The organism is Deltaproteobacteria bacterium (assembly GCA_035063765.1).
Classification (GTDB): Bacteria; Myxococcota_A; UBA9160; order UBA9160; family PR03; genus CAADGG01.
This window is the reverse complement of sequence record JAPSFT010000004.1, coordinates 57672-282141: the sequence shown is the minus strand read 5'-3', so window position 1 is coordinate 282141 and position 224470 is coordinate 57672. Positions and strand designations below refer to the sequence as shown.

The following is a 224470-nucleotide window of genomic DNA, read 5'->3' as shown; positions in this document are numbered from 1 at the left end:
CGGGATGAAGATCGTGCACGATCGCACGGATCCCGGCGGCGCCCGCGTGGTCTGGCTCTCGGACCTGACGCGCCCCTTCGTGCTGGTGCTGATCGAGGGGCGCGTCGAAGCGCGGCTCGGTGGCGCCTGCCACCTCGGGGTCGGCTGTGCCTCGCGCGAGGAGGTGGACCGCCTGGCCGGAGCCGCGCGTGCCGAGGGGTGTCTCGAGCTCGGCCCGACCGACTCGGGTGCGCCGGTCGGCTACTGGGCCTTCCTGCGCGACCCGGACGGCCACCACCTCGAGCTCTCCTACGGCCAGGAGGTGGGTCTCACCGTCGCGCACGCGAAGGAGCCGGGCGCCTGAGCGCGGCGCGCGCGGCTCAGGGCGGCGCGCGCACGGAGCCGGCGGCGGAGACCTCGGGCGCCCCCGCGCTCGCGAGGGGCGCCGCGCCGCGCCGCTCGTCGAGCGCATGCGCGATCGCGGCGTGCCGCGTGCGGTCGAGGCGGTAGCCGGCGAGGAGCGCGATCGCGACCACCGCGAGGAGCCCGACGCCCGGCCCGGCGAGCAGGCCGAGCCCGAGCACCTGCGGCGGGCCCACCGCGTCCATCGCCGCACCCGCCGGGAAGGCGATCGCGTCGAGCCCGAGGCCGGCGATCTGGTGGCCGATCCCGGAGGCCGACTTCGCGGCGAGCGACTGCGCGCCGAACAGGAGCCCCTCCTGGCGGCGGCCGGTCGCGAGCTCGTGCTCGTCGGCGACGTCGGCCATCATCGAGCCCGCCGTCACGAGCGCCGCGGCGGCGAAGAAGGCCGCGAGCGCGCTCGCCGCGACCAGCGACGGGAGGTAGGCCGGCGACCCGTGCGCCGGCCACGCGCCCGCGATCTGGAGGCACGGCGGCAGGAGCACCCACGCGCTGAAGCCGGCTGCGCCGATCAGGAAGGTCGGCTTCTTGTCGAGCCGGCGCGCCGCGAAGGTCCAGACCGGAAGCCCCACGACGACGCCCGCCGCCGAGCCGATCGTGAGCTCGAGGAGCTCCGCGCTCGTGATGCGCCAGAAGTAGGTGCCCATGTGGAGCCCGAGCGAGGTCTGGACGCCGCGCATCACGAAGAAGACCACCACGCCGGAGAAGAGCGCGCGGAACGAGGGGCTCGCGAGGGCGGCCCGCACCTCGCGCACGAGCCGCCCCGCGCCGAAGGGCTCGGGCGCGGCGGCCGGGCGCACGAGCAGCGGGATCCGGTGATGGGTGCCGAGCGCCGAGGCCCAGATCGCCGCCGCCATGCCGATCGCGAGCACCCCCCCGAAGCCCGGATAGCCGGCCGCGTCGAGCTGTCCGGCCGGATGGTCGGGCGTCGAGCGGAACCAGATCGCGAGCCCGAGGATCGGCGCGCCGATGCCACCGAGCAGGCCGAAGAACGCGCGCACCGCGACGATCGAGGTGCGCTCGCCGTAGTCGTCGCTGAGCTCGGCGCCGAGGGCCATGTGCGGCACGAAGTAGAGCGTCATCGCGAAGCGGACGAGGAGCGCGAAGCCGGTGAGCCAGGCGAAGAGCCCGAGCTGGCCGAGCCCGGGCGGGGGCGCGAAGAGCAGCGCGAAGCCGGCCGCCATCGGGAGCGCTGCCGCGTAGAGATAGGGATGCCGGCGTCCGAGCCGGCTTCGCGTCGAGTCCGAGAGCGAGCCGACCAGCGGATCGGCCACCGCATCGACGAGCGGCGCGATCATCATCGCCGCGCCGGCCAGGGTGCCCGAGAGCCCGAGCACCTGCGTGTAGTAGAAGAACAGGAAGAACTCGAAGGCGCCGTTCTTGGTGCCCTCGGCGAGCGCGCCGACGCCGTAGGCGAGGCGGGTCGGGAGGGGCAGCGCGGGAGGGGCCACGGGGGGCGGAGTCTACCGGGAGCCGGGCGGCCGCGGCCCGGGGGCGCGGGCCGGGCCGCCGATCGACACGGCTGCCCGGCGTGCGATCCTGGGGGCATGCCCGACTTCAGCCTCTTCGGCGACGAGCACGTCCGGCAGTACGAGGCCACCGGCGGCCGCACCGGTCACGACTGGAACGGCGCCTCGGTCCTGATCCTCCACACCCGGGGCCGCCGGACCGGCGAGCTCCGCAAGTTCCCCCTGATCTACGGCCGGCACGGGAGCGACTACGTGATCGTCGCCTCGCGCGGCGGCTCGCCCGAGCACCCGGGCTGGTACAAGAACCTGCTCACGCACCCCGAGGTCGAGATCCAGGTGCACGACGCCGTCGTGCCCGTCACGGCGCGCACCGCGACCCCGCTCGAGAAGCGCCGCCTGTGGCCGATCATGACCGCCCAGTGGCCGGACTACGACAAGTACCAGGCCGGCACCACGCGCGACATTCCCGTGGTGTTGCTGACCCCGCGCTGAGCTCCCCCGCGCCGGGTGCGCCGCTCCACCTCCCGCCGAGCGACGACCGCGAGGCCGGCGAACGTGCGCGGGATGCGTACCCACCGCGCGTGCCGTGGCAGAGGGCGGGCTGGCGTCCCCAACGGGAATCGAACCCGTGTTACCGCCTTGAAAGGGCGGAGTCCTAGGCCTCTAGACGATGGGGACGAGGGGCAGGTGCCGCGCGGACCCTAACAGGGGGGATCGCGGGCGGCCATCGTCGCGGGTGGCGGGGCGGGAGGGCGTGGCCTGCCGGCGGCGCCCGTCAGCAGCGGCGCCGCGAGGATCCCTGCGCCAGCGCCGCCAGCGCGAGCAGCCCGAGCGCCGCCGACGCGGCCGCGTCCGGCTCGGGCACCGAGACGACCCGCAGCGTGAAGCTCGTCCCGGAGAGCTGCGAGAGGTCGATCTCCCAGTCCGTCGCGCCCGGCTCGGCGTCGAGCTCGCCGATCTCGAGCAGGTCGGTGGGCGGCAGCGGAGGGGACGGCTCGATCAGGGCGGTGACGTCGTCGGGCCTGGTCACCGGGACCAGCTCGAAGTCGAAGTTGCGGACGGTGCCGACGGGGACGAAGCGGGCGCCCCCGTCGAGCCGCAGCTCGACGCGGGTGAAGGCGACCTCGTCCGCCAGGTACGAATCGTTGTAGACGTACGCCCGCAGGGTCAGCAGGTCGATGGTCCGCTCGCCGCTCGTGGTCTGGATCTCGAGCGCGACGTCCGCCAGCGTGAGCAGGGAGAGGTCGAACTCGAGGACGCCGTCGTCCGAGAAGTCCGCGCACTCGGCGATGTCGCGGTCGAGGTCCTCGCAGTTGGCGACGACGGCGGCCCGCACGGGGGCGGCAGCCGCCAGGATCGCGATGCCGAGGACGCTCGCGAGGCGAGGCAGGTTCTGCAACGAGGAGGCCCTCCTCAGAGGTGGGGAGCCCGCAGGGTAGCCGGAGTGGGACCGCCCGCTCGATCGGGAGGTCGGCCCCACCGCCGTCGACCTACGCCGGACCACGCGCGCCGACGCCTCCTCCGCCGAGGCGTCAGCCCGGCGCCACCGGGTCGAGGGCGCGCCACAGGTACCAGGACGCCACCGAGCGCCAGGGGCGCCAGGGCTCGGCGAGTGCTGCGAGCTGTGCCGGCTTCGGCAGCTCGGGCAGGCCGTAGAGGAGCATCGCGCTCTTGCGGACCCCGTAGTCGCCGACCGGGAGCACGTCGAGCCGGCCGAGCGAGAACAGGAGCAGCATGTGGGCGGTCCACGGGCCCACGCCCCGCACGGCGGTGACGGCCTCGACGACCCCGTCGTCGTCGAGGCGGGCCAGGCGGCGCGCGTCGAGCACGCGGTCGTCGAAGGCGGCGGCGATCGCGTGCAGCGAGGCGATCTTCTGGCGCGAGAGGCCGCACGCGCGCAGCTCCGCGGGCGCTGCGGCGCGCAGCACGGCGGGCGCCGGGAGGCGGCCGCCGAAGCGGGCGGCGAGGCGCGCCTCGATCGCGCGCGCCGCGTGGCCGGTGATCTGCTGGTGGAGCACCGAGCGCACGAGGTAGCGATAGGGGTCCCCGCGTCGCTCGAGGCCACAGACACCGACGCGCCGGATCAGCGCGCCGAGGACCGGGTCGCGCCGCGCGAGCGTGCGGGCGGCGCGCGCGAGTGCGGCGGGGTCGAGGCGGTCGGGCACGGCGAGCGCAAGGTAGCGTCGCCGGGCGGGCCCGTGGCTATGCTGGCCGGATGGTGCCGACCGCCCGCGACACCGCCCGCGAGCGCGCCCAGAACCTGTGGGCCTCCTTCGAGCGCAAGTTCGCCCCGATCGCGCGGGCCGCGCTCTTCGACGCGGCGCCCGCGGTCGGGGTCGACGACATCGGCGGGCTCGCGGCGGCGAAGGAGGAGGTCCTCACCTACGCCTGCGCCGCGACGAACCCCGAGGTCTACGCGCACTGGGGCACCTTCCCGCCGAGCGGGGTCCTCCTGATCGGCCGCGCGGGGGTCGGCAAGACCCTGCTCGCCAAGGCCCTCGCGACCCGCAGCGGGACCAGCTTCGTCGGTGTCGACGTGCCGCGGCTCGTGGTCGAGGTGATCCATCGCGGCGGCCAGGCGGGCGAGCTGCTCGCGGGCTGGAGCCAGGCGCTCGTGGAGATGCCCCCGCTCACGGTCTTCTTCGAGGAGCTCGAGTTCTCGCGCGCCGACGAGATCGGCAGCCGGCGCCCGGACCTGCCGGTAGGCCCGATCATGGACTTCCTGCTCGATCTCCTCGACCGCACCATCGCGATCGAGGGCACGCTCGTGGTGGGCTCGACGGCGCACCCCGACACGCTGCGCACGGCGTTCCTCGCCGAGCGCCGTTTCGAGCGCGTCGTCGAGGTCGACCCGCAGTTTCCCGAGGACGTGATCGCCGCGCTGCGCATCCACCAGCTCGCCGCCGAGAAGCGTGCGGGGCGTTCGCTCTTCGACGCGGTCGACTGGCAGGCGGTGGTGAGCCGCTACCAGGGCCCCAGCACCGGCGAGTGGATCCGCGTCCTGCACGGGGCGCTGCGCCGCAAGGCGCGCTGCCAGGCGGCGGGCGAGGACGAGGGCCCCGTGACGACGGCGGACCTCCAGGGCGAGGTCGAGCGGCTGCGCGCCGCCCGCACCCGCCTGCCCGAGCCCGGCGCCGGCATCTACCTCTGACCCGGACGCGGCGGCGCCCGCACGCAGCGGCGAGCGGTCCCCGACCCGAGAACGTCCCACGCGCGAGACGCGCCCGCGCTCGCGCGCAGCCGGACGCGCCGCGTGCGCCCGCACCGGCGCCCTGCATCGCTCGCGAATCCGCCGCCTTGGCATCGCGGCTGCACGCCGCGCCGCGCGCGCGCGGGCGGCAGCGCAGAGGCAAGCTGCGGGCGCGCCACGGCCCGGCTGCGGACCGGCTGCCGGTCCCGTCCCGGCCGCGGGATTCCCACCGCACCTCGACCGGATCCGCGGAACCGCGCGTAAGTCGCTGATCCAGCAATCGGAGTCGGGATCCCAGCGATCCTGGCACGGCTCTTGGAAGAGGAGCCGGTGAACCCAGCGGAGTCCATGGTGAGCGAGCAGACCATCCTCTTCGTCGACGACGAGGTGAACATCCTGAAGGCGCTCAAGCGCCTGACGCGCCACGAGCCCTGGATGGTGCTGTGCGCGGCGCGCGGCTCCGAGGCGCTCGAGCTGCTCGAGCGCTCGCCCGCGCAGGTGGTCGTCTCCGACCAGCGCATGCCCGAGATGAGCGGCGTCGACCTCCTCCAGTCGGTGCGCGATCGCCATCCCGACGTCGTGCGCATGATGCTGACCGGCTACACCGAGATGAACGTCGCGGTCGAGGCGATCAACCGCGGCGAGATCTTCCGGCTGATCACGAAGCCCTGGAACGACGAGGAGCTGAAGGCCACGATCCGCCAGGCCTTCGACCACTACCACCTCAAGCGCGAGATCAAGCGCCTCAACCACGTCACCCGCGAGCAGAACTTCAAGCTCCAGGACATGAACCGCAACCTGGAGGCCAAGGTGCGCGAGCGCACCAAGCAGCTCGCCGAGAAGCACCAGGAGCTGCGCACCGCCTATGTACAGACGATCCGCGCGCTCGCCGAGGCGGTGGACGCCAAGGACGCCTACACGCGCGGCCACTCCGAGCGGGTGGGGGTCTACGCCTCCAAGATCGCCCGCGAGATGAGCTTCCCGAAGGAGTTCATCGAGCGGGTCTACATCGCCGGTCTGCTGCACGACGTGGGCAAGATCGGGGTTCCCGACCACATCATCACCAAGCCCGACCGCCTTACCGAAGAGGAGTACGAGGAGATCAAGAAGCACCCGGAGATCGGGGCCAAGATCCTCGAGCCGGTGACCTTCCTCGCCGACGTGGTGCCCTGCGTGCGCCACCATCACGAGTGGTACGACGGCTCCTGCCAGGGTTACCCCTTCCGCCTGCGCGGCGACGACATCCCGCTGCCCTCGCGCGTGATCCTGGTGGCCGACACGGTCGAGGCCATGACCAGCGACCGCCCCTACCGCAAGGCGCTGCCGCTCGAGGCGGTGGTGCGCGAGCTCCACGCCTACAGCGGCACGCAGTTCGACCCGGTGGCCGTGAAGGCGATGCTGCTGCTGCTCGAGCGCGAAGGCGAGCGCTTCCTGCGCAAGGACCAGAAGTTCGACATCTACGAGTTCATCGAGGGCTAGCGTGGAGCGTCCCGGCCGCGACGAGCTCGCAATCGACGAAGGCCTGGCCGCCGACCCGCGCTTCCTGTGCGACGCGCGGCTCCTGGCCGGCCTCCACGCCGAGCTCGGCCGCAGCCCGGGCGACGGCGAGCGCCGCGGCGCCCTGCTCCGCGCGGGCTTCCTGCACGGGCTGCGCGACGCCTCGCGCGGCGGGCGGGCGCAGCTCGGCGAGGGCGCGCCGTGGATGGCGGCCCCCGCGATCGCCATGCGGCTCGGGGACGCGCTCCCGACGCCGGGCGTGGCCGGCCGCCCGCTCGCCCTCGGCGGGAGCTGGCCGGCGCAGCTCGAGGCCGAGGCGGTGGTGCTGGCCTGCGGGCGCAGCGCTCGGCCCGCCTGCCTGCTCTCGGCGGCCTACACCTCGGGGTGGCTCTCGGCGCTCTGGGAGGCCGACGTGCTCGCCGTCGAGCGCACCTGCGCCGCGCGCGGCGACGGTGCCTGCACCTTCGAGGTGCGCGACGCCGCCGGCTGGACCGCCGCCGCCGATCCCGCCGCGCGGCTCCTCCTGCCCGCCCTGCCCTTCGGCCTCCTGCGCGACCGGATCGAGCGCGAGCGGCGCGAGGCCGGCGGCGTGGAGGACGACCCCGAGGTCGCCTTCGACCCCGGCAGCCCGGCCGTGCACGTCTGGGGCCCGGTGATGGTCGTGCCCTACGCGGGCGACGAGACGGCGGTCGCCGTCGAGGCGGTCGCCCGCCAGCCCGCGGCGGCGGCGGTCACGGTGGTGGTGGTCGACCTCCAGGGCGCGATCGTGGACGACGGCTTCGGGGCGGTGGCGCTCGAGCGCGTGGTCGAGGCGATCGAGGCACGCGGCGCGGAACCCATCCTGGCCGGGATCTCACCGCTCTCGGCCCGGGTCGTTGCCGGGCTCGAGCGGGGTCCGGTGGTCTCGCGGAAGGACCTGCGCAGCGCGATCGCGCTGGCCTTCCAGATCGCCGAGTCCCAGCGGCATACCGCCTAGTCGAGGAGGACGGCGATGGCGAAGGCGATGGCGAAGGCCGTGGAGGCCGCGTCCCTGGACATGCAGCGCGAGAAGGGGCGACTCGACGAGACGCCGCTGCCGGCACTGCTCCTGGCGCTCTACCGCCGGCGCGCCTCGGGCCGGCTCGAGCTCGCGCGCGAGGGCGTGGCCAAGCGCGTCTGGCTCCGGGAAGGCGTCCCGGTGCTGGCGGAGTCGAACCTGCCGAGCGAGAGCCTCGGCATCCAGCTCCTCGACGCCGGCCGGATCCGCCGCGACGACTACGCGAAGCTCGTCGAGGCGGTGCGCGAGCGCCGCTGCAAGGAGGGCGCCGCCCTGCTCGCCCTCGGCATGATCGGCCCGCAGGAGCTCTTCGGCGCGCTCAAGGACCAGGTGCGCCGGCGCCTGCTCGACGCGATGGGCTGGCCGCACGGCGAGTGGAGCTTCGACGCGGCCGACGCCCCGGCCGCCGACACCTCGGCCTTCCGCTGCGACCCGGTCGCGTTGACACACGAGGGCGTCGCCATCCACTGGCCGCCCGCGCGGCTGCGCGCGGCGCTCGCGGCCGCGCTGCCCCGCTACCCCGAGCCCGGCCCGCGCTTCGCGGCGCTGGCGGGCCGGCTGCACCGGGATCCCGACGTCGAACGCCTGCTCGCCGGCCTCGACGGCCAGCGTACGCTCGCCGAGGTCCTCGGCGAGGCGCCGGGCCCGACCGTGCTCGCCGCCGCCTGGGTGCTCGCCGCGCTCGAGGCCGCCGTCTGGCACGAGGCCCCCCTGGCAGCCGGAGCCGCCACGCAGGCGACGCCGGGAGGCGACGCGGGTCCGGAGTTCGAGATCGTGATCGGAAGCGCCGCCGCCCCGGACGCCCCGCCGGCCGCCGCGAGCGCCGCCGGCAGCGCGCGTCCGGCTGCCGCGCGGGGGCCCGCGCCCGACGCCGCCGCCTTGCGCCGCGAGATCGTCGCGCTGCACGAGCGCCTTCGCGAGCACGATCACTACGGCGTCCTCGGCCTCGCGCCCGACGCGCCGCTCGCCGCGGTCAAGCGCGCCTACTTCGCGGCCGCCAAGCGCTTCCATCCCGACGCGCTCGGGGTGCTCGGGCTCGGCGACCTGCGCGGGCAGGCCCAGGAGGTGTTCGCGCGCATCGTGCAGGCCTACGAGACGCTCTCCGACCCGGCACGCCGCCGCGACTACGACCAGGGCCTCGCGGGCGACGAAGGCGGCGAGGCTGCTCGCGTGATGCAGGCCGAGGCGCTCTACCGCAAGGCCGAGATCCTGCTGCGCGCCGGCAACTTCAACGGCGCGCACGACTTCCTGCGTGCCGCCGTCCAGCTCTATCCGGAGGAGGCGGCCTACCAGTCGGCGCACGGCTGGGCGCTCTACAAGAAGAGCCCCTCCGATCCGAAGGCCGCACGCGGGCCCCTCGAGCGGGCGATCGCGCTCGAGGGCCAGGATGCCGTTGCCCACTTCCGGCTCGGCCTCGTGCTGCGCGCGCTCGGCGAGGAGGCCGCCGCCAAGCGCGAGCTCGAGCTCGCGCGGCGGCTCGATCCCAAGGTGAAGTAGCCCTGCCGTCCGGCCCCGATGGGCCGGCGCCGCGCCCGCCACCCGGTTCCGCCACCTCGCGCGGCTGGCCGCCCGCTACTCGGCGGTGCGGGACGGAGCGGGCCGCAGGTCGTTCGCGCGGGGCAGCGCGCTGCGCGCGCGCGGCTCGGGCAGGACGGTGAGCCGCCGCGGGTCGCGCAGCAGCTCGCGCAGGCGCACCACGACGAGCCCGTACTCCCCCCCCTTCGGGTCGCGCCAGAAGATCCGGCCCGCCGCCTCGCCGACGCGCAGGTAGGGCCCGTCGAGGCCGTGCTGCTCGGCGAGGCGCCCGAGCCGGTCCACCAGGTCCGTCCGCCAGGGCTCCACCGCCTGGCTCGAGAGCACCGCGCCGCTCGGCAGGCGGTAGAGCGCGCGCAGCGCGGGATCCGAGACGTCCCCGCCCGCGAGCAGGGCGCGGCCGGCGCGCGGGACCTTCTCGACCTCGCTCGTCATCACGCTCTCGCCGCGGCGCACGTGGCCCTCGAAGCCGAGCGCGTGGCCGAGCTCGTGGAGCGCGAGGCCGGTCTGCTCGGCGGGGGTCAGCGCGCGCGGCTTCGACATCCCGCCGCCCGTGCGCCGCGCGAGCCGCAGGCGCGCCGATGCGAGCTGTGCCCCCGCCACGACGCCGGCGCCGGCCCGCTGCTGCGAGAGCGGGGCGATCCGGCAGTCGACCACCGCGTTGCCGGTGTCGCGCCCGGCGCCCGTCTCGATCGCCTCGTCGGCGAAGCGGATCTCGATCGGCGCCGGCGCTCCGTCGGCCAGCGGGAGGAAGCGCACGCCGAGGCCCGCACCCTCCCAGGCGCGCAGCGCGGCCTCGATGGCGCGGCGCTCCTCGGGGCTCGCCTCGGGCGGGAGCGAGACGGGAATCGGCGCGTCGCTCGGCCAGCGGCAGAAGAAGAGCGTCGCGCGCCCGGCGGCCGGCAGCACGAAGGGATGGCCCTGCGCGAGCAGGCGCGCCTCCTCGGCGCCGAGCGAGGGGAAGCGCGCGTCGAGCGCCTCCTGCCGCGGGCTTCCGCTCGCGCACGCCGCCAGCACCAGGGCGAGCACGAGCCCGCGCGGGCGGCCCATGGGCTCAAGCCGGGAGCTGGGCGACGGCCTCGCCTGCCACCACCGGCTCTCCGCGCTGGTTGGTCGTCACGAGCTCGATCGCGACCCGGCCGTCGGCTTCGACGGCCGTCACCGTGCCCCTGGCGGTGAGCGTGTCGCCCGGCCAGACCTGGCGCACGAAGCGCACGCCGAAGGAGCGCAGGACGCCGTCGCCGAGCCAGTCGGTGAGCAGCCGCCCCGTGAGCCCCATCGTCAGCATGCCGTGGGCGAACACGGAGGGGTAGCCGGCGCCCCCGGTCGCGAAGGGCTCGTCGTGGTGGATCGGGTTGAAGTCGCCGGAGGCGCCCGCGTACATCACGATCTGGGTGCGTGAGAGGGTCTCCACGACCACCTGCTCGCGGCTCGTACCCACGGCGAGCTCGCGCGCGCGCAGCTTCGGGCTTCCAGCGCTCATCCTTCCACCGCCTTCTCGGTGACGATTCCGACACTTGTCGCTGTCACGACGAGTACGCCCTCCTCGTCGCGCAGCTCGGTGATCGTCTCGCGGAAGCGCAGCTTGCCGCCGCGCTTGCCCTCCTTCTCCCAGCTCCGCCCCGGCCGGCTCGAGACGCGCAGGCGCATGCCGGCCCGGAGCGGCTGGTGGTACTCGAAGCGTTGCTCGCCGTGGAGCAGGCGCGCGCTGCCGCCTCCGCCGCTGCGGCTGCCCGCGCGGCCCGCGTCCGCCTCGCCCGGCGGCACCTGGCGCGCCGGGATCTGGCGGATCCCGCGCAGGCCCGCCTCGGGGTTCCAGAGCGCCGATGCCACGGCAAAGGTCGGGGGCGCGATCACGCCGCCGAGCGGGGTCGCCTTCGCGTGCTCCTCGTCCCAGTAGATCGGGTTCGTCTCCCCGAGCGCCGCCGCGAAGTTCAGGATCGCCGTGCGGTCGACGGGAAACTCGAAGTCGGCCATGGGTCTCCTCCTCGGGGCCGCGCTCGTCAGCGCAGCGCGGGTGCCAGGCGGCCGGCGCGCGCCAGGGCGCGGGCGCCGTCCACGACGGCGAGGAGCGGGTCCGGGGCGCGCCAGACCGCACGCTCGAGCTCGCCGACCAGCCGCCCGCTCATGCCGTCGAGCAGCGCGCCGCCGCCGGTCAGACACACGCCGGCGTCGGCGACCTCGGCCGCCAGGTCGGGCGGGAGGCCCGCGAGGAAGGCGCCGACGTGCGCGACGATCCGCTCGCTCACGGGCTCGAGCGCGGCGTGCAGGGCGTCCACGTCGAGCCAGGCGCGCACGGGCCCGAAGCCGCACCCGGGGCTTCCGACCACGTGGATCCGCTGCGGCGTGCGCCGGCCGCGCGCCACCCCCGCCTCGCGCAGCACGCGCTCCGACTCGACCGGGCTCACGCGGATCTCCACCGCCTCGTGGATCCACTCCGAGGCCGCCTGGCGCAGGTCGGCCACCGCCACGCGCAGGGCGCCGGCGTGGACGACGCGGCCCTCGCGCACGACGGCGCAATCGGTGACGCCCTCACCGATGTCGACGAGCGCCTGCGCCTGGCGCGCGTCGGGCGCGAGCCCGGCGCCGACTGCGGCCGCGAGCGGCTCGGCCACGATCACGACGCTCGCGGCTCCCGCGCGGCGCACGGCGTCCACCACCGCGGCCTGCTCTTCGGCGCTCGCGTCGCTCGGCACGCAGGCCAGCGCCCGCGGCCGCCGCCAGCCGCGCGCTCCCGCCTGGCGCAAGAGCTCGCCGAGCACGCCCGCCGCGGCCTCGCCGTCCACGACCACGCCTTGGCGCAGCGCCGCGCGCGCGCCGCCCGGCCGCCAGATCACCGAGGAGCGCGTGAGCGGCACCGTGCGCGCGGGCGCGTGTACGCGCGTGGCGGCGGTGCCGAGATCGATCGCGAGCTCGCAGCTCTGGAAGGGATGCAGCACCGCCAGGCCCCCCTCGGTGCGGGCTGAACGCTACAGGTGGTGGTCGCCGGCCGCCTCGGGCTGGTAGGAGACGGCGATCACCCGGATCCGGCGCGCGCGGCCGTCGGGCACCGGCCACTCGATCGTGGCGCCGACGCGCAGCCCGAGCAGCGCGCTGCCGATCGGCGCGAGCACGGAGATCGCGCCGCGCTCGGCATCCGCGGCCGCCGGGAACACGAGCCGCAGCTCGGACTCCTCGCCGGTGGCCTCGTCGACCACCCGCACCTGCGAGTTCATCGTGACGACGTCGGGGGGGACGTCCTTCGGCTCGACGACGTCCGCCCGGTCGAGCTCCGCCCGCAGCAGGTCGAGGTTCTCGCCGCCGCCGACGCGATCGAGCAGGCGCTCGAGCCGCTCGAGGTCGAAGCGGGAGACGATCAGCGCGGGCGGAAGCTTGGCAGAGGCCGTCATGACCCGGCGAGAGAAGCCCTTGTCGGTGGCGGTGTCAAGCTGCGGGTGGGGTTACGGGCGCCGCGCCGCGGCGAGCCGGAAGAGCGCCCGCGCGCCCTCCCCCATGCCCGCGAAGCGCGGGTCCTGCGTCTGGCCGCGGTGGTAGCGGACGTAGATCTGCTGGAGCACGACCGCCATCTTGAACGTCCCGAACACCAGGTAGTAGTCGAGCGAGGCGAGCGAGCGGCCGCTGCGCTCGCCGTAGCGCCGGGCGGCCTCGGCGCGGCGCAGGAAGCCGGGGACGGCCGTCGGCATCGGGTTCAGCGAGGCGGCCGTCTCGTCGGGCTCGTACCAGACCGCGAGCACGGTGCCGAGGTCGGCGAGCGGATCGCCGCGCGTGCACATGTCCCAGTCGTAGACGGCGACGCAGCGGCCCGGGTCGTCGGCGGCCACCGCCATGTTGTCGAGACGCCAGTCGTTGTGAAGCAGCGTGGGCGCCGGCGACCCCGGGAGGTTGTCGAGGAGCCAGCGCTGGAGCTCGTCGGCGAGCGCGAAGGGCTCGACGCGCGCGCGCTCCCAGCGGCCGGTCCAGCCCTGGACCTGGCGTTCGAGGAAGCCCTCGGGCCGGCCGAGCTCGCCGAGGCCGGCCGCGGCCGGATCGACCGCGTGGAAGTCGGCGAGCACGTCCACGACGACCTCCGAGAGCTTGCGGTTGGCCTCCGCGTCCGCCCCGCCCCCGAAGCAGGCCGGGATCCCGCCGCGCACGACGACGCCGTGGCGGCGCTCCATCACGAAGAAGGGTGCTCCGAGCACGCTCGTGTCGTCACAGAAGAGGAAGGCGCGCGGCGCCAGCGGGAAGGCCCGCCACAGCCGGGAGAGCACCCGGTGCTCGCGCTCCATGTCGTGCGCGCCGGGTGCCACCGGCCCGAGCGGCGGGCGGCGCAGCACGTACTCGACGTCGGGGTACTGGAGCAGGTAGGTCAGGTTCGCGTGCCCGCCTCCGAACTGGCGGACGGTCAGGGGCCCCTCGCTGCCCGGGAGCCGGCCGCCCAGGTAGGCGGCCAGCCGGGCCTCGTCGAAGCGCTCGTCGGGGCGGACCTCGATCACCTCGGGCGCGGGGGCAGCCGACATCGGCCGGATCCTAGCCCGGCCCGCGGGCAGGGTTGTCCGCGCGGATCGGGATGCTACCGTACCGATCGTTACATACGGAGTGACGGATGCCCTCGAAACGCCAGACACGGCGCGGGCTGCAAGGCGAGGAGACCCGCGAGCGGATCCTGGCGGCGACCGCCGCGCTGATCGCGGAACGCGGCTACGCGGCAACCAGCATCGAGGCGCTCTGCGAGCGCGCCGGGGTGGTCCGCACCGCCATCTACTGGCACTTCGGCTCGAAGGACGGGCTCCTCGTGCCGGTCGTGGAGCGCGCGGCGTCGGCCTGGATCGAGGAGATCCAGAAGTCGGTCTACCTCGAAGGCGATCCGCTGGCGCGCCTCGAGCGCTTCCTCGCGAGCCTGCGCGCGCTCGTGCTCGAGCGCTCGCCGCTGCTGCGGCTCCTGCTCGCGGTCGCGCTCGAGCGTGCCGCCATCGACCCGGAGGCTCGCGCCGCCCTCCGCTCCCTCACCGATCGCGCGCGCAGCGCGATCGTCCAGGGCGTGCAGGACTCGACCGGCGCCCGGCTTGCCGACGCCGAGCTGATCGCGCGCACCGTGCTCGCCTACCTGCACCTCGCCGTCAGCGACCAGCTCGTCGCACCCGAGCGCCTCGAGCGCGTCTTCGCCGACCTCCGTAGCGCGATCCTGCTCGTGATCGGCGCGCGCCTCCACGAGTGGCTCGCCTCGCAACCCCCTGCGCCCACGGGAGACCACCGATGAGCCTGTCCCTGCCTTCCTCCTCCGACCTGCCCGACGACGAGCGCACCCCGCTGCTCGGCGAGCCGCACGAGCGCGACGCTGCGTACCGCAAGCTCCTCGCGCACCTCTCGGCACAATCCGTCGCGAAGCACTACGACGCCTACGCCGACCTGCCCTGGGACGATCCCGCCTGCGCGATCGACCCCGCCGACCCGCGCTTCGAGCTGCAGCGCGAGGACCCGCTCGGCGCCACCGACTGGTACCAGGCGCTACCGCATGCGACGCGCGCGCGCTTCGGGCTCGAGCTGCTCGCGAGCTTTGCGCGGACCGGCCAGCAGTTCGAGAACGCGCTCCAGCGCGGTCTGCTCACGTTCGCCTTCCGCCTGCCGAGCGGAGCGCCCGAGTTCCGCTACGTGATGCACGAGGTGATCGAGGAAGGCCACCACTCGCTGATGTTCCAGGAGTTCGTGAACCGCACCGGCCTCGACGTTCCCGGCCTTCCGCCGCTGATGCGCTTCGGCGCGTCCCAGGTCGTCCGCTTCGCGCGCACCTTCCCCGAGCTGTTCTTCCTGTTCGTGCTCGGTGGCGAGGATCCCATCGACCACGTCCAGCGCGAGCACATGCGCACCGGCCAGTACGACCATCCACTGGTCCGCCGCATCTCGCAGGTGCACATCACCGAGGAAGCGCGCCACCTCTCCTTCGCGCGTGCCTACCTGCGCCGTCACGTGCCGGAGCTCTCGCGCTTCGCGATGCTGCGCCTGCGCGTGCGCACGCCGCTCCTGCTCGGCCAGATGGCGAAGCTGATGATGCAGCCGCCCGGTGCGATGGTGCGCCGCTACGCGATCCCCGGCTCCGTGCTGCGCGAGGCCTACGCGAGCCCGGCGGCGAAGGCGCTGCGCGCGGCGGCGCTGCGCAAGCCGCGGGCGCTGTGCATCGAGCTCGGGATCGCGGTCCCGCCCTTCGATCGCCTCTGGCGGCGCATGGGGATCTGGTCCGCGCCGTCCTGAGCCCCGCGTGAACACCGATCCCGCTCGCATCCCGGCCGGGTGCCGCCCGCGCCGGCGCCGAGCTGCTGCGCGGCCGTCGGGCGAGGGGCCCGCTACGCTGCGCCGCCTCCGGCGGAGGCGGCGTGACGCTCGGCGAGGCGGCGATCCTGATCGGCGGCGGCGCGGTCGCTGGAGTGCTGAACACGCTGGCCGGCGGCGGCTCGCTCCTGAGCGTCCCGCTGCTGGTGCTGGTCGGGCTGCCGGGAACGGTCGCGAACGGCACCAACCGGATCGGCGTCTTCCTCCAGAACCTGACCGCTGCCTGGCGCTTCCGGGCGCACGGCGTATCGGGCCTCGAGGGCGCCGCGAGGATCGTGGTGCCGGTCTGCCTGGGCTCCCTGCTCGGCGCGCTCGCGATCGCTCGCGTCGACGACGCCGTCTTCGAGCGCCTCTTCGGTGTCGTGATGCTCCTCGACCTGATCCCGATGCTGCGCCGTCCCCGGCGCGACCCGACCCGCCCCCCGCGCCCCTGGCCGCGCTGGCTCTCGTTCCTCGCCTTCGCCGGGATCGGCGCCTACGGCGGCGCGATCCAGGCCGGTGTCGGCCTGCTCATGGTGGGTGCGCTCAGCCACGCCGGCCACGACCTGGTGCGTGCCAACAGCATCAAGGTGTCGGTCAACGTGGCGCTCACCGCCTTCGCGATCCCGGTCTTCGTCGCGGCCGGCCAGGTCGCCTGGGGGCCCGCCTTCGTCCTCGCGATCGGCTTCGTGGCCGGTGGCTGGCTCGGCGCACGCCTTGCGGTGGGCGGCGGCGAGCGGCTGATCCGGCCGGTCATGATCGGCGCGATCGTGCTCCTCGCGGGACGGATGCTGGGCCTCTACTGACGCGCGGCGGCGGCCGGTCCTCCCAGCGCCTCCACGGCCCGCGCCGCGGGAGGCGGCCGGCGGGGCTGGATCCACGACGGGACCGCGGTTCCCATCGCGACGCGCCGGGCGGCGCCAGCCGCGCGCCCGCAGCTCCGGCCCGAGCCCGATCAGGACCGCGCCGTCCCGCCCCGTCCACCAGAGCGTGTAGCCCGCTTCGCGTGCGCGGGCGGCGACCTCCGCGTGGGGCATGCCGAAGCGCCCCGCGCGCGGCGCCGACACCACCGCGGAGACGCCCCCGACCGCTGCGAGCCACGGCGCGCTGGAGGCGGTGCGGCTGCCGTGGTGGCCGAGCTTCAGGACGTCGGCGTGCAGCCGCGCGCCCGCCGCGAGCAGGTGGCGCTCGGCCCGGGCGCCGAGGTCGCCGGGCAGGAGCACGGCGCGGCCGGCTGCCTCGACGCGCAGCGCGAGCGAGCGGTCGTTGCGCGAGAGCGCGGGCCCCTCGCGCGGCGGCCAGAGCGCCTCGACCCGCAGGTCGCCGATCCGGAGGAGGGCACTCCCGGCGCCTTGCTCCGTCACCGCCGCTCCGGCGGCCCGCGCCTCCGCCAGGAGCTCCGCGAACGCGGGATCGTCGAGCCCGCCGTACGGCAGCCAGACGCGCGCGACCGGCAGCGCGCGCAGCACCGCCGGAAGCCCGCCCCGGTGATCGAGGTCGCCGTGGCTCGCCGCGAGCAGGTCGAGCCGCTCGACCCCGAGCGCGCGCAGCGCCGGGACCACGACCGTGGCGCCGAGATCCACCCCTCCATCCGGGAGCGCCAGGCCGCCGTCCACCAGCAGCGCGCCCGCCCGGCCCTGGACGAGCACCGCGTCGCCCTGCCCCACGTCGAGGACGACCACCCGCGGCGGCGCGGGGGCGATCGCGGGGGGAGGAGCCAGGCGGAGCAGGACGCCGGTGGCGAGCGCTGCCGCGAGCCGCAGCCAGGGGGTTCGCGCCCGCAGCGCCACCGCGGCAAGGGCCGCTGCGGCGGCGAGCGCAGGCCCCGCGACGGGTGCGGCCGTCGCGAGCGGCGCGTGCGTGGCGACACGCTCGAGGGTCGCCATCGTGAGCGCCGCGAGGGCCGCGGCCGCTCGGCACAGCCACCCGGTCGCCGCGGCGTCGGGCGCGAGTCCGGCCGCGAGCGAGGCGAGCAGCGACGCCGGCACGAGCAGCACGCCCGTCCACGGGATCGCGACGGCGTTGGCGGCCAGCGCCCAGCCGGGTGCTGCGACCCCGAGCGTGTTCGCGGCGATCGGCGCGGTCGCGGCGCCGGCGGCCGCCGTGGCGGAGAGGGCGCCCGCCAGACCGCGCCGCGCCCGCGCGAGCCGCGTCGGCGCGATCGAGGCCTCCCCCGGCGTCCGCAGCGCCCACACCAGGGCGGCGCTCGCGGCGAACGAGAGGCGGGCGCCGAGGTCGAAGAGCGCCCCCGGCTCGAAGGCGAGCACGAGGAGCGCCGCCGCGACGAGCGGCGCCCCACGCGGGGTCGGCCGGCGCGCGCCGATCGAGAGGCCGAGCCCGAGGAGCAGCGCGAGCGAGCGGCGCACCGGAACCTCGAAGCCGGCCAGGAGCGCATAGCCCGTGGCGGCGGCGCAGGCCGCCGCGAGGGCGAGCGGGCGCGGGTCGCTGCGCGCGCGACGCGAACCCGAACGGGCGAGCAGGAAGGCGAACAGGCGGAACGCTCCGGCCCCGGCGAGCGCGAGGTGGAGCCCCGAGACCGAGAGCAGGTGCGAGAGCCCGAGCCGCCGGAAGGCCTCGCGCCCGGGGCCGGCGAGCCCGGCGCGCTCGCCCACCCCGAGCGCCGCCACGAGCGCCCCGCCCTCCCCCTCGCGCGCGAGCCGGCGCGCCGCGCGCGCCCGCAGCCGGTAGAGCGGCGCGAGCGGGCGCCAGCGCTCCGCATCCGGGCGCCGCACCACCAGGTCGGGATGCGCGAGGGCGGCGACGGCCCCGATCCCCCGGCGCGCAGCCTCGCGCTCGCGGTCCGGACCGCCCGGATTCGCGCGCCCTTCGAGCGGCCGGATCCGCACGCGCGCGCGCAGGCGCGCGCCCGGGACGACGTCGCCGAGGAGCACGGCCTCCGCGCCCGAGCCGCGCAGCAGGAGCCGCGACGGCGCGCGCGCGTCCGGCGGTGCCACCCCGCGCACCTGCTCGAGCTCGAGCTGGAGACCGCCCGGAAGCGCGCGCCGCGCCGCGACCGTGCCCTCGATCGTCGCTTCGAGCGGCGCGGCCGGTGCCGTGGCCGCCGCCTCGAGCCGGCTGGCGAGCCCGAACCCACCCGCTGCGGCGAGCGCGACGCAGGCCGCAGCCAACCGCCGCCGGGGCGACCGTGCGAGCAGCGCAAGCCCCGCGGCGAGCAACGCCAGGCGCGCCGCCACCGGTGCCGGCAGCCAGCCCGCGTCCGCGGCCGTGATGCCGAGACACTGCGCGCCGAGCAGCGCGAGGAGCCGTCGCATGGGGCATCCGCGCGGGACCGGCGGGGCGGGCCGCAACCGTAGCAGCGCGCGCGGGCCGTGCCTCGCTCGCCGCGCGGCGGCCCCGGGCGCGGGCGTCTCGCGAGCTAGTGGATCCGGCGGCTCGGCGGCTCCGTCACCTGGACGCGGCTCTGCTGCACCTCGCGCGAGAGCATCCGCAGCGCCTCCTCGAGCCGGCAGAGCTCCTCGCCGAACGCGCCGAGCAGCCGCTGCACCTCGACGAGGTCGCGCAGGCTGTGGCGCAGCGCGTCCTGCTGCCCGCGTTGGACCCCGTGCGTGAGCGCGGCGCCGGCCAGCGCGGCCGCGTAGGCCTCTCCCGAGAGCCCGCGGATCATCGGCGCGAGCCGGCGCGCAAGCTCCTCACAGGCGGGCTCGCCGACCCCGAGCTGCACCAGCTCGGCGCGCACCCGCGCCACCCCGACACCGTCGTCCCGATCCGTCATGGCGCTCCCGTGCTTCCGGGAGCCTGCCGCCGTGGCGCTCCCGTGCCTTCGGGAGGGTCAGCCGCAAGAACGGTGCCGATCCCTCCCGGGGTGGCAGCCGGCGCTCCCACCTCGGCACCGCTGCGCGGGATTCGGGCGCGGGCGGGAGCCGGATCGTCCCGGCCGACGCGCGCCTCGAGGGTTGCCGTCCTCCCAGTTCGGGAAGGCGTCTCCACCCGCCAGGCCTCGGCACCGCCCCCGCGGCGCCTGCCGGGCTCAGCGCCGCCAGCCGTGGGGGACGTTCGCCTGATCGGCCTCGGCGTCGAGCGCCTCGAGCTGGCTCTCGAGCACGCGCTCCTCCTCGTCGAGCCGGTCGAGCCGGCGGCCATGCGAGGGGGTGGTGCGCGCACGCGCGGCCTCGAGCCCGGCGAGGCGCATCCGCAGCGTCTCGAACTCGCCGCGCCACTGCGCCTCGCTGCGGCCACCCACGATCGCGCCGCTCTCGGCGAGGTCGTTCTCGACCAGCGTCACGACCCCGGCCGCCGCGTCGACCTGGTAGGTGAAGCGGTTGAAGAAGGAGAGGCCGAGGAGTCCGACCTCGATGCGGTCGCTGATCGCGGCGGCCACCTGCTCCGCGCGCGCACTGCCGAGCTCGACGCTGTCGAGCGTCACCACGGGCTGCTCGACGATGCCGTTGGCGGTCGTGAAGGGCAGCGTGCGCGTGCCGGGCCCGACCTCGATGCCCGCCTCCTTCGCGACGCGCGCGGGCACCAGCACGTAGCTGGCGCCGGTGTCGAGCAGGAAGGGAGCGACGGTCTGCCCGTTGATCCGCACCGGCACCACCATCGCGCTGCCCGCACGCTCCACCGGAATCCGGTGCGTGCGCCCGGGGCGCGCGGCGAGCGCGCCTCCGGTGGGCGCGCGGGCGGCGGGCGGGGACTCGTAGGTCTGGACCCGGTTCGGCGCCGGCGCGGCGGCGGCCTCGAGCGCGGCGCCGCGCTGTGCGGCGGGCACCCGGCTCAGGTCCTCGGTGAAGTGGACCCGGCCCTCGGCGTCCGTCCAGCGGTAGATCTCGGCGAGCGCGGGTCCGCCGAGCGGGGCGGCGGCCAGGAGGCCCAGGCACGCGCGGAGGAGGAGGCGCTGCATCGCCGCCGGAATCGGCGCGACGCGCCGCCGCCTTGACCCGCTTCCGTCCGCGCGCCGGGGGCGGCGCGGGGCTACCCGGCGGCCAGCCGCTCCAGATCCGCGAAGAAGGCGCGGATCCGCTGCGCATCGCCGGCGCCGACCCCGGGCACGGCCGCGAGCTGCTCCGGCGAGGCTTCGCGCACCGCCCGCAGCGAGCCGAGCGTGCGCAGGAGCGCGCGCCGCTTGCCGGGGCCGATGCCGGGGATCTCCTGGAGGATCGAGGCCAGGTTCGCGCGCTGGCGCAGGCTGCGCTGGAACTCGATCGCGAAGCGGTGTGCCTCGTCGCGCACGCGCTGCAGGAGGAGCAGGCCCTGCGAGGCCGGCGGCAGGAGCACCGCGTCCTTGCGGCCGGGCAGGTGCAGGCGCTCCGCCTTGAGCCCGCCGCTGCGCTTCACGCGCAGCGCGCGCGCGCTGCCCGGCTCGCCGCCCGCGGCGCTCGCCGGCCCCTCCTCGTCGCGCTCCTTCGAGATCCCGACGACGTCGCAGGCGAGGCCCTGGTCGCGCAGCGCCGCCGCGACCACCGCCACCTGCCCGCGCCCGCCGTCCACGAGGAGGAGGTCGGGGAGCGGCTCGCGCTCGTGCCTCGCGAGCCGGCGCGCCAGCACCTCGCGCAGGCAGGCGAGATCGTCGCCGGCCGCGGCCTCGCGGATCCGGTAGCGCCGCCAGCCGGCCTTGTCGGGGCGGCCGTCCTCGAAGACCACGCGGCTCGCGACGGCGAGCGTGCCGGCGAGGGTCGAGACGTCGTAGCACTCGACCCGGCGCGGGAGGCGGGCGAGGCCGAGCCGCTCCTGGAGCTCCGCCGCGGCCGCCCGGACGCTCGCACGCGCCTCGAGGCGCTGCGCGAGCCGCAGCGTCGCGTTCGCGGCGGCCATCGCGACGAGCTCCGCGCCCGCACCCCGCTGCGGGACGCGCAGCGCCACGCGCCGGCCGGCGCGCTCGGCGAGCAGCTCGGCGAGCGCGCCGGCACCCTCGGGCGCGAGCCCCACCAGCACCTCGCGCGGGGGCACCCGGTCGGGGGTGCCGTAGTACTGGCCGAGGAAGGAGCCGAGCGCCTCGGCGTCGTCGAGCTCGACCCCCGAGAACGACCACGCGTCGTGGCTCGCCACCCGCCCGCCGCGCACCGCGAACCCGTGCAGCTCGAGCTCGCCGCCCTGCCGCGCGAGCGCGAAGACGTCCCGGTCCTTGCCGCGCTCCGACACGATCTGCTGTCGTGCCAGGGTCTTCTCGACCGCGGCGATGCGGTCGCGCAGCCGCCCTGCCTCCTCGAAGCGTTCGGCGGTCGCCGCGGCGGCCATGCGCGTCTGGAGCTCCTTCAGGAGCTGGCCCGAGCGGCCGCGCAGGAAGAGCGCGGTGCCCGCGACCAGCTCCGCGTAGGCCGCCTCCTCCACCCGGCCCACGCAGGGGGCCAGGCAGCGCTTCATCTCGAACTCGATGCAGGGGCGCCCGCGGCGCGCGTAGTCGCGGAAGACCGCGTCGCTGCACGAGCGCAGCGGGAAGATCCGGCGCAGGTTCGAGAGCGCCTCGCGCAGGGCCTGGCTCGAGGTGTAGGGACCGAAGTAGGAGGCGCCGTCCGTGCGGAAGCGGCGCACCGGCGTGAGCCGCGGCCAGCGCTCGCGGGGGTCGAGACGCAGGCCGAGGTACTGCTTGTCGTCGCGCAGGCGGACGTTGAAGGGTGGCCGGTGGCGCTTGATCAGCTCGTTCTCGAGCAGGAGCGCGTCCTTCGCCGACGGGGTCAGCACCACTTCGACGTCCGCGGCCTGCTCGACCATCGCGGGCATCCGCAGGCGTCCGTCACCGCCCGCCCGCAGGTACGAGCGCGCACGCGCCCGCAGGTTCTGCGCCTTGCCGACGTAGAGGACCCGCCCGCGCGCGTTCTTCCAGAGGTACACGCCCGGCCCGGCCGGGAGGGCCGCGACGCGCTCGGCGAGGGCGGCGGAGGGACTCGGGCTGGCTTCGCTCATCGGGCTCGCGTGCTCGCCGGCAGGGTAGCGGGCCGTCCCTCAGCCCCGCGCGATGCGCTCGTCCTCGAGCGCGCGGATCCGGTCGCGCAGCTCGGCGGCGCGCTCGAAGTCGAGCTCCTTGGCGGCCGCCTGCATCTCGCGGCGGAGCCCCGCCAGGAGCTGCGGCAGCTCGTGCGCCGGCAGCTCCGCCGCGGGCCGCTCGCGCACGGTCGGCACCGTCACGTAGTCCTGCTCCCAGATCGACTCGCGCAGGCTCGAGATGCGCTTCTTCACGCTCTGGGGCGTGATCCCGTGGGCGGCGTTGTAGCGCTCCTGGGTGGCGCGGCGGCGCTCGGTCTCCTCGACCGTGCGCCGGATCGAGTCGGTCTGCTGGTCGGCGTAGAGGATGACGGTGCCGTTCACGTTGCGCGCCGCGCGCCCGATCGTCTGGATCAGCGAGCGCGCCGAGCGCAGGAAGCCCTCCTTGTCGGCGTCGAGCACCGCCACCAGCGACACCTCGGGGATGTCGAGGCCCTCGCGCAGCAGGTTGATCCCGACCAGCACGTCGAAGGCGCCCTCGCGCAGCTCGCGGATGATCTCCATGCGCTCGATGGTCTGGATGTCGCTGTGGAGGTAGCGGACCCGGACGCCGGCCTCGCCGTAGTAGTCGGTGAGCTCCTCGGCCATGCGCTTGGTGAGAGTCGTCACGAGCACCCGTTCGCCCGCGGCGACGCGCGCCTGGATCTCGCCGAGCAGGTCGTCGACCTGGCCCGCCGCCGGGCGCAGCTCGACCCGGGGGTCGACGAGGCCGGTCGGGCGGATGATCTGCTCGACCACCACGCCGCGCGCCTGCTCGAGCTCCCAGTCGCCCGGCGTGGCCGAGACGTAGAGCGCCTGGCCGATCCGCTCGTACCACTCGTCGAAGCGCAGCGGGCGGTTGTCGAGCGCGGAGGGCAGCCGGAAGCCGAACTCGACCAGCGTCTCCTTGCGCGCCCGGTCGCCGCGGGACATGCCGCCCACCTGGGGCACGCTGATGTGGCTCTCGTCGAGGACCAGCAGGAAGTCGTCCGGGAAGTAGTCGAAGAGCGTGTAGGGGCGCTGGCCGGCGCTGCGCCCGTCGAGCCAGCGCGAGTAGTTCTCGACCCCGGTGCAGAAGCCCATCGACTCGAGCAGCTCGAGGTCGTAGAGGGTGCGCTGCTCGAGGCGCTGGGCCTCGAGCAGCTTGCCCGCCGCGCGCAGCTCGCCGAGCCGCTCGCGCAGCTCGCCGCGGATCCCTTCGGTCGCGCGGGCCAGGATCGCCTCGGTCGCGACGTAGTGGCTGGCCGGGTAGATGAGGGCCCGGCTCGGCCGCGCCACGACCCGGCCGCGCAGGGGGTCGATCTCCGCGATCGACTCCACCTCGTTGCCGAAGAACTCGATCCGGATCGCGCGCTCGTCCTCGTACTGGGGGAAGACCTCCACCACGTCGCCGCGCACCCGGAAGGTGCCGCGATGGAAGTCGATGTCGTTGCGCTCGTAGAGCATGTCGACGAGCCGCCGCAGGAGGTCGTCCCGGTCGAGGCGCGCGCCGCGCTCCACGTAGGCGTGCATGGAGCCGTAGGTCTCGGGCGCGCCCAGGCCGTAGATGCAGGAGACGCTCGCCACCACCAGCACGTCGCGCCGGGTGAGCAGTGAGTGGGTGGCCGCGTGGCGCAGCTTGTCGATCTCGTCGTTGATCGACGAGTCCTTCTCGATGTACGTGTCGGTCGAGGGGATGTAGGCCTCGGGCTGGTAGTAGTCGTAGTAGGAGACGAAGTACTCGACGGCGTTGTGCGGGAAGAGCCCCTTGAGCTCGGCGTAGAGCTGCGCGGCCAGGGTCTTGTTGGGCGCCATCACGAGCGTCGGGCGCTGCACCTGCTCGACGACGCAGGCCACCGTGAAGGACTTGCCGCTGCCGGTGACCCCGAGCAGCACCTGGTGGCGGTCGCCGCGCCGGATGCCTTCGACGAGCGCGGCGATCGCGGCCGGCTGGTCACCCTGCGGCGTGAACTCGGAAACCAGCCGGAAGCGCCCGCCGGCGTCGATCGCTGCCGCCGGCGCGCTGGCCGTCCGGCGCGGCGGGCGCGGCCGCTTGCCGCCGGCGGGGGTCACGGCGCGCGGCGCCATCGCGCCCCCTCCCGCGTGTCCTCGAGCTCGATCCCCTCGGCGCGCAGGAGGTCGCGGATCCGATCCGCCTCGGCGAAGTCCCGGCGCGCGCGTGCGGCCTCGCGTTCGGCCACCAGCGCGTCGATGCGCGGGTCCTGCTCCTGGCGCGCCGCGCGCGGCGTCTCGCTCGCGAGGCCGAGCCCGAGCACCTCGTCGAACTCGAGGAGCAGCGCGCGCTTCGCCGCCGCCGCGAGCGGGCTGCGCGCCACCGACCAGACCGCCTCGAGCGCCTTCGGCGCGTTCAGGTCGGCGCGGATCGCGGCGCGGAAGCGCGCGCGGGGCTCGGCGAGGGCGGCCGGCTCGGGGGCCGCGCGCTCCTCGCGCACCTCGGCCGCGGCGCCGAGCAGGCGCTGGTAGCCGGTCGCCGCCGCCTCGACCTCGGCAAAGGAGAACTGCTGCTGCTGCCGGTAGTGGGCCTGGAGGAAGAAGTAGCGGTAGGCGAGCGGCGCGATGCCGCGCGCGACCAGGTCGTCGAGCACCAGCGCGTGTCCCTTCGACTTCGAGACCTTCTCCTGGCCGAGGTTCAGGAACTCGTTGTGCATCCAGATCTTCACCCAGGGGTGGACGTCGTAGGCGCACTCGCTCTGGGCGATCTCGTTGCTGTGGTGGACCGGCACATGGTCGATCCCGCCGGTGTGGATGTCGAAGGGAATCCCGAGGTAGCGGATGCTCATCGCCGAGCACTCGAGGTGCCAGCCGGGGAAGCCGCGGCCCCAGGGCGAGTCCCACTCCTGCTGCCGGCGCACGCCCGGGGCGGCGAACTTCCAGAGCGCGAAGTCGGCGGGGTGGCGCTTGCCGGGGACGTCGCCGATCCGGGCGCCCGCCTCCTGGCCGGCCAGGTCGAGGCGCGCAAACTCGGCGTAGCGCGGGAACTTCGCGGTGTCGAAGTAGAGCCCGTCCTCGATCCGGTAGGTGAAGCCGCGCTCCTCGAGGCGCCGGGCCAGGGCGATCTGCTCCGCGATGTGCTCGCTGGCCTTGCAGTACACCTCCGCCTCGAGGCAGCGGAGCCGGCGGCGGTCCCGCAGCCACTGCTCGGTGTACTCCGCCGCGATCTCGGCGGCGCTGCGCCCCGCGCGCGCCGCGGCGCGCTCCATCTTGTCCTCACCGGCGTCGGCGTCGTCGCTCAGGTGGCCGACGTCGGTGATGTTGATCACGTGGGTGACGCGCAGGCCCTCGGCCAGGAGCGCGCGCTTGAGCAGGTCCGCGAAGAGCACCGAGCGCAGGTTCCCGAGGTGCTGGGGGGCGTAGACGGTCGGGCCGCAGGTGTAGACGCGGGCGTGGCCGGGCTCGATCGGCTCGAAGCGCTGCTCGAGGCGGGTGCGGGTGTCGAAGAGGACCAGCCCGCTCATCGCGCGCGGTCGCTGCCCTCGAGCAGCACCACCGCCTGGGCCGCGATCCCCTCGCCGCGGCCGATCGCGCCGAGCGCGTCGGTGCTGGTGATCTTCACGTTGACGCGTTCGCCCGGGACGTCGAGCTGCTTCGCGAGGGCCTCGGTGATCGCCTTGCGATGCGGGCCGAGGCGGGGCTCCTGGGCGATCACGGTCGTGTCGAGGTTGCCGACCGTGAAGCCACGCTCGCGGACCCGCGCCACGACCCGCGCGAGCAGGTCGCTGCTCGGGACGTCGCGCAGGCGCTCGTCTTCGGAGGGGAACCAGAGGCCGAGGTCGCCCTCGCCGAGGGCCCCGAGCAGGGCGCTCGCGACCGCGTGCAGGAGCACGTCCCCGTCCGAGTGGCCTTCGAGGCCACGCTCGTGGGGGACCTCGACCCCGCCCAGCCAGAGCGGCCGGCCCTCGGCCAGCCGGTGTGCGTCGAAGCCCTGCCCTACCCGGATCGTCATCGCTGCCTCCAGATTGCCTCGGCCAGCGCCACGTCCTCCGGCCAGGTGATCTTCAGGTTGCCCGGGTCGCCCTCGACGATCTCGACCGGCGCGCCGAGCCGCTCGACGAGCTGCGCGTCGTCGGTGGCGACGAAGCCCTCCGCCTCGGCCTTCGCGAGCGCCTCGCGCAGGAGGGCCGCGCGGAAGACCTGGGGTGTCTGGGCGGCCCAGCAGTCGGCGCGCGGGAGCGTCTCCGTGACGCGCCCCGCCCGCGCCCGCTTGAGGGTGTCGCGCACCGGGACGGCGAGCAGCGCCGCTCCCGTGCGCGCCGCCGCGGCGATCACCCGGCCCACGTCCTCCGGCCGCACGAGCGGGCGCGCCGCGTCGTGGACCGCGACCAGGTCCACGCCGTCGGGGAGCGCCGCGAGCCCGGCGCGCATCGAGTCCTGCCGCTCGGCGCCGCCCGCCACCGGCGGGGCGAGCCGGCCGTCGCCTGCGAGCCCGAGCGCGGCGAACCGGGCCAGGTCCGCCGCCGGCAGGACCGGGACGATCCGCTCCACCTCGGGGCGGGCCGCCAGCGCTTCGATGGCGCGCACCACCAGGGGCCGGCCCGCGAGCGGGAGGAAGGCCTTCGGAACGGAGGCGCCGAGCCGTTCGCCGCGACCCGCGGCCAGCACCAGAGCCGCGACGCGCATGGCGGCGCAAGGTAGCGGATTGCTTGAAGGCGCGGGCGGCCGGGCTACCGTGCGGTGCGCGCGGGGGAGGGATTCCATGCGACGAGCGATCGCGACCTGGCGGGTCGCCTGCCAGGTCGCGGCGGCCTGGGTCGCTGCGGGGGGACTCGCCGTCCTCGGCGGGAGCGCCACCGCCCAGGGGCCGCCCGCCCCGCCGGCGAGCCCGCCGGCCGCCGCCGCAGGCGCCCTTCCCACGGTCGTGAACGGCGAGCTGCACGTCGGTCTCAACCAGTCCGTGCGGCTCGCGATCCGCAACAACCTCGACGTCGAGCTCGTGACGATCGGCCCGCTGATCGCGCAGAAGGAGCTCGGGGCGGCGTGGGGCGCCTACGATCCACAGATCTTCGGCGAGGGCGGGTACGCCGACATCGAGACGCCGACGGCGTCCGAGCTGCTCACCGCCGGCGTCCTGAAGCAGGCCACCTGGGACGGCGAAGCAGGCCTCCAGGGCCTGGTCCCGTGGCTCGGCGGAGCCTACTCGGTCTCCTACGGTGGATCCGAGCTCAAGACGAACTCCTCGATCGAGACGCTCTCCCCCAACTTCGGCGCCGACTTCCTCGCCACCCTGCGCGTCCCCCTGCTGCGCGGTCTGTTCTGGAGCGAGCCGTGGACGGCGGTGCGACTCGCCCGGATCGGCGTCGACGCCTCGATCGAGCAGTTCCGCACCGACCTGATGAACATCGTCCGCGCGACCGAGGACGCGTACTGGACCCTGATCGCGGCCCGCGAAGGGCGGCGGGTGGCGCAGAAGAGCCTCGAGACCGCCCAGGCCCTGCTCGAGCAGACCGAGGCGCAGTACGAGGTCGGTGTCGTCTCGAAGGTCGAGGTGGTCCAGGCGGAAGCGGGCGTCGCCGATCGCGAGTTCAACCTGATCACCCTCGACGCGGCCGAGCGCTCGGCTCGCGACGCCTTCATCGACGTCGTGCTCGGGCCCTACCTCGCGCCCGACAGCGAGATCACCGTCGATCTCGCGGACCCGCCCGAGGAGGTCCCGGTTCGCGAGGTGGATCCCGAGGCCGCGACGGAGCGAGCCTTCGCCAACCGGCCGGAGGTCGCGCTCGCCCGCAAGGTCATCGAGCAGCGCGAAGTCCAGATGAAGTTCGCGAGCAACCAGCGTCTGCCCCAGCTCGACGTCGAGAGCAGCTACGGCAATACCGGTCTGGCCGGCAGCCTGAACGAAGACTGCGGGCTGATCGGGCCCTGTAGCGTACGGCCCGGGATCCCGTCCCGGTGGCGCAGCGCCGACAACGACTTCTTCGGCGAGGACGCCGCCGAGAGCTTCACCGTGCGCGGGATCGTCACGATCCCGATCGGCAACGTGCGGGCCCGCAACGACTACGACCAGGCGAAGCTCGAGCTGCGCCGCGCGCGGCTCCAGCTCGAGCGCCTCGAGCAGTCGATCGTGAGCGACATCCGGCGTGCGGCGCGCAACCTGCGCGCGGCTCTCGAAGGCATCGAGGCCGCCGAGCGCGGCGTCGCCGCGGCCGAGGAGCAGCTCCGGGCCGAGCGGGTGCGGCTCGAGTACGGCGAGTCGACCCCCTTCGACGTGCTCCAGCGCGAGGAGGACCTGGTGACCGCCGAGAACCAGCGGATCCTCGCGCAGCGCGTGTACCACAACGCCATCACCGAGCTCGAGCGCGCACAGGGCACGATCCTCGAGCGCAATGCCATCGTCATCGATGACCACGGAGCGCTGCGCTAGCATGCGCGCGCTCTAGAGGGGGGCGGAGCCGCCGTGGGTCTCTTCGACCGGGGCAAGGACCGAGGGAAGGACACCCCGCTGGCCGACCCGCCGCGGAGCGGGCCGCCGGGCGGCGGGCCTGCGAAGGGCGGGCCGCCGAGAGAGGGGGCACCGGCGGGGGAGCCGGCCGCGGCGCCCCGGACGCCGCCTCCCCCCGCGCGCGCGTCCGCCCCCTCGCCGCCCGTGGCCGAGGGGAGCCGGCCCGCAGCCGGTCCGCAGCCGCAACCGCAGACGAAGCCGTCGTACGCGACTCCGGTCGCAGGGGGAACCATGGCGAACATCGGCAAGTCGATCTCCCTCAAGGGTGATCTCAGCGGAAACGAGGATCTGACCATCGAGGGCCACGTCGAGGGACGGGTCGATCTGCCCAACAACCTGCTGACGATCGGCGCCAACGGCAGCGTGAGCGCCGAGGTGCACGCGAAGACCGTGGTGGTGGTGGGCAAGGTGACCGGCAACGTGAGCGCCACCGAGCGCATCGAGATCCAGGCCACCGGGCTCGTGAACGGCGACGTGAGCGCCCCGCGCCTGGTGGTGGCCGAAGGCGCCGTCGTGAACGGCTCGATCGAGATGGGCGTGAAGAAGGGCGCGGCCCCGACCGCGGTCCCCTCGCCCGGCGCCTCGGTCGCCCCGATCGGCGAGAAGAAGGCGCTGCCCTAGCGAGCCCGCCGCTAGTTCGCCCGCGCCGCCTTTGCGCGCTTCCCGCCGCCCGGCTTCGCCTTGCCGGCCTTCGGGTCGCGTTGGCTGCGCCAGCGCTCCATCAGCAGCATCACCGGCGACGCGATGTACACCGTCGAGTAGCAGCCTACGATGATCCCGATCCCCATCGTCGCGGTGAAGGGGAAGACCACCGGGCCGGCGAAGGCCAGCAGGGCGATCACCGAGAGCATCGTCAGCAACGAGGTCAGGATCGTCCGCGAGAGCGTCAGGTTCACCGCGCGATTCGTGACCTCGACGATGTCGTGGGTGGTGTGGGTCGAGATCATCTCGCGGATGCGGTCGAAGATCACGATCGTGTCGTTGATGCTGTAGCCGATGATCGCGAGCAGCGCGGCCAGGACCTGCAGGTCGAAGGTCTGGCCGAGGAGCTGCCAGATCGACGCCGTCACGAGCACGTCGTGGATCAGCGCCACCACGCCGCCCGGCGCGAACTGCAGGTTGAAGCGCAGGCCCACGTAGAGCAGGATCAGGACCCCCGAGATCAGCATCGCCTGGGTGCCGTCGCGGCGCAGCTCCGCGCCCACCTTGGGGCCCACGAACTCGACGCGCTCCACCTCGACCGGGCCCACCTGTTCGGCGAGCGCGGCCTGGATGCGGTCGGCGATCTGCCCCTGCTTCTCCTCCTCCTCGGCCTTGCTCGCGAAGTTGATCGTGAAGGCCTCGCGGCCACCCTCGGTGACCCGCACCACGGTGGGCTCGGCGACGCCGACCGACTCCACCGCGTCGCGCACGGCTCCCGTGTCCTCGACCTTCTGCTCGAAGCGCACCTGCATCTCGGTGCCGCCCGCGAAGTCGATGCCCCAGCGCACGCCCTGGATCAGCGCCGAGGCGAGGCCGGCCAGGATGATCAGCACCGACACGGTGACGGCGAGCCGGGCCTTGCCGAGGAAGTCGATCTTCGTGTCCGGCGGGATGATCTGGGTGGGCACGTTCGGTTTCCTCAGATCGACAGGGCCTGCACGGGCCGGTTGCCGGGATAGAGCTCGAAGAGCAGGCGCGGGATCACGATCGACGTGAACACGCTGGTCAGGATGCCGATCGAGAGCGAGACCGCGAAGCCCTTGATCGGCCCGGTGCCGTACTGGTAGAGCACCAGCGCCACGAGCAGCGTCGTGATCTGCGCGTCGAGGATCGTCCAGAGCGCCTTGTTGAAGCCGGTGCGGATCGCCGCGCGGGGCGACTTGCCGACCGCCAGCTCCTCGCGGATGCGCTCGTAGATGATGACGTTGGCGTCGATCGCCATGCCGAGGGTCAGCACGAGCCCCGCGATGCCCGGCATCGTGAGCGTGGCGCGCGCCATCGACATGATCCCGATCAGCATGATCAGGTTCGCGAGCAGCGCGATCGTCGCGTAGACGCCCGCCAGCTTGTAGTACCAGCACGCGAAGGCCGCGACCAGCACCATGCCCATGATCGAGGCGTTGACGCCGCGCCGGATCGACTCGGCGCCGAGCGCCGGGCCGACCGTGCGCTCCTCCTCGATCTGGACCGGGATCGGCAGCGAGCCGGCGCGCAGGATCACCGCGAGGTCGGCCGCGTCCTGCGACGAGAAGCGGCCGTGGATGAAGCCGCGGCCACCACCGATCCGGGTCTGGAGGGAGGGCGCGCTGTAGACCTGCCCGTCGAGCAGGATCGCGAGCTGCTTGCCCACGTTGTCGCCGGTGAGCTTCGCGAAGCGGCGGGCGCCCTCGGAGTTGAAGGCGAAGTTCACGATCCAGCCGTAGCGGTTGTCGAGGCTCGAGCGGGCGTCGGTCAGGAAGTCGCCCGTCAGGTCCGGCGCCTTGGGGACCAGGTAGGCGGCCAGGATGCGCCGGTCCTCGGGCTTCTGCCCGGGCAGCCCGCGCTCGCGCTCGAAGACGATCTCGGTGTCGGGCGGGAGCCCGTCCGGGTGCTTCTTGCGCAGCAACTCCTCGTTCTCCGCGCGGTCGAGGACCAGCTTGAACTCGAGGAAGCCGGTCTGGCGCAGCAGGCCCCGGGCCTGCTCGCGGTCGAGCTGGCCGCCGGGGATCTGGATCAGCACCCGGTCGGAGCCCTGGCGCGTCACCACCGACTCCTGGACGCCCTGGATCGGATCGTCGACGCGGCGGCGCAGCACCTCGAGCACCTGCTGGATCCCGCGCTCGCGGACTTCGGCCTGCCACTGCGGCGTGAGCTCGAAGCGGAGCGCCTGCCCCTCGGCCCCGACCTCGTGCAGGACGCGGGTCTCGGAGGCGGCGGCGCGGATCGCCTCCAGGTCCTCGGGCTTCGCCGCCTCGATCACGAGCTGCTGCCCGTCGACCGCGATCCGGGCCGGCTCGACCTTCTTCTCCTCGAGCTCCTCGCGGATCCCCCCGCGCATCACGTCGAGCTCGTGCTCGATCGCGACGTCGAGGTCCGGTCCGAGCACCCAGTGGATGCCGCCCTGGAGGTCGAGTCCGAGGCGCATCACGTCGTCGGGCAGGAAGGGCGTCGCCTTGCGCGTCTCGGCCGATACGAAGTTCGCCACCGTGTACCAGCCGCACAGCAGGAGCGCCGCAACGACCCCGATCACCCGCCAGCGCATGCTGCTCACTCGCCCTCGCCTCCCTTGCTCTTCTCGAGCACGCGCTCGATCCCGCGGCGCTCCACCTTGAGGCGGACGCGCTCCTTGCCGGCCATCCCCACCTCGACGGTGAGCACCTCGTCGGACTCGCCGACCACGGTCCCGTGGATGCCGCCCGTCGTGACGACCCGGTCGCCGCGGCCGACGGCCTTCAGCATCTGCTCGTGCTCGCGCTGACGCTTCTGCTGGGGGCGGATCAGGAGCAGGTAGAAGATCCCGAAGATGAGCACCATCGGCATCAGGAACCCGAACGGCGACGGCGCGCCGGGCGTGGCGCCCTCCGCCTGGAGGACGATCGCCAGGGCAAGCGCGTTCACGAGGACCCTCCTCTCGCGCCGGCGTGGGCGGCCCCGATCGCCTGGACCGGGACGACCCGCGCGCCGGGATAGAAGCGCCCGAGGATGGCGCGATAGCCGGCGCCGCGCTCGGCCATCGCGCGGGCGCCCCACTGGCTCATCCCGACCCCGTGGCCCCGGCCGGAGCCGACGAAGACGACCCCGTCGGGGGCGGGGCGGAGCTCGAAGAGCGTGCTGCGCAGGCGGCGCTCGCCGAGCGCCCGGCGCAGGTCGGCGGCCGTCACCTCGGCGCCGCCCGCTGAGCCGTGGAGCCGCAGTGAGGCGCAGCGGCCGCTCGGGGTCCGTCCGGCGATCTCGATCCGTTCGAGCCGTCCGACATCGGCGCCGAGCGCCGCTGCCGCCGCCGCCAGCTCGTCGCTCGAGACCCGCGCGCGCCAGTAGGTGTCCGGCGAGACCTCCTCGCCCTCGACCGCCACGCTCTCGAGGTACGGGAGCGGGCGGCCCCAGACCTCGGCCGCGCTCGCGGTCCGCCCGCCCGCCGTGGCGTGGAAAGCCGCCAGGATCAGCTCGCCGTTCCAGGCCAGGACCAGGCCGCGCGTCGCGCGGACCGCGCGCCAGGCGGCCTCGCTCTCGCCGGCGAGGCCGAGGTAGACCTGCCCGCGGGTGTCCGCCTCGACGTCCCATCCGTGGGCCCCCGCCTGCGCGCGCCGGTGGAGCGCGTAGGTCCGGATCGCGACGGCCTGGGCCTCGAGCACGGCCTCGCCCCAGCTCTCGTGCACCTCGCCGAGCAGGGTCCCGGCGACGTAGGCCTCGAGCGCGAGCTCGTTCAGGACGCGCAGCCTGCCGCCCGGCTGCGGGGCGATCTCGACCACGCCCCGGTAGGGGCGCCCCTCGACCTGGTGCGGGCCCGGGCCGGGGAGCCGGAGGGCCCTGCCCGCCTCGACCCGCCGCTCGCGCCCGCCCTCGGGCTGCACGCTCACGCTGCGCACCCCGTCGAGCAGGAGCACGCGGATCGAGGCGTCCTCGGCCCGCGCCGGTCCGGCGAGCAGGGCCAGCAGGAGGGCCGCGCCGATCGGCCTCATCCGGCGTCGCGCGCCAGCGCCTCGGCCTTTCCGGTCTCCTCCCAGGGGAACCCCTGGTCCTCGCGCCCGAAGTGGCCGTGATACGACGTGGCCCGGTAGATCGGCCGGAGCAGCCGCAGGCCGTCGACGATGCCCTTGGGCGTCAGGTCGAAGTGCTTGCGCACGAGGCGCTCGAGCGCGCCGGCCTCGAGCCGGCTCGTGCCGAAGGTGTCGACCCGGATCGAGACCGGCTCGGCAACTCCGATCGCATACGCGAGCTGCACCTCGCAGCGGCTCGCGACGCCCCCCGCGACGAGGTTCTTGGCGACCCAGCGCGCGGCATACGCGGCGCTGCGGTCGACCTTGGTCGGGTCCTTGCCCGAGAAGGCGCCCCCGCCGTGGCGGCCCATCCCGCCGTAGGTGTCGACGATGATCTTGCGCCCGGTGAGGCCGGCGTCGCCCATCGGGCCGCCGATCACGAAGCGGCCGGTCGGGTTCACGTGGAACACCGTCTTGTCGTCGACGAGGGTGCCGGGGAGCGCCGCGCGGATCACCTCGTCGATCAGGGTCTTGCGCAGCTTGTCGTAGCCGACGTCGGGGTCGTGCTGGGTCGAGAGCACCACGGCGTCGATCCGGCCGGGCCGGCCGTCGCTGCCGTACTCGACCGTCACCTGGGACTTCGCGTCGGGCCGCAGCCACCCGATCGTGCCGGCCTCGAAGTGCTGGCGCTGCATCTCCATGATCCGGTGTGCGAGCCGGATCGGGGCCGGCATCAGCTCCGGCGTCTCGTCGCAGGCGTAGCCGAACATCATCCCCTGGTCGCCGGCGCCCTGCTCCTTGTGCAGGCCCTCGCCCTCGTCGACGCCCTGGGCGATGTCGGGCGACTGCTGGCCGAGGGCGACCAGCACGCCGCAGGTGTCGGCGTCGAAGCCCATCCGCGAGTCCGTGTACCCGATGTCGCGCACGACCGCGCGTGCCAGGTGCTCGTACTCGACCCGGGCGCGGGTCGTCACCTCCCCGGCGAGCACGATGAAGCCGGTCTTGGCGAGCGTCTCGCACGCGACCCGGGAGGTGGGGGCCTGCTCCAGGATCGCGTCCAGGACGGCGTCCGAGATCTGGTCGCACATCTTGTCGGGATGGCCCATCGAGACCGACTCGGAGGTGAAGAGCGAGCGGGGCATGGAAGGCCTCCGGAAACGTGGGAGCGCGGCATTCTACGGGACCGCGGCCGGACCCTCAAACCGCCTCGAGCTCGTCCGGGAAGCGCCGCCGCATCTCCTTGCGCAGGCGGTCGGCCACCTCGGCGGCCGTCCGCAGGCCCAGCACCTCGCCGGCGAGGGCCTCGGCCTCCGGCCACCCGGTGCCGCGCAGGATCCGCTTCACGAGCGGGATCGAGGCCGCGTTCATCGAGAGCTCGTCCACGCCGAGGCCGACCAGGACCAGCGTGTAGAGCGCGGCGCCCGCCATCTCGCCGCACACCCCCATCGGCCGGCCGGCCGCGTGGGCGACCTCGACCGCGCGGCGGATCGCGCGCAGCACGGCGGGATGCCCGGCGTCGTAGAGATAGGCGACCGCCTCGTTGGCCCGGTCCACGGCGAGGGTGTACTGGGTGAGGTCGTTGGTGCCGATCGAGAAGAACTGCACCTCGGAGGCCAGCAGGTCGACGAGGGCGGCGGCGGCGGGCGTCTCGACGACCACCCCGAGCTCGACGGCCGCCACCGCCCGGCCCTCGGCCTCGAGGCCGCTGCGCAGGTCGGCGAGCCGCTCGCGGATCGCGACGACCTCCTCGACTCCCGACACCAGCGGGAGCAGGATCCGCAGCCGCCCGGCCGGGCTCGCGCGCAGGAGCGCGCGGAGCTGCACGTCGTAGAGGCCCGCGTGCCCCTGCGCGAGGCGCACGCCGCGCAGGCCGAGGGCAGGGTTCGCCTCGCTGCGCCGGGCGCCCGCGCCTGGGAGCTTGTCGCCGCCCAGGTCGACGGTGCGGATCGTGGCGGGATGCGGGGCCGTGCCTGCCAGGAGGGTGCGGTAGTGACGCTCCTGCTCGGCCTCGCCGGGAGCGTCGCTGCGGTTCAGGAACAGGAACTCGGTGCGGAAGAGACCGACGCCCTCCGCACCGTGCCGGCGCAGCCCCGCGAGCTCGTCGACGCTCTCGAGGTTCGCCCGCAGCGCCACCGGCCGGCCGTCGCGCGTCTCGGCAGGGAGGTCGGCGCCCCGCAGCAGGGCGCAGGCGCGCTGGCGCTCGGCGCGCGCGCGCTCCAGGTAGGCGCGCACGGCCGCCTCGGGCGGACGCACCAGCACGCGCCCGCTCCGCCCGTCGACCACGAGCCGGTCGCCCTCCCCGATCGCCCCGGTGGCATCGCCGAGGCCCACCACGCCGGGCAGTCCCAGGGAGCGGGCGAGAATCGCCGCGTGCGAGGCGTGCCCGCCCCCGCCGGTCGCGAAGCCGACCACGTGGCGGCGGTCGAGCTCGACGATCTCGGCGGCCGAGAGGTCCTCGGCGACCAGCACGGTGGGCTCGCAGAGGCGGCCGACGCCGGCCGGCTCCCGGCCGAGCAGGCTCAGCAGGAGCTGGCGCACGGCGAACTCGACGTCCTCGCGCCGCTCGCGCAGATAGGGGTCGTGCATCGCGTCGAAGAGGCCCAGGAGCCGGTCGCCCTGGCGGCGCAGCGCGAGCTCCGCGTTGACCCCGCCCTCCCGGATGCCGCGGGCGACGTCGTCGAGGAACTGGCGGTCCTCGAGCATCAGGAGCTGGCTCCGGAAGACGGCGTCGACCAGCTCGATGCCCGCCGCCGCACGCTGGATCGAGGCGAGCCTCCCCTGCGCGTGGGCGGCGGCGCGCAGCAGCCGCTCGACCTCGGCCGCCCGCTCGTGCTCCGCCAGGCGCCGCTCCGGGATCGCCAGCGTCTCGCGCTCGAGGACCCGTGCCCGGCCGATCGCGATTCCGGGGGACGCCGCGACGCCGTCGAGGATCGTCGTGTCCGGCCCGGACGCCATCGCGTGGGGTCCTCCTACCCGCGTGCCCTCTCTGGCTCGGGCTCGCTCGCCTCTTCGAGCAGATGGCCGAGCGCGGCGATCGCCTCGGGCGCATCGGCGCCCACGGCCCGCACCCGCAGGCGGGTCCCGCGGGTCGCGCCGAGCGAGAGCAACGAGAGCACGCTGCGCCCGCTCACCCACTCGTCCTCGCCGCCGCTGCGCGCCACCTGGATGTCGGCGGCAAAGCGCGTCGCGAGCGCAACGAAGCGGCCAGCGGGCCGGGCGTGCAGCCCGAGCTCCCGGCGGACCGTGAACTCGCCCTCGCAGGCCACCGCGTTCACCGCTTCCCTTCCGGCAGGATCTCGCTCGCGACCCGGATGTTGCGCTGGCCGTAGTCCTTGATGAACGCGGCGAGCTCCTCGAGGGGCTTCCTCTCCGTCATGGTCGCGAGCTTGATCAGCATCGGGAGGTTCAGCCCCGTCACCACCTCGACCCGGTGCTCGCCCAGGAACGAGAGGCTGATGTTCGAGGGCGTGCCCCCGAACATGTCGGTGAGCACGAGGACGCCTTCGCCTGCGTCGGCGCGGCGCAGCGCCTGCTGGATCGCCTCGCGCATCTCGTCGGCCGACTGCTTCGGGTCGATCGAGACCGCCTGCACCGGCGGCGCGTCCGGGACGATCAGCCGCAGCGCCTGGAGGAACTCCTCACCGAGTCTGTAGTGTGTCACGATCACCACGCCCGTCATCCCGCTTCCTTCCCGACGTCCCGATGTTGCACGTTCACCTCGCGCCCGCCTTCGCGCAGCAGCTCGCCGAGCGCATCCGCAACCGCCACCGAGCGGTGGCGGCCACCGGTGCAGCCGATCCCGACCGTGAGATAGGCCTTGCCCTCGGCATCGTAGAGCCCGAGCGAGTAGGCGAGGAAGTCGCGCAGCCGGCCGATCAGCTCACGGGTGCGCGCATCCTCGAGGACGAACTTCGCGACCTCGCCGTCGAGTCCGGTGAGCGGGCGCAGCGCCGGCTCGAAGTGCGGGTTGCGCAGGAAGCGCACGTCGAAGAGCAGCTCCGCCGAGGGGGGTACGCCGTAGCGGTAGCCGAAGGAGAGCAGGTTCACGACCGAACGCCGCTGGGCGCCGGTCGCGAGCCGGACCACGGCCTCGCGGAGCTGGTGGATGTTGAGCTGTGAGGTGTCGAGGGTCCAGTCTGCGAGTCGGGCGACGTCCTCGAGCAGCGCGCGCTCGCGTGCGATGCCCTGCTCGACGGTCCCGCCGGGCGCGAGCGGGTGGACCCGCCGCGTCTCGCGATAGCGGTTCACGAGCACCTCGTCGGCGCAGTCGAGGAACAGCACCTCGACGCGCGCGCCGGTTGCGCGGATCGCCTCGACCACGTCCGGGAAGCCCTTCAGGAACGCCGCCTCGCGGGCGTCGAGCGCGAGCGCGATGTCGCGGATCGGCGGGCTCGCCTTCGCGCACAGGTCCACGAACTGCGCGATCAGCTGCGGCGGGAGGTTGTCGACCCCGTAGAAGCCGAGATCCTCGAGCGCGCCCATCGCGGTGCTCCGCCCGCTGCCGGAGAGGCCGCTCACGAACACGATCCGCGGGCTCACGCGTCCTCCCCGCGCAGGCGCGCGTCCAGCCGGCCGGCGGCGCTGCGCCCGGAGCGCCGGAGGCAGTGGTCGCGTACCGCCACCTCGACGAGCGTCGCCAGGCTGCCGGCCGGCCTCGCCGGAAGCCGCAGGGCGGGCAACGCCACGCCCTCCCAGGTCTCGACGGGCCGCTCGAGCCCCACCCGCTCCACCTCGAGGTCGGGCCGCCACGCCTCGAGCCGGCACACCAGGGCGACCTCGGTCCGATCGCGGACCGAGTCCGGCCCGAACAGATCGGGGACGAACACGATGCCGATGCCGCGCAGCTCCATGTGGTGTCGGATCAGCTCCGGCGTCTCCCCGATCAGGGGGCCGTCACCCTCGCGGCGCAGGACCACGACGTCGTCGGCCACCAGCCGGTGGCCCCGGCGCACCAGCTCGAGAGCGCACTCGCTCTTGCCGATCCCGCTCGGTCCGAGGAGCAGCACGCCGATCCCTTCGACGTCGACGAGCGCTCCGTGGACCCGCGCCGTCACGAGCGCCCCGGGCTCAGAACTTCGCGTCCTCTTCCTCGATCGCGCGGAACACCTCGTCGCGGGTCTCGGCCTCGAGGAGCCGCTTGCGGAACGCCGCGTCGCGGAAGAACCGGGAGATGCGGGCCAGGGCCTTCAGGTGCTGCCCCCCGGAGTGCTCGGGCACCACCAGCAGGAAGAAGAGGTGGGTCGCCTGGCCGTCGATCGACTCGAAGTCCACCCCCGCCCGGCTGCGGGCGAAGGAGGCCAGGAGCCGCGAGATGCCGGGGAGCTTTCCGTGCGGGATCGCGACCGCCTCGCCGATCCCGGTGCTCTGGAGCTTCTCGCGCTCGATCAGCACCTCGACCAGGCGCTCCTCGCCCACCTCGCGCTCGGCGTTCGCGAGCGCGTGGGCCATCTGGCCCAACACCTCGCGCTTGGCGCCCGGAACGAGGTCGAGGATCACGGCGTCGCGCACCAGGATGTCGGTGATCTTCATGGACGCCCCCGGGTCCGGCGGCAGGCTAGCCGACCCGCCTCCGCTTCGTCGAGGAGAGGATGTTCATCGCCTCCCGGTACTTGGTGACCGTGCGCCGGGCGATGTCGATGTTGCCGGTGCGCAGCATCTCGGCGATGCGCTGGTCCGAGAGCGGGCGGCGCGGGTCCTCGGCCGTGATGATGCGGCGGATCTTCTCCTTCACGCTCTCGCTCGCGATCGCGTCGCCGTCGACGCGGTTGATGCTCGAGTTGAAGAAGAACTTGAGCTCGAAGATGCCCTGCGGCGTGTAGGCGTACTTGTTGGTGGTCACCCGGCTCACCGTGGACTCGTGCATGCCGATGTCCTCGGCGACGTCGCGCAGGTTCAGGGGCTTCAGGTACTGCACGCCGCGCTCGAAGAACTCGCGCTGGTGCTTGATGATGCTGGTCATCACCTTGTAGATGGTGCGCTGCCGCTGGTGGATCGACTTGATCAGCCAGAGCGCCGAGCGGACCTTGTCCTGCACGTAGTCGCGGGTGTCCTTGGCCACACCCTCGCCCCCGCGCGCCAGCACGTCGCGGTAGAGCTGGTTGATTTTGAGCTTGGGCAGGCCGTCCTCGTTGAGCACCACGTGGAGGTCGTCCCCGACCTTGTACACGTAGATGTCGGGGATGATGTAGATGGGATCCTCGCCGCCGAAGGGCCGGCCCGGCCGCGGCTCGAGGCGCCCGACGACGCGGCCGGCCGCGGCCACCTCCTCGATGGAGACGGCGAGCGCGCGGGCGATGCCCCGGAAGTCGCGGCGCTGGAGCGCGTCGAGGTGGTCGGCCACCAGCGTCCGCGCGAGCGGATCCCCGACCCCGAGCGTGTCGATCTGGAGCAGCAGGCACTCGCGCAGGTCGCGGGCCGCGACCCCGGTCGGATCGAAGAGCTGGACCTTGCGGAGCGCGCTCTCGGCCACCTCGACGCCGACCCGGCTGGCGCGCGCCACCTCCTCGAGGTCGGCGCGCAGGTAGCCGTCGTCGTCGAGGTTGCCGATGATGACCTGGGCCGCGGCGCGCTCCGCCTCGCCGAACTCCGAGAGCTGGAGCTGCCAGTCGAGGTGCTCGGCGAGCGTCTCGCGCCGGGTGAGCGTGCCCTCCAGTGAACGGCGCTCGTCGTCCTCGCGCAGCTCGCCCTGGAAGCCGGTCTGCGGATAGGCCTCCGCGTAGCTCTGCCAGTCGATGTCGGCGATCTTGTCCGCGTCGCTCGCTTCGCGGTGCTCGGAGACCTCGTCGGAGTGCGCCTCGGTCTCGGCCACCGGCGCTTCGGCCTCGTGGCTGTCCGCCTGCACCTCGCGGGGCAGGTCCTCGTCGAGGTCCTCGGAGACCTCGAGCACGGGGTTCTCCTGGAGCTCCTGGGTGACCACGTCGGCCAGCTCGAGCCGCGAGAGCTGCAGCAGCTTGATCGCCTGCTGCAGCTGGGGCGTCATCACCAGCTGCTGGCTCAGGCGGAGCTGTTGCTTGATCTCGATCGCCATCGGTCCCCGCCGCTAGCCGAGCTGGAAGTTCTGGCCGAGGTAGATCTCGCGCACCGTCGGGTCCGCCGCGATCTCGCTCGGCTTCCCTTCGCGCAGGATCGACCCGTCCTTGATGATGTAGGCGCGGTCGCAGATCGAGAGCGTCTCGCGCACGTTGTGGTCGGTGACCACGATCCCGATCCCGCGCAGCTTCAGGTGCTCGATCACCTTCTGGATCTCGATCACCGCGATCGGGTCGATGCCCGAGAAGGGCTCGTCGAGCAGCATGTACTTGGGGTCGAGCACCAGCGCGCGCGCGACCTCGACGCGCCGGCGCTCGCCACCCGAGAGCGAGCCGCCGCGCAGGTGCGCCTTGCCACCGAGGCCCAGCTCCTGGAGCAGCTCGTGCAAGCGCTCGCGGCGCAGCGCGCGATTCGGCTCGACCGTCTCGAGGATCGCGTTCACGTTGTCCGCCACCGACAGGCGCCGGAAGATCGAGGGCTCCTGTGGCAGGTAGGTGAGGCCGAGCCGCGCGCGGCGGAACATCGGCAGGTCCGTGATCTCGCGCTCGCCGAGGAAGACGCGCCCGGCGCTCGGCCGCACGCCGCCGACGATCAGGTTGAAGGTGGTGGTCTTGCCGGCCCCGTTGGGTCCGAGCAGTCCGACGATCTCGCCGGGCGCGACCTGGAGGTCGATCCCGCACACGACCTCGCGGTCGCCGTAGCGCTTGCGCAGCCCGCGCGCGGCGAGCGCCGGACGGCTCAAGGGGTGGTCTCCACCGGCCGCGCCTCGGCGCTGGCCCCGGGTGCGGCCTTCTTCTCCTCGGGCGCCACGTTCACCGTCGCCCCGCCCTTCACGCGGATGCGATCCTCGGCGAACAGGATCTCGATCGTCTTGCCGCTCACCCGGTTCGCCCCGTCGCGGAGCAGGGCGTTGCCCGAGCACTCGAGCTGCTGCTTGGCCGGGAAGTAGGTGGCGGTCGCGCACGAGAGCTCGCGCTTCTCCTGCCGGACCCGGACGTGGCCGCGCGCGACGAGCCGTTCGGGCTCGCTTGCCTGCGGCGCGTAATGGGCCTCGAGCCGGTCCGACTGCACCCGGAGCCCGCCCTGGTCCACGTTCACCTTCTGGTTGAAGACGAGCCGGCGGCTCCCGTCCGGCTCCTCGATCGCCTCGAGCTCCTCGGCGGTGATCGAGAGGGGCTGGTCGCTCTCGATCCGGAGCATGCCCGGCCGGGGCGCGTCCGCCGGCGTCCGGGCGGCCACGTCCTCAGCGGCCGGCGTGGCCGGCGGCGGGCCCTGCTCCTGCTCGTTGACGGCGAGCCGGATCGGCTCGGCCGGCGTGGCGGCCACGGTGCTTCCCTCCGGGGCCCCAGCGGTGGCCGCGTAGGGCGCCCCCGGCTCCTTCGGCGCAATCGCCGCCGCACTCGAGCGCGCTCGGGCAGCGTCCGGGTCGTAGGCGAGCACGAGCAGGCAGATCGCGATGCCGGCGCTCGCGAGAACGGCTCCCAGGCCACGTCGGGTCACTTCGGCTCCCGTACGGAGGCGCCGGCGGTGAGCCGCAGCCTCCGGTCTCGAACGTGGTAGCGAAGGCCGCCGCCGCGTAGCTGGCGGCCCTGGTCGACGATCAGCACGGGCGCGTCGGTGAACGCGACCCCCTTGGCCCGGTCGTAGCGGAGCCACGGCGCGCGGAACTCACGCCCGTCACCGAGGCGGCCCCGCACGTCGCCGATCGCAACGAGGTCGTTCGTCGCGAGATCGAACTCACCGCGCTCGCAGCGCAGCGCGAGGCTCGCGCGCCCGTCCGCGCCGGTCCACTCGGCGTGTACGGCTTCGAGCTCGGCGCGGTTGCCGGCGATGTCGACGTCCGCCTCGTCCGCGGCCACCAGGAGCTCGGTCACCGGGCCCGTGCTCGCGACGAAGGTCATCCCCTCGATGCGCATCGGCGGCGCGGCCACCGCTGCCGATGCCATGCCCTCGAGCGCTGCGACGGCGAGCATCGCCATCGGGTGGAGGCGCCGCGCGCCGCGAAGGAGTGCGGGGAAATTCATGCAAGGATCATACCGCCCGCGTCCTCCGGGAACAACGGAGAAAGTTGCCTGCCGAGCCCGCACCGGAGGCTCGCGGCGCTCAGTCCTCGTGACCGAAGAGGGTGCGGAAGGGCTCGCGCTCCACCACCCAGTGCGCCGGACGCACGATCAGGTAGTCGAGCACGACACCGATCGGATGCAGGACGTAGGCCGCGATCCGCACCGGGTGCGCGGCGCGCTCGGGATCGTGCTCGTCGGCGCGCGCCGCTGGTGCGGCCGCCACGAGCCAGGCGAGCAGCAGCGCCGCGGCAGGCGCGCGCGCTGCCGTGCGGATCCGGCGGCCGGCGCGGCTGCCGGCCCGGTCGACGAAGGGAGCGAAGGTCCCGCGGGCGCGCAATCGCCGGTCCTCCCGATCGTGGCACGGTAGCGCGTCCGGGCGGCGCGGCATCGGGGGCAAGCCCCGGGCCGGCTCAGCGCGCGACGAGACCGGCGAAGTGCTCGAGCCGCGCCGGGTCGAGGATCGTGAGCTCGCCGCGCTCCATGCGCAGGATCCCGTCCCCGCTCCAGGCGCGGAGCTGCTTGTTGACGCTCTCGCGGGTGGTGCCGACCAGGTCCGCGAGCTCGCTCTGGGAGAGCCGGAGCCCGATCCGCACGCCGCTGCCCGCTTCGCTTCCGAAACGCTCGGCCAGGTGCAGGAGCTTCTTCGCGAGCCGCGCCGGCACGGCCAGGAAGAGCGTGTCCTCGGCGAACTCGCTGATCCGCACCAGGCGCTCGGCGAGCACGACCAGGAGCTCGACCGCCGCCTCGGGCTGCTCGCGCAGGAAGCGCAGGAAATCGCGGCGCGCCAGCGCCACGAGCTCGCAGGGCTCGAGGGCGACCACGCTCGCCGTGCGCCGGCCGCCGGTCAACATCGGGAGCTCGCCCACCACCTCACCCTCGTCGAGGATCGCGAGCACCATGTCGCCGCCCTCCTTCGAGGTGGCGACGACCTTCAGCCGGCCGCTCGCGACGACGTACACCTGGGCCGCCGCGTCGCCCCGGTGGAAGAGCGGCTCGCGCGACGCGAGGCGCCTCGTGGTGGTGGCGCCGGCGAGCGCCTCGAGCCGCTCGGGCGCGAGCCCGCTGAAGAGGGGCACCTTCTGGAGCAGCTCGCGCCGGCGCTCCTGGCTGTGCTCCCGCGCCTCCCCCATGGCGGCCTCCGCTCGCGGGCGACGGTAGCCGATCGCGCCCGCGCGGCTCGCTCGCGTATCCTCCCCGCCCATGAGCGCCCATCCGCGCGTGCTGCCCGCTCCCGCCGCCGACCCGGCCCGCGCGCAACGGTTCGCCTTCGTCCCGGGTGCCGGCGTGCCGCCGATCCCGATCGCGCGCACGGAGGGCTCCTGGCTGGTGCTGGCCGACGGCCGGCGCGTGCTCGACGCGGCGGGCGGCGCGCTGGTGGCGAACGTCGGGCACGGGCGCACGGAGGTCGTCGAGGCGATCGCCCGGACGCTCGCCCGCACCGACTACGTCGTGCCGCCCTTCGCGACCGACGAGCGGGTGGCGCTGGTCGAGCGGCTCGTCGACCGCTGGCTGCCCGCCGGAACCACCCGCGTGCTCCTCACGAGCGGCGGCTCGGAGGCGGTGGACGCGGCCTTGCGGCTCGCGCGCCAGCACCACGTGGCCGCCGGCCGGCCGGGCCGCTGGAAGCTGATCGGCCGCGAGCTCTCCTACCACGGCACCACCCTCGGTACGCTCGCGGCCGGCGGCCATCCGAAGCGACGCCAGGGCCTCGAGCCGCTGCTCGGGGCCTGGCCGAAGGCGCCGGCCTGCGACTGCCTGCGCTGTCCGCTCGGGCTCGTGCGGCCGGACTGCGGCGTCGCCTGCGTCGACGCGCTCGAGGGCGTCCTCGAGCGCGAAGGACCCGAGACGGTGGCGGCGGTGGTCGCCGAGCCCATCGTGGGCTCGACCGCCGGCGCGCTGGTGCCGCCCGACGAGTACTGGCCGCGGCTCGCCGCCCTGTGCCGGCGCCACGGCGTGCTCCTGATCGCGGACGAGGTGATGACCGGCTTCGGCCGCACCGGCCGGCCCTTCGCGGTCCAGCACTGGGACGTGGCGCCCGACATCCTGGTGGGCGGCAAGGGCCTCGCCGGCGGCTACGCGCCGATGGGCGGCGTGTTCGCCCGCGAGGAGGTGGTGGCCCCGCTCGCGGCGCGCGGCGAGGACTTCATGTTCTACACCTTCGGCGCGCACCCGGCGGCGTGCGCGGCCGCCCTGGCCGTCCTCGACCTGCTCGAACGCGAGCGGCTCGTGGAGCGCGCGGCCCGCGTGGGCGCCGCGCTGCTCGAGCGCCTGCGCGCCGTGCTCGGCAGCCACCCGCACGTCGCCGAGGTGCGCGGCCTCGGCCTGATGATCGGCGTCGAGCTCGTGCGCGAGCGCACCACCCGCGAGGCCTTCCCGGCCGCGCTCGGCTTCACCTCGAAGGTGGTCGGCGCGGCGCTCGGGCGCGGGGTCTTCGTCTACCCGGCGAGCGCGGGCGCGGGCCGGGACGCGATCCTGCTCGGGCCGCCCTTCACGATCCGCGACGACGAGCTGGGCCTCCTCGCCGACACCCTGCCGCGCGCGATCGACGACGCCGCGCGCGCCGTCAGCGCGCGGGGCTAGGCGGCGCCAGCTCGAAGAGCCAGAGCTCGCCGGAGCGCACGGCCGCCAGCGGGACCTCGCGGCCCCCGAGGTACTTGCGGCCGAGCTCGGCGAGCAGCGGCGCCACCTCGGGGCCCGCCTCGATCCGCACGAGCCGGCGCTCGTAGAGCTCGTCGCCGACGCGCAGGAGGATGCGCGGATCCCGCGCGGCCTCGTGCGGCCAGCGCTTCCAGAGCCGTCCCCACCAGCTCGTCATGTAGCCGCAGGGGATGTACGCCCTGCCCTCGTGGTCGAGGATCCAGGTGGTGCGCGAGCGAGGCGGAGCGAGGAGCTGGAACTCCACCTCGCGGACCCCGTGGACGAAGCTCCAGTCGGGCTCGGGCCCCGTCACGAGCCGCCCGCTCGTGAAGGGTCCGCCGGCGAAGATCGCGATCGGCCCGTCGTGGAAGCGGGCCGCGACCGACAGGGCGGCGATCCCGAGGAGCAGACCCGCGAAGAGGAGGCCGAGGACGCGCAGGACGGCTCTCACGATCGGACCTCCCGTTCCTAGCCGTCCCCCGCACCGGCGACGAAGCTCCGCTCCTCGAGCGTTCCGAGCGCGAAGTCGCGGTAGAAGCCGCGGAAGCAGTGGCGGCAGCGCGTCGAGTGGGCGAGCGCCCGCCCGCTCGAGGTGCGCCGCACCTCCTGGCGGAAGCTGCCGTCCTCGTAGAGCTCGTAGTGCGCCCAGCCGCCCGGGTAGTCCTTGGTGCAGTTCACCTCGACGAAGGGGGCGTGGCCCGCGGCCGGGTAGCGGCGCACGCGGTTGCGATGGGTGTGCCCGATCAGGACGCCCCGCACCTGCGGGTTCGCACCGATCAGGTCGAAGAAGCGCAGCGAGTGCTCGGGCTCCATCCCGATCGTGTTCGGGTAGCTGTCGCGGTGCTCGGGCGGGACCGGCTGGTGGTGCATGAGGAGCAGGGTCGGGAGGCCCTGCTCCCGGGTCTCGGCGAGCGCCCCGGCGAGCCACGCGAGGCGGTCCTCGGCGAACACACCGTGGTGGAGGCCGGGCTCGGCGGTCTCGAGCAGCAGCAGGCGCCAGCCACCGAGCTCGACCTGGCGCGGCGCGCGCGGCTGGCCGAGGAGCGCGTAGCCGTCGACCTCGCCCGCCCCGTTGTGGCGCCCGTAGTAGTCGTGGTTGCCGAGGAAGGCGTGGTGGGGCATCGCGAAGCGCGCGAAGGCCTCGCGCGCGAGCGCGAACTGCTCGGGCAGCCCCACGTCCGCGATGTCGCCCTTCACGAAGGCCGCGTCCACGCCCGCCGCGTTGATCTCGGCGATGGCGTCCTCGTTCATGATCCGCCAGTAGGGAAGCTCGCTGTCGTCGGCGCGGATCAGCGGGAAGCCGGGCTCGGCCTCGCCGTACTCGTGGTCGGCCGTGAGGCGCCCGCCGAAGCGGGGCTCGCCGAAGTGCAGGTCGTTGAGGGTCGCGAAGGTGGCGGTGCGGCGCGCGCGGGGGGCCGGCAGCGTGCGCACGCGCTCGGGCCAGTAGCGGTCGTGGGGCGGCACCTCGACGCCGGGCGCCACGAGCTCGAGCCGCAGCGCGCGACCGGCGGGCAGGCCCCCGAGGCGCACGACGCGGGTCCCGGGCCCCTCCGCGATCGCGCGCGCCTCGCCGTCCACGAGCACGCGCACCGCCGCGTCGACCGGCCCCGCGCCGTCCTCGACCCGGAAGCTCAGGGTCAGCGAGTCGTGGCCGACGCCGAAGACCTCGGGATCCCGGATCTGGAGGGGCATCGCGCCGCAGGGTATCACGCGCCGCGCTGGCGCAACGCCTTGGCCATCCGCTCCAGGATCTCGCCGAGCAGCGCCCGCGAGGTGGCGAAGTTGAGCCGCACGAAGCCCGCGCCGGGCCCGCCGAAGGCCTCGCCGGGGGAGAGTCCCACCCGCGCGTGCTCCAGGAAGAAGCGCTGCGGCGAGGGGCCGAGCGCGAGCGCGCGGCAGTCGAGCCAGGCGAGGTAGCTCGCCTCGGGCGGGTGGTGGCGCACGCCGGGCAGCTCGCGCGCGACGAACCCCGCGACCAGATCGCGGTTGCGCGCGAGCGTGCGCAGCACGTGGTCGAGCCAGGGCTGGCCCTCGCTCCAGGCCGCGGCCGTGGCCGCGAGCCCGAGCGAGCCGATGCCGCCCCGGAGATGGCGGGGCAGCGAGCGGAAGCGCGCCGCGAGCTCCGCGCTCCCGAAGTGGGCGACCGCGCAGCGCAGGCCCGGGATGTTGAAGGCCTTGGTGGCCGAGGTGAGCGTGATCGTGCGCGCCTCGACCTCGGGCGCGAGGGTCGCGAAGGGTACGTGCTGCGACCCTTCGTAGACGAGATCGGCGTGGATCTCGTCGGACACCACCACCCAGTCGTGGCGCAGCGCGAGCTCGGCCAGCGCCGCGAGCTCGCCGCGCTCGAAGGCCCGGCCGGTCGGGTTCTGCGGATTGCACAGGAGGAGCACCCGTGTGGCGGGATCCACGGCCGCGCCGAGGCCCTCGAGATCCATCTCGAAGCGCGCCGCACCCTCGACCAGCGGGTTCTCGACGAGCCGCCGGCCCATGTCGCGCACGGCCTGGAGGAACGGCGGGTAGACGGGCGTCTGCACGACCACGCCCTCGCCGGGCGCGCTGAAGCGGTCGAGCGCGACGTAGAGGCCCTGCACGACGTCGGTCAGCACCTCCACCTGCCGCGGGTCGATGCGCCAGCCGAAGCGCTCCGCCATGCGCGCGGCGAAGACCGCCGGCAGGTCGGGCGGGCGCGGGTTCAGCGGGTAGCCGAGGTCCTCGAGGGCGAGCGCCTCCTCGACGACGCGGCGGACCGGGGCGGCCAGCGGGAAGTCCATCTCGGCGACCCAGGCCGGCAGCACGTCGGGCGGATGGAGCCGCCACTTCTCGCCGCGCCGCCGCTGGAGCTGGGCGAGGTCGAGGCGGTCGAGATCGGGCAGCTCGAACGCGGGCGCGGCCCGCGCCGCGGGGTCCTCGGTCATGGCCCCGGAGGTAGCAGATCGCCGGCGCGGCGCCGCGGGCCGGCACGCGCTCAGTGGAGGACGTGGCCGCCGTTCACGTCGAGCGACTGGCCCGTCACCACGCGTGCGAGGTCCGAGGCGAAGAACACGACCGCGTCGGCGATCTCCTCGGGGGTCGGCAGGTGGCGCAGCGCGGTCGCGGCGGCCGTCTCGTCGTAGATCGCCTGCGGGGTCGTCCCTCGCTGCTCCGCCTGCGCGGCGAAGTAGGCCTGGAGGTTCGGGCCCCAGATGTAGCCGGGCATCACCGAGTTCACGCGGATGCCCTCGGGGCCGAGCTCGCGGGCCAGCCCCTGGGTGGCCGCCAGGAGCGCCGCCTTCGACGCCGCGTAGGGGCCCATGTTCGGCAGCACGTCGCGGATCACCATCGAGTTGACCATCACGATCGAGCCCCGGCCCTGCGCGCGCATCGCGGGGAGCACGGCGCGCGTGAGCTGGAGCGCGCCGATCAGGTTCACGCGGATCGGCTGGAGCAGCTCGTCCGGACTGGCCTCGACGAGCGGCTTCATGGGCCCCATCTCGAAGGCGTTGTTCACGAGCACGTCGATGCGCCCGTACGCGGCGCGCGCCCGCGCCGCGAGCTGCTCGCAGGCGCCGGCGTCGGCGACGTCGGCCGGCACCTCGAGCACGCGCCGGCCGGCCGCGCGGACCTCGGCCGCCACCTCGCCGAGCCGCGCTGCGGTACGCGCGGCCAGCACCAGGTCGGCGCCTTCGCGCGCGAGCGCCCGCGCGACCTCCCGGCCGAGCCCGGGCCCGACCCCCGACACCACCGCGACGCGGCCGGCGAGGAGCCCGCTCACGAGAGCGCGCCGCCGTCGATGCGGATCGTCTCGCCGGTGATGTGCGAGCCCTCCTCGGAGGCGACGAAGGCCACCGCGCTCGCCACCTTCTCCGGACCGGCGAAGCCGGTGAGCGGCATCATGCGCCGCACGAGCTTCGGATCGGCGCCCTCCGGGATGCGGAAGGCCTGGGTGATCGGCGTCTCGATGCTGCCCGGGCAGATCGCGTTGGCGCGCACCCCCTGCTTCGAGTACTCGACGGCGATCGTCGCGGTGAGCGCGATCATCCCGCCCTTGGAGGCGGAGTAGGCCGCCGTCCAGGGGTGCCCGCGCATCCCGGCGGTCGAGGCGACGTTGACGACGTTGCCGCGCGTCGCGAGCAGGTGCGGGAGCGCCTCGCGGCAGACCAGGAAGGTGCCGGTCAGGTTCACCGCGAGGAGCCGGCTCCAGCCGGCGAGCGCCAGCTCGTGGGTGTGGTCGAAGCGCAGGATCCCGGCCACGTTGCAGGCCACGTCGAGGCGCCCGAAGCGATCGACCGCGGCCGCGACGGCCGCGCGCACCTGCGCTTCGTCCGCGACGTCGAGCCGGCGCGTGTCCACCTCGGCGCCGCGCTCGCGCGCCTCCTTGGCGACCCCCTCCAGCGCCTCGGCCTGGATGTCGGAGAGCGCGAGCCGGGCGCCCTCCTCCGCGAGCCGCAGGGCGCAGGCGCGGCCGATGCCCGAGGCCGCGCCCGTGATCAGGACCACCTTCTCCTCGAAACGCTGCATGGGACCTCCTCTCGTCGTCGAAGCCTTCAGCGCGCCAGGGCGCCGCCGTCCACGAGCAGCGACTCGCCGCTCACGTAGGAGGCGCGCTCCGAGCACAGCCAGACGGCCGCCTCGGCCACCTCCCCGGGCGTGCCGAGCCGGCCGGACGGGAGGCTCGCCAGGATCATCCGGCGCGTGTCCTCCGAGCGGTCCATGGCCGCGCGCAGCATCGGTGTGTCGGTCGCGCCCGGGCAGAGCGCGTTCACGCGCACGCCGAGCGCGGCGTTCTCGAGGGCCGCCGTCCGGGTGAGCCCGAGCAGCCCGTGCTTGGACGCGCAGTAGTGGGCGAGCCCGGGCGCCCCGATGAGGCCCGCGCCGGACGCCACGTTCACGATCGAGCCCGCGCGCTGCGCCCGCATCACCGGCAGCTCGGCCCGCAGGCACAGGAAGGTGCCGGTCAGGTTCACGGCGAGCTGGCGCTCCCAGTCGGCCGGGTCGATGTCGTGCACGAGGCCGCCCGGCGCCGTGATCCCGGCGTTGTTCACGGCGCAGTCGAGGCGCCCGCCGAAGGCGTCGAGGGCGGCCCGCACCATCGTCTCGACCTCGCCGGCCCGCGTCACGTCGCAGCGCGCGGCACGCGCACGGCCGCCCTGCCCCCCGATCTCCGCGGCGACCCGCTCGGCGCCCTCGCCGTCGCGATCCGAGACCAGCACCGCGGCGCCCTCGCGCGCGAGCGCGAGCGCGGTGGCGCGCCCGATGCCGGAGGCCGCGCCGGTCACCAGCGCCGCCTTGCCCGCCACCAGCCCGCCCGCCTGCGCGCGCGCTGCCACGCCGTCCTCGCCTCCCGCACTCGATTTGAAACACGTTACATTTCGGGCGGGCGCGCGTCGAGCGCGCGGCCGCTCTCGCCGGAGGCACGCGACCGGGCGTATCCTCGGGCCGCTTCCGCCCGGGAGGCTCGAGATGCTCCGGATCGTGGTCCGCCTCGCCGTCGCCCTGCTGGTCGTCGTGCTCGCCGTGGGCGCCCTCGAGATCGTGGCCGCCGAGAGCGGCGAGGTCGTCGTGCTGCGCCTCAGCGACGCCGCCGGCATCCCCCACGAGACGCGCCTGTGGATCGTCGACGACGGCAGCCACGCCTGGCTGCGCGCGGGAGACCCCGGCTCGCGCTGGCTCGCCCTGCTCGAGGAGCGCCCCGACGCCGAGGTGGTGCGGGGCGAGGAGACGCTCGCGGTGCACGCCGTCCCCGAGGTGGGCGCGCGCTCGCGCATCAACGACCTGATGCGCGCGAAGTACGGCTGGGCCGACGCCTACATCGGTGCCCTCTTCGGCCGCGACGACGCGGTCCCGATCCGCCTCGACCCGCGAACGCCCTAGAGCCCGCTCCGGGGCCACGCGATGGGCTCTAGTCCTCGGGCGCCCCGGCGGGCGCCCCCGCCGCCACGGCCTCGGCGTGCGCCAGCACGCGCAGCGCGTTCCCGCCGAGGAGCTTGCGCAGGTCGCCCTCGGACCAGCCGCGGCGCAGCAGCTCGAGGGTGAGCGCCGGGTAGCCGCTCACGTCCTCGAGGCCCGCCGGGAACCAGGGCGCACCGTCGAAGTCCGAGCCGAGCCCGACGTGGTCGGCACCCGCCACCCGCGCCACGTGCTCGACGTGGTCGGCCAGCAGCGACAGCGGCGTCACGGGCCGGCTCAGGCCGGCGACCCAGCGCGCCGCCAGCTCCCAGCCCCGCACCTTGTGCGGGTCGATGAAGATGTCGGCGAAGTTGACCATCACGACGCCGCCGTTGCGGGCGATCGCGCGGAGCTGCTCGTCGCGCAGGTTGCGCGGGTGGTCGGCCAGCGCGCGCGCGCTCGAGTGCGAGGCGATCACCGGCGCCCGGGTGGTCGCCAGCACGTCCGCGAGCGTCCCGTCCGACACGTGCGAGACGTCGACCAGGATCCCGAGCCGGTTCATCTCGCGCACCACCTCGCGGCCGAAGCCGGTGAGGCCGCCGTGGCGGGCCTCGTCGGTCGACGAATCGGCCCAGTCGTTCTTGTTGCTCCAGGTGAGCGTCATGTAGCGGACGCCGCGCGCGTGGAAGGCGCGCAGGGTGGCCAGCGAGTGTTCGATCGCGTGTCCGCCCTCGAGCCCGAGCAGCGCCGCAATCCGACCCGACGCGACGACCGCGCGTACCTCGTCGGCCGTGCGCGCCAGCGCGAGCTGGCCCGGGTGACGGCGCAGCTGTTCCTCGACCGCATCGATCATCGCCAGCGCGCGCGCCGTGGCACGGCCGGCCTCCTGGGGCCCGCGCGGCACGTAGTCGCTGTGCACGAAGATCGAGAGCCACAGGGCGTCGACGCCGCCGGCGCGCAGGCGCGCGAGATCGGTGTGGGTGGCGATCTCGTCGCCGCGCGGCGCCGGCGATAGCCAGCCGAACAGCCAGGTGTGCCAGGCCGGACGCAGGCCCGGCGCGGCGCCGTCCATCGCGAGGTCGAAGCCGTAGTCGAGGATCCAGGTCGGGACGTCGTTGTGGCCGTCCAGGACGAGCGCATCGCGGTGGAGCGCGGCGGCCCGGGCGGCGAGCGCGGGATCGGGCGGCGCCGGCGGCGGTGCGGCCGGCCCGCAGCCGAGCAGCACGAGCGCGACGCCGCCGGCGATCGTGGCCACGGCCGGGAGCTGCCGGCGCAGGCCGTGCTCGCGGAACCAGAGCGCCGCGATCGCGATCGAGAGGACCGCCTCCACCTGCCCGACGGCGCGCACGTAGGCGACCAGCGCGAGCCCGAAGGCCCAGAACCAGCAGAGCGTGCCGAGGAAGCCGCTGAGCCCGATCGCGAGCATCGGGCGCCACAGGGCCGGCACGCGGCCGAGCTCGCCGGGGCGCATCCAGGCGATCGCCGGCGTCAGGAGCGCCACCTGGATCCAGGCGACCCAGAAGACCGTGTGCGCAGCCGCCCGGAAGCGGCCCGGCCCGAGCGCCGGATTGCGCGCGAGCAGCGCCTCGATCGCCTCCTTGAACAGGAAGCTCGCCAGGGCGAAGCACACCCCGCACAGGAGCGCGTAGAGCGTGCCGCGGTCGAAGTGGAAGGCCCGCGTCCAGCCGGCGCGGGCGGGCGCACCCGGCCGGGCGAGGTTCATCAGGAACACACCGGCCGTCGAGAGCAGGATCCCGCCCCAGCCGATGGCGCTCGGCACCTCGCCGAAGAGCGCGATCCCGAGCAGCGCGCCGAACACCACCTCGAGCTTGTGGAGGGCCACCGACTGCGAGAAGGACGCCACCTGGAAGGCGCCCACCAGGGCGACGTTGCCGAGCACCTGGGCAAGCGCGCCGCCCGCGGCCCAGCCGAGGAAGGCCGGTGAGGGCGCGGGCCAGCCCGCGCGCCAGGCGAGCGCCCCCGCGAGCGCGCTCGCGAAGGGCAGGTGGAAGGCGAAGCGCGACCAGGCGGTGAGCGCGGGCGAGACGTGCCCGACGAGCTCGCGCGAGAACGCGTTGCGCGTGGCCTGGAGCGCCGCCGCCGCGAGCGCGAGCAGGACCCAGAGCACCGCGGCTCAGCGCCCGCGCCGGAGCGCGCGCCCGGCGCCGGTTCCGTCGCAGAGAGCGGCGCCTCGGATCACGAGGTCGTGGGCCATCGCGCGCGCATGCTACCCCGTGGCGGCGGAGGTCCGGCGGCGGCCGTCGCCTCGGATTGGCGCGCCGGCGCCGGCCGGGCTATCGAGCCCTGCCGGCGGAGGCGGCGCCTTGGCGGCAGCGACGGAGCAGGATCCGACCTCGAGCTCGACCTCGACCTCGGACGTGCCCGGGCCCCGCCCGCTCCGGATCACGGGCCACCGGGGTCTGGCCCTGGCCGCCGACGTCTGGGGCGATCCCGCGGCGCCGCCCGTGATCCTGCTCCACGGCGGGGGACAGACCCGCCACGCGTGGGGCGGCACGGCCGAGGCGCTCGCGCGCGCGGGCTGGCAGGCGGTCGCGCTCGACCTGCGCGGCCACGGCGACAGCGGCTGGGCGCCCGACCGCGACTACTCGCCCGAGGCCTTCGTCGCCGACCTGCACGCCTGCGTCGCGCACCTCGGCCGGCGGCCGGCGCTGGTCGGCGCGTCGCTCGGCGGGATCACGGCGCTGCTCGCCGAGGGCGAAGCGCCGGAGCCGATCTGCCGCTCGCTCGTGCTCGTGGACATCGCCGTCCGGATCGAGCGCGAGGGCGCGCTGCGCATCATCGGGTTCATGAAGGCGCATCCCGAGGGCTTCGCGAGCCTCGACGCGGCGGCGGACGTGATCGCCGCCTACCTGCCCCACCGCAAGCGCCCGCGCGACCTCTCGGGCCTCGCGCGCAACCTCCGCCAGGGCCCCGACGGCCGCTTCCGCTGGCACTGGGACCCGGCCTTCCTCGAGCCCGGCAGCGGCCCCCGCCCGGGCCAGGACGGCAACCGGCTCGAGCGCGCGGCGCGGGCGCTGCGGGTGCCCACGCTCCTCGTGCGCGGCCAGCGCTCGGACCTGCTCTCCGAGGAGGGCGCCCGCCAGTTCCTGGCGCTCGCCCCGAGCGCGCGCTTCGTGGACGTGAGCGACGCCGGTCACATGGTGGCCGGTGACCGCAACGACGCCTTCACCGAGGCCGTGGTCTCGTTCCTGGGAGCTCCCTGAGCGGGCTCGTCGTCCGCAGGGCGCGCGAGCGCGGGGGCCGGCTCACGGGTCCGCGTCCCGGCCGCCCTCCTCCGCGCGCGCCTGCGCCTCGAAGCCGGCCATCGCCTCGCGCAGCGCCTGCTCGGCATCGACGCCCGCCGCGCCGGCCGCCTGCGCCAGCGCGAAGAGCAGCGTCCCCACCCGCGCGGCGTCCCCGGGCGCGGCGCGGAACGCCTCCCACGCGGCCTCGGGCGTGGGCGGCGCCGCGCCCGCGAGGCCCGCTCGCGCGGCGCGCCGCGCGAGCTTCTGCGCGCGCAGGAGCGCGGGCAGGCCGAGCGCCACGCCGTCGAGCGCGCTCGCGGCGTCTCCCCCGCCCTGCGCGGCCCGCTCGCTGGCCTTGTGCTCCTCCCAGGCCTCGAGCTGCTCGGCGGCGCTCTTCACCTCGGCGTCGGCGAACACGTGGGGATGGCGACGCACGAGCTTGTCGCAGATCGCGTCCACGACGCCGGCGAAGTCGAAGTGCCCGGCCTCGCGCGCCATCTGCGCGTGGAACACCACCTGGAGCAGCAGGTCGCCGAGCTCCTCGCGCAGCGCCGGGAGGTCGCCGCGGCGGATCGCGTCGTCGACCTCGTAGGCCTCCTCGATCGTGTAGGGCGCGATCGTCGCGAACGACTGCTCGACGTCCCAGGGGCAGCCGTGCTCGGGATCGCGCAGCCGCGCCATGATCTCGAGCAGCCGGTCGATCGTGCCCATGGGCGCGGCAGCCTAGCAGGTCGCGAGCGGGCGGCGTGCGGCCGGAGCGCGCGCGGCTAGAGTGCCCGCGGTGCTGCCCTACGCGCTCGTGACGATCGCCGCCACCGCCGCGCTGCTCGCCGCCGAACGCGCCGCCTGGCAGCCCGGCGTCTGGATCGCGAAGCCGATCGCGGCCGCGGGCTTCGTCGGCGCCGCCTGGGCGAACGGGGCCCTCGCTTCGCCCTACGGCACCTGGATCCTGATCGGCCTCGTGCTCTCCCTGGCCGGCGACGTCCTGCTGATCCCGAAGGAGCAGCCGCGCGCCTTCCTGGCCGGCCTCGTCGCCTTCCTGCTCGGGCACGTCGCCTACACGCTCGCCTTCGCGGTGCGCGGCCTCGACCTTGCCACGGTCGCGGTCGCGATGGTGGCGGTGCTCGCGCTGGGCCTCCTCGCGCTGCGCTATCTGCTGCCCCACGTGAGCGCCTCGATGCGGCGCCCGGTGCTGGCCTACGTGGCGGTGATCTCGAGCATGCTGGTCTGCGCGGCCGGCACCGTGGGCCACGCCGGCCTGCCCGCGATCTTCGCCGGCGCCTTCGCCTTCTACCTCTCCGACCTCGCGGTCGCGCGCCAGCGCTTCGTCGAGAAGAGCTTCTGGAACAAGGCCTGGGGCCTGCCCCTCTACTTCGGGGCCCAGCTCGTGCTGGCGTGGACGGTCGGAGCCCCCGGCTAGAGGCGCGGGTGCGCGCGCCCCGCGAGCAGCAGGTAGCTCGGGCGCCCGGTGCCGGCGGGATCCAGGAAGGCGGCGCCGGTGTCCCGGCGTGAGGCGGGGAGCGCGATCCGGAACAGCTCGGGTGCGACCGGCCGGAGCGCGAGCGGGGGCGCGTTCGGGTCGAGCGAGGCCCACAGCGCGCGCACGCGGGCCTGGAGCCCGCCGCCCGGGGCGGGCTCGACGGCGACGCGCGCGCCGCTGCGCTCGTAGACGCCCGCGTAGCGGGCCGGGTCGACGGCGACGTCGTCGCGGGCGGGCGGCAGCTCGCGGGGCGTGACGCCGGCGAGCGCACGCAGGAGCGGGCCGGCGAGCGCGGAGAAGAGGCTGTCGCCATCGCCGCCGTTCGTGAGCAGCGCGATCGCGACCCGCGCGTGCGGGACGGCCACCAGGTACGCGCGCTGCCCGATCGTGACGCCGCCGTGCCCGATGGCGAGCCCGCCCTCCCAGTCGTGGAGCATCCAGCCCAGGCCCCAGGCGTCGGCGAGCGAGCCGGGCGGGAGCGTGGCGCGACGGCGCTGCATGTCGGCGACCGCGCGGGACGAGAGGAGCGGCTGCCCGCCGGCCGACCCGCCGTCGAGGTGGAGGGCCGCGAAGGCGAGCAGCTCGGTCGCGGTCGTGAACGGGGTGGCGCCGGCGGGCGCGTTCGAGGGCTGGAGCGACCAGACCGGGGTCACCGCGGTCGCACCCGTCGCGAGATCCACGAGGTGCCCCGCGGCCGCCCGGTGCAGGATCGCCTGCTCGGGCAGCGTGCCGGTGGCGGCGAGCCCGAGCGGGCGGACCAGACGCTCGCGCAGGACCTCGTCGAAGCTGGCGCCGCGCAGGAGCTCCACGATCCGCCCGGCCAGCACGAAGCCCGCGTTGCAGTACGACCACATCGTGGCGGGCGGGTGGACCAGCTCGAAGGTGCGGCAGGCCTCGACGAAGCGCGCCACGGCGTCGGCGCCGCGGCCCAGGTCCAGGAACCGGTCGCCATCGATGCCGCTCGTGTGGGTGAGGAGCTGCTCGACCGTGATCCGGCGCGCCGCGGCCGGGTCGCGCAGGGTGAAGCCCGGCAGCAGGTCGGCCACGCGGTCGGCGAGCTGCAGCCGACCCTCGTCGACGAGCTGCATCACCAGCGTGGTGGTCCACACCTTGGTGATCGAGCCCATCTGGAACACCGAGTCGGGCGTGGCCTCGACCCCCGTGCGCGCGTTCAGCAGGCCAGCGGCCGCGGCCCACACCTGCTCGTCCGCGAGCACCGCGAGCGAGGCGCCCGGCACGTGGTGCGCGGCGATGCCGGCGGCGAGCTGCGCCGGGACCTCGGCCAGGCGCTCGGCGAGATCCGCCATCAGCGCCCCGTCCAGACCGGCGCGCGCTTCTCGACGAAGGCGCGCGCGCCTTCCGCCGCGTCCTCCGTGCGGCGCAGCGGCCGCCCCAGCTCCTCCTGGCGCCGCCAGGCCTCGTCGAGCGGGAGCGAGAGCAGCTCGCGCACGCCGCGGCGGGTCTCGCGCACCGCGAGCGGCGCGTTGGCCGCGATCACGGCGGCGGCCTCGAGGGCGCGTGGCAGCAGCTCGCGGGCCGCCACCACCTCGTTTACGAGCCCGATCGCGGCGGCGCGCGCGGCGTCGATCGGGCGCGCCGTCAGCAGCAGCTCCATCGCGTGCACCCAGCCGATCTGGCGCGGCAGGAGGACCGTGGCGTTGCCGGTGGGATAGAGCCCGCGCGCCACCTCCTCGAGCGCGAAGGTCGCGTGCGGCGCGGCGTAGCGCAGCTCGCTCTGGAGCATCAGGTCGAGCCCCACCGCCCGGCAGTGGCCGTTCACGGCGACCACCAGCGGCTTGCCCAGGTCGAAGCCGGCCAGCACGGCGGTCCCGGCGTCGCGCAGGCCGGCGAAGTCCGCGGGATCGACGCGCTCGCCCCGCGCCAGGCGCTGCGAGGCCGGGATCGTGGTCTTCAGGTCCATCCCGGCGCAGAAGGCCCGCTCGCCCGCCCCGGTCAGCACGACGCAGCGCACCCCGTCGTCCGCGGCGATCCGGCGCCACGCGGCGGCCAGCGCGCCGAGCATCGTGGGGTCGAGCGCGTTCGCCGCCTCGGGCCGGTCGATCGTCACCAGCTCGACGTACGGCGCGGCGGCGGGCCGTTCGCAGCGGATCGCCATCGGGCGCACGCTAGCGCGGCAGCGGGCGCCCCACCCAGCGCTCCCAGCTCCATGGCGGCGACGACGCGCTCGTCGGGGACCGCGACGAACACGTCCATGCCCTGCGGCATCGCCGGCCACGCCACGCTCGACGGCGTCCCGCAGTGGAGGCCGGCCATCCGCGAGGAGTGGGCGCCGGCGGGCACGGTGACGATCCGTCCCGTGGCCACCGACGCGAGCACGCAGGCGGCGCCGGCCGGCTCGACGTTCGCGAGTGCGGGCCGCGGCGCGCGCGGCAGGCCCGGCCGCCGCCAGTGCTGGAGGGCGGCGGCCGCGAGCGCCGCGACACCCGTCTGGATCAGCCCGAGGCGCAGCGGCGCCGCGCCCGCGGCCGCGAGCTGCTCGTTGATCGGGGGCGGCGGCCGGGTCGAGGCCGAGCCGCTCGGCGAGGCGCGCGTCGTGGGGCGCGAACAGCACCCGGTCCATACCCATCTCCCTCCCCGCGAGCACCGTAGCCGCACGCGCGCCTTTGTTATTGACTGAATGGTTCATTCAGATACGATGCGAGCGTGCCCCGCCTCCGCCCGGCCGACCGCTTCGAGACGCTGCGCCGCGCGGCGCTGCAGGTCTTCGCCCGCCAGGGCCTGCGGCGCGCGCGCATGAGCGACGTGGCCCGCGCGGCGGGCCTCTCGACCGGCGCGCTCTACACCTACTTCGCGAGCAAGGAGGCGCTCTTCGACTGGCTGGTCGTGCACGGCGCCGACCCGGGCCCGATCGCGACGCCGCCCTGCCTGCCCGTGCCGGCGCCCGCCCCCGGCGCCACCGAGAAGCACCTGCGCGAGTCGATCGCGCGCGCGCTCCATCTGCCGGCGCTCGACGCGGCGCTCGCGCGCCGCCGCACGGGGGACGCGCGCGCGGAGCTCGGCGCGATCGTCGACGAGCTCTACGACCGGATCGCGCGCTCGCGGCTGCCCGCGGCGGTGATCGAGCGCTCCGCGCGCGAGCTCCCCGAGCTGTTCACGATCTACTACCTCGAGACCCGGCGCAGCCTCTTCGAGCGCCTCGCGCGCTACCTCGAGCGCCGCGCCCGGGCCGGACGCCTGCGCCGGGTCGCCGAGCCCGCCGTGGCGGCGCGCTGGATCGCCGAGAGCGTCACCTGGTTCGCGCGCCACCGGCACGGCGATGCCGACCCGAGCGGCCTGCCCGATGAGGACGCGCTGCGTACCCAGGTGGTGGCGCTGGTGGTCGCCGGCCTCGTTCCCGACTGACCCTCCCTCCCGAGAGGAGAGCCCATGCCCGTCATCCTCCGCCCGCCCGCGCTCGCGCTGCTCCTCGCCCTGGCCGCCCTCCCCGCCCGCGCCGGCGACTGGCCCGTGTACGGCGGCGACGCCGGCGGCGCGCGCTGGTCGCCCCACGCCGGGATCGACCGCACGAACGTGGCGGATCTCGAGGTCGCGTGGTCGATCCGCACGGGCGACCTCGACGCCGTCCCTCCGCCGCCCGGCCACATGGCCTTCCAGGCGACCCCCATCCTGGTGGACGGCCTGCTCGTGCTGCCGACCCCGCTCGGGCGCGTGCTCGCGCTCGATCCCGAGACGGGGGCCGAGCGCTGGCGCTTCGACCCCGCCACCCGCACCCGCGAGGTCCCCGAGTTCACCTCGCGCGGCGTGGCCGCCTGGCGCGACGGGCAGGCGCCGGCCGGCGCGCCCTGCGCGGGGCGCCTCTTCGCCGCCACCGTCGAGTCGCGCCTGTTCGCGCTCGACGCGGCCACCGGCCGGCGCTGCCCCGGCTTCGGCGACAACGGCGAGGTGTCGCTGAAGGAGGGGGTCGGCGGGATCCAGGACCAGGAGTTCACGATCTCGTCGCCGCCGACGATCGCGGGCGACCTCGTGGTGGTCGGCTCGGCGATCGCGGACAACCGGCGCGTCGACATGCCGCGCGGGATCGTGCGCGCCTACGACGCGCGCAGCGGCGCGCTGCGCTGGGCGTGGGATCCCGTGCCGCGCTCGGCGGCGAGCGGCGCCTGGGCGGAATGGCGCCCCGAGCAGGCCGCCCGCACGGGCGCCGCCAACGCCTGGTCGATCCTCTCCTACGACCCCGCCCGCGAGCTCCTCTTCGTGCCCACCAGCAGCCCGAGCCCCGACTACTACGGCGGCGAGCGCCTGGGCAGCAACCGCTACGCGAACTCGATCGTCGCGCTGCGCGCCCGCACGGGACAGGTCGCCTGGCACTTCCAGACCGTCCACCACGATCTCTGGGACTACGACGTCCCGGCCCAGCCGGTGCTGGCGACGGTGGTCCGCGACGGCGTCGAGCGGCCCGCCGTCGTGCAGGCCACCAAGATGGGACACCTCTTCGTGTTGGATCGCGAGACCGGCGCACCGCTCTTCCCGGTCGAGGAGCGGCCGGTGCCGGCCTCCGACGTGCCCGGCGAGCAGAGCTCGCCGACCCAGCCGATCCCCCTCCTGCCCCCGCCGCTCGCGGCGCAGCGCCTGCGCCCCGAGGACGCCTGGGGCCTCACGCCCTGGGACCGCGGCCGCTGCCGCGAGCAGATCGAGGCGCTGCGCAACGAGGGTCTCTTCACCCCGCCGAGCCTGCGCGGAAGCCTCCAGATCCCGGGCAACGCGGGCGGCAGCAACTGGGGCAGCGTCGCGATCGACCCGGGGCGGCGCCTCGTCGTGCTGAACCAGACCAACCTCGCCTTCGCGGTGCGCCTGATCCCGGCCGCCGAGTTCGCGAGCGCGCGGGCCCGGGGCCGCGGTCCGCTCGGGCTGCGCGAGTTCGCGCCCCAGGCGGGCACGCCCTACGGCCTCGTGCGCGAGCCGATCCAGTCGCCCCTCCTGCTCCCCTGCAACCCGCCGCCCTGGGGCACGCTGGCGGCCGTCTCGCTCGACGACGGCTCGATCCGCTGGCAGGTCCCGCTCGGCTCCTCCCCTGACATCTTCCCGGTGTCGCTCCCGATCCGGCCGGGGCTGCCGAACCTGGGCGGGCCGATCGTGACCGGCGGCGGGCTCGTCTTCGTCTCGGCGTCGATGGACGGCTTCCTCCGCGCCTTCGACGTCGACACCGGCGCCGAGCTGTGGAGCGACCACCTGCCGGCCGGCGGCAACGCGACGCCGATGAGCTACGTCGGGCCCTCGGGCCGCCAGTTCGTCGTGATCGCCGCCGGCGGCCACGGCAAGCTCGGCACGCGCCGCGGCGACCGGGTGGTGGCCTATGCACTGCCCCTCGCGGCCGAGTGACCCGGCAGGCCTCCGCGAGCTCGCACCGCCCGTGAGCGGGGCACGCTCCCCGGAGGGTGCGTCCACGACGGCGATCGCGACGCCGGCTCATGCCCCGCTCGCTCGCCCCGCCCGCCCGGCCGGCCGCCTCGCGCACGGTGCAAGGGAGCGGGACGCGGTCTAGCATCCGGCACCCTCCATCCCTCGAACCTCCTCGACCTCCACCTCCTCGACCTTCGAATGGAGAAGCGGGATGGCTCGCGAAGGGGCTGCAGCGCCGGTTCGGTTCCTGCTGGTCGCAGCGCTCACGATCCTGGCGGTGCCGTGCGCGCCGCGGCCGCTCGCCGCCCAGGATCCGAGCGCCCCGCCGGCGGCGCAGCCCATCGGCACGACCGCGTGCCGCGCCTGTCACGCCCTCGAGACGGACCACTGGACGCCCACGATCCACGGCCGCCTCGCGGCAGCGCCGCGCAGCGAGGCGCAGGCGCGCGGCTGCGAGAGCTGCCACGGTCCGGGGTCGCGGCACCTCGCCGACCCGCGCGACCCGGCAGCCATCGTGTCCTTCACGCGCGGCTCGCGCGCGGCGGTCGAGGCCCAGAACGGGATGTGCCTCGCCTGTCACGAGGGCGGCCCGCGCATCCACTGGCCGGGCTCGATGCACGAGCGCCAGGATCTCGCGTGCAGCGACTGCCACAACCCGATGGCGGAGACCTCCGCGCAGGGGCTGCTCGCGAAGCGCGACGTGAGCGAGACGTGCCTGCGCTGCCATCCACAGCAACGCAGCGAGCTGCGGCGGCGCTCGCACATGCCGGTGCTCGAGGGCAAGCTCGCCTGCAGCGACTGCCACGATCCGCACGGCTCCGCGACCGACCCACTGCTGCGAGCCGACACGGTCGTGGATCTCTGCACGAGCTGTCACGCCGAGAAGCGCGGACCGTTCCTGTGGGAGCACGCGCCCGTCCGCGAGAACTGCCTCGACTGCCACCAGCCGCACGGCTCGAACCACCCGGCGCTGCTGAACGCGGCGCTCCCCTTCATGTGCCAGGCTTGCCACGCCAACACCGGCGGCTTCGGGCACCCGAACGACCTCCTCTCGCGCGCGAACCAGGCCGGCGGACCGGCGCCCGACGCGCGGCTCCTCTCGCGCGGCTGCGTCGGCTGTCACGTCCAGATCCACGGCTCGAACCACCCGTCGGGCGCCCGGCTCGTGCGATGAGCGTGCGATCGGCACGCCTGTGGATCGCGGCGACCCTGCTCGCCGCGGCCAGCGCGGCACCGGCCGCCGCGCAGCCCGCTCCCGCCCGCGGCACGCGGCTCGAGCCCGCCGCGATCGACCCGTCGAGCAAGGTCGATCCCTACGGCATGAGCGCGCTCCTCTCCAAGCGGCGGCGCTCGCCGAGCGGCTGGCTCTACCCCTGGCCCCTCGAGCCGTGGCGCGGCACGGCGCTCGGCGGCGGCTGGCTCGGCAGCGGCTCGGTCGCGATGGGCGCGCTCCTCGAGGGCGGCGAGACCGACGAGGCGCGCTACGGCCGCTACGCGGACTGGCACAACGGGTTCTGGCTGCGCTGGCTCGACGCCCAGCTCGTCGCGCCCCGCGACGGCTGGCTCGCGCGCATCGCCGCCGGCGAGGTCGGCCGCGACGACGCGAGCTACCGCTTCGAGCTCACCCGCCCGGGCCTCGTGCGCCTGCGCGGCTCGTGGTCACGGATCCCCGTCGTCTACGCGGACGACGCGCACGTGCTCTTCGAGGGCGCGGGCGGCAGCAACCTCACGCTCCCCGCCGGCCTCACGCCGGGCGCAACGCCACCCGCCGCGCTCGGGCCGGCCTTCGCACAGGTCGGCGAGACGGAGCTCTCGGTCGAACACGACGAGCGCCGGATCGAGCTCGAGCTGCGCCCGAGCGAGGACTGGAGGCTCTTCGCGCGTTACGGCGAGGACGAGCGCGACGGCGCGAAGCCCTTCGGCGGATCGCTCGGCTATCCGAGCACCCTCGCGTCGCTGGTGGAGACGGTGGAGCCGGTGGACCAGATCACGCGCCGCGCCAGCACGGGTGTCGAGTGGTCCGGCAAGGGCGTGCAGGCGAACGCGCGCTACGAGCTCTCGCTGTTCCGCAATCGCGACGGGGCGCTCGCCTTCGACGTGCCGTTTGCGATCGACCCTAACGTCGCGCGCTCGCGCTTCGCGCTCGCACCCGACAACCTGTGGCAGCAGGCGCGCGGCGAGCTGGCGCTCGCACTGCCGTGGAGCGGCCGCTTCGTCGGCACGGCCTCGTGGAGCCGCGCGCGACAGGACGACGACCTGTTGCCGCCCACGATCAACGGCGGCAGCGTCGGCAGGGGGCCATTCGGAAGTGTCGACCTGGACCTCTGGAGCCAGCCGGGCAGCCGCGCCCGCAGCCACGCGGACGCCGGCATCGACCAGCTCCTGCTCGACGGCTCGCTGCAGCTCTCCCCCTGGCGCCCGCTGCGCCTCTCCGCGCGCCTCCGCTTCCTCGACCACGACGACGACACGGCCTACACCGCGTGGAATCCGCTCGCCGGGCGCATCGGCTACGTCGCCGAGGACGGCGGACTCGAGGCGCAGACCTCGCAGCGCCGCGTCTTCGAGCCCGGCCGGCGGCTGGTCGAGGACTTCCGCTACGCGAGCCTGCCGACCACCTACCGCACGCGGCTCGCGCGCGTCGCGGCCGACTGGCGTGCGCTCGGGCGCACGCGCGTCGACGCCTCGCTCGAGCAGGAGGCGATCCAACGCGAGCACCGCGAGCGTGACGAGACGCGCGAGGCCCGCGCGCGCCTGGCGGTCGTGAGCCGCGACCTGGCGCCGCTCACGCTGCGCCTCTCCGGCGAGTTCGCAAAGCGCACGGGCAGCTCCTACGACTCCTTCTTCCTCGCCGACACCTTCGTCTCGAGCCTGCCCGGCTACCTCGGCAGCGAGGCGCCCTACACGCTCACGGATCTGCGCATGCACGACCTGGCGGCGCGCACGCGGCGGCGCGCCGAGCTGCGCGTCCACTGGCAGGCGCGCGAGGACATGGACGCGGCCTGGACCGCGGGCGTGCGCGACGACGGGTACCCGTCGGACTTCGGGTTGACGAGCGAGCGTGCCCTCGACGCCTCGAGCGAGTGGGGCTGGCAGCCCTCCCCGCGCGCGAGCCTGTCCGCGTGGTACGGCTTCGCCTGGCGCGAGCGGCGCCAGCGCAGCATCGCCGACGCGGCCGCGCCGGGCAGCGCCGGCGGCGCCGGCAGCGCCATGTTCCCGCTCGCGAACGTCTGGCGCCTGGAGAGCAGCGAGCTCTCGCACGCCGCCGGCCTCACCGGGACGATCCAGCTCCATCCGCGCGTGGCGCTCGAGAGCGCCTACACCTTCCTGACCACGGAGACCCGGCTCGACTACGAGCCCGCGTCGGCAGGCGCGCTGGTGCCGGGTGTCACGCTCGCCGAGGCGGGCGATTCCTTCCCGACCCTGCGACTGCGGGAGCACGTCACGAGCGCACAGCTACGCGTCACGATCGCGGCGCATCTCGAGGCCGGCGCCCTCTACCGCTTCGAGCACGCCCGCATCGACGACTTCCACCAGAGCGGGCTCACACCGCTCAGCGACCCGGGCTCGATCTTCCTGGCCGACGTCGACCGCTCGTTCGCCGCGCACCTGTTCGGCGCCTGGCTGCGCGTCGGATTCTGAGCGCGGCGAGCGCGCCGGCAGCGGCTCCTGTCACGGCGGCGGCGCTCGGCTCCGGAACGAGCGTCAGGTTGTCCAGCCCCAACACCCCGGCCGACGGCGGGATCTGGCCCGAGCCGACCGGCTCCGGGCTGTGCGCGACGTGGAGACGCGTCACGTTGGCGAGCGCGAGCGGGATGTCCGGGCAGCCGTCCGCCATCGAGTTGACGAGCTCTTCCGGCGTGATCCCGAAGGAGACGCGGGACCAGCCCGTTCCCGCCTCGACCGGAACCGCTTCCGTCACGACCGCGCAGGCGTCACTGCGCAGGTAGAAGCGGATCGCGAGATCCGAGTCCGAGGGCACCTGGAGGTCCACCTGGAGCTCCGTGGCGCCGGTGTAGTCGCCCGTCCACTGGGCGTCGTTCACGGCTGCGACGCGCGATCCCGGCCCGCTGCCGCCCGAGCCGGTCACCTGGAGCCAGGCGTCGTCCGAGCCCGCCGGGCCGCCCGTCGCCACCTGGCTCGGCGGGTTCGGCGAGGACTGGCCGGCTGCCCAGCCTTGCGTGCCGTCCTCGAAGTCGTCGTTCTGCCCGATCACGACGGCGCGTGCAGCGCCCGCCGCGAGGAACAGGGATGCGGACAGCGCGAGCCACGTCCCGCGCCGCGCCACGAGCGTCACCCCACGAGCTCGCTCCATCGCCTCCACCCTCCCCTGCTCCGCACGCGCCCGGGCCGTGCAGCGCCTCGGACCTTCGCCGAGGGCTCCATCGCACCGCAAGCCCCTGCCCGGCCTACCCGCGTGCCCGTGCGCCGCCAGGATAGGGCTGGAGCGCTGCGGGTCCACGAGGGTGCCGTCACGAGGCAGGCTCGACCCCTCGCCCCGCGCGACCGACGGATCCGGCCGCAGCCCCTCCGTCCGGGCGCCCGGCGCCCCGTGCGCTCTCCGTCGAGCCCCGGGCGGAGCCGTCACCCGCGCAGCTTCGGGTCGGCCGAGCGCGCGGCGATCGCGAGCGCGCGCTCCGCGATCGGGCCGGCCGCGCGCACGACGGCGTCGAAGCCCTCGCCGAGCGTCTTGCCCATCTTCCAGCGCGCGTAGATGCCCTCGCTGATGACCGCGAGCTTGTAGAGCGCGAGCACCTGGTAGAAGTCGACCTGCGCGACGTCGCGGCCGCTCGCGCGCGCGTAGCGCTCGACCAGCCCGGCGCGCGTCGCGAAGCCCGGGGCGGCGGTCACGGCCGGAAGCAGGCGGCCCGCGTCCGGCTCCCCGGGCTCGGCCCAGTAGATCAGGGTGTAGCCGAGGTCCGCGAGCGGATCGCCGAGCGTCGCCATCTCCCAGTCGTAGACCGCGACGACCCGGCCCGGGTCGGCCGGGTCGAGCGCCAGGTTCCCGAGCCGGTAGTCGCCGTGCACGAGGGCCGGAGCCGGCGAGCCGGGCAGCGCGGCGGCGAGCCGGTGCTGGAGCTCCTCGATCGCGGGCAGGGGCCCCGTCCGCGAGCGCTCCCACTGCTGCGCCCAGCGCCGCACCTGGCGCTCCAGGTAGCCCTCGGGCCGCCCGAAGTCGGCGAGCCCGACCGCGCGGAAGTCGACCGCGTGCAGGCGCGCGAGTACGTCGATCAGCGCGTCGCCGATGCGCCGCCGGTCGGGGGCCGTCGCGGCGTAGCCCTCGGGCAGGTGGTCCGCGAGGACGACGCCGCTCCGGTGCTCCATCACGTAGAAGGGCGCGTCGTTGACCGCGGGGTCCGTGCAGAGCGCCAGCGGTCGCGGCACGGGGACGCCGGTGCCGGCGAGCGCCGCCAGCACGCGGTGCTCGCGCGCCATGTCGTGCGCCGTGGGCAGCACGTGGCCGAGCGGAGGCCTGCGCAGCACCCAGCACCCGCCGGCCTCGCTCCCGGCCTCCACCCGGTAGGTCAGGTTCGAGCGCCCGCCGCTGATCAGCGAGAAGCGCAGGGGTCCGTCGGCACCCGGGACGTTCTCGGCGAAGAAGCGCTCGACCGCCTCGCGGCGGATGCCGGCGACCTCGCCGTCGCCCGGGTGTGCGCTCGCCCCGGCCATGCGGAGGGCGAGAGTATCGGCGCGCCCCGCGGCGCGGTAGCCTGCTCCCCCGACGCGCAAGGGACGGCCATGATCCTCGATCGCTTCCACCTGCAGGACCGCGTCGCCCTCGTGACGGGCGCGAGCAAGGGCATCGGCCGCGGCATCGCGCTCGCCTTCGCGGAGGCCGGCGCAGACCTCGTGCTCGCCGCGCGCACGGCCGGGGACCTCGAGCGCGTCGCCGCGGAGGTGCGCGGCCTCGGCCGGCGTGCCCTCGCCGTGCCCTGCGACGTGAACGAGCGCGCGCAGCTCGAGCAGCTCGCCGAGCGCACCTGGCGCGAGCTCGGGCGGATCGACGTGCTCGTGAACAACGCGGGCGGCACGCCGCCGAAGCCGGCGCTGCGCACGAGCGAGAAGATGTTCGAGGCCGCGCTCCACTTCAACGTGACCTCGGCCTTCCTGCTCTCGCGGCTCGTGATCCCGCGCATGCTCGAGCGCGACGGGGGCGCCGTCCTCAACATCTCCTCGGGCCTGTCCTGGATGGTCGACAAGGGCTTCGTGGCCTACGGCACCGCCAAGGCCGCCCTCTCGCACATGACGCGCCTCCTGGCCTTCGAGCTGGCTCCGCGCGTGCGCGTGAACGCGATCGCGGTCGGTGCCATCGAGACCGACGCCCTGCGCCCCTTCCTCGAGGCGGTGCCCGCGGCGCGCGCGAAGCTCGAGGCCGCGACCCCGATGGGCCGCATCGGCCAGCCCGAGGACGTCGCCGCAGCCGCCCTCTACCTGTGCTCGCCGGCCGGCGCCTGGGTGACCGGCAAGATCTTCGAGGTCGACGGCGGCACGGTCGCCTCCAACTGGCCGCTCGAGCTGCCCGCCCCCTGAGATTCCGTCCCACGAGGAGCGTCCATGTCCGCGCTGCGCCTGCTCGTCCCGGGGCTCCTCCTGTGCCTGGCGCCGGGCGCCGCCCCGGCCGGCACCTTCTCGGTCCTCACCTACAACGTGGCCGGGCTGCCGGAGGGCCTCTCCAGCTCCCACCCGGCCACGAACCATCCCCTCATCAGCCCGCGCCTCGATCTCTTCGACCTGGTCGGCGTCCAGGAGGACTTCGCCTACCACGAGCTCCTGGTCGCGGATCTCCACCATCCCTACCAGTCGATCAAGGACACGAACCCGGGCCCCTGGGGCGAGGAGCTCGGCTACGCGTTCGGCGACGGGCTCAACAGCTTCTCGCAGCTCGCCTTCGACGGCTTCACGCGGGTCACCTGGGACGAGTGCTTCGGTCTGGTCAGCAACGCCAGCGACTGCCTCACTCCGAAGGGCTTCTCGTTCCAGCGCCACGAGCTCGCGCCCGGCGTCTTCCTCGACGTCTACAACTGGCACGCCGACGCCGGCGGCGACGAGGAGGACCGCGCGGCGCGGCGCTCGAACACGCGCCAGCTAGCCGGCTTCATCGACGCCCACTCGGCGGGCCACGCGGTCCTGGTGCTCGGCGACACCAACAGCCGCTATACGCGCGACGGCGACGTGCTGCCCGAGCTGCTGGACACCGCCGGGCTCACGGACGTCTGGATCGAGCTCGAGCGCGGCGGCGTGCTGCCGCCCGTCGGTGAAGCGCTCGAGGACTGCGCGGACCCCTCGGACGGGAGCTGCGAGCGCGTCGACAAGATCCTCTATCGCAGCAGCGCCGCGCTCGCGCTCGAGCCGCTCGACCACGAGGTCCTGGCAGCGCTCTTCACCGACGCCGCGGACGAGCCGCTCTCGGACCACGACCCGGTCTACGCGCTGTTCCGCTTCACGGTGGTCCCGGAGCCGGGCTCGGCGGGGCCGGTCGCGGCGCTCGCCGCCCTCCTCGTGTATCGCGGGCTGCGCTCTGGTTTCCACGTGCCTCCCCCGCCGCCGTCCTGACGAGGCGCCCCATGCCGACCGCTCCCGCATCGCCGCCCGGCGCGGCGCTCGAGGCCGCGCTCGCGCGCCTCGGCTACAGCGCCTTCCGCCCGGGCCAGCGCGAGGCGGTCGAGACGCTGCTCGCGGCCGGCCGGCTCCTGCTCGTCGCGCCGACCGGCGGCGGCAAGAGCCTCGTCTACCAGCTCCCGGCCTGTGTGCTGCCCGGGACCACGCTCGTGATCTCGCCCCTGATCGCGCTGATGCACGACCAGGTGGCGGCGCTCGGGGCGCGCGGCGTCGCCGCCACGTATCTCGCCGGCACGCTCGACGCCGCCACGCTGCGCCAGCGCATGCGCGAGGCCGCCCGCGGCGCCTTCGCGCTCGTCTACGCGGCGCCCGAGCGGCTCGCGGCGCCGGGCTTCCGGAGCGTCCTTCGCGACCTCGACTGCCCGCTCGTCGCGGTCGACGAGGCGCACTGCATCAGCGAGTGGGGTCACGACTTCCGGCCCGAGTACCACCAGATCGGCGGCGTGCTGGCCGAGCTCCCGGGCGCGCGCGTGCTCGCCTGCACGGCCACCGCCACTCCGATCGTCCGCGACGAGATCCTCGAGAAGCTCGGGCTGCCCGCCGGCACGCCCCAGCTCGTGCGCGGCTTCGCGCGGCCGAACCTCTCCCTGCGCGCCCTCGAGGTCACGGGCGAGACCGAGCGGCGCCGCGCCGTGGACGCTGCGCTCCGCGAGGCGCTCGGAGGCCCCGGCGGCGCCCGCCCCGGCGCCGCGATCGTCTACGCGCCGACCCGGCGCAGCGCCGAGCAGGAGGGAGCGCGCCTGGCGGCCGCCGGCTGGCGCACCGTGGTGTACCACGCGGGCCGGAGCGCCGGGGAGCGCGAGAGCGCCCAGCGCGCCTTCCTCGACGGCACCGCGCAGGTCGTCGTCGCGACCAACGCCTTCGGCATGGGCATCGACCGCGCCGACGTGCGCGCGGTGCTGCACCTGGCGCCCCCGGCCTCGCTCGAGGCGTACTACCAGGAGGTGGGCCGCGCCGGCCGCGACGGCGACGAGGCGCTCGGCCTGCTCTGCATGGCGCCCGGCGACGTCCCGCTCCGGCGGCGGCTGCTCGAGCTTCCGACGGACGGCCGGCCGCCCGACTCCGAGAGCGTCCGCCACAAGTGGGGCCTGTTCCTCGAGCTCTTGCGCTGGATCGAGGGCGGGAGCTGCCGCCACGACGCGATCCTGCGCTACTTCGGCGACGAGGAGGAGACGCTCGCCGGCTGCGGCCGCTGCGACGTGTGCCGCCAGCTCGCCGCCGCCACCGAAGAGGCCGACCCCGAGGAGACCGCGCTGCTCGTGCGCAAGGCGCTCTCCGCGGTGGCGCGCGTGAGCGGCCGCTTCGGGCTCGGCGCCGCCGTGTCCCTGCTGCGCGGGGTCGAGGATCCCCGCCTCCTGCGCGCGGGCCTCCACGAGACCCGCACCTTCGGGATCCTGCGCGAGCGGAGCGACGCCTGGCTCCTGCGCCTCCTGCGCCGCTGCGTGACGCCCGGCTGGATCGACTTCGCGGGCGACGAGCGCCCGGTCGTGACCCTCACCGCTGAGGGCGCCGCCGTGATGCGCGGCGAGAAGCCCGCCCGCCTGCTGCTCCCGCCTCTGACCCCGCCGCGTGGTGCGACCCGCACCGGCGCCGCGGCGGGGAGCGCGAAGCGGCGCGCCACGGCCATCGACGAGGACGTGCTCGACGACGCCGGTCGCGCGCTCTTCGAAGCGCTGCGCGCCTGGCGCCTCGCCCGCGCGCGCGCCGAGTCCGTGCCGCCCTACGTCGTCGCGAGCGACCGCACGCTCCGCGACCTGGTGCGGCTCCGCCCGCGCGACCGCGCCGCGCTCGAGCAGACCCACGGCATCGGGCCGGCGAAGGCGGAGCGCTACGGGGAGGAGCTGCTGGCCGTGGTCCGGAGCGAGCCGGAGCTTCCGTAGCGCCGGAGCACGTCGTACAGCGAGCCGTCGAGGTCGATCCCGGTCGCGCCCGTCAATCTGCCTCCGGCGTCGACCTGCCAGGTCACGGCCCCCGCACTGCCTGCGAAGGCGACGAGGATCCCGACACCGGCGGCCCCGCCGGGCTGTGTCGGGGTCCGGAACCGAGCTAGGAAGGGGCGAGCAGCGCGAGCACCGCGTCGCGCGCGGCGGGTGCGTCCACGGGCGCGCCGGCGTCGATCGTCGCGAGGTAGCCGAGCGCGATCGCGACGAGCAGCGAGCCGATCGCCGCCGGAGGCACGTCGCTGCGCACCGCCCCGCCCCGCTGGCCGGCGGCGGCGGTGCGCGCGACGCGCTCGGCCGCCTGGCCGAGCAGCGCGACGAAGCGCGCGCGCAGCGCCGGCGCGCGCGCGCAGGCCTCGAGGATGCGGTGGAGCGGGACGCCGGCGGCGCCCGGGGCGCCCGCGCGGCCGGTGCGCTCGCGGAGCTGGAGCAGGCCGATCGTGGCGTCGGCGTAGCGGCGCACGGTGCGCTCGAGGTCGCGCGGCTCCGTGCCGGACGGAACGATCGCGTCGAGGAAGGCCCCGAAGGCGCGGTCCATCACCGCCACCACCAGCTCGTCGCGGTCCCGGAAGTGGACGTAGAACGCGCCGCGCGTGAAGCCCGCGCGTGCGCAGATCGCGTCGAGGCTCGGCGCGTCGAGCCCGTGGGCCGCGAACTCGGCGAGCGCAGCCTGGACCAGCGCCTCGCGGGTCTCGGCCTTGGCCCGGTCGCGGGCGGAGCGCGGCGGGGCGGGGCGGCGGCGGGCGGGGGCGTGCTTCATGGGTATTGACATACCAGCTCGTATGTGGAAAATCCAGTGACATACGGCTCCGTATGTGGAGCATTCGAGCCGGCCGCCTGCGGGGTCGGCGGAGGATCCGCGTGGCCGCTTCCACTCCCGAGCTTCCCGCGCCGGCCGTCCCCGAGCACGCGAGCTCGCTCGAGACCCTGCGCATCTGGTGCCTCCACCTGCTCTGCTTCGTCGTGCCGGTGGCGACCTTCGCCTATCTGCTCACCTCGCCGCACGCCTGGTGGGGCGCCCTCCCCTGGCTCGCCGTGATCGCCGGCTCGGTGCTCGCCGACCTCTACAGCCCGGGCGAGCGGCGCCAGCCGGCAAGGCAGCTCGCGCGCTGGCCCTTCGACGCCGTCCTCTACGTGCTGGTTGCGCTCCAGGTCACGAACGTCGCGCTCGCGGTGTGGAACGTGGGGACGCACGGCTTCTGGCGCATCGACACGCTCGTGACCTGGGCGCTCGTGAGCGTGAGCTCTGGCTACTCCGGCATCGTCGTGGGCCACGAGCTGATCCACCGGCGCGAGCGGCACATGACCCGGCTCGGCCGCGTGCTGCTCGGGATCGTGCTCTACGACCACTTCTCGGTCGAGCACGTGCGCGGCCACCACGCGCGGGTGGGCACGCCCGAGGACTCCGCCACGGCGCGCTTCGGGGAGACCTATCACCAGTTCTTCCGGCGCACCGTGCCGGGCCAGCTCCGGAGCGCCTGGCGGCTCGAGGCCCACCGCCTCGGCGACGCCGACATGCCGCTCCTCGACCGCCGCCAGCTCCACAACCGCGTCCTGCACGGGCTCGTCGTCGAGTGGGCGGTCGCGTTCGCGATCGCCGCGCTGCTCGGCTGGGGCGCCTTCGCCTTCTACCTGCTCCAGGCCTTCGGCGCGATCCGGCTGCTCGAAGCCGTCAACTACTTCGAGCACTGGGGTCTCGTGCGCCAGGGCCGCAAGCCGAGCCCGGTCGACTCCTGGGACACCGACTCGTGGTTCACCCTCTACACCCTGGTCGGCCTCTCGCGCCACGCCGACCACCACGCCTACGCGACCCGCCCCTTCCAGCAGCTCCGCCACTGGGAGGAGAGCCCGAAGCTTCCGAGCGGCTACTTCGGGACGATCACGATGGTGTTCGTCCGGAACGAGCGCCTGCGGAAGCTCCTGAGCCGCGAGCTGGAGCGCCGGAAGCTCGGGCCCTTTGCCGAGGCTTCGTGAGGAATCACTCGAGGTCCTCGCCAGAGGCCGTCCCGACCCTCGCGACCTGCACACCGCGCGCGCACCCGCGATATGCTCCCGCGCCGTGCTGGCCACGCGCTCTGCGAACCCGGGTGACACCGGCACCCATGCGCGGATCCGCGCCGTCGTGCGCCGGATCCCGCGCGGCCGCGTGGCCACCTACGGGCAGGTGGCGCAGCTCGCCGGGCTCGGCGCGCAGCCGCGGCTGGTCGGCTACGCGCTGGCGGCGCTCCCCGAGGACACGCCACTGCCCTGGCACCGGGTCGTGAACGCGCAGGGCCGGGTGAGCCCGCGCGCGCAGGCGGGTGCGAGCGCCCTCCAGCGCGTGCTCCTCGAGCGCGAGCGCGTGCGCTTCGACGCAGCCGGGCGGATCGATCTCGCTCGCCATCGCTGGCGACCGCGCGCGTGATCGCGCCGGCCCGGCCAGCCGCGGGAGGCTCCATGGCAGCCGGCGCGACGCTCGAGGGATTCACGACCTCCTCCTTCACGCACGGGGGCCGGCGCTACCCGGTGTACCGGCGGGGCCACGGGCCGGGGGTCGTGATCGTCCACGAGATCCCGGGCCTGCACCCGGCCGTGGCGGCGTTCGGGCGCCGGGTCGCCGACGCGGGCTTCACGGCCGTCCTGCCCGAGCTCTTCGGCACCCTGAACCGCGACTTCTCGGCGGGCTACATCGCGGGCTCGATGCTGCGCGCCTGCATCTCGCGCGAGTTCCACGTGCTCGCGCGCAACGCCTCGAGCCCGGTCACCAACTGGCTGCGCGCGCTCTGCCGGGAGGTGCACGCGGAGTGCGGCGGGCCGGGCGTCGGGGCGCTCGGCATGTGCCTCACCGGGAACTTCGCGCTCGCGCTGATGGTGGACGAGGCCGTGCTCGCGCCCGTGCTGAGCCAGCCCTCGCTGCCCTTCGGGGTGAGCCGCTCGCATCGCGCCGCGCTCCATCTCTCGCCCGAGGACCTGGCGGTCGTGAAGCGGCGCGCCGGGGAGGGCTGCGGCGTGCTCGGGCTGCGCTTCACGCACGACGCGCTCTGCCCGGCTGCGCGCTTCGAGACGCTGCGCCGCGAGCTCGGCCCGGGCTTCGAGGCGATCGAGATCGACTCCGGCCCGGGCAACCCGCACGCGATCCCGCGCACCGCCCACTCGGTGCTGACCAAGGACCTGGTGGACCGCGAGGGCCATCCGACCCGCGCTGCCCTCGATCGCACCCTCGCCTTCTTCGCCGAGCGGCTGCGGCCGGCCGCCGGGCGCCCCTCTCACGAACCCGCTCCCGGCGGCTGACGAGATGGGCTCCAGCCTCGCTACTCGAGCTCGAAGGAGACCTCCACCGTCACGGTCGACGCGACGGCGCGATCGGCGAGGCGGGCTGCGCGGAACGGGGTGCGCGCGACCGCGCGGCGCGCCGAGGCGTCGAAGGCCTCGCCGCCGCTGTGCGCGACCGTGACGGCCCCCACCTTCCCGGTGGCGTCGACCTCCACGAGCAGCGTCACCCGCCCCTCGCGGCCCAGCATGCGCTCGCGCGCCGGGTACTCGGGGCGGCGGATCCCGCCGAGCGCGACGGCCGCGCGGTCGACCTCGCCTTCGCCGTACACGCGGCCACCGGCCGTGCTCGCGGCGAGCGCGGCTGCCGTGCCCGCCGCGGCGGCCTCCGGCGCGGGCACGGACGGGGTGCCGGACGAGGGACCGGGTACGGCGGGCGGCTCCGGCGGAGCGGGCGCTGGCGCCGCCCCTGCGGGCGGGCGCGGCGCCCGGGCGGGCCGGCGGGTGCGCGGCGGCGGCGGCGCAGGGACGGAGCGCGATCGCGTGACAGGGTGCGGTGTCGGTTGGGCTGCAGGTGGCGGAGGAGCCGGCACGGGCGGGGCCGCTGCCGCGGGCGCTGCCGCGACGGCGGCCGCGGGCGCGGGGCCCTCGGCGGCGGCGAGCAGCGTCACGAAGACCGGCGGCTCGCGCTCCGCCGCCCGCAGCCACGAGCCCGTCGTCCAGGCGAGCGCCCCCAGCGCCAGCGCGTGGACCAGCAGCGAGGCCGCGAGGCTCCCTCCGAAGCGCCGCCGGGAGCGCCGCGCACCGGCAGCACCCCACGGCGGCGACTCACCAGGGGAGGAACCAGGTGATCCCGGCCCGGACGTTGCGCGGATTGCCCGGGACGAAGTGGAAGTCTTCCGTCGGCGCTGCATCGAAATCCGGCAGGTAGGACTCGAAGTAGAAGTCGGCGCTCCGCCACTGGGTGTCGAAGAGGTTCTCGAGCAGGACGAAGGCCTCGAGCGGGCCCCGACGGTACCGCAGGCCCAGGTCGAAGACCGCGTAGTCCGAGAGCAGCACCGAGCGCTCGCTCTCGAGCCCGTAGCGCTCGCCGAGCGCCCGGAAGGCGAGCTCGCCGGAGAGGCCCGAGGCGTGCGTGGCGCGCACCCGCGCCTTCGCGACCAGGCGCGGCGCCTGCGCGACGGGGTCGCCGTCCTCGATCCCGGCGTCCGGGTCGTCCTCCTCCCAGGTGGCCGACGAGTAGGCGACCGCCACCTCCCCCTCGAGCCACTCCCAGGGCTGCGCACGCGCGGCGAGCTCGATGCCGCGGCGGTGGGTCTTCCCGCGCGGCTCGGTGGTGCCCTCGTCGCCCACGAAGACGAACTCGCTCTCGAGGTCGAGCCACCAGCCCGCGATCGAGAGCTCCGCCCACTCCGTCACCGGGATCTTCCAGCCCACCTCCCAGCCCATCGCCGTCGGGAGCGTCTCCTCGTCGGGGTTCGCGACGACGTTGCGGGCGTCGTTCGAGTGGTAGCCGATCCCCCAGTTGAGGAAGAGCTGTGCGTCGCGCAGCGCCGCGGTCTCGCTCGGCAGGGGCCCTTCGCTCGCGAAGGGCAGCAGGATCAGGTTCGCCTTCGGCAGCGCGACCCCGTCGTACTCGCTGCCCTCCGCGCGCGCGTCTGCGAGCGGGTCCTCGGGGTCGGCGGTGCACTCGGCGCAGCGGTTCTCGACGTCGAAGCGGAACCCCTCGAGCCGCAGGCCCCCGACGAAGCGCGCCCACGGCGCCAGCAGCGTCTCGGTCGAGCCGAAGAGGGCGAGCGAGCTCACGGTGACGTCGTCGTCGCTCAGGTGCTCGAGGCGCTGGCGCTCCTCCTGCCGGCGGAGCTGCACGCGGGTGAGGTCGCTGCGCGTGTCGAGGCCGCCCGAGAGGACGGTCGGGAAGCGCCCGTCGAGCTGGTGGCGGTAGACGAGCGAGCCGCCGGTGTAGACGCGGTCGTCGCTCTGGAGGATCCCGTCGCCGGTGTCGGGGTGGCTCAGGAAGAAGGTGAAGTTCGAGTAGAGGTCGAGGGCGTAGTGGGCGGCCCAGGCGCTGGCTTCGAGCCGCCGGCCAGGCGCCGGCTCGTGGACGAGCCGCACGAGGCCCATCTGGCGGTTCGAGTCCCCGCCCTCGGTCGGGTCGATCGCGTCCCAGCGGTCGAAGCCCGGGCCGCGCACCCGACGCAGCGGGATCTGGCCCGAGCTGTTCCAGCGCCCGTCGTAGAAGGCGGCCCAGCCCTCGAGGCGGGTCTCCTCGTCGAAGCGCCAGCCGGCCCGCGCGAGGCCCTTGTACTGGAGGAGGTCCTCGGCGTCCTGGAAGGGGCCGTCGGTGGCGTCGAACTCGCCGGCCAAAAGCAGCGTGCCGGGCTCGTCGCCACCGGAGAAGAGGCCCTCGCGCGGCGACCACAGGCCCACCGTGCGCGCGCTCTGCCACTGCCCGCCCTCCACCTTCAGGAAGGGCTCGGGCGCTCGCTCGAAGAGCTTCAGGTTGGCGGCCCCGGCCGTCGCGAAGTCGCCGAACTCCGTCGAGTAGGGCCCCATCGAGACCTCGATGCGCTCGATCGCCTCCGGGATGAAGAAGGTCAGGTCCGCGTAGCCCTGGCCGTGGGCATGGCTGCGGAAGTTGAGGGGCAGCGAGTCGAGGAAGAAGGCGAAGTCCGTCCCGTGATCGGCGTCGAAGCCGCGCACCAGGTACTGGTTGGCCTTGCCGCCGCCGGCGTGCTGCGCGGTGAGGAGCGGCGGCACCTGCTCGAGGACCTGGTCGGGCCGATCGAGGCGCCGCAGCGAGAAGTCGCCCCCCTCCACGACGTAGCTCGAGCCCGAGCTCACCGGACGCCGCTCGCGCACCGTCACGCTGTAGGTCTGGGCCTGCGCGGCGCCGGCGGCCAGCGCCACGAGCACCGTGAGCAGAGCGGTGATTCCACGCGGCATCCGGACCCTCCTGGCGGGCCGGCAGCATACCCGAGATCGCCAGGCTGTCTCCATCCATATAGTTAGCTATCTAATGACTTCATGGCCCTCCTCTTGCCGCCGGAGCTGCACACGCGCGACGGGGAAGCGCTCGACGCCGCCCTCCGCCTGCTCGACGTGGCCGACGAGCTCGTGCGCACCCTCGAGATCCACGCGCAGGGCCGCTTCGGCCTCTCGCGCGGCCGGCTCGGCGTGCTGCTCGCCCTCGATCGCGCGGGCACCGAGGGCATCCGCGCCGCCGACCTCGCCGAGCAGCTCCGCGTGAGCCGCCCCACGGTCACGATGCTGCTCCGCGGCCTCACCGCGGAGGGCCTGGTCGCCCGCCGTCCCGACCCGCACGACCGGCGCGCGCGGCGGGTCGTCCTCTCCCGGAGCGGGCAGGCGCGGGTCCGGGCGATCGCCCCGACCCACGCCCGCCGGCTCGTGGCGCTGCTGCGCGCCCTCGACGAGGACGAGCGGAGCCAGCTCCTCGCGCTCCTCGAGAAGCTGCGCGGCGGCCTCCACGCGCTGCGCAGCCCCTGATAGCATCGGGCGCCGGAGGAGCGATGGCGCGCGCGTACTGGCTCGTGAAGTCGGAGCCCTCGACCTACGCGTGGCAGGACCTCCTCGACGAGGGCCGCACGGTCTGGGACGGCGTGCGCAACCCGAGCGCGCGCCAGCACCTCGGGGCGATGGGCGCGCGCGACCTCGTCCTCTTCTACCACTCCGGTGCCGGCAAGGAGGTGGTCGGGATCGCGCGGGTCGCGCGCACCGCGTACCCGGATCCGGCGGACGGCGCCTGGCTCGCCGTGGACCTCGAGCCCGTCGCGCCGCTCGTGCGGCCGGTGACGCTCGCCGCGATCAAGGCGGACGCGGGGTTCAGGGGCTTCGCGCTGGTCCGGATGCCGCGCCTCTCCGTCCTGCCGGTCTCGCCCGCGCACTTCGAACGCATCCTCGCCCTCGCCGGCACGAAGGCGCCGCGCCGATGAGCGGGGAGCGCCTCTGGTGGCGCGACGGCGTCGTCTACCAGATCTACCCGCGCTCCTACCAGGACGCGAACGGCGACGGCGTCGGCGACCTCGAGGGCATCCGGCGCCGGCTCGACCACCTGGCCTGGCTCGGCGTCGACGCGCTCTGGCTCTCGCCCTTCCAGCCCTCGCCGATGGCGGACTTCGGCTACGACGTCGCCGACTACTGCGGCGTCGACCCCCTCTTCGGCACCCTCGCCGACTTCGACCGGCTGCTCGCCGACGCCCACGCGCGCGGGATCCGCGTGACGGTCGACTGGGTGCCGAACCACAGCTCCGACCAGCACCCCTGGTTCCGCGAGTCGCGTGCGGCGCGCGACAGCGCGAAGCGCGACTGGTACGTCTGGCGCGACGGCCGGGGGGGCCAGGCGCCCAACAACTGGTGCTCGATCTTCGGGGGCCCGGCCTGGCAGCACGACCCCGCCACCGGCCAGTGGTACCTGCACTCCTTCCTGCGCGAGCAGCCGGACCTGAACTGGCGGAGCCCGGAGCTCGTGCGCGCGATGCACGAGGTGCTGCGCTTCTGGCTCGAGCGCGGCGCCGACGGCTTCCGGATCGACGTGATCCACCGCATCGCGAAGGACCCCGCGCTGCGCGACAACCCGCCGAACCCGGCAGGCGGCTCGGGCTACGGCGGCCAGCTCCACGTCCACGACGAGAACCACCCCGACGTCCACTCGATGCTGCGCGGGATCCGCGCCGTGCTCGACCGGTACGGCGAGCGCATGATGGTGGGCGAGGTCTACCTCTTCGACCCCGCCGAGGTCGCGAAGTACTACGGGAAGGGCGACGAGCTCCACCTGGCCTTCAACTTCTCCTTCCTGCGCTGCCCGTGGGACGCCGCGGCGTTCCGCGCCGAGGTCGAGCGCTTCGAGGCGCTCTGCCCGCCCGAGGGCTGGCCCACCTGGGTGCTCTCGAACCACGACGTCCCGCGCCACGCCTCGCGCTACGACCACCCGACGTTCGGCGACGCCCGGGCGCGGCTCGCCGCGATGATGCTGCTCACCCTGCGCGGCACGCCCTACCTCTACGCGGGCGAGGAGATCGGGATGCGCAACGTCGCGGTGCCGGAGGACCGCCTCCAGGACCCGCTCGCGCGCACGCTCCACCCCTCCCTCTCGCGCGACGGCGAGCGCACGCCGATGCGCTGGGACGCGCGCGAGCCCGGCTGCGGCTTCACGAGCGCGGCGGAGGCGTGGCTCCCGCTCGGCCCGCAGCCGCCCGGCACCGACGTCGCCGCCCAGCGCGCCGACCGCAAATCGCTGCTCTGGCTCTACCGCGACCTCCTCGCCCTGCGCCGCGCGCACCCTGCCCTGCAGCGCGGGCGCTTCCGCGCGCTCGACGCGCCGGCGGGTGTCTTCGCATACGAGCGCGAGCACGAGGGCGAGCGTGCCGTCGTCGCGCTGAACTTCGGCGAGCGGCCCGCCCAGGTGAGGCTCGGCGCGGGCCGCGTGGCCCGCGGGCTCTCGACCCGCCCCGGACGCGCGCTCCCGGAGTCCTCGCGAGCGATCGCACTCGACCCCGTGGAGGGGTGGGTCCTCGCGCTCGCGTGACGCCAGCGTGCGCCGCGCCAGCCGGTGCGCCCCTGCGCAGCGCGGCTGCAAGCCGCGGGGTTGACGCCCCGCCCCTCCCTCTTCAAGCTGTTCCGCCGGGGGGAGCATGCCGCGCGCGCGCAAGGCATACGACGAGTCGTCCATCCAGACGCTGGACGCCCTGGCCCACATCCGGCTGCGCAGCGGGATGTACATCGGGCGCCTGGGCGACGGGTCCCATCCGCAGGACGGGATCTACGTGATGCTGAAGGAGGTCGTCGACAACGCGGTCGACGAGTTCATCATGGGCGCCGGCAAGCGGATCGAGCTGCGCCGCGACGGCGACGCGATCGAGGTGCGCGACTACGGGCGCGGGATCCCGCTCGGGAAGCTCCTCGACTGCGTCTCCCGGATCAACACCGGCGGCAAGTACAACGACGACGTCTTCCAGTTCTCGGTGGGCCTCAACGGTGTCGGCACCAAGGCCGTGAACGCGCTCTCGAGCCGTTTCGAGGTCCAGAGCTGGCGCGAGGGGAAGACGCGCCGCGCGATCTTCGAGCGCGGCAAGCTGCGCGACGACGAGACCGGCAAGGCCGGCGCGGAGCGCGACGGCACCTGGGTGCGCTTCACGCCGGACCCGGAGCTCTTCGGGCGCTTCGCCTGGAACGAGGAGTTCGTCACGCAGCGCCTGCGCTACTACGCCTTCCTGAACGCCGGCCTCACCCTCGAGTACGGCGGCGAGCGGTTCCACTCCGCGGGCGGCGTCGCCGATCTCCTGGCCCACGAGATGGGCACCGAGGAGGCGCTCTACCCGATCGTCCACCACGCCGCCGACCGGCTCGAGTTCGCCTTCACCCACACCCACGCCTACGGCGAGAGCTACTGGAGCTTCGTCAACGGCCAGCACACCCACGACGGCGGCACCCACCAGAGCGCCTTCCGCGAGGGGCTCCTGAAGGCGGTGAACGAGTTCGCGGGCAAGTCCTTCGCCGGCGAGGACGTGCGCGACGGGCTCGTCGGCGCCGTCGCGATCAAGCTCCAGGACCCCGTCTTCGAGGCGCAGACCAAGACCAAGCTGGGCTCCATCGAGGTCCGGAGCTGGATCGTGCCGGCCGTGAAGGAGCGCGTGGTGCGCTGGCTCCACGAGCACCGCGACGACGCCGAGCGGCTCCTCGAGAAGGTGCGCCAGAACGAACGCGTGCGGAAGGAGCTCTCGGCGATCAAGAAGGACGCCCGCGAGCGCGCGCGCAAGGTGGCGATCCGGATCCCCAAGCTCACCGACTGCCGGGCCCACTACGACGACCCGAAGGCCCGCAAGCGCGAGGAGACCACGATCTTCCTGACCGAGGGCGACTCGGCGGGCGGCGTCATGATCCAGACCCGCGACGTCGAGACCCAGGCGGTCTTCTCGCTGCGCGGCAAGCCGCTCAACTGCCACGGCCTCTCGCGCGACGCGATCTACAAGAACGAGGAGCTCTACAACCTGATGCGCGCCCTCGGCATCGAGGACGGCATCGAGGGGCTGCGCTACGCGCGCGTCGTGATCGCCACCGACGCCGACGTCGACGGCATGCACATCCGCAACCTGCTGCTCACCTACTTCCTGCGCTACTTCGAGGAGCTGGTGCTGAAGGGGCACCTCTACATCCTCGAGACGCCGCTGTTCCGGGTCCGCAACCGCAAGGAGACCCGCTACTGCTTCAGCGACGCCGAGCGCGAGCGCGCCGAGCAGGAGCTGCGCGGCCCCGAGATCACGCGCTTCAAGGGCCTCGGCGAGATCAGCCCGAAGGAGTTCGGGCAGTTCATCGGGCCCCGGATGCGGCTTGCGCCGGTGGCCGTGCACGGGATCGGCGAGATCGGCCGCTGCCTCGACTTCTTCATGGGCAAGAACACGCCCGAGCGCAAGGCCTTCATCGTCGAGAACCTGGCGTCCGCGGTCGAGGTGCTCTGAGGTGTCCGGCCTCGACGCGCTGATGCGCCGCAACTTCATCGACTACGCGAGCTACGCGATCCTCGACCGCGCGATCCCGGACCTGCGTGACGGGCTCAAGCCCGTGCAGCGGCGCATCCTGCACACGCTCTTCGAGATGCACGACGGCCGCTACCACAAGGTGGCCAACGTGATCGGCGAGACGATGAAGCTCCACCCCCACGGCGACGCCTCGATCGGCGACGCGCTCGTGGTGCTGGCCAACAAGGGCCTCTTCATCGACCGCCAGGGAAACTTCGGGAACCTGCTAACCGGCCACCCGGCTGCCGCCGCGCGCTACATCGAGTGCCGGCTCACCGCGCTCGCGCTCGAGACGCTCTTCAACGAAGCGCTCACCGAGTTCGTGCCGAGCTACGACGGCCGCAGCCGCGAGCCGGTCTTCCTGCCGGCCAAGCTGCCGCTCGTGCTGATGCTCGGCGCCGACGGGATCGCGGTGGGCATGGCGACCCGGATCCTGCCCCACAACCCGATCGAGCTCCTGCAGGCCCAGATCGACCTGCTCGAGGGGCGCCGGATCACCCTGCACCCCGATTTCCCGCAGGGCGGCCTCGCCGACGTCTCCGAGTACGACGACGGGCGCGGCAAGGTGACGGTGCGTGCGCGCCTCGACGCGCGCGACGAGAAGCGCATCGTGATCCGCGAGATCCCCTTCGGCACCACCACCGAGAGCGTGATCGCCTCGATCGAGGCCGCGATCGGGCGCGGGCGCGTGCAGATCGCCTCGATCCACGACTACACGACCGACCGGGTCGAGATCGAGCTCCAGCTCCCGCGCGGCGCCTACGCCGAGGAGGTGATCCCGCAGCTCTACGCCTACACCGACTGCCAGGTCTCCGTCTCGTCGAACATCGTCGTGATCGACGGGCGCACGCCGGTCGAGAGGAGCGCGAGCGAGGTCTTGAAGGCGCTCACGGAGCAGCTCCGCGAGCGGATCCGGGCCGAGCTCGAGTGGGAGCAGGGCCAGCTCGCCGACCGCCGGCACTGGCTCACCCTCGAGCGCATCTTCATCGAGAAGCGCGTCTACCGCGGGCTCGAGGACGCCAGCACCGAGGAGGCGGTGCGCGAGCGGGTCGTCACCGGCATGAAGAAGCACGCCCGGCTCTTCGTGCGCCCGATGGACGACGACGACCTGAAGCGCCTGCTCGAGCTGCGCATCCGCCGCATCTCGGCCTACGACCTCGAGCGCAGCAAGGCCGAGGAGGCAGAGATCGAGGAGCGCCTGGCCGCCACCGCGAAGAAGCTGAAGCACCTGACCCGCACCACGGTGCAGTGGCTCCAGGGCCTGATCGACCGCTACGCCGACGAGTACCCGCGCCGGACCCGGATCGGCTCCTTCCAGGAGGTCGACAAGAAGGCGGTGGCGCGCGCCACCTTGAAGCTCTCCTACGACCCGGAGAGCGGCTTCTTCGGGAGCGCGGTGAAGGGCGAGGGCTTCCCGCTCCAGGTCACCGAGTACGACCTCGTGCTCGGGATCGCCGACGACGGGAGCTTCCGGGTCATGGCCGCGCCCGAGAAGCAGCTCTTCACGGGCAAGCTGCTCCACTGCGACGTCTTCGACCCCGAGCAGGGCGCCGAGTTCACGGTCGTCTACCGCGACGCCAAGCGGATCCCCTTCGCCAAGCGCATCCGCATCGAGCGCTTCATCCGCAACAAGGAGTACGCGCTGATCAAGGACAAGGCGGGCAAGGTGGATCTCCTGATCCCGGGGAAGGCCAGCGGTCAGGCCTGGCTCAGGTTCGTGCCCGCCAAGCGCCAGCGTGTCAAGGAGGCGACCTTCGACCTCGGCCAGCTCGAGCCGACGGGCGTGACGGCGCGCGGCGTGCGCCTCGCGGCCAAGCCCGTCTCCCAGGTGAAGTGGCTGCGCGAGGAGCCGAAGCCGGCGAAGACAGGCAAGCCGCGCAGGACGACCGGCGCGAAGGGGGAGCAGACGGCCTTGTTCTGAACGCGGTCGCGTGCGTGCAGGGTGGACGCGTGAACTCCACCGGCTAGCTTCGCCGGATGGCCCGTCGTCAGCCCTTCGCCGAAACGCAGCCGCGAGCGACCCGGAGCCGCCGCGGCCGAACGGACGTCACGACCACGCCGCTTGCGATCCGCAGCCGGATCCCGCTCGAAGCCGCCTTCCGGGACCTGGTGCGGGCGCGGCTCGGGCGCCGGCTCGGCAAGTTCGCGAAGCGCATCGAGCGCATCTCCGTGCGTTTCGAGGACGTCAACGGCCCGCGCGGCGGCGTCGACACCGTCTGCCGGGCGAAGGTGGTGCTGGACGGTCTCCCGAGCATCGTCGTCGAGGAGCGGGCTGCGGACGCGCGGGAGGCCTTCCGGTGGGTCGCGGCCGGCGTGGAACGCGCGGTCGGGCGTGCGCTCGGGCGCCAGCGCCTGTCGGAGCCCCGCACGAAGCGGGGCACCCGGCGCGCGAGCGGGCCGGCGGCGGCTCCCCGACGCGACGACGACGGCAGCCTGATCGGGCGCCGGGTCGGACAGGGGCGCGAGGCCCTCGAGCGCGCGCTCGCCCGTCCCGAGAAGCTGCGTCGCGATGCCTTCGTCGACACCGCGGCTCCGGGCGTCAGCGCGAGCGACCGCAAGGCCGGCTACGGCAGCACCGCGGCACGCAACACCCGGCGGCGAGCGCCGAAGGCGGCCGTTGCGCTCGAGGACTCGCGCACCGTCCCGTCCCGGAAGTCGACCCGCAAGTCCGCCAACCGGATGCGCTCCGCGGCTGCTCTCGAGCAGGCCGAGAGCATGCGCCGCCAGCGCCCGGGCGCCCAGGCCGCCCGGGCCCGCGCCCGCCGCCCGCGCTGAGCCGCCGTCAGGCGAAGGCGGCCTCCCCCAGCGCCTCCGTCCGCAGCTCCGCGTACACCCCGAAGTGGTCGCTCGGCCAGACGCCGTCAACGGCGTCGTCGAAGGCCACCTCGCAGCGCTCGACGAGGCCCAGGCCCTGGGCGGTCGGGTAGCCCGTGAAGACGTAGTCGATGCGGCGGTCGGGCTCGAGGGCGAGGCGCGCGAAGCGGTTGCGGTTGGACCAGGTGCAGCCGGGCGGCTCGCCCGGGTGCGGCGCCGCGCGGCCCGCCTTGCGCCAGGCGTCGTGGAAGTAGACGGTCCGGCCGTCGATCGCGTGTCCTCCGGTCAGGTAGCGGATCTCGTCCCACTCGGGCTCGGCGTTGAAGTCGCCGACCACGAGCGGCGGGAAGCCGCCCTTCGGGCGGCGCGCGATCACGCGCGCGGCCAGCGCCTGCACCTGTCGCAGCCTCGTGTCGCCATGGTGGAAGCGCCAGTGCAGGTGGGTGCAGGTGAAGGCGAGCGGCCCGAAGGGCGCCGCCACGTCGACGTGCAGCGCCGCGCGCGTCTCGGCGTCACCGCGGTCGGGAAGCCTCTGCTCCTCGCGGCCACGGAGGGGCCAGCGCGAGGCCACCGCGTTACCGAACTCGAAGGTGCCGGACTCCCGGCGCAGGATCGCGGCGCAGCCGAAATCCCGGTGGGGAAGGCGCGGGCCGAGCAGCTCCGCCACCTGGTCGAAGCCGGGCGCGCGCAGCGCCTCCTGGAAGCCGACGACGTCCGGGTCGAGCCCGTCGAGCCAGGCGCGGATCCGCTCGGCGCGCGCCGGCCAGGGACCCTGGTCGTGCCAGAGATTGAGCGTCGCGACCTTGAGCGTCACTGCACCGAGGCGGGCTGGCGCAGCTCGAAGGGCGCCACCTCGGCCTCGAAGCGGCGGCCGCTCGCGGGCGCCAGCATCTCGTAGCACCCGCGCATGAAGCCGAAGGGCGTCCCGAGCGGACACCCCGAGGTGTACTCGAAGGCCTCCCCGGGCTCGAGCACGGGCTGCTCGCCGACGACCCCGGGTCCGCGTACCTCCTCGACCTTGCCGGTGGCATCCGTGATCACCCAGTGGCGCCCGACGAGCTTCACGGTCTCGTCGCTCAGGTTCGTGATCCGGATCGTGTAGAGGAAGAACCACTGCGCGAGGTGCGCGGCCGAGTGGTCCGGCGAGAAGCGCGCGGCGGCCTCCACCTGGACGCCGTTGGTCGTGGCCTCGGACGCGGACACCCAGCGAATCTAGGCGGGGCCCGGAAGGCCGTCGAGGCCGCGACGGGGGCGGAGCCGGCTGGTATGCTCCCGCCCTCCCGCAACGCCCGAAAGGACCCCTCATGCCCCTTCCCTCCCGCGAAGTCGTCATCGTCGAGAGCGTGCGCACGGGCCTCGCCAAGGCCGGCCGCGGCTCGTTCAACATGACCGAGCCCGTCTACTACCTGGCGCACACGCTGAAGTCCGTCGTGGCCAAGGCCGGCGTGGACGCGGCCGAGATCGAGGACGTGGTCGTCGGCACGGGCTTCCCGGAAGGCTGCCAGGGCATGAACATGGCGCGCATCGCCGCCATGGCGGCGGGCTTCCCGAAGGAGGTAGCGGGCGCCACGGTGAACCGCTTCTGCTCCTCGGGCTCGCAGGCGATCATGATGGCGGCGCAGCGCATCCAGGAGGGGGCGGAGGTCGCCATCGGGGCCGGCGTCGAGACCATCACCATGATGACCGACGGGACCCAGAACACGACGCGCATGGTCAACAAGGCCGCGCAGGAGCGCTTCCCGGGCCTCTACTTCCCGATGGGGATGACCGCCGAGATCGTGGCCGAGCGCTACCACGTCTCGCGCGAGGACCAGGACCAGTACGGGCTCCAGAGCCAGCAGCGCTACGCCGCGGCCTGGGACAAGGGATGGGTCCGCGAGGAGATCGTCCCGATGCCGGTGACCCGCAAGGTCCAGAAGAAGGGCGAGGAGCCCTACGAGGAGCAGGCCACCGTCGACCGCGACGAGTGCAACCGGCCCGACACCACGATCGAGGGCCTGCGCGCGCTCAAGCCCGCGTTCAAGCCCGACGGGACGATCACGGCCGGCAACGCCTCGCAGCTCTCCGACGGCGCCTCGGCGACGCTCCTGATGAGCGCGGAGCGCGCGAAGCAGCTCGGTCTCCAGCCGCTCGGCGTCTACCGCGGCAGCGCGGTGGCCGGCTGCGGCCCCGAGGAGATGGGGATCGGCCCGATCTTCGCGGTGCCGAAGCTCCTGAAGCGCCACGGCCTCACGATGAAGGACATCGACGTGGTCGAGCTGAACGAGGCCTTCGCCTCGCAGCTCCTGCACTGCCAGCGCGTGCTCGAGATCCCGAACGAGAAGCTGAACCCCTGCGGCGGCTCGATCGCGATCGGGCATCCCTACGGCATGACCGGCTCGCGGCTCACCGGGCTCCTGCTCCGCCAGCTCCAGCGCACCGGCGGCCGCTACGGGATCGTGACGATGTGCGTGGGCGGCGGGCAGGGCTTCGCGTCCCTCTTCGAACGCGCCTAGCTCGTCTTGGGCGTCCGCTGCGAGATCCAGGACGGCGTCGCCATCCTGCGCATGGACGACGGGAAGGCCAACGCCTTCTCGTTCGCCATGCTCGAGGAGCTCGGCGCGGCGCTCGACGCGGCCGAGAAGGACGCCCGGGCGGTCGTGCTGCTCGGGCGGCCCGGCCGCTTCTCGGGCGGCTTCGACCTCGCGGTGATGAACGAGGGCGGCGCGGCGACTGCGCGGCTCGTGACGGGCGGCGCGCGCCTCGCGCTCCGCCTCTTCGAGCTGCCGCTGCCGGTCGTGATCGGCTGCACCGGCCACGCGCTCGCGATGGGCGCGGTCCTGCTGTGCGCCGCCGACCTGCGCATCGGCGCGGCCGGCGCCTTCAAGATCGGCCTCAACGAGGTCGCGATCGGCCTCGCGTTGCCCGCCTTCGCGATCGAGCTCGCACGCGAGCGGCTGGCGGCGAGCCACCTGCAGCGCGCCACCGCGCTCGCCGAGATCTACGACCCGGACGGCGCGGTCGCGGCGGGCTTCCTCGATCGCGCGGTCGCCCCCGAGCAGGTGGAGGCAGCGGCGCTCGAGGCGGCCGCAGCCCTCGGCGCCCTCCCCGGCCGCGCCCACGCGCTCACCAAGCGCGCCCTGCGCCGGGCCGCGATCGAGCGGATCCGCTCGGGCCTCGGGTAGTTCCGGTCTTCCCTGCCGGTCGCGGCGCGCACCCGCCGGCGCCCGCGTCAACCGCCCGCGCTCCCGCGCGTTGGCAGGGGGAGAAGGGCGGCGCTCCCGCCGCTCGCAACCGGAGATCCGCATGAAGTCCTCGCTCTTCGCCCTCACCACGCTCCTCGCCCTCGGCCTTGCGCCTGCCGCCGCCCGCGCCGACCTGGGCGACCGGGTCGACCACCGCCTCGACCGGCGCGGCGACCGCATCGACCAGCGCCTCGACCGGCGCGGCGACCGCATCGAGAGCCGCTTCGACCGGCGCGCTGCCCGCGCCGAGGAGAACGGCCACCCGCAGCGAGCGGCCTGGCTCGAGCGGCGCGGCAACCGCGCCGACGCCCGGCTCGACCGCCGCGGCGACCGTGTCGAGCGGCGTCTCGACCGGCGCGGCGATCGCTTCGACCGCCGCTTCGATCGTCGCCACGGCGACTGATGTGCGAAGCTGCGGGCCGGGCCGGTGCGGGCATGAGGAAGGGTACGCAACGGGGTGGAACGGCGGGCGGACCTGGAGCGCTTCCTCGCGGGCGTCGAACGCCGCGCCTTCCGCATGGCCCGGCTCGCCACGCGTGACCCCGACGAGGCTCTCGACCTCGTCCAGGACGCGATGACGGCGCTGGTGCAGCGATACAGCACTCGGCCCGAGGCCGAGTGGCGCCCGCTCTTCTACCGGATCCTCCAGAACCGGATCCGGGACTGGGCGCGGCGGCGCGCCTTCCGCGCACCGTTTCGCGGCCTGCTCGGCCGCGGCGACACCCCCGCGCCCGACCCCGGTGCCGAGGCCGCCGATCCGGCGGGCGCGAGCCCCGCGGAGCTCGCCCTGCGTGCCGACGCCGGGCGCCAGCTCGACGCCGCCCTCCAAGCACTCCCGCTGCGCCAGCGCCAGGCCTTCCTCCTGCGCGCCTGGGAGGGGCTCGACGTCGCCGAGGCCGCCCACGCGATGGGCTGCTCGACGGGCAGCGTCAAGACCCACTACTTTCGCGCGATCCAGGCGCTGCGCGCCCACCTGGGCGACGGCTGGGGAGACGGGATCCGATGAGCGAGCGCGAACCCGACCCTCCGCTCGTCGCCCGCGCCCGCGCGCAGCTCGACCACGACGTGGCGGCGCTCGACGAGACGACCCGAGCGCGCCTGCGCGCGGCGCGGCTGCGGGCGCTCGGGACCCTCGAGAGGCCGGCCACCACCCGGCGCGCCTTCGTGGCGCCGCGCGGCCTCGTCGCGACGGCCGCCGGCGCCGCCGTGCTGGCGCTGGTGGTGGCCTCCTGGCGGCAGCGGGAGGACACCGAGGGCAAGCTCGCCGTCGAGCTCGACGACGTCGAGCTCCTCGCGAGCGCCGACGACCTGGAGCTCTATGACGACCTCGACTTCTACCGATGGCTCGCCGAGGACGCCGCGCTCTGAGGCAGCCGAGCCGCTGTCCCCGCCCGGCGCCGGAGAGCCCTCGCGAGCCTCGGACGCCCCGAGTCCCGAGCTGCTCGAGTTCCTCGGCGAGTTCTCCGACGGCGCGGGCGGCGGGATCGACCCGTTCGAGCTCGACGACGGCCCTCGCGACGCCGGCGCCGCCGGCGCGAACGAGGCGCGAGGCAGCGATGACTAGGCGCTCCTTCCTCGGCCTGCTGGCCACCCTCCTCGTGGCGGGTCCGCTTCGCGCCGCCGCACAGGCCTCCTCGCCGGCTCCCTCGCAGGATTGGGACGCGCTGGCTCCGGAGGACCGCGAGCTCCTCGCGCCCTTCGCGGAGCGCTGGAGCACGCTCCCGCCCGAGCGGCGCGAGCGACTCCTGCGCGGCGCCGAGCGCTGGCGGCGCATGTCACCCGAGCAGCGCGCGCGCGCCCAGCAGCGGCTCGAGCGCTGGCGCGCGCTCCCGCCCGAGCGGCGCGAGCGGATCCGCGAGCGCTTCCGGCGCCTGCGCGAGGCCCCGCCCGAGGAGCGCGAGCGCATCCGGCGCCGCTATCGCTGGTTCCGCGACCTCCCGCCCGAGCGCCGCCAGGAGCTCCGCGAGCGCTGGGAGCGGCTTACGCCCGAGCAGCGGGAGCAGCTCCGCCGCCGCCGGGAGCGCCGCACGGATTGATCTCCCCGCTTCGCTCGCGCGCCGCCGGGTGTATGCTCCCCTCGTGCCCGAGCCCGCCCGCTACCAGATCCAGGGCCGGACCGTCACGATGCCGGTCCAGGTGCGCGATGCCTCGACCGGGGTCGCGACCTGGCTGCTCCCGGCCCGCGCCGTCCAGCGCCTCGTGCCGGACGCCTTCGAGGTCGCCACCGTCCTGCCCGGCCGCACGCCCTTCGGGATCGCCGTGATCGACTACCGCGACAACGACCTCGGCGACTACCACGAGGTCTCGATCACCTGCTTCGTGCGCCCGCGCGGCGCGCCGCGCGGGCTGCCCTGGGTGGGCGCGCTGCGCGAGCTCGTCGGCGGGCGCCTCGGCACCTTCATCTGGAAGCTGCCCGTCGACCAGAGCTTCACGTGCGAAGCCGGCCGCACGATCTGGGGCTTCCCGAAGAGCGTCGAGGAGATCGACTTCCGCTACGAGAGCGACCGCGTGCGCTGCCGGCTCGTGATGGAGGGCGAGCACGCACTCACCCTCTCGCTCCCGCGTGGTGGGACGCGCACCCTGCCCGACACCGAGACCGTCACCTACACCGAGATCGAGGGCGTGGCCCACCGCACGCGCTTCACCCAGGGCGGGAGCGGCACCGGCATCCGCCTCGGAGGGGCCCGGCTCGAGCTCGGGCCCCATCCGGTCGCGGACGCCCTGCGCTCGCTCGGTCTGCCCGGCCCCGCGCTGATGACGATCTGGACCGAGCACATGCACGGCCGCTTCGACGTCCCGGAGAAGCTCTGACCGCGCCCGCGCTCGCCACCGACGAGGTCCTCGCCTTCCACCGCACGCTCTCGAACTGGGGGCGCTGGGGTGGCGACGACCAGCTCGGCGCCCTGCGCTGGATCACGCCCGGGAAGCGCGCGGCCGCCGCCGCGCTGGTGCGCAGCGGGCGCACCGTCGGCTGCGCGCGGCCGCTCCCGACCGAGCCCGCCGCCGACAACGAGCGCCCGGTCGTCCACCTGATGGCGGGCACCGCCAGCGAGGGCTTCGGCGGCGACTACTTCGCGCTGGCGCCGCACGGCTTCGCGGTGAGCCACATCGACGCGCTCTGCCACATCTTCCACGAGGGGCGCCTCTACAACGGCTACCCGATCGAGCGCGTCACCGCCCACGGCGCGCTCGCGCTCGCGATCGACGCGCTGCGCGACGGCGTGGTCTCCCGCGGCGTGCTGCTCGACGTCCCGGCGCTGCGCGGCGTGCCGTGGCTCGAGCCCGGCGAGGCGATCGGCCCCGGCGAGCTCGAGCGCGCCGAGGCGGCCGCCGGCGTGCGCGTCGAGGCGGGCGACGTGCTCCTCGTGCGCACCGGGCGCTGGGCGCGGCGCGCCGCGCGCGGCGCATGGAACGCCCGCGAGCGGATCGCGGGCCTGCACGCGAGCTGCCTGCCCTGGCTCTTCGAGCGCCGCGTGGCCGCCCTCGGCGGCGACGGCGTCTCGGACGTCGTGCCCTCCGGGATCGAGGGCGTCCCGCTCCCGATCCACTCGGTCGCGATCGTGGCGATGGGCCTCCACCTGCTCGACAACCTCGACCTCGACCCCCTCGCAGAGGCCTGCCGCGAGGAGCAGCGCCACGCCTTCCAGCTCGTCGTGGCGCCGCTCGTCCTCGCGCGCGGCACCGCCTCCCCCGTCAACCCGATCGCGATCTTCTAGAGGAGATCCCGTGCTGAGACGCCTGCTCCCGAAGAAGCCCCAGTTCTTCGACCTCTTCTCGCAGCACGCAGCACTCGCCGTCCAGGGTGCAGCGATGCTCGCCGAGCTGCTCGCGAAGCCGGACGACGCCGAGGAGCAGGCGACCCGCATCCGCGCCGTCGAGCACGAGGCCGACGCCGTCTGCCAGACCACCATGGAGCTCCTGCGCTCCTCGTTCGTGACGCCCATCGAGCGCGGCGACATCCACGACCTGGCGAGCCGCCTCGACGACATCCTCGACCTCGTCGAAGAGGCCGCCCGCTGCGTCTGGCTGTACGAGATCCACTTCTCGCGCCCCGAGGCGCTCGAGATGGCGCAGCACCTCGTCGATGCCACGCACGCCACCAAGGCGCTGGTCGACGCCCTCGCGCAGCGGGTCACCCCGGCCCGGGCGGAGGAGCTGGCGCGCGCCGTCAAGCAGGTGGAGAAGCAGAACGACCGCCTGCTGCGCTCGGCCACGGCGCGCCTGTTCGCCGAGGAGCAGGACGCGAAGACCCTGATCAAGTGGAAGGAGATCTACGCGCAGCTCGAGGCTGCCATCGACCGCTGCGAGGACGTCGCGAACCTGATCGAAGGCGTGGTGCTCGAGAACGCTTGATGGAACCGCTGCTGGTCGCGGTCATCGTCGCCGCGCTCTTCTTCGACTACACCAACGGCTTCCACGACGCCGCCAACGCGGTGGCCACCTCGATCTCGACCCGGGCGGTGCCACCCCAGCTCGCGCTGGCGGCGGCCGCCGTGCTGAACGTGGTCGGCGCGCTCGTCTCGACGCACGTCGCGGCCACCCTCGCGAGCGGCATCGTCGACCCGGGCTCCGTGACGGCGCCGGTGATGCTCGGGGGCCTGGTGGGCGCGATCGCCTGGAACCTGCTCACCTGGTGGTGGGCGATCCCGTCGAGCTCCTCGCACTGCCTGATCGGGGGAGTGGCGGGCGCCGTGCTCGCCACGGCGGGGGCCGACTCGGTGCTGTGGGGCGGGATCGTGCGCAAGGTGCTGATCCCGACCGTGCTCGCCCCGGCGATCGGCTTCGCCGTGGGCATCGCGCTGATGGTCGGGATCCTGTGGCTGTTCCGGAACGCGCAGCCGGGCCCGCTGATGCGGCGCTTCCGGATCGCGCAGCTCGCCTCGGCGTCGCTCATGGCGTTCAGCCACGGCTCGAACGACGCCCAGAAGACGATGGGCGTCATCACCCTCGCGCTCTTCGCGGGCGGCTCGATCCCGGACCTGGAGGTGCCGTTCTGGGTCAAGCTCGCCTGCGCGCTCGTGATGGGCGCCGGCACCTACTCGGGCGGCAAGCGCATCATCCGCACGCTCGGGATGCGGCTCGTGAAGCTCACGCCCGCCCACGGCTTCGCGGCCGAGACGGCCGCCTCGAGCGTGCTGCTCGGAACCGCCTGGATGGGCTTCCCCGTCTCGACGACCCACGTGATCACCACCTCGGTGATGGGCGTCGGCGCCACCGAGCGCCTGTCGGCCGTGAAGTGGGGGCTCACCCGCGACATCGCCGCCGCCTGGATCCTCACCCTGCCCGCCTCCGCACTCGTCGGCGCCGCCTTCGCCAAACTCGCCGTCCTCCTCTTCTGACGGGGACAGTCCCGGCGATCCGGCGATTCGCGCGGGGCTTTGGCCTCAGCGCACGGTCCCTTCCTGCCAGAAGGCCTCGATCGCCTCGGGATCGAGGGGGGCGGTGAGGACGTCCCGGATCACCCCGCCAGCCACCCGCCCGAGCATCAGGTAGTCGAGGTCGAGCTGGCGTGGTCCGATCGCGAGGTGCACGCGGAACAGGATCACGACCCGCTCGTCGCTGGCGAGCACGTCGACGAGGTCGGCATCGAAGACGTCTGTCGCCTCGCCGATACGGGCCAGCATGTCGATGGCCGTGTCGACGCCCTGGTGTTCGCCGGACCAGGGGGCGCCGCGCGCGGTGGCGCGCCAGACCAGGTCGGGCGCGAGCCCGGCGCGCACGCCGTCGGCATCGCCGCGCGCGATCGCGTCCCACAGCCGGCGGGCGAGCTGTACGTTGGGATGGTCCATGCAGGTACGGCTCCGGGCGCTCCGGTGCGCCGGCATCATACCCGCCGCCCGCACCGGAGCGCTGCAAGATGGCGCCGGCACGGGGCTCGGGCAGACGGAGTGGGGGGCCGTTATGCTCCGCGACCGTTCCGCAATTGCCAGCAGCGCGCCCTGGCGCCCCATCCGGAACCCAAGCCACGGAGCCCCCCGATGGACCTCGCCTACTCCCCCGAGCAGCTCGCCTTCCGCCAGGAGGTGCGGCAGTGGATCCAGGATGCCATGCCCGCCCCGATCCGGGCCAAGGCGGAAGGGGGCGGCCACTTCGAGCACGAAGAGCAGATGGAGTGGCACCGGATCCTGTTCCGGAAGGGCTGGGTGGCGCCGCACTGGCCGAAGGAGGTGGGCGGCACGGGCTGGGACATCGGGCGCCGCCACATCTTCGGCGAGGAGCTGGTGCGCGCCAACGCGCCGCAGCTCTCGCCCTTCGGGCTGACGATGGTGGGGCCGCTCCTGATCCAGTTCGGTACGCCCGAGCAGAAGCAGCGCTTCCTCCCGAGGATCCTCTCGGGCGAGGAGGTCTGGTGCCAGGGCTACTCGGAGCCGAACGCGGGCTCCGACCTCGCCTCGCTCCAGCTCCGCGCCGAGAAGGACGGCACGGACTACGTCCTGAACGGCCAGAAGACCTGGACCACCTACGCGCAGTACGCCGACTGGATCTTCCTGCTCGCCCGCACGGACGCGAGCGGCAAGAAGCAGGAGGGCATCACCTTCATCCTCGCCGACGTGAAGCACACGCCCGGCATCACGGTGAAGCCCTTCCTCACGACCGGCGGCACCTACGCTTTCTCCGAGACCTGGTTCCAGAACGCGCGCGTGCCGCAGACGAACCGGGTCGGCCCCGAGAACGGAGGCTGGACGATGGCGAAGGCGCTGCTCGCCCACGAGCGCACCGGCATCGGCGGGATCGCCGAGAGCAAGCGCTGGCTCCAGCTCTGCAAGCGGATCGCGCGCGAGACACCGGTCGGCGAGGGCTCGCTCTTCGACGACCGGAGCTTCCGCGAGCGCATCGCCCGGCTCGAGATGCGCCTGCGCAGCCTCGAGCTGCTCCAGCTCCGCACCCTGGCCGCCGCCCAGGTGGGGCGCGCGCCGGGCCCGGAGAGCTCGATCCTGAAGCTCGTCGGCACCGAGATCCAGCAGGAGTCGACCGAGCTGTGCATGGACGCCATGGGCCACGACGCCCTCGGCTGGCTCGACAGCCCGCCCGAGGTGCTGCCGGCGATCGAGCAGGGCGTCGCCTCCTCCTTCAACTACCTGCGCGCGGCGACGATCTACGGCGGCTCGAACGAGATCCAGCGCAACATCATCGCCAAGCAGATCCTGCGCCTGCCCACCCTCTGAGGAGCCAGCGATGAACTTCGATCTCAGCGAAGAGCAGCAGATCCTGGTCGACTCGGTCGCGAAGTTCGTCGCGAACGACTCGCCGGTGGAGCGCTTCCGCAAGCTGCGCGACACCGAGCGCGGCTGGGACCCGAGCGTGTGGGCACGGATGGGGGAGTTCGGCTGGCTCGGCGTCGCCTACCCCGAGGAGCAGGGCGGCTTCGGCGGCCGCTTCGTGGACCTCGCGCTGATCCTCGAGCAGCTCGGCCGGGGCCTCGTGCCGGAGCCGATCGTGCCCTCGGTCGTGCTGGCCGGGGGCCTGCTCTCGAAGCTCGGGAGCGATGCGCAGCGCGAGCGCTTCCTCGCGCCGATGATCGAGGGGCGCACGTCGCTCGCCCTCGCCTACGCCGAGCGCCAGAGCCGCTTCACGCCCCACGACTGCCGCACGCGCGCCGAACGGCGCGGTGCGGGCTGGGTGCTCTCGGGCGAGAAGACCTGGGTCCTGAACGGGCACGCCGCGGACCAGCTCGTGATCGTCGCGCGCACGGCCGGTGACCCGCTCGACCGCGAGGGGCTGTCGCTCTTCGTCGTGGACGGCGACGCCCCCGGGCTCGAGCGGATCCGCGTGCCCGGCATGGACGGCCAGCGCAGCGCCCTCGTGCGCCTGCGACGGGTCGAGGTCGGCGCCGAGCGCCTGCTGGGCCCGGCCGGCGCCGCACGGCCCCACCTCGAGTGGGCGCTCGACCGCGCGGCGGCCGCCGCCTGCGCCGAGGGCCAGGGCGAGATCCAGGAGCTCTTCGACCGCACCGTTGCCTATCTCAAGCAGCGCGTGCAGTTCGGCGTGCCGATCGGGAGCTTCCAGGCGCTCCAGCACCGCGCCGCCGACATGTACGCCGAGACCGAGCTGTGCCGCTCGACCATGATCCTCGCCGCGATCGCGGCCGACTACGAGGACGCCGACGAGCGCCAGGCGGAGATCTCGGCGGCCAAGCTCCAGCTCTCGCGCGGCGGCTGGTTCGTGCAGGAGAACGCGATCCAGCTCTTCGGTGGGATCGGGGTCACCGACGAGCAGGACGAGGGCCTGTTCTTCAAGCGCCTGCGCGTGCTCCAGGGCCTCTTCGGCGACGCGGACTGGCACGTGGCGCGCTACCAGGGGCTGCGGGGGTTCGCGAGCGAGGCCTAGGCGCCACGCGCGGCGCGCGCGAGCTGATCGAGGCGCGTGAGGAAGCGCTGGCGGTCCTTGTCTGCGAGCGGCCGCGGGCCGCCCGGGAGCAGCCCCTGCTCGCGCAGCGTGGCGTGGAGCTGGCGGGCGGCGAGCGCGTCGCCGATCGAGTCCTCCGTGAAGGGCCGGCCGTCCGGCCCGAGCGCGCGGGCGCCGGCCGCGAGGCAGCGCGCCGCCAGCGGGATGTCGGCCGTGACGACGACGTCGCCCGGCTCGACATGGGCGGCGATCCAGTCGTCGGCCGCATCGGGAGCCCCGCCGACGACCACGAGCTGCGCGCCGAAGCCCGCCGGAACGTGGATCGGTGCGTTCGCGACCACCGCCACCGGAAGCCCGTAGCGGGTCGCGACCCGGTACACCTCGTCCTTCACCGGGCACGCATCGGCATCGACGAAGATCGCGATCACCGCCGCGACGCTAGCCCGGACCCGCCCGCGCCGGGTGCGGCGGACGCCCGGACCCTCGCTCGCCGCCCCGCCTGCACGTCGCTCGCGGCGCTCGCAGGATCCGCTCCAGGCCGGCTGCGTAGCGGCGAGCCCCGGGATTCGCGCCCGAACCGGCTTGCGCGGCCGCCCGTCCCGCCGGGCGGGCTCGTGTCAACCGGATCCGCCCTCGGGCGTTGATCGGGCAGGCCCGACCTGCGGAAGGGAGCATGGCCCTCGATCGCGCCGCCAGCGCCAGCAACCGCTTCGGCCTGGGTGCCCGCCCCGGCGCCCTGGCGGCCCCCGGCGACCCCCGCGACTGGCTGCTCGCACAGCTGCGCCCGGTGTCGCCCTCCGCCTTCGCCGGGCTTCCGGACAGCGCCGAGACCCTGCGGCGCGAGCTCGCCTTCCGCCGCGAGCGCCTGGCCGAGCGCCGCGCCGCGCGCGACCCGGTGACGGCCAGCGCCGATGCCGGCAGCGAGGACGCGCGGAACGAGATCCGGACCCGCTTCCGGCAGACCTTCGGGCGGGAGCTGCTCGCCGAGCTCGCCGCGCGCTACCGCCATGCCGTTCGCACCGAGCAGGACTTCCTCGAGCGGCTCGTGCAGTTCTGGTCCAACCACTTCGCCGTCTCGATCGACAAGCGACAGGCAGCCCTCTACGCGGCACCGATGGAGCGCGAGGCGATCCGCCCGCACGTGCTCGGTCGCTTCGGGGACCTGCTGCTCGCGGTGGAGTCGCATCCGGGCATGCTCCGCTACCTCGACAACGCCCGCTCGATCGGTGAGGGCTCGTGGCTCGCCAGGGTCGGCTCCCGGCGCATGCGCCCCGAGAGCGGGCCAACGCGCAAGCTCGGCCTCAACGAGAACCTCGCGCGCGAGATCCTCGAGCTCCACACGCTCGGCGTCGACGGCGGCTACGACCAGGCCGACGTGCTCGAGCTCGCGCGCGCGCTGACCGGCTGGGGCACGGCGGGGCGGCGCGAGCTCCGGGCGGGCGGCCCCCTCGCGCCCTTCGCCTTCCGCAGCGCTGCCCACGAGCCCGGCGCGCGCCGCCTGCTCGGTCGCCGCTACCCCGAAGGCGGCGTCGAGCAGGCCCGGGCGATGCTCTCCGACCTCGCCCGCCACCCGGCCACCGCCCGACACCTGGCGTTCAAGCTGGCGCGCCACTTCGTCGCCGACCAGCCGCCGCCGGCACTGGTGGACCGGCTGGCGCGCACCTGGCTCGACGGCGACGGCGACCTGCCGGCCGTGTACGCCGTGCTGGTCCGCAGCGACGAGGCCTGGAGCGCCTCGGCGCGCAAGTTCAAGACCCCCAACGACTTCGTGCTCTCGGCTGCGCGCGGACTCGGGATCGACCTCGGTGCGCGGCCCGAAGCCCTGGTCGGCCTGTTCCGGCGGCTGGGGCAGCCACCCTTCCTGCCGCGCTCGCCGGCCGGCTTCGCCGACACCGCCGCCGACTGGAGCGGGGCCGACGCCCTGGGGAAGCGCGTGCAGCTCGCACAGGCTCTGGCCGCGCGCGCACCCGCCGCGCACCGGCAGCCGCTGGCGACCGCCCGGGCCATGCTCGGCCGCGGCCTCGACACCGACCTCGGCGCCGCCTTGCGCCGCGCCGAATCGCCGGAGCAGGGCCTCGCACTGCTCCTGGCCAGTCCTTCCTTCCAGTGGAGGACGTGACATGCGCCTGTCCCGCCGCCGGTTCCTGATCGCTTCCGGCGCCTCGGCCACGCTCGCGCTCTGGCCCCGCACGGCCGCCTGGGGCGCGCCGGGCGGGGCCGACCCCCGCCTGCTCGTGGTGCTGCTGCGCGGCGGGCTCGACGGCCTCCACGTGCTGCCGCCGCTGGACGACCCCGACGCCGCGCGCCTGCGCGCGGCGCTGCTGCCGGATGCGCCGCTGGCGCTGGACGGCAGCTTCGGGCTCCACCCCGCGCTCGGCTTCGCCCACACCCTCTACCAGCGAGGGGATCTGCTGCCGGTGGTCGCGGTGGCCCCGCCCTACCGCGAGCGCTCGCACTTCGATGCGCAGGACTGCCTGGAGAACGGCACCGGCACGCCGGGCGGCAGCCACACCGGCTGGCTCAACCGCTGCGTCGGCGCGATGGGCGGCGCCGAGGGACTGGCGATCGCGAGCGTGATGCCGCTCAGCCTGCGGGGCCCGGCTCCGGCCAGGACCTGGTCGCCGCCGTTGCCGCAAGCCGTGGATCCGAGGCTCCTCGAGCGCCTGGCGCCGCTCTACGCCGCCGACCCGGAGCTGGCCACGGCCTTCGAGCAGGTCGCCGCCGGCAGCCTCGACGCGATGGCAGGCGAGAGCCGTCGCGCTCGTGGCCGGCTGCCGGACCTGGCGGGCGTCGCCGCGCGCTTCCTGGCCGCCGCGGGCGGCCCGCGCGTCGGCTTCGTCGAGGATTCCGGCTGGGACACCCACGGGAGCCAGGCGCGCGTGCTCGGCCGCAAGCTGGCCGAGCTCGACGCCGCCCTCGAGGCCTTCCACGACGCAGCCCGGGCGGTCTGGCCGTCGACCGTCGTGGTGGTGCTGACCGAGTTCGGCCGCACCGTTGCGATCAACGGAACCGGCGGCACCGACCACGGCACGGGTGGCCTCGCGCTGCTCGCCGGAGGCCCCGTCGCGGGCGGTCGTATCGGCGGCGACTGGCCCGGTCTCGGCGTCCGCAGCCTCTACGAAGGCCGCGACCTGCGCCCCACCGGCGACCTGCGCGGCCTGCTCAAGGGCGTGCTCGGCCGACATCTTGGAGTGTCCGAGGCCGCACTCGAGACGCAGGTCTTTCCGGACAGCCGTTCCGTCCCGAGGATGGAGGGCCTGATCGGGTGAGGATCGCGCGGCAGATCCGGCGAGCCCGACGTCCCGCCGGGTCGTTCCGCCGCAGCGCGGCCCCCGGGCCCGCGGCTAGCGGTCCCAGCGCAGCTTCACGCGCTGGCGGCCGAAGGCGCGTGCCGCGTCGAGGTCCTCGCCCAGGTAGAGGTCGATCGAGCGCCGGTGCGCGTCGCCCATGCGGTCGAGCACGATCCACTCGCCGAGGCCCTCGATCTCGACGCGCGTCCCGTAGGCGAGGCCGATCGCGAGCAGGTCCGGAGACACGGCGATCGCTCGCATGCCGGGCCGGAGGCGCGCGCCGGAGGCCGCGAGCGTCGGCTGGGAGTCCGTCTCGCCGACCCGGCTCGTGTACGCGTAGGCGGTCACCACGATCTCGCGGGCGCCGGCCGGGGGCCGCCCGCGAAGACCCGCGCAGGCCGGCACCACGAGCACTCCCCCGAGGAGCAGCGCCGCCGCAGGCCGGCGCGCCCACCCCGCCCGCGAGCGGGGACACGGGGGCGGCTCAGTCGCCCTCGGAATCCCAGACGATCCGGTAGGAGCAGGCAGCGGCGCCATCGAGGCCGCAGGCTCGCTTCTGCGCTCGCACGTTCTTCACCCCTGCGGCACCGAAGAGCTCTTCGACGTAGGGCCCGATCATCGCGCACATCTCCGGGCACGGATAGCCGTAGCCGACGACGTCCACGCGCGCCTCGCCCTCCTCGAGCGTCACCCGGAAGTCGCCGGTGTCGTGCATCGACCGCCAGAGCGTGACGGCGCGGAGCGGAACCCGCGAGAGATCGGCGCTCTCGAAGAGGTGACGATAGGCCCCCGCCATGTTGTTGCGGGCGTTGAGCCGGCCGATCGCTGCGAGCGGCGGCTCGCCACCCTTCGGCAGGAGCCGTGCGACCACCCGGACGAGCCCGACCATGTCGCACTCGGGGTACCAGCTCGCGACGCGGATCCGCTCGTCCAGGTAGTGCCGCAGCTCGGCCGGGAGCAGGGGCTCCGCTTCGGCGCGGCGCGAGCGCAGGAACTTGACCATCTCGACGAGCGCCACCCCCTTGACGTTGGCCATGCCCCGCTGCGACCTCCCGGCGACCCGACCCTTCGGCGCCCGGACGGAACCACTTGAAGAGGGCCCCTGGCGCGGGCCCGGGGGAGCCCGATCTGCGATCGCAGCCGGGCGCGACGGGTGGACCCTCTCGCCGCCGTCCGGATCGAGGTCCGGGGCTTTCGACGTGCTGCCGGGAGCCTTGCCACCCGGCGCGAGCGGGTTCCTGCGACGGCTTCTAGGATCCGCCCATGAGCGCCCGCCGCGCCGACGGCATCGTCTTCTCGTCCGCGCACGGGCGCATGTGCCCGCGCTGCGGCCGGCCGGCTGCGGCGTGCGCCTGCGCGAAGAGGCGCGCGCCCGCGCCGGCCGCGGGCGCGGCCGCGGTGGTGCGCGTCGGGCGCGAGACCAAGGGCCGCAAGGGCAAGGGCGTCACGGTGGTGACGGGCGTGCCGCTCTCGGGCGCCGCGCTCGACGAGCTCGGCTCGCGCCTGAAGCGGCTGTGCGGCTCGGGCGGCACCGTCAAGGACGGCGTGATCGAGATCCAGGGCGACCACCGCGACGCGCTCGTCGCGGAGCTCTCGAAGCAGGGCTGGACGGTGAAGCGCGCGGGCGGCTGATCGCGCTCAGCGGGCGCCGGCGCGGGCGAGCTCGTGCAGGAACAGGTCGGCGTTGACGACCGCGAGCTCGGCGTCCGTGAGCGCGACGCCGTCGAGCGTCGCCTCGCGCACGCGCCAGCCGCCCTCGCTCCCGACCGGCTCCACCGCGCACGAGAGCTCGCCCCGCGCCGGCTCCTGGCCCCATGCCTCGCCCACCTCGAAGCGCACCACGGCGCGCGACGCGCGGCGATCGGCGTCGATCCCGACGACGCGCGCCTCGGGGAGCCGGCGCGCGAGCACGCGCGCGCAGGTCGTGCTGGCCGGGTCCGGTGCGCGCGCGCAGGCGAGCACCGCGAGCCCGAGCCCGGCCAGCGACGCGACAGCGATCGCCCGGCGGTCCATGTCCGTCCCCCCCGTCCCGGATGCCCTCTGGACGGCCGGAGCATCCGCCGTGCCAACGGGACGCGGAGCGCAGGGGATGCGCAGCACCCGCCCGAAGCTACGCGAGAGCGACGCCGGAGCCGCCCCGCGCCGGCTGCCGGTCCGGCACGCCCCCGGAGCACGGTTTCGCGCCCGGCGTTCGCGATCGTAACCGGAGCGCACGCGCCCCTCAGTCGCCGAGGCGCTCGAACTCCGCCCAGACCCGCGCGCCCTCCGGGTGCGCCGCGATGCGCCCGCGGTAGAGCTCGCGCTGCTGCTCCGCGACGAGCCGCGGCTGCTCGACGGTCGCCCAGTGCGCGAGCCGCTCCCAGAGCGGATCGACGACCTCGGCGCCCGGCACGCGCCCGCCGTCGCGGCCGCGGAAGGTGGCGTGGCGCAGCTCGCCGAGGTAGAGCCGCAGCGACGCGACGTGGATCGCCTCGTCGGCGCGGATGCGCCCGACGACCTCCGCCGCCTCGAGCGCCCCGGCCCGCCGCTCCCGGAAGAGCTCGGGGTCGCGCAGCATGGCCTCGGTGAAGGAGAAGGCGAGCTCGGCGCGGAACTCGATCACGAGCAGGTTCATCAGGAACGAGACCGTGCGCTCGATCGCGAGCGGGATCGCCGGCACCGCCGCCTCGGCGTCCTCGTCGCGGCCGATCCGCTCGGGCACCTCGGCGTCGGGGAAGTCCACCGGGCCGAAGGCCAGGTCGCGCAGCGCGAACCACATGACGTCGTGGCCGCCGATCCCGCGCTCCGGCTCGCCGCCCTCGTCGAGGCCGTGCGCCTCGAGCAGCCCCCCCTGCAGATGGCCGATCGCCCATTCCGAGGCGTCCTCGTGTACGGCCTCGGCGAGCGAGGGCAGCGGCAGGTCGCGCAGCACGCGGCCGCGCGCCTCGATCTTGCCGGTCACCGTGAGCTGGTTCCAGAAGGTCTGCCCGAGCCCCTCGCGCAGGAGGAGCCGCCCCTGTGCCTCGTTCGGCATGCGCACGCCCGCGAGCAGCGAGGCGTCGGCGGCCAGGAGATCGCCGCCCCGCTTGCGTAGGGCGTCGGTCCACGCTGTGACCGCAGGGGCGCGAACGAGCGAGCGCGGCGGGATATAGCGGCCACCGGCGTCGAAGCCCCCGTGCAGGCGATGGCCCGCGACGACCTGGGGGCGCGCGTAGTCGTGCGAGCGCAGGAGCTCCTCGCGCGCGAAGCGGAGCGCCGTCACGCCGAGCTCGCGCACGAGCCCGCGAGGCTCGAGATCGCGACGGTCCGGCGCGCCTGCCGCAGCACGTCGCGGTCGAAGCCCGAGGTGCAGTAGCCGACCGAGAGCCCCGTCACGGGATCTGCCCAGGCGATCTGCCCGCCCGCGCCGCCGTGACCGAAGGCCTCGTCCGAGCAGGTGCGGCCGAAGCCGAGGAACGCCTTGTCGGGCCCGCCGGCGACCACGATCCCGAGCCCCCGGTTGGCGGGCTTGCGGAAGACCGGGTCGAGGAAGTCCGGGTTCCGGATCCGGCGCGCGTCCGCGAGCGTCGCGGGCTTCCAGAGCGCGGGCTCGAGCAGCGCCTGGTAGAAGAGCGCGAGGTCGCCGGCGGTGGCGGTGACGCCGCCGCCGGGCACGCCGATCTCGCGCACGCGCGCCTCGTTGAAGCCGAGCACCGCCTCCTCGGTCACCTCGGTCACCGGCGGCATCGGGAGGCCCAGCGCGGCGAAGCGCTCCGGGCCGGGCTCCTCGCCCGCATAGGAGACATCCGCGAGCCGGCCGTGGAGCGCGCGCGGCAGGCCGAGACGCAGGTCGGGCAGTCCGAGCGGCTCGGCGAGCCGCAGCCGCACGGTGTCGCGGAAGTCCATGCCGGTGCGCGCCTGCACGAGCGCGGCGATCACCCACATGCTGCTCGTCGCGTGGTACTCGAAGCGCGAGCCCGGCTCCCAGTTCAGGCGCCAGCGCGCGAAGCGCTCGGCGAGCCGCGTCCAGTCCCACTCGTCCTGCCGGTACGGCGCACGCGGGAAGCCCGCCGTGTGGGTGAAGAGCTGCTCGACCGTGACCTCCTGCTTGCCGTTCTCGCCGAACTCCGGGATCACGCCGGCCACGCGCTCGTCGAGCGAGAGGAGCCCCTCCTCGAGGAGCAGCCACGCCGTTGCGGAGGTGATCGCCTTGCTGCAGGAGAAGACCACGAAGAGCGTCTCGTTGGTCGCGGGCGCGGGCCGGCCCTCGTGGGTCACGCTCCCGAAGCTGCGCATGCCGGCGATCCGGCCGTGGCGCGCCACCGCCACCTGGGCTGCCGGCAGGATCCCCTGCTCGACGTCGCGCGCGACCCGCGCGTAGAGCGCTTCGAGGCGCTCGGGGTCCACGCCCACCGCCTCGGGCGATGCGGCGAAGTGCTGCAGGGACGGCATGGCGGCCGATGGTAGGGCCCCGACCGGCCGTTACAATCCGCCCGCACAGGCCTCGCGATCGGCGGGCCCCTGGAGCATCGGGCGTGGTGAAGCTCTCGGTCGACTTCGAGCACGTCTCGCGCACCTGGTGGGAAGCCGGAGGCCAGGACCTCTGGGAGGGTCTCACGGGGGGCTTCGAGGAGAGCTCGGTCGTCGTCGACGACGACGTCGCCCGCTCGTGGCTCAGCGAGGCGGCGCAGCTCCCGGGCTGGAGCGACGGCCCCGCGTTCGCGCCCCATCCGATCGCCGCCCAGGCGCTCGCGGACGACGACCCGGACGCCTGAGGCGCTCGCGCCTAGCTAGCGGGCCTCGTCGGAGGCCTCGGCCCGCTCGGCCTCGGGCGGAAGCTGGCTCTCCGTGATCGCGCGCGGGCTCGCTCCGGGCGAGGCGCGTTCGACGCTCTCCCAGCCGTTGATGCGGTCGATCAGGAGCCGCAGGCGGCCGACCTTGCGGCGGTCGAAGCGCAGCACGAGGCGCGGCAGCTCGGCGTGCTCGCCCGCCTCCTCGGGGAGCGCCGTGCAGCTCTCGATGCGGCCCTCCCGCACGAGGTCGGGGAAGTCGCGATCGAGAGCCGCCAGCTCCCCGCGGTCGGGCGCGACCCGCAGGCGCAGCACCAGGAGATCACGCACGAAGCGGCTCGAGTGGTAGTTGCGGTAGAAGCGGGTCACCTCGGTGACCGCCTCGCCGACGTCGTCGGTGACGCGGAAGAGCGACAGGTCGTCGGGATCGACGAGGCCGCGGTCGCGCAGGTGCGATGCGACGTACTGGCGCCAGTCGCGCCAGTAGTGCCCACCCGGCACGTCGACGAAGACCACGGGCACGATCTCGCTGCGCCCGGTCTGGATCAGGGTCAGCGCCTCGAAGCCCTCGTCGTGGGTGCCGAAGCCGCCCGGGAAGAGCGCGATCGCGTGCGCCTCCTTCACGAACACCAGCTTGCGGGTGAAGAAGTACCGGAAGTTCACGAGCTTGGCGTCGCCGTGGATGATCGGGTTCGCCTGCTGCTCGAAGGGCAGCCGGATGTTGACCCCGAACGAGGCCTGCCGGCCGGCGCCGCCCTGCGCCGCCTCCATGATCCCGGGCCCCGCGCCGGTGATCACCATCCAGCCCGCGCGGACGATCGCCTCGGCGAAGCGCTCCGCGGCGATCCAGTCCGGGGAGCCCGGCGCGGTGCGCGCGCTCCCGAAGACGGCGACCTTGCGCACCGACTCCCAGGGTGCGAACACGCGGAAGGCGTGGCGCAGCTCCTTCAGCGCGTTCGAGAGCAGCTTGAGGTCCGCCTGCGAGGCGCCGTCGCTGACGAGCCGGAGGGCGGTCACCACGAGCTGCCGCACCGACTCGGGGCTGCGGCTCGCGCCGTGGCGCTCCTGGAAGCGCGCGAGCAGGCCCTCGAGCTCCGCCTCGAGAGCCGGGTCGGGGAGCTCGTAGCGGCGGCGGCCGCGCTCGCTCACGCGCAATGCTCGCCGAGCGCCGCGCCTGCGCGTGCGTGCGCAGCGATCGTCCGCTCGGCCGCGCGCGCGAAGAGCGCCTTGCCGAAGCGCGGCGGCACGGGCCAGCCGTAGTGCCCCGAGCAGACGCGGCCCGCGAACGCGCGGGCCCGCGCGCGCACCTGGTCCGGGGAGGCGCCGCTCGCGAGCGCGTGGCGCCAGCTCGCACGATCGGCGTCGATCTCGAAGAGCAGGCGCGCGAGGCCGAGACCGACCGGCAGGGGCAGCGCCAGGTAGAGCACGGCGAAGACCGGCAGGCCGAGCCACGGGTGGAGGCCGAGCCCGCACCAGCGGGCCTGCCGCGTGTGGCGCGCCTCGTGCACGAGCACCGCCTCCACGCGCTCCGCGCTCCAGCCGGCCGGATAGCCGTGCAGGGGCCCGAGCGTCGTCGCGTAGTCCTCGAGGAAGGTGCGCCGCGGGATGCCGCCGGCGGTCGCGAGCCACGCCAGCCAGCCGAGCACGCGCCAGTGCGGCCCGGCCTTGGTCTGGAGCCGTACGCCCGGCTCGATCGCGCGTGCCAGCGCCTCGAGGCGGGCGTGCTCCTCCACCCAGCTCCGCGCCATCACCGCCCGTCAGTCCTCCCCGCCGTAGCCGGCCGGCGCGACGAAGCCCCCGACGACGTCGGCCATCGCGGCGGCGCAGGCGAGCGGGGTCCGATCCTCGAGGAAGGGGCCCACGAGCTGTGCTCCGACCGGCAGCCCGCTGCGCCCTCTTCCGACCGGGACGGCGGTCGCGGGCAGCCGCGCGACGGTCGCCAGGCCGGCCCAGAAGATCTGCTCGAGGTAGGGGAAGGGCTCGCCGTTCACGGCGATCGTGCGCGCCGCGATCTCGGAGTGGTCGTGGGGGAAGGCGACGGTGGGCATCACCGGCGCGAGCAGGAGGTCGTGCTCGCGGAAGAACTCCGCCCAGCGCGCGCACAGGGCGAGCCGCTGCTCGTGCGCGGCCAGCCAGTCGCGATGGCGCTGCGCGACACCGCGCACGAAGAGGGCACCGAGCGAGCCGTCGGCCGGGTCGAGCTGGGGAGCCTGGGCGTCGCAGCCGGCGAGCAGCGCCGGCGGGAAGCCCACGCCGAGCACGCCGTAGAGGAGCTGGAGGTAGACGGCGCGGCTCGTGCCCGCGTCCACCGGCCGGGCCTTCGCGTCGATCACGACGCCCGCGCGCGCGAGCGCGTCGGCCGCCGCCTGGAGGACATCACCGACCTCGCTGTCCACCGGGCAGAACGGGTCGTCGAGCCACAGCGCGACGCGCAGGCCGGCGAGCCCCGTGCGGCGCGCCGGCGGCAGCTCGAGGCGCCAGGCGCGCGCGGCGGGCTCGTCGGGGCCGGCCAGCAGGTCGAGCGCCAGCGCGAGGTCTCCCGCGCCGCGCGCCATCGGCCCGATCACGCCGAGGTCGTCCTCGCGGAGGCTCCCGGGTGCGCCCGGGATGTGGCCGCGCAGGGGGACGATCCCGTGGCTCGGCTTGTGCCCGTAGACGCCACAGTAGTGCGATGGGTTGCGGATCGAGCCGCCGATGTCGCTGCCGAGCTCGAGCCCGCACAGGCCGGCGGCGAGCGCCGCCGCCGCCCCACCGCTCGAGCCGCCCGGCGTGCGCGTGGGGTCCCAGGGGTTGCCGGTGGTGCCGTGGAGCGAGTTGAAGCTCTGGAAGTCGCCCGCGTAGAGGGGGAGGTTCGTCTTGCCGAAGACGATCGCGCCGGCGTCCACGAGCCGCTGCGCCGCCGGCGCGCTCACCGCGGGCCGGTGCCCGGCCAGCTCCGGCGCGCCCGAGGTGCAGGGCATGCCCGCCACCTCGATCGAGTCCTTGACCGTCATCGGGAGCCCGTGGAGGGGGCCCCAGGACTCCCCGCGCGCGAGCGCCTCGTCGGCCGCCCGTGCGCGCGCGCGCGCCGCCTCCCGGTCGAGCGCCACGATCGCGTGGAGCGCCGGGTTCCAGCGCTCGACGCGCGCGAGGAAGTGCTCGAGCAGTTCGGAGGCGCCGAGCGCGCGCGAGCGCAGGGCGGCGGTCAGCTCGGCGGCGGAACGGAGCGCGAGGTCGGCCATCCGACGGAGCATGGCCGATCGGGCGCGCGGAGGCGAGCTTGCGCATCCCCGCTCGCCTACCCTGCACGCCCATGGGCCTCCCCGGCATCCGCGACCTCCGCTCGGACCCCGCGCTCTGGGCCCGCGAGCTCGACGTCTCGCGCGAGGCGGTCGAGCTCTATCTCGCGAGCGACGTGATCGACCTCCACGTCGATTCCTTCATCTGGACGCGCCTCTTCGGCTACGACCTCCGCGCGCGGCACGGCCACGGCCCGACCGGTGCGCGGGTGCTCTCGATGGTGGACCTGCCGCGCGTGCGCGAGGCCCGGCTCGGCGGCGCGATCTGGGTGATCACGACCAACCCGCTGCGCCGGCGCGAGCGGCGCCCGCTCGTCTTCCTCGAGAACCTGCGCCGCCTCCAGGGCATCCTCGAGAGCGTCCCCGACGAGGTGGCGATCGTGCGCAACGCGCGCGAGTACCGGAGCGCGGCGGCTGCCGGGCGCCACGGCGCCTTCCTCGGCATCCAGGGCGGCAACGCCCTCGACCGCCACCTCGACGACCTCGACCGGATCCCGGACGACCTGGTGGTGCGGATCACGCTGGTCCATCTCTCGTCGTCACGGATCGGGGTCACCAGCTCACCGGCCGCGGGCGCGCGCAAGGACGAGGGGCTCTCCGACTTCGGCAAGGACTTCGTCCGCCGCCTCGACGAGAAGCGGATCCTGGTCGATCTCGCCCACATCAACCGCCAGGGCTTCTGGGACGCGGTCGCGGTGCACGACCCCTCCCTGCCCCTCGTCGTCACCCACACCGGCGTGAACGGCGTCCACAAGCACTGGCGCAACCTCGACGACGACCAGCTCCAGGCCGTCGCGGACTCGGGGGGCGTGGTCGGCGTGATGTACCAGTCGAGCTTCCTCGGCGAGCCCTACTGGGGCGGCCGCTCCGACGCCGTCGTGCGGCACCTGGCGCACATCGTGGAGACCGTGGGGGAGGACTTCGCCGCGCTCGGCAGCGACTGGGACGGGGCCATCCACCCCCCGCGCGACCTGCGCAGCCCGCTCGAGCTGCCGCGCCTCGTCGAGCACATGCTGCGCCGCCGCTGGAGCCCGGAGCGGATCCGGAAGGTGCTCGGCGGCAACTTCCTGCGCTGCGTCGAGGCGATCCGCGGCTGAAGCTGGAACAGGGTCGTATCCGGAAATCGCTCGAAGGAGCGGGAGAGCTCGGCCTCGTCCCCGGGGCGGAGCTGCCGGATCGCCCCCATCGCCTCAGCCGCGCAGCGCCGCCCCGAGCGACGCCACGAAGCTCGCGGCCTCGGTCACCGCCGCCTCGCGCGAGGGGGCGCCCGCGATCCGGTCGACCAGCGCCGAGCCCACCACCACGCCGTCCGCGAGACGCGCCACGTGGCGGGCCTGTTCGGGCGTCGAGATCCCGAAGCCGACACAGACCGGCACCTGCGACACCGCTCGGATCCGCGCCAGGTTCTCCTCGAGCTCGGGCGGCAGCTCCCGGCGGGCGCCCGTGACGCCCGTGAGCGACACGTAGTAGAGGAAGCCGCGCGTGCGCCGGGCCAGCATCGCGAGCCGCTCGGGCCGGGTCGTCGGCGCCGCGAGCAGGATCCCGTCGACGCCGCAGGCCTCGAGCGCGGCGAAGTAGCCGGGCTCCTCCTCGGGAGGGCAGTCCACGGTGATGACGCCGTCGATCCCCGCCTCGCGCGCCGCCTCGGGGAAGCGCTGCTCGCCCATCGTCAGGAACGAGTTCGCGTAGCCCATCAGCACGAGCGGCACCTCGAGGGTCGGACGCACGCTCTTCACGAGGTTCAGGACCCGCCGCAGGGTGGTGCCCGCGCGCAGGGCGCGCTCGCTCGAGCGCTGGATCGTCGGGCCCTCCGCCACCGGGTCCGACCAGGGCACGCCGAGCTCGATCGCGTCGGCGCCCGCCGCCGCGAGCGCGGGCAGGAGCGCCTCGGTGACCCCGAGGTCCGGGTCGCCGGCCGTGACGAAGGGGATCAGCGCCTTCTCGCCGCGCGCCCGCAGCGCCGCGAAGCGCTCCGCGAGGCGGCCGCTCCTCGGATCCGCGGGGCTCACGCGGCCCTCTCCTTCGCCGCGCGCGCCTTCAGGATCTCGCGCACCTGCGGCGCGTCCTTGTCGCCGCGGCCCGAGAGGCACACGATCACGAGCGCGTCCTTGGGCAGGGTCGGCGCAAGCTGGCGCACGTGGGCGATCGCGTGGGCGCTCTCGAGCGCGGGGAGGATCCCCTCCATGCGCGAGAGATACAGGAACGCGTCGAGCGCCTCCTCGTCCCGGACGGCCACGTAGCGGGCGCGCCCGCTGTCGCGCAGCCAGGCGTGCTCGGGGCCGACGCCGGGATAGTCGAGGCCCGCCGAGATCGAGTGGGCCGGGAAGATCTGGCCGTCGTCGTCGGCCAGCACGTGGGTGCGCTGGCCGTGCAGGATGCCGGGCACGCCCGCGCACAGCACCGCCCCGTGCCGCCCGCTGCCGATCCCCTCCCCCGCCGGCTCGACCCCGACGAGCGCGACCTCCACGTCGTCGAGGAAGGGATGGAAGAGCCCCATCGCGTTCGAGCCGCCGCCCACGCAGGCCACCAGCGCCTGCGGGAGCCGGCCCTCCGCCTCCAGGATCTGGCGGCGCGCCTCGACCCCGATCACGCGCTGGAAGTCGCGCACGATCGTGGGATAGGGATGCCCGCCCATCACCGAGCCGATGCAGTAGTAGGTGGTGCGGACGTTGGTGACCCAGTCGCGCATCGCCTCGTTGATGGCGTCCTTGAGGGTCTGCGAGCCGCTCGTGACCGGCCGCACGCGCGCGCCGAGCAGCTCCATGCGGAACACGTTGAGCGCCTGGCGCTCGACGTCCTCCGCGCCCATGTAGACCTCGCACTCGAGACCGAAGAGCGCGCACGCCGTCGCGGTGGCGACGCCATGCTGGCCGGCACCGGTCTCGGCGATCACCCGTGGCTTGCCCATGTGGCGCGCCAGGAGGCACTGCCCGAGCACGTTGTTGATCTTGTGGGCGCCGGTGTGGGCGAGGTCCTCGCGCTTCAGGTAGACGCGCGCGCCGCCGAGCTCCTCGCTCGTGCGCCGCGCGAAGTAGAGCGGGGTCGGTCGCCCCGCGTAGTGGCGGAGCAGCGCGGCCAGCTCGCGCTGGAAGGCCGGCGTCGCCGGGATCGTCGCGTACGCCTCCGCGAGCTCGTCGTGGGCTGCGATCAGGGTCTCGGGGACGTAGCGCCCGCCGTAGGGGCCGAAGCGCCCGGCGCGCGCGGGAGCGGTGCTCACCCGCCCGCCTCCGCGCGCCGCACCGCCGCGACGAAGGCGCGCATCCGCGCAGCGTCCTTGCGCCCGGGCTCGCTCTCGACGCCGGTCGCGACGTCCACGCCCCAGGGCAGGAGCTCGCCCGCGTCCTCGATCGCCTGTCCCACGTTCTCGGGGTCGAGCCCGCCGGCCAGGATCACGTCGTAGCCGTGCTCGATGAGGACCCCCGCGTCGGCCCAGTTCCAGGCCTGCCCGCGCCCGCCGCCCGCGGTCGGATGGTCGAGCAGCAGGATCGACCCGGGGTAGCGCGAGGCCCCCTCCTCGTCAGCTCCGCGCAGGGCCTTGATGGTCGGCAGCTCGATCGCCTCGACCTCCTCGGGCTCCTCCTCGCCGTGGAGCTGGATGCGCTCCACCTCGACCCGCCGGAGCACGCGCTCGATGTCGCGCGGGTCGGGGTTGCGGAACACCGCCACGCGCTCCACCCGCCCGCCGACCTGCTCGGCGATCCGCTCGGCGTCGCCGAGCGCGAGGCAGCGCGGCGAGCCCGTGACGAAATTGAGGCCGATCAGGTCCGCACCGGCGTCGACCGCGGCCTCGGCGTCGTCGGGACTGGTGATCCCGCAGATCTTCACCCGGACGTTCACGACCTCCCCCTGAGCCGGGCGAGCGCGCGGCCCACGTCGGGCTCGCGCATCAGAGACTCGCCCACCAGCACGGCGTGCGCCCCGGCAGCCTCGAGCCGCGCGACGTCCGCGTGCGTGAAGATCCCGCTCTCGCCCACCACCACCACTCCCCGCGCCGCCAGCCGCGGCGCCAGCCGCTCGCTCACGGCCAGGTCGGTCGCGAAGGTAGCGAGATCGCGGTTGTTGACCCCGATCAGGTCGGCGCCGGCGGCGAGGGCCGTTTCGACCTCCGCCTCGTCGTGCACCTCGACCAGCGCGTCGAGGCCGAGGCCTTCCGCGCGCTCGCGCAGCGCGCGCAGGGCGCCGGGGGGGAGCGCGCGCACGATCAGGAGCACCGCGTCGGCGCCGTGCGCGCGCGCCTCGTCCACCTGGTAGGGGTCGACGACGAAGTCCTTGCGCAGGAGCGGGAGCGCCACGGCCGCGCGCACCGCCTCGAGCAGCGCCAGCGCGCCGCCGAACCAGCGCTCGTCGGTCAGCACGGAGATCGCCGCGGCGCCGGCGTCGGCGTAGGCCTTTGCGATGCCCACCGGGTCGAAGTCGGCCCGGATCAGGCCCTTGCTCGGCGAGCGCCGCTTGAGCTCGGCCACGACGCGCGGCGTGGGGCCGGCGCCGAGCGCGCGCCGGAAGCCGCGGGGCGCCTCGTCGCGCGCCCGGGCCAGGGCGCGCGCGCGCATCGCCCCGGGCGCCACCGCCTGCTTCGCCGCCGCCACCTCCTCGCGCTTGTGGGCGAGGATCTCGGCCAGGACGTCGCGCGGGGCGCTCATCGCCGGCTCGCCTCGACGAGCGCCTCGAGCTTCGCCCGCGCCGCCCCGCTCGCGACGCTGCGCCGCGCGAGCACGAGGCCCTCCGCCCAGTCGGGCGCGGCGCCGGCCACCCAGAGCGCCGCGGCCGCGTTCACGAGCACGATGTCGAGCGCAGGGCCGGGGCTGCCCTCGAGCACGGCGCGCACGATGCCGGCGTTCTCGGCCGGCTCGCCGCCGGCAAGCTCGGCCGCGCGCGCGCGCGGCACCCCGAGCGCGGCGGCGTCGAGCCGGAGCGGCTCGATCCGGCCCCCGCGCACCTGGGCGGCGCGGGTCGGCGCGGTCGTGGTGATCTCGTCGAGGCCGTCCTCGCCGTGCACCACGAGCGCCGCCTCGGCGCCGAGCGCCGCGAGCGCCTCGGCGAGGGGCTCGACCAGCGCCGCTGCGTAGACCCCCACGAGCTGGCGCCGCACGCCCGTCGGGTTGCAGAGCGGCCCGATGCAGTTCATGAGCGTGCGGACCCCGAGCTCCTCGCGCACCGGAGCCACGTGGCGCATCGCCGGATGGGCCCGGCGCGCGTAGAAGAAGGCGACCCCGATCTCGCGCAGGATCTCGGCGGCGCGTGCGATCGGGAGATCGGCGCGCACGCCGAGCGCCTCCAGCACGTCGAAGCTGCCGGTACGGCTCGACGAGGCGCGGTTGCCGTGCTTGGCCACCGGCACGCCCGCCCCGGCCACGACGAAGGCCGCCGCCGTCGACACGTTGAAGGTGCCCGCGCCGTCGCCGCCGGTGCCGCAGGTGTCGATCGCCCGCGCGTCGACGAGCGGCGCGGTGTCGGCCCGCGCGCGCAGCGCCCGGGCCGCCGCCACGATCTCGTCGACGGTCTCGCCCTTGGTGCGCAGCGCGACGAGCAGCGCCGCGATCGCCACCGCGCTGGCCTTGCCGTCCATGATCTCGCCGAAGGCCGCCTCGAGCACGGCCGGCGCCACCGCCTCGCCACGGGTCGCCGTCTCGAGCGCCACGCGCAGGTTCACGCCGCCGCTCCCGTCGTGCAGAGCGCCAGGAAGTTCGCGAGCAGCGCCGTGCCCGTGGGAGTCCCGATCGACTCGGGATGGAACTGGACGCCGTCGAGGGGAAGCTGGCGATGGCGCAACCCCATCACCTCCCCCTCCGGCCCGACCGCCGAGACCGTGAGCGCAGCCGGCAGCGACGCCGCGTCCACGCTCAGGGAGTGGTAGAGCATCGCCTCGAAGGGGTCGGGTACGCCGGCGAACAGGCCGTCGCCGTCGTGGCGGACGGCGATCGTCTTGCCATGGCGGGGCACGGCCGCGCGCCCGACCCGGCCGCCGAACGCGATCGCCAGCGCCTGGTGCCCGAGGCATACGCCGAGCAGCGGCAGCCGCGCCTCCGCGGCGGCCCGGACCAGCGCGAGCGCGTCGCTCGCCGCCTCGGGCCTCCCCGGCCCCGGCGACACCAGGACGCCGTCGGGCCGCACGCGGCGCAGCGCCGGCCGGAGCCCGGCGTCCGGCCGCACGACCGTGACGGCGGCGCCCATCGCCTCGAGCGCCTGGACCAGGTTCCAGGTGAACGAGTCGTGGTTGTCCAGCACGAGGAGGCTGGCGGGCGGGGCGGGCACGGATGCGGTTCCGGCTCCGGAACGAGGGAGGATGCGGCCGCAGGGTTCTATCAAAGCCCCTGGAAACCTGCAAAGCCGCGGCCACCCGCGCCCTGGAAGGGACGCTCGCGGTCGTCGCCGAGGCCGAGCAGGCGGTAGTTGATGCTCCAGGAGAGCCCGCGCACGCGGTCCTCCTGCACCTCCAGGCGCACCGCCCAGCAGCGGCAGCGCGAGAGGTACTCGAGGCCGAACTGGTGGGTGAGCGAGAGGGTGTTCTCGAAGCTGAAGTTGCCCGCGTAGGTGGCCGCCCACTGCCTGGTGAACTGCGCGCGCGCGAAGCCACCGATCTGGTTCACGCGCGCGAATCCCTCGGTGAAGTCCCCGAAGCGGTCGTCGCTGCTGACGAAGGCCTCGAAGAAGCGCGGGATGTCGCGCAGGTAGCGGTAGCGGAGGCCGGCCATGTGCCCGAAGGCGTGGCTCCAGGCGACGTCCGCCAGGCCGTCGGCGAACTCCGCCTCCTCGACGTCGACGCTCATGTGGCCGCGCGTCCAGAAGCCGTAGGGGAGCTGTGCCCTGCCCTGCACCACCGCAGGCCCGAACTCGGTGCCCTCAAAGCGGTACTCCCCCGAGACGTCGAGCTCGGCCACCAGCCCACCGGCCCCGCCGCGCAGGAAGCGCTGGCCGACCCCGAACACGAGCGAGTTCAGGTCCGAGAGGCGGTCCGAGGGATCGAGGATCAGGTTGTCGACCGCGAGCTGGCGCAGCCGGTCCTGGGGCACGGCGGTGGTGGGAACGAGCAGCGGGTTGTCGTCGTCCTCGTCCCCCTGGAGCACCACCCAGGAGACGTGGGGCTCGATCCAGTGGCCGGTGCGACCCATCTCGAAGGGAAGGTCGAGGTCGCCGCGCAGGCGCGAGCGGAGGTCGAGCCGCCCCGTGAACAGGTTGCGAGCGTCGGTGCCGACGAGATGGGTGTCGTAGAAGGTCCCGTACCAGCCGACCTCCGGGACCACCTCGACGGCGTCGGCCACCTGGAAGGGGTACGCGAGGCGCGGGTGCGCCACGACCCGGTGCCCCTGGTCGGCCAGCGGCTCGCCTTCGTCGAAGACCCCGTTGTTCTCGGACTCCCCGGGCACGAGCTCGGTGCCGTCGTTGTGGAGATCGACCGCGGGGTTCGGGTTGCCGTTGCCCGCCGAGTCGCGCTCCTGGCGGTTCGCGATCGCGTCGGCGCCGGTGTCGTAGAAGAAGTCGCCGATCCGCAGCGCGCGGGTGGCTTCGTTCGGATCGCCGAACTGCTGGAAGTTCACGTAGTCGAGGTCGGCGCCGGCGACGAGTCCGCGCAGCAGCGGCACGGACCCGGGGGCAGCGCTCCAGTCGAGCTCGGGCAGCCGCTGGAGCAGCACGTTGTCGCGGTCCTGGTCGTCGGGGTTCTGGAGGTCGTCGCTGAGCAGCAGCGCGCTCTCGAAGCCGAACGCGTCGCCCGGGCCGAAGCGGGTCGCCGCGAAGGCGCGCGAGCTCAGGTAACGGTCCGCCCGGTACGTGTCGAAGTCGTCGAAGTCGAAGGGCATCTCGTTGTCCGAGATGGCCACCCCGTCGGCGGCGAGCCAGGAGCGGGCCGGCAGGTCCATCACGTGCCGCAGGCGACCCCCCCAGCGCTCCTTCGAGAAGGGCGTCTCCGGGTCGTCGGGGTCGATCTCCTGATCGGAGATGAAGGTCCCGTAGAGCTGGGTCGTGCCGCGCTCGCCGAACACGTACTCGAGATCCACGCTCGGCTTGAAGCCGCGCTTGGTCAGGTACTCGGGCGTGATCGTCACGTTCAGGTCTTCACGCGCCGCCCAGAAGAACGGCAGCGCGATCTCGACGCCGTTGCGGTCCGAGACGCCGCCGTCCGGGAACAGGAAGCCGGTCTGGCGCTCGGTCTTGAGCGGGTAGATCACCCAGGGAGCCCAGAGCACCGGCACGCCCAGGACCTCGAAGGTGGCGTTGCGCGCCCGGGCGTAGCCCTCGATCTCGAGGTCGGCCTTCCCGGCGGTCAGGTGCCAGGGCTCGCGAGCGTCGGGATCCGGGCAGCGACAGGTCGTGAAGCGCCCGTCGACGAAGCGGTAGGTCTTCTCGCCGGTCTTCTCGACCTCGCGGCCCTCCATCGTGAACAGGCTCGACGTCGAGTCGAGGCGCCCCCGGAAGACGACGCCGGTGAGATCGCCCGCGTTGAACTGGACCAGGTCCGAGGTGAGGCGGTCCCCGCCCTCGGTGATCACGACGTCGCCCGACGCGACCCCGACTCCGGTCTTGTTGCTGAACAGCACCCGGTCGGCGGTGAGCCGGCGCCCTTCCTGGGTGATGACGACGTTGCCGCGCGCCACGTAGGCGTCGCGGTCGGCCTGGTACTCGACCTCGTCGGCCACGACCTGGAAGGGGCCTTCGATCCGGCCGGCGTCGAGGATCTGGGCGAGGCCGCCGGCGGGTAGCAACGCCACGAGCATGGCAAGCGCCAGACGAGCCCTGCGCAACGTGGTCGCCCCCTCGGGCGGGCACACTACCGCACGGCTTCGCCGGGGGTCAACGCGCGGAGCCGGAGCCGGTCGAGTCGGAGTCGTCCTCGAGGCAGGCCGCGAGGGCGCTCACGTCGGGCACGAGCAGCGCGTCCTCGACGAGCCGCACGAGCTTGCGGTCGAAGAGCTCGCACAGGCCGCGGTGGGCGTCGCGGAGCGAGAGGCCCGCGCTCTCGGCGATCGCGCGCAGGCCGAGCGCGAGGCGCGCGCTCCCGGCCGCGCCGGCGGGCGCGTGACGCAGGAGACTGCGCACGACGGGCCGCACCAGGTCGTTCATGCCGAGCGCGCCGAGCCGCCGCTCGAGATCCGCGGTGCGCTGCGCGAGCCGCTCGACGATGCGCAGCGCGATCTCGGGCCGCGCGAGGCACATCTCGCGGAAGGTCTCGCGATCGAGCTGGAGCAGCCGCGCGTCGGTCGTCGCCACGGCGCGTACCGTGCGCGAGCGACCCAGGACGGCGTCGGTCTCGCCGACCGGGTCGCCGGGGCCCAGGCGCGCGAGCAGGCGCGCCGCGCCTTCGGCTCCCGCCTCGAGCAGTGCCACCTCACCCGCCTGCACCACGAAGAGGGGCTCGCCCGGGTCGCCGATCTCGAACAGCACCTGACCGGCCGGCACCGTGCGCAGGAAGGCGCGCCGGACGCGGCCCTGGGTGGTGTCGGGCGGGAGCGAGTCGCCGTTGCCCTGGGAGATCGCGAGCGGGTCCACGCACGGGTGTTTCGACCGCGCTCCCGGACGGCTTTAGGGCCCGTCCGCCGCCGCCACCACCGCCTCCTCGAGGGCCTCGGGGGTGACGACGCCCAGGTGGAGCGAGTCGAGCCGGCCCGCGGCGTCCACGATCACGAGCGCAGGGAAGCCGGGCACCCCGTACTCGCGGGCGAGCGACTCGCTCCCGAGCAGCACCCGGTAGCCGATCGCGTGCTCGCGGGCGAAGGGCTCGACCACGGCGAGCCCGTCCGCGTCGACCGCGACACCGAGCACGGCCACCTCGGGGTGCTCGCGCTGGAAGCGGTTCAGCACCGGGATCTGGGCCTTGCAGGGCTCGCACCAGGTCGCCCAGAAGTCCACCACCACGGTCCGGCCGGCCAGGTCCGCGAGCGCGAGCTCCCGGCCCTCGAGGTCGGGCAGGGTGAAGGGCGGCGCCGGTCCGGCCGGGCGCTCCTCGGCGAGGCAGCCGGCCAGCAGGAGCGCGAGCAGGGCGAGGGCGCGAGCGCGGCGTGGGAGCGCCCGCTCCCGCGAGGCCCTCACAGCAACGACTCCTCGAGCCGCACGACCACCTCCTCCAGGAACTGGAAGTAGCCGTTCAGCCGGCTCAACTGGTTCGTCACCACCAGCGCGCCGATCACGACGAGCAGGACCCCGGCCGCGACCTCGAGCTTGTGGAGGTGGCGGCGCAGCCCGCCCATCGCCACCAGGAAGCGCTCGAGGCTCCAGGCCGCGAGCAGGAACGGGACCCCGAGGCCGAACGAGTAGACGAGGAGCAGGCCGACCCCCTGCCCCACCGTCTCGCGCGCGCCCGCCAGGGTCAGGATCCCGCCGAGGATCGGCCCGACGCAGGGCGTCCAGCCGAACGCGAAGGCCGCTCCCACGGCGGCCGCACCGAGCGGCCCGGTCGGCTGCTTGGGGCCCTCGAAGCGCCGCTCCCCGTACAGCCAGGGGATCCGCAGGACGCCGGCCAGGTGGAGCCCCATCACGATGATCACGAGGCCGGCGATCTGGTGGATCCCGATCTCGAGCCCGAGGACGTCGAGCCGGAAGGCCCGCAGCCAGCGGCCGGCGACGGTGGCCGAGGCGCCGAGCACCACGAAGACCAGGGAGAAGCCGGCCACGAAGGCCCCGGCGGCGATCAGGACGCGCCGGCGCACCTCCGCCTCGTCCGCCCGCGCCCGCAGCTCCTCGACCGAGATCCCGGAGACGAGCGACAGGTAGGCGGGCATCAGCGGCAGCACGCAGGGCGACAGCACCGAGAGCAGCCCCGCCACCCACGCGGTCGCGAAAGCGCTCGCAGAGACGCCGTCCACGGCAGAGTGCTCCTTTGCCAGCCCGCTGGCGTCCCGATGGCCTTCGCTCGCCTCCGGCTCGCGGCGTGCTTCCCGTCCGGAGGACCGGCCGCTCCGCTCGCCAGACGCCGGGAACGAACGGCAGCCTACACGCTGGTTCCCTCGAGCGTCGCCCGGGAGCCGGTGCCGATCAGTCCCAGCTCTCCCCGGCTCCCTTCGCCGCCGACTTGTTCGCCGAGACGTCGGGGCCGGGGGCGCTCCGCAGGGCCTGGTCGCTCTGCGGTCGGCCCACGAACTCGATCTCACGTTCGCCGCGCAGGTGCTGGGGCGTGACCACGTAGTCGCCCCGCACCGAGGCGTCGAAGATCGGCTTCGCGACCTCCTTGTCCCCGCCCGAGAGCACGTAGGCGAGCCCGGCCACCACCGAGCCGCCCGCCGCGTAGGCGACCTTGAGCGGTGCGTAGACCACGGAGGTCAGGCCCGCGGCGGCGCCCACCCCGCCCTGCGAGGCGGTCTCCTTGGTCTCCGGCGAGACGATCTCTTCCGCAGCGGCCGGCCCCGCCGCCACACCAGCGGCGAGCACCACGGCCAGGGCTCCCGCGAGCCGCGCATCACGTCGAGTGCCGAGTCGTTCGGTCATCGTGCCTCTCCTCCGGCAGCCGATGGGCTGCCTCCCCCTGGGCACGGAGTGTGCCGGCAAAGATGGGGTGTGCAACCCGCGAGGAACGCGGGGGATCGACGGCGGGCCCGGGCGCGCGATTCAGAAGCGGCGCTCGGTGTCGAGCAGGATCGTGACGGGGCCCTCGTTCACGAGCTCGACCGCCATGGTCGCGCGGAAGCGGCCCGTGACGACCGGCGCCCCCAGCTCGCGGGCGGCGGCGCAGAGCGCGTCGAGGAGGGGCTCGGCCTGCTCGGGCGGGGCAGCCTCCGCCCAGGAGGGCCGCCGGCCCTGGCGGGCGTCGCCGAGCAGGGTGAACTGCGAGACCACGCCGAGGGTCCCGCCGCTCTCGAGCAGGGAGGCGTCCATGCCGCCCCGGGCACCCGGGAAGATCCGCAGGTGCACGAGCTTGCGTGCGAGCAGGGCGGCCTCCGCGGGCCCGTCCGCGCGCGCGACCCCGACCAGCGCCAGGAGCCCCGCGCCCATCTCGCCCACCGGCTCGCCCGCCACCGTGATCCGCGCGCGCGCGACGCGCTGGGCGACCGCCCGCATCGCCCTACGGGCGCTCCTGGCCGGCAAAGCGGCCGCCGTACACGGCGCTGCCCTCGGTGCGCATGAGAACGAGCTGGCACAGCCGCACGCCGGGATGGATCTCGAGCGGGTGGCCGGAGACGTTGCTCATCTCGAGCACCTGGCGGTTCGAGACCCCGGGCTGCACGAAGGCCGAGGTCACGTGGATCATGAGCCCGAGCCGGGCAAAGCGGCTGCGGCCTTCGAGAAAGCCGCACAGGTCCGGCGGCAGGGTGACGCGCTCCGCCGTGATCCCGTGGATCGTGCCGCCCGGCGCCAGCAGGAAGGGCCGCTCGAGGCGCAGCGGGCGCGTGTGGTCGCGGTAGTCGGTCCCGTCCCGGATCGGGATCGACTCGCCGCCCGGCTCGAGGACCCGGATCTCGTCGCCGAGCGTGAGGTCGATCGAGGCGGGACCGATCTGCTCGGGCGCAAGCGGCTCGATCACGAGCCGGCCCGCCTCGATCTCGCGCCGGATCACGTCACGGGTCAGGACCGCCATGCACCCCCATCGTCCTCTCGCAGGGCGCGCATGATACCGTCCGGCCCCATGCGACACCCCTTCTTCGACGTGCCGGTGCCGACCGTGATCGGCCACCGCGGAGCCTCGGGCGAGCGGCCCGAGAACACGATCGCCTCCTTCGAGCGAGCGGTCGCGCAGGGGGCCGTGATCCTCGAGACCGACGTCCACCGGACCCGCGACGGCGCGCTCGTGCTCTTCCACGACGACACGCTCGAGCGCACGACCGACGGCACGGGCCGGATCGCGGACCACACCCTCGCCGAGCTCCGGAGCCTCGACGCGGGCTTCCGCTTCACACCGCCGGAGGGCGGCTTCCCCGAGCGCGGCAAGGGGCACCGCATCCCGCTCCTCGAGGACGCCCTGCGCGGCTTCCCGCAGGTGCGCTTCAACGTCGAGATCAAGGAGCGGATCCCGGCGCTGATCGCGGACACCGTGGAGCTGATACGCCGCCTCGGGCGCGAGGACACCGTGCTCCTCGCCGCGGCCGAGAACGACACGATGGACGACCTGCGCGCGCACCTCGCCACGACGGGGGTGCGCCCGGCCGTGGGCGCCTCGGCGGGCGACGTGGTGGCCTGCGTGCGCGCCGCGCTCGACGGCAAGCCCCCGCCGCCCGGCCCGATGGCCCTCCAGGTACCGCCCGCCTTCGGGGGCCGCCCGCTCGTGACCCGCGAGCTGGTGGCGCACGCGCACGCCCACGGGATCGCCGTGCACGTCTGGACGATCAACGAGCCCGCCGAGATGGAGCGGCTCCTCGACCTCGGCGTGGACGGCGTGATGTCGGACTTCCCGGGCCGGCTCGCCGAAGTCGTCGCGCGGCGTGCCGCACGAGGCTGACCCGCCCTCCCCGTTCGTCCGCGAGCACGAGGCCGCGCTGCGCGCGGCCGGCCGGCACGGACTCGTGTTGGACCTCGCCTGCGGCCGCGGGCGCCACGCGCGGCTGCTCGCCGCCTGGGGCCTGCGCGTGGCGGCGCTCGACCGCAGCCGCGAGGCGCTCGGCGCCCTCGCGACCGCGGCGCGCGCGGGAGGTCTGCCGGTCCGCCCGGTGCGCGCGGATGCCGAGGACCCGCGCGGCCTGCCGTTCCCGCCGGCCGCCTTCGCCGCGGTCGTGGTGACGCGCTTCCTCTTCCGCCCGCTAGCACCCGCCCTCGCGGCGCTCCTGCGGCCGGGCGGTCTGCTGCTCTACGAGACCTTCACGATCCGCCAGAGGGATCTCGGGCAAGGCCCCAGGAATCCGGCGTTTCTCCTCGCCGACGACGAGCTGCCGGGGCTCTTCCCGGAACTCGCCGTCGAGCGCTTCGAGACGGGGCTGCGCGGAAACGGGCACCCGGAGTGGGTGGCGAGCCTGGCGGCGCGCAGGCCAAGCTAGCCGCGTACCCCGGGGAGGACGCGATGGCGACGGTCCACGGCTCGTGCCTGTGTGGCGACGTCACCTGGGAGGCCGGCGGCCCCCTCGATCTGATGTCGCACTGCCACTGCAGCCGCTGCCGCAAGGCGCACGGCACCGCGTTCTCGACGGGGCTCCTGGCGCCCGAGGGCGGGTTCCGGATGACGGCCGGCGGTGATCGCATCGTTGCGTTCGCGCCGGATGGCCTCTTTCCGCGCCCGTTCTGCGGGCGCTGCGGCGCGAGCGTTCCGCCTCCCGCGAGCGAGGGCCGGGTCGTGCTGAACGCCGGCTCGCTCGACGAGGACCCCGGGATCCGGCCGCTCGCGCGCATCTTCACCGGCTCGAACGCGCCGTGGTACGAGCTCTTCGACGCCCTGCCCCGCTTCGAGACCTGGCCGCCGGGCTTCGACTTCCCGGCGCTGCCCGACCCCGCGCGCGAGCCCGCACCGCCGGGCGTGGTGCGCGGGAGCTGCCTGTGTGGCGGCGTCGCGTTCGTGGTCGAAGGCCCGCCGACGACGGCGCGCTACTGCCACTGCACGCGCTGCCGCAAGGCGCGCGCGGCGGCGCACGCGACGAACCTGATGGCGCCGATGGCATCGTTGCGCTTCGTGCGCGGCGCCGACCGCGTGCGTACCTACAAGATCCCCGAGGCGCGCTTCTTCTCGCAGTCCTTCTGCGCCGACTGCGGCGGCAAGCTCCCGCGCCTCGACCCCGAGCGCGCGATCGCGATCGTGCCGATGGGCGCCCTCGACGACGACCCGGGCGTGCGCGCCGTCTGCCAGATCTTCGTCGCCTCGAAGGCGCCCTGGATCGACCTCGACCCGAAGCTCCAGCCCTACGACGGGGCCCTGCCGGCCTGAGGCTGCAGGCGCGCGAGGGCCCAGCGCGCGTGCTCGGCGATGAGGGGGTCCGGGCTCGCGGCATGGCGCGCGACGAGCGAAGCGAGTGCCGGGTCGCCGGCGTTGCCGGCGGCCACCAGGGCGTTGCGCAGGAGCCCCCGGTGCTTCGCGCGGCGCAGCGCGCCGCGCCGGGTGGAGACGCGCCAGGCCTCCTCGTCGAGGGCGAGCAACCAGGCGAGCGCGGGCCGCACCCACTCGGCGCGCGGCGCCAGCGCCGCGCGGAGCCCGGCGCGGTCGGGGGGCACGGTGCGCCGCGTGCGGGTGTTCCAGGGACACACCTCCTGGCACGCGTCGCAGCCGAAGACCCAGTCGCCCTGCCCGGCGCGCAGCGGCTCGGGGATCGCGCTGCGCAGCTCGATCGTCGTGTAGGAGAGACAGCGCGAAGCGTCGAGCACGTAGGGCTCCGGGAAGGCACCGGTCGGGCAGGCGTCGAGACAGGCGCGGCAGCTCCCGCAGTGGTCGGGCTCGAGCGGGTCGCCGGGGAGGTCGAGGTCGCAGAGCAGGACGCCCAGGAACAGGTAGGAGCCGAGCGCGGGGTCGATCACGAGCGTGTTGCGCCCGATCCAGCCGAGGCCGGCGCGCGCGGCGAGTGCGCGCTCGAGGAGCGGGCCCGTGTCCACGTAGGCGCGCGACTGGACGGCGCGGCCCGCGAGCGGCTCGAGGGCGTCGCCGAGGGCGCGCAGCGGGGGGAGGAGGATGTCGTGGTAGTCGCGGCCGCGGGCGTAGCGGGCGATCCCGGCCGAGGGGGGGCTGCTTCCGGCGGCTTCGCCGGCCGGGCGCCTGCCCGGCGCGCGGTCCTGCGCGGGGGCTCGCTCGGGCGCTTCGCGCGGCGTGTCGTAGACGAGCGAGACGACGACGGCGCTCCGGGCCCAGGGGAATCGCCGGAGCGGGTCGAGGCGCTCTTCAGGGTTGCGGGCCAGCCAGGCCATCTCGCCGTGGCGGCCCCGGGCGAGCCAGTCGCGGAAGCGGTCGGCGTGCGGGAGCGGCGTGTCGAGGCGGGCGATGCCGGCCCGGTCGAAGCCGAGGGCGCCGGCGAGGGCGCGAACGCGATCGGCGAGGGACGCGGGCGCTGCCTGGGCTTCGGGCATCGCGCTAGGATGGCACGCCCATCGGGATGGCACGCCCGTCGGAATCGCGAGGAGCCCCGTGGCAGTCGAGGAAGGCAGGAAGGCGCCGGCGTTCACGCTCACGGACGACGCGGGCGGCAAGGTCTCGCTCGGCGACTTCGCCGGCAAGGACCTGGTCCTCTACTTCTACCCGAAGGACGACACGCCCGGCTGCACGAAGGAGGCCTGCGGCTTCCGTGACGCTTGGAAGGCGCTCCAGAAGCGCGGCGTCGCGGTGGTCGGCGTCTCGCCCGACTCGGGCGCGTCGCACCAGAAGTTCGCGGCGAAGTACAAGCTGCCCTTCCCGCTGCTCTCGGACCCCGACAAGAAGGCGATGGCCGCCTACGGCGCCTGGGGCGAGAAGGTGCTCTACGGCAAGAAGACCACGGGCGTGATCCGCTCGACGGTCTGGATCGGGCCCGACGGCAAGGTGAAGAAGCACTGGAAGCGGGTGCCGAAGGCGGAGGCGCACCCCGAGCAGGTGCTCGCCGCGCTGGAGGGCGAGGCGAAGCCGGGCCGCACGGCGAGCGGAGCCCGCGCGAAGGGCACCCGGAAGGGAGGGGCGTGATGGCGAAGCTCAGGTTCCCGGACGGATTCCGCTGGGGCACCGCGACCGCGTCGTACCAGATCGAGGGCGCCTGGCAGGAGGACGGCAAGGGCGAGTCGATCTGGGATCGCTTCAGCCACACGCCCGGCAAGATCAAGAACGGCTGGACGGGGGACCGCGCCTGCGACTCCTACCACCGCTGGCGCGAGGACCTGGCCCTCCAGAAGGAGATGGGGCTCTCGAGCTACCGCTTCTCGATCGCGTGGCCGCGCATCCAGCCGGGCGGCCGTGGCGCTGCCAATCAGAAGGGGATCGACGCCTACCGCAAGCTCGCCGAGGCGCTGCTCGAGGCCGGCATCCGCCCCTTCCCGACGCTCTACCACTGGGACCTGCCGCAGGCGCTCGAGGATGCGGGCGGCTGGCCGGAGCGCGACACCGCCGGGCGCTTCGCCGAGTACGCCGACCTCGTCGTGCGCGCGCTCGGCGACCTCGTGAAGAGCTGGATGATCTTCAACGAGCCCAACATCTTCACGACGCTGGGCTACCTGGTCGGGATCCACGCGCCCGGCCGGCGCGATCCCGCGGCCTTCCTGCGCGCCACGCACGTCGTGAACCTCGCGCACGGCGAGGCGTTCCGCGCCATGCGCGCCGCGCGCGGCGACCTCGTGATCGGCACCGCCTTCAACTGCTCGGCCTGCGAGCCGGCCAGCGACTCGCAGGCCGACGCCGACGCCGCCGAGCGCTGGCACCGCTTCGTCAACGAGTGGTTCCTGCGCCCGGCGCTCGCGGGCGAGTACCCCGAGGCGCACCCGAAGGGCCTGCCGGAGGGCGCCCTCGGCGTCCGCGACGGCGACTTCGAGAGGATGCGCGCGCCGCTCGACTTCGTCGGCGTCAACCTCTACACGCGCACGATCGTGAAGGCGGGGCCCTCGGACGGAGGGCCGCTCGCGATCGGCGCGATCCCGGTGGGCCCGCTCGGGGGCGACGAGGGGCCGAAGACCGAGTTCGGCTGGGAGGTCTGGCCGGACGCGCTCCACGACATCCTGCTGCGCATCACCAAGGACTACGGCCGGCCGGTGATCGAGGTGACCGAGAACGGCTGCTCCTACGCGGACGGTCCGGACGCCCAGGGCGTCGTGCACGACACGCGGCGCATCGCCTTCTACCGCGGCTACCTCGAGGCCGTGCACCGCGCGATCCAGGCCGGTGCCGACGTGCGCGGCTACCACGCCTGGTCGCTTCTCGACAACTTCGAGTGGGCGGAGGGCTACGCCCAGCGCTTCGGCCTCGCCTGGGTCGACTTCGACACCTGCGACCGGACGCTCAAGGAGTCGGGGCGCTGGTACGGGCGCGTCGCGCGGGAGAACGCGCTCGAGACCTAGGCTGGTGTCGGCCGGCCGACCCACTTCGTCCACGAGTGGTGTAGGATGGCGCCGGGGGCGCCGGAGGCCCGGATGCCTCGCTCGACCGCCCTGCTCGCCGCCCTCCTGCTCGCCCTCGGCGCGGCCCCGGGCCGAGCGGCCGACCACGCCGGGGTCGAGCTGCTCGGCAACGCGATCGCACGCGCGGGCGCGCCGGCCACCTACGGCTTCCCGGACGACGTCCCGGGCCTCGTGTCCGACGACGACTCGCAGGCGCTCCTCGGCCCCCACGGCGACCACGACGACGCCGAGTTCGTACGCGATCGCGTGTATCGCGGCGACGAGCGGGTGAATGCCAGCCGGCACTTCGGCTCCCAAGGGGCCGCGCGCGGCTCGATCGAGGCCGGCCACTCGATCTCCGTGACGAGCGGCTGGGCCGACGCCGGGAGCACCGAGCTCGGCGCCAGTGCCGAGGCACACGCCGGCTCGCTCGGCGGGTCGGTGGGCGGCGCCGCGACCGATACGGCGATCGAGAAGCGGATCACGATCCTGCCCGGCACGTCGGGGCTCGCCGACGGCACGCTCGTCACGGGCCTGCGCTGGGTGTTCGGCGGCCAGGGCAGCCTCGAGGTCGGGGGGCGCTCGTTCCCGGCCGACTCCGCGGCGAGCGCCTCCGTGAGCTTCGACCTGCTGGTGCGGCGCGGGCCGACGGGTACCTGCGGCCCCTTCGACTGCCCGCACGGGGCGCTCGCGGTCGCAGCGGAGCTCTCGACCGGCCTGTCCGTCATCGACGCCGACCCGGCGCTGCCCGCCGGCGTCACGGCGCGGGTCACCCGCCACGACTCGTGGAGCGCCTCGTGGAACGCGGGCGACCTGAAGGCCGGAGAGGTCTTCACGAGCGGGAGCGAGACCGTGGACGTCGGCGCTCCCGTCACCGACGAGGACGTCGCGATCCTGCGCAGCGTGAGCGCCCACACCGGCGCCCCGCCGCTCGCGCTGGACTCCATCGAGTTCGAGGCCAACGTCGGCGAGACCCTGGTGGTCGAGATGGAGCTCGACGTGGGCGCCGCGGTGGACGGCTGGGGTCACGGCGACGCGGACGCCTTCGACACCTTTTCGGGTCACGTCGAGGACCCGCAGGGACGAGGGCTCGTGTTCCAGTCCTCGGTGCCGGTGCCCGGGCCTCCCGCGGGCGCGGCGGGCGCCCTGGCCGCGACGCTCCTGCTCGCGCTGCGCGCGCGGCGCGCGCTCAGCCGCGCGTGAGCGTCCCGAGCTGGTCCGGGCTGCGCACCCAGCAGAGCGTCCCCGCCCCCCGATCCGGGCACGCGGCGAACTCCAGGAGCGCCACGCTGGCCGTGCCGAGGCCCGGAGCGGCCCCGGCCGTCGCGAGGGCCACGAGCTCGGCCAGCACCGGCATGTGCCCGACCAGGGCGACGCGCGCGTGCGCCGCGAGCACCGCCATCTCCTCCAGGATCGAGCCCGCCGGCGCCCGGCCGTCGAGGACCGCCCGTGGCTCCGGCGCGGGCCCGCCGAGCTCGCCCGCGAGCAGCGCCGCGGTCTCGGCGGCGCGCCGGAGGGGGCTCGTGAGCAGGCGATCGAGCTGCACGTCGAGCGCGCGCAGGCCGGCGGCGGCCGCCCGCGCCTGGAGCTGCCCGCGCGCCGTGAGCCGCCGCCCGGCGTCGCCCTCCGCCCCCGCCGGCTCCGCCTCGGCGTGTCTCACGATGTAGACCTGCACGCCGATCAGTCTATCCTCTCGCGCCCGGCCGGTCCCAAGGAGCACGCGTCCGTGAGCACGGCAGCCGCCGCCCCTGCGATCCAGGACCGTCTGGTCTTCCTGATCGGCGCCCCCCGCTCGGGTACGACGCTCACCGCGCGCATGCTCGGCGCGCACCCGGCGATCCAGGCGCCGCCCGAGACGCACCTGCTGACGCCGCTCGCGCACCTCGGCTACTACGCGAGCGTCGAGCGCGCGCCCTACGACCCCGTGATCACCCGCCAGGCCGCGCACGAGCTCGTGAAGTCGCTCCCCGGCGGCGAGGCCGACTACCTGGACGCCCTGCGCGCCGCCAGCGACACCGTCTACGAGCGCCTGCTCGCGGGCTCCGGCCGGCGCCTGCTGCTCGAGAAGACGCCCGCCTATGCGCTGGTCCTCGACTTCCTCGCGAAGCTCTACCCGCGGGCGCGCTACCTCGTGCTCACGCGCCACCCGCTCGCGGTCTGGTCGAGCTTCGTCGATTCGTTCTTCGACGGCGACCACGAGGTGGCACACGCACACAACCCGCTGCTCGAGCGCTACGTGCCCGCGATCGGGCGCTTCCTGCGCGAGCGCCCGGTGCCGCTCCTGCACCTGCGCTACGAGGAGCTCGTGCGCGAGCCCGAGCGCGAGCTGCGGCGCGCCTGCGGGTTCCTGGACATCGATTTCGAGCCCGGCATGGTCGAGTACGGGCGCGAGGCACCGGCGCCCGTGGCGGCGGCCGGCCTCGGCGACCCGATCACGGTCGCCCGCGAGACCCGCCCCACCACGCGCTCGGTCGCGAAGTGGGCCGAGGAGTTGGGCCGCACCCCCGGCGCGCTCGCGCAGGCCGCCCGGATCCTGGAGGCCCTTCCGGACGAGGACCTCGAGACCTGGGGCCATCCGCGCGCCGAGCTCGAGGCCGAGCTCGCGGCTGCTCCGGAGGGCGGCGCGCGGAAGCGGCGCTCCTGGAGCCGCTACGCGCTCCAGCGCCGGCTCCTGGTCCGGCTGCGGCGCAACATCCACCACAACGCCCTCGGCCGGCTGGTGCGCCGGATCCGCTTCGCCTGCGACGTGCTGCTCCGCTAGTGTCCGGTGCTATCCAGGTCGAGGCCCGAGGGAGGAACCGCCCGTGACCGATCACAGCCCGCTAGAGCCCGCCCGGAGGGCGCCCGCCGAACCGTGGGAGCGCCCCGTCTTCGAGGTGATCTGCCTCGCCTGCGAGATCAGCGCCTACGCGCCGGACGAGGGCGAGCCGCTCTTCTGAGCCCGCACCCTCCGCTGCGATGAGCGACCTCGCAAGCCGGCAGTGCGTGCCCTGCAAGGGCGGCGCCCCGCCCCTGCACGGCGCGGCCCTCCTGCTCCTCCTGCGCCAGCTCGGCCCCGAGGGCAACGGCTGGCGGGTCGTCGACGAGCACCACCTCGAGAAGGACTACCGCTTCCGGGACTTCGCGCAGGCGCTGGCCTTCGTGAACCGCGTGGGCGCGATCGCCGAGGCGCAGGGCCACCACCCCGACGTCGCGCTCGCCTGGGGCCACGCCCGCATCACGATCTGGACCCACACGATCGACGGCCTCACCGAGAGCGACTTCGTCTTCGCCGCGAAGTGCGACCGGGTCGAGGTGGCCTAGCTAGCCCGCGCAGGACGCGCCGCCGAGGACGCAGAAGCGCGCGCAGTGGGGGTGGTTGAGCGCAACCGTCGCGCGGGCGTCGCCGAGGGTGCAGCCGAGCTCGAAGCGCGGGTCGTAGGGGAGCAGCGTGCAGGCGACCACGACCGGCCGCGCCGCGCCCCTGCGTTTCACGACCATGCGCGAGCTCGCGCACATGACGTCGCCAGGACGCTTGCCGAGCCGCTCCCAGCACGCGGTCGTGATCTCGGGGACGTCGAGCGCGGCGTCCATCTCCGGGAAGAGCACGAGCCGGGCGGGGTCGGCGGCGTCGAGTGCGAGCCCGAGCGAGCGGAAGAGCCGGGCGTAGCCGGCTCGCAGCGCCGCCTCGTCCTCGCCGCCCGCGGGATCGACCCAGCGCGCGCTCGCGCGGCGCCCGGCCACGTGCACCGCAAAGCCCTGCTCCGCGAGCCAGCGCAGGCCGGCGAGGGTCGGCTCCCAGCTCCGCGGGCCGCGCTCCCGCTCGTGCCCCTCGCGGGTGTGGTGATCGAGCGAGACGCGCAGCACGAGGCGGTCGCCGTGCTGGCCGAGGAGCCCGAGGAGCCCCTCGCGCGCGCGCATCATGGGCCGCATGGCGTTGGTCAGCACCAGGACGCGCAGCCCGCGCCCGAGCGCGTCGCCGAGCATCGCAAGCAGCCCCGGGTTCAGGAAGGGCTCGCCGCCGGTGAAGCCGATTTCGACGGTGCCGAGCCGCGCGCGCTCGATCTCGTCGAGATACGCCCCCACCTCGGCGGCGCTCAGGTACGCGAGCCGGTCGTTGCGCGGCGAGGACTCGATGTAGCACCTGCGGCAGGCCAGGTTGCAGCGCGTTCCCGTCGCGAACCACAGCGTGCGCAGGGCGCCGAGCGCGACCGTTGCGCGCGGCGAGCCATCGAGGGTGACCCGCGGATCCTCGAACTTGCCCCGCGCGAGAAGCCCTCCGGATCCCGCTGCAACCGGAATCGCCGGATCGCCGGGACTGTCCCCGTCCATCAGAGGAGCTGGCGGAGGACGTAGGGGAGGATGCCGCCGTGGGCGTAGTAGTCGCCTTCGGTCGGGGTGTCGAGGCGGACGCGGACCTCGAAGTCGGTGACGCGGCCGCCGTCGGCGGTGGCGCGGACGCGCAGGGTGCGGCCGTTCGCGAAGCCGCTCGCCATCGCCTCGGCGAGCCCGAGGACGTCGTAGCGCTCGCGGCCGTCGAGCCCGAGCGAGGCCGGGGTCTGGCCCTCGAGGAACTCGAGCGGCAGCACGCCCATCCCGACCAGGTTCGAGCGGTGGATGCGCTCGTAGCTCTCGGCGATCACCGCGCGCACGCCGAGCAGGGCGGGCCCCTTGGCGGCCCAGTCGCGGCTCGAGCCGGAGCCGTACTCCTTGCCGGCCAGCACGAGGAGCGGGACGCCCTCGGTGCGATAGCGCTCCGCGGCGTCGAAGATCGCGAGCGGCTCACCGCCGGGCAGGTGCACCGTGACCCCGCCCTCGGTGCCCGGGGCCAGCAGGTTGCGCAGCCGCACGTTCGCGAAGGTGCCGCGCACCATCACCTCGTGGTTGCCGCGCCGCGAGCCGTAGGAGTTGAAGTCCCGGGCCGCGATCCCGTGCTCGAGGAGGTAGCGGGCCGCCGGCGAGGTCTTCGCGATCGAGCCGGCCGGCGAGATGTGGTCGGTGGTGACGCTGTCGCCGAGCCAGGCCAGCACCCGCGCGCCGCGGATCTCCTCGAGGGCGGCGGGCTCGCGTTCCATGCCGGCGAAGTAGGGCGGCTGGCGCACGTAGGTCGAACCCGCGTCCCAGGCGAAGCGCTCGCCCTCCGGCACCGGGAGCTCGTTCCAGCGCGAGCCACCCCGGAACACGTCCGCGTAGGTGCCGGTGAAGAGCGCCGCCTTCACCGTCCCCTCGACCACCTCGCGCACCTCGTGCGCGGAGGGCCAGACGTCGCGCAGGAAGACGGGCTGGCCGTCGCGGCCGCGGCCGAGGGGCTCGCTCGTCAGGTCGAGGTCCATGCGCCCGGCGAGCGCGTAGGCCACCACGAGCGGCGGCGACATCAGGTAGTTGGCGCGCACGGCGGGATGCACGCGCGCCTCGAAGTTGCGGTTGCCCGAGAGCACCGACGCCACCACGAGCCCGCCGCGCTCGACGCCCTCGGCCACCGGCTCCGGCAGCGGCCCGGAGTTGCCGATGCAGGTGGTGCAGCCGTAGCCCACCACGTGGAAGCGGAGCTGCTCGAGATACGGCAGGAGCCCGGCGTCCTTCAGGTAGCTCGTCACCACCTGCGAGCCCGGTGCGAGCGAGGTCTTCACCCAGGGCTGCACCGCGAGCCCCTTCTCGACCGCCTTCTTCGCCAGGAGGCCCGCCGCCACCATCACGCTCGGGTTCGAGGTGTTGGTGCAGCTCGTGATCGCGGCGATCACGACCGCGCCGTGGCGCAGGGCAACGCGCTCGCCCGCGAGCTCGATCTCGACGGGGGCCTTCGCGGCGTCGCCCTTCACGAGCTCGGGCAGCGCCTTCGCGAAGGACGCCTTCGCCTGCGAGAGCGCCACCCGGTCCTGCGGCCGGCGCGGGCCGGCGAGGCTCGGCTCGACGCTGCCGAGGTCGAGCTCGAGCGCCTCCGAGTACTGCGCCGCCGGGGTCCCGGCGTCGTGGAAGAGGCCCTGCTCCTTCGTGTACGCCTCGACGAGCTGCACCTGCTCCTCGCGGCGGCCCGAGAGGCGCAGGTAGCGCAGCGTCTCGGCGTCGACCGGGAACATCGCGCAGGTGGCGCCGTACTCGGGGCACATGTTCGAGATCGTCGCGCGGTCGGCGAGCGGGAGCCCCGCGAGCCCCGGCCCGTGGAACTCGACGAACTTCCCGACCACGCCGTGCCGGCGCAGCATCTCGGTCACGCACAGCACGAGGTCGGTGGCGGTCGCGCCCTCGCGAAGCCGCCCCGAGAGCCGTACACCCACCACCTGCGGGAGCAGCATCGCGACCGGCTGGCCCAGCATCGCCGCCTCGGCCTCGATCCCGCCGACCCCCCAGCCGAGGACGCCGAGGCCGTTCACCATCGTCGTGTGGGAGTCGGTGCCGACGAGCGTATCCGGATAGGCGAGCGGCAGCCCGCTCCGGCCGACCGGGCCCTCGGCGAACACCACCCGCGCCAGGTACTCGAGGTTGACTTGGTGCACGATCCCGGTCCCGGGCGGCACGACCTTGAAGTTCTCGAAGGCGTTCTGGCCCCAGCGCAGGAAGGCGTAGCGCTCGCGGTTGCGCTCGAACTCGAGCTCGACGTTGCGCTCGAAGGCGCCCGGCGACCCGAAGGCGTCGACCTGCACCGAGTGGTCGATCACGAGCTCGACCGGCTGGAGGGGGTTGATCTTCGAGGGCTTGCCGCCGAAGGCGGCCATCGCGTCGCGCATCGCGGCCAGGTCCACGACGCAGGGCACGCCGGTGAAGTCCTGGAGGACCACGCGGGCGGGCAGGAAGGTGATCTCGCGCTCGGGCTCGGCGGCCGGGTTCCAGCGCGCCAGCGCCTCCACCTGCTCGGCGGTGACGTCCTGGCCGTCCTCGTTGCGCACCAGGTTCTCGAGCAGGATGCGCAGCGAGAAGGGCAGCCGCTCGACCGGGAGCCCGGCCCCGGCCAGCGCCTGGAGCGCGAAGTACTCGAAGGTGCGATCCCCGACCCGAAGCGTGCGCTGGGCCCCGAAGCTGCTCATGGATCCTCCCTGCGGGCGAGCGGATCCTCAGAGCCTAACGGTTCCACGGAGCGTCGCGATCGCGAGCAGACAGGCGAGCCCGAGCAGCACCGGATCCGGCTCGGGCACCGCGGCAACGGCCGCGACGCCGAGGTCGGGGTTGTCGGTGAAGAAGCCGTCGATCCCGAGCCCGAGGTAGAGCCCGATCTCGGCGACCGGGTCGTCCGGGAAGTCCAGGAAGTGGAAGATCGGCTCGGCGCGGAACGTGTAGGGATGGACGAGCAGCCCTGCGGCGTGGGCATCCGCGACGAGCGCGCTCGGGCCCGTGATCGCGCCGCTCGCGTCCCGCACGACGAGCGTGTTCTTCTCGGGCCCGACCCCGTCGGCGTAGGAGGCGATCTCCACGAGGCCCGCGGGCGTGCGCAGGTCGTCGTAGCTGCGGGGGTCGCCCGCCACGACGAAGTCGTAGGGCTGGCCGGAGCCCAGGAGCTGGACGAGCGGCAGCTCGGTCGCGAGGGCCAGCTCCTTCAGGTTCGCCGTCTCGAAGGACTGGATGAAGACGCGCGCGCCAGCGCCCGCGCGCCCGTGGGCCGCGAGCGCGGCCAGGAGCGGCTCCTCGAGCGAGAGCCCGATGCCGTCGAAATAGGTCGGGTGCTTGGTCTCCGGGTACAGGCCGATCGGCCGGCCGTGCTCGAGCTCCTTTGCCGCGACGAGCGCCAGGATCTCGTCGAAGGTCGGGATCTCGAACCAGCCGTCGTAGGCGGCGTTCGCCGGCCGGATCCCCGGGATCCGCTCGACGGCCCGCAGCGTCTTCAGCTCGGCCAGCGTGAAGTCCTCGGCGAACCAGCCCTGGACCGCCGCGCCGTCGATGGTCTTGGTGGTCTGGCGGGCGGCGAACTCGGGATGCGAGGCCACGTCGGTGGTGCCCGCGAGCTGGTTCTCATGGCGGGCCACGAGGACACCGTCCATCGTCGAGACGAGATCCGGCTCGATGAAGTCGGCGCCCTGGTCGATCGCGAGCGCATAGGCCGCGAGCGTGTGCTCGGGGCGATAGCCGGAGGCGCCGCGGTGCCCGATCACGATCGGCAGCTCGCCGGTCAGCGTCCCGGCCGCGGCGGCCGGCAGAGCCGCGGGAAGGACGGAGCCGAGCAGTACGACCGCGGACCGCCGGAGCCTCATCGGAGAGGAGGTAGCGCGCCCGCGATGGATTTGGCGACGGCCCGCGCGGCGCTAGTCTGCCCGCATTCGCTGGGTGTGGCCGCGAGCACGGCCTGAGACACGGCTTCCGCCGGCGCGATGGGAGGTCCATCGAGCGGGCGGCGGATGCGCCGCGGAGCCCCCGAACCTGATCCGGCCAAACCTCCGGGTGGAACCGGCGTAGGGAAGCGACATGGCCCGACCCCTCTCCGCCTCCGACGCGCTCTCCTCCGTCCTGACGCGCGCGCCCCTGCCCGGCTCGAGCAAGGTCTACGTCGAGGGCACGCAGGCGGGCGTCCGGGTCCCGATGCGCGAGATCCGCCAGGCGCCGACGCGGGCCCAGGGGCCCGACGGCGCCGTCGTGCTCGAGGAGAACCCCCCGATCGCGCTCTACGACACCTCGGGGCCCTACACGGACCCGGCGGTGGCGATCGACCTCCGCCAGGGCCTCCCGCCGCTGCGCCTCGACTGGATCCGCGCGCGCGGCGACGTCGAGGAGCACCGCGAGCCCGCCTCGTCCTACGCGCGCGAGCGCGAGGCCGACCCGCGCCTCGCCGCCGTGCGCTTCGCCCGCACGCGCCCGCTCCTGCGCGCCCGCGCCGGCCGCCGCGTCACCCAGATGCACTACGCGCGGCGCGGCGAGATCACGCCCGAGATGGAGTTCGTCGCGATCCGCGAGAGCCAGCGCCTCGAGCGCCACCGCGAGCTCGCCGCCCAGCACCCGGGCGAGTCGTTCGGCGCCGCCCTGCCCGCCGTCATCACCCCCGCCTTCGTGCGCGACGAGATCGCCCGCGGGCGCGCGATCCTGCCCGCCAACGTGAACCACCCCGAGCTCGAGCCGATGGCGATCGGCCGCAACTTCCTGGTGAAGATCAACGCCAACATCGGCAACTCGGCCGTCACCAGCACCATCGAGGAGGAGGTCGAGAAGCTGGTCTGGGCCACCCGCTGGGGCGCCGACACCGCGATGGACCTCTCGACCGGGCGCAACATCCACGAGACCCGCGAGTGGATCCTGCGCAACAGCCCGGTCCCGATCGGGACGGTGCCGATCTACCAGGCGCTCGAGAGGGTGGGCGGGCGGCCCGAGGAGCTCACCTGGGAGGCGTTCCGCGACACGCTCGTCGAGCAGGCCGAGCAGGGCGTCGACTACTTCACGATCCACGCCGGCGTGCTGCTCCGCTACGTGCCGCTCACCGCCCGCCGGCGCACGGGAATCGTCTCGCGCGGCGGCTCGATCCTGGCCAAGTGGTGCCTCGCGCACCACCAGGAGAACTTCCTCTACACCCACTGGGACGAGATCTGCGAGATCTGCGCCGCCTACGACGTCGCCTTCTCGATCGGCGACGGGCTGCGCCCCGGCTCGATCGAGGACGCCAACGACGAGGCCCAGTTCGCGGAGCTCCGGACCCAGGGCGAGCTCACGCGGCGCGCCTGGGCCTTCGACGTGCAGGTGATGAACGAGGGCCCCGGGCACGTGCCGATGCAGCGGATCCACGAGAACGTGACCCGGCAGCTCGAGTGGTGCGGCGAGGCGCCCTTCTACACGCTGGGCCCGCTCACCACCGACGTGGCGCCCGGCTACGACCACATCACGAGCGCGATCGGCGCCGCCATGATCGGCTGGTACGGCACGGCGATGCTCTGCTACGTGACCCCGCGCGAGCACCTGGGCCTGCCCGACCGCGAGGACGTGAAGCAGGGCGTGATCGCCTACAAGATCGCTGCCCATGCGGCCGATCTCGCCAAGGGCCACCCGGGCGCCCAGCTCCGCGACAACGCGCTCTCCAAGGCGCGCTTCGAGTTCCGCTGGGAGGACCAGTTCCACCTCTCGCTCGACCCCGAGACCGCGCGCCGCCTGCACGACGCGACGCTCCCCCACGAGGCGCACAAGGTCGCCCACTTCTGCTCGATGTGCGGGCCGAGGTTCTGCTCGATGGAGATCACGCAGCAGATCCGCGACTTCGCGCGCGAACGCGGCACCGGTGCCGAAGCGGCGCGCGAGGCGGGGCTGCGCGAGCAGAGCGAGGCCTTCCGCGCGGGCGGCGCCGAGATCTACCGGCGCGCGTGAGCGGCCCCGGGCAGGCGCCGGTGCGGACCAGCGCGGGAGCCGTGCTGGCCCGCGTGGCCGCGGGGGTCGGCATGCTGGTCGCAGCGCTGTGGGTGCTGCGTCCCTTCCTGGTGCCGGTGGCCTGGGCAGGCATCGCCGCCTACGTCACCTGGCCGCTGGTCCACACGCTGCGCCGTCGCACGGGGCGGCCGCACCTGGCCGCGGCGATCGGCACGCTCACCGTCGCCCTCGGGCTGGGGATCCCGGTGGCGTGGGTGCTGGTGGCGCTCGCGAGCGAGGCGAATCACCTGGTCGGGGCCGTGCGCGGGTGGCTCGACGCCGGCGCGCCCCTGCCCTCCTGGATCCTCGCACGGCCGGAATGGAGCCATCGGCTCGAGGAGCTCCGCGCTTCGGCGGGGATCGAGCCGAGCGAGGCGATCCGCTTCGCCACCCAGCAGGCGGCCGCGATCACGGGCCGGCTCGTCGACGTGGCGGGCGGCCTCGCCGCCAACGTGTTCAAGTTCGCGATGACGATGGTCACGCTCTACGTGCTCTACCTGGAGGGCGAGACGGTCGTCGCGCACGCACGCCGGCTCGCGCGGATCGCCTTCCCGCAGGCTCCGGAGAGCTTCGTCGACGACGTCGGCGGCGTGGTGCGCGCGGTCGTGTTCGGGCTGCTCGGCACGGCGCTGGTCCAGGGCCTGATCGCTGGCATCGGCTATGCGCTCTTCGGCGTGCCCTCACCGGTCGCCCTCGGCGCCCTGACGGCGCTGGGCTCGCTCGTGCCCGCGGGCCCGCTGCTCGTCTGGGGCGGCGCGGCCATCTGGCTCTTCGCCGCCGGCCACACCGGGGCGGCGATCGGGATGGCGATCTACGGCGCGCTGCTCGTCAGCTCGATCGACAACGTGCTGCGTCCGCTCCTGATCAGCCGCAGCCCGCAGCGCATCCACTTCCTGGTCGTCTTCTTCGGCGTGCTCGGCGGGCTCGCGGCCTTCGGGGCGCTCGGCCTCTTCGTCGGGCCGGTGCTGCTCTCGGTGGCCCTCGCGCTGGTCGCGGAGTTCTCGGGGCGCGGCGATCCGCCCGTCCCGGACCCCGGTGACACGGGCGCCCGCTTCGGTTGATGCGCCTGCCGCTGCCTTCGAGCAGCGGCGGGAGGATGTTGGAGGGCCCCGGGCTCGTCCCGGCCGCCGGCGCCGGCGTCAGCGCGCGGGTCGCTGCCGCCGCCGCGCGGCGATCCGCAGGCCCAGGCCGCCCAGGGCCGCCGCCAGGAACGGGACGAAGAAGAGCTGCCCGCTGGCGACCCGGCCCGCGTAGCTGAAGGCGAACACGAACCAGAGCCAGTGCATCCCGACCCGGTGCAGGGTCTTCCAGTGCCGGCCGAGCCGGCGCACCGCCGCGTCGCTCGAGGTGGCGGCCATCGCGAAGGTCATCGCGTAGGCGCCACCGCCCCCGGCGAGCGTCGCCAGGTCCGGCGCGTCACCGCTCGCGCGCACGACGGCCAGGAGCGCCGCCAGGTGCACGGTATGGGCGCTCGCGAAGCCGAGGCCGAGCGCGCGGCGGTGGGCGAGCGCCCAGCGCGAGGCCGCGCTCCGCGCCAGCCGGTGCCAGGAGCTCGCGACGTAGACCGGGAGGAAGAGCAGGAACGCGAAGCGCGCCGTGTAGCGCGCCGCGAGCACGCGGCTCTCGAGCTCGTCGAGGCCCCAGCCGCGGCCGATCCCGACCGCCGCCAGGCCGCCCGTCAGGCCGAGCGCGATCGCCAGCGCGATCCAGGGCGCGAGCGAGCCGGTCCTGCGCGGCGAAGCGGCGGCCGACGGGAGCGCGTGGGACATGACGGACTCCGGCGCCTATGGTCCTGGCGCGTGGCGCCCGAGGATACCTCGGGGCCGCGTCCGCAGGAGGGCTCGATGGCAGCGCGCGTGGGAACGATCGCGGAGATCTGGCGCCATCCCGTCAAGTCGATGGCCGGCGAGCGGCTCGCCGCCGCCCGGCTCGGCGAGGACGGCGTGCCCGGCGACCGCGGCTGGGCCGTGCGCGACGAGCGCCGCGGCGGGATCCGGGGCGCCAAGAAGATCCCGGCCCTGATGCAGCTCGGCGCGCGCTGCGTCGAGGAGCCCGGCGGCGGGCGCTGGCCGGCGCCCGAGATCACGCTGCCGGACGGGAGCGTGGTGCTCGCCGACGCGCCCGACGCCGCCGCGCGCGTGAGCGGCGCGATCGGCACGCCGGTCACGCTCTGGCCGCGGCTCCCGGCGAGCGCCCGCGAGCACTACCGGCGCGGCCCGCCCGATCATCCCGACATCCTCACCGAGCTGCGCGCGATCTTCGGCCGCGAGCCGGGCGAGCCGCTGCCCGACCTCGCCAGGTTTCCCCGCGAGATCCTCGAGTTCGAGTCGCCCCTCGGCACCTACTTCGACGCCTACCCGCTCCTGCTCCTCACCGACGCGAGTCTGCGTCGCCTCCAGGCGCTCGCGCCGGCCTCCCGGGTCGACGTGCGGCGCTTCCGCCCGAACCTGCTGATCGCGAGCCCGCCGGGGGTCGAGGGCGTCCCCGAGCAGGACTGGCACGGCCGGCGCCTCGCGGTGGGAGGTGCCGAGCTCGAGGTGGTGGTCGGCTGCCCGCGCTGCGTCATGATCACCCACGCCTTCGCAGACCTGCCCCGCGACCCGGGCCTCATGCGCACCGTCGTGAAGGAGCTCGACCAGGACGTCGGCGTCTACGCGCGCGTGGTCAGCCCGGGGCCGGTCGCGGTCGGCGACGGGATCCGGCTCCTCTAGACCGGCGACACCAGGCGCGGATTGCGGGCCGCGCGCAGGTCGTCGAGGCGCGAGTCGGCAGCGCGCCGCCACGAGTCGCTGTCGGGCAGCACGTAGAAGCGTCGCTCGCGGATGCCCGCGAGGGCGCGCTCTGCGATCCGCTCGGGCGCGGTCGCCCCTGCGAGCGCCTTGCGCATGGCCGCGTCCACGAGCTTGCGCTCGGGTGTGTCGAGCCCGGCCGCCGGGCGCAGCGCGGCCGGACGGTTGCGCTCCGCGTCCACGATGCGGGTGTCCACGGCCTCGGGGCAGAGGACCGAGATGCCGACGTGCGGGGCCCGCCCGGCGAGCTCGTGGAAGAGCGACTCGGAGAGCGCCAGGACGGCGTGCTTGCTCGCCACGTAGGGGGAGGCCAGCGGCACGCTCACCAACGCCGCCATCGAGGCGGTGTTGAGGACGTGCCCTTCCTCCTGCGCGATCAGGATCGGAACGAAGCTGCGGATCCCGTGGATCACGCCGCGCAGGTTGACGCCGAGGACCCAGTCCCAGTCCTCGCCCGGGATCTCCCAGGCGAGGCCGGCGCCGCCCATCACGCCCGCGTTGTTGCACACCAGGTGGACGGCGCCGAAACGCGCGAGCGCCGCCTGGGCGAGCGCGCGCACGGAGCTCTCGTCGCACACGTCGGTCCGCACCGCGAGCGTCTCGACGCCCCGCCCGGCGAGCTCCCGCTCGGCGTCGGCGAGCGCTCCCGGCTCGATGTCGGCGAGCACCACCCGCATGCCCTCGGCGCCGAGCCGGCGCGCGAGCGCCCGGCCGATGCCGCTCGCCGCGCCCGTCACCACGGCCACGCGTCCCTCGAATCGCTCCATCGGTCCCTACGCTCCTTCGGGCGCCGGCGGACGCTACTCACCCGCGGGCAGCGGCGCCATGCGCGGCACGCCCGGGCCGCGCCGCAGCGAGCGCCGGTAGAGCACGCCCCCGACCAGGAAGCCCGCGCAGGGCAGGCCCGCGAAGAGGATGCGGATCCCGAGCAGGCCCGCGGGTGTCTGCTCGGCGTTCGGCACGAAGCCGACCGCCGAGAGCAGGAGGCCGCTCGCCGCCGTCGCGAGCGTCGTCCCGAACTTCATCACGAAGTGCATCGCCGCCGAGTAGATGCCCTCCTTGCGCTCGCCGCTGCGCTCGGCGTCCTCCTCGATCAGGTCGGCGAGGATCGCGGCCGAGAGCACGCTCCCGGAGCCCATCGCGGCCCCCGCGACCACCAGCAGCGTCATCAGCGGCGCCACCTCGTCGCCGAAGAAGAACATGCCGGCGAAGGCGAACGCCGCGAGCCACATCGTCGCGAGCCAGGTCTCGCGCTTGCCCCGGGTGCGCGAGACGCGGACCCAGAGCGGGATCGCGACGACGCCCGAGAGCACGTAGGCCGCGGGCAGCAGGCCGACCAGGTCGGGCCGTGCGACCAGGTAGCGCGAGACGTAGGGCGCCATCACGCCGACCGCGCCGACGCCGAGGCTCTCGACGAAGTAGACGAAGAGCAGCACGCGCGCGGGTCGGTTGTCCCACACGCTGCGGAGCCCGGCCCCCAGGCTCGCCGCACCGCGCTGCGCCACGGCGGGGGCGGGATCGGGCACCAGGAGGGGCGTCACGGCGAGCAGCGCCACGGCGGCGAGGGCGCTCGGCAGCGCGATCCAGGCCGCCATCGCCCGCGGGTCGCCGGCGTTCATCACGAGCTGGATCGCGCCGAACGAGAGCAGCATGCCGATCGTCAGGCTCATCTGGCGCGCGCCGAACAGGCGCGTGCGCTGGTGCGAGTCGGCCGAGAGCTCCACGCCGAGCGCCGCGTGGGGCAGCGTGTACGCCGTGACGGCGGTGTAGAAGAGCAGCAGGGCGACGGAGACCCACACCAGGAGCCCGCGGCCGCCCAGCGCCTCGGGAGGCGTCCACAGCGGCTCGAAGCCGAGCGCGAGCAGCGGCAGGGCCGCGAGCAGGAAGGGCCGGCGCCGGCCGAGCCGGCTGCGCGTGCGGTCGCTCCAGCTCCCGATCAGGGGGTCCGCGACCGCGTTCCACAGCTTCGCGATCGCGAAGAGCACGCCGACCACACCGGGCGCGATCAGCAGCACGTCGGTCGCGAAGTTCAGGAAGTAGAACTGGACGAAGAAGAGCAGGTAGGAGAGCCCGAGCATCGGCCCGCCGTAGGCGAGCAGGCGCGAGGACGGAACGGCGGCAGGTCGGTCCACGAAACCCCCAGGAACGGCGTGGGCGCGCCGGCCGGCGGCGCAGGATACCTCGTCACGGTGCCGCCCGTACCGGCGTCCGGCGCGGCGGCCTCAGGGCGGCTCGCGATGCTCGCGCGGGCCTCCGCCGGCGCCCGCCGCTGTGGAGCTGCAGGCACCGAGGGGGCCGTAGGGCGCGTCGCTGCCGGTGAGCAGCGGCACGCCGGCGGCGCGCAGGGCCGCGATCGGTCCGAGCCAGGGGCGGTCGGCGGGATCGGCCTCGCGTTCCCAGTCGGCCCGGCGGGCGGCGACGAGCGCCGGCTGCACGCACACCGTGAGGCCGAGCCGCGCGATCCACGCGACGCACTCGGGCGGCGCCACGTGCACGTGCTCGAGGCGATCGCCCGCGCGCACCCCCGCCGCCTCGAGCGCGGCCAGCGCGAGCACGAGCTCGGCGCGCGTGACGCAGTGGATCGCGACCGGGCGCGCGCACGCGTGGGCGGCGCGTATGCGTGCCGTGAGCTCGTCCGGCGCCGGCAGCTCCGGGTCCGCGAGATGGATCTTGACGGGGCCGATCCCGATCCCCGGCGGCGGCGCGAGCTCGGAGAGCGCGAGCGTCCCCATCACCACGATCCGCGCCGGCAGCTCGCCGCGCGCCTGCGCCGCGGCGAAGGCCGCGAGCTCGGCGGGGCCGTTGCCGGGGGTGGCGTCGGTCACTCCCGTGACGCCGAGTGCCGCCAGGCGCCGGCCGAGCGGCCCGAACGGGGGCGGCGGAGCCGGGCCCAGGCGCGCGCGCAGCCAGGCGTCGGCGCGGAAGAGACGGCCGGTGGCCCGGCCCGCGCCGTCGCGCTCGAGACCGGGTGCGTCGCCTCCGGCCTCGAGGCCCAATGCGGCGAGCGCGCGCGAGTTCACGATCCAGAGCTGCCCGCTGCGATGCTGCACGCGGACGGGCCGGTCGCCGCGCAGGCGGTCGAGCGCGGCGCGATCGAGCGGGCCGGCCACGGACTCGTGGTAGCCGACCCCCCGGACCCAGCCCGCTGCGTCCGGGGTCTGCGCGGCGAGCGCCGCGCCGAGCCCGGCGGCGTCGCACACCTCGGGCGGCCCGCACCGCGCCGACGCGAGCGCCGCCGCGGCGGCGAAAAGATGGATGTGGTGGTCGTGCAAGGCCGTCCCCGAGCCAGCGGAGCGAAGCACCCTCGCCATGGTAGTCTGCGCCGCGCGTCGTCTCGGGCGGCCCCTCCACACCTCCCGCTCGACCTGAGCCAGGAAGGTCCAACCATGGGTTCCCTCGATCGAAAGCTTCGCGTCCCGCACCCCGAGGAGGCGCTCCCGGGGCGCGCCGATCCCATGCCGGTGCCCGAGCGGCACCACGTGCTCGGGACCCCGCTCGCGCCGCCCTACCCCGCGGGCCTCGAGCGGGCCGTCTTCGGGCTCGGCTGCTTCTGGGGCGCCGAGCGGAAGTTCTGGCAGGCGCCGGGGGTGTACACGACGGCGGCCGGCTACGCGGGCGGCCTCACGCCGAACCCGACCTACGAGGAGGTGTGCAGCGGGCGGACCGGTCACGCGGAGGTCGTGCTCGTGGTCTTCGATCCCCGGCGGATCGCGTACGAGGAGCTGCTGCGGGTCTTCTGGGAGAGCCACGACCCCACCCAGGGCATGCGGCAGGGCAACGACGTCGGCACCCAGTATCGCTCCGTGATCCACACGACGACCTCCGCGCAGCGCGCGGCCGCCCTCGCCTCGCGCGAGACCTACCAGAAGGCCCTCTCCCAGGCAGGCCACGGCGCGATCACGACCGAGATCGCCGACGCCCCCGCCTTCTACTTCGCCGAGCCCTATCACCAGCAGTACCTGGACCGACATCCCGATGGCTACTGCGGGCTCGGCGGAACGGGCGTCGCGTGCCCGGGCGGCGGCGGTCGTTGAGCGAGGAGCACCCGCGCCCGCTGCTCCAGCGCGAGGGTTGGCTCCCGCTCGACGGGATCTGGGACTTCGCGCTGGATCGCGACGCCCGGTGGTGTCGGCCCGAGGAGGTTGCCTGGGACGCACGGATCCGGGTGCCCTTCGCGCCCGAGACGCCGGCCAGCGGCGTCGCCTTCGAAGGCGAGGCGCTGGCCTTCTGGTATCGCCGGCGGATCGAGGTGCCCCCGCTCGCGCCGGGCGAGCGCTGGCTCGTGCACTTCGGCGCCGTCGACCACGAGGCGACGGTCTGGATCGACGGACGCCTCGCCGGGCGCCACGAGGGCGGCTACACGCCCTTCTGCGTCGATGCCGCCGAGGCGCTGCCTCGGGGTGGGACGGCGGAGCTCGTGGTGCGCGCCTACGACGACCCGCACGACCTCGCGAAGCCGCGCGGCAAGCAGACCTGGCGCGCGGTGCCCCACGCGATCTGGTATCCGCGCACCTCCGGGATCTGGCGCACGGTGTGGGCGGAGCGGCTGCCCGCCGCGCACCTGGCGGCGCTCGACTGGCGCGCCGACTGGAAGCGCTTCGCGATCGGGCTCGATGCAGAGGCAAGCGCCCCGCCCGGCGTCGAGCTGCGCCTCCGCGTGCGCCTCGCCGCCGCCGGCCGCGTGCTCGTGGACGACGTCTGCCGGCTCGAGGGCGGGCGCCTCGCGCGCGGATTCGCGCTCCCGGACGGCGCCGACGAGCGCAACGAGCTGGCCTGGAGCCCGGCCTGGCCGCGCCTGCTCGACGCCGAGCTGACCCTGCTCGACGCCGGGGGGCGCCCCCTCGACCGTGTGACCTCCTACACCGCGATGCGGCAGGTTGCCTGCGAGGAGGGGCGCTTCACCTGGAACGGCCGCCCGCTCTTCCTGCGCCTCGTGCTCGACCAGGGCTACTGGCCCGAGACCGGTGCGACGCCGCCCGGCGCCGCCGCCCTGCGCCGCGACGTCGAGCTCGCGAAGCAGCTCGGCTTCCACGGCGTGCGCAAGCACCAGAAGAGCGAGGACCCGCGCTGGCTCGCCTGGGCCGACCGGCTCGGGCTGCTGGTCTTCCCGGAGCTGCCGGCCGCCCAGCGCTTCGACGCCACCGCCGTGCGGCGCGGCCTCGCCGAGTGGGGCGAGCTCGTGCGCGCGCAGCGCGGGCATCCCTGCGTGGCGGGCTGGGTGCCGGTGAACGAGTCCTGGGGCGTGCCGGCGCTCACCGGCGATCCGGCGCAGCGCGCCTACCTGCGCGCGCTCGTCGAGACCGCCCGCGCGCTCGATCCCGGCCGCCCGGTCGCCGGCAACGACGGCTGGGAGATCGTGGGCGGCGACCTCGTCTGCGTACACGACTACGAGCAGGATCCCGCCGTGCTCGCCACGCGCTGGGGCGGCGACGAGGCGATCGCGGCGCACCTGCGCGGCTTCGCGCCGGTGACCGGCCCGGCCGTGCGCCGGCGGCTCCTCCTCGAGCCCGGCGAGCGTGCGAAACGGCCCGTCCTCGTCTCGGAGTTCGGCGGGGTCGGTCTCACGGACGACCCGAGCGCCTGGGGCTACTCGACGGCGCGCGACCCCGAGGAGCTCGTTCGCCGCTACGGCGCGCTCTGCGCCGCGCTCGCACGCAGTGAGGCCCTTTCGGGCTTCTGCTATACGCAGCTCACCGATACCTATCAGGAGCGCAACGGCCTCCTGCGCATGGATCGCACACCCAAGGCTCCCCTCGCGCGTCTCGCGCTGGCCACCGCCGGCATGCAGGGGGAGCCGACTCCCGGCGAGGCGCCGCCGGGCGAAGCTCACAGGTCCCTGCTGAACTCGGAGGAACCATGATCGTCCACGACGGCTTGTATCTCGGCGGCCGCTACGAGAAGCCCTCGGGCGCCGGCACCATCGAGGTGCGCTCGCCCTTCGACGGCGCCGTCGTGGGCCGCGTGCCGGAGGCGCGCCCGGCGGACGTGGACCGCGCGGTGGCGCTCGCGCGCAGGGCCTTCGACGAGGGCCCCTGGCCGCGCACGACGGGCGCCGAGCGCGCCGACGTGATGGACCGCCTCCTGGCTGCGCTCCAGAAGCGCGGCGCGCAGATCGCGGAGACCATCACGCGCGAGATGGGCAGCCCGATCTCGTTCTCGCACGCGGGCCAGGTGTTCGCGACGAACCTGGTGCTCGACTACTTCGCGAAGCTGGCCCGGAGCTTCCCCTTCGAGGAGCGCCGCGAGGTCCTGATCGGCAGCGCGCTGGTACGCCAGGCGCCGGTCGGCGTCGCGGCCGCGATCGTGCCCTGGAACGTGCCGCTCTTCACGATCATGCTGAAGCTCGCCCCCGCGCTCGCCGCCGGCGCCGTGGTGGTGGTGAAGCCGGCACCCGAGACGCCCCTCGACGCCTATCTGCTCGCCGAGGCCCTCGACGAGGCCGGCGTGCCGGAGGGCGTCGTGAGCCTGCTGCCCGCGGGCCGCGAGGTGGGCGAGTACCTGGTGACGCACCCCGGGATCGACAAGGTGGCCTTCACCGGCAGCACCGCGGCCGGCCGGCGCATCGCCGCCCTGTGCGGCGAGCGGCTGCGGCGCGTCACGCTCGAGCTCGGCGGCAAGTCGGCGGCGATCCTGTGCGAGGACGTGGACCTCGCGGCCGCCGTACCGGGCGTGGTCGGTGCGGGCACCCTGAACAACGGCCAGGCCTGCGTCGCCCAGACCCGCATCCTCGTTCCGCGCAGCCGCTACGCCGAGTGCGTGGACGCCCTGGCCGCCGCCGTGGCGGGGCTGCGCGTCGGCGACCCCCTGGACCCGCAGACCGCGATCGGGCCGCTCGTCGCCGAGCGCCAGCGCGAGCGCGTCGAGGGCTACATCGGCAAGGGTCGCGCCGAGGGCGCGCGGCTCGTCGCGGGCGGCGGGCGGCCGCCGGGCCTCGCGGGCGGCTGGTTCGTCGAGCCCACCCTGTTCGCCGACGTCGACAACGCGATGACGATCGCGCGCGAGGAGATCTTCGGCCCGGTGCTCGCCGTGATCCCCTACGAAGGCGAGGAGGAGGCGCTCCGGATCGCGAACGACTCGGACTACGGGCTCTCGGGCTCGGTCTGGACGGCCGACCCGAAGCACGGCCTCGAGCTCGCCCGGCGCATGCGCACCGGTACCAACAACGTGAACTACTTCATGATGGCGATGTCGGGCCCCTTCGGCGGCTTCAAGAGCTCGGGCCTCGGCCGCGAGCTCGGCCCCGAGGGCCTGCGCGCCTATCTCGAGCCGCAGACGATCTGCCTGGCCCCCGGCTCGGAGGGGGCGCTCGACTGACGGGTGAGGCGCTCGCTGCGGTCGAGCGCCTCCACGCGGAGGTGGACGCGCGGGCAGGCGCGTTGCACGCACGCCACGCCGCGCGCCTGCACTGCCGGCGCGGCTGCGCGGGCTGCTGCGCCGACGACCTGACGGTCTTCGAGGTCGAAGCGGAGCGGATCCGGGTGCGGGCGCCGGAGGTCCTGCGCGAGGCGCCCCACCCGCCCGGGGCCTGCGCCTTCCTCGACGCCGGAGGGGCGTGCCGGATCTACGCGCATCGGCCCTACGTCTGCCGCACGCAGGGGCTCCCCCTGCGCTGGCTCGACGACGAGGCTCCGGACGGCCCGGTCGAGCGGCGCGACGTGTGCCCGCTCAACGAGGCCGGCCCGCCGGTCGAGGGGCTGCCCGCCGACGCGTGCTGGGAGCTCGGCCCGGTGGAGGCGCGCCTCGCCGCGCTCCAGGCCGGGCACGGTGGCGGCCCCTTGCGGCGCGTGCGGCTTCGCGACCTCTTCGGGCCGAAGGACTGCCGCAGCGGCGACTTGCCGCCGGAGCTGCCCCCCACGCCTCGAGCGGGACCGCGCCGGGCGCCGGGGACGTGACCCGCCGGGGCCGAGCCCTCTGTTACCCTCCTGGGCTCGCCCGGGAGGCTCGACTGGCCACCTCGCAGGTCGCAGGACGCGTACGCAGCCCGCAGCTCGTGCATGCGGTGTGGATCGCCGCGTTCCTGGTGCTCGCCGCGCCGACCCTCGCGTTCCTCTGGGAGAAGTGGACGCGAAACATCTGGTACAACGGCCACGGCCTGCTGATGCCCGTCATCCTCGCGTTCGTCGGAGCCGACGCCCTGCGGCGCCGCGGGGTGACCCGCGAGGAGCCTTCGGCGTGGGGGTTCGCGTTCCTGGTCCCGGCGCTGGCGCTGCTCGCCATCGACAGCGCCATCCACACCGAGCTCCTGTCGGCCTTCGCGCTGCTCGTCGCCCTGCCGGGCTTCTCCCTGCTCCTGCTCGGCCCGCAGCGCACGCGCGCCCTCGCGTTCCCCTTCGCCGTGTCGTTCCTGAGCCTGCCGATCCCGGCGGCCTTCCTGGAGCGCCTCCATCTCGTCCTGCGGCATCTCACCGCGAGCGGCACCGATTGGGTGCTCCAGGCGCTCGGCTTCTCGGTCTTCGTGGACGGCACGGTGATGCATCTTCCGGGCGGCACCCTCCTGGTGGCCGAGGAGTGCAGCGGCTTCAGCGCGCTCTACGCCGCCGTCACGATCGCGCTGGTCCTCGCGTACATGACCCGATCGCCGCGGCGCCGGGTGGTGATCCTGCTGGCAGCCTTCCCGCTGGCGCTGCTCTGCAACGTGATGCGCATCGTCGCACTTGCGATCATGGCCGAGTGGTACGGCTACGACCTGCTCGACACGCCCCTCCACGTGATGTCGGGATACGTCTCCTTCGTGCTGACCCTGGCGATCCTCTTCCTCTTCGCCGAGCGTCGCCCCCGGAGAGCCCGCGCGTGATCGAGGCATCGACCCGCTACGTCCCACACATCGTGGCGTTGATCGTGCTCGCTGCGATCCCCACCCTGCTCCACTCGCTCGGACGATTCGACGTGGACGACTGCGCGAATTCCCCGGCGCTGCTGGCACCGCCGGACGCCGCTCACGCGCCGCTCCTTTCGGCCGAGGAACGGGTCCATCTCGACAACTACTGGGGCGCGGGGAACTGGAGCGCGGGCGCGCTCGACGGTGGGGACCAGGACCAACGCCTGCGCTACGTGATCGTCCGCTCCTTCGACCCCAAGGCCGTGTACCACTGGCCCGAGGCGCGGGTCGTCGACCACCGCCACAGCTCGCGAAGCCTCGAAGAGGTGACGATCGACGGCGTGCGGCTCCCCGTGCACCGCGCCTTCTACGAGCCGCAGGGCTCCCGCACCACGGTGGTGGCCTATCTCCTGGTCTACGACTCGCAGGCCGTCGGCAACCCCTATCTCGCCCAGCTCCTCGCGGGCCCCAAGCAGGTCCTGCTGGGGCGCCGCCCGATGTGGCTCTTCCTGGTCTACGGAGAGGTCGGGAAGGGCGAGCGCGAAGCGGCAGAGCAGCGTGCGCGGGAGTGGCTGGCCTCGGCCTGGGAGCGCCATCGCACGGCCTGCACCCGGTGAAGGTCTCCCGCCAGCGCGGCGGTTCGGGCCGGGCGTGGCGGCTCCTCTTCGTGGCCTGCCTGCTCGTGGTGGGCGCCGTCGATGCCGTGCTCCTCCAGCTCGGCGCCTCCTACTTCAGCGGCGGCTTCAACGGGGTCTACATCCGCCGCCTGCCCCTCGTCGCGAGCTTCGTCGTGGGCTCGCTCGCCCAGGACGCCTGGATGATCCTGGGGGTCTGGGCGGTTCTCGTCCCCGCGTGCGGCCTGCTCCGGCTGCGCCCGATCCAGACCTTCGTCGCGAGCGCTCTCGCCGCCCTGGCAGTGCCGCTGCTCGCCGACTTCGTCCGCTACCAGCTCCACCACGTGCTCGGCAACCTCGCCGGCTTCGGCTCGCTGTGGGCGCTGGCGGGTCCCGATCTCCCGAGTGCGCTTGCGGAGGCGGTCTCCTACCTGCCGCCAGCGAGCGCCCCGCTTCTCGCGCTGGTCCTCGTCGTGCCGGCCCTGATCGCCGTGGCACCGCGACTGGAGCGACACGTTCGCCGCGAGGTCTTCACGCCACCCCGGCCGAAGCGCCTGTGGGGGGGCTTCCTGCTCTGTGGCCTGGCCGGGCTCCTCGCGCTCCAGGTCCCCGGCGCGCCCGCGGAGCGGGTCCAGTTCGGCCTCCGGGCCAAGCCCAGCGGGATGGCGCTCGCGAGCCTCGGCAACCGGCTCACCGACTGGGATCGCGACGGCTTCGGCAGCTTCTCGAGCCTGCGCGACCCGGACCCCTTCGACGCCTCGATCTCGCCCCTGGCGCTGGACCTGCCGGGCAATGGCATCGACGAGAACGGGATGGGCGGCGACCACCCGGCCGGCTTCGAGGCGCCGCACCCGGTCCCGCTCGCGACGACTCGGAACGGCTCCCGGCGCGACGTCCTCCTGGTGTTCCTCGAGAGCTTCCGCGGCGACCTGCTCGGGCGGCGCTTCCAGGGCCGCGAGGTGACGCCCTTCCTGAACCGGCTCGCGCGCGAAGGCGCCCACAGCGAGCACGCCTACGCCCACACCCCTGCCACAGCCGCCTCGCGCGCGCAGCTCTTCTCGGGGCGCCTCGTCACCCGGGCGGGCCAACCCACCCTGATCGACGACTTCGCGGACGCGGGCTACTTCGTCGCGTACTTCTCGGGCCAGAACGAGCTCTACGGCAACAGCGAGGCCGTGCTCGGCCTCGAGCGCGCGGATCGCTTCTACGACGCCCGACAGGACCAGGACCGGCGCACCTCGCGCTCCACGAGCCCCGTAGGGCTCCAGGTCTCCTGGAAGACGCTGCTCGCTCGGGTGCGAAGCTTCCTCGACGCGGACGCTCCCGCGCAGCCGCTCTTCCTCTACGTGAACGTCGTCGACACCCACTTCCCCTATCACCACCGCGAGCTCGACCGGATCTTCGAGATCGATCCGCTCGAGCAGATGGAGATCCGCGCGGATCGCGCCGAGCGCGTCTGGGAGACCTATCTCGACGCGGCTGCGAACGTGGATCGCGCGGTCGAGCAGCTCGTGACCGCCTGGTGGGAGCGGCGCGGGAGGGATGGCGTGATCCTGGTCACCGGGGACCACGGCCAGTCGATCTACGACGACGACGGCTACCTCGGGCACGGGCGCTCGCTGCACGACGCCCAGGCGCGCGTCCCCTTCATCGTGTGGGGACTCGGGGGCGAATGGCCCGAGCCGCTCGGGCTCGCGGACGTCCGCGGCCTGCTCTGGCGCCAGCTCGCCGACCCCGCGGCCCGGCCGCCGGCACGCTTCGTGCCCGATCCGGAGCGGCTCCTCTTCGGCTTCGGCTCGAGCCTCGACCGGCCGCGGCTGATCGGCCTCCGCTCGCTCGCGAGCGCGGTGCTCTACGACCTCGAGGGGGGACGCCTCGAGCTCCTCGGCCCGGACGGAGAGCCCGCCACGGTCTCGCCCGAGGAGCGGCGCGCGCGCTTCGATTCCCTGATCTGGAGCTGGGAGGCGCTCCGCCTCGAGAACCCGACCCCTTCCCGCCCCGAGGACACCGACCCCTGAGCGCGTGCCCGCCGCGGCGGGCGTGCGCCCGTTGACCGCGCGCGCCGCGCGCGGTACCGGAGGGGTGCGCCCAGTTCCGGGCGCAGAGGGGGTTCGACGATGCGCATCCATGGCAGGACCTTGCAAGGCCTCGTGATCGGCGTGTTCGGCGTCGCGCTGCTGCTCGCGGGATCGGCCGGTGCCGACGGCGACACGGGCTGCGGGCTCGGCTCGCAGATCTGGGAGGGACAGAGCAGCGTCCCGGCGAAGGTGCTGGCCGCGACCACCAACGGCACGCTCGGCAACCAGACCTTCGGGATCACCTCGGGCACGCTCGGCTGCGAGCCGGGCAGCGTGATCAAGGCGGAGCAGCGGCTGAACGTCTTCGCCGCGGTGAACGTCGACCGGCTCGCGCGCGAGATCGCCATCGGCGAGGGCGAGACGCTCACCATGCTCACGCACCTCTACGGCGTCGCCGACGCCGACCGGGAGGCCTTCGCGGCGGCGCTCCATGCCCGCTTCGACGCGATCTTCCCGAGCGCGACGGTGACCGCCGGCGACGTGCTCGCGGGGATCGACCGGGCGCTCGCCGGGGACGCCCGCCTCGCGCACTACGCGCGCGGCTGACCGCCGCGGCCGGGGCCGCCGCCCGGCGGCCCCGGCCCTCTCCGCGATCCCGGGGACGCTGATCGCGCTGCTCGCGTGTGCGGGAGCACCGCCCGGCGGCGCATCCCGCCACGCAGGCGATGCCGTCGGCGGCCCCGCTCGCGCGATCTCCGGGCTGGCGCAGTCGGCGGAGTGGATCGCGCTCGGGCACTGGCGCCGCGGGGTCGCAGGGCACGGCTGGGAGAGCCTCGCGGACCAGCCGGACTTCTTCCTGGCCGCGAACGGCAAGCACGACCCCGAGGCGGAGCTCGTCGCCACGCTCGCCGCCTTCCGCACGCCGCCGGAGACGCGCGTGCGCCTCGGCCTGCACCCGCAGTGCGCCTTCCCCGCGCGCTTCGCCTGGCTCGCGGCGGCACTCGAGACGGCCGGCGACGCGATCCCGCGCGTCCCCTGCCCGGCCCTCGACGCCTGGCGCGCCGACCTCGGGCCGGTGGCCGGCGTCTCGCTGATCTTTCCCGAGGCCTACATGAACAACCCGGCCTCGATGTTCGGCCACACGCTCCTGCGTCTCGACCGTGCTCCGCCCGACGCCCACGAGGACCGCCGCGACCTCCTCGCCTACGCGGTCAACTTCGCAGCCGACACCGGCGACGACGGGGGCGCCCTCTTCGCGGTGAAGGGCCTGACCGGCCTCTACCCGGGGACCTTCTCGCTCTGGCCCTACTACGCGAAGGTCCAGCAGTACGGCGACTGGGAGCGCCGCGACATCTGGGAGTACCGGCTCGCGCTCACCCCCGGCGAGATCGAGCGCCTGCTGCTCTACGTCTTCGAGCTGCGCCAGGTCCGCTTCGACTACTTCTTCTTCGACGAGAACTGCTCCTACCAGCTGCTCGGCCTGCTCGAGGTGGCCCGCCCGGGGCTCGCCCTGCGCGACCGCTTCCACGGCTGGGCGATCCCCGCCGATACGGTGCGCGCGGTGCTGGCCGAGACGGGCCTCACCGCGGAGCCGACCTGGCGGCCCTCGGCCGCGACCCGCATCGCCGCGCGCGCCCGCGCGTTGCCATCCGGCGCGCGCCGGCTCGCGCGCGAGCTGGCCTCGGGAGCGCGCCCCCCCGGCGACCCCGCGGTCGCCGCGCTCCCCGCGGACGAGCGCGCCTCGCTCCTGCTGCTCGCCTACGACCTGCTCCGTCTCGATGCGCGGGCCGAGACGGCCGCCGCCGACGGCCCGCGCTCGCTCGCCCTCCTGCGCGCGCGCCGCGCGACCGGCGTGCGCGGCGACCCGGTCCCGGGCGCGCGACGCCCGCGGGTGTCGCCCGACGCCGGCCATCCGCCCGCGCGCGTCCGGGTCGGCGCCGGCGTGCGGGGCGAGCGCGCCTTCGTGGAGCTGCGCGCGCGCCCCGCCTTCCACGACCTCCTCGATCCGCCGGGCGGCTACCTGCCCGGCGCCGAGATCGACTTCCTCGACGTCGCGCTGCGCTACCACCCCGCCCACGGCGACCTCGATCTGCACGCGCTGACCCTGCTCGAGATCGTCTCGCTCGCGCCGCGCGACGGCCTGTTCCGCCCGGTCTCCTGGCGCGTGCGCACGGGGCTCACGAGCCGCCTCGTGCCGCGCTCGGGCGGGGGCCAGGGCGACGCCTGGTTCTGGGACCTCGCGGGCGGGGCCGGGCTCGCCGCGCCGCTCGGCGAGCGCGCGCTCGCCTACGCCTTCGCCGAAGCGCAAGCCGAGAGCTCGCCGCACCTGTCGCCGGCCTTCGCGATCGGGCCGGGCGCGAGCCTCGGGCTCCTCTTCGGCGGCGCCGGGGACCGCTGGCGCGCCCACCTGCGCGCGCGCGCCGTGCACCTCGCCCTCGGCGACCCTCACAGCGCCTTCACGCTCGCCCTCGAGCAGAGCGTGCGGCTCGCGCCGCGCGTCGCGCTCGAGTTGCACGTCGCCGGGGAGCGCGACTTCGGCCGCTCGTGGCTCGAGACCGGCCTCTTCCTGCGCCGCTGGTTCTAGGCTCTGTGCCCACCAGCTCGTCGAGCGCGGGCTCCTCGACCTCGACGCCCCGGTGGCCCGCTCCTGGCCGGCCTTCGCAGCGCACGGCAAGGACGCGATCCCGCTGCGCTGGCTGCTCTCGCACCAGGCCGGCCTGCCCGCGATCCGCGCCCCGCTTCCGCCCGAGGCGATCTTCGACTGGGACACGATGACGGGCGCGCTCGGCCGCGCAGGAGCCGTGGTGGGAGCCGGGCACCCGCCACGGCTACCACGCGCTCGCCTTCGGCTACCTGGTGGGCGAGGTGATCCGCCGGGCGTCGGGCCGGACGGTCGGCGCGTGGCTGCGCGAGCACGTCGCCGGCCCGCTCGGCGCGGACTTCCGGATCGGCTTCGGGCCCGAGCACGACGCGCGCGTCTCGCCCCTGTACGGCAGCCTGGCGCCACCGGCGGCGCCCGGCGGCGGCGCCCTCGAGCTCCCCGGGCCGCTCGGCCGCCTCCTGAAGGACATGGGCGATCCCACCACGATGACGGGTGCGGCCTTCGGCAACCCGCCCGGGCGGGCCGCGCGGCACAACACGCGCGCGTGGCGGGCCGCGGAGATCCCCGCCGCGAACGGCCACGGCAGCGCGACCGCGCTGGCGCGCATCTACGGCGCGCTGGCCCGCGGCGGCACGCTCGACGGCGTGACCCTGCTTGCACCCGAGTCGATCGCACGCGCGCGCGAGGAGCAGGCCTTCGGTCCCGACGCGGTGCTCGGCGGGCTCCCGATGCGCTTCGGCCTGGGCTTCATGCTCCGCCAGGACCGGATGCCGATCTCACCGAGCCCGAACGCCTTCGGCCACCCGGGGGCGGGCGGCTCGATCGGGATGGCGGACCCCGACGCGAAGGTCGGCTTCGGCTACGTGACGAACCAGATGAAGCTCGGTCTCGTCGGGGGGCGCGAGCGCCTTCGCGGTGCTGCGCGAGTTCTACGCGCGGCTGTGACGGACGGCCGGGACGCGGATCGATCAGGTTGCCGGCCCCTTCGACCGGGACGGAACGGGCCCGGGGGACTCCGGCGCTGGATACGGCGGCGGGACGCGATCGAAGCGCCGGAGCGGCCGCAGGCGTCGCGGATCCCGCTCCGCGAGCACGCGCGCGGTGTCGGCGCCGGGCGGCCGCGCGCGGGCCGCCGGCCGCCGCATGCGCGGCGGCGCGACCGGGAGCGAGGCGTCCTCCTCCGGCGGCGGCGCGTACGAGGCGGCGGCGGCCGCCACCCTCGCGAGCGCGACGTCGAGGAGCACGCCGCCGCCGGCCTCGTGCGCCGCGAGCGCCGCCGCCGCGGCGTGCAGGCCGGCCAGCGGGTCGGCGATCGCGTCCGCGCACGCGAGCGGACCGTCGAGGCCCCGCCCCGCCAGCGCCCAGAGGCCGCCGGCCGCCGCCGCGTCGTCGCCGAACGCGACCCAGTCGGCTCCGGGCTCGTCGCGCCCGTAGCCCGAGATCGCAACCCACGTGACGCCCGGAAGGGTCGCCACGAGCTCCTCCGCCTCGATCCCGAGCTGGCGCAGCGCGCGCGGCCGGGCGCTCTCGATGACCACGTCGGCGGCCGAGACGAGCGCGCGGAGGGCCGCGCGGTCCCAGACGCTCGTGAAGTCGAGCACCACGCTCTCGTGGCCCGCGTGGAGCAGGTCGAAGAAGGCCGGCGGGCCGCGGCGGGCGCCGTCCGGGCGCGTGCGGCTCTCGACCTTCACGACGCGCGCCCCGGCCAGGCCGAGGAGCTGGGCGCAGAGCGGTCCCGCCCAGAGCGAGGAGAGGTCGACGACGAGGGGTGGCGCCGCGCCCCGCTCGCCGCATGGCCCGCGGGCGGCGACGCGCACGGCGGCGGGCGGGTTCCGGGGCGGCGGGGCGGCCAGGGCGATCGGCAGGCCGACGAGCCGCGCTCGCTCGACGGCGCCCGCGGCCGGACGCTCGGCGAGCGCGGCGGCCACGACGGTCCACGGGTCGGCGGCGGCACACGCAGCGGGCGCGAGCTCGAGCCACGCCGGCAGCGCGGCGAGGTCATCCGGTCGGGCGAGGGTCAGCGCGATCCAGCCGTCGGCCGCACGCAGGAGCCGAGTCGCGCCCCCCGGCGAAGAGCGCCCGCGGCGGGCCAGGCCGCTTGCCGCCGCGCGCTCGCCGAGCAGCGCCGGGCCGTCGAGCGCGAGCTGCACGCCGCGCCGGGCGGCGGTCGCCGCGAACGCCTGCGCGGCGCGCTCCATCGCGACGGCGGCGGAGGCCGGAGCGGCCCGCGGGGCACCGTCTGCGAAGCCGGTCAGGGCCATCGCGCCCGAACGCGCCCAGGCGAGCGCGGCCGGGTCCTTGTCGCCGACGGGCCTGCGTGACAACATCCCCGCCTCCGTTTCCGTTGCGAGGATACCGAGCCCACGATGTCGACCGAGCCCACGCTCCTCAAGCCCGGAACCCGCCTGCGCAGCACCGTGTGCACCACCGAGGTGATGGTGATCCAGGCACCGGCCACCCCGATCGCGATCACCTGCGGCGGCGCCCCGCTCGCGGCGCTCGGCGCACCGGCGGCGGCCGGCGCAGCGCCGGCCCCGGGCGCGGACGGCGGGACCCAGATCGGCAAGCGTTACGTCGACGCCGCCGGCCAGCTCGAGCTGCTCTGCACGAAGCCCGGCGCCGGCACGCTCGCCCTCGACAGCACCCCGCTCGCGGTCAAGGGCGCACGCCCCCTGCCCTCCTCCGACTGAGCCGCCTCCGTGCGCCCCCCGCTGCGCGAGCCGGCGGCCGCCGCCTCGGGCGCACGGGCATGACGAGCGCAGCGCGAGTCCATTCCCTCCCCGAGGCGCTCGCGCGCCTGCGCGCGCCCGACGCCGCGGAGGCCTTCGGTCCCCTCGGCGCCGAGCCGCTGCTCGCGGTCGACGTCGAGGCGGGCGCCAGCAGCGCCCGGCTCGGGGCCGGAGTCGCCCTGCCCGGCGCCGCCGACGCGCTGCGCGCCCGGCTCGCACGCCTGCCGTGCCCGACCGTCGCACTGGCCCGCGGCGGCGCGCAGGGCACGGCCGCGAAGCGCTGGGGGCCGGCCTTCGACGTCGTCGTCGAATCCGATGCCGCGCTGGCGCAGGTGGCCGGGGCCGCCGCCCGCACGCCGATCGCGGCAGCGACCTGCGTGCAGCTCCTGCGCCTCGGGGCCTGGCACGATCTCGAGGCCGGCCTCGTCGCGGAGTCGCTCGCCTACGCGACCCTCCAGGGAGGGCCCGAGTTCGCCGCCTGGCTCGCCGCGCGGCGCGCCGCGCGCGCCGGCCGCCTCCCGGGCGGCGCGCCCGAAGCGCCGCCGCTGCGCCTCGCGCGCGAGGGCGAGCGCCTGCGCATCACCCTCGACCGCCCCGCCCGCCGCAACGCCTTCTCGGCCGCGATGCGCGACGCGCTCGTCGAGGCGCTCGCGCTGGCCACCGAGGACGCGGCGCTGCGCGAGGTCGTGCTCGAGGGCGCCGGAGCGGCCTTCTGCGCGGGCGGCGACCTCGACGAGTTCGGCACGCGGCCCGATCCCGCGACGGCCCACGCGGTCCGCACCACGCGCAGCGCCGCCCGCGCGCTCGCTGCGTGCGCGCCGCGGGTGACGGCGCTCGTGCACGGCGCCTGCTTCGGCGCGGGGCTCGAGCTTGCGGCCTTCGCCGGGCGCGTGTGCGTGCGCGAGGGCGCCCGCCTCGCGCTCCCCGAGCTCGCGATGGGGCTCGTACCCGGCGCGGGCGGGACCGTGAGCCTCCCGCGCCGCATCGGCCGGCAGCGGACCGCGTGGCTCGCGCTGACCGGCGCCGAGCTCGACGCCCCGACCGCGCTCGCCTGGGGGCTCGCCGACGAGCTCCTCCCGGCCGGGGAGGCGAGCGCGCCGCGCGGGCCGTGAACGGGAAGGAGGCGGCCCGCTCAGAGCAGCGTGCCGCGCAGGATCACCATCGCGACGCTGAAGTAGATCACGAGCCCGGTCACGTCGACGACGGTCGCCACGAAGGGCGCCGAGGCGCTGGCCGGGTCGAAGCCGAGCCGCGACAGGACGAAGGGCAGCATGGCGCCGACGAGCGAGCCCCACAGCACGATCCCGACCAGGCTCGCCGACACCACCAGCGCGATCCGCTCGGCCTCCCCGACCGGCGCGCCCGGCCCCGGCCACAGCCACACGCGCACGAAGCCGATCGCGCCGAGGATCGCGCCGAGCGCGAGCCCCGATCCCAGCTCCTTCAGGAGCACCCGCCACCAGTCGCGCAGCCGCAGCTCGCCGATCGCGAGCGCCCGGATCACCAGGGTCGTCGCCTGCGAGCCGGAGTTGCCCCCGCTCGAGATGATCAGGGGGATGAAGAGCGCCAGCACCACCGCGCGCCCGATGGCGTCCTCGTAGTAGCCGATCACGGTCGCGGTGAGCAGCGAGCCCAGGAAGAGGATCGCGAGCCAGAAGACGCGCTTGCGTACCATCCCGAGCAGGCCCACCTCGAGGTAGGGCGCGTCGAGGGCCGAGGTGCCGCCGATCTTCTGGATGTCCTCGGTGGCCTCCTCGCGCACGACGTCGACGATGTCGTCGACGGTCACGATGCCCTTGATGCGGCCCTCGGCGTCCACCACCGGCACCGCCATCAGGTCCGACTCCGCGAAGACCTGCGAGACGGCCTCCTGGTCCATGTCGTCGGGCACCCGGACGACGTCCGTGTGCATGACGTCGCGCACGGTCTTCTCGGGCGAGGCGGCGAAGAGCTCGCGGAACGAGACGACGCCGCTCAGGCGCTGCTCGGCGTCGAGCACGTAGATGTAGTAGATCGTCTCGAGCTGGGTCCGGGCCTGGCGGCGCAGATAGCTGATCGCCTCGTCGACGCGCATCTCGGCGCGCAGGCGCGCATAGCGCGGGCTCATCAGGCCGCCGGCGGCGTCCTCGGCGTAGGCGAGCAGCGCCGTCACCTCGCGGCGCGTCTCGGGGTCGATCAGCTGGAGCAGCTCGGCGCGCGCCTCCTCGCCGGCCTCCTGCAGCACGTCGGCCGCGTCGTCGGGGGCGAGCTGGCGGACCCAGAGCTGGCGTTCCGCGCGCGAGAGCGCCGCGAGCAGCGCCGCCTGCTCGCGGGCGCCGAGGCCCTGGAACAGGTCGCTGGCCTCCTCCGAGGCGAGCATCCGGAAGCCCTCGGAGCGCTCGGCGGCATCGAGGAAGGGCCACGCATCGGCGAGATCGGCGCCCGAGACCGCCTCGGAACGCTCGTCCGGCCCGGTCGCGCTCACCGCTCCGCTCCGCGCATCACAAGGCCCCTCCCGCGACTTCGCTCCCCGGCTCCCGAGCGCTCCGGCCGGCCGTTGGCCTGGTACCGGATCGGCGACACGATACGGCGCGGCGCGGCTCCGGACGAGCCGCGGATCCGCCGGCGCGCGCTGGTCAGGGGTTTCGTCTCGCGGTCTCCGAGCGGCGGCGCTCGAAGAAGCGGCGAACGGCGGGGTCCCGCTCGAGCCCGATCGCGCGCCCGTAGGCCGCAAGGGCGCGCCCGGTCTCGTGCGCGCGCGCGAGGAGCCCGGCGCGGGCAGCCCAATACGGCGGGTAGCCCGCCACGCGCGGGTCGCCGGCCAGCGCGTCGAGGGCCGCCAGCCCGGCGGGCGGACCGTAGACCTCGGCCCGGGCGAGAGCACGCTCGACGGCGACGGCCGGGGAGCCGGCCCTCGGGAGGAGCGCATCGTAGAGGCGGGCGATCGCGGGCCAGTCGGTGCGGCCCGTGTGGCGCCTCGCCGCGTGGGCCGCCTCCACCGCCGCCGCGAGCCGATGATGCCCGTCCGGACCCGGCAGCGCGCGTGCGCGCGCGAGCAGCGCCTCCGCCTCCTCGATCGCCGCCGCGTCCCAGGCGGCGGGATCCTGCTCCGCGAGCGGCACGTAGGCGCCCGCCGCGTCGCGCTCCGCCCTCCAACGCGATCGTGCGTAGAGCATCCGCGCGAGCAGGCCGAGCGCCTCGGGCTCCTCCGGGAGGAGCGAAACGACGAGCCGGCCGAGCCAGATCGCGTCCCCGGCGAGGTTGCGCCGTTCGAGCGCAGCCCCGGCCGGCTCCGCCCCGCCCATGGCGAAGGCGGCATGGATCGCATCCAGGACGGCGTCGAGGCGGGCCGCGACGTCGGCGCCCTCGGGCACGTGGAACGGGATCCCCGCGTCGCGGATCTTGCGCTTGGCGCGGACCAGCCGCTGGCTCATCGTCGCGGGCGGGACGAGGAAGGCCGAGCCGATCGTGGCCGCGTCGAAGCCGAGGACCGCCTGCAGGATCAGCGGCGCGCGGACGCCCGGGTCGAGCGCGGGGTGGGCGCAGGCGAAGAGGAGCGGCAAGCGCTCGTCGGGCAGCGCGCGGCCCTCCCCGGCAGCGGCGGCGAGCTCGTCGGCGAGGAGGCGGAGATGACCCCCGGCCTCCTCCGCCCGGCGGCGCCGACGCGCGGCGTCGATCCACTTGCGGCGGGCGACGGTCGAGAGCCAGCCCTCGGGGCTGCGCGGCACACCCTGGGCCGGCCAGGCGACGAGGGCAGCCGCGAAGGCCTCGGCGAGCGCATCCTCGGCGGCCGTCACGTCCCGGGTCCGGGCGGCGAGCAGGGCAACGAGCTTGCCGTAGCTGCGGCGAGCCACCGCCTCCGCGGCGGCGCGGGCCGCGCGATCCGCGCCGGGGCTGGCGCGGCGGGTGTCGGCTGTCGGCAAGGGCCTCGGAGCGGTCACGCGGGTCCTCCCGGGCAGGAGGGCAGCTTGCCGCCATGACGGCAGTGGGACAATCACCAGTGCTGGATATGATTGTTCCGCCATGGCAACGGACGTGCGCCGCCATGCGGCCTCGATGCTGGTCTTCGCGGAGGTGGTCGCGACGGGGAGCTTCACGGAGGCCGCCCGCCGGCTCGGGCTTTCGAAGGCCTCGGTGAGCCGCGACGTGGGCCGCCTCGAGCGGCGGCTCGGAGCCCAGCTCCTGCGCCGCACGACGCGCAGCATGAGCCTCACCGAGATCGGCGCGGTCTTCTACGCGGGTTGCCTGCGGGTCGCGGAGGAGGCCGAGCAAGCGGAGCGCTCGGTGGGCGAGCTGCAGGCGGAGCCGCGCGGTGAGATCCGGCTCGCCACCGCGGTCTCGTTCGGCCAGTTCCAGATCGCCCCGCGCCTGCCCACCTTCCTCGCGCGCCATCCGAAGGTGCGGGTGCGGATGGATCTCACCGATCGCATGGTGGACCTCGTCGGCGAGAAGTTCGACCTCGCGCTGCGCATCAGCGGGCGCCTGTCCGACGCGACCCTCGTGCAGCGGCGGCTGTGCCCGATCCGCTTCGTCGTGTGCGCCGCCCCCGCCTATCTCGAGCGGAGCGGGAGCGTGTGTTCGCCCGCCCAGCTCGAGAGGCACAACTGCCTCGGGCTGGGCGCCTCGCCCTGGCGCCAGATGCTGGCCCGCGGGCGGCGCCCGCTGCGGCTCCAGGGAGACCTCCAGGTCGACAACGGCGACGCGCTGCGCCGGGTTGCCATCCTCGGACACGGAATCGTCTGCCTGCCGACGTACCTGGTCGGCGAGGATCTCCAGGCGGGGCGTCTGGTCCGCATCCTGCCCGACCAGCTCCTGCTCGAGGCCAGCGCCTTCGCGATCTACCCCCAGAGCCGCCACCCGTCGCCGAAGGTGCGCGCGCTGATCGACTACCTCGCCGGGGAGCTCGGCCCCGAGCCCGTCTGGGACCGCTTCGAGGGTCCCGCCCCGGCTAGGTAGGCAACACCGGACGGACCTCGACCGCGCCGCGGCTCGCACTCGGACAGCGCGCCGCCCACGCGAGCGCCGCGTCGAGGTCGGGGACGTCGATGACGTGGAAGGCGCCGAGCTGCTCCGGGGTCTCGGCGTAGGGCCCGTCGACGAGCCGGGTGCGGTTGCCGCTGATGCGCAGGGTCGTGGCCGTCGCGACCCCGCGCAGGCGATCGCCGGCCACGTAGACCCCGGCCCGGCGCATCGCCTCCACGCAGACGGCGCAGGTCGGCGTCCGCTCGCCCGCCGCCTCCACCGGCTCGCCCTCGTAGACCATCAGCGCGTATCTCATGGCCGCTCCTCGCCCGGGTGCCCCGCCGACTCGACGAGCGCCTTCAGCGCGGTCAGGCCCTTCTCGAACTCGGCGCCCACCATCCGGTCCATGTCGAGGAGGAGCCCCAGGGCCTTGCCCACGAAGCCGTTGTGGCCCTCCATGCTCCAGGTGACGCGCGTCGCGCCGTCGGCCGGGGCCAGCGTGAAGCGGACGCGGTTGGTGGTCTCGAGCGGCTCGAAGAACTCGAGCCGCAGGTCCACCTCGCGGCCGGGCTCGGCGCCGACGATGGTCATGCGCCCGCGCCCGGCCTGGCCCCCCTGCCAGTCGCAGGTGGCGCCCACGCCCGTCGCGGGACCGCTGTAGGTGTTGACCTGTGCGAGGTCCATCTTCGCGTACGGAGACCAGGCCTCCATGGCCCGCAGGTCGTTCACGTAGCCGTAGATCGCCTGGCTCGGCGCCGCGATCGTGACCGAGCGCTCGATCCGGAAGTCCGCCGGCTGGAGCGCCACGAAGAGGGCCAGGATCGTGACGACCGCGACCGTCGCGATCCCGATGGTCTGGATGCTCTTCGGCAAGGATTCCCCTCCTCTCGACTAGCCGCCCGCCATCGCGCCGAGGATCCGGAAGGGCTCGGCGCCGCTCGCGACGGCCTCGGGCAGCGGCTCGTCGGGTGATGCGTGCGAGAGATCCTCGCGACACGCGAAGTAGCGCACGTAGGCGCGGCGGCGCAGGGTCGCGTGATCGCGGATCGTCCCGCGCAGCATCGGATAGCACGCCTCGAGGGCATCGAGGACCGCCCGCGCGGTCACCGGGGCCGCCACCTCGAGCTCGACCTCGCCGCGCACCCGCGCGAGCGTCCGCAGGTGGGCGGGCAGCGCGACCCGGATCATCGCAGCGTCTGGACCTCGACCGAGAGCACGGGCGGCAGGTCCCGCACGATCGGCTCCCAGTCGTCCCCGGCGTTTGCCGAGCCGTAGACCTGCCCGCCCGTGGTCCCGAAGTACACCCCGCACGGCTCGAGCGCGTCGACGGCCATCGCGTCGCGCAGCACGTTCACGTAGCAGTGGCTCTGCGGGAGCCCGCTCGTGAGCGCCTCCCACTCCCCGCCGCCCGTGCGGCTGCGGTAGACCCGCAGCTGCCCGCCGCGCGGATAGCGCTCGGAGTCGCTCTCGAGCGGCACGACGTACACCGTGTCGGGCTCGTGCGCGTGCACCTCGATCGGGAAGCCGAAGTCGGTCGGCAGGTTGCCGCTGACCTCGCGCCAGCTCTCGCCGGCGTCGTCGCTGCGCATCACGTCCCAGTGCTTCTGCATGAAGAGCACGTCGGGCCGCGCCGGGTGGAATGCCAGGCGGTGCACGCAGTGGCCGACCTCGGCGGTCGGGTCCGGGATCTGGGCGGAGACCAGACCGCGGTTGATCGGACGCCAGCTCTTGCCCTCGTCGTCGCTGCGGAAGACGCCGGCCGAGGAGATCGCGATCACGATCCGCCCGGGGCGGCCGCGATCGAGCAGGATCGTGTGCAGGCACATCCCGCCGGCGCCGGGCTGCCAGAGCGGGCCCGAGCAGGCGCGCAGGCCGGGCAGCTCCTGCCAGGTGGCGGCGCCGTCGCGGGAGCGGAAGAGCGCCGCGTCCTCGACGCCCGCGTACACCACGTCCGGATCGGCCGGCGCGGGCTCGAGGTGCCAGACGCGCGCGAACGCCCACGGGTGCGGCGTGCCGTCGTACCACTGGTGGGTGCCGGGGTCGCCCTCGTAGCGGAACTCGTTGCCCATCGGGCGCCAGCTCCGGCCGCCGTCGTCGGAGCGCTGGATCACCTGGCCGAACCAGGAGCTCGACTGCGAGGCGTAGATCCGCTCGGGGTCGGCCGGAGAGCCCTTCAGGTGGTAGACCTCCCAGCCCGCGAAGTGCGGCCCGCTCACGTCCCAGGACCGGCGCCGGCCGTCCGCGCTCAGGACGAAGGCGCCCTTGCGGGTGCCGACCAGGATGCGAACCGCGGCCATGGCTCCTCCTTTCGCCCCGGGCACTCCCGGGCGTTCGCGGATGGCTCTGCCCGAGTGACGCTCCGGGCGATCCCGATTCGACCGCTCCGGGGGTCCGCGGCGCGGGTGGGTTAGGCTGGCGGACCCGTGAGGCCCCTGTGACCCGCATCTCGCTCGCTGCCCTGCTCCTCTGGCTCGCCTCCGGCGCCTGGCCCGGCGCCTGCATCCCGGGCCTGCCCCCGCCCGACGCGGAGCAGCCCCGCCGGCCCGCCCTCCGGCTCCCCGCGCTCCGCGCCGAGCCGGACCCGGTGGCGGGCGGGCGCATCGTCGACGCGCACGGCCGCGAGGTGCTCCTGCGGGGTGTCAACGTGAACGCCTTCGTCGAGTACTGGGCCTACGATCCGGCCCTCTTCACCACCTACCCCTTCCCGCCGGCCGATGCCGACGCGATCGCCGGGATGGGCTGGAACGTGGTGCGGCTCCTGCTCTCGTGGTCGCGGGTCGAGCCCGCCCCGGGCGTCTACGACGAAGCCTACCTCGACACCGTCGAGGCGGCCGTCCGGACGCTCGAGCAGCGCGGGATCTACACCCTGATCGACCTGCACCAGGACGCCTGGAGCGCCACCCTGGCCGCGCGCCCCGGCGAGGCCTGCACGGCCGGCCCGCCGGCCTTCGGCTGGGACGGCGCACCCGCCTGGGCGACGCAGGACGGTGGCGAGCCCCGCTGCGCCGCGCTCGAGATCCGCGAGCTCTCGCCCGCCGTGCTGGCCGCCTTCGACGCCTTCTGGCGCGATGCCCCGGGGCCCGGGGGCGTCGGCATCCGCACGCGCTACGCGCGCATGCTCGCGCATCTCGCCGCGCGCTTCTCGCGGCTCGACGCGGTGGCGGGCTACGACCTGATGAACGAGCCCAATGCCTACACCCGGGTGGACGTGCTCGACGACTTCATCGCCGAGGCGCTCGCCGCGATCCGCGCCGCCGAGACCGGCGCGGGACACCCGCACCGGCTCGTGTTCTTCGAGCCCTCGATCCTGTGGGCGGGCTTCGGCACCGGCGCGCCCGCGCCCTTCCCGGCCGACGACCAGATCGTCTACGCGCCCCACGTCTACCAGGGCGGCCTCGACGGCCAGCCGCTCGACGCCGCGGTCTTCGCGCGCGCGCGCAGCGAGGCCGCCGCCTACGGCGGAGCGCCCGTCTTCTCCGGCGAGTGGGGCGGGGATCCCGGCCGCGCGAGCGATCCCGCCGACGGCTACTTCGAGCGCCACCAGTCGCTGCAGGATGCCTTCCGCTTCGGCGCGACGCTCTGGACCTGGCGCGAGGCCTGCGGCGATCCGCACAAGGCCGGCGACGCCCGCGCCGGCCGCGTGCCCGAGGTGTGGGGGCTCTTCGCGGTCGACTGCGCGCGCAACGAGATCCTCGGCCCGCGCGAGGATCTCGTCGCGGCCCTGCGCCGGCCGGCGCTGCGCGCCGCGCCCGGGCCGATCGAGGCGGTGGCGTGGGATCCGGCGGCCGGGCGCTTCGTGGCGAGCGGGACCGACGCGCGCCCCGGCCGGAGCTTCTTCGTCTTCTGGCCCGCCGGGCTCGGGACCTCGCCGCGGATCACGAGCACGGGGCTGCGCGGCGTCCACGGGGTCGCCGCGCCGGGCGGAAGCCGCTTCGTCGCGGGCTGGGCGCGCGGAGGACGCTGGTCGCTCGCGATCGAGGCGCAGGTCCCGTAGCCGCGGCGCGCTCCCGGCGGCGCGGATCAGCCTCCGAACTGCCAGCCGTGGCTGCCCGCGACGGCGCCCGCCACCGTCAGCAGGCTCAGGGCGAGCAGGACGCGATGGAGCCTCAGGATCGTGGCGAAGGTGGCGTCGGGATCGCGGGCCGCGCGCTCGTGGAAGCGCGCGTGCAGGACGAGCGGCTCGAGCACGAAGAGCATCAGCGTGAAGACCAGCCACACGAGGGTCATCGCGTGCACCCACCAGAAGCGGGGATCCAGGTAGCGGTCCCATCCGTCCAGGAGCCAGAGCATCGCGAAGCCGCTCGCGCCGGTGAGGAGCGTGGTCACGCGCGCCTGCCGCGCGAAGCGCTGCTCGAGCGCCTCGAAGACCGCGACGCGCCGCGCGGGCTCCTCGAAGCGCCGCACCCCCGGGAGCAGCACGAGGGTCACGAAGCCGACCCCGCCGATCCACAGCACGACGCCCAGCACGTGGATCGCGCGGGCCAGGGCGAGGCCCTCGAAGCCGGTCACCGGGCCGCGCTCACGCCATCGGCACGCCGTCGTCGAGCTCGCGCGCGACCTCGCGCGCCGCGGCGGCGAGCTCGTCCGGCAGCTCGCCGATGCGTTCGAGCTCGCCGGAGAAGCGGTGGCGCTCGGCCGCGGGCGCGGGCGCTGCGTGCGGGAGCCAGGCGGCGTGGAGGAGGAAGGGCAAGGTCGTGCGCCCGTGCGCGAGCGTCGCGACGGGGCCCCGCGCCACGTCGGCCGCGTCGTAGCACTCGATCCGGAAGCCCGCGTCGTTGAGCACCGGGAGCACCAGCCAGCCGTCGTGCCCCCCCGGCTCCCCCGCGCCGTCCGCATGCGGCACGAAGATCGGCGACGTCGGAAGGTCGCCCTCGCCGAGCTCCGCGAGCGCGGTCACGCGCAGGTCCGCCAGGTCCACGCTCACGAGGAGCGCCGGCGTCTCGCCGGCCGGCCACAGCGAGCGGTCGACGCGGTCCCGGTAGACGTGGAGCATCTTCTGGGTGATCCCCTCCGGCCGGAAGCCCTGGTACACCATGTGATGGCGGGTGCGGCGCTCGAGGCCGGGCCGGCTCCAGTCCATGGCGTTGAGCTGGCGGTTCCAGAGCAGCTCCGGTCGGCGCAGCTCCGCCCGGTGCTCGAGCGTCCCGGTCGTGGGGTCGAAGTGGACCAGGCAGGTGCGATCCGGGCTCATCGGCATGCCGTAGAGGCCGCGCAGGGCCGGATCGCAGGGCCGGCCGAGGGCGTCCACGTCGCCGGGGCCCTGCGCCATCGCGATGTCGGCGTTCTCGGTGTGCTCGAAGAGGATCGTGATCCCGTCGCGGTCGTCGTAGCTCGCGTAGTAGTGGTTCGTCTCCGGCGCCAGCGGGAAGACCCGGCACGGCACCTCCTGGCCCTCGGGTGTGGCCTCGAGCTCGTCCTTGCGGATCACGTGCACCGGGCCGCCCTCGTTCGCGGGGAGCGTGCGGTCGCCGCCGGCGAGGACCTGCGGCTCCACCTGGAAGGCGCAGTCCGCCACCACCAGCCAGTCACGGGTCTGGGTGATCGTGTGCACCGCCTGGGGGATCGTGGCGCCCGCGATCGGCCAGCGCTGGACCCGCCCGCCCCCGTCCCAGCGCACCACGAAGAGCCGCCCGAGCCAGGTGTTCACCGACCACAGGACGTCGCGGTCGGGATCGACGAGCGGGTGCGCGGTGGTCGTGATCATCGGGAGCAGCGGCGCCGGGAGGAACTCCATCTCCTGCCACTCCCCGCGCCGCCCCACCTCGCCGAGGAAGCGCAGCGAGACCGCGTCGATCTCGACCGGGCGGCCGACGTCCCAGGTCGCCAGCAGCCGGTCGCCCCACGGCAGCGGCGCCGTGTTGGCGGCGTTGCTGAAGCCGAAGGGCGAGTGGACGCCGAGCATCGTCGCGCGGAAGAGCTCGGGGCGCTTGCGGCGCAGCCGCGCGGAGGGCGAGTCGATGCGCCGCTGGCGCAGCGCGAAGCGGCCGGGCGGCGCGCCGAAGGTCCCGGGCTGCAGCGACAGGCGCCAGGTCATGCCGTCGCCGAAGAACGCGTGCGGGCCGCCGAAGGTGTCGGGATGCGGCGCGCTGATCACGAGCTCGCCCCGGCAGTCCTCCGGCCAGGCGCCTGCGACGAGCGAGAGGTCGAGGTCCCGCGGCTCGTCGGGGCGCAGGATGCTGCGCGGCAAGGGCATTGGCCGCGCAGCGTATCACGGAGCGGGAGGCTCGCGCTCGGAGCGGAGCTCCTCGGCCCCGGGCGGCTCCTCGATCCGGATCTCGAGGCGCTTGCGCTGCCGCTCGGCCCGGGCGAGCGCGCTCGCGCGCTCGCGCTCGACCTCGAGGCGGAGCTCCTTGCGCAGGACGTCGACCCGCTCCTGCTCGCTCGCGACGCGCTCGCGGCGCAGGGCGGCGAGGTGCAGCTCGAGCACGTGGTTGTGGCGTGCCAGGAGCCCCGGCGGCAGCGCCGGGACCGGCGCGTCGGGCGCGTAGTGGACCGTGATCCGCCGCAGCGCGCGCCCGCCGTCGGCCGCCCGCGCCGTCACCTCGATCTCGTTGCGCCCGACCCGCAGCGGCACGCGGGCGCCGAAGCTCCCGTCCGCCCCGAGATCGCCGGCCGGGACCGTCACGCCGAGGGTCGCGTTGCGGACCGCCAGCTCGGCGAGCTCCGCCAGATCGACATCGGCGAGGAGATCGGAGAGGCGCGCGGGGTCGCGCACCGGCGTGAAGGTGCCGCCCGTGATCCGGGCCAGATCGACGAGCGCCAGCGGGCCGTCGAGAGCCGGCTCGCCGACCCCGTAGGTGAGCACGCGGATCCCCGCCGTGCGGGCGCGCGCGGCCGCCGCGAGCACCGCGCGGACGTTGCGCGGCTCGTCGCCCGGGAAGGGCAAGGTCGGCACGCCATCGGTGACGAAGACGACGATCCGCTCGGTTCCCGGCGCGCCCTTCTGCGAGAAGGCGCCGCGCAGGCCGAGCAGCTCGATCCGCGCGCGATCGACGCCCGCCGCCATGTGCGTCGCGCCACGCGGGCCCCGCGCGAGCACGCGGTCGAGCGCGCGCTGCAGGTCCTCGTAGGAGGAGGTGAGCCCGAGCTCCGAGCTCGCCGACTCGCGGGCGAGCATGCCGGCCGGGCCCAGCGCGCCGGCGAAGCTCACGAGACCGACGCGGGTGTGGCGCGGGTCGAGCCGCGCGACGAAGCGGCGCACGGCGGCCACCTCGGCGGCGAGGACGGAGTCGCCGGGGTCCACCGCGCCGCGCCCGAAGAGGCCTCCGCCCTGCAGGTCGGGCGGGGCGCCGACGATCCCGTTGCCGTTCACGTCGACGCCGCTCGGCGCCCCGGCCGAGCTCGACACGTCGATCGCGAACACGACGTCCGTCGCGAGCCCGGTGCTGCGCCGCGCGATCGCGCGGCCCGCCACGAAGAGGGCCCCGTCGCCGCCCAGGACGGTCCCGTCCGGGGGATGCTCGATCGCGAGCATCACGGGGCCCGGCGGTCCCGCCGGAGGCGCGGCCGCGGGCGCCGTCGCGAGCGGCCCGGCGGCCGCCGGGCGCGCGGGCGCCTCGCCTGCTGCGAACGACCCGAAGGGCCGGCCGCGGCCCCCTTCGTACGCGAAGCGAAGCGCATCGACGACGACACCGACCGGAGTCGCCAGAACGCGCAGCGTGCGGCCGTCGGGTGCCACGGCCTGCACGAAGCCCAGCACCCCGCCGCCGTCCGCCAGGACGATCGGCGCGCCGGCCCAGCCGCGCAGGTCGTAGTAGGCCTCGAGCTCGACCTCGAGCTGCCCCTCGTCCGCCTCGCGCACGCGGCCCGCGAGCGCATCCTGGTCGCCCGGCACGAGGCCCGGGATGCCGAGCACGAGGACCTTCGCGCGCGGGCGCGCCGCGCCGGGGCGCAGCACGCGCACCCGGGCGGGCGGCGCGTCGAGCGCGAAGACGATCAGGTCGTCGTCCGGGCCGCCCGCGGGCGCGGGCTCGAGCCCGGCGAGGAGCCGCGAGGAGGCCGCGACGCGCGCGCGCGTCCGGCCGAGCTCGAAGGTGATCTCGGGCGACGCCGCGAGCGCGCGCCGGTCGAAGGAGCGGCCGACGCCGACCGCGACCGGCCCGCTCCCCGCGTCGAGGAAGGAGATCGTTCCGCCCGCGACCCCCTGGCCGCCCGCGTAGCGCGCGCGCGCCACCGACGGCTGCTCGGCCCGCGGCGGGAGCGCGAGGGCCGCGGTGGCCAGACCTGCCGCGATCGCCACCGCGAGAGCGCACCGCATCCGCACCGCGGCCACGATACGAGAGGGCCCGGGAGCCGTCACGCCGCGTCCCCGCGGCGGTCCCGATCTCGCTCGGCCGGTGTGCGCACCCGCCCGGGCGTTCCGGTGGCCGGCAGGACCCGCACGCCCGGGGGAGCCGCCACGAAGGCGGCGAGAGCCCCCTACCCCGCCACGCCCGCAGCCGATCGGAGCCTCCAGCGGCGGATCCGCCACGGGCGCGCCGGGCCCCAGGCACGATACCCTCGGCCGCCACGCGCCCGCGAAGGAGACCCCCGGATGATCGCCTACGTCACGATCGGCACCAACGACCTGGATCGCGCCGTCCGCTTCTACGAAGCCCTGCTCGCCGAGATCGGCGCAAAGCAGCTCTTCGGCATGGACCGCATCAAGTTCTTCGGGACCTCCAACAAGACCCCCATGCTGGCGGTCTGCGTCCCCTACGACGAGAAGCCGCACCAGGCAGGCAACGGCTGGATGGTGGCGATCCCGGGCGGCTCCCGGGAGGCCGTGGACCGGCTCCACGCGAAGGCGCTGGCGCTCGGCGCCACCGACGAAGGGGCTCCCGGCGAGCGGATCCCGAACGTCTTCTACGGCGGCTACGTGCGCGACCTCGACGGCAACAAGCTCTGCTTCATGGACATGAGGACCGGCTGAGAGACCGGCTCGACCACGGGTCGGAACGGGGCCCCGCGGCTTCGGCTAGCGTCCGGCCATGAAGCGGCTCTCGGGCGTGGACGCGGCGTTCTGGTACGCGGAGACCGCCGGCTGGCACATGCACGTCGGGGCGCTCACCGTCTGCGACCCGAAGGGGGCGCCGGCCTTCGGCTTCGACCGGGTGCGCCAGCTGATCACCGAGCGGTTGCGGCAGATGCCGCAGCTGCGCTGGCGCGTGGTGGGCGGCCCCATCGGGCTCGATCGGCCCTGGTTCGTCGAGGACGAGGAGCTCGATCCCGATTTCCACATCCGGCGCATCGGTGTGCCCGCGCCGGGCGGGCGCAAGGAGCTCGACGAGCTGGTCGGCCGGCTCATGTCCTACAAGCTCGACCGCTCCCGGCCGCTCTGGGAGCTGTGGGTGATCGAGGGGGTCGAGGGCGGCCGGGTGGCGACCCTCACCAAGATGCACCACGCGATCATCGACGGGGTCTCCGGCGCGGGGCTCGGGGAGATCCTGCTCGACGCCACCCCCGAGCCGCGGCCGCCCTCGGACGAGCTGGTGGGATCCCTCGTCGGCGGCGAGATGCCGGGACTCCTCCAGCGCGTGGTGGGGCTCGCGGTGAACGTGGCGATCAAGACCCCGTTCCGGATCGCGCGTGTCCTCGAGCAGACGGTCCGCCAGCAGGTCGCCGCGGTGGGCCTCACGAGCAAGCCGCCGCGCTACTTCGAGGCCCCGAGAACCCGCTTCAACGCGCACATCTCGCCGCACCGGCGGGTCACCGGATCCCGCGTGGAGCTGGCGCGCGTCAAGGCCGTGAAGGAAGCCTACGGCGTGAAGCTCAACGACGTGGTGCTCGCGCTCGTCGCGGGCGCCGCCCGGGACTACCTGGCGCGGCGGAACGAGCTGCCCGACCGGCCGCTGATCGCGCAGATCCCGGTCTCGACCCGCACGGAGGACACCCGCGGCGAGGTGGGCAACCGGATCCGCACGATGACGGTGTCGCTCGCCACCGACGTCGAGGACCCGGCCAAGCGGATCGCCGCGATCCACGGGAGCACCACGAGCGCGAAGGAGATGGCCCGGGCCCTGTCGGCCCACCAGATCATGGGCCTCACCGAGACCACGCCGCCGGGCCTCCTGCAGCTCGCGGCGCGCGCCTACACCGCGACCGGCCTCTCGGAGAGCCTGGCGCCGATCAACCTCGTGGTCTCCAACGTGCCCGGTCCGTCCTTCCCGCTCTACATGGCCGGGGCCCGGGTGGAGTCCTTCGTGCCGATCGGCCCGCCCGTCCTGGGGGTGGCCCTGAACGTCTCCTGCTTCTCCTACCGCGACCACGTGGACTTCGGGTTCGTGAGCACGCCCGAGGTCGCCGCGGACCTCGACGAGATGGCGGACGCGATCGAGCCCGCGCTCGTCGAGCTCGAACAGGCGGCGGGCCTGGCGTAGCGGCCCGCCGCGCGGGAGCCCGCGGAGCCGCCCTTTGGGAGCGCTGCAGCGGAGGCGACCGGGGCGACGCCGGCCCGACGCGCGAGAGTGGCGAACGGAGCCGGTCACTCCAAGGGCCCCAGCGAACTAGCGAAGCGCCTCGGCGGTACGGACCACGCGCCTGGCGAGCACACGGTTCAGGTTGCCGTGCACCGTCGCAGCGATGCGCGGGTAGCGGCGCTCGAGCCGCTCGATGTCCTCCTCGCTGAAGCGGAGCAGGCGTGCGTCGCTCACCACGTCCACGTCGGCGCTGTGAACCGCCCCGGGATTGCCGGAGGCGCAGGCCGTGATCCGCTCGGGCGATCTCCCCGAAACGGGGCGCTTCCTACTGGCCTCGGTCCTCAACGCGAAGGTCGCGGCGCACGCCCACCTCGCGGTCCTCTGGAACCCGCGATCCAAGCGGTTCGAGCGCAGCGTGACCTACGACTCCCTGCTTGGCTTCGCTTGGGACGCATTCGCGCGCGCCTGCGCGGGCGGGGCCCCGGTGCGGATCTGCGCCCGCCCCGGCTGCGCCCGCCCGTTCCAGGTGAGCGCGGCGAGCCGGCGCGGGCTCGGCACCTACTGCTCTACCGCGTGCCGCGTTGCGGCATCGTGAGCCCGCAGGCGAGCCCGGGCGCTCGCAGCCGAGCGGCGCGGGATCCCGGCGATCGCGCGCGCGGTCGGCTATCCGCCGGCGCTCGTGCGGGAGTGGCTGGCCGGTGTGCGTCCGACGCCGAAGAGGCGTCGCAGCAAGCGCGCGTAACGAGCACGTCTGGCGCCCGTGGCTGCATCTTGGCTGTATTCGAGGGGGGTCGAGTCGGCTAAGTGTGGAGCGGGAAACGGGATTCGAACCCGCGACCCTCAGCTTGGGAAGCTGATGCTCTACCAACTGAGCTATTCCCGCGCCGGCCCGAACATAGGCGGGGGGCCCGGGCTTCGGCAAGCCAGCGGCGGCGGGGCGATCGCGCCGACCGCTCGAGGCTTGAGGGGCCCCGCCCGTTCTGCGAGAGTCGGCCTCCGGACTTCCACGAGGGACCCCCATGAACCGCCTCCTTCCCGCCCTCCTCCTCGCGCTGGCGCTCCCGCCCGGCGCCTTCGCCCAGGCCGGGCTTCCGCCCGCCGTCGCGAGCTCGACGCCCGCGGAGCGCGCGAAGATCCAGACCGCGCTGATGAAGGAGAAGCTCGCGCTCACCCCCGAGCAGCTTCCCCGGGTGGAGGCGATCAACCTCGACACCGCCCAGAAGATGGATCCGGTCCTGAAGGGCAGCGAGCGTCCCCTCCAGAAGGCGCGCGCGGCCCGGCAGATCGAGCAGGACAAGGACACGAAGCTCCAGGGCGTGCTGACGCCGGCGCAGTTCCAGACCTGGCAGGCTTCGCAGGCCGAGATGAAGCAGGAGCTCGAGCAGAAGCTGATCGAGAAGCGGGCCACCGGCGGGACGCCGTAGGCAGGAGTCGTGGCGATCTCCGCGCTCCGCCCGGCTGTCCTCGTGCTCCTCGCGCTCGCCCTCGCGTGCTCGCGCGAGGCGGCGCCTCCCGCTCCGCCCGCCGCGACCCCGTCCGCGGCCACGGCGGAGCCCGACGCGGCGGGCGCCACGCCCGCCACCGCCACCACGATCGCCGCGCAGGCCGCCGTCGCCAGCGCGCTTCCGCTCGCCGACGCGCAGGACTTCGAGGACGCCTCGCGCGGGCTCCTGGCGAGCGACCCGGACCTGGTCGTGCGGGCCCCCTCGGGCCCGCCCATCTGGGACCTGCCCGCCTACGACTTCGTCACCGGGGAAGCGCCCCCCACCGTGAACCCGAGCCTCTGGCGCCAGGCGAAGCTGAACGGCCAGCACGGACTCTTCCGGGTGACCGAGGGCGTCCACCAGCTCCGCGGCTACGACATCTCGAACCTGACGATCATCGACGGCGCCACGGGCTGGATCGTCGTCGATCCGCTGACGACGCAGGAGACGGCGGCCGCCGCGCTGGCCTTCGCGCGCCAGCATCTCCGCCCGCGCCCGATCGTGGCGGTCGTCTTCACCCACAGCCACGTGGACCACTTCGGCGGGATCGCGGCCGTGCTGCCCGACGAGGCGGCGGCGGCCGGCGTGCGCGTGATCGCGCCGGCCGGCTTCGTCGAGGAGGCGACCAGCGAGAACGTGCTGGCGGGCGTCGCGATGGGGCGGCGCGCCACCTACATGTTCGGCACCGACCTGCCGCGCTCGCCGCGCGGGCACGTCGACACGGGCCTCGGCAAGGGCCCGGCGCGCGGCACGATGGGGCTCCGCCTGCCGACCGAGACGATCGACCACACCGGCCAGGAGCTCGTGATCGACGGCGTGCGCTTCGTCTTCCAGTACGCGCCCCACTCGGAGGCGCCCGCCGAGCTCACCTTCTACCTGCCCGAGAAGCAGGCCTGGTGCGCCGCCGAGATCGCCACCCACACGCTCCACAACCTCTACACCCTGCGCGGCGCCAAGGTGCGCGACGCGCTGCTCTGGAGCGGCTACATCGACGAGGCGATGCGGCGGTGGCCCGACGCCGAGGTGGTGTTCGCGAGCCATCACTGGCCGGTGTGGGGGAAGGAGCGGATCCACGACTTCCTCGCCAAGCAGCGCGACGTCTACAAGTACATCCACGACCAGACCCTGCGCCTTGCCAACGCGGGCCTCGGGCCCGAGGAGATCGCGGAGCAGCTCGAGCTGCCCGAGGCGCTGCGCACGGCCTTCGCGGTGCGCGGCTACTACGGCACCGTCTCCCACGACGCGAAGGCCGTGTACCAGAACTACTTCGGCTGGTTCGACGGCAACCCGGCCCACCTGGACCCCCTGCCCCCGGCCGAGGCCGCCCGGCGCTACGTCGAGTTCATGGGCGGCGCCGCCGAGGTGAAGCGCAAGGCGCGGGAGTCCTTCGAGCGCGGCGAGTACCGCTGGGTGGCGATGGTGATGCACCACGCCGTCTTCGCGGACCCCGACGACGCCGAGGCCCGCGAGCTCCTCGCGCGCGCCTACGACCAGCTCGGCTACCAGGCGGAGTCCGGTCCCTGGCGCGACGTCTACCTGAGCGGCGCCCACGAGCTGCGCCACGGGATCACCACGCCGCCGCTCGCGACCGCCAGCCTGATGGGCCTGCTCCGCCACCTGCCCCTCAAGCGCTTCTTCGACGCGATGGCGGTGCGGGTCGTCGGCCCGAAGGCGGCGGGCCGGGAGCTCACCCTGAACTTCGTCTTCACGGACCTCGGCGAGACCCACGTCGTCGAGCTCTCGAACGGCGTGCTCCACCACCACGAGGCCGAGGCCGACCCGGGCGCCGACGTCACGGTGCGGCTCACGCGCGAGTTCCTGCTGCGGCTCTCGACGGGCCAGGCGGGCCTGCGCGAGATGATCTTCAGCGACGACCTGCACGTCGAGGGCAGCCGCACGGCGCTCCTCGGGTTCTTCTCGCTCCTCGACCGCCCCGACGGCCGCTTCCCGATCGTGACGCCCTGAGCGCGCCCGCGGCGCGTGGCCTCCGGCGCGGCGCTACTGCAGGTCGAAGACCACGCGCTCGATCGTGCCCGCGAAGGGGAACGGCCGGCGCAGGTAGTACATCCAGTGCGGCGAGACCGGAAGCCCGTTGTCGCGGCCGACGTCGAGGCCGGCGTAGCCCGAGAAGCGCAGCGGCACGGTGTGCTCGAGCCGGCCCTCGGCGACCTGCTTGCCGTCGAGGAAGAGGCGCTGGGTGCCGCCGGTCGCAAGCTTCCGGGGCGTGTCGGCGGTGAACTCGTAGCGCACCTTCACCTTACCCTCGGGCAGCGCCTCGGAGGCCACGAGGTCGTCGATCTTCAGGCCCAGGAAGCTGTAGGTGTAGCGGAGCCGCCCGCCCAGCACGTAGAGCGAGAACCCGCCGAGGAAGCTCGAGTTGGCGACGATGACTCCCTCGGCGCCGCTGCAGACCGGGCCGAGACACCAGTTGTGCGGAACCTCGAGGTCCGCCTCGATCGCGAACGAGCGGTTGTAGATCGGCGGGGTCATCCCGGGCGCCAGGTTCTCGACGCCGGGCTGGAGGACGACCCGCTGCGGGGCGAGATCGGCGGGCGGCCGGATCCCCCACAGGAAGGCGATGCCGCCGAGCAGCGGCAGCACCTGGTTGCGCTCGGCCTCGCTCCAGAAGAGCGCCTCGAGGGCGGCCATCCGGTCGGGGTGCTCGGCGGCGAGATCGCGGCTCTGCGAGAAATCGTGCTCCAGGTCGTAGAGCTCGCAGCGGTCCTCGTCGGGGTCCCAGGTGCCGGGCGCCAGCCGCGCGATCGTCGCGGGATCGAAGCGCCACGGGATGCGGTCGATGCGGCAGCTCCACAGCCAGCCGTCCTCGTAGATCGCGCGGTTGCCGATCATCTCGAAGTACTGGCGGGTGTGACGCTCCGGAGCCGCGGCGTCGTCGAAGGTGTAGGCGAAGCTGGTGCCCTGGATCGGCTGCTGCGGGATCCCGTCGACGACGGCCGGCGCGGTCACGCCGGCGGCCTCGAGGATCGTCGGGGTGAGATCGATCGCATGGGTGAACTGGCTGCGCAGCCCGCCCTTGTCGGTGATGCGCTTCGGCCAGGAGACCACCATGCCGTTGCGGATGCCGCCGAGGTGCGAGGCCACCTGCTTGCCCCACTGGAAGGGCGTGTTGCCGGCCCAGGCCCAGGCGGCCGCGTAGTGCGGATCGGTGCGCGGCCCGCCCCACACCTCGAGGCCCCCGTAGGCGTGGATCGCCTCGAGCTGCTGCGCGGTCGTGAGCGGGATCCCGTTCAGCGTGGTGATCTCGTTGAAGCTGCCGGACTCGGTGCCCTCCATCGACGCGCCGTTGTCGCCGAAGAGGTAGACGACGAGCGTGTCGTCGCCGAGGCCGAGCTCCTCGATCGCCCCGACCACGCGGCCCACCTCGTGATCGGTGCACTCCTGGAAGCCGGCGTAGACCTCCATCTGCCGCGCGTAGAGCCTCTTGACCTCGGCCGGCAGGGGGTCCCAGGCCGGGAAGGCGTCGGGGCGAGGCGTCAGGACCGCGTCGGGCGGGATCACACCGAGCTGTTTCTGGCGTTCGAAGGTGGCCACGCGCAGCGCGTCCCAGCCGGCGTCGAACTTCCCGGCGTAGCGGTCGGCCCACTCCTGGGCCACGTGGTGCGGGGCGTGGCTCGCGCCGGTCGCGAAGTAGAGGAAGAAGGGCTGCTCGGGCGCCTGGCTCTTCTGGTCGCGGATCCAGGCGATCGCGTGGTCGGCGAGCGCCGTGGTCAGGTAGAAGCCCTTCCCGGTCGGGACGCCGAGCGTCGTCTGGTTCTCGACCAGCATGGGGTCCCAGTGCGAGTCCTCTCCGCCCAGGAAGCCGTAGAAGTAGTCGAAGCCGAGCGCATTGGGCCAGCGGTCGAAGGGGCCGGCGGGCCCCTGCTCGTCGTCGGGGGTCAGGTGCCACTTGCCGATCGCGGCCGTCGCATAGCCGTTGTCGCGCAGGATGCGGGCCAGCGAGGCGGCATCGCGCGGCCAGTGTGCGTCGTAGCCCGGGAAGCCGCTGTGGGTCTCGGCGATCATGCCGAAGCCCATCCGGTGGTGGTTGCGGCCGGAGAGCAGCGCGGCGCGCGTCGGAGAGCAGAGCGCCGTCACGTGGAAGCGGTTGTAGCGGAGCCCCTGCGCGGCGAGCCGGTCGAGGGTCGGCGTCCGGACCGGCCCGCCGAAGGTCGAGGGGTTGCCGAAGCCGGCGTCGTCGATCAGCACGACCAGGACGTTCGGCGCGCCCGCGGGCGCCTGGGGCCGCTCCGGGTACTCGGGAACGGAGCCCGCGAGGGTCTTCTCGATCGTGCCGGTGAAGGGCGGCGCGGGCCGCGGCAGGACGTCCTGCGCGGGCGCTGCCGCGGCGATTGCGAGGAGGGCGAGAGCGAGCAGGAGGGGGCGCATCACGATCGACAGCGTAGTCGAGCCGATGGCGATGTGCCGGACGATTCCGCTGCCCTCAGTCCTTCTCCTCGTCGACCAGGTCCACGAAGAGGCCGTCGATCTCGGACTCGTCGGGCAGACGCGGCGGTGCGGTGCCGAGCACCTCGTCGTCGAGCGATGCCCGGCGCGGGCGGCTCCAGGCGCCCGGAGCGGTGTGGTCGGGCCCGGTGGTGGCGAGCTCGGCCTGCAGCTCCTCCTCGTGCGGCTCGCGGTCGAAGGCGCGTGCCGGCCGCGAGACGTGAGCCCGCGAGACACCTGCGTGGAGGGCGCCCTCGCCCCCGCTCAGCTCGGGACCGAGCTCCGCGTCGAGGTCGAAGTCGCCGAGCTCCGGCGCGGCGGGTGCATGCGGCGCGAGGCCGAGCGCGGCGGGCGACACGCCCGAGAGGGTGTCGGCGCCGCTCTGGGCCCACGGCAGGTCCCGCGCCGCGCGCTCGACGTCGGCCGGCTCCGGCCACTCGCGGCGCGCGAGGTGCGCCTCGAAGAGCGCGTTGTCGGCGAGCGCGTTCATGCGCCGCGGCAGACCCCCGGCGCGCGCGGCGATCACGTCGGCGAGCTCGGGGGCGAAGAGCGCGGGGTCGCCGCCGGCCACGACCAGCCGGTGTGCGAGGTAGGCGCGCGCCTCCTCGCCGGCGAGCGGCTCGATGCGCACGCGCAGCTCGCAGCGGCCGAGCAGCGCCGGCTCGCGGCCCAGCATGCGCTCGAGCTCGAGCGAGCCGACCAGCAGCGCCGAGAGCAGGCGCTCGTCGTCGTGCTCGAAGTTCAGCATCGCGACGAGCTCGGCCAGCGCCTCGACGCCGAGGGCCTGCGCCTCGTCGATCGCGACCACGGCGCGACGCCCCTCCTTGCGCAGCTCGACGAGGTGGAGGTAGAGCTCGCGCAGGGCCTCCGCGCGCGTGCCGGCGGGCTCGGCGACCCCGAGCTGGCGGGCCACGGCCGAACGCAGCCAGGCCGGCTCGACGCCGCGGCCGACCACCAGGAGCCCCACCTCGAAGCGATCGGGATCGAGCTCGTCGAGCACGTGCCGCGCGAGGGTCGTGGTGCCGGAGCCGAGCTCGCCGCACAGCACCGACAGCTCCTTGCCCTGGCGCAGGCAGCGCAGGAGCCGCGCCTTCGCCTCGGAGACGCCACGGCTCTCGAACCAGAAGTCCGGCTGCGGCTCGTTGCGGAAGGGCTCGCGCTCCAGGCCGAAGCGTTCCAGGTGCTCCAAGGGCGACCTCAGAAGAAGGAGACCTTGCGCCGGCGCCGCTGCACCGGAGCGACAGGCTCCACGGTTTGGGGTTCGGGTGCGTGCTCGGGTGCCGGACCGGATTCCGGCTCGGCGACCTCGACGCCCGCGAGCGTGGCGTCCAGGAAGGCCGCCTCGGTCTCGCGCTCGAGCGCGGCTCCGCCGTCGTCCGGAGATCCGCCGGCGCCGCTGTCGGGCAGCTCCGTCCCCTCGCCCTCCTCGGACGGCGACGCCTCCTCGAGCTCGGCGGAGACCTCCTCGTCCTCGTGGTTCGCCTCCGCGACCACGTCGTCGAAGCTCTCGTAGCGGGGTGCCGCCGGCGCGTCCTCGGCGGCCTCGGCCACGAGGTCGTCGAAGGACTCGAAGGCCTCGACCGACTCCGCAGGCTCCGCCTCGGGCTCGGCTGCGGAGCCGCGCTCGAGGGCGGCCACCCGCTCGGCGACGTCCTGGAAGCCGGGCTCGAGCTGCTGCACGCGATGGAAGGCGTCGAGCGCCCGAACGCGGTCGGGCAGGATCTGGTAGGCGCGCCCCAGCTCGTAGCGCAGTGGCGCCTCGCGCTCGGACGGCACGTCAGGCGAGGCGAGCGCCTGCTCCAGGTGGCCGACGGCGTCCTGCCCGCGGCCCAGGTCGATCGCGCACAGGCCCATCAGCTGGAGCGCGTCGAGGCGCCGCACGGGCGAGCCCAGTGCGTGGCGGAACTCGCCGATCGCATCCTCGAGCAGGCCCATCTCGCGGTAGGCGATGCCGAGGTCGAAGTGGGTCTCGACGTCGCCCTCGCCGAGCGTCTGCGAGACGCCGCGCTTGAACTCGCGGAAGAGCGAGCTGAAGCCCTCGTCGTCGGTGCCGGCGCCGGCGCTCGGAGTCGCATCGGCGAGCGCCTCGGAGAGCTCGGCCGCCAGGTCGAAGGCGGCGCCCCCGGTCTCGTCGTCCTGCGGGAGGTCGGGCGCGGTGAGCTCCGGCTCCTCGGAGGCTCGCGGCGCCGCCGCGACGGCGACGGGCGCCGGCGCAGCGGGTGCGACCGGCGCCTCCGGGGCGGGCGCGACGGCGAACGCGGGTGCCGGCGTCGGACGCAGCGTGGTGTCGTCGAGGCTCGCATCCGGCCCGCTCGCGAGCACGTTGGCGGTCGAGTCCTCCGCCTCCACCGGCGGCGCGACCTCGCCCGGCCATTCGTCCTCGTCGAGCGCAGGCGCCGTCAGGTCGAGCGCGTCGGGAGGCTCGACCTCGAGCGCGTCCTCGCGTGCCACCGCGGGCGCGGCGGGCTCGGGAGCGACGGGGAGCGGCGCCGGAACCGCGATCGGGCCGCCGCGCTGCACGGCGATCTCGCCGAGCCGGAGCAGCGCGCCCGGATGGCTCGGCGCGCGCGCGAGGATCCGGCGGTAGACGGCCTCGGCCTCGGCCAGCAGGCCCTGGTCGAAGTAGAAGCCCGCCTCCTCGAGGTCCTCCTGGATGTGCTGTGCCGCCGACGCCGACAGCTCGCCCGGAGGCACTTCGGATCGTACGGCTGGATCGACGTCCGCGGCGGCGTCGCTCCGGGGCAGGTGCGGCGGCGCGGTTGCGAGCTCCTCTTCGGGCAGCTCCCAGGTCTGCTCGCGTGCCGCGGGCGGCTCCGTGTCGTCCGGGACCGGCAGCGAAGCCGCAGCGTCCTCGCCGTCGAACACGATCTCGTCCTCGACCTCGCCCGCCGCATCGTCCGGGGCCGGCGCGGGCTCGGAGCGGTCGTCGAGATCGAGGTCGAGGTCGGGCTCCGGCGCCACGGCCGCTGCGTGCGCAGGCGCGCCCGCCGGCTCCACGGCCGCCAGGCTGCCGTCGTCGAGATCGAGCTCGAGCTCCGCGGCGCCGGCGCCGGTCGATCCGGGGGCGGGCTCGTGCTCGCCGCCGTCCAGCGACACGTCGTCGACGTCGATCTCGATGTCGTCGAGCTCGCCGGCGGGCGCCTCCTCCGCCTCGTCAACGCCGCCCGTCTGGCCCAGATCGAAGAGGACCGTCGGCGCCGCGGCGCCCGCGGGCAGCGGCGCGTGCAGGGCCGCGGCGGCGGCGGGATCGAGACCCTCGATGCGCGCGCGCAGCAGGGCGAAGCGCGCGGCGTCGCGTGCCTCGCCGGCCTGCTCCGCCGCGCGGGTCCAGGCCTCGACGGCACGCTCCGGAGCGCCCGCGGCGGCCTGCACGTCCCCGAGCTGCTCGAGCGCTGCGCCGTGCGCCGGCTCCTGTGCGAGCGCGGCCTCGAGACAGGCGAGCGCCCGCTCGTGCTTCCCGTAGCGCGCGTAGACCGCTGCTTCCGCCAGGAGCTGCTCGACGTCGCCCTCGGGCGCGGGCTCGGCCGCGCGGGGGGCCGGCGAGGACGGGGCGGACGGCGCGGCCTGCGCCGGCTTCGCCGGCGCTGCGGGCGCGGGCGCCGGCTCGGGCTCGCCACCGAGATCGGCCCCGCCGCCCGCGAGCGGCAGGTCGCCCGCGAAGGCAGGCGCGTCGCCGCCGAGCTCCACGACACCGTCCCCACCAACCTCGATGGGCTCGCTCCCGAAGACCCCTTCGCCCGCCGCCGGCTCGGAGCCGAGTTCGCCGGCGGCGCCGAAGAGCTCCGCCGCGGCAGCCGTGCCGCCCGCCGTCGCCGTCACGGGCGACGGGGTGGCACTGGTCAGCGCCGCGAAGTCCTGCGGCGGCAGGTGGCGCTGCAGGATCTCGCGCGCCCGGCCCTCCTCGCCGCGCTCGCGCCACGCCTCCGCGCACTGGCGGAAGGCGTCGATCGCGAGCTCCTCCTGGCCGAGGCCGGAGAGCACCCGCGCCAGCAGCTCGTGCGAGTCGGGCCGCGCGGGGTCGGCCTCGACGAGCTTCTGGGCGAAGGCGTGCGCCCGGCGCGGCTGGCCGTGCTCGAGCCAGGTGTTGGCGAGCGCTTCGAGCTCCTCGACGCGCTCCGGCCGCAGCTCGACCATCCGCTCGAGCACCCCTGCGCGCGCCTCCCAGTCGCCCTGGCGCTCGAGCTCGCTCGCGGCCTCGCGGAACTCGGCCATCGCCTCGTCGCCGAGCCCCTCCTGCTCGAGCAGCTCGGCCACCTTGAGCCGGCTCGTGACGTTGGCGGGATCGAGGCTCGCCATCCGTCGCAGCAGGTCGAGCGCCTCGCGCTTGCGGCCGTCGCGCTGGCAGGCCTGGGCGGCGGTCTGCAGCGCGGCCATCGCCTCCGACATCAACCCGAGTCGCTGGTAGAGGTCGGCGAGCGGCACGTAGACGTCGTGCCGCTTGCTGTCGATCTTGGTGACCTGCTTGTAGAGCGCGACCGCCTTGGCGTCGAAGCCGTCGCGCTGGAACTGGTCGGCGACCTTCAGGTAGGCCGAGATCGCCTCGTCGTTGCGGCCCGCCTTCTGCAGCAGGTCGCCGACCTTCAGACGCACGTTGGTGTCGCGAGGATCGGCCTGGAGGACCGTCTGGTAGTCGGCCAGCGCCTTGTCGAGCGCGCCCTTCTGGAGGTGGCGCTGCGCCGACTCGAGGATCTTCCGCTTGTTGATCGCCGCCACTGGTCCTCGTCGCGGGGCTTCGGCCGCAGCCCGGCAATGGCCCCCCGCCCGCGCCACCTCACGGGTCGTCGGCGACCCCCTCTGGATCCTCGCCGGGCGGGGCGCTCCCCTCTGGCGACGTATCGGCCGCCCGGTGGGGCTCTTGAGGCGCCCCGTCCCCCTGCGGCGGCGCCGGGTTGCACGGGCGGCTGCGCGCCGATGCGGCGGCGCCGGCCGCGCAGCGCTGCGGCGGCCCCGGTGCGGGCGGCCGGCAGGGGGTGGGGCTCGGCGGGCGCGCGCGGCGCCTACAGCTCCTGCTGCAGCTCGAGGAGGTGGCGGCGCATCAGGAAGCGGGCCTTGCCGAGGTTCCCGCGCGGCTCGAGCGCCGCCACCACGAAGAGCTCCTCGTCCACGACCCGGAACAGCAGCCAGAAGCGGCCGAGGCCGATCACCGCCTCGTCGAGGCGGCCGCCCGCGATCGCGTCGGAGGCCTTGCGGATCTCGTCGAGGATGCGCCCGAACTCGACGCCGGCGGCCGCCACCTCGCCGTCGGCCGCGGCAGCACCCGCCTCGGGTGCGTAGTGCTCGGCGATCGGGATCCCGTCGCTCCCCATCAGCGCGATGCCGATCGCACCCGGCACGCCGTCGATCATCCTGCGCAGGACGGGCTCGAAGTTCATGCGTTTCCTCCTCGCAGCCGGGCGAGCCAGCGCTCGAGGGTCTGGATGGTTCGTGCGCGCGCCGCCGCATCGACATCCCGCGCGGGGTCGGCGGAAGCGAGCGCGGGCGCGGCGCCGAGCGCCGAGCGGATCACGTGCGCGCTCTCGAGGTCGCCCTGGCGCTCGAGCAGGTCCGCCATCGTGCGGGTGTGGAAGGGCGAATCCGGTGACGGCAGCGGCACGCTCTCGGGCTCGTCGAGCCGCGCGCGCAGGATCGCCTCGAAGGCGATCCCGTCGGCGTCGATCATCGCGTCGGTCTCGGGGTGCGCGTCGTCGAAGGCGCTCTCGAGCTCGGTGTCGTGCAGGCGGACGAAGGCCGCTTCGGCGGCCGCGCGCGCCTCCGGCTCGCCACCCGGAGCCGCAGCGCCGTCGTCGAGGGCGCCGGCGAGCAGCGCGCGCGCGTCGGCGGTGAGCCCCCGGTCGAGCAGCGCCAGGGCGCGCGCCACCAGCGCGGCGTCGACGACGCCGGCGTGTCCCGGGCCCTCCAGGGCCTCCGCCTGCTCCAAGTCCGGCCTCCTCACCTTCGTCGCCGCCGCGCGGGCCCTTGCTCCGAACCGGCCCGGCCCCTCCCCACCGCACGCGCGCCGAAATCCCTCGGCAGGATCTCGGCGGGCGTCAGCGGGACGGTGTCGGCCCGGCCGATCCCGCGCAAGACGACGAAGCGGACGTGCGCGTCCGTGCGCTTCTTATCGACACGCAGCGCCGAGAGATAAGCCCGGCGCGGGAAGGCCGGCGGCCGGGTGGGAAGGCCGGCCCGCTCGAGCAGGGCCTCCAGGCGATCGGCGGTCCCGGCGGGGGCGTGGCCCAGCGACTCCGAGCGGCGCGCCGCGAACGCCATCCCGAGCGCCACCGCCTCGCCGTGCAGGATCCGCCGGTACCCGCTCAGGGTCTCGACGGCGTGGGCCAGGGTGTGCCCGAAGTTGAGGAGCATGCGCAGGCCCGCCTCGCGCTCGTCCTGGCTCACGATCTCCGCCTTGATCGCGCAGGAGCGGGCGAGGAGGTCGAGCGTCGGCGCGGGCTCGAGGGCGAGGACGCCCTCCACGTCGCGCTCGAAGCGCTCGAAGAGGGCCGCGTCCCGGATCGCGCCGTGCTTGATCATCTCGGCCAGGCCCGCGGCGCGCTGGCGGAGCGGCAGGCTGCGCAGGGTCGCAAGGTCCATCCAGACCACGCGGGGCTGGTGGAAGGCCCCCACCAGGTTCTTCCCGCGCGGCAGGTCCACCGCCACCTTCCCGCCGACGCTGGCGTCGGCCATCGCGAGGAGCGTCGTCGGCACCTGGACGAAGGGCACGCCCCGCATCCAGGTGGCGGCGACGAAGCCGGCGAGATCGCCGACGACGCCGCCCCCGAGCGCGACCACGACGGTGCCGCGGTCGGCCTCGAAGTCGAGGAGGGCGCCGTAGAGCCGCTGGGCCCAGGTGAAGCTCTTGGCGCGCTCGCCGTCGGGGACCAGGAGCCGGCGCACCCGGAGGCCGGCCTCCCGCAGGCTCCGCTCGAGCCGCGGCGCGTAGCGCCGGCCCACCTCGGGCACGGTCACGATCGCCGCGCGGCGCGCCTTCGTGCAGGCGGCGATCGCGGGCCCGGCCTGGTCGAGCGTCTCGAACCCCAGGTGGATCTCGTAGCTCCGCGCGCCGAGCTCCACCCGGACCGTGCGTGCCGTGGCCGCCCCTTCCATCCGCTCCGCTCCCTCCGGCCGTCCCTGCAGCAAGGCTGCGATCCGGGCCGCGACGGCGCCGGGCGCGAGCCCGTCGGTGTCGACGGCGATCGTCGCCGTCGCATAGCAGGGCGAGCGCTCTGCGAGCAACGCCCGCAGCCGCGCGCGGCGCCCGTGCGCGTCGAGGCCCGCCAGCAGCGGGCGCCCGGCGGCGTCGCCGATCCGGGCCGCGAGGGTCTCGGGGCGCGCGCGCAGCCAGACGACCGTGCCGCTCGCGGCAAGCCGCTCGGGCGCGCCGGGCTGGGCGATGGCCCCGCCGCCGAGCGCCACCACGACCGCGCTTCCTGCCAGCGCCTCGATCGCACGCCGCTCGCGCGCGCGGAAGCCCGCCTCGCCCTCGCGCGCGAAGATCTCCGGGATCCGCGCGCCGGCCGTGCGCTCCACCTCGAGGTCCGCATCCGCGAAGGCGAGGCCGAGGCGCTCGGCCAGGCGTGCGCCCACCGCCGACTTCCCGGCGCCCATCGCGCCCACCAGCCAGATCGTCGCCCCCGACATGGCGCGCCAGTATAAGAAACGAGAGGCGGGGCGGACTGCCGTCCGCCCCGCCTCGGGTCTTGCTCCGGTCGCGTGGACCGGAGGGTGGATCAGCCGCCGACGGCGCCGGCCTGCATCACCACCGAGGGCGTCACGAAGATCAGCAGCTCGCGCCGCGAGTCCTCGTTGTCGAAGTTCCGGAAGGCGTTCCCGATCACCGGGAGCTTCCAGAAGCCCGGCACGCGCTGCGAGCTCTCCGACTTCTCGATCACGTAGATCCCGCCCAGGACCAGGGTCTGGCCGTCCTTGACCAGCGTCTCGGTCTTGGCCTGGTTCTTCGCGATCGCCGGCGAGCCGGTCGGCGTGTCGATGCTCTCGTCGGGCGCGTTGCGCGTCACCTCGACCGCCATGATGATGCTGCGGTCGGCGGTGATGTGCGGCGTCACCTTGAGCGAGAGCACGGCGTCGATGAACTCGAGCTGGGCGTCGCCGTTCTCGAAGGTCTGGAACGGGATCGAGACACCCTGCTCGATCAGCGCCTCCCGGTTGTCGAGGGTCACGACGCGCGGGCTCGAGATCACCTTGCCCTCGCCGTTGAGCTCGGCCGCCGCGATGCGGACGTCCACGTTGACGCGGTCGTCGAGCAGGAAGGCGCCCAGGTTCATGAGGCCGGCCGGGTTCAGCGTGATCGGGTTGGTCACGACGGCGTTGTTGGCCTGGTTGAAGGGGAACTGGCTGTCCTGCGAGGTGATCGGGCGCATTCCGCCGATCGTGAAGTCGTCCTCGTCCTCGTCCGGCTGGGTCCCGAAGCCCCACTCGGTGCCGATCTCCTTCGAGAAATCGAGCGATGCCTCGACGATGCGCGCCTCGATCATCACCTGCGGCGTCTGGGAGTCGATCGCCTTGACCAGCGCGGTGGCCTCGTCGATCACGCCCGGGATGTCCTTGATGATGATCGTGTTGGTGCGCTCGTCCACGTCCACGGTGCCGCGGGCGGTGAGGAGCCGCTTCACCAGCTTCGCCACCTCGCCGACCTTGGCGTAGTTCACGGGCTGGAGCTTCACGATCAGGTCCTCGAGCTTCTCCTTGGCCCGGCGCTCCTGCAGGCGCGCCTCCTCCTCGGCCTTGAGCATCTCGGCCGGTGCGATCCGGAGCACGTTGCCCACCCGCACGAAGCCGAGGCCCTTGGTCAGCAGGATCACGTCGAGCGCCTGGTCCCACGGCACGTCGACGAGGCGGATGGTCACGTTCCCGGTCACCTCGTCACCGGCGATGATGTTGAGGTCGGAGACGTCCGCGATGAGGCGCAGCACGTCGCGGATGTCCACGTCCTTGAAGTCGAGGCTGATGCGGCGCCCGACGTACTCCTTGCCGTCGAGCAGGCCGCCCTCGTCGAGCTGGTCGATCGGCTCGACGCCGCCCTCGACGGCCGCCGCCGAGGGCTCGGCCGCGTTGGCCGGCAGCGACGCGGCCGCCACGGCCTTGGCCGCCGCGGGCGCCGGGGCCGCCGCCGTCTTCTTCCCGGCCTTGTCACCGGCGTTCACCGGCAGCGCCGCCGCGGCCTGCCCGTGCTCGAAGGCGAGCACGATGTCGTGGCCGTCGCGGCTCACCTGGGGCTCGAGGCCCGCGGCGCGCTCGACGACGATCCGGACCTCGGGCGTCTTCGCGTCGGGCTGCTGGAATGCGCTGACCAGCGCGACGGGGCCCTTGCCCTCCGGCGCCACGCGGGTGGCCGCGTCGGGCGCAAGCGTGGCGCCCGGCACGACGAGCATCAGCGTCTTCGGGTCGGGGCGCATCACCTGGTAGTCGACGGCGCGGTCGGCCGACACCACGACGCGATCCACGTCCTCGGCCCTGGCGTAGGCGACCTGGCGCACGGTGGCGCCGCCCGTCGCGGGCACTGCCGCCGTCGAGGAGGCGCCGCCCTCGGTCCCGCTCGCCGTTCCGCCGGTGGCCGGTGCCGCGCTCGCGGGCTGCGGAGCGGCCCCACCGAGGGCCACGACCATGCCCCCCGCCAGCGACTCGAGCCGGTGGCCCGCGAAGGCCCCGGCGTCGTCGCCGGCGTCGAGCACGATCCGGACCTTGCCCTGGTGCTGGCCGACCCGGATCCGTTCGACGGGGCCGGACTCGACCCGGACCACCTGCTCGGCGACCTGGCTCTGCACGCCGGGCAGGTCGAGCACCAGCCGGGCCGGCTGGCTCAGCGTGAAGCTCTCGACCCCCTGGAGCGCGCCGTCCGCGTCGAGGTGGACGAGCATGCCCTGCGGCGTCGCCTCGGCGCGCACCGCGAGCAGGGTCTTGGCGGCGCTGCCCGCCGCGGCCGCCGGAGCGGCCGAGACGGCCGGTGCGCCGGCGTCATCGGGCGTCGCGGAGGGCGTAGCCGCTCCGGACGCGTGGCCGAGCCACAGCGCAGCAAAGGCGCTGGCTGCGGCGATCATGCGATAGCGAACGCGAACGGTGGCGAACATCGGACCTCACCCTCCCTGGGTCGTCGAACGAGTGCGCATCTCGATTTCCTTCTGGGTCTGCGCACCCAGATAGTCCACGTAGGTCTCGCGGACCGTGACGGCGTTGTCGCTGATGCTGGTGACCGAGCCGTCGTTCTTGCCGATCGGCGTGCCCACCTGGACGACGTAGCCCCGGCCCGACGGGTCCTCGACGAGCGCGCGGGGACGGCCGGTCCCCCACACCACGGCGACGACCGTGAGCTGGCTCAGGTCGAACTGCTCGAGCGGCCCGCGCTCCGTCTTCGCGAGCCGCTGCTTCTGGTCCTCGATGAAGGACCGGAACGGGTCGCGGCGGCCCGGCGCTGCGACATAGGTGTAGTCGCCGGCGGCGGCGACGAGCCCCTCCTGCGGCGCGGCCGGCTCGCCGGGCTTGGCAGCGCGCTGCTGCACCACCTGGCCCTTCGAGCGCTTCATCAGCTCGGCCCGCTTCTGCTCGTAGTCCTGGACCGTCGGCGCGTTCGCGTTCTCGCGCGAGCAGCCGGGCCCGAGCACGAGCGCAGCGAGCAGTCCTCCGAGGACCCATGCCTTCACGAGCGTCCCCCCTGCGGCCGGGCGGCCGAAGCGGCCCGCGGCGCCTTGCCCGCCGGATGCGCACCCGGCTGGGCGGGCGCCGCCGGCTGCTCGATGAACCGGAACGTGGTCGCCTCGCCGCTCACGTTCAGCACCGTCGACTGGGTATCGGCATCGGCGAGCTTCATCACCATACGGTTCACGTTCACGATCCGCGGCAGCTTCGAGACCTTGTCGAAGAAGCGCGCGATGTCGTGGTAGCTGCCGCTGAACTCGATCTCGATCGGGACCTCGGCGTAGAAGTCGCGCACGACCTCCGCCTTCGGCTTGAAGAGCTTGAACTCGAGGCCCGCGTCCTTGCCCAGGCTCGAGATGTCGGTGAGCAGCACCGGCAGCTCCTTGCTGTCCGGCAGCTGGCGCAGCGCGAGCTTGAGCTTCTGCTCGAGGTCGGAGAGCTCCTGCTCAAAGGCCGCCAGGTTGGCGACGATCGCGCGGACCTCGCTCACCTGGCGCTGGAGATTGCGCTCCTTGGCCGCGACCTGCTCCAGCGAGGCACTGGCCGGCTTGTAGAGCAGGAAGCCGTAGAGGCCGAGCACGAGGGCGCACAGGACCGGAATGGCGGCCATCCGGTAGGCCCGCGGCAGCTTGGTGAAGGCCTCGAGCCTGGTCGTGATCTGGTCGAGTCCGAGGTTCATGACCCGGCTCCTCCTACTGCGCCGCCGCGGCGGCGCCGCGGCCCGGGGGCTTCCTGGCCGGCTGGCCCTTGGCGGGCGCGGCCGCCGCCGGCGCCTGCTCGCCGTAGGGCTGGTCGGGCGACTCGAGCGCCGCACGGATCTGGAAGGTGTTGAGCTTGAGCGAGTCGACCAGCTTCAGCTCGGTCGACTCGAGCTCCACCCGCGCGAAGTACGGCGAGTCGTCGAGCGCCCGCAGGAAGAGCGCGACCAGCTCGTTGTCGAGGCTCATGCCGCCGAGCGCGATCTGGCCGTTGTCGGCGTTCAGGTCGTTCAGCCAGACCCGTTCGGGAATGTGCGAGGCCAGCTCGTCCATGATGTGGACCGGGCCGGAGCGCGAGCGCTCGAGGTTCTCGATCACCGCGAGCTTCTGCTCGATCTCGGCCTTCTTGGCCTTGAACTTGGCCACCTGCTCCTGCTGCGGCTTGAACTGCTCGAGCTGCTTCTCGAGCGCCGCCACGCGCCCGCGCGTCGCCGAGATGCGGCCCATCATCCAGACCTGGACGACACCGGCCAGGAGCACCGCGCCGACCAGGCTCGCGGCCAGCAGCATCATCTGCTGGCGCACGCCCGCCTTGCGGCGCGCTTCGCGAACGGGGAGAAGGTTGATGCGGATCACGACTCGTCCACCCTCCGCAGCGCCAGGCCGACACCCACCCCGAGCGACGGCCCGACCTGGGCCAGGAACTCGGGATCGAAGCGGTTCGACGGCATCATCTTGTGGAGCGGGTTCAGGATCTCGACCGAGAGCCCCGTCCGCTCGCGGAACACCGTGTCGATGCCAGGCACCCGCGCCGACCCGCCGGCCAGCACCAGGCGCTGGATCCGGGTGTCGGCAGCGGTCGCCGAGAAGAAGTCGAGCGAGCGCGCGATCTCGCCCACCAGGTTGTTGGTGACCGAGCGCATCGCCTGCTCGACCTCCTGGGGCACGACGTCCTGGCTCTCGCGCGCCGACGGCTCGCCGATCTTGATCCGCTCGGCCTCGTCGAAGCTGATCGAGAGCGCGCGCTGGATTTCGGCGGTGTACTGGTTGCCACCCGTGGAGACGTCACGGGTGAAGGCGGGCACCCCGCCCGACACCACGTTGATGTTGGTGACCTGGGCCCCGATGTTGATCACCGCGACCACGTCCTCCGGGCCCGGCTCGTAGTTGGCCTCGAAGGCGTTCTCCACGGCGAAGCCGGCCACGTCGATCACCGAGGGCGTGAGTCCGGCCTCGCCGATCAGGTTCACGTAGTCGTCGATCAGGTCGCGCTTGGCGGCGACCAGCAGCACCTCCATCGGCCGGTCGGCATCGCCGTGCTGGATCACCTCGAAGTCGAGGTTCACCTCGTTGACGTCGAAGGGGATGTACTGCTCGGCCTCCCAGCGGATGCTCTCCTCGAGCTCCTCCACCGTCATGGCCGGCACCGAGATCTTCTTGACGATCACCGAGTGGCCCGACACCGCCGCGGCCACGTGCTTGGCCTTGCTGCCCGACTTTCCGAGCGCCTCGCGGATCGCGTCGGCGATCGCGCCGGAGTTGAGGAAGGCCCCGTCGACGATCGCGTCGTGCGGGAGCGGCGCGATCCCGAGGTGCGCCAGCTCGAAGCCGTCCCCGCGCGGGACGACCTCGACGGCCTTCACGCAGGACGAGCCGATGTCGAGACCGACGATGGACTTCGAGCGAAGTCGCGGAACGATCTGCACGGACCCCTCTCCTCGCGCCCCAAGAGCTAGTGGGCGTGATCGCCTTCCGAGACGGCGGTGATCGAGAGCGGGGGGGCCCCTGCTCCTGCCTCGGCGCTGAAGATCTCGTCCTTGTCCGAGACCCGCTTGCCGAGAGCCAGGAGGATCTTTCGCTTGGTGTCGAGCCGGCACGGGCGCCCCGCCTCGACGCGATCGATCGTCAAGGTGGAGAGGCCCGCCTTTCGGGCCAGCTCCGCCTTGCTCATCATCAGTGCTTCGCGCGTACGCTGGACGTTGTTGCGCGGCACCCTCGGGTCCTCCCCTGCCACCCCGACCGAATCAGTCCCCCACGGTCGGAGCGGCACGCCGATGGGGACTATCGGTCCGGCCGAAACGACACTTGAGGCAGCCTTGCCGCCGGAACGCTCCCGGGCTGCCAGGCCAGGCCCCACCCCCGGGGCGACCCGGGACGGCGTCGATCTCAGCGTGGGCCGCGGGTCGGCCGAAGAGAGGCGGGTGTCACGGCGGGTTCTGATCGTGGACGACGACGAATCCCTCCGGGACAGCCTCGCCCTGGTGTTGGGTGCGGAGGGCTTCGAGGTCGCCGTCGCCGCCGACGGCGAGCGCGCCCTGTCCCAGCTCGACGAGGTGGCCCCCGACATCGTCCTGTGTGATCTGCGCATGCCCGGGATCGGCGGCCTCGAGCTGGTCCCCGAGCTGGTGCGCCGGCGATCCGATGCAACCGTGATCCTGATGTCGGCCTGGGCCAGCGACGAGACCGCGCTCGAGGCGATGCGCCGCGGTGCCTACGACTACCTCGCCAAGCCCTTCCAGCCCGGTGAGGCGCTGCTCGCGATCCGCAAGGCCGGGGAGCGCGAGCGCCTGCGGCGCGAGAGCCGCCTCCTGCGCCGGGAGGTCGAGCGCTCGCTCGGCGAGCGGCCGATCGTCGCCGCGTCGCCGGGCATGATCGAGGTGCTCGAGCTGATCGAGCGCGCCGCCGAGTTCAAGGCCACCGTTCTGCTGACGGGAGAGAGCGGCACCGGGAAGGAGGTGCTCGCACGCGCGCTGCACGCCCAGTCGCCGCGCCGCGACGAGGCCTTCGTCGCCGTGAACTGCGGCGCGATCCCCGAGCCGCTCCTCGAGTCGGAGCTCTTCGGCCACGCCAAGGGCGCCTTCACCGGCGCCGACCGGGCGCGGCGCGGCCTGTTCCAGGAGGCCGACGGCGGCTCGCTCTTCCTCGACGAGGTGGGCGAGCTGCCGCTCGCGCTCCAGGTGAAGCTCCTGCGCGTCCTGCAGGAGGAGGAGGTGCGGCCGCTCGGCGAGTCGAAGGCGCGACGCGTCGACGTGCGGGTGATCGCCGCCACCGCCCGCGACCTCGAGGCCGAGGTCGCCGCGGGCCGCTTTCGCGAGGACCTCTTCTACCGCCTCAACGTGCTCCGCGTCCACGTTCCGGCGCTGCGCGAGCGGCGCGAGGACGTGCCGCTGCTCGTCGACCACTTCCTCGAGCGCTTCCGCCGCGGGCTCGGCCGCCCCGTGCACGCGATCGCCGACGACGCGCTCGCGCGGCTCGTCGCCCACCCCTGGCCCGGGAACGTCCGCGAGCTCGAGAACGTGATCGAGCGCGCGGTGATCCTGGCGCGCGGGGACCGCGTGACGGCGCAGGAGCTCCCGACCAACGTCGTGCACCCCGATCCCGCGGCCGAGGCCGGCGTCGGCCAGGACCTCTCGCTGCGGCGGGCGCGGCGCGCCGCCGAGATCGAGGCGATCCGCGCGGCGCTGCGCGCGACGGCGGGCAACCGCACCCACGCCGCGCGCGTGCTCGAGATCAGCCACCGCGCCCTGCTCTACAAGCTCAAGGAGTACGGGATCCGCGGCTGAGAGAGGGTTACCGGCAGTCGGCATCCGCGAGCGCGCGAGCGCGGGCGGGCGGAGCGCATCGGAGCTCCGGGGCTACTCGATCGAGGCGACCGGCTCCTCGGCCTCGCCGCCGGCCGCGGTGGGCCGGGCCTTCGGCAGCTCGCGCACCACGACCTCGAAGCGTTGCCGGGCCTCGCCGCCGTGCCCGTCCTTCACGACGACCTCGAAGACGTGGGTTCCGGCGTCGTCCCGGGTTGCCGACCAGCGGAGCTCGCCGAGCAGGGGATCGACGCTCGCCCCCTCGGGCCCCTGCGCGAGCTCGTAGCGCAGGTTGCGGTCGCCGTCGGGATCGCTCGCCTGCAGGGCGTACTGGAAGCTTCCATCGGCGCTGACACCCCCCGGCGTCGACGTGATCGAGGGCGCGGAGTTGCCCAGCACGACCGGCGCGCTGTCGAGCGGCGCGGTCTCCGCCTCGCCGTCGCTTGCGGTCGTCCGTACCTGCACCTGGTCACCGCGCTCGAGCCCGGTCGTTGCGAAGCGCTCACCCTCGGCGCCCTCCACCGGGCTGCCGTTCACGCGCCAGCGGTAGCGGAAGTCGACGGCGTCGCCGTCCCCGTCGCGGGCGTCGGCCACCGCGACCAGCTCGGTGCCGATCTTGACCTTCTCGACCGGCTCGATGTGCGCACCGAGGAGCTCCGGGGGACGATTGCCCACCCGTGCGAAGGCGCTCATCGGCTCGCTGCCGGTGCGCCCGTCGTGCGCCGTGACCTCCACCTCGATCGCGACGCCCTTGCCCGCCTGCGCAGGCACCTGCAGGCTCGCACCACGTCCGGCGACGCGCCGGCCCCCGACCGTCCACGCGAACTGCAGCTCGACGGCATCGCCGTCCGGGTCGAGCGCCTCGACGCGCGCCACGACGTCGTCGCCGGCGTGGGGCGCGGCGGGATCGAGGGTTACGCGCGCGATCCGCGGGGCCCGGTTGTCGGTGGCCGCCGCCGCCGTCACCGGGGCCGAGAGCGAGCGGCCGCTCGGCGCCGGCACCTCGCCGCCGCATGCGGCCAGGAGCGCGGCGGACGCCGTGCAGGCGACCCAGCGCGTGATGGTGGCTCCCTTCATGACTCCCTCCCTGCGGCGCGCGGGCCGGCTACCTCGGCACCGCACCCGTGAGCCGCAGATGGCGCAGGCGCCGCGTCCCGTCGCGGGTCGGCTCGTCCGCCTCGAACCAGACGGCAGCCTCGTCGGCCGAGGCCCCACCGGCCAGGCTCGGAAGCTCGGCCAGCGTCAGGTCCCCGCCCTGCTCGTTCTCGAGCCGCGTCGTGTCGCTCACCGTGTAGCGATCCCCGTCCAGGACCACGGCACCCTCGGCCAGGTGCACCTCGCCGAGCACCGCGTTGCCCGAGACCTCTTCGGCGTCCACCGGCCACGCGTTGAGCGCGCTTGCCAGCGCCAGCCCGGCGATCGTCGTTGCGATCCGTCGCATCACGCCTCCCTTCCTCCTCACTGGGCCACCTCGCGCCAGTAGAGCTGGCCAGGCGCCCCGCCACCGCCCGGCGGGCCTTCCACGTTCTCGATCTCGCCATCCTGTTGCGTGACCACCACGCGGGTGCCGTCCGGGCTCACCGTGACGCGCGGATCGGTCGGCATGCCGGCGTCGAGCTCGAGGCGCCGCGACGCCGGGTCTCCGTAGTCCGGCAGACTCGGGTCGGTGCCGCCGCCGCCGGCTCCGGGACCGCCACCGGGGAGGCTCCCCGAGCCTTCGGAGTAGGTGGAGCTGTCGTAGTAGAAGCCCTCGCCGCAGTACACCTTGAAGACGTACAGGCTCGCATCACCACCGGCGCTGCACGGGTCGCTCGAGCCCGAGGCCGAGAAGGTGGAGGTGATCACCCAGTAGCCGAAGATGTCGGTGTCGGTGACGAACTTCTCGTCGTCGGCCACCCGGAAGAAGAACCCGCTCTCCGCCGAGAGGTTCGGACACGTTGCGTCGGTGCTCTGGTCGAGGAGATCCTCCTCGGTGAGCATCGGGATCGGCGTCGACCGCCGGTCCAGCGGGTCCTCGTCCTTCACGGAGTAGAAGCGGTTGTTCTCGGCGTCGGTAGTCCCGTCGTGCTGGCGGCTCAGCAGCGCGCGTTCGCCGGTGCCGAAGGCCAGCCAGAAGCGGTTCAGCGCGAAGGCTCCCGAGGGCGAGAAGAAGATGCTCTTGTAGTAGGTGGTCGCCCCGACCGTGACGCCCAGCGACGAGCTGGCGGTCGCCTGGGCGGCGAACCAGCGCCTGAACTTCGTGGTCGGCTGCGACACGTCGGCCGCGCTGTTCACGGCGTCGGCCAGGTGGTTGCCGCTGGCCTCCCATTTGATCACCCACTTCCAGACGTTGCCACCCAGGTCCCCGACGTAGATCACGTCGGCGAAGCCGTCGTGATCCGTGTCGAACACCGACGGCGTGGCCGCCATCGCGTAGAGCATCTCCTCGCGGCCGTCGGTCTCGGTCGGGACGAACTTCTTCTCGCCCAGCACCGCTCCGGTCTCGATGTCGAGGATGTAGATCCCCCGTCCAGCGGTCGCGTTCGGGTCGTAGTTGAGCGCGTCGTTCGGGTCGCTCGTCGGGTGATAGCCACCGCTCACGATCGCCACCCAGCGCTCGTAGGGCTGGCCGCCGATGTCGACCTGGACCTTCGTGATGATGGGCTGGCCCCAGGTCTCGCCGATCGCGTCGCGCTCGGCCGCGCTCGCGTTCTCGGCCGGGAACTCCCACAGGTAGGTCGGATACGCCGCCGCGCTCGGGTCGGTGACGTCGAGGGCGTAGTAGGCTCGACCGCCCTGGCGGAGGCCGCCGGCCACGACGGTGCGCCACTCGGAGCCGGACGGGTCCTTGGTGGTCTGCGTCGCGCTCGCGTAGAACCACACGTCCGCCGCCGAGGGCGAGCCGTCCACTCCGTAGTAGTCGCGCGCGCCGGTGTCGATCGGCAGGTACCGGGTGTTCGCCCGAACGGGCCAGGGCATGAAGCCGAAGAGCTCCTCGCCCGTGCCGCGGTCGTAGCCCGGCGGCGTCGCTGTGGGCTGCCAGGCGCCCGCGTGGAAGGCGTGCAGGAAGCCGTCGTTGGCGCCGGCGTAGACCACGTTGTCGCGCGTGGCGAAGGTCGCGGCGAAGTTCCGGTACGACCCCTCGTTGATGAACGAGCGCGGGCGCCCGACCACCAGCGGGTTCGAGTGGAAGATGTCGCCGAGCAGCCAGGGGCGCCGCACGCAGGAGATGGTCAGGATCCCCGTCCCCATCTCACAACCGCGCAGGTTCTGGACGATCGCGTCCTTCAGGTCGACGACGGAGCCGACGCCGCTCCCCGGGTACGACGGGATGTCCGCGAGGACCAGGTCGTCGCTGGGGTCCAGCGCCGAGCCAAGCGCGGTCATCGAGATCCCGGCCGGCGTGAACGGGATCCGCCCGAGCCCCGGGAAGGAGGTGTAGAGGGTACGGCTGTCGGGATCCGGGATCTCCTCGCCGGCGTCCCAGAACGGGACCGCGGCCGGTGCGACCTGCCCGCCCTTGCACTCGCCGGGCGGCGTGGGGTTGAGAAGCGCGCACGCGCCGTTGGCATCGAGGATGTCGCCCTCGGAGGTCATCTGGAACAGCTTCAGCTGGCCCTTCCAGAAGGCCTGGTCGGAAGGCTCGAAGAGGCTCGTGTAGATGTTGCCGCCGTCGGACGTCCGTGTCGCGGGAACCGTCGCGGCCGTGAAGGACTGGGACTTCCCGATGATGTCGGTGACCGCTCCGGTGATCGCCGCCGCGAGCTCCTCCGCGTTGTTGCTGGCGTAGAAGAGGCCGCCGCCCGCGGCGGCGGTTCGCGCCAGCAGGTCGTTCGCGTAGTCGGTGGTGCTGAAGCCCACCGTGTAGACGTCGATCGCCTGGTTGCCGTCGAGATCGGGGCGGAAGTCGTGGTCGTGCATCCACTTCGCAATGTCGTCGAGGTAGAGGGCGCACTCGTTGCCCCCGTTGCACGCCCAGCCGCCGATCTCGGTCTCCCCGTCGCCGTTGTAGTCTCCGATCAGGGACGTGAAGCTGCCGAAGCCGTAGTTCGTGTAGTCGCCCGTGTTCGCATTGGTGTCGAAGTCGTCCTTGGTGGGCTCACCGTCCGTGATCATGATCACGAAGTTCTTCTGGCAGGCGTACTGCACCGGGCTGATCGGGACCTCGGAGGTCGTGGAGGTGCCGCGCCCGCCGTTGCTGCTGGTGCTGGTGCGATAGCGGTAGCGCGGGAAGGTGCCGCTCGCGCCGTCGGGAAGCTCGCTGTCGACGCGGCTCATGAAGTAGGTGTAGGCCTGGAAGAGCGTCTCCCCGAGCGGCGTCCAGCTCACGCCCTCGAGCGCGTCGATGGCGACGTCCAGGTGTGCCCCGTGGGTGCGCGTGGCACCGTTCAGGGTGTAGGGCGCCGCGTCGTAGTCGTTGATCGGGATCCGCACGTAGCCGCCGTTCGGGTCGCCGCTGCCGCCCGGCAGCCGGAACTGGGCCAGGCCGAAGCGCACCTCGCCGGCCTGGTTGACGTTGCAGATCACCTCGCGAAGCACGTCCTTGCCGGCCGTCACGCGCGCGCGGCGGTACTTGGAATAGGTCGTGTAGCCCTGGGCCTGGAGGCACGCCGAGTAGGTGCCGTTGCTGGTCGAAGCGAGCTCGGCGAGGCGCGGGTCTCCGTTCGGCAGCGAGTGGATCCAGTTCAGGTACACGGGATCGAAGCGCATGGCGTTGCCCGCGGCGAAGACCTCGGGATCGGCGTAGTAGGAGCGCGTCGTGCCGCAGACGGTCCGGGTTCGCGCGTAGGAAGCGTCGAAGCTGGAGGGGCCCCACTGCTGTTCCGACGTGTAGTAGTTGCAGCTCGTCGGAGCCTCCGGGTCGAAGTCCGGGTGCCAGACGATCTGGTTCATCGAGCCGGAGTTGTCCATCACGAGCAGGACGTTGGGCGGCACGGCGACCGTGAAGAGGTCGGTGTCGTCCTGGGCCCGCGCCGGGGATACGGCGAGGCTCGCCAGCAGGGCGGCCACAGCGAGGAGTCCGAGCGATCGGCGTTCCATACCTGTCTCCCATCCCCTCCGGTTGGATCCATCCACGCACACGGCTCAGTAGCCGCTGTCGAGCTCGCGCGTGGCGACGACTTCGAGGCGCGAGGTCGTGCCGCCGGGCGCGGTGCCCTCGACGCGGATGCGCCAGAGCGTGTTGACGCGCGACGAGCCCCCGAGGCGCTGGTCGTGGCCTCCCCCGACGCTCGGGGCCCCCGCGTCCAGGTACTCGATGCCCGCTGCTGCGAGCGGATCGGCGTAGTAGCTGGGCTGGCCGTGCGGGAAGAGCGAACTGTCCCCCATCACCACGGGTGTGCTGCTGTCCGGGAAGGCAACCGTGGCATCCGTGCTCCACACGTCCCGCAGGCGGTTCTTGGCGTCGGCGACCCCCGCCTCGGCGGCATAGAAGGCGAGCCGCGAGCGGTTCTGGAAGCCGGCGACCTGCTGGTCTCGCTGCACCGTGTCGAGCGCCGCGAGGCCGACGATGCCGAGCAGCACCAGGAGCAGCACGGTCACGATCAGGGCGCTGCCGCTCTCGCGCCGAAGCCTTCGCTGGCTCATGTCGAGGTCCCCCGATATCCCACGTTGCGGAGCTTCACCGTGGAGCTGTGGACGCGGCGCCGGTAGCCGTCGCCGGGGCCCGACGCGACCCGGTTCTCGCGGGTCTGGTGTCGGCCCTCGTCGTTCGCGACGTCGTCCATCCGCGTGCGCGTCACCAGGTTGAGCCGGATCTCGCGCAGGTCGCGGTTGTCGTACCCGTTCGCTGCGTAGACGTCGCCGCCGGCTTCGCCCGGCATCTCGCCGTTGGCGGAGGCTACGCCGTCGATCACGCCGTCCCGGTTCATGTCGAAGAAGAAGGCGACCTGGAGGTCCTCGACGCCCGTCGCGATCAGCTCCCCGTTGCGGAGCAGCTGGGGCTCGTCGACCCCGAACGTGACCACTTCGTAGACGTGGGCGGGCACCAGGATCAGGCGGTCGCCGTCGCCCGCGTCGATCGCGTTCTCGAAGTCGACGTTGACCACGTTGCCGGCGATCGAGCTCACGACGCCGCAGGCGACGCCCCGGGCCGGATCGTCCACGTCCACCAGGATGACGCCGTGCTTCTCGACGAAGTCCGAGTCCCCGGTGCCGTCTCCGTCGCGGTCGTAGAAGCCGCTCGAGCCGATCCCGGTATCGTCTAGGATGATGTTGTCGACGGTGAGCCCGTCGGGGCCCGGGTTCTCGCCGTAGCCCGTGACCTCGGCGCCGAGCGCCGGGCGGGTCTGGCCGTCGGGATCGAGCGCGTCGGCGTCCGTGAACCAGACCTTGTCCGGGAGCGCCACGTTGTCCACCGCGCACACCGCCGCCGCCTCGGGGACCAGGAAGCCCGTCATGCGGGCGTCGCGCTCCAGAAGCCAGGCCACCGCACGCAGGCTCTGCTGCGCCTCGACGACCTGGTCGGTCACGGTGTAGGCCTTGTTCTGCACGACGAAGCTCTGCATCACGGCGGCTACCACGACCACCAGGATCCCGACCGCGATCATCAGCTCGACGAGCGAGAAGCCCGCCCGGCGGCGCAGCGTCCTGTCCATCTCAGCCCCCCGTCTGCGGATCGTTGTGGAGCATCGTCGAGAGCGTGACGGACCGGCCTGGCCGCTGCGGCTCGTCCCAGTTCACGCGCACGTCGACGGCCTTCAGGTTCGGGTCGACGTCGTCCACCCGGAACTGGATCGTGTAGGCCATCTCGGTCACGTCTCCGCCCGCCGTCTCCACCACGCCGACGTCGGCCGGCACGACTCCGTTCTGCCAGGCGCCGCCCGTGTCCGTGAGATCGGCATCCGAGAAGTCCATGCGCTGGAAGTCCTCGAGCTGCGAGTGCGCGATGGTCGCGGCGTCGGAGGCGTGGCGTCCCGACGAGCCTCCGCGCATCGCGTAGAGCTGCGCGGCCGCCACCGTGAGCAGGCCCGCAGCCAGCATGCTCAGCGCGATCATCACCTCGATCAGGGTGAAGCCCTCGCCTCCCCGCCTCCGCTTCAGTCGGTCCATTCCGCTGCCCCCGTCTCGAATGCGTGTACCCGGACCGCCCCTAGCGGCGAGAGCACGACGGCGTAGTCGCGCTCCCCGTTGGTGACGTACACCGCGCCGCCCCCCGAGCCCAGCGTGCCGAGGTTGCAGCCGGCGTCGAAGGTGAGCGGGATCCCGTCGCCACGGAACAGCACCCAGGTCACGCGGTTGCCCTGGTACTCGAAGCTCGAGCCGCTGGCCGGATCGGCACCGCCAGCCGGATCGCCGGGCGCGCGCACACCGGCGGATTGCGTCACGCCCCAGGAGACACCGGTCTCGGGAGGGATCGTGCGAACCGGATCGGCAGCGTCGATCTCGCAGTTCCAGGAGCCCGGCGGGCCGTCGTCGAGGACGAGGGCGGGCCATACGCCCCCGCGCGGCTCGGCCCCGGCCGACGAGGCGTTGAGCGAGGTGCCCGTCGGATCCGTCGCCGGCGGATCAGCGCCTCCGGCGGCGGACAGGAACACGATCTGCGCATCCCCGGTACGGATCGCCTCGGCACGCGCGAGCAGGAAGGCGTCGGCCATCGAGCGGGCCGCCGACTTCAGGCGCTGGTTCGCGAAGAAGCGCTGGAGAGCCGGCCCCGCCAGCGCCGCCATCACGCCGATGATCGCGACGACGACCATGATCTCGAGCAGGCTGAAGCCCGCCCGCCGCCGCGTCTGTCCGTACGCGCTCGCCCGCATCGTGGCGAAGCCGTGTCGCAAGCCCCGTGCCATCGGGTCGCTCATCGCCAAGCCTCCGTCACTGCTGGTCTTCTTCGTGGACTGCCCGGGGCGTGGGGGATGCCTCGCCCCGCACCTCCCTGCGGACCTCGCAGCTCGCTGCGGTGCGCTCGCCCGCGCCCGCCGCCGGGAGCCGCAGGGCGAAGGCGGTCCGCAGCCCCTCCGGCGGCGCGACCAGCTCGAGCGCGCCCCCCATCTCTTCGGCCAGCCGCAGGGAGTTCGAGAGGCCGAGACCGGTCCCCGCACCCGGGTCCTTGGTCGTGAAGAAGGGGTCGAAGATCCGCTCGCGGTCGCCCTCGGCGACGCCGCAGCCGCCGTCGGCGACCACGCACTCGACCCCGCCGGGAGAGCGGCGCGCCTGCGCGTGCTCCGGCGCCTCGCCGCCGCGCAGCGCCAGGGGCGCTGCCCGCACGAGGAGCAGGATGCGGCCTCCCCGCGCAGCTCCCACCGCATCCGCCGCATTGAGGAGCAGGTTCAGCAGGATCTGCGCGACGGCTGCCGGATCGCCGAGCGCCAGCGGAGGATCGCCGTCCACGGTGAGCTCCAGACGCAGCCCGGCGTAGCGCTGCTGCGCGGCGACCCGCGTGACGGCCTCCTGCGCGGCGGCCGCGAGGTCGAGCGGACGGGGCGGCGCCCGCATGGCGTCCGGCCGCGCGAAGTCGAGGAGCTGGCGCAGGATCCGCCGCACCCGCTCGCCTTCCCGGGTGGCTCGCGCGAGGTGCGCGGAGGCGGCGGCCGGCTCGCGCCCGGCCAGGTCCACGAAGGCCAGGAGCGCGCCCATCGGGTTGCCCACCTCGTGGGCGACGCCGGCGGCGAGCCGCCCCACCGCCGCGAGCCGCTCGGCGCGGTCGAGCCCGGCGCGCGCCTGCCGCAGCTCCGTGTTGGCGGCCCGCAGATCGGCCACCGCCTTCTCGAGGGCAGCCGTGCGCGCCGCCAGCGCCTCGCTCATCGCGTTGAAGGCAGCCGCCACCTCGGCGGCCTCGCGCGGCCCCTCCTCGGGGACGCGGGCCTCGAAGGCCCCGTCGGCGAGCCCGCGCGCCGCCTGCGCCAGCCGGCGCAGCGGCAGCACGACGCGGCGTCGCAGCACGGTGGCGCCGAAAGCCGTGAAGGCGGCGGCGTCGAGCAGGAGCAGGATCGCCGCCAGGGCGAGCGGCAGGCCGCGCAGGCGCAGCGAGGCCTCGGCCGGCAGCCGGGCCACCGCCACCGCGCTCTCGCCGACCGGTGCGGCGAAGCGGATCTCGTCCCAGACGGCGCCCGGCCGCAGCAGCGGCTCGCGGCGCGCCTGGACCTCCTCCGCGAGCGCGCGCGTCCGCGCGTCGAGCGCCCGGGACCCGCCCCAGGCCGCCACCACGCTCCCGTCGCGGCGCAGCTCCCACCAGCGGGTCCCGGCGATCAGCGCCCGCTCGGGGCCCGGCTGCGCATGAGCCTCCGCGAGCAGCGAGCGCCCGAGCAGCTCGCGCCAGCGCGTCTCGTGGCCGTGCAGGAGCGCGGCCGCGAGCAGGGTCGTCGCGGCCAGCATCACGAGGGCCAGGCTCAGGACGACCTCGGTCTGCAGCGCGAGCGGCCGTCCCCCGCCGCGCGCAGCGAGCCGCAGGCGAGCGAGGTCCATGGGAGCCCTCCCGCGGGACTCAGAGCGGGTCGGAGGGCTCGTCGAGGCCGAGCTTCTCGAGCCGGTAGCGGAAGGACCGGAACGAGATGCCGAGGAGCTGCGCGGCTCGCTTCTTGACGCCGCCCGCCCGGCGCAGCGCCTCGAGCAGCAGCCCGCGCTCGTAGTCGGCGACCAGGTTGTCGAGATCGACCGAGCCCTGCGGCAGCGGGGCCACCGCGCGCTCGGCGGGCCGCTCGAGCAGGGTCGGCGGCAGCGCCTCGGCGTCGATCCACTCGCTGCGCGAGAGCGCCACCGCGCGCTCGATCACGTTCTCGAGCTCGCGCACGTTGCCCGGATAGGCGTGCGCGCGCAGCCGCTGCATCGCGTCCTCGGAGACGCCGCGCACGGGCTTTCCGAGCTCGCGCCCGTACTTCTCGGCGAAGTGGTGCACGAGCAGCGGCAGGTCCTCCATCCGCTCGCGCAGCGGCGGGAGCTGGAGCTGGATCACGTTGAGCCGGTAGTAGAGGTCCTCGCGGAAACGGCTGGCGGCCACCTCCTCCTCCAGCCGGCGGTTGGTGGCGGCCAGGATGCGCACGTCCACGCGCCGGTCGGAGGTGCCGCCGACGCGCCGGATCGTCTTCTCCTGGATCGCACGCAGGAGCTTCACCTGGAGCGGCGGCGTGAGCTCGCCGACCTCGTCGAGGAAGAGCGTGCCCTGGTCGGCCAGCTCGAAGAGGCCCGACTTGTTGCCGACGGCGCCGGTGAAGGCGCCCTTCACGTGCCCGAAGAGCTCCGACTCGAGCAGGTTCTCGGGGATCGCCGCGCAGTTGAGGGCGACGAAGGGCTTCTCGGCGCGGTCGCTCTCGGTGTGGATCGCGCGCGCGACCAGCTCCTTGCCGGTGCCGCTCTCGCCGACGATCAGTACGTTGGTCTTGGTGGCGGCGACGCGTCCGATCATCTCGTAGAGCTGGTGCATGCGCGCGCTGTTGCCGACCAGCGGGCGCTGCTGGCGCTCGCTGCGCAGCTCGTGGCGCAGGCGTGCGTTCTCGGAGGCGAGCAGCTTCTTCTCGAGCGCCTTCTGCACGACGAGCTTGATCTCGTCCACCTTGAAGGGCTTGGTGATGTAGTCGTAGGCGCCTTCCTTCATCGCCGCGATCGCGGTCTCGGTGGTGGCGAAGGCGGTGATCATCAGCACCAGCGCGTCGGGCTGGGAGCCGCGGATCGTGCGCAGGAGGTCGAGGCCCGAGCGGTCGGGCATCTGGATGTCGGAGATCACGAGGTCGTAGTCGTCGGCGTCGAGAGCGACCAGGGCTGCGGTCACGTCGCCGGCGGTCGTGACGTCGTAGCCCTCCTTGCGGAGCAGGATCTCGAGGAACTCCTGCATGCTGCGCTCGTCGTCGACGACGAGGATGCGCGGAGTCGCCGTCACGCGGCGTCCGCCCGCGGCAGACGGATGCGGAAGGTCGTGCCGCGCCCGACGGCGCTCTCGACCGAGAGGTGGCCTCCGCTGGCCTCGACCACGCGGTGCACGGTGGCGAGGCCGAGGCCCGTCCCGTCCTTCTTGGTGGTGAAGAACGGGTCGAAGATGCGATCGAGCACGTCCTCGGGAATGCCCGTGCCGCTGTCCGCCACCTCGATCTCCACCCAGCGCGCCTCCTCGTCCGGGGGTTTTCGGCTGCCCGCTGCCGGCGCTTGAGGCGGCACCGGGGCCGCGGACACGCGCAGCGTCCCGCCCTCGGGCATCGCCTGCACCGCGTTCAGGAACAGGTTCCAGAGCACCTGGCGGAAGGGCCCCTCCTCGGCGAGCACGCGGAGCGCGGCCGGCACGGCGAGCTCGACCGACACGCCGCTGGGACGGACCGAGTCGAACATGTCCAGGACCTCGGCGGTCACCGCGGCCACCGGGACCGGGACGGCCTTGCCGGGCGCCGGCCGGGCGTACTGCAGGAAGTCGGTGATGAGCTGGTTCAGCCGGTCGGCCTCGCGCACCGCGATCCCGAGCAGGCGCCCGGTCTCGTCGTCGCGGGCAGTGCCGGCGAGCGCGCCTTCCAGGATCTGGATCGACCCCGAGATCGCCGCGAGCGGATTGCGGATCTCGTGGGCCAGGTGCGCCGAGAGCGCGCCGACCGCGGCGAGCCGCTCCTGGCGGCGCAGCTCGGCCTCCATCTCGACCACCTTGGTGACGTCCTGGAAGATCACGACGTGGCCGGCGGGCTCGCCCTCGGCCGAGCGCAGGACGGAGCCGGCGATCCCGAGGTGGATCTCGTCGCCGCCACCGCCGTGGAAGCGCAGGCGCAGCCGGGTGCGGTCGCCGCGGCCGGCGGCCGCGACCCCTTCCTGGAGCACCTCTGGAGCGCCGGGGATCACCTCGCCGAGCCGGAGGCCGAGCGCCGCGCCGGCCGGCCGCCCGGTGATGCGCTCGGCCTCGGGGTTGAAGGAGCTGATGCGCCCCTCGGAGTCGGTCGTGAGCAGACCGCTCGTCAGGCTCTCGACGGTGCGCTCGTGGAGGCGCTGGAGATGGCGCAGGGCGCGCGTGCGCTCGTCCAGCGCGTGCCCGGCGCGGTCGCGCTCGTGGGAGAGGGCGCTCGCCAGCAGCGCCACCAGGAGCAGCGCGCTCGCGTGGACACCGAGCAGCGCGAGCTGGACCGGGTCGCCACCTCCCGTGGCGGGCGCCAGCCAGCCGATCCGCGGCAGCAGAGCCACGGCCGCGTAGGCCACGACGGCGAGGGCGCTGGCCGCGTAGGCGCCGGGGCGGCCCAGCAGCAGCGCCGCGTAGACCGTGATCGGGACGTAGAGGAACGCGAAGATCGACTCGAGCCCGCCGGTGAAGTGCACCAGCGCCGTCGTCACGAGCACGTCGGTGGCCACCTGCGCCACGCCGAAGGCGCGGACGCGCCGCACCCGACCGAGCAGCAGCCCGCAGGCGAGGGTCGCGACGAAGGCCAGGACGACGGTCGCGTAGAGGCCGCGTGCGCCGGCCGCCGGCTGCTCGCCGGCAGACCCCGCCGCCATGCCGTGCGCGACGGCCAGGATCGCGACGCACAGCGCGAGCCGGCCCCCCATCAGGTGGCCGAGCCGTCGCCGCAGCGCCTCCCGAGTCCGCACGCTCGGGCTCGGATGGCCCTCCCCCGCCAACCTCGCTCCTGCCTGCCGGCGAGACCCGCCGGCCCCGCCGCCGCCTACTTGATCGCGTCCGCGATCTTGAAGATCGGCAGGTACATCGCGATCAGGATCGTGCCGATCGTGCCGCCCAGGAAGACCATCATGAGCGGCTCGAGGAGCGCGGTGAGGGCGGCGACGGCCGCGTCCACCTCGTCGTCGTAGAAGTCGGCGAGCTTCGAGAGCATGGCGTCCATCGCGCCGGTCTGCTCTCCGACCGCGATCATCTGCACCACCATCCCGGGAAAGATCCCGACCTGCTTCAGGGGTTCGGCGATCGTCTTGCCCTCGGAGATCGCGGTGCGGGTGCGCTGCAGGCCGGCCTCGATCACCTTGTTGCCGGCGGTCCGGGCGCAGATGTCGAGCGCGTCCAGGATCGGCACGCCCGACGAGAGCATGGTCGAGAAGGTCCGGCTGAAGCGGGCTACCGCAACCTTCTTGAGCAGCGGTCCGAAGACCGGGAGCTTCAGGTACAGCGCGTCGGTCTGGTAGCGGAAGCGCGGCACACGGGCCCGCGCCTGCACGTAGGCGACCACCAGGATCCCGATCCCGACCAGGAAGAACAGGATGTTCGCCTGCATCCAGTTGCTGAGGTTGATCACCATCTGGGTGGGCCCCGGCAGCTCGCCACCGAAGTCCTTGAACATCTTCTCGAAGACGGGGATCACCTTGACCAGCAACAGGACGAGCACGCCGATCGCCACGATCATGACGGTGGTCGGGTACACCATCGCCCCCTTCACCTTGCGGCGCAGGGCGTCGGCCTTCTCCAGGTACACGGCGAGCCGGTTCAGGATCGTGTCGAGCACGCCGCCGACCTCGCCGGCGGTCACCAGGTTCACGTAGAGCTCGTCGAAGATCTTCGGGTGCTTGCCGAGCGAGTCGGCGAAGGTCGCCCCCTGCTCGACGTCGGACTTCACGCGGCCCAGGGCCTCACGGAAGGTCTTGTTCGGCTGCTGGTCGGCCTGGATCTCCAGGCACTGCACCAGCGGCAGCCCGGCGTCGATCATCGTCGCGAACTGGCGCGTGAAGACCACCAGGTCGCGGATCTTGACCCGCGGTTTGAGGAGGCTGACGCTGCCCAGGCCGCCCGACGCCTTCGGGCGGACCGAGACCGGGACGATCATCTGGCCCCGCAGCTGCATCATCGCGGCGGCCTCGCTGCTCGCCTCGATCACTCCCTTCTTGAGCGTCCCCTGACGGGTGCGCCCCTCCCAGGCGAAGACCGGCATGCCAACCCCCCTCGTTCGCTACGAGTTCGAATCGTTCGCGGCGCGCCTGTTCAGGCGCCCGCCATCCGGCGCTGGACGACCGTCCCGCCCCCGCCCTGGATCAGGCTCTTCAGCTCTTCCACGTCGTGGCTGCGCGCGAGCGCGTCGTCCATGCTGATCATCCGGCGCTGGTAGAGCGAGGCCAGCGACTGGTTCATCGTCTGCATCCCGTACTTCTCCTGCCCGATCTGCATCTGCGAGTAGATCTGGTGGATCTTGTCCTCGCGGATCAGGTTGCGGATCGCGGGGTTCGGGATCATCAGCTCGATCGCGAGCGCGCGCCCCGGCCCGTTGGCCCGCGGCAGCAGCGACTGGCACAGCACGCCCTCGAGCACGAAGGAGAGCTGCGCCCGCACCTGCGACTGCTGGTAGGGCGGGAAGACGTCGACGATCCGGTTGATGGTCTGCACGCACGAGTTCGTGTGCAGCGTGGCGAAGGCCAGGTGGCCGGTCTCGGCCACGGTCAGCGCCGCCTCGATCGTCTCGAGGTCGCGCATCTCGCCGATCAGCACCACGTCCGGGTCCTGGCGCAGGATGTACTTGAGCGCGGTCGTGAAGCCCTTGGTGTCGGCGCCCACTTCGCGCTGGTTGACCACGCAGCTCTTGTGCGGGTGCAGGTACTCGATCGGGTCCTCGACCGTCACGATGTGGTCGTGGCGCTCGCTGTTGATGCGGTCGATGATGCTGGCCAGCGTGGTCGACTTGCCCGAGCCGGTCGGCCCCGTGACCAGCACCAGCCCGCGCGGCTTCTTCGTGATGTCGACGATTGCCTTCGGGAGCCCGAGCTCCTCGATGCTGATCACCTTGTAGGGGATCGCGCGGAAGGCGCCGGCCACCGCGCCGCGCTGCATGAAGATGTTGGCGCGGAAGCGCGAGAGCCCGCGTACGCCGAAGGACAGGTCGAGCTCGCTGTTCTCCTCGAACTTGTGCTTCTGCGCGTCGGTCAGGATCGAGTAGCAGATCTGCTTGGTCTCGGCGGGCGAGAGCGGCGGCATCTTGAGCGGCTGCAGCTTGCCGTCCACGCGCAGCTGCGGGGGGCTGTTGGTGGTGATGTGGAGGTCGCTCGCCCCCTTCTCGATCATCGCCTTGAGAAGCTGATGCAGGTTGGCCATCGGCCGCCCTCCCCCCTAGTTGTCGGACGCCGACACGCGGAGAACCTCGCTGAGCGTGGTGGTCCCCTCGAGCAGCTTGTTGAGCGCGGAGCGGCGCAGCGTCGTCATGCCGCCGCGGATCGCCTCGCGTTTGAGCTCCATGGCCGAGGCGCCGTTGAGCACGAACTCCTTCAGCGGCTCGGTGAGCTCCATCACCTCGTAGAGCGCGACCCGGCCCTTGTAGCCGGTGTCGGAGCAGGTCCGGCAGCCGCGGCCCTTGTAGACCACGGCCTTGGCCGCCTCCTCCTCGCTGCAGCCGGCGTCGAGCAGCGCCTGCTTGACGGTCTCGACGTCCTTGTCCTTGCACTCCTCGCAGATCCGGCGCGCGAGGCGCTGGGCCAGGATGCAGTTCACCGACGACGCGACCAGGAACGGCTCGATGCCCATGTTGAGGAGCCGGTTCACCGTCGAGGGGGCGTCGTTGGTGTGCAGGGTCGAGAGCACGAGGTGGCCGGTGAGGGCCGCCTTGATCGCGATCTCGGCGGTCTCGAAGTCGCGGATCTCGCCGACCATGATGATGTCGGGGTCCTGGCGCAGGAAGGAGCGCAGCGAGGCGGCGAAGTTGAGGCCGATGTCCTCGTGCATCTGCACCTGGTTGATGCCCGCCAGGTTGAATTCGACGGGATCCTCCGCGGTGGAGATGTTCTCGCTGATCTTGTTCAGCTCCGAGAGCGCGGAGTAGAGCGTGGTGGTCTTCCCCGACCCGGTGGGGCCGGTGACGAGCACCATCCCGTAGGGCCGGTGGATGCAGTCCTGGAACACCGAGAGCTGCTGGGCCTCGAAGCCGAGCTTGGTCATGTCGAGCTGGAGGTTCCCCTTGTCGAGGAGCCGCAGCACCACCTTCTCGCCGAACAGGGTGGGCAGCACCGAGACGCGGAAGTCCATCTCCTTGCCGCGCCCCATCTTCAGCTTGATGCGCCCGTCCTGGGGGAGCCGGCGCTCGGCGATGTCGAGCTCCGACATGATCTTGAGCCGCGAGGTGATCGCGTTGCGCAGCTTGAGCGGCGGCTTCATCACCTCGTAGAGCACGCCGTCGATCCGGTAGCGGACCCGGAACTCCTTCTCGTAGGGCTCGATGTGGATGTCCGAGGCCACGCGCTTGACCGCGTCGGTGAGGATCAGGTTCACGAGCTTGACGACCGGGGCGTCCTCGGATTCGCGGGCCAGCTCGCTGACGTCGACGTCGTCGTCGTCCTGGACCAGCTCGAGGTCCTCGACGTCGAGGTCGCCCATCACGTCGGCGAAGCTCGAGGACTGGTCGTAGTAGCGGTCGATGCAGGCCTTGATCTGCTCTTCGGAGGCGACCACGACCTCGACGTTGTACCCGGTCAGGAACTTGATGTCGTCGATCGCGAAGATGTTGGAGGGGTCGGCGGTGGCGAGGATCAGGGTGGCGCCGGCGCGGTTCACCGGGATCACGGTGTGCTTGAGCGCCACTTCCTCGGGGACCAGCCGGATCACGTCGGGATCGACCTCGAAGTCGCCGAGGTCGATGGTGGGCAGCCCATACTGCTTGGCGACGAAGTCGGTGAGCTCCGACTCCTGCAGGAAGCCCAGCTTCGTGATCTGGTGGCCGAGCCGCTCGCCCTTCGAGCGCGCCTCTTGGCGCGCCTTCTGGAGCTGGTCCGCCGTGATCACGTTCTTCTGGACGAGCAGCTCGCCGATCCGCTCGTTCACCGCCCTCTCCCGCTCCGCCGCGCGAATGCGTCGCCGCCGGCCGACCCTGCGCAGAACCCGTGCGGATACGCCCGCTTGCGCAGGATCCCTGCGGACCCGTGAAAGCTCTGGAATCCCGGACGGTTATCGGCGGCCGGCAGCGGGACCTTTACGGGGACGGGCGGAGGCGGCGGGTCAGGGCCCGGCGGGGGGCGGCGGGGACGGCTCCGGATCGGCCGCCCCGGCGAGATCCTCGAGGCGGGTGGCGCGGCTGCGGAGCACCAGCAGGCCGAGCGCGCTGGTCACGAGCCAGAACACCGCGTGCGAGAGCGTGCCGAGCGCCAGCGCCTGGGCCTCGCCGACGCCGAAGCGGGCCAGCGCCTCACGGGCCGCCAGGTGGTAGGGGCCGAAGAAGCCGGGCGCCGACGGCAGGGCGATCGCGATGCCCACCGCCGCCAGCACCACGTAGGACGCGGCCAGCGTCCGGGCCGGTGAGCCCAGATCGATGCCGAGCGCCGCGAAGCCGGCGAGGAACGGCACGACCCCGAGCACCCCCCAGAGGAGCAGCGAGTGGAACGCCACCCACCAGAGGTGACGGCCGCCCTGGATCGATCCGAGCCCGTCGGCCATGCGGCGCACCAGATCCTCGAGCGAGGCGCCGACGCGCTCGGGCAGGAGCCGGCGCGCGAGGAGGCGGGTCAGCGCCGCCGCACGCTCGGGCGCGAAGCGCATCCCCACGACCGCACCGAGCGGGAGGAGCGCCCCGGCCAGGAGCGGCAGCCCGACCACGAGCGCGTCGCCCGAGCGGGTGCCGCGGACGCCGAAGATCACGAGTGCCATCGCCAGCACCGCAATCGCGTCGAGCAGGCGCTCGAGCACGATCGTGCCTACGATCGGCGCCACGTCGAGGCGCTGGTCGCGGGCCAGTGCCCAGGCTCGCACCAGCTCGCCCATCCGGAGCGGGAACACGTTGTTCGCGAGCGAGCCGACCGCGGTGGCGCGGAACAGCGACGCCGTCGGAATCGGCGCGATCGCGTCCGTGAGGTAGCGCCAGCGCACCGCGCGTACCCAGATCGCGACCGCGTAGGCGGGGATCGAGACGGCAAGGAGCAGCGGCAGGTTGGCGCTGGCCAGATCGCGCGCCAGCACCTTCGGGTCGATGCCGCGAAGCGCGAGCCAGAGCGTCAGGGCGGTGATCGCGATGCCGAGCCAGACCCGGGGATCACGCCAGCGCCGCCAGCGAGAGCGCCGTGACACGGTACCGGGCGACGTCATCCGGACGCCTCCGCGCGAGCCGGGCCGGGCACGCGCTACGTCCCCGCCAGCCGGCGGCGCGCCTCCGCGACGTCGCGGCCGATCTGCTCGCGGAGCGCCTCGGGGCCCGGGAAGCGGCGCTCCTCGCGCAGCCGCGTCTCGAAGCCGACCTCGATGCGGCGGCCGTAGAGGTCGCCCGCGAAGTCGAGCAGGTGCGCCTCCGCGAGCGGTGCGGCGTCGGGCGCGAAGGTCGGGCGCCGGCCCACGTTGACGACGGCCGGGAAGCGGGCGCCCGCGGCCGGCCCGGGCGCGCCGGCGGCGGGCTCGTCGAGCAGCCGCACGTGGCCCGCGTAGACCCCGTGCCCCGGCAGCAGCTCGCTCTCCGGCGCCAGGTTCGCCGTCGGGAAGCCGAGCGTGCGGCCGCGCTGGTCGCCACGCACCACCCGGCCGCGGATCGCATGGGGGCGTCCGAGCAGCAGCGCCGCCTCCTCGACCTCGCCGGCGCCGAGCCGCTCGCGGATCCGCGTCGAGCTCACGTCCCGGCTCCCGATCGTGACCTCGGGGATGATCGTCACCGCGAAGCCGAGCCGCGGGCCGAGCTCGGTCAAGGTCCGCATCGAGCCCTCGCGATCGTGGCCGAAGTGGAAGTCGTAGCCGACGTACACCTCGCGCGGCGCGATGCGCGCGTGGATGCACTCGCGCACGAAGCGCTCGGGCGGCGTGCGCGCGAAGGCCGGCGTGAAGGGCTCCAGCACCACCAGGTCGATCCGGGCTGCCGCCAGCAGCTCGAGCTTCTGCTCGGTCGTGGTGAGCAGGTCCGGCGCGCGCTGGCCGGCGAGCACCTTGCGGGGGTGCGGATCGAAGGTGTAGACGACCGCCTCGCCATCGAGCGCGCGCGCACGGTCGATGACGGTGCGCAGGATCGTGCGGTGCCCGATGTGAACCCCATCGAAGTTCCCGATCGTCAGCACCGCCTGGTGCGGCGGGCGTTCGAGCGCTTCGCTGCCGCGGACCACCCTCACCAGCCCGGCTCCGCCCGGTTAGACTCCGGCGCGCCATGGGCGTGCTTCCGCGCTACTTCCTGGCGCGCTTCACCGTCGCCTTCGCCGCCGTGCTGGTGGTGCTCGTGCTGGCGGTGGGCGTGGTCGAGCTGCTCGGCGACTTCGACGACGTCGTGGGGTCCACGGAGGGCTTCACCGGCGCCCTGCTCTTCGTCGTGCTCCGCATTCCTTCGCAATGGCTGCCGCTCCTCGTCCCGGTGGCCGCCTTCGCCGCCGCCTTCGTCGCCCTCGGGACCGCCGCCCGCTCGCTCGAGTTCGTCGCGATCAAGGCCGGGGGCGTCTCGCCGCTCCGCGTGCTGGTGCCGGTCGCCCTGGCCGGCGTGGTGGTCTCCGGGCTCGGACTCGCGGCGAACGAGACGGTGGGCGTTCGCGCCCACGAGGCGTGGCGGCGCCACGTGGGCGGCGAGGACCAGGTCGAGTTCCGCCGTGGCTCGTTCTGGTATCACAAGGGGCGCTACGTCTACAACGTGCGCGACGCCGACCCCGGGGCCCGCCAGCTCCACGAGGTGGCGATCTTCGAGCTCGACGGCCAGGGCCAGCTGGTCCGCAGCATCCAGGCGGTCCGCGCCCGGATCGACGAGGACGGGCGCTGGCAGCTCGAGGGTGCGGTGATCCGCCGCTTCGTCCCCGGCGCGCCGGAGGCGCCGGTCTCCTTCGAGCGGGTGGCGCACCTCGAGCTCGTCCTCACGGGGGAGCGGGCGCTGCTCGCGGCCGGCGTGCAGGGGCTCTCGATCGCCGACCTGCGCGAGTACCGCGAGGGCCGCGCGCCGGGCGATCCCGAGGCGGTCCGCGCCCAGGCCCTGCTCCACGACCGCCTCACCGAGCCGCTCTCGGCCTTCGTGTTCGTGCTGCTCGCGATTCCCCTCGGCCTGCGGGTGGAGCGCACCCGCAGCCTCGCGGTGCCAGCGCTCGAGGGTGTCGGCGCGCTGTTCGGGTTCTGGATGCTCCGCGAGTACGGGCTCACCCTGGCCACGCAGGGTGTGCTCGACCCGGTCGCCACGCCCTGGCTGACCCTGGCCGCCTTCGCTGCGGCGAGTGTCTGGCTCCTGGCCCGCTCGCCCCGCTGACGCCTGCGACGCGCGAGCCCTGAAGCGGGCGAGGCTCATCGGAGCGGCGGTGGAGCGCCCGCTGCGCGGCCGCCCGAGAGCAGGTCGAAGAAGCCCTCGTCCGTCGGGAGCACCAGCGTGGTGCCCTCGCCGATCGTCTTGCGATAGGCGTCGAGCCGCCGCACGAAGCCGTAGAAATCCGGCGCCACGGTGTGGGCTTCGGCGTAGACCCGTGCGGCCTCGGCGTCACCCTCGCCGCGCAGGATCTCGGCCTGCTTGCGCGCCTCGGCCACCGTGACGCGGGCGTCCCGGTCCGCCTCGGCACGGATCCGGCGGCCCTCCTCCTCGCCCTCGGCGCGGTACTTGCGCGCGAGCCGCTCACGCTCGGCGCGCATGCGGGCGAAGACGTTCGCCTCGGTCGTCTCGGGCAGCTCGACGCGGTTGATGCGCACGTCGCGCACCTCGATCCCGAACTCGCGCAGGCGGCCCGCGCTCTGCTCCGTGATCGCGGTCATGATCTCGTTGCGGGCATCCGCGACCAGGTCCTGCATGGTGCGCTGGCCCACCACGTCCCGGACGTCGGAGCGGGCGATGCGATCCACCTGGGCCTCGGCCTGCTGCATGCCCTGCGGGAAGTCCGAGAAGAAGCGCAGCGGATCGGCGATCCGCCACACCACGTAGTGATCGATCACCGGCCGCTCGGCGTCGCGCGTCTGCATCTGCTGCGGCTGGGAGCCGAGGTACTGGAAGCGCCGGTCGAAGACGTGCACCTCCGCGAAGGGCGGGCGCAGCGAGATCCCCGGCTCGGCCCGGACCGAGATCGGGCTGCCCAGGAACAGGACGATCTTCTGCTCGTCCTCGTGGGTGATGACGACCGGACCCCAGCCCACCTCGCCGAGCCAGATCAACGCGGCGCCGATCGCCGACAGCACCAGCAGCACGAAGAGCAGCCGCCTCATCGGGGAGCCTCCGGAGCGGCCACGCGGGTCCGCTCCTCGAGCGGGAGGAACGGCAGGACGGGGCTGCCCGGCTGCACGATGTAGGTCTTCGCCTGGGGCAGCACCTTCTCCATCGTCTCCAGGAACAGCCGGGTGCGCACGACCTCCGGCGCCCGCGCGTACTCCGCCGCGATCGCGCGGAAGCGCTCCGCCTCGCCGGTCGCCTCGGCGATCCGCGCGTCGCGATAGCCGCGCGCGCCTTCGACCGCCTCGACCGCTTCGGCGCGGGCGCGCGGCAGCACCTCGTTCGCGTAGGCCTGGGCCTCGTTGACGGTCCGGTTGCGGTCCTGGTTGGCGCCCTGCACGTCGTCGAAGGCCGCACGCACCTCGGTGGGCGGCTGCACGTCCAAAAGCTCGACGCCGAGCACCTCGAGGCCCGACTCGTAGAGGTCGAGCCGCTCCTGGAGCTCCTCGCGCGCCTCGCTCTCGATGATGCCGCGCTTCTCGGTGAGGACCGCGTCGATCGTGTTGCGCCCGACCGCCCGGCGCACCGAGGCCTCGGCGGCGTCGCGCAGGACCGCGCGCGGGTTCGCGATCCGGTAGCGCGACTGGAAGGCGTCCTTGATCCGGTACTGCACCACGAAGCCGACCAGCGCGATGTTCGCGTCGCTGGTCTGCATCGCGGTCTCGGGCCGGGCGGGCGCCGCCGGCGCGCCCTCCGCGGCCGCCGGCTCCACCCGGACCCCGAACTCCTCCTTGTCGATCGAGGCGACGTTCACGATCTCGTGGCTCTCGAGCGGCGGCGGCAGGTGCCAGCGCAGGCCCGGCTGCGCCTCGGTGCGCAGGTAGCGCCCGAGCTGGAGGATCACGGCGGACTGGCCGGGCTCGAGCGTGTAGAAGCCGAAGTAGGCCCAGGCGCCCAGCACGGCGACCGAGAGCAGCACCGCGCTCACGTTCGCCACCGTGCGCCCGACGGCGCGCCGGACCCGCTCCTCGCTCGGCGCGTTGCGCGGCTCCTTCGCCATCAGCCTGCCTGCTCCATCCGGCGTGCGGCTGCCTCGCTCGCGAGGTAGAGCGGCCGGAGCAGGTCCATCGGCAGCGGGAACAGGATCGTCGAGTTCCGCTCCGTGGCGATCTCGGTGAGGGTCTGCAGGTAGCGGAGCTGGAGCGCCGCCGGCTCCTCGGCGAGGATCCCCGACGCGTCGCGCAGGCGCTGGGCGGCCTGGTACTCGCCCTCGGCGTGGATCAGCTTCGAGCGCTTCTCGCGCTCGGCCTCGGCCTGCTTGGCCATCGCGCGGCGCATCTCCTCGGGCAGGTCGATCGCCTTCAGCTCGACGGCGCGCACCTTCACCCCCCACGGCTCGGTCTGGAGGTCGATGATCTCCTGGAGCTTGCGGTTGATCGTCTCGCGCTCGGCGAGCAGCTCGTCGAGCTCGGCCTGGCCGCACACGCTGCGCAGCGTCGTCTGCGCGAGCTGCGAGGTGCCGTAGAGGTAGTTCTCGACCTGGATCACGGCCTTCTCGGGGTGCAGGACGCGGAAGTAGAGCACCGCGTTCACCTTCACCGAGACGTTGTCGCGCGTGATGACCTCCTGGGTCGGGACGTCCATCACGATCTCGCGCAGCGAGATCTTCACGAGCCGGTCGACGCCCGGGATGATGAAGCGGATGCCCGCCTCCTTGACCCCCGCGTAGCGCCCGAGGCGGAACACGACGCCGCGCTCGTACTCCTGGAGGATCTTGATGCCCGCGATCAGGAACGCGGCCAGCACGGCGACCACGATCACCGGGAACGAGAACGAGATCATCGGCCCTCCTTTGGCGCACCCCGCGCCCGGCGCACCCGCAGCCGCATGCCCTCGACGGCCAGCACCTCGACGGGCTCCCCGGCCGCCACGGGATCCTCGGAGCGCACGCTCCAGTACTCGCCGCGCACGAACACCCGGCCCTCGGGCGCCAGCGCCTCCACCGCACGGCCCTGCATCCCGATCAGCTCGTCGACCCCTGCGGTCTGCCGGCGCCCCATCGTGCGCCCCACCCCGAAGACGACCAGCGCCCCGAACAGCGCCATCCCCGTCACCGCGGGCACCAGCACCGACCAGAACGAGACGTCGAGGTCGCTCACCTCGGGCACGTCGAAGACCATCGACCCGCCGAGCAGCAGGCACGCGACGCCGAGCGCGAAGAGCACGCCGTAGGATCCGACGAAGACCTCCGCCGCCAGCAGGCCGAGTCCGGCCAGGAACAGGATCAGGCCGAGCCACGAGAAGGGCAGGATCTGGAGCGCGATCAGCCCGAGCACCAGGCAGGCGGCGCCCACCACGCCCGGCACGAGCAGGCCCGGGTTCGAGAACTCGATGTAGAGCCCGAGCACGCCCGCCATCAGCAGCAGCACCGCGACGTCGGGGCTCGCGAGCACGTGCAGGAAGCGCTCGAGCGCGGTCATCGCGATCGTGCGCACCTCGACGTCCTCGAGCGCGAGCACGCGGGGCTCGCCCGCCACCTCGACCTCGCGGCCGTCGCTCGCCGCGAGCAGCTCGGCGCGCGACGCCGCCACCAGGTCGACCACGTGCAGGCGCCGGGCCTCGTCGGCCGGGATCGCCACCGACTCGCGGACCGCCTTGACCGCCCACTCCACGTTGCGCTTGCGCTCGCGGGCGATCGACTCGATGTAGGCGGCGAGCAGGTTCTCGGCCTTCTCGCCGGCCACGTCCTGGCCCTGCTCCCCGCCCGGCGGGCCGCCGCCCGGCGCCCCGACCCCGACCGGGTGCGCAGCCCCGATGCTGGTGCCCGGCGCCATCGCCGCCACGTGCGCGGCGAGCGTGATGAAGGTCCCGGCCGATCCTGCCCACGCTCCCTGCGGCGCGACGTAGACGATCACCGGCACCTTCGCGTTGAGCATCGCCTGGATGATGTCCTTGGTCGCGCTCACCAGGCCACCCGGCGTGTCGAGCTCGATCACCAGGGCCGCGGCCTGCTCGCGTTCGCTCTGCGCGATCGCCTTCTGGATGAAGTCCGACGATGCCGGGTTGATCGTGCCCTGGACACGGATCGCGTTCACGTGTCCGGCGGCGGCGGCTGCGCCGGCGGCGAGGAGCAGCGCCGCGGCGAGCGCGGCGGCCCGGGCGATCCGGCTCACCGGCGCCCCTCGCGCAGCTTCTCGACGCGGTCCAGGAGCCGCTCGGCCACCTCGCGTTTGGGAAGCAGCGGCAGCTCCTCGACGTCGCCGCCGGGCCAGACGAACGACACGGCGTTGGTGTCGGCGTCGAAGCCGGCGCCCGCACGGGTGACGTCGTTCGCCACGATCAGGTCGCAGCGCTTGCGCGCGAGCTTCGCGCGCGCGGCCGCCAGGAGGTCGCGGCTCTCGGCGGCGAAGCCGATCACCAGGCGCCGCCCGCCCTCGCGGGCGCTCAGCTCACCCACCTCGAGGAGGATGTCGGGCGTCCGCTCGAGCTCGATCACGAGCCGCGCCTCGCCGAGCGCCTCCTTCTTGATCTTGTCCGCAGCCGCCGCCACCGGCCGGAAGTCCGCCACCGCGGCGGCGCCGACGAAGACGGTGCAGCCGGGCAGCGCGGCGCGCACCGCGTCGCGCATCTCGAGCGCCGTCTCCACGGCGGTGACGCGGACGCCGGGCGGTGCGGGCAGCGCGCTCGGGCCCGAGACCAGGACGACCTCGCCCCCCCGGCGCGCGGCCTCGGCCGCGATCGCGTAGCCCATCTTCCCCGACGAGCGGTTCGCGACGACCCGCACCGGGTCGATCGGCTCGCGGGTGCCGCCGGCCGTGACCACGAAACGCTCGCCGGCGAGCGGCTTCGGCGCGAGCAGGCTCGCGGCCTCGGCCGCGATCGCGTCCGGCTCGGCCATCCGCCCCTCGCCCTCCCAGCCGCAGGCGAGCGGGCCCGCCTCGGGTCCGACGAAGCGCACCCCGCGCCCGCGCAGCCGCTCGACGTTCGCCTGGGTCGCCGGGTGCCGCCACATGTGGACGTTCATCGCCGGCGCCACCAGCAGCGGCGCGCGGGTGGCGAGCAGCAGCGTCGACACCAGGTCGCCCGCGAGTCCGTGCGCGAGCTTCGCGAGCAGGTTCGCGGTGGCGGGCGCCACCACGACGAGGTCCGTCTCGTCGGCCAGCGCGATGTGGTCGATCGCGCCCTCCTGCTCGGCGTCGAAGAGGTCGCTACGTACCGCATGGCCGGAGACCGTCTGCAGGGCGAGCGGAGAGACGAAGCGGGCCGCGGCGGCCGTCAGCGCGCAGCGCACGCTGGCTCCCTCGCGCACCAGCGCACGCACCAGCTCGGGCGTCTTGTAGGCCGCGATGCCGCCCGAGACCGCGAGCAGGACGCGCCGGCGCGCGCTCCCGGCGGAAGCGGAAACGGTTCGCCCGGGCTGCTCGTCGGCCGGCATCTCGCCCTCCCCCGGGCGCGCTCCGTGCGGCGGCTTCCTCGCACGGCAAAAATCGAAGCTGGCCGCGAGGTTACCGGTCGGACGCTCGGCCGTCCATGCACAGCAGCGCGCGCCCGGCGGCCAGCCGCCGCGCGAGCTGCGCGCGATCCGGCGCCTCGCCGTAGAGCCGGAGCACCGGCTCGGTGCCCGAGCCGCGCAGCATCAGGAAGCCGTCTGCGAACGCCAGGCGCAGGCCCTCGTGGAGCGCCACCGAGCACACGCGCGCGCCGCCGACGCGCTCCGGTGGCGCCGCGGCGAGCTGCACGAGCCGCGCCCGTGCGCGGGGGTCCGCCCGCAGCGCGACGCGCGCCCATGCGCTCGCACCGTGGCGGCGGGCCAGGACGCGCAGCCGCGCGCGCAGTGGCAAGCCCTCCTCTCCTGCCATCTCGGCGAAGAGCGCGCAGGCCAGGATGCCGTCCTTGTGGCGGCCGACGGCGTCGACCGCGAATCCGCCGCTCTCGTCGCCCGCCGCGCCCGCCGTCCCATCGGCGAGGGCGCGCGCCAGGTGCTTGAAGCCGACCGGGTGGCGGGTGACCCGGAGTCCGTGACCGGCGGCCACCCGCTCGACCAGCGAGCCGGTCGCGGTCGAGAGCGCGACGCCGCGTCCCAGCCGCCCCGTGCGTGCGAGCCGGTCGACGAGCAGGGCGAGCGCCTCGCACTCGCTGAGCGGCGCGCCATCGGCGTCGACCACGGCGTAGCGGTCGGCGTCGCCGTCGGTGGCGAGCCCGAGGGCGCGGCCGCCCTGCGCGCGCACCCGCGCCACGAGCCCGGCGAGCCGCTCCGGCGTCGGGTCGGGTGCAGCCCCTCCGAAGCGCGCCGAGGGCTCGCCGCGCAGGCGCTCGACGCACGCGCCGCGCTCGCGCAGCGCGCGCTCGCACACCCCGGCCCCCGTTCCGTGGAGGGCGTCGTAGACGATCGCGGGCCGCCCCCGACGCTGCCCCCCGCGACCGAGCCAGTCCCGGAGGTGCGCGAGATAGGGGGCGACGAGGTCGACGGACGCACCGGCGTGCGCGCGCGCCACCGGCGCCGGGCCGCTCGCGAGCGCGCGCCGGGCGTGCGCCTCGATGCGCCGCGCCTGCGCGTCGCCGACGCCGCCGCCCCAGCCGGCGATCACCTTCACGCCCTGGTACTCCGGGGGGTTGTGGCTGGCCGTCACGACCAGCGCGGCGTCCGCGTCGCCCCGCCGCACGGCGTGGGCGACGAGCGGGGTGGGCACGGGGCTCGCGGCGCGGATCGGCGCGTGGCCGGCCGCCGCCAGCCGGGCGCAGGCGCGCGCCGCCAGGGCCGCGCCGAGGAAGCGGGTGTCGTGCGCGACCAGGACGCGCGCCCGGGCGCCCTGCCCTTCTTCGCGCAGCCAGCGCGCGACGCCCTCGACGAGCGCGTCCAGGCGCGGGAAGGTCACCTCGTCGGCCAGCACGCCGCGCCAGCCGCCCGTCCCGAAGCGGATCGGCGCAGCCTCCGTCACGAACGGCCGCCGAGCTTCTCCTCGAGCTTCCTGGCGACCACGGAAGGCACGAAGTCCCCGACGTTCGCGCCGAAGCGCACCAGCTCCTTCAGCCGCGAGGAGCTCACGTAGAAGAACTGCTGGCTGGTCATCATGAACAGCGTCTCGATCTCGGGGTACATGCGCTTGTTCATGAGCGCCATCTCGAACTCGTACTCGAAGTCGGAGACCGCCCGCAGGCCGCGGATCAGCACGCGCGCGCCGATCTGCCGCGCGTAGTCGACGAGCAGGCCTTCGAACGACGTGATCCGGATGCCCGGCTCGCCGTCGAGCACCGCGTGCAGGATCTCGAGCCGCTCGTCGACCGTGAAGGTGCCGTGCTTCTCGACGTTGCGCGCCACGGCCACGACCAGCTCGGGGAAGGTCGCGCGCGCGCGGTGGATCAGGTCGAGATGCCCGTTGGTGAGCGGATCGAAGCTCGCAGCGAAGAGCGCGCGGCCCATCACGTGCGGCGCCGGCGCGCCGGCCCCCCGTCCTCCCGTTGCGTCCTGCATCGGATCCTCCGGCCGGCCCGTGCCGGCGCTCTCCGTGACGCCCGCCGGGCGATGAACCAGGCGATGGAGCACCGTATCGCCGTACCGGCGCTCCTCGACGGCAAGGAGTCCGGGGATCGGCGCCAGCGCCCGGCCCCGCGCGGTCTCGACGACCAGGGCGGCGCCGGCGGCGAGGATGCCCGAGGTCGCGAGCGCGCGCAGCGCCCGCTCCGGCTCGGTCGGATCGGCCCAGGGCGGGTCGAGCAGCACCAGATCGAAGCGCTCCTGGGCGCGGGCGAGCCGGCGCACCGCGGCGACCGCGTCCGCGCGCAGGACGCGCGCCTCGCCACCCACGCCGAGGGTGGCGAGGTTCTCGCGCACGGCGGCAGCGGCCAGCGCGGCCCGCTCGACCAGGACGAGGGCGGCGGCGCCGCGCGAGAGCGCTTCGATGCCGAGCGCCCCGGACCCCGCGAAGAGGTCCAGGACGCGCACCCCGCCGAGGTCCCCGAGACTCGCGAAGAGCGCCTCGCGCACGCGATCCGAGGTCGGCCGGACGCCGGCGGCCGGAACCCGCAGGCGGCGTCCCCCGAATCGGCCTGCGATCACCCGCATCGATCCGCCGCCGTGTCGTGTCTCCCGCTGCCACTCATCCGTGGCGAATGAACGGCAAGTCATCTCGCTGGGGCGCCGACCCGTGCCGGCGCCCAGCGCCCGACGCCCGATCGGCGTTGCCGCCGGGCGCCGAGGGACTATGATCCGACCACTCGGTCTGGCTTTCCATCCTGACGCTCCTCGAAGCTTGCCGGTGGTGACCGCGACCCTGGACTGCTCGGTCCCATTCGCTACGCCGAGGGGTGTTGCCCGGAAGGACGCGAAATGCGCGCCCCAGCGGGCTCTGGCGGAAAGCGTCGAGCGCGAGGGGCGTTCGGATCGATCGGACGGGCTGGATGGGCCCGTTCCGGCGCCGATGCGCCTCGACGACAACACACCGAAAACTCGGTGAAACGGGAGAAGACGGAGACCCATGAGTACCGCGGCCATCGAACGGATCAAGAAGAAGCTTCCCGAGCGCCTCGCCGAGGTCCGTGGCGATCGTTCGCAGCGCCAGTTCGCACGCGAGCTCGGCGTCTTCCAGCAGAACGTGAACCGCTACGAGAACGGCACGACCCCCCATGCGGATTTCCTGATCACGCTCGCCGTGAAGGAGGCCGTGTCGCTCGACTGGCTCCTGCTCGGCAGGGGCAAGATGCGCACCAAGGGCCGCTGACGCTGCGTTCATGCCTGCGGGGGTGGTCCTGCCCCCGCAGGCACTCCTCTCCTGCCGTCCCTGCTCGTCTCCTGCTTCCACGGTGCGTCGGGACCCTCCCAAACTAGGTAGACGACAACCTCTCCCTCCGGGGGGTGCAGCCCTGCGCGCAGCGGCTCGTGTGCAGCGGGTGGGTCGAGGGGCCCCGATCGACTAAGCTGCGGCGCCTACGCGTGCCGGGGGGCACGCCGCTTGCTCTCCAGATCCCGCGCCCATCCGGCACGCGCCGGAATCGACGTCGTACCGGCTTCGATGGCAAGAGCCCGCCCCTCGGGCGCCCGTCGGAGGATCGCCGATGGCCCACCACCACCCGCGACCGCTCCTGCTCGTTTGGGTCGCTTCGCTCCTGCTCGTGGCGGCGCCCTGCTCGCGGGCGCCCGGCGACGGCGCGGCCCAGGACCCCGCGGCCGCCAGCGTGGACGCCCGCGACCCCGCGGTCGCGGCCGCCCAGGCTCTGTTCGCTCCCCTCGCGCGCCAGATGGGCGAGGCCGAGCGGGGCGCACTGGCCCGCGCGCTGGTCGAGGCGAGCCGCGAGCACGGTCTCGAGCCCGCCCTGGTCCTCGCCGTGATCGAGGTGGAGAGCCGCTTCGATCCCTTCGCCGTCTCGCACAAGGGTGCCCTCGGGCTGATGCAGATCCTTCCGAGCACCGGCGCTCCGATCGCCCGCCGCCTCGGGATCCCCTGGCGTGGCCCGCAGACCCTCTTCGATCCCCACGCGAACCTCCGCATCGGCGTCGCCTACCTGCGCGAGCTGATCGATCGCTACGCGAACGTGCGCGCGGCGCTCGCCGCCTACAACTGGGGGCCCGGCGAGATCGACGCGCGCCTGCGCCAGGGTGACGTCCTGCCGGCGAGCTACCCCGAGCGCGTGCTCGACGCCTACTCGAGCGGACGCCGCACCGACTCCTGAGCTCGCCCACCGCTCCGCCCAGCCGCGGACCGGCCTTGACGCGCGCCGCCGCATCCCCGAGCCTCGCCCGCGGCAATCGTGGCGCGCGCTCGCCTCCGAGCCCCCGGCGCGCCCGTCGCTCGCGCGCCTCGCGCGCCGTGGTCCGTCGGGGGTTCGTTGCTCAACGCGATCTGGCTCGGCCTGATCCTGGCGTCGGTCGTGTGCGCCGCCTTCACGGGCCGCATGGAGGCGACCAAGCTCGCCGCCTTGGAAGGCGCCAGGAGCGGACTCACGATCGTCCTCGACCTGCTCGGGGCGATGGTGCTGTTCCTCGGGCTGATGCGGGTGGCCCAGGACGGCGGCCTGCTGCGCGCGGTCGCGCGCGGGCTCGCGCCGCTCCTGCGCCGGCTCTTCCCCGACGTCCCGCCCGAGCACCCCGCGATGGGCGCGATGATCATGAACCTCGCCTCGAACGTGCTCGGGCTCGGCAACGCCGCCACGCCCTTCGGGCTCAAGGCGATGGTCGAGCTCGGCAAGCTCAACCGCACGCCCGGTGCCGCCAGCGACTCGATGGCGCTGTTCCTCGCGATCAACGCCACGAGCGTGTCGCTCTTCCCGACCGGGGTGATCGCGATCCGCGCCGGCATGGGCTCGACCCTGCCCGACGCGGTCTGGGGACCGACCCTGCTCGCGACGACCGCCTCGACGCTCACGGCGGTGCTGCTCTGCTTCGCGCTGCGCCGGCTGCCCGTCTTCGCGCCGCGCGCCCTCGACCCGGCGGAGGCGCTACCCGAGCCGGCGCCCGGCCCCGCCGCGGTCGAGATCCCCGCGCTGCCGCCGCGGCCCGGCCCGGCGGCGCGCGCGGCGCGCGCCGTGGTGCTCGGCTTCGCCGCGCTGCTCGCGATCGCACTCGGGCGCCACCTCCTCGCCCTGCCGCCCGGCACCGGGACGGGCGGGGCCCTGCTCGACCTCCTCGGCGCCTGGTTCCTGCCGATCTTCATCGCCGCGCTGCTCCTGATCGGGCTCGCCGGGCGCGTCCCGGTGTACGAGCGCGCCGTCGAGGGCGGCCGGGAGGGACTCGAGGTGGCGGCGCGCATCGTCCCCTTCCTGGTGATGATCCTCGCCGCGCTCGCGATGCTGCGCGCCTCCGGCGCCCTCGACCTGCTGGTGCGCGCGATCGATCCCCTGACCGGGCCGCTCGGCTTCCCGGCCGAGGCGCTGCCGATGACGCTCCTGCGGCCGCTCTCCGGCTCCGGTGCCTACGGGGTGATGGTGGAGCTGATGAAGACGCACGGGCCCGATTCCTTCGTGGGCCTGCTCGCAGGTGCCCTCAACGGCTCGACCGAGACCACCTTCTACGTCCTCACCCTGTATCTCGGCGCCGCGCGCGTGCGCGACGCGCGCTACATCCTGATCGCCTGTCTGACCGGTGACGTGGCCGGCTTCGCTGTCGCCACCGCTGCGTGTCGCTGGCTGTTCCCGGAGCTCGCGTGACGGGCCCCGAGGAGCCCGCGCTCGAAGCCGAGCTGCGAGCGCTCGCCCGGCGTGCGCTCGGGGTCGAGGCGCTCGGCCTCGAGCGGCTCGCGGGCGGGCTCGGCCACCGCCGCTTCTACCGGCTGCGCCTGGCGGGCCCACCGGGCTCGTGCGTGGCCCGGGTGGACCGCGGCCGGCCGGCGCCCGGCGTCCTGCCCGAGCCGCCGCTCGAGCCGACCCGCGCCTTCCTCGAGGCCCAGGGCCTGCCGGTGCCGAAGCGGCTCGGGGGCGATGCCTCCGGCATCGACCTCCTCGAGGACGTGGGCTCGCACCCGCTCGCCGCTTTCGCGGACGCGCCGGTTGTCACGCGGCGTGCGCTCTACGAGGAGGCCTGCGCGCTCCTCCCGCGCCTGCAGCGCCTGCGTGACCCGGCGGGGCGCGTGCCGGCCTTCGGCCGGCGGCTCGACGGCGAGCTCCTCGCCCTGAAGGCGCGCCGCTTCTGCGCCGCGAGCCTGCCCGCGCTGCTCGGGCGCGCGCCCACCCCGGCCGAGCAGACGGTCGTCGCCGACGCCTTCGAGGTGGTGCGCGCGGCGGTGGCGGATGCCCCGCTGCGCTTCGCCCACCGCGACTTCCAGGCAGCCAACCTGCTCGTCGACGAGGCCCGCCCGCCCGGCGCCCGGCTCGTCATGATCGACCTGCAGGGCGCCTTCCTGGCGCCGCCCGAGTACGACCTCGTGTGCCTGCTGCGCGACTCCTACCTGGTGCTGCCCGACCCCGAGGTGCAGCGGCTCGCCGAGCAGGTGCGCCCCGCGCTCCCGGGGCCGCCGCCCGCCGAGGCCTTCGCGCTGCGCTTCGACCTGCTCACGATCGCGCGCAAGAGCAAGGACCACGCCCTGTTCCACGAGGTCGCCGCGCGCGGCGACCCGAGCTGGCTGCGCTTCGCGCCCGCGACGCTCGGCTACCTGCGCGCGGCCGCGGCGCGGCTGACGCCACGCGATCCGCGGCTCGCCCGCTTCGCCGCGCTCCTGGACGGGGGAGGCGGCGCGTGCGCGCGATGATCCTGGCCGCCGGCCTCGGCACCCGCATGCGGCCCTTCTCGGAGCTGCTCCCGAAGCCCGTCCTGCCCGTGCTCGGCCTCCCGCTGGTCGCCTGGCCGCTCGCGTGGCTGGCACGCCACGGTGTCACCGAGGTCGTGCTGAACCTGCACCACCGCTCGGACGCCCTGCGGGCCGCCGCCGAGGCGTGGGCGCCGCCCGGGCTCGCGCTCCGCTTCTCGGAGGAGCCGGCCCTGCTCGGGACCGGGGGAGGGATCCGGCGCGCCGCCTCCTTCCTCCGCGAGAGCGACCCCTGCATCGTCGTCTCCGGCGACATGATCTGCGACCTCGACCTCGGCGCGCTCGTCGCGCGCCACCGCGCTCACGGCGACCGCGCGACGATCGCCCTGCGCAGCGACCCGCGAGCCGAGCGCTTCGGTACGATCGGGGTCGACGCGTCCGGCCGCGTGCGGCGCATCGCGCGCCGCTTCGACCTCGGTGGGGAGCGGGCGGCGGGAGTCAACGTGAGCGTCTACCTGTTCGCGGCGCGTGCCTTCGACTCGTTGCCCGGGCGCGAGGTCTTCAACCACCTCGACGAGTGGCTCGCCCCCGAGCTGGCAGCGGGAGCCGGCGACCTGCGCGGCGAGCTCGTGCCGGGCGAGGCACTGCTCTGGGAGCCGGTCGGCACCCCCGCCGAGTACCTGGCGGTGAACCTGCGGCGGCCCGTGGTCTCCTACTTCGACGCGGTCGCGCGCGCCCTCGCGCTCGGCGTCCGCCTCGAGCCCGACGTCGTGATCGGCGCGGATGCACGGCTCGGTCCGGGCGTGCGGCTGCGACGCGCCGTCGTGTGGGGAGGGGAGTCCGTGCCGGGTGGCTTCGCCGGGGAGCACGGCGTGTTTGCGGGTGGCCGCTTCCACCCGTGCAAGCCCGACGCGCCGGAGGCACCTGACGGGTGAGGGTCGTCTTCGTCGGCACGAGCGACGCGTTCGGCGCCGGCGGACGGCGCCAGGCGGCGATCTTCGTCGAGAGCTCGAGCGGCGGCGTGCTCCTCGATTGCGCGCCGACCACCGGCAGCGGGCTCGCGGCGCTCGGCATCGAGCGCCTCGCGGTCGACGTGATCGCGCTCTCGCACTTCCACGCCGACCACTTCGCCGGCGTGCCCCAGCTCGTGCTGGCCTCGGCGTACGAGGACCGGCGGCGCCGGCCGTTGCTCGTCGCCGGACCGCCCGGGGTGGAGGCGCGCGTGCACGCGGCCGCCGACGCGATCGGCTACGGGCTCCGCGGCCGCGAGCTGCCCTTCCCCCTGCGCTTCGTCGAGCTCCCCGCGGACGCGCTCGTCGACGTCGGTCCGGTACGGCTCGCGAGCTTCCCGGTGCACCACCAGGCCGAGGTCTGCCCGCACGGGCT

Annotated in this window: 214 protein-coding genes, 2 tRNA genes and 1 pseudogene (2 of these 217 only partly in view); 86 read left to right on the top strand and 131 right to left on the bottom strand. The window is 74.4% G+C overall.

The genetic code is table 11. The features are described 5' to 3' along the window. Nucleotides 1–343, top strand: partial view of a VOC family protein gene (locus tag OZ948_03885; GenBank protein MEB2343862.1) — the 3' portion only. It extends 113 nt beyond the left edge of the window; the window shows 343 of its 456 coding nt (coding positions 114–456); its start codon lies off the left edge, out of view; its stop codon occupies nt 341–343. A 16-nt stretch (nt 344–359) separates the two neighbouring features. Here the strand turns inward: OZ948_03885 and OZ948_03880 are convergent, their stop codons facing one another. Beyond that, nucleotides 360–1850 carry an MFS transporter gene (locus OZ948_03880; GenBank protein ID MEB2343861.1) on the bottom strand — a complete coding sequence of 497 codons (1491 nt, stop codon included), beginning with the start codon at nt 1848–1850 and terminating at the stop codon, nt 360–362. A gap of 96 nt (nt 1851–1946) precedes the next feature. Here OZ948_03880 and OZ948_03875 point away from each other — a divergent pair, with 96 nt between their 5' ends. After that, complete coding sequence (locus OZ948_03875; protein ID MEB2343860.1) at nt 1947–2360, top strand: nitroreductase family deazaflavin-dependent oxidoreductase; 414 nt, start codon at nt 1947–1949, stop codon at nt 2358–2360. 110 nt (nt 2361–2470) lie between these two features. Here the strand turns inward: OZ948_03875 and OZ948_03870 are convergent. The 3 genes from OZ948_03870 to OZ948_03860 all read right to left on the bottom strand — a co-directional run bounded on the left by OZ948_03870 (nt 2471) and on the right by OZ948_03860 (nt 4033). Then, a tRNA-Glu gene (locus tag OZ948_03870) sits at nt 2471–2546 on the bottom strand. A 97-nt stretch (nt 2547–2643) separates the two neighbouring features. Then, complete coding sequence (locus OZ948_03865; protein ID MEB2343859.1) at nt 2644–3267, bottom strand: hypothetical protein; 624 nt, start codon at nt 3265–3267, stop codon at nt 2644–2646. Nucleotides 3268–3400: 133 nt separating this feature from the next. After that, nucleotides 3401–4033: a DNA-3-methyladenine glycosylase 2 family protein gene (locus OZ948_03860; GenBank protein ID MEB2343858.1), complete on the bottom strand. Its 633-nt coding sequence runs from the start codon at nt 4031–4033 to the stop codon at nt 3401–3403. 50 nt (nt 4034–4083) lie between these two features. Between OZ948_03860 and OZ948_03855 the strand changes: the two genes are divergently transcribed. From OZ948_03855 to OZ948_03840, 4 genes are all read left to right on the top strand, one after another. Next, entirely contained in the window at nt 4084–5019 is a 936-nt protein-coding gene (locus OZ948_03855) for an ATP-binding protein (protein MEB2343857.1), read from the top strand. A gap of 369 nt (nt 5020–5388) precedes the next feature. Further along, a complete protein-coding gene (locus tag OZ948_03850; protein ID MEB2343856.1) occupies nt 5389–6537 on the top strand; it encodes a response regulator in 1149 nt (382 codons plus the stop codon). A gap of 1 nt (nt 6538) precedes the next feature. Continuing rightward, complete coding sequence (locus tag OZ948_03845; GenBank protein MEB2343855.1) at nt 6539–7531, top strand: hypothetical protein; 993 nt, start codon at nt 6539–6541, stop codon at nt 7529–7531. 15 nt (nt 7532–7546) lie between these two features. Beyond that, nucleotides 7547–9088: a DnaJ domain-containing protein gene (locus OZ948_03840; GenBank protein MEB2343854.1), complete on the top strand. Its 1542-nt coding sequence runs from the start codon at nt 7547–7549 to the stop codon at nt 9086–9088. 75 nt (nt 9089–9163) lie between these two features. On the opposite strand, the gene OZ948_03835 is transcribed toward OZ948_03840, so the two are convergent. The 6 genes from OZ948_03835 to OZ948_03810 are packed head-to-tail and all read right to left on the bottom strand — an operon-like array spanning nt 9164 to nt 13623. Further along, the gene (locus OZ948_03835; GenBank protein ID MEB2343853.1) at nt 9164–10174 is read right to left on the bottom strand and encodes a hypothetical protein; all 1011 of its coding nucleotides are present in this window, start codon (nt 10172–10174) and stop codon (nt 9164–9166) included. A 4-nt stretch (nt 10175–10178) separates the two neighbouring features. Continuing rightward, a complete protein-coding gene (locus OZ948_03830) occupies nt 10179–10607 on the bottom strand; it encodes a MaoC/PaaZ C-terminal domain-containing protein (GenBank protein ID MEB2343852.1) in 429 nt (142 codons plus the stop codon). Continuing rightward, complete coding sequence (locus OZ948_03825; protein ID MEB2343851.1) at nt 10604–11101, bottom strand: MaoC family dehydratase N-terminal domain-containing protein; 498 nt, start codon at nt 11099–11101, stop codon at nt 10604–10606. The genes OZ948_03830 and OZ948_03825 overlap by 4 nt, the downstream gene beginning before the upstream one ends. Before the next feature lie 26 nt (nt 11102–11127). Further along, nucleotides 11128–12063 (bottom strand): rod shape-determining protein, encoded by a 936-nt coding sequence (locus OZ948_03820; protein ID MEB2343850.1) that lies wholly within the window; start codon nt 12061–12063, stop codon nt 11128–11130. 30 nt (nt 12064–12093) lie between these two features. Further along, nucleotides 12094–12513 carry a nucleoside diphosphate kinase regulator gene (gene rnk / locus OZ948_03815; protein ID MEB2343849.1) on the bottom strand — a complete coding sequence of 140 codons (420 nt, stop codon included), beginning with the start codon at nt 12511–12513 and terminating at the stop codon, nt 12094–12096. A gap of 51 nt (nt 12514–12564) precedes the next feature. Next, nucleotides 12565–13623 (bottom strand): phosphotransferase family protein, encoded by a 1059-nt coding sequence (locus OZ948_03810; GenBank protein ID MEB2343848.1) that lies wholly within the window; start codon nt 13621–13623, stop codon nt 12565–12567. 86 nt (nt 13624–13709) lie between these two features. Between OZ948_03810 and OZ948_03805 the strand changes: the two genes are divergently transcribed. Further along, nucleotides 13710–14363, top strand: coding sequence for a TetR/AcrR family transcriptional regulator (locus OZ948_03805; GenBank protein MEB2343847.1), 654 nt, complete (start codon nt 13710–13712; stop codon nt 14361–14363). Continuing rightward, the gene (locus tag OZ948_03800; GenBank protein MEB2343846.1) at nt 14360–15352 is read left to right on the top strand and encodes a diiron oxygenase; all 993 of its coding nucleotides are present in this window, start codon (nt 14360–14362) and stop codon (nt 15350–15352) included. Before OZ948_03805 ends, OZ948_03800 begins: the two co-directional genes overlap by 4 nt. Nucleotides 15353–15444: 92 nt before the next feature. Here the strand turns inward: OZ948_03800 and OZ948_03795 are convergent, their stop codons facing one another. The 8 genes from OZ948_03795 to ispD form a co-directional block, all read right to left on the bottom strand. After that, nucleotides 15445–18681 (bottom strand): DNA internalization-related competence protein ComEC/Rec2, encoded by a 3237-nt coding sequence (locus OZ948_03795; GenBank protein ID MEB2343845.1) that lies wholly within the window; start codon nt 18679–18681, stop codon nt 15445–15447. 104 nt (nt 18682–18785) lie between these two features. Beyond that, a complete protein-coding gene (locus tag OZ948_03790) occupies nt 18786–19142 on the bottom strand; it encodes a hypothetical protein (GenBank protein ID MEB2343844.1) in 357 nt (118 codons plus the stop codon). A gap of 255 nt (nt 19143–19397) precedes the next feature. Next, nucleotides 19398–20267, bottom strand: coding sequence for a TIGR02281 family clan AA aspartic protease (locus OZ948_03785; protein MEB2343843.1), 870 nt, complete (start codon nt 20265–20267; stop codon nt 19398–19400). Nucleotides 20268–20338: 71 nt separating this feature from the next. Next, nucleotides 20339–22267 (bottom strand): excinuclease ABC subunit UvrC, encoded by a 1929-nt coding sequence (uvrC, locus tag OZ948_03780; GenBank protein MEB2343842.1) that lies wholly within the window; start codon nt 22265–22267, stop codon nt 20339–20341. Nucleotides 22268–22306: 39 nt separating this feature from the next. Further along, nucleotides 22307–24391: an excinuclease ABC subunit UvrB gene (gene uvrB, locus OZ948_03775; protein ID MEB2343841.1), complete on the bottom strand. Its 2085-nt coding sequence runs from the start codon at nt 24389–24391 to the stop codon at nt 22307–22309. Further along, nucleotides 24373–25779 carry a cysteine--tRNA ligase gene (gene cysS, locus OZ948_03770; protein MEB2343840.1) on the bottom strand — a complete coding sequence of 469 codons (1407 nt, stop codon included), beginning with the start codon at nt 25777–25779 and terminating at the stop codon, nt 24373–24375. The genes uvrB and cysS overlap by 19 nt, the downstream gene beginning before the upstream one ends. Next, on the bottom strand, nt 25776–26267 hold the full coding sequence (gene ispF / locus OZ948_03765) for a 2-C-methyl-D-erythritol 2,4-cyclodiphosphate synthase (GenBank protein MEB2343839.1): 492 nt from the start codon (nt 26265–26267) through the stop codon (nt 25776–25778). The genes cysS and ispF overlap by 4 nt, the downstream gene beginning before the upstream one ends. Then, the gene (ispD, locus tag OZ948_03760) at nt 26264–26941 is read right to left on the bottom strand and encodes a 2-C-methyl-D-erythritol 4-phosphate cytidylyltransferase (protein ID MEB2343838.1); all 678 of its coding nucleotides are present in this window, start codon (nt 26939–26941) and stop codon (nt 26264–26266) included. Before ispD ends, ispF begins: the two co-directional genes overlap by 4 nt. A 76-nt stretch (nt 26942–27017) precedes the next feature. On the opposite strand from ispD, the gene OZ948_03755 reads away from it, so the two are divergent. Together OZ948_03755 and OZ948_03750 are read left to right on the top strand one after the other, a co-directional pair. Further along, entirely contained in the window at nt 27018–28682 is a 1665-nt protein-coding gene (locus OZ948_03755; protein MEB2343837.1) for a TolC family protein, read from the top strand. 309 nt (nt 28683–28991) lie between these two features. Then, the gene (locus OZ948_03750) at nt 28992–29381 is read left to right on the top strand and encodes a polymer-forming cytoskeletal protein (GenBank protein MEB2343836.1); all 390 of its coding nucleotides are present in this window, start codon (nt 28992–28994) and stop codon (nt 29379–29381) included. Nucleotides 29382–29392: 11 nt separating this feature from the next. On the opposite strand, the gene secF is transcribed toward OZ948_03750, so the two are convergent. From secF to OZ948_03665, 17 genes are all read right to left on the bottom strand, one after another. Beyond that, a complete protein-coding gene (secF, locus tag OZ948_03745; GenBank protein ID MEB2343835.1) occupies nt 29393–30370 on the bottom strand; it encodes a protein translocase subunit SecF in 978 nt (325 codons plus the stop codon). An 11-nt stretch (nt 30371–30381) separates the two neighbouring features. Continuing rightward, complete coding sequence (gene secD, locus OZ948_03740; protein MEB2343834.1) at nt 30382–31983, bottom strand: protein translocase subunit SecD; 1602 nt, start codon at nt 31981–31983, stop codon at nt 30382–30384. 5 nt (nt 31984–31988) lie between these two features. Then, nucleotides 31989–32339, bottom strand: a complete 351-nt coding sequence (gene yajC / locus OZ948_03735) for a preprotein translocase subunit YajC (GenBank protein ID MEB2343833.1) — start codon at nt 32337–32339, stop codon at nt 31989–31991. Continuing rightward, nucleotides 32336–33400, bottom strand: coding sequence for a SpoIID/LytB domain-containing protein (locus OZ948_03730; GenBank protein MEB2343832.1), 1065 nt, complete (start codon nt 33398–33400; stop codon nt 32336–32338). Before OZ948_03730 ends, yajC begins: the two co-directional genes overlap by 4 nt. After that, nucleotides 33397–34560 (bottom strand): methionine adenosyltransferase, encoded by a 1164-nt coding sequence (metK, locus tag OZ948_03725; GenBank protein ID MEB2343831.1) that lies wholly within the window; start codon nt 34558–34560, stop codon nt 33397–33399. The genes OZ948_03730 and metK overlap by 4 nt, the downstream gene beginning before the upstream one ends. A 55-nt stretch (nt 34561–34615) precedes the next feature. Beyond that, the gene (gene ptsP / locus OZ948_03720; GenBank protein MEB2343830.1) at nt 34616–36373 is read right to left on the bottom strand and encodes a phosphoenolpyruvate--protein phosphotransferase; all 1758 of its coding nucleotides are present in this window, start codon (nt 36371–36373) and stop codon (nt 34616–34618) included. Nucleotides 36374–36387: 14 nt separating this feature from the next. Then, nucleotides 36388–36693, bottom strand: coding sequence for an HPr family phosphocarrier protein (locus OZ948_03715; protein MEB2343829.1), 306 nt, complete (start codon nt 36691–36693; stop codon nt 36388–36390). Beyond that, entirely contained in the window at nt 36690–37097 is a 408-nt protein-coding gene (locus tag OZ948_03710; GenBank protein ID MEB2343828.1) for a PTS sugar transporter subunit IIA, read from the bottom strand. Before OZ948_03710 ends, OZ948_03715 begins: the two co-directional genes overlap by 4 nt. Then, on the bottom strand, nt 37094–37957 hold the full coding sequence (gene rapZ / locus OZ948_03705) for an RNase adapter RapZ (protein ID MEB2343827.1): 864 nt from the start codon (nt 37955–37957) through the stop codon (nt 37094–37096). The genes OZ948_03710 and rapZ overlap by 4 nt, the downstream gene beginning before the upstream one ends. Then, nucleotides 37954–38472, bottom strand: a complete 519-nt coding sequence (locus OZ948_03700; protein ID MEB2343826.1) for a hypothetical protein — start codon at nt 38470–38472, stop codon at nt 37954–37956. Before OZ948_03700 ends, rapZ begins: the two co-directional genes overlap by 4 nt. Nucleotides 38473–38485: 13 nt before the next feature. Beyond that, a complete protein-coding gene (locus OZ948_03695; GenBank protein MEB2343825.1) occupies nt 38486–38947 on the bottom strand; it encodes a PTS sugar transporter subunit IIA in 462 nt (153 codons plus the stop codon). A gap of 25 nt (nt 38948–38972) precedes the next feature. After that, nucleotides 38973–40445: an RNA polymerase factor sigma-54 gene (gene rpoN / locus OZ948_03690; protein ID MEB2343824.1), complete on the bottom strand. Its 1473-nt coding sequence runs from the start codon at nt 40443–40445 to the stop codon at nt 38973–38975. Nucleotides 40446–40457: 12 nt separating this feature from the next. Further along, nucleotides 40458–41189, bottom strand: a complete 732-nt coding sequence (lptB, locus tag OZ948_03685; protein ID MEB2343823.1) for an LPS export ABC transporter ATP-binding protein — start codon at nt 41187–41189, stop codon at nt 40458–40460. After that, nucleotides 41186–41947: a hypothetical protein gene (locus OZ948_03680; protein MEB2343822.1), complete on the bottom strand. Its 762-nt coding sequence runs from the start codon at nt 41945–41947 to the stop codon at nt 41186–41188. The genes lptB and OZ948_03680 overlap by 4 nt, the downstream gene beginning before the upstream one ends. Beyond that, nucleotides 41944–42471 (bottom strand): LPS export ABC transporter periplasmic protein LptC, encoded by a 528-nt coding sequence (lptC, locus tag OZ948_03675; GenBank protein ID MEB2343821.1) that lies wholly within the window; start codon nt 42469–42471, stop codon nt 41944–41946. Before lptC ends, OZ948_03680 begins: the two co-directional genes overlap by 4 nt. 79 nt (nt 42472–42550) lie before the next feature. Next, nucleotides 42551–42847, bottom strand: coding sequence for a hypothetical protein (locus tag OZ948_03670; protein MEB2343820.1), 297 nt, complete (start codon nt 42845–42847; stop codon nt 42551–42553). Between the two features lie 73 nt (nt 42848–42920). Then, nucleotides 42921–43640 carry a Crp/Fnr family transcriptional regulator gene (locus tag OZ948_03665; GenBank protein MEB2343819.1) on the bottom strand — a complete coding sequence of 240 codons (720 nt, stop codon included), beginning with the start codon at nt 43638–43640 and terminating at the stop codon, nt 42921–42923. A 70-nt stretch (nt 43641–43710) separates the two neighbouring features. Here OZ948_03665 and OZ948_03660 point away from each other — a divergent pair, with 70 nt between their 5' ends. Further along, complete coding sequence (locus tag OZ948_03660; GenBank protein ID MEB2343818.1) at nt 43711–45090, top strand: aminotransferase class III-fold pyridoxal phosphate-dependent enzyme; 1380 nt, start codon at nt 43711–43713, stop codon at nt 45088–45090. Here OZ948_03660 and OZ948_03655 read toward each other — a convergent pair. The 6 genes from OZ948_03655 to OZ948_03630 are packed head-to-tail and all read right to left on the bottom strand — an operon-like array spanning nt 45074 to nt 50453. After that, nucleotides 45074–45598, bottom strand: a complete 525-nt coding sequence (locus OZ948_03655) for a hypothetical protein (GenBank protein ID MEB2343817.1) — start codon at nt 45596–45598, stop codon at nt 45074–45076. The two genes, OZ948_03660 and OZ948_03655, sit on opposite strands and share 17 nt — an antisense overlap. A 17-nt stretch (nt 45599–45615) precedes the next feature. Beyond that, complete coding sequence (locus tag OZ948_03650) at nt 45616–46839, bottom strand: metallophosphoesterase (protein ID MEB2343816.1); 1224 nt, start codon at nt 46837–46839, stop codon at nt 45616–45618. A 14-nt stretch (nt 46840–46853) separates the two neighbouring features. After that, on the bottom strand, nt 46854–48062 hold the full coding sequence (locus tag OZ948_03645) for a pyridoxal phosphate-dependent aminotransferase (protein ID MEB2343815.1): 1209 nt from the start codon (nt 48060–48062) through the stop codon (nt 46854–46856). Between the two features lie 50 nt (nt 48063–48112). Then, nucleotides 48113–48898 (bottom strand): SDR family oxidoreductase, encoded by a 786-nt coding sequence (locus tag OZ948_03640; GenBank protein MEB2343814.1) that lies wholly within the window; start codon nt 48896–48898, stop codon nt 48113–48115. Then, nucleotides 48895–49644, bottom strand: coding sequence for an SDR family NAD(P)-dependent oxidoreductase (locus tag OZ948_03635; GenBank protein ID MEB2343813.1), 750 nt, complete (start codon nt 49642–49644; stop codon nt 48895–48897). The genes OZ948_03640 and OZ948_03635 overlap by 4 nt, the downstream gene beginning before the upstream one ends. Nucleotides 49645–49670: 26 nt before the next feature. Then, nucleotides 49671–50453: an SDR family NAD(P)-dependent oxidoreductase gene (locus OZ948_03630; protein MEB2343812.1), complete on the bottom strand. Its 783-nt coding sequence runs from the start codon at nt 50451–50453 to the stop codon at nt 49671–49673. Between the two features lie 133 nt (nt 50454–50586). On the opposite strand from OZ948_03630, the gene OZ948_03625 reads away from it, so the two are divergent. Next, nucleotides 50587–50997, top strand: coding sequence for a hypothetical protein (locus OZ948_03625; protein ID MEB2343811.1), 411 nt, complete (start codon nt 50587–50589; stop codon nt 50995–50997). A 28-nt stretch (nt 50998–51025) separates the two neighbouring features. Here the strand turns inward: OZ948_03625 and OZ948_03620 are convergent, their stop codons facing one another. Next, complete coding sequence (locus OZ948_03620; protein ID MEB2343810.1) at nt 51026–53140, bottom strand: membrane dipeptidase; 2115 nt, start codon at nt 53138–53140, stop codon at nt 51026–51028. 196 nt (nt 53141–53336) lie between these two features. On the opposite strand from OZ948_03620, the gene OZ948_03615 reads away from it, so the two are divergent. Beyond that, nucleotides 53337–54236 carry an alpha/beta hydrolase gene (locus OZ948_03615; protein MEB2343809.1) on the top strand — a complete coding sequence of 300 codons (900 nt, stop codon included), beginning with the start codon at nt 53337–53339 and terminating at the stop codon, nt 54234–54236. A 42-nt stretch (nt 54237–54278) separates the two neighbouring features. On the opposite strand, the gene mazG is transcribed toward OZ948_03615, so the two are convergent. Then, a complete protein-coding gene (gene mazG, locus OZ948_03610; GenBank protein MEB2343808.1) occupies nt 54279–54968 on the bottom strand; it encodes a nucleoside triphosphate pyrophosphohydrolase in 690 nt (229 codons plus the stop codon). A 70-nt stretch (nt 54969–55038) separates the two neighbouring features. Between mazG and OZ948_03605 the strand changes: the two genes are divergently transcribed. Continuing rightward, the gene (locus OZ948_03605) at nt 55039–55677 is read left to right on the top strand and encodes a lysoplasmalogenase (protein MEB2343807.1); all 639 of its coding nucleotides are present in this window, start codon (nt 55039–55041) and stop codon (nt 55675–55677) included. On the opposite strand, the gene OZ948_03600 is transcribed toward OZ948_03605, so the two are convergent. Then, nucleotides 55674–57044: a serine hydrolase gene (locus tag OZ948_03600; GenBank protein ID MEB2343806.1), complete on the bottom strand. Its 1371-nt coding sequence runs from the start codon at nt 57042–57044 to the stop codon at nt 55674–55676. The genes OZ948_03605 and OZ948_03600 overlap by 4 nt on opposite strands. Further along, nucleotides 57044–57853, bottom strand: coding sequence for an enoyl-CoA hydratase-related protein (locus OZ948_03595; protein ID MEB2343805.1), 810 nt, complete (start codon nt 57851–57853; stop codon nt 57044–57046). The genes OZ948_03600 and OZ948_03595 overlap by 1 nt, the downstream gene beginning before the upstream one ends. Nucleotides 57854–57949: 96 nt before the next feature. Between OZ948_03595 and OZ948_03590 the strand changes: the two genes are divergently transcribed. The 5 genes from OZ948_03590 to OZ948_03570 all read left to right on the top strand — a co-directional run bounded on the left by OZ948_03590 (nt 57950) and on the right by OZ948_03570 (nt 64734). Then, nucleotides 57950–58375 (top strand): hypothetical protein, encoded by a 426-nt coding sequence (locus tag OZ948_03590; protein MEB2343804.1) that lies wholly within the window; start codon nt 57950–57952, stop codon nt 58373–58375. Nucleotides 58376–58401: 26 nt separating this feature from the next. After that, nucleotides 58402–59100 carry a helix-turn-helix domain containing protein gene (locus OZ948_03585; GenBank protein MEB2343803.1) on the top strand — a complete coding sequence of 233 codons (699 nt, stop codon included), beginning with the start codon at nt 58402–58404 and terminating at the stop codon, nt 59098–59100. Between the two features lie 24 nt (nt 59101–59124). Beyond that, nucleotides 59125–61074: a pyrroloquinoline quinone-dependent dehydrogenase gene (locus OZ948_03580; protein ID MEB2343802.1), complete on the top strand. Its 1950-nt coding sequence runs from the start codon at nt 59125–59127 to the stop codon at nt 61072–61074. Nucleotides 61075–61306: 232 nt separating this feature from the next. Further along, nucleotides 61307–62269 (top strand): DmsE family decaheme c-type cytochrome, encoded by a 963-nt coding sequence (locus OZ948_03575; GenBank protein ID MEB2343801.1) that lies wholly within the window; start codon nt 61307–61309, stop codon nt 62267–62269. Then, nucleotides 62266–64734, top strand: coding sequence for an MtrB/PioB family outer membrane beta-barrel protein (locus OZ948_03570; protein MEB2343800.1), 2469 nt, complete (start codon nt 62266–62268; stop codon nt 64732–64734). Before OZ948_03575 ends, OZ948_03570 begins: the two co-directional genes overlap by 4 nt. On the opposite strand, the gene OZ948_03565 is transcribed toward OZ948_03570, so the two are convergent. Together OZ948_03565 and OZ948_03560 are read right to left on the bottom strand one after the other, a co-directional pair. Then, nucleotides 64646–65407: a hypothetical protein gene (locus OZ948_03565; protein MEB2343799.1), complete on the bottom strand. Its 762-nt coding sequence runs from the start codon at nt 65405–65407 to the stop codon at nt 64646–64648. The genes OZ948_03570 and OZ948_03565 overlap by 89 nt on opposite strands. 269 nt (nt 65408–65676) lie before the next feature. Beyond that, nucleotides 65677–66762, bottom strand: a complete 1086-nt coding sequence (locus tag OZ948_03560) for a phosphotransferase family protein (GenBank protein ID MEB2343798.1) — start codon at nt 66760–66762, stop codon at nt 65677–65679. 69 nt (nt 66763–66831) lie between these two features. On the opposite strand from OZ948_03560, the gene OZ948_03555 reads away from it, so the two are divergent. The 3 genes from OZ948_03555 to OZ948_03545 are packed head-to-tail and all read left to right on the top strand — an operon-like array spanning nt 66832 to nt 70592. Beyond that, a complete protein-coding gene (locus OZ948_03555; protein MEB2343797.1) occupies nt 66832–67623 on the top strand; it encodes a glucose 1-dehydrogenase in 792 nt (263 codons plus the stop codon). A gap of 24 nt (nt 67624–67647) precedes the next feature. Next, on the top strand, nt 67648–68646 hold the full coding sequence (locus OZ948_03550) for an endonuclease (GenBank protein MEB2343796.1): 999 nt from the start codon (nt 67648–67650) through the stop codon (nt 68644–68646). Nucleotides 68647–68657: 11 nt separating this feature from the next. Then, complete coding sequence (locus OZ948_03545; GenBank protein MEB2343795.1) at nt 68658–70592, top strand: ATP-dependent DNA helicase; 1935 nt, start codon at nt 68658–68660, stop codon at nt 70590–70592. Between the two features lie 166 nt (nt 70593–70758). Here the strand turns inward: OZ948_03545 and OZ948_03540 are convergent, their stop codons facing one another. Beyond that, on the bottom strand, nt 70759–71412 hold the full coding sequence (locus OZ948_03540) for a TetR family transcriptional regulator (GenBank protein MEB2343794.1): 654 nt from the start codon (nt 71410–71412) through the stop codon (nt 70759–70761). Between the two features lie 101 nt (nt 71413–71513). On the opposite strand from OZ948_03540, the gene OZ948_03535 reads away from it, so the two are divergent. The 3 genes from OZ948_03535 to OZ948_03525 all read left to right on the top strand — a co-directional run bounded on the left by OZ948_03535 (nt 71514) and on the right by OZ948_03525 (nt 73922). Beyond that, entirely contained in the window at nt 71514–72626 is a 1113-nt protein-coding gene (locus OZ948_03535; GenBank protein ID MEB2343793.1) for an alkane 1-monooxygenase, read from the top strand. Between the two features lie 85 nt (nt 72627–72711). Continuing rightward, a complete protein-coding gene (locus OZ948_03530; protein ID MEB2343792.1) occupies nt 72712–73056 on the top strand; it encodes an MGMT family protein in 345 nt (114 codons plus the stop codon). A 32-nt stretch (nt 73057–73088) separates the two neighbouring features. Next, nucleotides 73089–73922 carry a dienelactone hydrolase family protein gene (locus tag OZ948_03525; protein MEB2343791.1) on the top strand — a complete coding sequence of 278 codons (834 nt, stop codon included), beginning with the start codon at nt 73089–73091 and terminating at the stop codon, nt 73920–73922. A gap of 20 nt (nt 73923–73942) precedes the next feature. On the opposite strand, the gene OZ948_03520 is transcribed toward OZ948_03525, so the two are convergent. Together OZ948_03520 and OZ948_03515 are read right to left on the bottom strand one after the other, a co-directional pair. Continuing rightward, nucleotides 73943–74302 (bottom strand): energy transducer TonB, encoded by a 360-nt coding sequence (locus OZ948_03520; protein ID MEB2343790.1) that lies wholly within the window; start codon nt 74300–74302, stop codon nt 73943–73945. Between the two features lie 427 nt (nt 74303–74729). Continuing rightward, nucleotides 74730–76847: a TonB-dependent receptor plug domain-containing protein gene (locus OZ948_03515; GenBank protein ID MEB2343789.1), complete on the bottom strand. Its 2118-nt coding sequence runs from the start codon at nt 76845–76847 to the stop codon at nt 74730–74732. 81 nt (nt 76848–76928) lie between these two features. Between OZ948_03515 and OZ948_03510 the strand changes: the two genes are divergently transcribed. From OZ948_03510 to OZ948_03485, 6 genes are all read left to right on the top strand, one after another. Then, on the top strand, nt 76929–77408 hold the full coding sequence (locus tag OZ948_03510) for a MarR family transcriptional regulator (GenBank protein MEB2343788.1): 480 nt from the start codon (nt 76929–76931) through the stop codon (nt 77406–77408). 23 nt (nt 77409–77431) lie between these two features. Next, nucleotides 77432–77854: an EVE domain-containing protein gene (locus tag OZ948_03505; GenBank protein ID MEB2343787.1), complete on the top strand. Its 423-nt coding sequence runs from the start codon at nt 77432–77434 to the stop codon at nt 77852–77854. Continuing rightward, nucleotides 77851–79446 (top strand): alpha-amylase family glycosyl hydrolase, encoded by a 1596-nt coding sequence (locus tag OZ948_03500; GenBank protein ID MEB2343786.1) that lies wholly within the window; start codon nt 77851–77853, stop codon nt 79444–79446. Before OZ948_03505 ends, OZ948_03500 begins: the two co-directional genes overlap by 4 nt. Nucleotides 79447–79552: 106 nt before the next feature. Next, complete coding sequence (locus tag OZ948_03495) at nt 79553–81376, top strand: DNA topoisomerase IV subunit B (GenBank protein ID MEB2343785.1); 1824 nt, start codon at nt 79553–79555, stop codon at nt 81374–81376. Between the two features lies 1 nt (nt 81377). Then, nucleotides 81378–83357 (top strand): DNA topoisomerase IV subunit A, encoded by a 1980-nt coding sequence (locus OZ948_03490; protein ID MEB2343784.1) that lies wholly within the window; start codon nt 81378–81380, stop codon nt 83355–83357. Between the two features lie 56 nt (nt 83358–83413). Continuing rightward, the gene (locus OZ948_03485) at nt 83414–84211 is read left to right on the top strand and encodes a hypothetical protein (protein MEB2343783.1); all 798 of its coding nucleotides are present in this window, start codon (nt 83414–83416) and stop codon (nt 84209–84211) included. Nucleotides 84212–84218: 7 nt separating this feature from the next. Here the strand turns inward: OZ948_03485 and OZ948_03480 are convergent, their stop codons facing one another. Both OZ948_03480 and apaG read right to left on the bottom strand, forming a co-directional pair. Next, nucleotides 84219–85064: an endonuclease/exonuclease/phosphatase family protein gene (locus OZ948_03480; GenBank protein ID MEB2343782.1), complete on the bottom strand. Its 846-nt coding sequence runs from the start codon at nt 85062–85064 to the stop codon at nt 84219–84221. Next, nucleotides 85061–85453: a Co2+/Mg2+ efflux protein ApaG gene (apaG, locus tag OZ948_03475; protein ID MEB2343781.1), complete on the bottom strand. Its 393-nt coding sequence runs from the start codon at nt 85451–85453 to the stop codon at nt 85061–85063. Before apaG ends, OZ948_03480 begins: the two co-directional genes overlap by 4 nt. Nucleotides 85454–85554: 101 nt before the next feature. On the opposite strand from apaG, the gene OZ948_03470 reads away from it, so the two are divergent. The 10 genes from OZ948_03470 (at nt 85555) to OZ948_03425 (ending at nt 92813) form a co-directional block, all read left to right on the top strand. Beyond that, nucleotides 85555–86745: a thiolase family protein gene (locus OZ948_03470; protein MEB2343780.1), complete on the top strand. Its 1191-nt coding sequence runs from the start codon at nt 85555–85557 to the stop codon at nt 86743–86745. Between the two features lie 6 nt (nt 86746–86751). After that, complete coding sequence (locus tag OZ948_03465) at nt 86752–87414, top strand: crotonase/enoyl-CoA hydratase family protein (protein MEB2343779.1); 663 nt, start codon at nt 86752–86754, stop codon at nt 87412–87414. 121 nt (nt 87415–87535) lie between these two features. Then, nucleotides 87536–87877 (top strand): hypothetical protein, encoded by a 342-nt coding sequence (locus tag OZ948_03460; protein ID MEB2343778.1) that lies wholly within the window; start codon nt 87536–87538, stop codon nt 87875–87877. 54 nt (nt 87878–87931) lie between these two features. Beyond that, nucleotides 87932–88480 (top strand): RNA polymerase sigma factor, encoded by a 549-nt coding sequence (locus tag OZ948_03455; protein MEB2343777.1) that lies wholly within the window; start codon nt 87932–87934, stop codon nt 88478–88480. Beyond that, nucleotides 88477–88842 carry a hypothetical protein gene (locus tag OZ948_03450; protein ID MEB2343776.1) on the top strand — a complete coding sequence of 122 codons (366 nt, stop codon included), beginning with the start codon at nt 88477–88479 and terminating at the stop codon, nt 88840–88842. The genes OZ948_03455 and OZ948_03450 overlap by 4 nt, the downstream gene beginning before the upstream one ends. A 188-nt stretch (nt 88843–89030) precedes the next feature. Continuing rightward, entirely contained in the window at nt 89031–89510 is a 480-nt protein-coding gene (locus OZ948_03445; GenBank protein MEB2343775.1) for a DUF3106 domain-containing protein, read from the top strand. Nucleotides 89511–89553: 43 nt separating this feature from the next. Continuing rightward, the gene (locus tag OZ948_03440; protein MEB2343774.1) at nt 89554–90285 is read left to right on the top strand and encodes an acetoacetate decarboxylase family protein; all 732 of its coding nucleotides are present in this window, start codon (nt 89554–89556) and stop codon (nt 90283–90285) included. A 137-nt stretch (nt 90286–90422) separates the two neighbouring features. Then, complete coding sequence (locus OZ948_03435; GenBank protein MEB2343773.1) at nt 90423–91190, top strand: cyclase family protein; 768 nt, start codon at nt 90423–90425, stop codon at nt 91188–91190. Between the two features lie 10 nt (nt 91191–91200). Then, nucleotides 91201–91827 carry a DUF47 family protein gene (locus tag OZ948_03430; protein ID MEB2343772.1) on the top strand — a complete coding sequence of 209 codons (627 nt, stop codon included), beginning with the start codon at nt 91201–91203 and terminating at the stop codon, nt 91825–91827. Next, nucleotides 91827–92813 (top strand): inorganic phosphate transporter, encoded by a 987-nt coding sequence (locus OZ948_03425; GenBank protein MEB2343771.1) that lies wholly within the window; start codon nt 91827–91829, stop codon nt 92811–92813. The genes OZ948_03430 and OZ948_03425 overlap by 1 nt, the downstream gene beginning before the upstream one ends. A 45-nt stretch (nt 92814–92858) precedes the next feature. Here OZ948_03425 and OZ948_03420 read toward each other — a convergent pair whose 3' ends face one another. After that, the gene (locus tag OZ948_03420) at nt 92859–93263 is read right to left on the bottom strand and encodes a nuclear transport factor 2 family protein (protein ID MEB2343770.1); all 405 of its coding nucleotides are present in this window, start codon (nt 93261–93263) and stop codon (nt 92859–92861) included. Between the two features lie 189 nt (nt 93264–93452). On the opposite strand from OZ948_03420, the gene OZ948_03415 reads away from it, so the two are divergent. Together OZ948_03415 and OZ948_03410 are read left to right on the top strand one after the other, a co-directional pair. Continuing rightward, nucleotides 93453–94640, top strand: a complete 1188-nt coding sequence (locus OZ948_03415) for an acyl-CoA dehydrogenase family protein (GenBank protein ID MEB2343769.1) — start codon at nt 93453–93455, stop codon at nt 94638–94640. 10 nt (nt 94641–94650) lie between these two features. Continuing rightward, a complete protein-coding gene (locus tag OZ948_03410) occupies nt 94651–95802 on the top strand; it encodes an acyl-CoA/acyl-ACP dehydrogenase (protein ID MEB2343768.1) in 1152 nt (383 codons plus the stop codon). Here the strand turns inward: OZ948_03410 and OZ948_03405 are convergent. Continuing rightward, the gene (locus OZ948_03405; protein ID MEB2343767.1) at nt 95799–96248 is read right to left on the bottom strand and encodes a YaiI/YqxD family protein; all 450 of its coding nucleotides are present in this window, start codon (nt 96246–96248) and stop codon (nt 95799–95801) included. The two genes, OZ948_03410 and OZ948_03405, sit on opposite strands and share 4 nt — an antisense overlap. Nucleotides 96249–96493: 245 nt before the next feature. Here OZ948_03405 and OZ948_03400 point away from each other — a divergent pair, with 245 nt between their 5' ends. After that, the gene (locus OZ948_03400; GenBank protein MEB2343766.1) at nt 96494–97939 is read left to right on the top strand and encodes a DUF1800 domain-containing protein; all 1446 of its coding nucleotides are present in this window, start codon (nt 96494–96496) and stop codon (nt 97937–97939) included. A 1-nt stretch (nt 97940) separates the two neighbouring features. After that, nucleotides 97941–99089 carry a DUF1501 domain-containing protein gene (locus tag OZ948_03395; GenBank protein ID MEB2343765.1) on the top strand — a complete coding sequence of 383 codons (1149 nt, stop codon included), beginning with the start codon at nt 97941–97943 and terminating at the stop codon, nt 99087–99089. Nucleotides 99090–99164: 75 nt separating this feature from the next. On the opposite strand, the gene OZ948_03390 is transcribed toward OZ948_03395, so the two are convergent. Both OZ948_03390 and OZ948_03385 read right to left on the bottom strand, forming a co-directional pair. Then, a complete protein-coding gene (locus tag OZ948_03390; protein MEB2343764.1) occupies nt 99165–99458 on the bottom strand; it encodes a hypothetical protein in 294 nt (97 codons plus the stop codon). Nucleotides 99459–99594: 136 nt separating this feature from the next. After that, complete coding sequence (locus OZ948_03385; GenBank protein MEB2343763.1) at nt 99595–100146, bottom strand: hypothetical protein; 552 nt, start codon at nt 100144–100146, stop codon at nt 99595–99597. A 227-nt stretch (nt 100147–100373) separates the two neighbouring features. Between OZ948_03385 and OZ948_03380 the strand changes: the two genes are divergently transcribed. After that, entirely contained in the window at nt 100374–100742 is a 369-nt protein-coding gene (locus OZ948_03380; GenBank protein ID MEB2343762.1) for a translation initiation factor Sui1, read from the top strand. A gap of 6 nt (nt 100743–100748) precedes the next feature. On the opposite strand, the gene OZ948_03375 is transcribed toward OZ948_03380, so the two are convergent. From OZ948_03375 to OZ948_03365, 3 genes are all read right to left on the bottom strand, one after another. After that, nucleotides 100749–101123, bottom strand: a complete 375-nt coding sequence (locus OZ948_03375; GenBank protein MEB2343761.1) for a hypothetical protein — start codon at nt 101121–101123, stop codon at nt 100749–100751. Between the two features lie 208 nt (nt 101124–101331). Continuing rightward, a complete protein-coding gene (locus tag OZ948_03370) occupies nt 101332–102366 on the bottom strand; it encodes a hypothetical protein (protein MEB2343760.1) in 1035 nt (344 codons plus the stop codon). Next, nucleotides 102348–103520 carry a serine hydrolase gene (locus OZ948_03365; GenBank protein MEB2343759.1) on the bottom strand — a complete coding sequence of 391 codons (1173 nt, stop codon included), beginning with the start codon at nt 103518–103520 and terminating at the stop codon, nt 102348–102350. The genes OZ948_03370 and OZ948_03365 overlap by 19 nt, the downstream gene beginning before the upstream one ends. 86 nt (nt 103521–103606) lie before the next feature. Here OZ948_03365 and OZ948_03360 point away from each other — a divergent pair, with 86 nt between their 5' ends. Beyond that, complete coding sequence (locus OZ948_03360; GenBank protein ID MEB2343758.1) at nt 103607–103843, top strand: hypothetical protein; 237 nt, start codon at nt 103607–103609, stop codon at nt 103841–103843. 15 nt (nt 103844–103858) lie between these two features. Here the strand turns inward: OZ948_03360 and OZ948_03355 are convergent, their stop codons facing one another. The 3 genes from OZ948_03355 to OZ948_03345 are packed head-to-tail and all read right to left on the bottom strand — an operon-like array spanning nt 103859 to nt 107079. Continuing rightward, nucleotides 103859–105007 carry an LOG family protein gene (locus OZ948_03355; protein ID MEB2343757.1) on the bottom strand — a complete coding sequence of 383 codons (1149 nt, stop codon included), beginning with the start codon at nt 105005–105007 and terminating at the stop codon, nt 103859–103861. Continuing rightward, the gene (locus OZ948_03350) at nt 105004–105609 is read right to left on the bottom strand and encodes a hypothetical protein (protein ID MEB2343756.1); all 606 of its coding nucleotides are present in this window, start codon (nt 105607–105609) and stop codon (nt 105004–105006) included. Before OZ948_03350 ends, OZ948_03355 begins: the two co-directional genes overlap by 4 nt. A 6-nt stretch (nt 105610–105615) precedes the next feature. After that, on the bottom strand, nt 105616–107079 hold the full coding sequence (locus OZ948_03345; protein MEB2343755.1) for an amidase: 1464 nt from the start codon (nt 107077–107079) through the stop codon (nt 105616–105618). A gap of 71 nt (nt 107080–107150) precedes the next feature. On the opposite strand from OZ948_03345, the gene OZ948_03340 reads away from it, so the two are divergent. Further along, nucleotides 107151–108233 carry a membrane dipeptidase gene (locus OZ948_03340; GenBank protein MEB2343754.1) on the top strand — a complete coding sequence of 361 codons (1083 nt, stop codon included), beginning with the start codon at nt 107151–107153 and terminating at the stop codon, nt 108231–108233. 93 nt (nt 108234–108326) lie between these two features. On the opposite strand, the gene trpA is transcribed toward OZ948_03340, so the two are convergent. The 13 genes from trpA to dcd all read right to left on the bottom strand — a co-directional run bounded on the left by trpA (nt 108327) and on the right by dcd (nt 119638). Continuing rightward, nucleotides 108327–109145: a tryptophan synthase subunit alpha gene (gene trpA / locus OZ948_03335; protein MEB2343753.1), complete on the bottom strand. Its 819-nt coding sequence runs from the start codon at nt 109143–109145 to the stop codon at nt 108327–108329. Then, on the bottom strand, nt 109142–110353 hold the full coding sequence (gene trpB / locus OZ948_03330; GenBank protein MEB2343752.1) for a tryptophan synthase subunit beta: 1212 nt from the start codon (nt 110351–110353) through the stop codon (nt 109142–109144). Before trpB ends, trpA begins: the two co-directional genes overlap by 4 nt. Beyond that, nucleotides 110350–110973, bottom strand: a complete 624-nt coding sequence (locus OZ948_03325) for a phosphoribosylanthranilate isomerase (GenBank protein ID MEB2343751.1) — start codon at nt 110971–110973, stop codon at nt 110350–110352. The genes trpB and OZ948_03325 overlap by 4 nt, the downstream gene beginning before the upstream one ends. Next, nucleotides 110970–111776 carry an indole-3-glycerol phosphate synthase TrpC gene (trpC, locus tag OZ948_03320; GenBank protein MEB2343750.1) on the bottom strand — a complete coding sequence of 269 codons (807 nt, stop codon included), beginning with the start codon at nt 111774–111776 and terminating at the stop codon, nt 110970–110972. Before trpC ends, OZ948_03325 begins: the two co-directional genes overlap by 4 nt. Further along, complete coding sequence (gene trpD, locus OZ948_03315; GenBank protein ID MEB2343749.1) at nt 111773–112786, bottom strand: anthranilate phosphoribosyltransferase; 1014 nt, start codon at nt 112784–112786, stop codon at nt 111773–111775. The genes trpC and trpD overlap by 4 nt, the downstream gene beginning before the upstream one ends. Further along, nucleotides 112783–113388, bottom strand: a complete 606-nt coding sequence (locus OZ948_03310) for an aminodeoxychorismate/anthranilate synthase component II (GenBank protein ID MEB2343748.1) — start codon at nt 113386–113388, stop codon at nt 112783–112785. Before OZ948_03310 ends, trpD begins: the two co-directional genes overlap by 4 nt. A 50-nt stretch (nt 113389–113438) precedes the next feature. Continuing rightward, nucleotides 113439–115874: an LPS assembly protein LptD gene (lptD, locus tag OZ948_03305; GenBank protein ID MEB2343747.1), complete on the bottom strand. Its 2436-nt coding sequence runs from the start codon at nt 115872–115874 to the stop codon at nt 113439–113441. A 49-nt stretch (nt 115875–115923) separates the two neighbouring features. Further along, complete coding sequence (locus tag OZ948_03300; protein ID MEB2343746.1) at nt 115924–116619, bottom strand: Crp/Fnr family transcriptional regulator; 696 nt, start codon at nt 116617–116619, stop codon at nt 115924–115926. A gap of 33 nt (nt 116620–116652) precedes the next feature. Then, nucleotides 116653–117159: a TlpA disulfide reductase family protein gene (locus OZ948_03295; GenBank protein ID MEB2343745.1), complete on the bottom strand. Its 507-nt coding sequence runs from the start codon at nt 117157–117159 to the stop codon at nt 116653–116655. After that, nucleotides 117156–117932 carry a cytochrome c biogenesis protein CcdA gene (locus tag OZ948_03290; GenBank protein MEB2343744.1) on the bottom strand — a complete coding sequence of 259 codons (777 nt, stop codon included), beginning with the start codon at nt 117930–117932 and terminating at the stop codon, nt 117156–117158. The genes OZ948_03295 and OZ948_03290 overlap by 4 nt, the downstream gene beginning before the upstream one ends. A gap of 169 nt (nt 117933–118101) precedes the next feature. Then, nucleotides 118102–118551: a hypothetical protein gene (locus OZ948_03285; GenBank protein ID MEB2343743.1), complete on the bottom strand. Its 450-nt coding sequence runs from the start codon at nt 118549–118551 to the stop codon at nt 118102–118104. A gap of 120 nt (nt 118552–118671) precedes the next feature. After that, on the bottom strand, nt 118672–119121 hold the full coding sequence (gene dtd, locus OZ948_03280) for a D-aminoacyl-tRNA deacylase (GenBank protein MEB2343742.1): 450 nt from the start codon (nt 119119–119121) through the stop codon (nt 118672–118674). A gap of 4 nt (nt 119122–119125) precedes the next feature. Further along, nucleotides 119126–119638, bottom strand: coding sequence for a dCTP deaminase (gene dcd / locus OZ948_03275; protein MEB2343741.1), 513 nt, complete (start codon nt 119636–119638; stop codon nt 119126–119128). 48 nt (nt 119639–119686) lie between these two features. On the opposite strand from dcd, the gene OZ948_03270 reads away from it, so the two are divergent. Genes OZ948_03270 through OZ948_03260 form a run of 3 tightly spaced genes read left to right on the top strand, consistent with a single transcriptional unit; the run spans nt 119687 to nt 121906 of the window. Then, complete coding sequence (locus OZ948_03270) at nt 119687–120496, top strand: glycerophosphodiester phosphodiesterase (protein MEB2343740.1); 810 nt, start codon at nt 119687–119689, stop codon at nt 120494–120496. Continuing rightward, nucleotides 120480–121028, top strand: a complete 549-nt coding sequence (locus tag OZ948_03265; protein MEB2343739.1) for a class I SAM-dependent methyltransferase — start codon at nt 120480–120482, stop codon at nt 121026–121028. Before OZ948_03270 ends, OZ948_03265 begins: the two co-directional genes overlap by 17 nt. A 23-nt stretch (nt 121029–121051) precedes the next feature. Continuing rightward, on the top strand, nt 121052–121906 hold the full coding sequence (locus tag OZ948_03260; GenBank protein ID MEB2343738.1) for a GFA family protein: 855 nt from the start codon (nt 121052–121054) through the stop codon (nt 121904–121906). On the opposite strand, the gene queG is transcribed toward OZ948_03260, so the two are convergent. Then, complete coding sequence (queG, locus tag OZ948_03255) at nt 121882–123033, bottom strand: tRNA epoxyqueuosine(34) reductase QueG (protein ID MEB2343737.1); 1152 nt, start codon at nt 123031–123033, stop codon at nt 121882–121884. The genes OZ948_03260 and queG overlap by 25 nt on opposite strands. 58 nt (nt 123034–123091) lie before the next feature. On the opposite strand from queG, the gene OZ948_03250 reads away from it, so the two are divergent. The 3 genes from OZ948_03250 (at nt 123092) to OZ948_03240 (ending at nt 126222) form a co-directional block, all read left to right on the top strand. Further along, the gene (locus OZ948_03250) at nt 123092–123619 is read left to right on the top strand and encodes a peroxiredoxin (GenBank protein MEB2343736.1); all 528 of its coding nucleotides are present in this window, start codon (nt 123092–123094) and stop codon (nt 123617–123619) included. Further along, a complete protein-coding gene (locus OZ948_03245) occupies nt 123619–124980 on the top strand; it encodes a GH1 family beta-glucosidase (GenBank protein MEB2343735.1) in 1362 nt (453 codons plus the stop codon). The genes OZ948_03250 and OZ948_03245 overlap by 1 nt, the downstream gene beginning before the upstream one ends. 72 nt (nt 124981–125052) lie before the next feature. Then, nucleotides 125053–126222, top strand: a complete 1170-nt coding sequence (locus OZ948_03240) for a hypothetical protein (GenBank protein MEB2343734.1) — start codon at nt 125053–125055, stop codon at nt 126220–126222. On the opposite strand, the gene sixA is transcribed toward OZ948_03240, so the two are convergent. Then, a complete protein-coding gene (gene sixA, locus OZ948_03235) occupies nt 126209–126694 on the bottom strand; it encodes a phosphohistidine phosphatase SixA (protein ID MEB2343733.1) in 486 nt (161 codons plus the stop codon). The two genes, OZ948_03240 and sixA, sit on opposite strands and share 14 nt — an antisense overlap. Nucleotides 126695–126745: 51 nt before the next feature. Here sixA and OZ948_03230 point away from each other — a divergent pair, with 51 nt between their 5' ends. From OZ948_03230 to OZ948_03220, 3 genes are read left to right on the top strand one after another with little or no spacing between them, the layout of a single operon-like run. Further along, nucleotides 126746–127780 (top strand): sulfotransferase, encoded by a 1035-nt coding sequence (locus OZ948_03230; protein MEB2343732.1) that lies wholly within the window; start codon nt 126746–126748, stop codon nt 127778–127780. 43 nt (nt 127781–127823) lie between these two features. Further along, entirely contained in the window at nt 127824–127958 is a 135-nt protein-coding gene (locus OZ948_03225) for a hypothetical protein (GenBank protein ID MEB2343731.1), read from the top strand. 19 nt (nt 127959–127977) lie between these two features. Next, nucleotides 127978–128322, top strand: a complete 345-nt coding sequence (locus OZ948_03220) for a 4a-hydroxytetrahydrobiopterin dehydratase (GenBank protein MEB2343730.1) — start codon at nt 127978–127980, stop codon at nt 128320–128322. Here OZ948_03220 and OZ948_03215 read toward each other — a convergent pair whose 3' ends face one another. The 3 genes from OZ948_03215 to OZ948_03205 are packed head-to-tail and all read right to left on the bottom strand — an operon-like array spanning nt 128323 to nt 133178. After that, complete coding sequence (locus OZ948_03215; GenBank protein ID MEB2343729.1) at nt 128323–129330, bottom strand: radical SAM protein; 1008 nt, start codon at nt 129328–129330, stop codon at nt 128323–128325. Beyond that, nucleotides 129330–132020: an aconitate hydratase AcnA gene (acnA, locus tag OZ948_03210; GenBank protein ID MEB2343728.1), complete on the bottom strand. Its 2691-nt coding sequence runs from the start codon at nt 132018–132020 to the stop codon at nt 129330–129332. The genes OZ948_03215 and acnA overlap by 1 nt, the downstream gene beginning before the upstream one ends. A gap of 27 nt (nt 132021–132047) precedes the next feature. After that, nucleotides 132048–133178 (bottom strand): glycerophosphodiester phosphodiesterase, encoded by a 1131-nt coding sequence (locus OZ948_03205; GenBank protein ID MEB2343727.1) that lies wholly within the window; start codon nt 133176–133178, stop codon nt 132048–132050. Nucleotides 133179–133389: 211 nt separating this feature from the next. Here OZ948_03205 and thiC point away from each other — a divergent pair, with 211 nt between their 5' ends. Then, nucleotides 133390–135267 carry a phosphomethylpyrimidine synthase ThiC gene (gene thiC, locus OZ948_03200; GenBank protein MEB2343726.1) on the top strand — a complete coding sequence of 626 codons (1878 nt, stop codon included), beginning with the start codon at nt 133390–133392 and terminating at the stop codon, nt 135265–135267. Then, complete coding sequence (locus tag OZ948_03195; protein ID MEB2343725.1) at nt 135264–136367, top strand: AI-2E family transporter; 1104 nt, start codon at nt 135264–135266, stop codon at nt 136365–136367. Before thiC ends, OZ948_03195 begins: the two co-directional genes overlap by 4 nt. Nucleotides 136368–136445: 78 nt before the next feature. On the opposite strand, the gene OZ948_03190 is transcribed toward OZ948_03195, so the two are convergent. Next, on the bottom strand, nt 136446–137075 hold the full coding sequence (locus OZ948_03190) for a hypothetical protein (GenBank protein ID MEB2343724.1): 630 nt from the start codon (nt 137073–137075) through the stop codon (nt 136446–136448). Between the two features lie 75 nt (nt 137076–137150). Between OZ948_03190 and OZ948_03185 the strand changes: the two genes are divergently transcribed. Further along, entirely contained in the window at nt 137151–138017 is an 867-nt protein-coding gene (locus tag OZ948_03185; GenBank protein ID MEB2343723.1) for an MOSC domain-containing protein, read from the top strand. On the opposite strand, the gene OZ948_03180 is transcribed toward OZ948_03185, so the two are convergent. The 3 genes from OZ948_03180 to OZ948_03170 all read right to left on the bottom strand — a co-directional run bounded on the left by OZ948_03180 (nt 138014) and on the right by OZ948_03170 (nt 141397). Continuing rightward, nucleotides 138014–138862 carry an SDR family NAD(P)-dependent oxidoreductase gene (locus tag OZ948_03180; GenBank protein ID MEB2343722.1) on the bottom strand — a complete coding sequence of 283 codons (849 nt, stop codon included), beginning with the start codon at nt 138860–138862 and terminating at the stop codon, nt 138014–138016. The genes OZ948_03185 and OZ948_03180 overlap by 4 nt on opposite strands. Before the next feature lie 33 nt (nt 138863–138895). Then, complete coding sequence (locus OZ948_03175; protein ID MEB2343721.1) at nt 138896–140227, bottom strand: MFS transporter; 1332 nt, start codon at nt 140225–140227, stop codon at nt 138896–138898. 90 nt (nt 140228–140317) lie between these two features. Further along, entirely contained in the window at nt 140318–141397 is a 1080-nt protein-coding gene (locus tag OZ948_03170) for an amidohydrolase family protein (protein ID MEB2343720.1), read from the bottom strand. A gap of 84 nt (nt 141398–141481) precedes the next feature. Between OZ948_03170 and msrA the strand changes: the two genes are divergently transcribed. The 9 genes from msrA (at nt 141482) to OZ948_03125 (ending at nt 152129) form a co-directional block, all read left to right on the top strand. Continuing rightward, on the top strand, nt 141482–142129 hold the full coding sequence (gene msrA / locus OZ948_03165) for a peptide-methionine (S)-S-oxide reductase MsrA (GenBank protein MEB2343719.1): 648 nt from the start codon (nt 141482–141484) through the stop codon (nt 142127–142129). Further along, complete coding sequence (locus tag OZ948_03160) at nt 142126–143955, top strand: glycoside hydrolase family 2 (GenBank protein MEB2343718.1); 1830 nt, start codon at nt 142126–142128, stop codon at nt 143953–143955. The genes msrA and OZ948_03160 overlap by 4 nt, the downstream gene beginning before the upstream one ends. Then, a complete protein-coding gene (locus OZ948_03155; GenBank protein ID MEB2343717.1) occupies nt 143952–145409 on the top strand; it encodes an aldehyde dehydrogenase in 1458 nt (485 codons plus the stop codon). The genes OZ948_03160 and OZ948_03155 overlap by 4 nt, the downstream gene beginning before the upstream one ends. A gap of 62 nt (nt 145410–145471) precedes the next feature. Beyond that, entirely contained in the window at nt 145472–145987 is a 516-nt protein-coding gene (locus OZ948_03150; protein ID MEB2343716.1) for a YkgJ family cysteine cluster protein, read from the top strand. 107 nt (nt 145988–146094) lie between these two features. Further along, nucleotides 146095–146889 carry an exosortase/archaeosortase family protein gene (locus OZ948_03145; protein MEB2343715.1) on the top strand — a complete coding sequence of 265 codons (795 nt, stop codon included), beginning with the start codon at nt 146095–146097 and terminating at the stop codon, nt 146887–146889. Continuing rightward, entirely contained in the window at nt 146886–147530 is a 645-nt protein-coding gene (locus tag OZ948_03140; protein MEB2343714.1) for a hypothetical protein, read from the top strand. The genes OZ948_03145 and OZ948_03140 overlap by 4 nt, the downstream gene beginning before the upstream one ends. Then, nucleotides 147482–149545, top strand: coding sequence for a sulfatase-like hydrolase/transferase (locus OZ948_03135; protein MEB2343713.1), 2064 nt, complete (start codon nt 147482–147484; stop codon nt 149543–149545). Before OZ948_03140 ends, OZ948_03135 begins: the two co-directional genes overlap by 49 nt. 99 nt (nt 149546–149644) lie before the next feature. Then, nucleotides 149645–150151: a DUF3015 domain-containing protein gene (locus tag OZ948_03130; protein MEB2343712.1), complete on the top strand. Its 507-nt coding sequence runs from the start codon at nt 149645–149647 to the stop codon at nt 150149–150151. A 331-nt stretch (nt 150152–150482) separates the two neighbouring features. Next, a complete protein-coding gene (locus OZ948_03125; protein MEB2343711.1) occupies nt 150483–152129 on the top strand; it encodes a DUF4105 domain-containing protein in 1647 nt (548 codons plus the stop codon). 986 nt (nt 152130–153115) lie between these two features. On the opposite strand, the gene OZ948_03120 is transcribed toward OZ948_03125, so the two are convergent. Further along, nucleotides 153116–154474 (bottom strand): CoA transferase, encoded by a 1359-nt coding sequence (locus tag OZ948_03120; GenBank protein ID MEB2343710.1) that lies wholly within the window; start codon nt 154472–154474, stop codon nt 153116–153118. A 39-nt stretch (nt 154475–154513) separates the two neighbouring features. Here OZ948_03120 and OZ948_03115 point away from each other — a divergent pair, with 39 nt between their 5' ends. Both OZ948_03115 and OZ948_03110 read left to right on the top strand, forming a co-directional pair. Continuing rightward, entirely contained in the window at nt 154514–154837 is a 324-nt protein-coding gene (locus OZ948_03115) for a hypothetical protein (protein ID MEB2343709.1), read from the top strand. Between the two features lie 59 nt (nt 154838–154896). Beyond that, a complete protein-coding gene (locus tag OZ948_03110; GenBank protein ID MEB2343708.1) occupies nt 154897–155988 on the top strand; it encodes an enoyl-CoA hydratase/isomerase family protein in 1092 nt (363 codons plus the stop codon). 20 nt (nt 155989–156008) lie between these two features. On the opposite strand, the gene mgtE is transcribed toward OZ948_03110, so the two are convergent. Together mgtE and OZ948_03100 are read right to left on the bottom strand one after the other, a co-directional pair. After that, the gene (gene mgtE / locus OZ948_03105) at nt 156009–157340 is read right to left on the bottom strand and encodes a magnesium transporter (GenBank protein ID MEB2343707.1); all 1332 of its coding nucleotides are present in this window, start codon (nt 157338–157340) and stop codon (nt 156009–156011) included. 151 nt (nt 157341–157491) lie between these two features. Further along, nucleotides 157492–158778, bottom strand: coding sequence for a sigma factor (locus OZ948_03100; protein ID MEB2343706.1), 1287 nt, complete (start codon nt 158776–158778; stop codon nt 157492–157494). Between the two features lie 100 nt (nt 158779–158878). Between OZ948_03100 and OZ948_03095 the strand changes: the two genes are divergently transcribed. Then, nucleotides 158879–159811 carry a LysR family transcriptional regulator gene (locus OZ948_03095; GenBank protein MEB2343705.1) on the top strand — a complete coding sequence of 311 codons (933 nt, stop codon included), beginning with the start codon at nt 158879–158881 and terminating at the stop codon, nt 159809–159811. Here OZ948_03095 and OZ948_03090 read toward each other — a convergent pair. The 4 genes from OZ948_03090 to OZ948_03075 are packed head-to-tail and all read right to left on the bottom strand — an operon-like array spanning nt 159804 to nt 162114. Continuing rightward, nucleotides 159804–160133 carry a YciI family protein gene (locus OZ948_03090; protein MEB2343704.1) on the bottom strand — a complete coding sequence of 110 codons (330 nt, stop codon included), beginning with the start codon at nt 160131–160133 and terminating at the stop codon, nt 159804–159806. The two genes, OZ948_03095 and OZ948_03090, sit on opposite strands and share 8 nt — an antisense overlap. Beyond that, the gene (locus OZ948_03085; protein ID MEB2343703.1) at nt 160130–160690 is read right to left on the bottom strand and encodes an SRPBCC family protein; all 561 of its coding nucleotides are present in this window, start codon (nt 160688–160690) and stop codon (nt 160130–160132) included. The genes OZ948_03090 and OZ948_03085 overlap by 4 nt, the downstream gene beginning before the upstream one ends. A gap of 18 nt (nt 160691–160708) precedes the next feature. Then, nucleotides 160709–161005: a MoaD/ThiS family protein gene (locus OZ948_03080; protein ID MEB2343702.1), complete on the bottom strand. Its 297-nt coding sequence runs from the start codon at nt 161003–161005 to the stop codon at nt 160709–160711. After that, entirely contained in the window at nt 161002–162114 is a 1113-nt protein-coding gene (locus OZ948_03075; protein MEB2343701.1) for an exo-alpha-sialidase, read from the bottom strand. The genes OZ948_03080 and OZ948_03075 overlap by 4 nt, the downstream gene beginning before the upstream one ends. Nucleotides 162115–162251: 137 nt before the next feature. Here OZ948_03075 and OZ948_03070 point away from each other — a divergent pair, with 137 nt between their 5' ends. Further along, complete coding sequence (locus OZ948_03070) at nt 162252–163811, top strand: cellulase family glycosylhydrolase (GenBank protein MEB2343700.1); 1560 nt, start codon at nt 162252–162254, stop codon at nt 163809–163811. A gap of 26 nt (nt 163812–163837) precedes the next feature. On the opposite strand, the gene OZ948_03065 is transcribed toward OZ948_03070, so the two are convergent. From OZ948_03065 to OZ948_03055, 3 genes are read right to left on the bottom strand one after another with little or no spacing between them, the layout of a single operon-like run. Next, nucleotides 163838–164326: a hypothetical protein gene (locus OZ948_03065; protein MEB2343699.1), complete on the bottom strand. Its 489-nt coding sequence runs from the start codon at nt 164324–164326 to the stop codon at nt 163838–163840. A gap of 10 nt (nt 164327–164336) precedes the next feature. After that, nucleotides 164337–166010, bottom strand: a complete 1674-nt coding sequence (locus OZ948_03060; GenBank protein ID MEB2343698.1) for a carotenoid oxygenase family protein — start codon at nt 166008–166010, stop codon at nt 164337–164339. A 15-nt stretch (nt 166011–166025) separates the two neighbouring features. Then, nucleotides 166026–168074, bottom strand: coding sequence for a VWA domain-containing protein (locus OZ948_03055; protein ID MEB2343697.1), 2049 nt, complete (start codon nt 168072–168074; stop codon nt 166026–166028). A 276-nt stretch (nt 168075–168350) separates the two neighbouring features. Between OZ948_03055 and OZ948_03050 the strand changes: the two genes are divergently transcribed. Both OZ948_03050 and OZ948_03045 read left to right on the top strand, forming a co-directional pair. Beyond that, complete coding sequence (locus tag OZ948_03050) at nt 168351–168728, top strand: VOC family protein (protein MEB2343696.1); 378 nt, start codon at nt 168351–168353, stop codon at nt 168726–168728. Nucleotides 168729–168786: 58 nt separating this feature from the next. Then, on the top strand, nt 168787–170175 hold the full coding sequence (locus tag OZ948_03045; protein ID MEB2343695.1) for a wax ester/triacylglycerol synthase family O-acyltransferase: 1389 nt from the start codon (nt 168787–168789) through the stop codon (nt 170173–170175). Between the two features lie 126 nt (nt 170176–170301). Here the strand turns inward: OZ948_03045 and OZ948_03040 are convergent, their stop codons facing one another. Continuing rightward, on the bottom strand, nt 170302–170448 hold the full coding sequence (locus OZ948_03040) for a hypothetical protein (protein ID MEB2343694.1): 147 nt from the start codon (nt 170446–170448) through the stop codon (nt 170302–170304). Between the two features lie 52 nt (nt 170449–170500). On the opposite strand from OZ948_03040, the gene OZ948_03035 reads away from it, so the two are divergent. Then, nucleotides 170501–170809, top strand: coding sequence for a hypothetical protein (locus OZ948_03035; GenBank protein ID MEB2343693.1), 309 nt, complete (start codon nt 170501–170503; stop codon nt 170807–170809). A gap of 212 nt (nt 170810–171021) precedes the next feature. Here the strand turns inward: OZ948_03035 and OZ948_03030 are convergent. Next, a tRNA-Gly gene (locus tag OZ948_03030) sits at nt 171022–171097 on the bottom strand. 136 nt (nt 171098–171233) lie between these two features. Here OZ948_03030 and OZ948_03025 point away from each other — a divergent pair. Beyond that, nucleotides 171234–171638, top strand: coding sequence for a hypothetical protein (locus OZ948_03025; GenBank protein ID MEB2343692.1), 405 nt, complete (start codon nt 171234–171236; stop codon nt 171636–171638). Between the two features lie 9 nt (nt 171639–171647). Beyond that, entirely contained in the window at nt 171648–173663 is a 2016-nt protein-coding gene (locus tag OZ948_03020; protein ID MEB2343691.1) for an MBL fold metallo-hydrolase, read from the top strand. 33 nt (nt 173664–173696) lie between these two features. Here OZ948_03020 and OZ948_03015 read toward each other — a convergent pair whose 3' ends face one another. From OZ948_03015 to OZ948_02960, 12 genes are all read right to left on the bottom strand, one after another. Beyond that, on the bottom strand, nt 173697–176084 hold the full coding sequence (locus tag OZ948_03015) for an arylsulfatase (protein ID MEB2343690.1): 2388 nt from the start codon (nt 176082–176084) through the stop codon (nt 173697–173699). Between the two features lie 55 nt (nt 176085–176139). Further along, a complete protein-coding gene (locus tag OZ948_03010) occupies nt 176140–177330 on the bottom strand; it encodes an AAA family ATPase (GenBank protein MEB2343689.1) in 1191 nt (396 codons plus the stop codon). A gap of 8 nt (nt 177331–177338) precedes the next feature. Continuing rightward, nucleotides 177339–180854 carry a tetratricopeptide repeat protein gene (locus OZ948_03005; protein MEB2343688.1) on the bottom strand — a complete coding sequence of 1172 codons (3516 nt, stop codon included), beginning with the start codon at nt 180852–180854 and terminating at the stop codon, nt 177339–177341. A gap of 284 nt (nt 180855–181138) precedes the next feature. Continuing rightward, nucleotides 181139–181513, bottom strand: a complete 375-nt coding sequence (locus OZ948_03000; GenBank protein ID MEB2343687.1) for a hypothetical protein — start codon at nt 181511–181513, stop codon at nt 181139–181141. Beyond that, entirely contained in the window at nt 181510–182058 is a 549-nt protein-coding gene (locus OZ948_02995) for a hypothetical protein (protein ID MEB2343686.1), read from the bottom strand. Before OZ948_02995 ends, OZ948_03000 begins: the two co-directional genes overlap by 4 nt. An 11-nt stretch (nt 182059–182069) precedes the next feature. Next, the gene (gene aroB / locus OZ948_02990) at nt 182070–183758 is read right to left on the bottom strand and encodes a 3-dehydroquinate synthase (protein MEB2343685.1); all 1689 of its coding nucleotides are present in this window, start codon (nt 183756–183758) and stop codon (nt 182070–182072) included. An 89-nt stretch (nt 183759–183847) separates the two neighbouring features. Beyond that, complete coding sequence (gene pilQ, locus OZ948_02985) at nt 183848–186205, bottom strand: type IV pilus secretin PilQ (GenBank protein MEB2343684.1); 2358 nt, start codon at nt 186203–186205, stop codon at nt 183848–183850. 6 nt (nt 186206–186211) lie between these two features. Next, nucleotides 186212–186775 carry a pilus assembly protein PilP gene (locus tag OZ948_02980; protein MEB2343683.1) on the bottom strand — a complete coding sequence of 188 codons (564 nt, stop codon included), beginning with the start codon at nt 186773–186775 and terminating at the stop codon, nt 186212–186214. Continuing rightward, the gene (locus OZ948_02975) at nt 186772–187449 is read right to left on the bottom strand and encodes a type 4a pilus biogenesis protein PilO (GenBank protein ID MEB2343682.1); all 678 of its coding nucleotides are present in this window, start codon (nt 187447–187449) and stop codon (nt 186772–186774) included. Before OZ948_02975 ends, OZ948_02980 begins: the two co-directional genes overlap by 4 nt. A 13-nt stretch (nt 187450–187462) precedes the next feature. After that, nucleotides 187463–188104, bottom strand: a complete 642-nt coding sequence (locus OZ948_02970) for a PilN domain-containing protein (GenBank protein MEB2343681.1) — start codon at nt 188102–188104, stop codon at nt 187463–187465. Continuing rightward, nucleotides 188101–189174 carry a type IV pilus assembly protein PilM gene (pilM, locus tag OZ948_02965; GenBank protein MEB2343680.1) on the bottom strand — a complete coding sequence of 358 codons (1074 nt, stop codon included), beginning with the start codon at nt 189172–189174 and terminating at the stop codon, nt 188101–188103. The genes OZ948_02970 and pilM overlap by 4 nt, the downstream gene beginning before the upstream one ends. Nucleotides 189175–189200: 26 nt before the next feature. After that, on the bottom strand, nt 189201–189422 hold the full coding sequence (locus tag OZ948_02960) for a helix-turn-helix transcriptional regulator (protein ID MEB2343679.1): 222 nt from the start codon (nt 189420–189422) through the stop codon (nt 189201–189203). A gap of 247 nt (nt 189423–189669) precedes the next feature. On the opposite strand from OZ948_02960, the gene OZ948_02955 reads away from it, so the two are divergent. After that, entirely contained in the window at nt 189670–191031 is a 1362-nt protein-coding gene (locus tag OZ948_02955; GenBank protein MEB2343678.1) for a sigma-54 dependent transcriptional regulator, read from the top strand. 72 nt (nt 191032–191103) lie between these two features. Here the strand turns inward: OZ948_02955 and OZ948_02950 are convergent, their stop codons facing one another. From OZ948_02950 to OZ948_02880, 15 genes are all read right to left on the bottom strand, one after another. Beyond that, nucleotides 191104–192126, bottom strand: a complete 1023-nt coding sequence (locus OZ948_02950) for an Ig-like domain-containing protein (protein ID MEB2343677.1) — start codon at nt 192124–192126, stop codon at nt 191104–191106. Nucleotides 192127–192154: 28 nt separating this feature from the next. Beyond that, entirely contained in the window at nt 192155–192490 is a 336-nt protein-coding gene (locus tag OZ948_02945) for a hypothetical protein (protein MEB2343676.1), read from the bottom strand. 17 nt (nt 192491–192507) lie between these two features. Next, entirely contained in the window at nt 192508–196068 is a 3561-nt protein-coding gene (locus OZ948_02940) for a PilC/PilY family type IV pilus protein (protein MEB2343675.1), read from the bottom strand. A 45-nt stretch (nt 196069–196113) separates the two neighbouring features. Then, a complete protein-coding gene (locus tag OZ948_02935) occupies nt 196114–196614 on the bottom strand; it encodes a hypothetical protein (protein MEB2343674.1) in 501 nt (166 codons plus the stop codon). After that, nucleotides 196611–197624 carry a PilW family protein gene (locus OZ948_02930; protein ID MEB2343673.1) on the bottom strand — a complete coding sequence of 338 codons (1014 nt, stop codon included), beginning with the start codon at nt 197622–197624 and terminating at the stop codon, nt 196611–196613. The genes OZ948_02935 and OZ948_02930 overlap by 4 nt, the downstream gene beginning before the upstream one ends. A 1-nt stretch (nt 197625) precedes the next feature. Continuing rightward, complete coding sequence (locus tag OZ948_02925) at nt 197626–198078, bottom strand: prepilin-type N-terminal cleavage/methylation domain-containing protein (protein MEB2343672.1); 453 nt, start codon at nt 198076–198078, stop codon at nt 197626–197628. Further along, the gene (locus tag OZ948_02920) at nt 198066–198827 is read right to left on the bottom strand and encodes a prepilin-type N-terminal cleavage/methylation domain-containing protein (GenBank protein ID MEB2343671.1); all 762 of its coding nucleotides are present in this window, start codon (nt 198825–198827) and stop codon (nt 198066–198068) included. The genes OZ948_02925 and OZ948_02920 overlap by 13 nt, the downstream gene beginning before the upstream one ends. 13 nt (nt 198828–198840) lie before the next feature. Then, a complete protein-coding gene (locus OZ948_02915) occupies nt 198841–200430 on the bottom strand; it encodes a HAMP domain-containing protein (GenBank protein MEB2343670.1) in 1590 nt (529 codons plus the stop codon). A gap of 19 nt (nt 200431–200449) precedes the next feature. Then, the gene (locus OZ948_02910) at nt 200450–201838 is read right to left on the bottom strand and encodes a sigma-54 dependent transcriptional regulator (GenBank protein MEB2343669.1); all 1389 of its coding nucleotides are present in this window, start codon (nt 201836–201838) and stop codon (nt 200450–200452) included. Further along, the gene (locus tag OZ948_02905) at nt 201835–203514 is read right to left on the bottom strand and encodes an ATP-binding protein (protein ID MEB2343668.1); all 1680 of its coding nucleotides are present in this window, start codon (nt 203512–203514) and stop codon (nt 201835–201837) included. The genes OZ948_02910 and OZ948_02905 overlap by 4 nt, the downstream gene beginning before the upstream one ends. A 74-nt stretch (nt 203515–203588) precedes the next feature. Then, the gene (locus OZ948_02900) at nt 203589–204800 is read right to left on the bottom strand and encodes a type II secretion system F family protein (protein MEB2343667.1); all 1212 of its coding nucleotides are present in this window, start codon (nt 204798–204800) and stop codon (nt 203589–203591) included. A 50-nt stretch (nt 204801–204850) separates the two neighbouring features. Beyond that, nucleotides 204851–205951, bottom strand: a complete 1101-nt coding sequence (locus tag OZ948_02895; protein MEB2343666.1) for a type IV pilus twitching motility protein PilT — start codon at nt 205949–205951, stop codon at nt 204851–204853. A gap of 15 nt (nt 205952–205966) precedes the next feature. Further along, nucleotides 205967–207667 carry a type IV-A pilus assembly ATPase PilB gene (gene pilB, locus OZ948_02890; GenBank protein ID MEB2343665.1) on the bottom strand — a complete coding sequence of 567 codons (1701 nt, stop codon included), beginning with the start codon at nt 207665–207667 and terminating at the stop codon, nt 205967–205969. A 174-nt stretch (nt 207668–207841) separates the two neighbouring features. Then, the gene (locus OZ948_02885) at nt 207842–208921 is read right to left on the bottom strand and encodes a lysylphosphatidylglycerol synthase transmembrane domain-containing protein (GenBank protein MEB2343664.1); all 1080 of its coding nucleotides are present in this window, start codon (nt 208919–208921) and stop codon (nt 207842–207844) included. Nucleotides 208922–208956: 35 nt separating this feature from the next. After that, the gene (locus tag OZ948_02880) at nt 208957–209922 is read right to left on the bottom strand and encodes a bifunctional riboflavin kinase/FAD synthetase (protein MEB2343663.1); all 966 of its coding nucleotides are present in this window, start codon (nt 209920–209922) and stop codon (nt 208957–208959) included. 35 nt (nt 209923–209957) lie between these two features. Between OZ948_02880 and OZ948_02875 the strand changes: the two genes are divergently transcribed. Next, the gene (locus tag OZ948_02875; GenBank protein MEB2343662.1) at nt 209958–211028 is read left to right on the top strand and encodes an LptF/LptG family permease; all 1071 of its coding nucleotides are present in this window, start codon (nt 209958–209960) and stop codon (nt 211026–211028) included. Between the two features lie 35 nt (nt 211029–211063). Here OZ948_02875 and OZ948_02870 read toward each other — a convergent pair whose 3' ends face one another. The 8 genes and pseudogenes from OZ948_02870 to rsmD form a co-directional block, all read right to left on the bottom strand. Further along, nucleotides 211064–211966: a protease modulator HflC gene (locus OZ948_02870; GenBank protein MEB2343661.1), complete on the bottom strand. Its 903-nt coding sequence runs from the start codon at nt 211964–211966 to the stop codon at nt 211064–211066. Next, a complete protein-coding gene (gene hflK, locus OZ948_02865) occupies nt 211963–212970 on the bottom strand; it encodes an FtsH protease activity modulator HflK (GenBank protein MEB2343660.1) in 1008 nt (335 codons plus the stop codon). The genes OZ948_02870 and hflK overlap by 4 nt, the downstream gene beginning before the upstream one ends. After that, complete coding sequence (locus OZ948_02860; GenBank protein ID MEB2343659.1) at nt 212970–213752, bottom strand: slipin family protein; 783 nt, start codon at nt 213750–213752, stop codon at nt 212970–212972. Before OZ948_02860 ends, hflK begins: the two co-directional genes overlap by 1 nt. Beyond that, complete coding sequence (locus OZ948_02855) at nt 213749–215083, bottom strand: nodulation protein NfeD (GenBank protein MEB2343658.1); 1335 nt, start codon at nt 215081–215083, stop codon at nt 213749–213751. Before OZ948_02855 ends, OZ948_02860 begins: the two co-directional genes overlap by 4 nt. Further along, nucleotides 215080–216345 (bottom strand): bifunctional phosphopantothenoylcysteine decarboxylase/phosphopantothenate--cysteine ligase CoaBC, encoded by a 1266-nt coding sequence (gene coaBC, locus OZ948_02850; GenBank protein ID MEB2343657.1) that lies wholly within the window; start codon nt 216343–216345, stop codon nt 215080–215082. Before coaBC ends, OZ948_02855 begins: the two co-directional genes overlap by 4 nt. A 70-nt stretch (nt 216346–216415) precedes the next feature. After that, nucleotides 216416–217849 (bottom strand): hypothetical protein, encoded by a 1434-nt coding sequence (locus tag OZ948_02845; GenBank protein ID MEB2343656.1) that lies wholly within the window; start codon nt 217847–217849, stop codon nt 216416–216418. After that, on the bottom strand, nt 217846–218331 hold the full coding sequence (gene coaD / locus OZ948_02840) for a pantetheine-phosphate adenylyltransferase (GenBank protein MEB2343655.1): 486 nt from the start codon (nt 218329–218331) through the stop codon (nt 217846–217848). The genes OZ948_02845 and coaD overlap by 4 nt, the downstream gene beginning before the upstream one ends. A 126-nt stretch (nt 218332–218457) precedes the next feature. After that, nucleotides 218458–218973: pseudogene (gene rsmD / locus OZ948_02835) on the bottom strand (16S rRNA (guanine(966)-N(2))-methyltransferase RsmD). Between the two features lie 412 nt (nt 218974–219385). Between rsmD and OZ948_02830 the strand changes: the two are divergent. The 6 genes from OZ948_02830 to OZ948_02805 all read left to right on the top strand — a co-directional run. Continuing rightward, nucleotides 219386–219628 carry a helix-turn-helix domain-containing protein gene (locus tag OZ948_02830; protein MEB2343654.1) on the top strand — a complete coding sequence of 81 codons (243 nt, stop codon included), beginning with the start codon at nt 219386–219388 and terminating at the stop codon, nt 219626–219628. Nucleotides 219629–219962: 334 nt separating this feature from the next. After that, on the top strand, nt 219963–220577 hold the full coding sequence (locus OZ948_02825; protein ID MEB2343653.1) for a lytic transglycosylase domain-containing protein: 615 nt from the start codon (nt 219963–219965) through the stop codon (nt 220575–220577). A 156-nt stretch (nt 220578–220733) separates the two neighbouring features. Further along, nucleotides 220734–222050, top strand: coding sequence for a spore maturation protein (locus tag OZ948_02820; protein MEB2343652.1), 1317 nt, complete (start codon nt 220734–220736; stop codon nt 222048–222050). Next, entirely contained in the window at nt 222047–223087 is a 1041-nt protein-coding gene (locus tag OZ948_02815) for a phosphotransferase (protein MEB2343651.1), read from the top strand. The genes OZ948_02820 and OZ948_02815 overlap by 4 nt, the downstream gene beginning before the upstream one ends. Next, nucleotides 223084–224019, top strand: coding sequence for an NDP-sugar synthase (locus tag OZ948_02810; GenBank protein MEB2343650.1), 936 nt, complete (start codon nt 223084–223086; stop codon nt 224017–224019). Before OZ948_02815 ends, OZ948_02810 begins: the two co-directional genes overlap by 4 nt. After that, nucleotides 224016–224470 carry the 5' portion of an MBL fold metallo-hydrolase gene (locus tag OZ948_02805; protein ID MEB2343649.1) on the top strand. The gene runs 280 nt beyond the window's last position, so the window shows 455 of its 735 coding nt (coding positions 1–455); the start codon lies at nt 224016–224018; its stop codon lies beyond the right edge, outside the window. The genes OZ948_02810 and OZ948_02805 overlap by 4 nt, the downstream gene beginning before the upstream one ends.

What these genes read in the sequence shown, in the direction of transcription:
- OZ948_03110 (MEB2343708.1), top strand. Translation starts at nt 154,897, where the DNA reads ATGACGAGCGCAGCGCGAGTCCATTCCCTCCCCGAGGCGCTCGCGCGC.
- OZ948_03090 (MEB2343704.1), bottom strand. Translation starts at nt 160,133, where the DNA reads ATGAGATACGCGCTGATGGTCTACGAGGGCGAGCCGGTGGAGGCGGCG.
- OZ948_03155 (MEB2343717.1), top strand. Translation starts at nt 143,952, where the DNA reads ATGATCGTCCACGACGGCTTGTATCTCGGCGGCCGCTACGAGAAGCCC.
- OZ948_03540 (MEB2343794.1), bottom strand. Translation starts at nt 71,412, where the DNA reads ATGAAGCACGCCCCCGCCCGCCGCCGCCCCGCCCCGCCGCGCTCCGCC.
- queG (MEB2343737.1), bottom strand. Translation starts at nt 123,033, where the DNA reads ATGCCCGAAGCCCAGGCAGCGCCCGCGTCCCTCGCCGATCGCGTTCGC.
- OZ948_02975 (MEB2343682.1), bottom strand. Translation starts at nt 187,449, where the DNA reads ATGAACCTCGGACTCGACCAGATCACGACCAGGCTCGAGGCCTTCACC.
- OZ948_02810 (MEB2343650.1), top strand. Translation starts at nt 223,084, where the DNA reads ATGATCCTGGCCGCCGGCCTCGGCACCCGCATGCGGCCCTTCTCGGAG.
- OZ948_03515 (MEB2343789.1), bottom strand. Translation starts at nt 76,847, where the DNA reads ATGCCGCGTGGAATCACCGCTCTGCTCACGGTGCTCGTGGCGCTGGCC.
- OZ948_02930 (MEB2343673.1), bottom strand. Translation starts at nt 197,624, where the DNA reads ATGGACAGGACGCTGCGCCGCCGGGCGGGCTTCTCGCTCGTCGAGCTG.
- OZ948_03130 (MEB2343712.1), top strand. Translation starts at nt 149,645, where the DNA reads ATGCGCATCCATGGCAGGACCTTGCAAGGCCTCGTGATCGGCGTGTTC.
- OZ948_02915 (MEB2343670.1), bottom strand. Translation starts at nt 200,430, where the DNA reads ATGGACCTCGCTCGCCTGCGGCTCGCTGCGCGCGGCGGGGGACGGCCG.
- OZ948_03060 (MEB2343698.1), bottom strand. Translation starts at nt 166,010, where the DNA reads ATGCCCTTGCCGCGCAGCATCCTGCGCCCCGACGAGCCGCGGGACCTC.
- OZ948_03710 (MEB2343828.1), bottom strand. Translation starts at nt 37,097, where the DNA reads ATGACGGGCGTGGTGATCGTGACACACTACAGACTCGGTGAGGAGTTC.
- dcd (MEB2343741.1), bottom strand. Translation starts at nt 119,638, where the DNA reads ATGGCGGTCCTGACCCGTGACGTGATCCGGCGCGAGATCGAGGCGGGC.
- OZ948_03380 (MEB2343762.1), top strand. Translation starts at nt 100,374, where the DNA reads ATGAGCGCCCGCCGCGCCGACGGCATCGTCTTCTCGTCCGCGCACGGG.
- OZ948_03570 (MEB2343800.1), top strand. Translation starts at nt 62,266, where the DNA reads ATGAGCGTGCGATCGGCACGCCTGTGGATCGCGGCGACCCTGCTCGCC.
- OZ948_03550 (MEB2343796.1), top strand. Translation starts at nt 67,648, where the DNA reads ATGTCCGCGCTGCGCCTGCTCGTCCCGGGGCTCCTCCTGTGCCTGGCG.
- OZ948_03015 (MEB2343690.1), bottom strand. Translation starts at nt 176,084, where the DNA reads ATGCGCCCCCTCCTGCTCGCTCTCGCCCTCCTCGCAATCGCCGCGGCA.
- OZ948_03120 (MEB2343710.1), bottom strand. Translation starts at nt 154,474, where the DNA reads ATGTTGTCACGCAGGCCCGTCGGCGACAAGGACCCGGCCGCGCTCGCC.
- OZ948_03055 (MEB2343697.1), bottom strand. Translation starts at nt 168,074, where the DNA reads ATGCGGTGCGCTCTCGCGGTGGCGATCGCGGCAGGTCTGGCCACCGCG.
- OZ948_03555 (MEB2343797.1), top strand. Translation starts at nt 66,832, where the DNA reads ATGATCCTCGATCGCTTCCACCTGCAGGACCGCGTCGCCCTCGTGACG.
- OZ948_02870 (MEB2343661.1), bottom strand. Translation starts at nt 211,966, where the DNA reads ATGAGGCGGCTGCTCTTCGTGCTGCTGGTGCTGTCGGCGATCGGCGCC.
- OZ948_03285 (MEB2343743.1), bottom strand. Translation starts at nt 118,551, where the DNA reads ATGACCGAACGACTCGGCACTCGACGTGATGCGCGGCTCGCGGGAGCC.
- OZ948_03245 (MEB2343735.1), top strand. Translation starts at nt 123,619, where the DNA reads ATGGCGAAGCTCAGGTTCCCGGACGGATTCCGCTGGGGCACCGCGACC.
- OZ948_03590 (MEB2343804.1), top strand. Translation starts at nt 57,950, where the DNA reads ATGCCCTGCGGCATCGCCGGCCACGCCACGCTCGACGGCGTCCCGCAG.
- OZ948_03510 (MEB2343788.1), top strand. Translation starts at nt 76,929, where the DNA reads ATGGCCCTCCTCTTGCCGCCGGAGCTGCACACGCGCGACGGGGAAGCG.
- OZ948_03495 (MEB2343785.1), top strand. Translation starts at nt 79,553, where the DNA reads ATGCCGCGCGCGCGCAAGGCATACGACGAGTCGTCCATCCAGACGCTG.
- OZ948_03395 (MEB2343765.1), top strand. Translation starts at nt 97,941, where the DNA reads ATGCGCCTGTCCCGCCGCCGGTTCCTGATCGCTTCCGGCGCCTCGGCC.
- uvrB (MEB2343841.1), bottom strand. Translation starts at nt 24,391, where the DNA reads ATGGCGCCGCGCGCCGTGACCCCCGCCGGCGGCAAGCGGCCGCGCCCG.
- OZ948_03795 (MEB2343845.1), bottom strand. Translation starts at nt 18,681, where the DNA reads ATGCGACGGCTCCTCGCGCTGCTCGGCGCGCAGTGTCTCGGCATCACG.
- msrA (MEB2343719.1), top strand. Translation starts at nt 141,482, where the DNA reads ATGGGTTCCCTCGATCGAAAGCTTCGCGTCCCGCACCCCGAGGAGGCG.
- ispF (MEB2343839.1), bottom strand. Translation starts at nt 26,267, where the DNA reads ATGACGATCCGGGTAGGGCAGGGCTTCGACGCACACCGGCTGGCCGAG.
- OZ948_03425 (MEB2343771.1), top strand. Translation starts at nt 91,827, where the DNA reads ATGGAACCGCTGCTGGTCGCGGTCATCGTCGCCGCGCTCTTCTTCGAC.
- OZ948_03660 (MEB2343818.1), top strand. Translation starts at nt 43,711, where the DNA reads ATGAGCGCCCATCCGCGCGTGCTGCCCGCTCCCGCCGCCGACCCGGCC.
- secD (MEB2343834.1), bottom strand. Translation starts at nt 31,983, where the DNA reads ATGCGCTGGCGGGTGATCGGGGTCGTTGCGGCGCTCCTGCTGTGCGGC.
- OZ948_03575 (MEB2343801.1), top strand. Translation starts at nt 61,307, where the DNA reads ATGGCTCGCGAAGGGGCTGCAGCGCCGGTTCGGTTCCTGCTGGTCGCA.
- OZ948_03565 (MEB2343799.1), bottom strand. Translation starts at nt 65,407, where the DNA reads ATGGAGCGAGCTCGTGGGGTGACGCTCGTGGCGCGGCGCGGGACGTGG.
- OZ948_03205 (MEB2343727.1), bottom strand. Translation starts at nt 133,178, where the DNA reads ATGAGGCTCCGGCGGTCCGCGGTCGTACTGCTCGGCTCCGTCCTTCCC.
- OZ948_03825 (MEB2343851.1), bottom strand. Translation starts at nt 11,101, where the DNA reads ATGGCCGACTTCGAGTTTCCCGTCGACCGCACGGCGATCCTGAACTTC.
- OZ948_03180 (MEB2343722.1), bottom strand. Translation starts at nt 138,862, where the DNA reads ATGGAGCGATTCGAGGGACGCGTGGCCGTGGTGACGGGCGCGGCGAGC.
- OZ948_02830 (MEB2343654.1), top strand. Translation starts at nt 219,386, where the DNA reads ATGAGTACCGCGGCCATCGAACGGATCAAGAAGAAGCTTCCCGAGCGC.
- OZ948_02860 (MEB2343659.1), bottom strand. Translation starts at nt 213,752, where the DNA reads ATGATCTCGTTCTCGTTCCCGGTGATCGTGGTCGCCGTGCTGGCCGCG.
- OZ948_03045 (MEB2343695.1), top strand. Translation starts at nt 168,787, where the DNA reads ATGAAGCGGCTCTCGGGCGTGGACGCGGCGTTCTGGTACGCGGAGACC.
- OZ948_02885 (MEB2343664.1), bottom strand. Translation starts at nt 208,921, where the DNA reads ATGACGTCGCCCGGTACCGTGTCACGGCGCTCTCGCTGGCGGCGCTGG.
- lptC (MEB2343821.1), bottom strand. Translation starts at nt 42,471, where the DNA reads ATGAATTTCCCCGCACTCCTTCGCGGCGCGCGGCGCCTCCACCCGATG.
- dtd (MEB2343742.1), bottom strand. Translation starts at nt 119,121, where the DNA reads ATGCGGGCGGTCGCCCAGCGCGTCGCGCGCGCGCGGATCACGGTGGCG.
- ispD (MEB2343838.1), bottom strand. Translation starts at nt 26,941, where the DNA reads ATGCGCGTCGCGGCTCTGGTGCTGGCCGCGGGTCGCGGCGAACGGCTC.
- hflK (MEB2343660.1), bottom strand. Translation starts at nt 212,970, where the DNA reads ATGGCGAAGGAGCCGCGCAACGCGCCGAGCGAGGAGCGGGTCCGGCGC.
- OZ948_03790 (MEB2343844.1), bottom strand. Translation starts at nt 19,142, where the DNA reads ATGACGGATCGGGACGACGGTGTCGGGGTGGCGCGGGTGCGCGCCGAG.
- OZ948_03050 (MEB2343696.1), top strand. Translation starts at nt 168,351, where the DNA reads ATGATCGCCTACGTCACGATCGGCACCAACGACCTGGATCGCGCCGTC.
- OZ948_03595 (MEB2343805.1), bottom strand. Translation starts at nt 57,853, where the DNA reads ATGGCGATCCGCTGCGAACGGCCCGCCGCCGCGCCGTACGTCGAGCTG.
- OZ948_02940 (MEB2343675.1), bottom strand. Translation starts at nt 196,068, where the DNA reads ATGGAACGCCGATCGCTCGGACTCCTCGCTGTGGCCGCCCTGCTGGCG.
- OZ948_03470 (MEB2343780.1), top strand. Translation starts at nt 85,555, where the DNA reads ATGCCCCTTCCCTCCCGCGAAGTCGTCATCGTCGAGAGCGTGCGCACG.
- OZ948_03500 (MEB2343786.1), top strand. Translation starts at nt 77,851, where the DNA reads ATGAGCGGGGAGCGCCTCTGGTGGCGCGACGGCGTCGTCTACCAGATC.
- OZ948_03115 (MEB2343709.1), top strand. Translation starts at nt 154,514, where the DNA reads ATGTCGACCGAGCCCACGCTCCTCAAGCCCGGAACCCGCCTGCGCAGC.
- OZ948_03625 (MEB2343811.1), top strand. Translation starts at nt 50,587, where the DNA reads ATGCTCCGGATCGTGGTCCGCCTCGCCGTCGCCCTGCTGGTCGTCGTG.
- OZ948_03185 (MEB2343723.1), top strand. Translation starts at nt 137,151, where the DNA reads ATGGCAGCGCGCGTGGGAACGATCGCGGAGATCTGGCGCCATCCCGTC.
- OZ948_03785 (MEB2343843.1), bottom strand. Translation starts at nt 20,267, where the DNA reads ATGCAGCGCCTCCTCCTCCGCGCGTGCCTGGGCCTCCTGGCCGCCGCC.
- OZ948_02900 (MEB2343667.1), bottom strand. Translation starts at nt 204,800, where the DNA reads ATGCCGGTCTTCGCCTGGGAGGGGCGCACCCGTCAGGGGACGCTCAAG.
- OZ948_03270 (MEB2343740.1), top strand. Translation starts at nt 119,687, where the DNA reads ATGCGACACCCCTTCTTCGACGTGCCGGTGCCGACCGTGATCGGCCAC.
- OZ948_03840 (MEB2343854.1), top strand. Translation starts at nt 7,547, where the DNA reads ATGGCGAAGGCGATGGCGAAGGCCGTGGAGGCCGCGTCCCTGGACATG.
- rnk (MEB2343849.1), bottom strand. Translation starts at nt 12,513, where the DNA reads ATGACGGCCTCTGCCAAGCTTCCGCCCGCGCTGATCGTCTCCCGCTTC.
- OZ948_03190 (MEB2343724.1), bottom strand. Translation starts at nt 137,075, where the DNA reads ATGTCCCACGCGCTCCCGTCGGCCGCCGCTTCGCCGCGCAGGACCGGC.
- OZ948_02895 (MEB2343666.1), bottom strand. Translation starts at nt 205,951, where the DNA reads ATGGCCAACCTGCATCAGCTTCTCAAGGCGATGATCGAGAAGGGGGCG.
- OZ948_03545 (MEB2343795.1), top strand. Translation starts at nt 68,658, where the DNA reads ATGCCGACCGCTCCCGCATCGCCGCCCGGCGCGGCGCTCGAGGCCGCG.
- trpC (MEB2343750.1), bottom strand. Translation starts at nt 111,776, where the DNA reads ATGAGCGCCCCGCGCGACGTCCTGGCCGAGATCCTCGCCCACAAGCGC.
- OZ948_03080 (MEB2343702.1), bottom strand. Translation starts at nt 161,005, where the DNA reads ATGATCCGGGTCGCGCTGCCCGCCCACCTGCGGACGCTCGCGCGGGTG.
- uvrC (MEB2343842.1), bottom strand. Translation starts at nt 22,267, where the DNA reads ATGAGCGAAGCCAGCCCGAGTCCCTCCGCCGCCCTCGCCGAGCGCGTC.
- OZ948_03340 (MEB2343754.1), top strand. Translation starts at nt 107,151, where the DNA reads ATGGGCCTCCCCGGCATCCGCGACCTCCGCTCGGACCCCGCGCTCTGG.
- OZ948_02960 (MEB2343679.1), bottom strand. Translation starts at nt 189,422, where the DNA reads ATGATGAGCAAGGCGGAGCTGGCCCGAAAGGCGGGCCTCTCCACCTTG.
- OZ948_03485 (MEB2343783.1), top strand. Translation starts at nt 83,414, where the DNA reads ATGGCCCGTCGTCAGCCCTTCGCCGAAACGCAGCCGCGAGCGACCCGG.
- cysS (MEB2343840.1), bottom strand. Translation starts at nt 25,779, where the DNA reads ATGAGCGGGCTGGTCCTCTTCGACACCCGCACCCGCCTCGAGCAGCGC.
- OZ948_02920 (MEB2343671.1), bottom strand. Translation starts at nt 198,827, where the DNA reads ATGAGCGACCCGATGGCACGGGGCTTGCGACACGGCTTCGCCACGATG.
- rpoN (MEB2343824.1), bottom strand. Translation starts at nt 40,445, where the DNA reads ATGGCGATCGAGATCAAGCAACAGCTCCGCCTGAGCCAGCAGCTGGTG.
- OZ948_03755 (MEB2343837.1), top strand. Translation starts at nt 27,018, where the DNA reads ATGCGACGAGCGATCGCGACCTGGCGGGTCGCCTGCCAGGTCGCGGCG.
- OZ948_03600 (MEB2343806.1), bottom strand. Translation starts at nt 57,044, where the DNA reads ATGGCGGATCTCGCCGAGCGCCTGGCCGAGGTCCCGGCGCAGCTCGCC.
- metK (MEB2343831.1), bottom strand. Translation starts at nt 34,560, where the DNA reads ATGCCCCGCTCGCTCTTCACCTCCGAGTCGGTCTCGATGGGCCATCCC.
- OZ948_03220 (MEB2343730.1), top strand. Translation starts at nt 127,978, where the DNA reads ATGAGCGACCTCGCAAGCCGGCAGTGCGTGCCCTGCAAGGGCGGCGCC.
- OZ948_02925 (MEB2343672.1), bottom strand. Translation starts at nt 198,078, where the DNA reads ATGGACCGACTGAAGCGGAGGCGGGGAGGCGAGGGCTTCACCCTGATC.
- thiC (MEB2343726.1), top strand. Translation starts at nt 133,390, where the DNA reads ATGGCCCGACCCCTCTCCGCCTCCGACGCGCTCTCCTCCGTCCTGACG.
- OZ948_03450 (MEB2343776.1), top strand. Translation starts at nt 88,477, where the DNA reads ATGAGCGAGCGCGAACCCGACCCTCCGCTCGTCGCCCGCGCCCGCGCG.
- ptsP (MEB2343830.1), bottom strand. Translation starts at nt 36,373, where the DNA reads ATGGCGTCCGGGCCGGACACGACGATCCTCGACGGCGTCGCGGCGTCC.
- OZ948_03505 (MEB2343787.1), top strand. Translation starts at nt 77,432, where the DNA reads ATGGCGCGCGCGTACTGGCTCGTGAAGTCGGAGCCCTCGACCTACGCG.
- OZ948_03580 (MEB2343802.1), top strand. Translation starts at nt 59,125, where the DNA reads ATGCCCGTCATCCTCCGCCCGCCCGCGCTCGCGCTGCTCCTCGCCCTG.
- acnA (MEB2343728.1), bottom strand. Translation starts at nt 132,020, where the DNA reads ATGAGCAGCTTCGGGGCCCAGCGCACGCTTCGGGTCGGGGATCGCACC.
- OZ948_03650 (MEB2343816.1), bottom strand. Translation starts at nt 46,839, where the DNA reads ATGCCCCTCCAGATCCGGGATCCCGAGGTCTTCGGCGTCGGCCACGAC.
- OZ948_03365 (MEB2343759.1), bottom strand. Translation starts at nt 103,520, where the DNA reads ATGCCGTCCCTGCAGCACTTCGCCGCATCGCCCGAGGCGGTGGGCGTG.
- OZ948_02875 (MEB2343662.1), top strand. Translation starts at nt 209,958, where the DNA reads ATGGGCGTGCTTCCGCGCTACTTCCTGGCGCGCTTCACCGTCGCCTTC.
- mazG (MEB2343808.1), bottom strand. Translation starts at nt 54,968, where the DNA reads ATGGGCACGATCGACCGGCTGCTCGAGATCATGGCGCGGCTGCGCGAT.
- OZ948_03375 (MEB2343761.1), bottom strand. Translation starts at nt 101,123, where the DNA reads ATGGACCGCCGGGCGATCGCTGTCGCGTCGCTGGCCGGGCTCGGGCTC.
- OZ948_03215 (MEB2343729.1), bottom strand. Translation starts at nt 129,330, where the DNA reads ATGGACGGGGACAGTCCCGGCGATCCGGCGATTCCGGTTGCAGCGGGA.
- OZ948_03460 (MEB2343778.1), top strand. Translation starts at nt 87,536, where the DNA reads ATGAAGTCCTCGCTCTTCGCCCTCACCACGCTCCTCGCCCTCGGCCTT.
- OZ948_03560 (MEB2343798.1), bottom strand. Translation starts at nt 66,762, where the DNA reads ATGGCCGGGGCGAGCGCACACCCGGGCGACGGCGAGGTCGCCGGCATC.
- OZ948_03805 (MEB2343847.1), top strand. Translation starts at nt 13,710, where the DNA reads ATGCCCTCGAAACGCCAGACACGGCGCGGGCTGCAAGGCGAGGAGACC.
- OZ948_03400 (MEB2343766.1), top strand. Translation starts at nt 96,494, where the DNA reads ATGGCCCTCGATCGCGCCGCCAGCGCCAGCAACCGCTTCGGCCTGGGT.
- pilQ (MEB2343684.1), bottom strand. Translation starts at nt 186,205, where the DNA reads ATGTTCGCCACCGTTCGCGTTCGCTATCGCATGATCGCCGCAGCCAGC.
- OZ948_03645 (MEB2343815.1), bottom strand. Translation starts at nt 48,062, where the DNA reads ATGACCGAGGACCCCGCGGCGCGGGCCGCGCCCGCGTTCGAGCTGCCC.
- OZ948_03410 (MEB2343768.1), top strand. Translation starts at nt 94,651, where the DNA reads ATGAACTTCGATCTCAGCGAAGAGCAGCAGATCCTGGTCGACTCGGTC.
- coaBC (MEB2343657.1), bottom strand. Translation starts at nt 216,345, where the DNA reads ATGCCGGCCGACGAGCAGCCCGGGCGAACCGTTTCCGCTTCCGCCGGG.
- OZ948_03810 (MEB2343848.1), bottom strand. Translation starts at nt 13,623, where the DNA reads ATGTCGGCTGCCCCCGCGCCCGAGGTGATCGAGGTCCGCCCCGACGAG.
- OZ948_03025 (MEB2343692.1), top strand. Translation starts at nt 171,234, where the DNA reads ATGAACCGCCTCCTTCCCGCCCTCCTCCTCGCGCTGGCGCTCCCGCCC.
- OZ948_03835 (MEB2343853.1), bottom strand. Translation starts at nt 10,174, where the DNA reads ATGGGCCGCCCGCGCGGGCTCGTGCTCGCCCTGGTGCTGGCGGCGTGC.
- OZ948_03665 (MEB2343819.1), bottom strand. Translation starts at nt 43,640, where the DNA reads ATGGGGGAGGCGCGGGAGCACAGCCAGGAGCGCCGGCGCGAGCTGCTC.
- OZ948_03635 (MEB2343813.1), bottom strand. Translation starts at nt 49,644, where the DNA reads ATGCAGCGTTTCGAGGAGAAGGTGGTCCTGATCACGGGCGCGGCCTCG.
- OZ948_03695 (MEB2343825.1), bottom strand. Translation starts at nt 38,947, where the DNA reads ATGAAGATCACCGACATCCTGGTGCGCGACGCCGTGATCCTCGACCTC.
- OZ948_03855 (MEB2343857.1), top strand. Translation starts at nt 4,084, where the DNA reads ATGGTGCCGACCGCCCGCGACACCGCCCGCGAGCGCGCCCAGAACCTG.
- OZ948_03800 (MEB2343846.1), top strand. Translation starts at nt 14,360, where the DNA reads ATGAGCCTGTCCCTGCCTTCCTCCTCCGACCTGCCCGACGACGAGCGC.
- OZ948_03525 (MEB2343791.1), top strand. Translation starts at nt 73,089, where the DNA reads ATGGCAGCCGGCGCGACGCTCGAGGGATTCACGACCTCCTCCTTCACG.
- OZ948_03830 (MEB2343852.1), bottom strand. Translation starts at nt 10,607, where the DNA reads ATGAGCGCTGGAAGCCCGAAGCTGCGCGCGCGCGAGCTCGCCGTGGGT.
- OZ948_03385 (MEB2343763.1), bottom strand. Translation starts at nt 100,146, where the DNA reads ATGGCCAACGTCAAGGGGGTGGCGCTCGTCGAGATGGTCAAGTTCCTG.
- OZ948_03750 (MEB2343836.1), top strand. Translation starts at nt 28,992, where the DNA reads ATGGCGAACATCGGCAAGTCGATCTCCCTCAAGGGTGATCTCAGCGGA.
- OZ948_03730 (MEB2343832.1), bottom strand. Translation starts at nt 33,400, where the DNA reads ATGAGGCCGATCGGCGCGGCCCTCCTGCTGGCCCTGCTCGCCGGACCG.
- OZ948_02950 (MEB2343677.1), bottom strand. Translation starts at nt 192,126, where the DNA reads ATGAAGGGAGCCACCATCACGCGCTGGGTCGCCTGCACGGCGTCCGCC.
- OZ948_03240 (MEB2343734.1), top strand. Translation starts at nt 125,053, where the DNA reads ATGCCTCGCTCGACCGCCCTGCTCGCCGCCCTCCTGCTCGCCCTCGGC.
- OZ948_02935 (MEB2343674.1), bottom strand. Translation starts at nt 196,614, where the DNA reads ATGAGCCAGCGAAGGCTTCGGCGCGAGAGCGGCAGCGCCCTGATCGTG.
- OZ948_03420 (MEB2343770.1), bottom strand. Translation starts at nt 93,263, where the DNA reads ATGGACCATCCCAACGTACAGCTCGCCCGCCGGCTGTGGGACGCGATC.
- aroB (MEB2343685.1), bottom strand. Translation starts at nt 183,758, where the DNA reads ATGTCGGGGGCGACGATCTGGCTGGTGGGCGCGATGGGCGCCGGGAAG.
- coaD (MEB2343655.1), bottom strand. Translation starts at nt 218,331, where the DNA reads ATGGGCCGCGCGCTCTTCGCTGCGAGCTTCGATCCGCTCACCAACGGG.
- OZ948_02825 (MEB2343653.1), top strand. Translation starts at nt 219,963, where the DNA reads ATGGCCCACCACCACCCGCGACCGCTCCTGCTCGTTTGGGTCGCTTCG.
- OZ948_03095 (MEB2343705.1), top strand. Translation starts at nt 158,879, where the DNA reads ATGGCAACGGACGTGCGCCGCCATGCGGCCTCGATGCTGGTCTTCGCG.
- OZ948_03075 (MEB2343701.1), bottom strand. Translation starts at nt 162,114, where the DNA reads ATGGCCGCGGTTCGCATCCTGGTCGGCACCCGCAAGGGCGCCTTCGTC.
- OZ948_02945 (MEB2343676.1), bottom strand. Translation starts at nt 192,490, where the DNA reads ATGCGACGGATCGCAACGACGATCGCCGGGCTGGCGCTGGCAAGCGCG.
- OZ948_03875 (MEB2343860.1), top strand. Translation starts at nt 1,947, where the DNA reads ATGCCCGACTTCAGCCTCTTCGGCGACGAGCACGTCCGGCAGTACGAG.
- OZ948_03000 (MEB2343687.1), bottom strand. Translation starts at nt 181,513, where the DNA reads ATGAACTTCGAGCCCGTCCTGCGCAGGATGATCGACGGCGTGCCGGGT.
- OZ948_03445 (MEB2343775.1), top strand. Translation starts at nt 89,031, where the DNA reads ATGACTAGGCGCTCCTTCCTCGGCCTGCTGGCCACCCTCCTCGTGGCG.
- OZ948_03345 (MEB2343755.1), bottom strand. Translation starts at nt 107,079, where the DNA reads ATGGCCGACCTCGCGCTCCGTTCCGCCGCCGAGCTGACCGCCGCCCTG.
- OZ948_03260 (MEB2343738.1), top strand. Translation starts at nt 121,052, where the DNA reads ATGGCGACGGTCCACGGCTCGTGCCTGTGTGGCGACGTCACCTGGGAG.
- OZ948_03415 (MEB2343769.1), top strand. Translation starts at nt 93,453, where the DNA reads ATGGACCTCGCCTACTCCCCCGAGCAGCTCGCCTTCCGCCAGGAGGTG.